Here is a 229,124-nt window from a genome sequence, read left to right on the forward strand (position 1 = left end):
AAGGCACCCGCGGGTGCCTTTGTAATAGAATGGTAAATTCTGTCGCAGGCGCTAACAACGAAGGGATTACATAAAGTATCAACTGAAATTGACCGTCAAAACCATCTAAAATATTTCACGTAGATAGCACCCATGGCAATGACCCAGAGTAGAGTCAATAACAGCCCATAATGAGGGAAAAGCGCTGTCAAAAGTATTCCACCTGCTACCGCCGCAATCACCGGTATTAGTGAAAAAAAAGACTGACTTAACCATGCATAGAACCAGGAAAAGATTCGTTTCATTTTGTCAGTAACCGTTCTACTAATGCCAGTATTTGCTCATCATTTGTTGAGCCGGATTTGTTTAAGTAAATAATTTTAGACATTTCAGGCTCTATGAGATAATAAAGCATTTCTAATTTCTGTTGATACAGATCGAAATAATATTCCGGATCCGCAAATTTCAAATGCTGAGCTGCTGTTGCAGCGATTTGTATTTTCCCATAAAATTTTAAAACTGTGACACTATAAAGCGAAGTCCGGTCAATTACATCAACCAGCGAACTCTTAAAAACTTTAGATTCGGTAACTATGCGCGCGATAAGAAATGAAATGGTGAGTTTTGAAGCTTTACCGCTTGTATAATTAGCCGCCTTTTCAGCAAGTTGGCGCACCAGATTTTGAACATTATGTTCACTGAGACGCGCAAGTTTTTTTCTAAAGTAGATTTCAACCATATCAAGGATGACATCATGTCGTGAAAAAACCTGTGGCAGAGCTGAAAACATACGAACATCTTCACTTCTCAGTCGCTTACATACATCTTTGTAATCATCAAAAACGCAGGAACCATACCAGCTAGCTCTTTCAATGCCCGAGGCAACCGTGGTACTGGCGGTTCGCGTTTCTTCACGCAGTTGCGCCAGTGCTTTTTCAAAATTGAGTGCAATTGTACGATCAGCCTGAAGCTTCAATTTCAAATACGACATGGTTAATCATCCCTTACTGTAGAAATCCTTAAGAAACGATTATATACTCATCACATCTTGTTGCAAGGAGCATGCATGGAAATGAAACGGATACTATTACTCATTGTCTTAACATTAGGCTACGCAATTGTTATTCCTGAGATCATGTTCAGATTCCTTTCCGAATCATCGTATATGCTGTTAGGTAAATTAGTGAACCCTTTTCATATTTTTTTATCGACCATTGATGCGTTGATCATCGCAACCATTTTATTATCTGCTTTTCTCTCATGGTTGACATTAAAGCTGATAGCGTCCATCGCTAAGCGGTAAGGTTTTAATGTACAAGCAGCATTTTGATACGGTGTCGGGGCTGAAAATAATGTAAGTCAATTGACGTATGGATTGTTTACAGGCAATCATAAACAATGACTGGCAGCCAGAGTAAATGCAGTGAACATTTTAACTTCTTCGGGTAAACAGAATATTAGCAATAAACTATTCGATTTAAGGCTTAATTTTTAGCAAATAGCTGGCAGGGCCAGATGTGCTAACGGCTGTTATTAAGCCGTAAAGATATCTTTATCCAGGTGCGCATAAATGCGCACCCAACATTGTACGGTCGCCGTTCATGACGACCGTTTCACCTGATGCACATGAATGCGCACCCTGCGCTGTAGGGTCGCCATTTATGGCGACCGTATCACCCGTATACCCACTTCAACATCACAGCATAATCGTCAGCAGATAGCCGGCAAACAGGGCCAGATGCGCTGCGCCGTTGAGCACGTTGGTGCGGCCAGTGGAGAACGAGATGTGGCACAGAATCAGCACCGCGCTCATCACCACCATATGCGGCGGCTCAAGGCCGAAAATCAATTGCTGACCGGTCAGGGTGGCGATAATGGTCACCGTTGGCACCGTCAATGAAATGGTGGCCAGCACCGAACCGAAAAACAGGTTCATCGCGCGCTGCACCTGATTCATCAGCACCGCCTTGATTGCACCCAGACCTTCCGGCGACAGAATCAGCAGCGCGACGAGGAAGCCGGTAAACTGCTCCGGTGCGTTCATTTCAGTGAGCAGCATTTCCAGCGAGTTGGCGTTCATCTTGGTCACGCTGATCACCGCAATCAGATGCACAATCAGCCACGCGGTGTGCCACAGCGAGCTGTGCGCGGAAGGCTTACCGTGGTGCGGGTCGCCATCATCGCTCTCGTCTTCATGCTCGTAAACAAACAGGCTCTGGTGAGTTTTGGTCTGAATCAGCAGGAACACGCCGTACATCGCCGCAGAGATCGCCGCAATGATCAGCGCCTGCGCGGTGGTGAAATTGCCGCCGGGCAGGGCATTGGGAAACACCAGCACCAGAATCGCCAGCGGGAAAATGGCGATCATGTACTGCTTCACGCCGGCCAGGTTAACGTACTGGGTGGCAAATTTACGCCCGCCAAGCAGCAGGGCACAGCCCACCAGTCCGGCGGTAACGATCATGATGATGGAGTAGAGCGTATCGCGCATCAGCGCGGGCGCTGCATCGCCGGTCGCCATCAGCGCCGAAATCAGGCTCACTTCCAGAATTACCACTGACAGGCTGAGGATCAGCGAGCCGTAGGGTTCACCTAACCGGTGCGCCAGAACGTCGGCGTGACGTACTACGCTGAAGGCGCTGCTTAAAATCGCTACCAGCGCCAGCAGATTGATGCCGATTACCGGCAGAAGCGCTGTCTGGCCGCCAAAAAAGCTCAGCACCGCCAGCGCCAGAATCGGGAAAATCAGCGAATACTCGCTGTGTCGGGTCTTCTCATGTCCAGCCATGCGCCATCCTCTTCGGCAAAAAGAACAAAAACAGGCAATTGCTGCCTGATAAATATAGTGACTCATCTGACGAAGCGCAGTGTAACTTTTCACCACTGCTCACGCAGATTTTTTACGCGTTTTTACTTTTTGTCATTTTAATCTGAATGAAGCGAAATTCGCGTTAATCAGCGAATTAACCCTTTTCATCAGCAGGTTAATGTTGCGTGTTTCTCATCTATCCTGCGTAAAAGGAGGAAGAACAGAACTGAATTATCTGGCCTTATCCTCACTACCCGCCTTTTTTGCTGGCAGAAGTATGAAATAGCAGGTTTGCGTTTTTGCCGTTCTCTTCCAGACTTATACAGGGAACCTGAAACAGGAGGAACTATGCCTTATTCATCGAACCGGGAACTGCCGGACAGCGTGCGCCACGTGCTGCCGGGCCATGCGCAAACCATCTACCAAAAGGCGTTTAACAGCGCCTGGGATCAGTATAAAGATGAAGACGATCGTCGCGGTGATGAATCGCGCGAGCAGGTGGCACACAAAGTCGCCTGGGCGGCGGTCAAAAAAGAGTACGCCAAAGGCGAGGACGACAAGTGGCATCCTAAACACTAGCTCCCGCGCGGGCCACTGCGGCCCGCTTCACACTTCTCCGCGCTTCGTTCAAGAATCCTGCCAGGCAGCCGATGCTATTTACAGATAATTTCCCCTTTGTGATCGGGGTCAATCTTGAAACGTTTATGGCAAATGCATTACTGTCTTGTCTTAAGTCGACGCCGCGGGCGCCGCCTGTAAAATCGCAGATTCAGGGAGCCATAACGACAGGAAGGTCAGCGCAGTAGAGGAGATCGCAGTGTTAACCCGGGAATTCTTACTAAAAGCGGATTGCAAAACTTCATTTGGTGATATTGACGAAGCGCTGCTGTGGAGCTGTGAGAAGCGCGCGGCGTCGCTCTGCGCCACGCTTGCCTGTCGTCCCGATCAAAGCCCGGTGTGGATCTTCGGCTACGGTTCCCTGATGTGGAACCCGGTTTTTGAAGCGGAAGAGGTGGCGACCGGACGGCTTGAGGGCTGGCATCGTGCCTTTTGCCTGCGGCTAACCGCCGGACGCGGCACCGTTGCCGCACCAGGACGGATGCTGGCGCTGAAAGAGGGCGGTTCTACCAGCGGTCTGGCGTTTCGCCTGCCGGAAGCGCGCCTGCATGAAGAGCTTGAACTGCTGTGGAAACGGGAAATGATCACCGGCTGCTATCTGCCCACCTGGTGTGAACTGACGCTGGAGGATGGCCGCACGGTTACGGCGCTGGTGTTTATCATGGATCCGCGTCATCCGCTGTATGAAGCCGACTCCTGCCGCAGCACCATTGCTCCGCTGATCGCTCAGGCCAGCGGCCCGCTCGGCAGCAACGCGCAGTATCTGTTCTCGCTGGAACAGGAATTGGGCAAACGCGGCATGCAGGAAGAGGCGTTAACGCGCCTTGCGGCCGAAGTGCGCGCGCTGCAGCAGAGCGCTGCGCGCGGCTAACCTCAATTACCCGGATTAATCAGCCAGGTGCCCGGCTGGTTAATCGTCAGCATCTGGCTGCGCACCAGGCTGCCGTGATGCACTTCAATACGATAGCTGCCTGCCGCCAGATTCAGCGAGGCGAAACCGCTGCTGGCGGGTTTCACATCCTTCGCTTCGCCGTTCAGCACGATATTTTCCCCTGCCTGCAACTGCAGGTAAACCGTCGCCATGGTTGGTGCGCTACTGGCGGGCGCGCTGCCCGCTGATGGGGTCGCCGCCGGGGCGCTGCTGGCCGCCACCGGCGGTGCGTCACTCGGGCGATTGGCTTTCCACACTACGACCATCACGGCAAGCAACGCCACGGCAGCCGCGGCGAGCAGGGCAGGCGACAAACGGCGCACATTGCGTGGTGTCACCGGTTCAATCGCGGCGGCAGCATGATTAACCGCCATTACCTGCGGTTCCGGCACGGCCGCTACCGGCTCGGGCGCGGACTGGCTCTCCACCGGGAAGGTCGTCACCAGCGCTTCGACATCGCTCACCGGCAGATCGATCAGCCGGGCAAAAGCATCAATACTCTGTGGCCGGTCTTCCGGCTTCATCGCCAGCGCGCAGTCGATCGCGTGCAGCAGCGGCAGCGAATACCCCTCAGGCTTGCGCTCCACCAGCGGCTGGTAGTTATCTTCAATGCAGCGCACCACGCTGACCGGCGGCGCGTGGCCGGTGATCAGCGTATGCAGCACCGCGCCCAGCGCGTAAATATCGGTCCAGGGTCCCTGTTCGACTTCTCCCTCTTCGCTGTACTGCTCAATTGGCGCGAAGCCCGGCTTGAGCATGATCTCGGTTTCATCCGACAGGTTGCCAATCTCTTTGCGCGCCGAGCCAAAGTCGAGCAGCACCGGCAGCTGGTTTTCCTGAATCTGAATGTTATCGAGCGAAATATCACGATGCAGGTAACCGGCGGTGTGAATGGTGTTGATGGCACCAAACAGCGGCGGTAATAGACGGCGAATCCACGCTTCGTCAATGCTGTCCGGGCTGGTGAGCTGCCACTCTTTCAGCGTCATGCCGCTGTAGTAGAGCGTGCCCATGTAAGCCGTGCCGTTCTCTTCCCAGAAGCGCAGGACGTGCAGCAGACCGGGATGATTGAAGCGCGCCAGCAGCCGTGCCTCCTGAATAAAGCTGTTGCGTCCGGCATTAAACAGTTTCTGGAAGCGCTCGCCGCGCAGTTCCAGCGCCAGATCCGCACCGCGTACCGCCAGCGACACCGGCATGTACTCTTTGATGGCGATGGTGCGTTCCAGCTGATGATCCCAGGCGCGATAGACAATGCCAAAGCCGCCGCCGCCGATCACTTCCTTGATTTCAAACTCGTTAAACCGGTAGCCCGCAGGCAGGGCATTGGGGGTATGATTTTCGTTTGCCGACATAGTGAGCTCTCTGAACACGTCCTGTAGCGCCCCGTCACGCCGGTGACGGCGGGCAACAACCGCTAATTAATTAATGTTACGCCAGGCACCAATTGCCGGATCGGCCAGATCGGCGTGCAGGGTGTCAATCAGTAACACAGTCACTTTTTGCTGTGGCATAAACTGCGGCGACCAGATGCCGCGTAAGCTATCAACCCGCGATTTCACCGCTTCGCTATCCGTGCCGGTGTTTTTATCCATTTTAATCAGCAGCGTGCCGCTGAAACGCCAGACGTGCTGCTGAGCATCAAACGGCAGCACCAGCCAGCTATCACTGGCATCGGGCCGCGTGACAATCATGCGCTGTTTGTTCACCGCTACCACCTCCAGCGGCGTGCGGGTCAGCGTAAGATCGGCGATGGGATAACCCTGCAGGAAGGTTACCGTCTGGCTGCGCGTTTTGCCGTCACTCAGCAGCGTCATTGCCGCCGGACCTTCCAGCCAGCCCTCGGTTGAGCAATGCTGCTGCGGGTTCTCAGGGATAAACAGCGAACCGCCGTTTTCATCCCACCAGGTACGGAAATGGCAGCCGCCGGGCAGGGCGAAGTGCTGCAGCGGCGTGCTGTCGGCCGGACGCGATAAATCCAGCGGCGCCGCGGTATTGGCGCTGGCGCTGGCGGTCGCGTCGTTAAGGATGATCGGCCGCCAGTTCTGTAGTTTTGCCGCGCTGCCGTTAGCCAGCACGCTGCCCTCTTTGCTGGTCATCTGCCAGGGGATCTCATCCAGCAGGCCGCACTGGTTCGCCAGCAGCGTGCCGACGCGCGGCAGGAAGCTGGTAAGAATGCTGGTGTCGCTGCTTTTGCCGGACACGATGCGCAGCGGCAGCGTCTCTTTACACCAGTCGTCGGGCGCATTACTGGCAACGTTATCGATATAGACTTCCAGCGACAGGCTGGGCGAGTAGACCACCCGGTAATCTTCCGCCTGCGCATTCAGGGCCAGTAACAGGGCGGCAACGCCCGGCAACCACAGTTTCATAATGATCCTTGCAATCAATAACGTGACGGCAGAAAACGTGCCGCATCAGCCTGGGAATAAAGCAGCGTCGCGTCCTGCGGTTCGCCAATCCAGATTGCCAGAGCGCTGAGATTGTCGCTTTTAACACTGCGGTTTACGGCCTGTTCCATCAATGCCAGCCACTCTTCGCAGGCGTTTACCATGCGCAGTGCCTGTTCCATTTCGTCGGTGGTGAGGTTGAGCCAGAAACCGTCGGTACAGACCAGAAATGCGTCACCATCGGTCAGCTCAATCACCTCGCTGAAGGTGGCCGGTCGGGCCGGCTCAATACCCAGCGCATTATAAAGTAAATTACTGTTAATGCCGGTATTTTCATAGCCGGCTTCGCGCAGCTGCTGCGCCAGACTGTGGTCACGCGTCACCTGATGCAGCACCCCGTGGCGGAAGTGATAAACCCGGCTATCACCGGCGTGCGCCCACCATGCGCGCTGCGTTGTGCGGTCAATAAACAGGGCGGCAAGGGTGGTGCTCATGCGCGAAAAATTCGGATTGTTCCCCTGGGCGCTGACCAGCGTTTGCTGACACTTTTCTATCGCCGCACGCGTACTCTCCGGCGTGAACGTGTCGCTTTGCTGCAGCTGCGTCAGCAGGGTATCGCGCACCAGCTGGGCCGCATAATCGCCGCCGGGCAGACCGGCCACGCCGTCGCATACCAGAAAACAGGCTTTCTGTTCATCGACTTCGGCACCGGTGCGATCCTGGTTTTCGTCACGCATACCCTGCTGGCAGCGGCTGGCAAACTTCATCTTCATGCGTCTTCGGTCCGCGTCTGGGAATCTTTGTACTGATTCACTTCCATGTCGTAGGCATGCAGAAAGGCTTCACCAAACAGGGTGTGGAAGTCATCTTCAATCTCGCCCGCGGTGCGCTGATAGTGACGGAGAAAATAGTCCCACAGCGCCGCTTTGCGTCCGCCGCTGAACGGCATCTTAGGCAGCACGCCGTCTTTGCGCGCTTCCTCTTCCAGACGCTGCGGATTAAACGACTGCAGCATCGCGGCAATGATGGCGCGAATGCCGGCAATCATCCCCAGCTGATGCGCCTGTAAATCCACCAGCGCATCGCGCACCGCTGCTTCCGGTGGCATAAAGCCAGGCATCTGGCTCTGGTACATCTGCATCAGCACGGTTTTGCCGGAAGGCAGAATTTTAAATGGGTTATTGGCTTCGTTAAGGATCATCGTCATGTCGGCTTTCACGCCGCGCTTGAGGATGGAGCGCGAAGAGAGCAGGGCAACCGTACCCTGCGAAAACAGGCTGAGCATACGGCCGGTGACGCGCATCTGCTCTTCGGTGATCGGCGTCTGGTGACCATTATTCAGGCCCATACCTTCCAGCAGCGCGGCGATCAGTTTGTCCTGATCGGCGCCCGGCAGCACGGCTGGCATCACGGGCGCATCGCTTTGCGGATCGATCGCCAGGCGCGCGTCCGGGCGGCGTTCGTGACGCGGACTGTCACTCTGTGGCAGGACTTCCGGTTCCGGCACGTTTTCGTCCTGCTGCATACCCAGCGGATCGGCGGCGCTGTCAGCAAAAAACGCCAGCGGATCATCCTGCGGTACGTTCTGACACGCCGGGTCACGCACTTCCAGGCCATATTCGCCAATCTGCAGCGTATCGCCGTGGCGCAGCCGCACCTGCGAGCCGCGCTGTAGCGCCACGCCGTTCAGCACCACTGAAGTGACGCTGCCCTGGTTGGTCAGGCGGCACTCGCCGTCTGGCGACAGGTGCACCAGCGCCTGCAGGCGCGAGATGGCGCGCGATTCGTCGGGCAGCACCAGGTCGTTATCCTGGCTGCGGCCGATGGTCCCGCCGGGCGGGCTAAACGCGACGGTTTTGGCGGGCACATCCGTATTGCACTGCACAATGGTAAATTGCATGAGTCATCCCGTTAACAAGGCAAGCGCACTGGCCTATTCAAACATCGGTGGATAGAGGCCATTACGTCCCGGCTGGGCACCCGCCGCCGGGTTAAACAATAACGAAAAAAGTTGCGCGGTGAGCGGGCCACTGTGTTTATGCGTGGCGTGGGCAAAGCCGTCACTGCGATTACTCCACCAGTAGCTAATGTGCTGTTGGGGATCAAAACGGTCGGCCACTTCACGCCAGCTCAGGGTGCAGGGCAAATCGTCAAAACCAATCACATCCATGATGTCGCTGCGCTGCTTATCCGGCAGCAGCAGCGGAGCCAGCTGCTGAATCTGCGTCTCCAGCGCGTCCGGGCTGTGGCGATCGCGCACCGCCTGCCACAGCAGCGCGCCGAGTTCCTGATACCAGTCGCCGGAGATCGCCAGCTGTGAAGCATGCCACGCGCTGAGCGGAATGCTGTGCAGCGCCAGCAGCGGCCACGCACGGCCGACGCGATCGCACGAGGGCAGCAGACAACCCAGCTGCACCTGCTGGCGCAGCGGCGATAGCGGCAGGACAAAATTCCATACCGGCGCGCGTAAAAACTGTTGCGTGCTAGCCTCTTCCTGCTGATGCCAGTGGATTAAGCCTTGTTGAAACCAGTGGCTCCACGGCGTCACCGTGGCTTCACTGAGCCGCTGGCGCAGAAAATCACCGGTGACCGGTAATTTGCCATACCAGCCCGGCGCGGTGTAACTCGCCATGGTTACCTCACCATTACTCACTGTGTCCGGTCAATCGCTGCGATACGGTGTGTGGCGCAACCGCCAGCATACGGCCATTCTGACCGGCATTTTTCAGATTTTCCGCAAGCTTACGCATCATCAGCGCATTGTCGCGCGCATAAGGTGACGACTGAATCTGCTGATCGAGCAGCTGGCTAAGGTGCCAGTCAAGCTGCTGCAGATCGCGCGCGCTGACATTGTCCGGCAGCGTGCGCTGCAGATTTTGCATCAGCCAGCCGCGCAGAAATTCGCCGTCGTAGTTACGCGGCTGATACAACATCTGATAAGCGCGCAGCGCATTGCGGCTGTAGTCATTGTCGGTGCCGGGATCGTCACGCAGCAGGTTGGTAATTTGCTGGGCCACGCGCGGCAGCAGTAAAGACTTAAGCGCATTTTGATAAAGCACCCATGCGGCATCACTCACCTGGTTACCGCGATACAGTCCAGCGCGCATGGTAAGCGGTGGATTGTCGAGAGAAAAATGCGCCGACAGCGGCAGTTTCACCAGGTTATTTAAGAAGGGTAGCAGATCAAAAATATTATCGGCTGGCTGATGAATAACCTGCTGACTCTGCGCGGTAATCGGCCCGATACGCGCCGCGACCTGATCGAGATAACGCTGATTCTGTACGTAGCTGGTGAGCCACAAACCGGAGAGCAGCACCAGCGCGCCGGTGAGCGCGCCGTAACCGATCCAGTGTAGCAGCCGGTTACGATACTCCCAGTGACGGTTGCTGCCGGCAAGGCCGCTTTCGCGGAACACCAGGTCGCTTAACAGGTCGCGAATAAAGAAGCTCTGGCCTTTGGTACCCGGAATCGGATTGCTGCGGTTAACGCTGTCCCACGCGGCAAGGCTCGACTCGCCGGTATGTGGCAGCTGTAGCTTACGGTTGAGTTCGCCCATGATGCGGTCAAACGGCAGGCCTTCCTGGGTGCCGCTGGTAAAGAACAGGCCGCGCGCCGACCAGGCAATCTCATCCTGATGGCGGGAAAATACCACGTCGAGATATTCGTTGAGTAACGGACGCAGCGAACTGAACTCCTGCGGGAACAGGAAGCTGTCGGCGCGCTGGGTGAGATCGCGCTCGCCGGCCATCACGTCGGCCAGCTGCTGCTGCAGACGCTGCTCCAGCTGCTGAAAGCGCTCGCTAAAGCTGCGGTGCCAGTCATCTTTGTGCGGCTTGCCCGGTTCCCACGGGAAGGTGAAGCCCCAGATGGCATCGCGCTGCGGCTTACTCAGGTTGCCGTAAAAGCTCATAAACCCTTTCAGCAGGTCGGTTTTGGTGACCATTACATACACCGGGAAATGAATGCCGGTTTGCTGATGCAGCTCGACCATGCGGCTGCGCAGCGCGCTGGCCTGGGCGTGACGTGCCTCGGCGGAATCGGTCAGCAGGTCGGCCACGCTGATGGTCATGATCACGCCGTTGATCGGCTGGCGCGTGCGGTAGCGCTTTAGCAATTTAATGAAGTTATGCCACTCGGCGCCGTCGCGCGCGCGCTGGCTCTCCTGCAGTGCGTAACGACCCGCAGTGTCGATTAAGACTGCGCTGTCGGTGAACCACCAGTCGCAGTGACGCGTGCCGCCGACGCCGCGTACCGCCTCTTTGCCGAGGCTGTCGGTTAACGGAAACTCCAGACCGGCGTTCAGCAGCGCGGTGGTTTTACCGGCACCGGGCGCGCCTATCATCACGTACCACGGCAGCTGATACAGATAGTGACTCTGAAAACGCGCCAGCCAGCTTTTCTGATGCCGGCGACCAAACTGGGTGCGTTTCAGCCGCAGCGCCGCTTCGCTGAAGCGCTGGGTCAGCAGCGTCTCGGTCGCCTGGCGATCGGACGCTTCTTCGTGACTCATTTCCTGCAGGCGATTGAGCAGCTTGCTGTTAAACCAGCCGCGCCAGATGGCGGGAATAAACTGGAACAGTACCCAGCAGAAATAGAGCAGGCCGACCGCCAGCTGGCGCGGGAATACCGGCTCCAGTGGACGGGTGTCACCCCAGCTCCACAACGGGCCGAGCATCCACAGCACGCAGCTCAGCGCCGTGACGCCAATCAGGCCCCACAGCAGGCGATGGGTTAACAGATGTTGGAGTGATGCGCGCATCACTGGCCTCCCTGATGATTGCCGAGGGTTTCCGGTGCCGCAAACAGGGTGATCTCCACCCGGCGATTGCGGGCGCGGTTTTCATTGCTGTCATTGGGTAAGAGCGGATTGCTGTCGCCGCGGCCTTCGGCTTTAACGCTGTGACCGTCCGCCAACTGCGTATTCAGCAGTTGCGTAACGGCACGGGCGCGGGCGAAGGAGAATTCATAGCTGGAGGCGAAACGGCCATCCACCGGACGATTATCGGTATATACCGATACCAGCACCGTGCCTTTTACCGTCTTCATCGCGCTGGCCACGTGCGCCAGCAGCGCGCGGCCAACCTGGTTCACCACCGTACCGTCCGGCGCAAACAGCTTGTCCGCAGGGATGATCACTTTGCTGCCAAAGGCACCATCGCTCACTTCCAGCTGGCCTGCGGCAATCACGTCGTTAAGCCGCTGATGCAGATCGAGCAGCGCCTGCGGTGAGGTGGGGCGGCGGCCCGGCATGATTTGCGGCAGCGGGGTTTGATAGATGGCGCGCAGCAGCGGTTCGGCCGCATTGCCCAGCCGCCAGTTGAGCCCGCTGTAGATCAGACAGGCAATCAGCGTAGCCAGTGTGACGCAGGCCCACAGCGGCACCATCGGTCGTGTCAGGGTGCTGACCAGCGGATGGACTTCGACCAGCGGCGCGCGCGGTGGTGGTGCCGGGCGGGTTTCCGCAATCAGCTGCGCCAGCCGTTTACGGATGCCTTCACACTGCGCGCGTCCGCTGTCGCTGCCGCGATAGCGCCCTTCGTAGCCCAGCAGCAGGCAGTAGTGAATCACTTCCAGCAGCCATAAATGCTGCTGCGGGCTTTGCGACACGCGCGACAGTAGCTGGAACACTTTTTCGCCGCCCCAGCTTTCGTTATGAAAGGTCACCAGCATGCCGTTGCCGGACCAGACGCCGCGCGTGCCCCAGGGGGTTTGCGCCGCCGCTTCGTCCAGCACGCTACACAGGCAGTAGCGTGCGCCGATGATCATCTCAAACGGTAAACCCGCCTGCTTGCAGCGTTGCTCGAACTGGCGGATCTCTTCAATCAGCAGCTGACGCAGGCCGGCGGGATCGTCGTGCGTCGCCGCCTGCCGTATACGCACGACGGCATTCAGAATCGGGGCTGCGGCATTCAGCAAAAGGTTATCGTTGCCCGCGACAATGCCATCGCGGGCAAGGGAGTCCTGAGTCATTAAATCTCGATTATCCTGGCAATAACGGAACGGTTAGCCCGCAAAGCAGCGGTGTGCTGCGGGCAATATGCGCCGGATTGCATCATCAGTCTAAGATCCAGGTCGCGGTATCATTGGTGCGGCATGCTTTACTGGCGCCCCCCACGGCCACGCAGACCTGTTTAGTACGACGGGGACGCGGCCGGTCGCTGCGCAGCGTGGCGTCATAGCGGCTGCTCTCCACGCCAGCTTTGGGGGGCACGTAGCCAATCAGCTGACCGCTGGGTTCTTCTGCAATCGCCAGCCAGTTGTGCTCGACGCGACCCAGCACCTCAAAGGTTTGGGCGTTATCCAGATAACGGACCACTTTGCCGCCGTAATCCGGCAGGGTCATCACAGAGGCGGCATACAGCGCGCGAAAGCTCTCATTCACCGGGGTAAATTCACCGGGTGCTGCCACTGCATGACGATGAACCAGTTTTACGCCGTTCACTTCGCTGGTGACCAGGGTGTCATCCGTCACGGGCGGTGGAGGCGCTTTACATCCCGCCAGCGTTAAAGCCGCCAGCAGCGTTAGCAAGAGACTCTTATTCACCATGATCCTCAAATTTTCATCAGTATCGCTGCAGAGTTGTATCCGGCACGCACTCAGCGGGCGCGCAGATTATGCAGTGAGAAGGCCACTAAAAAACAGTCAAATTACAGAAAGATAGTGCTGACTTAAGTCTACCTAAGACTTTTGAGAATTCAAACCATTGCACCGCGGCAAATCCCGTGCTACCGGGCGAAAAAACGCCTTAACGGCACGCCGCGATCGTTCTGGCTGGGACGATAGATAAGCTGCATTAATTTATTTGCGTAAGCAAGCGCGGCTGGTGTGCGGCGCGACATTTGCCCCCTGATGGTGCTTAGGGGAATTGGTAAATAAGATTTATCTATTTTTTCAGATAAAAAAAGATTGCGCGGCGAAACAATTTTATGATTTTCGGAATTTCCGGGCGCAGCCACGTCTTTAACCCAGCCAGTCCGGCACGGCTTTTGCTTGCTCCACCACTTAACCGTATTGCGCAGCAAAGGTCGCGGAACCGTTCGCTGGTGATTGGCCCGTACCAGGTTAGCGCAGGTCCTGATTTCACTTATGGCTAAATAAACCCATCTTTTTCTCGCTTAATCCGCGCTTTAGACCCGAAGGGTTTTGGCATCCTATGCTCAGAATTCCTGCCAGCTGAGGTATGTCGTGGCTGAAGAGAGCAACGAGGACAAAACAGAATCGCCCACCCCCCACCGACTTGAGAAAGCACGGCAGGAGGGGCAGATTCCGCGTTCGCGCGAGCTGACTTCGGTACTGATGCTGCTGGCCGGGCTGCTAATCATCTGGCTGGGCGGCCACAATATGGCGCAACGGCTGGCCAGCATGGTGGCCACCGGCTTCCGCTTCGACCACGGCATGGTCAACGACGATAAAATTATCGTCTCGCACATCGGCAACCTGGTGATGCAGGCGGTGATCGCGCTGCTGCCGCTGATGGCCGGGCTGGTGATCGTTGCCATCGCCGCGCCGATGATTCTGGGCGGAATCAACATCAGCGGAAAATCCATCAAATTCGATTTCAAAAAGCTCAACCCGTTACCGGGCATTGCGCGCATGTTCTCCGGTCAGACGTGGGCGGAACTGGTGAAGGCGATCCTCAAAGCGGTGCTGGTTGCGCTGGTGGCTGGCTGGTATCTGTGGAGTCACTGGCAGGAGATGCTGCGCCTGATGAGCGAATCGCCGGTGAATGCGCTGCAGCATGGCCTGTCGATGACCGCCATCAGCTGCGCGCTGGTGATGCTGGGACTGATCCCGATGGTTGGCTTTGACGTGTTCTGGCAGCTCTACAGCTACTTCAAAAAGCTGCGCATGACGCGCCAGGAAATTCGCGATGAACACAAGCAGAACGAAGGCGACCCGCACGTGAAAGGGCGTATCCGCCAGGCGATGCGTGCCGCCGCCCGCCGCCGCATGATGGCCGACGTGCCGAAGGCGGACGTCATCGTGACTAACCCGACGCACTACTCGGTGGCGCTGCAGTATCAGGAAGGCAAGATGAGCGCGCCGAAAGTGATTGCCAAAGGCGCCGGTGACATTGCCCTGCGCATTCGTGAAATCGCAAAAGAGCACCGCGTACCGATTCTGGAAGCGCCGCCGCTGGCGCGTGCGCTCTATCGTCATACGGAAATTGGCCAGTTTATTCCCGGCGCGCTCTATGCCGCCGTGGCAGAAGTGCTGGCGTGGGTCTGGCAGCTGCGACGCTGGAAGCGTGAAGGCGGCCTGATTCCAAACAAACCAAAACATCTGCCGGTCCCGGCAGAGATGGACTTTGCAGGAGAGAACACCAACCATGGCTAATCTGGCCGAAAAGCTGCGTTTACCGGGCAATTTTAAAGACACGCAATGGCAGGTGCTGGCTGGTCCGGTGCTGATCATGCTGATCCTGTCGATGATGGTATTGCCACTGCCGGCGTTCATCCTTGACCTGCTGTTTACATTCAACATTGCGCTGTCCATCATGGTGCTGCTGGTGGCAATGTTCACCCAGCGCACGCTGGAATTCGCTGCCTTCCCGACCATTTTGCTGTTTTCAACGCTGCTGCGTCTGGCGCTGAACGTCGCCTCAACGCGTATCATCCTGCTGGAAGGGCATACGGGGGCTGATGCCGCCGGGCGTGTGGTTGAAGCCTTTGGTCACTTCCTCGTGGGCGGTAATTTCGCCATTGGTATCGTGGTATTCATCATCCTCGTGATCATCAACTTCATGGTCATCACCAAAGGTGCCGGACGTATCGCCGAAGTGGGCGCGCGTTTCGTGCTGGATGGTATGCCCGGCAAGCAGATGGCAATCGATGCCGATTTGAACGCCGGCCTGATTGGTGAAGACGAAGCTAAACGCCGGCGCACCGAGGTGACTCAGGAAGCGGACTTCTACGGCTCGATGGACGGTGCCAGTAAGTTTGTGCGCGGCGACGCCATCGCCGGCATCCTGATCATGGTGATCAACGTGATCGGCGGCCTGCTGGTGGGCGTGGTGCAGCACGGTATGGATCTCGGCCACGCCGGGGAAACCTATACGCTGCTGACCATCGGTGACGGCCTGGTGGCGCAGATCCCGGCGCTGGTGATCTCGACCGCTGCCGGTGTCATCGTTACCCGCGTCAGCACCGATCAGGACGTCGGCGAACAGATGGTGGGCCAGCTGTTTAACAATCCGCGCGTGCTGATGCTGAGCGCCGGCGTGATTGGCCTGCTGGGCCTGGTGCCCGGCATGCCGAACTTTGTGTTCCTGCTGTTCACCGCGGCGCTGCTTGGCCTGGCCTGGTGGCTGCGCGGCCGCGAAATGCAGCCGAAGAAGCAAAGTGAAGCCTCCAGCGTGGTGAAAACGCAGGAGACGCCGGCAACGGTCGAAGCCTCGTGGACCGACGTCCAGCTGGAAGATTCGCTCGGCATGGAAGTGGGCTATCGTCTGATTCCGATGGTCGATCATCTGCAAAACGGCGAGCTGCTCGGGCGTATCCGCAGTATCCGTAAAAAGGTGGCGCAGGAGGTTGGCTTCTTGCCACCGGTGGTGCACATTCGTGACAACATGGAGCTGCCGCCGGCGCGCTATCGCATCCTGATGAAGGGCGTGGAGATTGGCAGCGGCGATGCTTATCCGGGACGCTGGATGGCGATTAACCCGGGCACGGCGGCGGGCACGCTGCCGGGTGAAGCGACGGTTGACCCGGCGTTTGGCCTCGCGGCCATCTGGATCGACAGCGCGCTGAAAGAGCAGGCACAGATTCAGGGCTACACCGTAGTGGAAGCCAGTACCGTGGTGGCTACTCACCTTAATCACCTGATCGGCCAGTACGCCAGCGAGCTGTTTGGGCGTCAGGAAGCGCAGCAGCTGCTGGACCGCGTCACCCAGGAGATGCCAAAGCTGACGGAAGATCTGGTGCCAGGCGTGATCACCCTGACCACGCTGCACAAAGTGCTGCAAAATCTGCTGACCGAGCGCGTCTCGATCCGCGACATGCGCACCATTATCGAAACGCTGGCCGAACATGCGCCGGTGCAGAACGATCCGCAGGAACTGACCAGCGTGGTACGCGTCGCGCTGGGCCGTGCGATTACCCAGCAGTGGTTCCCGGGCAACGGCGAAGTGCAGGTGATTGGACTGGATGCCACACTGGAACGTCTGCTGCTGCAGGCGCTGCAGGGCGGTGGCGGTCTGGAACCGGGTCTTGCCGATCGGCTGCTGATGCAGGCGCAGGCCGCGCTGCAGCAGCAGGAGATGACCGGTGCGCCGCCGGTGCTGCTGGTTAACCATCCGCTGCGGGCGCTGCTGGCGCGCTTCCTGCGCCGCAACCTGCCGCAGCTGGTGGTGCTGTCCAATATGGAGCTGACCGATAACCGTCAGATCCGCATGACTGCTACCATAGGCGGCAAATAATGCGCGGCGTGACGCTCTCATGGCTGCTGGCGGCGCTGCTGGCGCTGCCGCTAACGGGCAAAGCCGCCAGCGGTGCATGGCAGGCCAGCGCCAGCGGCCCGAGCCTCGGCGTACGCGGCAACTGGCTGCTGTCGCCGGCGCTTAAAGCGCCCTCGGCGGCTGCAGGGACTATTTCGCTGGTGAACTGGCGCTACACGCTAAGCCGCCCGGCACCATCCGGTCTGGTGGTGCGGCTGTGCGCCAGCCAGCGCTGCGTGGAGCTGGACGGCGCCAGCGGCAGCACACGCGGCCTCGCCAACGTGGCAGCCGATGAAACGCTGCATCTGGCTTTCGGCTTTCAGGGGCAGGGCGCGTTGCCGCCCGGCCTGCGGGTGGTGAGCAGTGAAGTGATGGTCAATTACCAATAGCAAATAGCCAATAGCCAATAAAAAACCCGCCGCAGCGGGTTTTTTTAGGCTTACATTCGCTCGACGGTTTTGATGCCCAGCGTATCCAGCCCCTGCTTCAGGGTTTTCGCCGTCAGCGCAGCCAGCTGCAGACGGCTGTTGCGCACGTTTTCCTCTTCGGCGGAGAGAATCGGGCAGTGCTCATAGAAGCCCGAGAACAGACCGGCCAGATCGTACAGATAAGCACACATCACGTGCGGGGTGCCATCGCGCGCGACCTGGGTGATCGTCTCTTCAAACTGCAGCAGACGGGTCGCCAGCAGCGCTTCGCGCTCGTCAGTCAGGATGATATCACCGTGCAGGCTGTCTGCCTCAATGCCCGCTTTACGGAATACTGAGAGCACACGCGTGTAGGCATACTGCATGTACGGCGCGGTGTTGCCTTCAAACGCCAGCATGTTGTCCCAGTCAAAGATGTAATCGGTGGTGCGGCTTTTTGACAGGTCGGCGTACTTCACCGCACCAATGCCGACCACTTCCGCCAGCTCTTTCAGCTCGTCGGCGCTCATCTCCGGATTCTTTTCGCTCACCAGCGCATGAGCACGCTCAACCGCTTCATCCAGCAGGTCGGAGAGTTTGATGGTGCCGCCGCTGCGCGTTTTGAACGGACGGCCATCTTTGCCCAGCATCATGCCGAACGCATGGTGCTCCAGCGGCACTGACTCCGGCACATAGCCCGCTTTGCGCACGATGGTCCACGCCTGCTGCAGATGCTGATGCTGGCGGGAATCGATGTAGTACAGCACGCGATCGGCATGCAGCGTTTCGTAGCGATATTTGGCGCAGGCGATATCGGTGGTGGTGTAGAGATAGCCGCCATCCTTCTTCTGGATGATCACGCCCATCGGTTCACCTTCCTTGTTTTTGAACTCATCAAGGAAGACCACGGTGGCGCCTTCGCTGGTCACTGCCAGCCCTTTTTCGCGCAGATCGGCGACGATGCCCGGCAGCATGTCGTTATACAGGCTTTCACCCATCACATCCTTACGCGTCAGGGTAACGTTGAGGCGGTCATACACCTGCTGGTTCTGACTCATGGTGATATCCACCAGCTTTTTCCACATGGCGCGGCAATATTCGTCGCCACCCTGCAGTTTCACCACGTAACCGCGGGCGCGCTCGGCGAAGGCTTCGTCTTCGTCATAGGTGCGTTTCGCTTCGCGGTAGAAGGCTTCCAGATCAGCTAGCGCGATATCTTCATGATGCTCGTTCTGCTGCTTCTCCAGATAGGCGATCAGCATGCCAAACTGTGTACCCCAGTCACCGACGTGATTAGCGCGGATGACGTGATGGCCGAGGAACTCCTGGGTGCGTACTGCGGCATCACCGATGATGGTGGATCGCACGTGACCGACATGCATCTCTTTCGCCACGTTGGGCGCCGAGTAGTCAATCACGATAGTCTGAGGTGTCACTTCGCTGACGCCCAGGCGTGGCAGCTGCAGCGCCTGCGCGGCCTGCTGTGCCAGCCACTGGCGGTCGAGGAAGATGTTGATAAAGCCGGGACCGGCGATGTCGACTTTGCTGGCGATGCCAGCCAGATCCAGATGCTGAACTACCTGCTCAGCCAGCTGGCGCGGCACCTGACCGAGCTTTTTCGCCACGGCCATGATACCGTTCGCCTGGTAATCGCCGAACTGCACTTTTGCAGACTGACGAACCTGCGGTTCGCAATCGGCCGGTGCGCCTGCCGCCACCATCGCCTGACTGACTTTATCGGAAAGAAGAGCCTGAATATTCACCGCGTTACCTTCATATGCTGAAAAGGCCCGCCAGCTGAGGGCGAGCCGATGTCGTCATCCCGCGTGCGTGTCGGGACGGAAAAAATAAGAGGGGAAGTATACGTGAAATGTTGGGGTGCGTCAGCAATCGGTTATGGCTGCCGGTGGACGCAGGCCCGCGCGCCGGTTAACGGCGGCGCGGGTGGCGACGGGGATTTTTAACGCTTTTGTCTTCACGCACCTTCCAGTGGCGGGAAATTGCAAATCCCATCAAGGCTATCAGGACCGCGACAACAATGAGCATAGACATAGGGCCATTCCTTGTAGTTGTGAAACCCAAATTTATAAGAAAGGGTCAGCTACTGCAATTGATTGACGGGTAAATAAGAGTTATCTCATTGTATTAACTATTGTTAATAATAACAGTTGGTTAAGGCACTTTTATAAAGTAACGTGTGGACCTGATTACGCGATTAATCCGAAAGAGAGGGGCGATTTATGCGGTTTTTGAAGGTTTTTGGCGTGAAATCGGATGAATCCGAGCATTTTGTCAAGCGAAAGCTGCGGCAGCCCTGTTTTTTTATTGATTAAAAGATCTGAACTGAGTTTGAGGTATTTAACGTATGAATCTGGATTTTCCTTCAGAACTGAGTGACTTAAAACAAGACCTGTCCCGATTTGAACAGGCTTTGCAACACTTTGCGGCACGCCTCGGCCTTGACCTCACGCAGCATGAGGCGGACCACGTGGCGGTGCGCTGTCACCAGTTCGCCACGGCAGAACGCTGGAAAGCCGGGTTACTGCAAATCGGCGATCAGTTTTCCGAAGCGATGATTAACGGACGGCCGATCTGCCTGTTTAAGCTGCATCAGCCGCTGCGCATCGCGGGCTGGCAGGTGGATGTGATCGAGCTGCCGTGGCCCGGTGAGAAGCTGTATCGCCATGAAGGCTGGGAGCATGTGGAAATTGTGTTGCGCGGCGAGCCGGAAACGCTGGGCATGCGTGCGATGGCGTTGCTGGCAGACGAGGCGCTGACGCAGCCGGGCATCGCGTTTAAAACCAGCACGCCGCAGGGCGAAAATGAACGTCTGCCCAATCCGACCTTAGCGGTGACGGACGGGCAAACTACCATCAAGTTTCATCCGTGGCGGCTGGAGGAGATCGTTGCCAGCGAACAGGCTTAGCGCCGCGCTGCCACCGCCTGCTGCAGGCGCGATACCGCCTGCTGCAGGGTGGCGTGCGTGCAGCCAAAGTTGAAGCGCACGAAGCGATCGTCGCCAAAATCACGGCCCGGCGAGAAACCGAGACCGTGTTTTTCGAAATACAGCGCCGGGCTGGCAACATCCAGCTGGCTGGCGTCAATCCAGCCGAGATAGCTGGCCTCTGGCGCGACCATGCTGAGTTCCGGCAGCGCATTCACCTGCTGCACCAGCCAGTCACGATTGGCGCGCAGGTAAGCAAGCTGGTCCGCCAGCCATGCATCACCGCCGCGCCATGCGGCTTCCGCCGCCACCAGCGCCAGGATATCCACGCCCGGTACGATGCCTTCACGCACCTGCTTAAAGCGTTTCCGCAGTTCGGGATGAGGGATAATGGCCATGGACGCACCCAGCCCGGCGATGTTGAAGGTTTTAGACGGCGAAATCAGGGTGATGCTGCGCTGGGCGGCATCTTCGCTCAGCGAGGCAAACGGAATGTGCTGTACGCCGGGCGTTAACAGCAGGTCACAATGGATTTCATCGGAGCACACCAGCAAATCGTGGCGTTGGGCAAAGGCCAGCTGCGCCTCCAGCTCATCACGGCGGTAGACGGTGCCGCCCGGATTCTGCGGATTGCACAGCATGAGCAGGCGCTCGTTGCCCTGCATCTGGCTGTCATCCAGCTGCATCACCCAGCGATCCTGCTGCAATTGCAATGGCAGATTGACCTGAGCGCGCTGCGCCAGCCGCGCCGCCGCGCGAAACGGCGGATAAATTGGCGTCGGTGCCACGGTGCTCTGCGACGACTCGGTAAATGCCCGGACCGATAAATTCAGTCCGCTCACCACGCCCGGCAGCAACACAATCCATTCCGGCTCAATCTGCCAGCCATAGCGCTGGGCTAAGCGGGAAATAGTGATATCAATCAAACCGTGCGGCGTCGCGCCGTAGCCGAAAACACCGTGGTCGGCACGCTGTTTAATGGCCTCAATGATGCACGGCGGCGAGCGAAAATCGGTGTCGGCAACCCACAAAGGCAGCACATCGCGATCACCATATTTGTGCCATTTCAAACTATCGCTGTGACGACGGTCTATCCCTTGATCAAAATCGAATGCCATAGTGCGCTTTCCACGTAAACTGTCTGAATGAGCAGACTAACTGATGCACTCCTCCCGAGCCAGCAGTCATGAAAAGGAGCAAGGTATGACGAAACTGGAAATTTGTTGCTATGGCATCGACTGCGCAATGACTGCGCAGGCGTCCGGTGCCGATCGCGTGGAGCTGTGCAGTGCTCCGCGTGAAGGCGGACTGACACCTTCGGCGGGTATGCTGGAAGCCGCACAGCGTGAACTGACCATTCCGGTCCACCCGATCGTGCGGCCGCGCGGCGGTGATTTTTGTTACACCGCCCGCGAATTTGAGGTGATGAAATCGGACGTGGCGCGTATTCGCGAGCTGGGTTTTCCTGGCCTGGTGATTGGCATGCTGGACGAAGATGCGCACGTCGACACGGTACGCATGCAGCAAATTATGGCGCTGTGCGACGGCATGGCGGTGACCTTCCATCGTGCCTTTGATTTGTGCCACAGCCCGAAGCGTTCGCTGGAGGTGCTGACTGGTTTAGGGATCGCCCGCATTCTGACTTCCGGTCAGCAGCAGAGCGCTGAAACCGGAATTGCATTATTACGGGAACTAAATGAATACAGCACCGGTCCAATCATTATGGCAGGGGCAGGCGTGCGCCTCAGCAATCTGCAAAAGTTCCTCGACAGCGGATTGCAGGAAGTCCACAGCTCCGCCAGTCGTGCCGTCGCGTCACCGATGCGCTACCGTAAAGCCGGTGTCTCGATGTGTTCTGAAGCGGAAACCGATGAATTCAGCCGCTCCTGTGTCGATGGCGATGTCGTCGAAGCCATGAAGAGCATGATGCAGATGAGCGTTGACCGGGTCGCCTGACCCGTACCAATTTTGCCGCGCAGCACGCCGAAAACCTGACGTGATGTTTGCAAGTACCAAACCCCAGTTCCTTGCTGGGGTTCTTTTTGTCTGCCGCTTCGCCATGAATAGCGCATTGGTGAAAAAGATGCTTTGATTACTCTATGGCTTAACGCGCGGATAACGCTGATGAAATCCCTCCCTTATGCTGTTGTGATTCTGCTGTTCCCCGTTGCCGGCGCGGCGCTGGCCGCCAGCAGCACCTGCCCGCCGCTGAGCAAAAATATCACCAGCAGCAACAACTGGATTATGCTGGGCGGCGACGCCAAAGGCGCGGTGCGCCAGGTGGTGGCCGGGGAGTTTGGTAAAGACGTCAACTCGCAGAAGCGCGTGCTCGGGCAGTTTGACCAGTGCGGCGATCTGATGGTGGCTGATATCACCTATGACAAAAGCGAAGGCAACGTGGTGCTGAGCATGGAGCAGCATATCGCGCGCGTGCAGCGCGGTTGGGTGGCTGACTATGCTTATCTGGTTAAAGTGACCCGCGCGGGCAAAGAGGAAGTGGTGGATAACCGGCAGGGCACCATCAGCTGGCAGATGGGGCAACACGGCAACATCATCAGCGCCTCGGACAAATTTACCAGCATGGGGAAAGAGGGCTTTACCGATACCACTTACCGCTACGATAAACACTTCCGGCTGGAAAAAAGTATCGCGCGCGGCAGTGATGCGCTGACCAACGGCGAGAATACCTGGCGCTGGAATCCACAGGGGCTGGTGGTGGCATCCACCAGCGCGCGCAGCAAAGAGACCTACAGCTACGATAATCAGTGGCGCGAACTGCGATTGCACGGCACCTCGACCACGCCGGTCAGCACTTTGCGATCGGTGGATGAGTGCCAGTTGTGGGACGAGGTGGGCAATTGCACGCTGAGCTATTTGCATGAGACCGAAGTGTTTGCCAAAGGCACCATTGAGCGGCATCTGAGTTCGGCCTACAAATATCAGTACTGGGATCGTCCGGCGACGGACAATTGATGCGCCGTCGCGTATGCTGTTCTGTGCACAACCCGGGAGCCCATCATGACACTGGTTATTTCATTCCTTTTCGCCATTACCCTGCTTACGTTGACGCCCGGCTTCGATACCGCGCTGGTGCTGCGTTCGGCGGCTGCGCAGGGCTGGCAGCGTGCCTCGGCGACGGCATTGGGCGTTACGCTCGGCTGTCTGGTGTGGGGCGTGGCGGTCGGGCTGGGCTTAGGCGCGCTGCTGCTGGCTTCGGAAATGGCTTATAACCTGCTGAAAGGCATCGGTGCTGTGTACCTGCTGTATCTCGGCGTCAGACTACTGCTCAACCCGCGCAGTACGGTGGCCAGCGGGCAGCAGGGGCAAAAGCGGGAAGAGCGCTATCTGACCTGCTTCGCGCGTGGCCTGACCGGTAACCTGCTCAATCCCAAAGTCGGGGTTTTTTACGTCACCTTTCTGCCGCAGTTTATCCCGGCCGGCGGATCGGTGGCGCTGTGGTGCACACTGATGGCGCTCACCCACATGGTGATTGGCTTAGTGTGGAACGCGGTATTGATTAGCGGCAGCCAGTACTTTGCTGGTCATCTGCGCCGTCCGGCAGTGTTAAAAGTGATGGATCGCCTGACCGGCTGCGTGTTTATTGGTTTCGCCGCGAAGCTGGCGCTGTCGCGGCGTTAAGCGTTACGGTTTGCGCGCCACCAGCACGGCACGCAGCGGGGCAGGATAGCCTTCAATCGTTTTGCTGCTGTCGTGCGGATCGAGGAACTCCGCCAGCGATTCGCTGGTCATCCAGTCGGTGCGACGCTGCTCTTCCACCGAGGTGATGGCGTAATCGGCAATGCGCACATCGACAAAACCGCACTTCTCCAGCCAGTTTTTCAGCGCCGCCGCAGACGGAATAAAGTAAACGTTGCGCATCTGCGCATAGCGTTCACCCGGAACCAGCACCGCGTTTTCATCGCCTTCAATCACCAGCGTCTCCAGCACCAGTTCGCCGTCGCTGACCAGCTGATTTTTCAGCTGCAGCAGATGGTCGAGCGGCGAACGCCGGTGATAGAGCACGCCCATGGAGAACACGGTATCGAACGCCTGCAGCGCCGGTAGTTGCTCAATGCCCAGCGGCAGCAGATGCGCACGGCGATCGTCACCCAGCAGCTTACGCACCGCTTCGAACTGGCACAGGAACAGCTGCATCGGATCGATACCGACCACCAGCTGTGCGCCGGCACCAATCATGCGCCACATGTGATAACCGCTGCCGCAGCCTACATCCAGCACGGTTCGACCGGCCAGCGAAGAGATATGCGGCAGCACGCGGTCCCACTTCCAGTCGGAGCGCCATTCGGTGTCGATGTCGCAGCCGTAGAGCGAAAACGGCCCTTTGCGCCACGGCATCAGGTTACGCAGCAGCTTTTCGATGCCGGCGCGCTGGCGATCGGTTAACGCGTCATGCTGCGCGCTGACGCTGTGCAGCAGATCGAGCTGCTGCGGCACCAGCAGCGGCAGATTGTCGACCGACTTCTCCCAGTTGCGAAAATGCCCGTGCAGGTTTTCACGCTGCCAGGCGGCGACCTGCGCCGGCAACACTTCCAGCCAGCTGGCGAGCGGGCCGGTGGCGATTTGCTGATAAAAACGGCCAAAATCAATCATTTCAACGCCACCAGTGAGCCAAAGTTAAAGCACTGGAACCACAATTCGGCATGGGCAAAGCCGGCGCTTTTCAGGCGGGCTTTATGCGTTTCCACGCTGTCCGTCAGCATCACGTTCTCCAGCATGCTGCGCTTCTGGCTGATCTCCAGCTCGCTGTAGCCGTTGGCGCGCTTAAAGTCGTGGTGCATGTTGAACAGCAGTTCGCCGACGTCGGCATCTTCAAAGCTGAACTTTTCTGACAGCACCAGCGCACCGCCCGGATTGAGACCGGCAGCGATTTTCTGCAGCAGCGTCAGGCGCGCGTCCGGCTCAAGGAACTGCAGGGTAAAGTTGAGCACCACCAGTGAGGCGTTTTCGATGTGGATATCGCGGATATCCGCTTCCAGCACCTGCACCGGCGTAGCGGCGCGGAAGGCGTCGATGTGTCGGCGGCAGCGTTCCACCATCGCCGGTGAATTATCGACGGCAATAATCTGGCAACCCGGTGCCTGAATATTGCGGCGCACCGCCAGCGTGGCCGCGCCCAGCGAGCAGCCGAGATCGTAAACCTGGCTATTGGGCTGCACAAAGCGTTCTGCCAGCATGCCAATCATCGAAATGATGTTGGAGTAACCCGGCACCGAGCGCTGAATCATATCGGGAAAGACTTCAGCCACGCGCTCGTCAAAGGTCCAGTCGCCCAGTTTATCGATGGGCGCGGAGAATAGCGTATCGCGGTCAGACATAATGAATTATCCGGAGAAAAAACGGAAAGGGCGCTATTCTGGCAGAAACTGCCGCAGGCTGCACCCGTTTCCCTGCGTTTAGAACAGGCTGGATTGCTGTGGCCAGGCGGGCAGCGGGCGCAGCGTCGGCTCCAGCTGTTGCAGCTGCGGCCACAGCGCCTGCAGCAGCGGAAACACCGCGCCCATATCCGGCGTGTGGATAAACAGCAGCGGGTCGCTGTCGTGCTGCCAGTCCGCCAGTTTTTGCTGCCAGACATCAAACAGTGGCAGGCTCTCCTCCACGCTGTCGCTGCCGATAAAGCGCACCATCGGCTGACCGGCAGTGCGCACCGCGTGCGTCGGCACGCGCGGCTTTTGCGCGCGCGCATGCACGGCGGCCGGGCTGAGCGAGGCAGAGGCGTGCACCGGACGGCTGTCGAGAATCACCCGATTAACCCCGCGCTGATGCAGGCCGCGATTCAGCGCGCGCTCGGCCTCGCCTTTGGCAAAAAAGGCCGCATGGCGCACTTCCACGCCATAGTGAAAGCTGCGCGGCAGGCGATCGAGAAACGCCCATAAATCTGTCAGCTGCGCCGGTGAAAAGGCGGCGGGCAGCTGCAGCCAGTACTGGCCGATGCGCTGGCTGAGCGGATCCAGCAGGCGCAGAAATTCATTCACCAGCTCATCGCAGTTCTTCAGCGCCGCTTTGTGGCTGATGGTGTCAGGAAATTTAAAGCAGAAGCGAAAGGCGTCGTCAGTCATGTCATACCAGCGCTGCACTACTTCGGGTTTGGGCAGCGCGTAAAGCGTGGTGTTGCCTTCGACGCAGCCGAACAGCCGGGCGTAATCCGCCAGGGTTTCGATACCCAATACTTTCCAGTTGGCGTGCTGCCATTGTGGTAATCCAATACGAAGTGTCAAAACTGCTCCTGCCTGCTGTGGCGCGGAAAATGCGCCGTACGTTACCTGGTTTTGCCACGGGCAGGAACCGATCGCGCGGCAAACGCTGACGATTTGTCCGCTTTGCGCGGGATCTGCTTATCCTGCCTGCCATTTTCCATTATAATAGCCGCCTTTTTTGCGGCAGCATCTCAGAAGGTTACGCGGCCTGATGCTGTCTGGCAGCAGCGGCGAAGTTAAAAGGATACGTTATGCGTACAGAATATTGCGGACAGCTCAATCTGTCTCATGTGGGTCAGCAAGTTACTCTCTGCGGCTGGGTCAATCGCCGTCGCGATCTCGGCAGCCTGATTTTTATCGATATGCGTGACCGCGAAGGCATCGCGCAGGTGTTTTTCGATGCCGATCATCAGCAGGCTTTCCAGCTGGCGTCTGAACTGCGTAATGAATTCTGTATCCAGATCACCGGTACTGTGCGTGCGCGTGAAGAGAAAAACCGCAACAGCGACATGGCCACCGGTGACATCGAAGTGTTCGCCCATGAGCTGAACATCATCAACCGCGCAGAACCGCTGCCGCTGGACTCTAACCAGACCAACAGCGAAGAAGCGCGTCTGACCTATCGCTACCTCGACCTGCGTCGTCCGGAAATGGCGCAGCGTCTGAAAACCCGTGCCAGAATTACCAGCTTCGTGCGCCGCTTTATGGACGGTGAAGGCTTTCTCGACATCGAAACCCCGATGCTGACCAAAGCCACGCCGGAAGGCGCGCGTGACTACCTGGTGCCGAGCCGGGTGCACAAAGGTAAATTCTACGCGCTGCCGCAGTCACCGCAGCTGTTTAAACAGCTGCTGATGATGTCTGGTTTTGACCGCTACTATCAGATCGTCAAATGCTTCCGTGATGAAGACCTGCGCGCAGACCGTCAGCCGGAGTTCACCCAGATCGACGTGGAAACCTCGTTCATGAGCGCTGAGCAGGTGCGCAGCGTGATGGAGCAGATGATCCGTGAACTGTGGCTGGACATCAAAGGCGTCGACCTCGGTGACTTCCCGCAGATGACCTTCGCCGAAGCGATGAACCGCTATGGTTCGGATAAGCCAGACCTGCGTAACCCAATGGAGCTGGTTGACGTTGCTGACCTGCTGAAAAGCGTTGAATTCCAGGTGTTCGCCGGCCCGGCAAACGACCCGAAAGGTCGCGTCGCGGCGCTGCGCGTGCCGGGCGGTGCCGCCCTGACGCGTAAGCAAATCGACGAATACGGCAGCTTTGTCGGCATTTACGGTGCCAAAGGCCTGGCGTGGATGAAGATCAATGCGCGCGCCAGCGGTTTCGACGGCGTGCAGAGCCCGGTGGCCAAATTCCTGACGCCAGAGATCGTTGAAGCTATTCTGCAGCGTACCGACGCGCAGGACGGCGACCTGATCTTCTTCGGCGCCGATCGTGCCAAAGTGGTGGCGGATGCACTGGGTGCACTGCGCCTGAAAGTGGGCCGTGATCTGCAAATCACCAATGATAAAGCCTGGGCTCCGTTGTGGGTTGTCGACTTCCCGATGTTCGAAGAGGACGACGAGGGCGGCCTGGCGGCGATGCACCATCCGTTCACCTCGCCAAAAGCGCTGACGGCGGAACAGCTGGCGGCCGATCCGACGCAGGCGGTGGCGAACGCCTACGATATGGTGATCAACGGTTATGAAGTGGGCGGCGGTTCAGTGCGTATCCACAGCGGCAATATGCAGCAGACGGTGTTTAGCATTCTGGGCATCAGCGAAGAAGAGCAGCGTGAGAAGTTTGGCTTCCTGCTGGATGCGCTGAAGTTCGGTACCCCGCCGCATGCAGGTCTGGCATTCGGTCTTGACCGTCTTACCATGCTGCTGACCGGCACCGACAATATCCGCGATGTGATTGCGTTCCCGAAAACCACCGCGGCGGCCTGTCTGATGACTGAAGCGCCAAGCGAAGCCAACCCGGCGGCGCTGGCTGACCTCGGTATCCAGATCGCGCCGAAGAAAGTCACTCCAGAGACGAAATAATGGGCTATAAACACCCGGTATCGGTGCTGGTGGTGATTTTTGCGCAAGATACCGGCCGGGTGTTAATGCTGCAGCGGCGCGATGACCCCAGCTTCTGGCAGTCGGTTACTGGCAGCCTGGAGCCGGGCGAAACGCCGGCGCAAACGGCGCAGCGCGAAGTGGCTGAAGAGCTGGCGATTGATATCGCCGCAGAGGGGCTGGTGCTGGAAGATTGCCACAAACAGATTGAGTTTGAGATCTTTCCGCACTATCGCCATCGTTATGCGCCGGGCATCACGCATAACCGGGAACACTGGTTCCGGCTGGCGCTGCCCGCCGAACGCCAGCCACTGCTGAGCGAGCACCTCGCCGCACAGTGGCTGACACCGGCCGCCGCCGCCGCACTAACCCGCTCGTGGAGTAATCGTCAGGCAATCGACGAATTTATCTGAATGCCCGCCACCGCGCGTTTTTCCGGTGGTTTTATCGTTAAATTACAGACATACGGTGTAAGTCGAAAGATTTGCACCGCTAAAATAGAACAGTCAGGCGTCATCGGCGCAGCAAGGTTGTTCACCGCCAGCGCACAGCAACCGGAGCGTAAATGAGTACGTGAGGATTGCGCGCACTGCCGGGGAACAAGATTGCCAGCAAGATAGCCTGCACCCTGTTAAAGATCGGAGAATATGTAAGATGGCTGGACATAGTAAATGGGCGAATACGAAGCACCGCAAAGCGGCTCAGGACGCCAAGCGCGGTAAAATCTTCACCAAAATCATTCGCGAGCTGGTGACAGCGGCCAAGCTGGGCGGTGGCGATGCCGGCTCCAACCCGCGTCTGCGCGCAGCGATGGACAAAGCCCTGTCCAACAACATGACGCGTGACACCATGAACCGTGCTATCGCGCGCGGCGTCGGCGGTGAAGATGACAGCAACATGGAAACCATCATCTATGAAGGTTACGGTCCGGGCGGCTCTGCAGTCATGGTGGAGTGTCTGAGTGATAACCGTAACCGTACCGTGGGCGAAGTGCGTCACGCCTTCAGCAAAACCGGCGGTAACCTCGGCACCGACGGTTCGGTATCTTACCTGTTCAGCAAGAAAGGCGTGATCTCCTTCGCGCCAGGCCAGGACGAAGATGCCGTGATGGAAGCGGCGCTGGAAGCCGGTGCAGAAGATGTCGTGAGCTATGACGATGGCGCGATTGACGTCTTTACCGCGTGGGAAGAGCTGGGCAGCGTGCGCGATGCACTGGAAGCCACTGGTCTGAAAGCCGACAGTGCTGAAGTGTCGATGATTCCATCAACTAAAGCGGAACTGGATGCCGAGACGGCTCCTAAACTGCTGCGTCTGATCGACATGCTGGAAGATTGTGATGATGTGCAGGAAGTTTACCATAACGGTGAAATTTCTGATGAGGTAGCGGAAACGCTGTAATGGCGTTACGCAAACCCCTGCAATACGGAGACGCGCTATGGCGATAATACTCGGGATTGACCCCGGCTCGCGCGTCACCGGCTACGGTGTCATCCGCCAGACCGGCCGCCAGCTCAGCTATCTGGGCAGCGGCTGCATCCGCACTAACGTCACCGATCTGCCTTCCCGCCTCAAACTGATTTACGCTGGCGTCAGCGAAATCATCACCCAGTTCGCGCCGGATTACTTCGCCATTGAGCAGGTGTTTATGGCGAAGAACGCGGACTCGGCGCTCAAGCTGGGGCAGGCGCGTGGCGCGGCAATTGTCGCAGCGGTTAATCTTGATCTGCCGGTGTTCGAGTATGCGGCCCGTCAGGTGAAGCAGACGGTAACCGGCATCGGCAGCGCGGAAAAAAGCCAGGTGCAGCACATGGTGCGCACGCTGCTCAAACTGCCGGCCAATCCGCAGGCGGATGCCGCCGATGCGCTGGCCATCGCCATCACCCATTGCCACGTCAGCCAGAATGCGGCGCGCATGAGCGACAGCAAACTGGTACTGACGCGCGGACGTTTGCGATCCGGTTAGCAAAAGCGTGGCCATTCAATAGGCTGGATATGCATCCAGCCTTTTTTATGATATACATAGCCGACATTTTACCTCCAGCAGGCGCGCGGTTGAGCGCGGTGTGGCAGGAGGCCGATGATTCAGACGCTTACACATACACTAAGGAATTGCTCAGGTGATTGGTCGTTTACGAGGCATTATTCTGGAAAAACAGCCGCCGCTGGTGCTGATTGAGGCGCACGGTGTGGGTTACGAAGTGCACCTGCCAATGACCTGCTTTTACGAGCTGCCGGACATCAACCAGGAAGCAATTATCTTCACCCAGTTTGTGGTGCGGGAAGATGCGCAGCTGCTGTTCGGGTTTAACAGTAAGCAGGAGCGGGCGCTGTTCCGTGAGCTGATCAAAGTCAACGGCGTCGGGCCCAAACTGGCACTGGCGATTCTTTCCGGCATGTCGGCGCAGCAGTTTGTCACGGCGGTGGAGCGCGAAGAGATCGCCTCGCTGGTGAAGCTGCCGGGCGTGGGCAAGAAAACCGCTGAGCGTCTGGTGGTTGAGATGAAAGATCGCTTCAAAGGCATGCACGGCGACCTGTTTGGCGGCGACTCGGCGTTTACCCTGACCACGCCGTCGGCACAGCAGGATAACAACGACGCCGAGGCTGAAGCAGTTGCGGCGCTGGTAGCGCTGGGTTATAAACCGCAGGAAGCCAGCCGTATGGTCAGCAAGGTTGGCAAACCAGATGCGGATTGTGAAACCCTGATTCGCGAAGCCCTGCGCGCTGCTATTTGAGGTAATGCATGATTGAAGCCGACCGCCTGGTCTCGGGCAGTTCTTTCACTGAGGAAGAGAGCCTCGACCGCGCTATTCGCCCCAAACTGCTGACGGAATATGTCGGGCAGCCGCAGGTGCGCGAGCAGATGGAGATTTTCATCCAGGCCGCCAAACTGCGCGGCGATGCGCTGGACCACCTGCTGATCTTTGGTCCGCCCGGGCTGGGTAAAACCACGCTGGCCAACATCGTGGCTAATGAGATGGGCGTCAATCTGCGCACCACGTCCGGTCCGGTGCTGGAAAAGGCCGGTGACCTGGCGGCGATGCTCACCAACCTTGAACCGCACGACGTCCTGTTTATCGATGAAATTCATCGCCTGTCGCCGGTAGTGGAAGAGGTGCTGTATCCGGCGATGGAAGATTATCAGCTGGATATCATGATCGGTGACGGACCTGCGGCGCGCTCGATCAAACTGGATTTGCCGCCGTTTACCCTGATTGGCGCTACTACCCGTGCGGGCTCGCTCACCTCACCGCTGCGCGATCGCTTTGGGATCGTGCAGCGCCTGGAGTTCTACAACGTGCCGGACCTGCAGCACATTGTCGGCCGCAGCGCCGCCTGTCTCGGTCTGACGCTGAGCGAAGAGGGCGCGCTGGAAGTGGCGCGTCGTGCGCGCGGTACGCCGCGTATCGCCAACCGCCTGCTGCGCCGTGTACGTGACTTCGCCGAAGTGCGCGCCAGCGGCAACATGAGTGGCGAAGTCGCCGCCAGCGCACTGGATATGCTCAATGTGGACAATCAGGGCTTCGACTATATGGACCGCAAGCTACTGCTGGCGATCATCGACAAGTTCATGGGCGGTCCGGTGGGGCTGGATAACCTGGCGGCGGCGATTGGTGAGGAGCGTGAAACCATCGAGGACGTTATCGAACCCTTCCTGATCCAGCAAGGCTTTATTCAGCGCACGCCGCGCGGCCGGATGGCCACGCAGCACGCCTATAAGCATTTCGGCATCAGCCGCGAAGAGTAACCGGCGTCACGCCGCCGGTTTTTTTGCCATGCTGATAATGAACAGTACCGCAGCACACAGCACCACCGACGGACCGGCCGGGGTATCGTAGCTGGCAGAGAAGGTCAGGCCACCGGTGACGGCTATGATGCCGATAAGCACCGCAAAGCCGGCCATCTGCTCTGGCGAACGCGAGAAGCGTCGCGCCGTGGCGGCCGGAATGATCAGCAGTGAAGTAATGATCAGTGCGCCTACAAATTTCATCGCCACACCAATGGTCAGCGCGGTTACCAGCATCAGCATCAGGCGGGTACGCTGAATGTTTACGCCGTCTACCTGCGCCAGCTCTGGACTGATGGTCATCGACAGCAGCGAACGCCATTGCCACGCCATCACCACCAGCACGATTGCCACGCCGCCCGCCATCAGCGACAAATCGTCCGGGGTGATCGCCAGCAAATCGCCAAACAGATAGGCCATCAAATCAACGCGCACGCCCTGCATCAGACTGACCACCACCAGACCCAGCGACAGCGCGCTGTGCGCCATAATCCCTAACAGCGTATCGATCGCCAGATGCGGGCGTCGCTCCAGCCACACCAGCCCGAGCGCCAGGCACACTGTCACCAGAATCACCGCATAATAGGGGTTCACGTTGAGCAGCAGACCAAACGCCACGCCGAGCAGAGAGGCGTGGGCGAGGGTATCACCGAAATATGACATGCGGCGCCAGACGACAAAAGAGCCGAGCGGACCGGCCGCCAGGGCCAGCAATACGCCGCCCAGCCAGCCAGGTAATAACAGTTCAATCATGACGGGCCGTTTCCTTTGCGCAGAACAATGCGTCCCTGTAAATCGTGACGGTGATTATGGTGATGACGGTAAATCGCCAGCTGCTGTGCGCCGCGCGGGCCAAACATGGCGATGAATTCCGGGTGCTGCGAGACGGCTTCCGGCGTGCCGGAACAGCAGATGTGATGGTTGAGGCACAGCACTTCGTCGGTCTTTGCCATCACCAGATGCAGGTCGTGCGACACCATCAGCACGCCGCAGTTGAGCTCGCGTCGCAGTTGATCGATCAAATCGTAGAGCGCCACCTGGCCGTTAACATCCACGCCCTGCGTCGGTTCGTCCAGTACCAGCAGCTGCGGCTGGTTGAGCAGGGCGCGCGCCAGCAGCACGCGCTGCGTTTCGCCACCAGACAGTTTTTGCAGCGGTGACTGCAACAGATGGCCGGCCTGCACCCGCTTCAGCGCCGGCAGAATATCGTCACGGCGACTGCCGCGCGTCAGACGCATAAAGCGCTCTACGCTGATCGGCAGCGTCGGATCGATGTGCAGCTTTTGCGGCACATAGCCAATACGCAGCCCCGGCGCGCGGCGGACGCTGCCGCTGTCTGGCGTGAGCAGGCCGAGTACCGTGCGCACCAGCGTGGACTTGCCGGCTCCATTGGGACCCAGCAGGGTGAGAATTTTGCCCGGCTGCAGTGACAGGCTGATGCCTGCCAGCACCGCGCGCTGGCCAAACTTCACCGAAATGTTTTCGAGTGTAACAAGTGACGACATAATATTTACAGGTTGCATTGAATTTCGAATGTTATAATATCACATTCCATCACCTGGTCACGATGGAATGACGCATTATGTTACACAATAAAAAGCGCCTGGCTTTTACCCTTTCTGCGGCGGCGATCGGCCTCGCCACCACGTTTTCCGCGCAGTCTGCGGTGGTGGCTTCAATCAAGCCTCTCGGATTTATCGCAGCCGCCATTGCCGATGGCATTACGCCGGTTGAAGTATTGCTGCCGGACGGTGCCTCAGAGCACGATTATGCCTTACGGCCATACGATGTAAAACGTATTAAAAACGCTGACTTAGTAGTATGGACCGGTCCGGAGATGGAAGCCTTTCTGACGAAGTCCGCCGGAGAGTTACCAGCCAGTAAAAACCTTGAAATTGCCGCCTTGCCTGGCGTAAAACCGCTATTGATTAGCGGTGGTGAAGATGAGGACGAACATGAGCACGGTCACGATCACGACCATGACTCAGACAATTCTGAGAAGCAAGACCCGTCTCATACTCATCACCACCACGGCGAGTTTAATATGCACCTGTGGATGTCGCCGGAGATTGCGAAACAATCTGCTGTTGCAATCCACGGAAAATTATTGGAACTTATGCCGCAAAGCAAAGCCAAACTTGACGCCAACCTGCAGCAGTTTGAGGCACAATTGGCGGACACAGACAAACGGATTGGCGCACAACTCGCGCCGGTACGGAACAAGGGTTATTTCGTTTTTCACGACGCTTACAGCTACTTTGAGAAACATTACGGTTTATCACCATTAGGTCATTTTACCGTCAATCCTGAGATCCAGCCGGGCGCCCAGCGTTTACATCAAATACGAACACAGTTGGTTGAGCAGAAAGCAGTCTGCGTTTTTGCTGAACCACAATTCAGGCCGGCGGTCATCGATGCCGTGTCTCGCGGAACCAGCGTGCGTAAAGGCACCCTCGACCCGTTAGGCATGGGAATCAGCTTAACCAAAGACAGCTACGTGAAATTCCTCTCACAGCTGTCAAGCCAGTATGCGAGCTGCCTGAATGGAGCATAGAGGAATAGGTAAAAGTGCAGCAGATAGCCCGCTCTGTCGCCCTCGCATTTAATAATTTGCCGCGCCCCCACCGCGTTATGCTGGGGTCACTCACCGTTGTTACACTGGCCGTCGCTGTCTGGCGGCCTTACGTCTATCATCCCCGCGATGTTGCGCCCATCGTGAAAGACATCACGCTGGACAAAAATGAACTGCGCACGCTGCTGCCGGAAGCCAGTGAACCGATCGATCAAACCACGGCGGAACCGGAAGACGAAATCCCGTCGGATGACATCGACAAAGACGTACCGGTCAATCCCGATCAGCATGATTACACCGTATCCTCAGGCGATACGCTGAGCAGCGCGCTTAATCAGTACGGTATCGATCTCGGTGACATCAACGCGCTGGTCAGCAGCGACAAGAGTTTGCGTAATTTGCGCGTGGGACAGCAGCTGAGCTGGACGCTGGATGCTGATGGCGCGCTGCAGGACTTCACCTGGGAGATTGATCGGCGTGAAACCCGCACCTACGCGCGTCAGCCGAACGGCAGCTTTAAGATGCAGCAGGAGATGCAGAAGGGTGAATGGCAGAACAGCGTTCTGAAAGGCGAAGTGCGCGGCAGTTTCGCCGCCAGCGCCCAGCGCGCCGGCCTGACCAGCGCCGAAACCAGCAGCGTGATTAAAGCCATGCAGTGGCAGATGGATTTCCGCAAACTGCGCGCCGGCGATGACTTTAGCGTACTGATGTCGCGTGAGATGCTGGACGGCAAGAGTGCGCAGAGCCAGCTGCTCGGCGTGCGCCTGCGCACCGGCGGTAAAGATTACTACGCTTTCCGCGCGGAAGACGGCAAGTTCTATGACCGCAACGGCTCCGGTCTTGCGCGGGGCTTCATGCGCTTCCCGACGGTCAAGCAGTACCGTGTCTCGTCAAACTTCAATCCGCGCCGCCTCAATCCGGTGACCGGGCGCATCGCGCCGCACAAAGGCGTCGATTTTGCGCTGCCGATTGGTACGCCTGTGCTGGCTGTCGGCGATGGCGAAGTGGTGATCGCGAAAAACGGCGGAGCCGCCGGCAACTACGTCGCGATCCGTCACGGTCGCCAGTACATGACCCGCTACATGCATCTGAGCAAAGCGCTGGTGAAACCGGGACAGAAAGTGAAACGCGGCGATCGCATCGCGCTTTCCGGTAACACCGGTCGCTCTACCGGACCGCATCTGCATTATGAAGTGTGGATCAACAACCAGGCGGTCAACCCGCTGACGGCGAAGCTGCCGCGCATGGAAGGGCTGACTGGTAAAGATCGCAGCACCTATCTGGCGCAGGTGAAGAGTTATCTGCCACAGCTGACGCTGAAATAACGTTAATTTCCGGGCAAACGCGCAAAAACCGACGGATTCTTCGTCGGTTTTTTGCTATCTGGCCTGTGAAGATTGCAAAATTACCTGCCGTCACTATTATTGAGCCGTCATTGTCAGAGGCGAGTGCATGGAAACCCGAAAAAAAAATAACAGTGAGTTTATTCCCGTTTTTCAACGTTCTTTTTTAAAGCCGAAATACTGGGGCAGCTGGCTGGCGATTGGTGCGCTGGCCGGTATGGCGATGCTGCCGGCCAGGGTGCGCGATCCGGTGCTGGGCGGGCTGGGTAAGTTTGCCGGCAAGCTGGCGAAAAGTGCGCGCCGCCGTGCGCTGATCAATCTCTACTATTGCCTGCCGGAGCTTAGCGAAGCGCAGCGCGAAGAGATTGCTGATCGTATGTTTGCCACCGCACCGCAGGCGATGGTGATGATGGCCGAGCTGGGGATGCGTAATCCTGAACGCGTGCGCCAGCGCGTTGAGTGGCACGGCCGCGAGATCATCACGGCGCTGCAGGAGAATCATGAGAACGTGATTTTCCTCGTGCCGCACGGCTGGGGCGTGGATATTCCGGCGATGCTGCTGGCCTCGGAAGGTCAGATGATGGCGGCGATGTTCCACAATCAAAGCGATCCGCTGATGGATTATATCTGGAACACTGTGCGTCGCCGTTTTGGCGGCCGCATGCACGCGCGCAACGACGGCATCAAACCGTTTATCGCCTCGGTGCGTCAGGGCTATTACGGCTACTATCTGCCGGACCAGGACCACGGTGCTGAGCACAGCGAGTTTGTCGATTTCTTTGCTACCTATAAAGCGACATTGCCGGCGGTCGGGCGTCTGATGAAAGTATGCCGTGCGCGCGTAGTGCCGCTGTTCCCGGTGTATAACAGCGCGACGCACAAGCTGGAGATTTATGTGCGCCCGCCGATGGACGATTTGCTGGATGCCGATGACACCACGCTGGCGCGGCGCATGAACGAAGAGGTGGAAATCTTCGTGCGTCCGCATCCGGAGCAGTACACGTGGATTCTCAAACTGCTGAAGACGCGTAAAGAAGGGGATATTGAGCCTTACGCGCGAAAGGATTTGTACCCGCGTAAATAGCTAACGCGCGCTGAACCGTGCCGCCCGGCACGGTTCATCATCACTTATTCTACGCTCGTCAGGCGACTGCGCCGCTTGCGCTCGCGCAGGAACAGCGTCACCAGGCCAAACCACAACACGCCGGCGACGAAGTTGATCGCGCTGAACCACGGCGTACCGCCGCTGAAATAACCGCTTTTTGCCACTTCAATCCCTGCCGCCAGCGTCAGAATGCTGATCATCCCCAGCATCGCGGCGATGCTGCCTTTGCCTTCGCTGCTGGAATAGAGCGTCAGCCGGTACAGCCCGGCGTTGACCATCCCGGCACCAAACGCATACAGGCTAAGGCCGGCGGTGAGCAGCAGGTAACTGTGGCTGTTGAGCAGGTTCGCCACCAGCGCGATGCTCAGGCCGAGCAGAATCGGCCAGGCGGCAAATTTAACCGGTTGCTCGATGGCCACGCGTCCCGCCAGTTTGCCCAGCGTCAGGTTACCGGCGATCATCGCCAGAAACACCGGTAATTGCAGCAATGCATACTGCAGGCGGGATAAGCCCTCTTCATGCATCAGAATCACCGGCGACAGCGCCACCCAGGTAAGAATCGGGATGAACACCAGGCCGATAGCGAAGGAGCCGTACATCACCTGCTTATCGCGCGTCAGCCGTCCGTAGCCGCGCGCCAGGTTCGGTAACGCAATGGAGTGGCTGCGATCGCCGGCGGTTTCCGGCATGATGCGCCACAGCACCACAAACGCCAGCAGGCTGCAAACCGCAAACAGCCAGAACATGCTGCGCCATTCGCCCACCGTTAGCCAGGCGGCACCGGCCAGCGGACCCGCCAGCGGTGCCAGCAGCGCCACGTTAGCCATCAGCGCCATCATGCGCACAGCTAACGCCTCGTCAAACGCCTCCTGCACTGCGGCATAGCTTACTGCGCCAATGAAGCACAGGCTGATGCCCTGGATAAAGCGCAGCGTAACGAACTGCTCGATGTTGCTCACCCAGGTGGTGAGAACACAGGCGGCGGCAAAGAACAGAATGCCGAACAGCAACACTGGACGCCGGCCATATTTATCCGACAGCGGACCGAGCAGCCACTGCAGCACCACGCCGCCCATCAGATAGGCAGTGAGTGAGGTGGATACCCATTCCGGACCGACGTTAAACTCGGCGGTGACCAGCAGCATGCCGGGCTGAATCATGTCATGGGCGATGTAGGTCGCGAACTCAAACAGCACCAGCGCGAGCGGAAACAGCAGCACGCGCCCGGTGAGTTGACTGATGGGTTGATAGCGGGCCATCTGGCCTCCTTGTCAGTGAAAAATAAAACGCGACTGCCAGGCAGTCGCGTTTGTCCATGTTGTTACAGCCGCTGTCAGAAGGTGCGTAAAACTCAGTCTACGCGCAGGACACGGCTGGTGTTGGTGGTGCCGGTGGTCGCCATCACGTCGCCCTGGGTGACAATCACCAGGTCGCCGGAGACGAGGAACCCTTTGTCGCGCAGCAGATTAACTGCATCGTGCGCGGCGGCGACACCATCGTTGTTGCTGTCAAAGAACACCGGCGTCACGCCACGGTACAGCGCGGTCAGGTTCAGGGTACGTTCATGACGTGACATTGCGAAGATCGGCAGACCGGAAGTGATACGCGACGTCATCAGTGCGGTACGGCCAGATTCGGTCATGGTAATGATGGCCGACACGCCCTGCAAATGGTTAGCGGCGTACATCGCCGACATGGCAATCGCTTCTTCGATATTGTCGAACTGCACGTCCAGGCGGTGTTTGGATACGTTCACGCTTGGAATTTTTTCCGCGCCGAGACACACCTTTGCCATCGCTGACACGGTTTCCGCCGGATACTGACCGGCCGCCGTTTCCGCCGACAGCATCACCGCATCGGTGCCGTCCAGCACGGCGTTTGCCACATCCATCACTTCCGCGCGGGTCGGCATCGGATTGGTGATCATCGACTCCATCATCTGGGTAGCAGTAATGATGGTGCGGTTCAGCTGACGCGCACGACGAATCAATGCTTTCTGAATGCCCACCAGCTCCGGATCGCCAATTTCCACGCCGAGATCGCCACGCGCCACCATCACCACGTCAGAGGCGAGGATGATGTCATCCATCGCTTCCTGCGTTGCCACCGCTTCGGCGCGCTCCACTTTGGCCACCAGTTTGGCGTCGCAGCCGGCATCGCGTGCCAGACGGCGCGCGTAGTTCATGTCTTCGCCGTTACGCGGGAAGGAGACCGCCAGATAGTCGACGCCAATTTTCGCCGCGGTAATGATATCCAGCTTATCTTTTTCGGTCAGCGCTTCAGCCGACAAACCGCCGCCGAGCTTGTTGATGCCTTTATTGTTGGAGAGCGGGCCGCCGACAGTCACTTCGGTGAAGACTTTCACCCCCTGAACTTCCAGCACCTTCAGCTGCACACGGCCGTCGTCCAGCAGCAGGATATCGCCCGGCACCACATCTTCCGGCAGGCCTTTATAGTCGATACCGACTTTCTCTTTGTCGCCTTCGCCTTTGCTCAGGTTGGCATCCAGCAGGAAGCGGTCACCGACATTGAGGAAAACTTTGCCTTCTTTGAAGGTTGATACGCGAATTTTAGGGCCTTGCAGATCGCCAAGAATGGCGACGTGGCGACCGAGTTTGGCCGCAATCTGCCGCACTTTATCGGCGCGCAGTTGATGATCTTCCGGGGTGCCGTGGGAGAAATTGAGTCGCACAACGTTAGCGCCTGCCGCGATGATTTTTTCGAGGTTGTTGTCGCGATCGGTGGCGGGGCCGAGGGTTGTAACGATCTTGGTTCTTCTGAGACGTCTGGACATGAAGGACTCCGTTGACAAAGTATCGTGTCGATCACAAGTGACACGCAATGGTCACTCATTCTATATGATCGAGGGGCTGTGATTCGACTCACATTGTGAATGTGATGTTAATTATTTTGCTGTGCACGTGATTCCGGCGCCGGCTTTTCGAGGCGCGACGCTTTTAACGCCTCTTTTACCCGTTTGAGATTCTCGCGGAAAGCTGTACCGCGCTCCAGGGTAAAACCGGTTGCCAGCACGTCAACCACGGTGAGCTGCGCCAGGCGGGAAACCATCGGCAGATAGATGTCGGTATCTTCCGGTACATCCAGCGTCAGCGCCAGCGTGGCTTCCTCAGCCAGCGGCGATCCAGGCGAGGTGATAGCCAGCACGGTGGAAGCGTTTACACGCGCCAGACGAGCCAGTTCTATCATATTTTTGGTGCGGCCAGTATGCGATATCAGAACAAACACGTCATTTGGTCCACTATTTATGCAACTCATGCGCTGGATCACAATATCCTCGGACCAGATGACCGGCAGATTAAAACGCAGAAATTTATTGGTGGCATCATGCGCCACTACCGCCGAGGCGCCAAGACCAAAGAAGGCCACTTTATGCGCCTGTGACAATGCCTGCACCGCCTGAGCCACTACCTGCATATCCAGTTGCTGACGGACGCGGCTGAGTCCCGCCAGCGCGGAATCAAAAATCTTGTGGCTGTAGCGTTCTACGCTGTCATTTTCTTCGACATCGCGACTGACCCAACTCGGTCCTTTGGCCAGACTCTGTGCCAGCTGCAGCTTGAAATCGGGAAAGCCGCGCGTGCCCATGCGGTGACAGAAGCGGTTCACCGTCGGTTCGCTGACCTGCGCCGCCTGTGCCAGCGTGGCAATGCTCGAGTGCATCGCCTGCTGCGGCGCGGCCAGAATCTGTTCTGCCACTTTGCGTTCTGATTTGCTCAGCGCGGCCAGCTGCGCCTGTATTTGATCCAGCATGTTGTTAACCCGATGACCATCAATCACTTTTTTGCGTTCACCCGTGCGTGAAATCGCTGCCAATTATGCGGAATATACCGTGTAATAGCCTGACGTACGCAGCGGCGGACAAATGTAACCGCGCTTTTTTTGTCATACTTTGATCGCTGCCGGGTTTTCGCCCGACAAACATCGAAACAGAAAAAGGCGCGTTAGCGCACTTCGCAACACGTTAAATGCGACCCGGCGGTGCAGGATAATCACCTGTAACCGACCGCAGCCGGGTTGTCCTGGCGCGGTGAAAAAAGTACATTGTGCTGTAAGAAAATTACAATAAGGACCCGGCAGGATGAGGACGCTCAGGCCGGGTATATCCTGCAACGAGGAGAGGAAAATGGCGGTAACACAAACAGCCCAGGCATGCGATCTGGTGATTTTCGGTGCCAAAGGCGATCTTGCACGCCGGAAACTGTTGCCTTCACTGTATCAGCTGGAGAAAGCCGGTCAGATTCACGATACTACGCGCATTATCGGCGTGGGTCGCGCGGAGTGGGACAAAGAGGCCTACACCAAAGTGGTGCGTGAAGCGCTGGAAACCTTCATGAAGGAGAAGATTGACGAAGCGCTGTGGGACAAACTCAGCGGCCGTCTCGACTTCTGCAACCTCGACGTTAACGACACCTCGCACTTCTCGAAACTGGGCAAGATGCTGGATCAGAAAAACCGCGTCACTATCAACTACTTTGCCATGCCGCCGAGCACCTTTGGCGCCATCTGTGAAGGCCTGGGCGCCGCTAAACTCAACGCCAAACCGGCGCGCGTGGTGATGGAGAAGCCGCTCGGCACCTCGCTGGAGACTTCGCAGGAGATTAACGACAGCGTCGGTAAATTCTTTGATGAAAGCCAGGTGTTCCGTATCGACCATTATCTCGGTAAAGAGACGGTGCTCAACCTGCTGGCGCTGCGTTTTGCCAACTCGATTTTCGTCAATAACTGGGACAACCGCACCATCGACCACGTGCAGATTACCGTGGCGGAAGAGGTGGGTATCGAAGGCCGCTGGGGTTACTTCGACAAAGCCGGCCAGATGCGTGACATGATCCAGAACCACCTGCTGCAGATCCTGACCATGATCGCCATGTCGCCGCCGTCCGATCTCAGTGCTGACGCGATTCGTGATGAGAAGGTGAAAGTGCTGCGCTCGCTGCGCCGCATCGACCAGACCAACGTGCGCGAGAAAACCGTACGCGGTCAGTACACTGCCGGTTTTGTGCAGGGCAAAAAAGTGCCGGGCTACCTGGAAGAAGAGGGCGCCAACAAGCAGAGCAGCACCGAAACCTTCGTCGCCATCCGCGTGGATATCGATAACTGGCGCTGGGCGGGCGTGCCTTTCTACCTGCGCACCGGTAAGCGTCTGCCGACCAAGTGCTCAGAAGTGGTGGTGTACTTCAAAAACCCGGAAATGAACCTGTTTAAGGACTCTTACGCCGAACTGCCGCAGAACAAGCTGACGATTCGTCTGCAGCCGGACGAGGGCGTGGATATTGAAATCCTCAACAAGGTGCCGGGTCTTGATCACAAGCACAAGCTGCAGACCACCAAGCTGGATCTGAGCTACTCCGAAACCTTCAATCAGTCGCATCTGGCGGATGCCTATGAGCGTCTGCTGCTGGAAACCATGCGCGGCATTCAGGCACTGTTTGTGCGCCGCGATGAGGTCGAAGCGGCGTGGACTTATGTCGATTCGATTATTGAAGCGTGGAATGCGGATGGCGACGCCTCCAAACCGTATCAGGCCGGCACATGGGGCCCGGTCGCCTCGGTGGCGATGATCACCCGCGACGGCCGTTCGTGGAACGAGTTTGAATAACCGCTCCTGCATCGCTGACTGAGAAGTTTATATTTACGCCCCTGCGCTGTTCGCCAGGGGCGTTTTGTTTTCAGTCAGTAGGGTTTATCCTGGTCGCCATTAATGGCGACTCTGCAGACCGATGCGAAATGATGCGCACCAGGCAATCATTCAAAAATGAACCGCGGTTTCAAAAATTGATGATATCCAATAGACGTCCGTCCGGCCGATCTTGTATGGTAGGGCTCTCTTTCTGACAGCCGGACCGCGCGTTGGGCTGTCTCTCCTGAGGAAACGTAATGAAGAACTGGAAAACGAGTGCGGAACAGATTCTGACTACCGGCCCGGTTGTGCCGGTGATTGTCGTCAACAAGCTGGAACATGCGGTGCCGATGGCCAAAGCGCTGGTCGCAGGTGGCGTACGCGTGCTGGAAGTGACGCTGCGCACGCCGGTAGCAATGGATGCGCTGCGGGCAATGATCAAAGAAGTTCCGGAAGCGATTGTGGGTGCCGGCACGGTGATCAATACCCAGCAGCTGAAAGAAGTGACCGACGCCGGTGCGCAGTTTGTCATTAGCCCGGGGCTCACCGAACCGCTGCTCAAGGCGGCGGTGGAAGGACCGGTGCCACTGATTCCTGGCATCAGCACCGTGTCGGAACTGATGGTTGGTATGGATTATGGTTTGCGCGAGTTCAAGTTCTTCCCGGCAGAGGCGAACGGCGGCGTCAAAGCGCTGGCGGCGATTGGTGGTCCATTCCCGCAGGTGCGTTTCTGCCCGACCGGCGGCATTTCACCAGCCAACTATCGTGACTATCTGGCGCTGAAAAGCGTGCTGTGTATTGGCGGTTCGTGGCTGGTGCCAAACGATGCGCTGGAGAGCGGCGACTGGGATCGCATTACGCAGCTGGCGCGTGAGGCAGTGGCGGGCGCGGCTTCCCCCGCTGATCGGTAATAACGCTGCCGCACAGAGGCTACGCGGCAGCAATCCATCTTTACGGGTGGTGATGACAACGCTTCACCACCCGGGCAATCAGCCCTGAACCTGCACCGCCGCGGCGCTGGCAATGGCGCGAGCCACGGCATCATCGGTGCTGTCACCGGTCGCCAGCGCGACACCCAGACGGCGCTGCCCCGCAATTTCCGGCTTACCAAACAGGCGCAGCTGCAAACCGGCGCCAAGTGCGGCTTCCACATTCACAAACTGCACGTTGTGGCTATCGAGCTGTGGCAGGATCACCGCCGAAGCAGCCGGTCCATACTGGCGAATGCCGCCAATCGGCAGGCCGAGGAAGGCGCGCACGTGCAGCGCGAACTCAGAGAGATCCTGCGAAATCAGCGTCACCATACCGGTATCGTGCGGACGCGGAGAGACTTCGCTGAACACCACCTCGTCGCCGCACACAAACAGCTCCACGCCAAACAGGCCGTAACCGCCCAGCGCTTTCACCACGTTAGCGGCGATGTCCTGCGCGCGCTGCAGGGCCAGTTCGCTCATCTGCTGCGGCTGCCAGGATTCACGATAATCACCGTCTTCCTGACGATGACCAATTGGCGCGCAAAAGTGGATGCCGTCCACCGCGCTGATGGTCAGCAGGGTGATTTCAAAATCGAACTTCACGACGCCCTCGACAATCACCCGGCCCGCGCCCGCGCGTCCGCCTTGCTGCGCGTAATCCCAGGCGTGATCCAGCTGGCTGGCTTCGCGAATGAAACTCTGGCCTTTACCGGAGGAGCTCATTACCGGTTTCACGATGCAGGGAAAACCGATCTCGTGCGCGGCCGCGACGAAACGCGCTTTGCTATCCGCAAACTGATAGGTTGAGGTCGGTAACGCCAGCTCTTCTGCCGCCAGACGGCGAATGCCTTCGCGGTTCATGGTCAGACGCGCAGCACGGGCCGTCGGCACCACTTTTTGCCCCTGCGCTTCCAGCTCCAGCAGTTTTTCGGTGGCGATGGCTTCAATTTCCGGCACCACAAAGTGGGGCTGCTCCTGCGCAATCAGCGCCGCCAGTGCGTCACCGTCCAGCATGTTAATGACGTGGCTGCGATGCGCAACGTGCATCGCCGGGGCATCGGCATAGCGATCGACGGCGATCACTTCCACCCCGAGACGCTGACACTCCAGCGCCACCTCTTTGCCCAATTCACCTGAACCTAACAGCATGACACGCGTTGCGGCAGGACGCAGCGCGGTTCCGAGAGTCGTCATAATTTCACCTTAGCAGTCAAAATGCGCGCGCAGTATAAACGAAAACGTTTGCGTACTCACGCATTGCGCACGTCCGGCTTTGCCATACTTTGCCGGCTCTGACGTTAACTGACACAGCGTGCGGCAGCATAGTGAGCGGAAACTTAAACAGGAGTTAAACGATGAGTAACTGGCTGCAGCAAATTCAATCGGTTCTGGCAAAGAAGGGCGGTGACGGCAAATCAGGCGGCCTGAGCGATATGCTGGCACCCGGCGCGCTCGGTGGCCTGGCGGGTTTACTGGTTGCCAGCAAATCGTCGCGCAAGCTATTAACCAAATACGGCGGCACCGCGCTGCTGGTCGGTGGCGGCGCCGCGGCAGGCGCGGTGCTGTGGAATAAATACAAGCAGCGCGTGCGTGAAACCCATCAGGATGAGCCTGCGTTTGGCCAGCTGCAGACGCCGCTCGACCAGCGCGCGGAGCGACTGGTAACCGCGCTGGTGTTTGCTGCGAAAAGCGACGGGCACATTGACGATCGCGAGCGCACGGCCATCGAGCAGAATATCCATCAGGCCGGTTACGGTGCGCAGGCGGAAGCGCTGATTCAGCAGGCAATGAACCGTCCGCTCGATCCGCAGTGGCTGGCCGCCGACGTGAAAAACGAAGAGGAAGCGCTGGAACTCTATTTCCTTAGCTGCGCGGCGATCGATGTCGATCATTTCATGGAACGCAGTTATCTCTCCGCGCTCGGCGATGCGCTAAAAATTCCGCAGGACGTGCGCGACGGTATTCAGCGCGACATCGCGGCGGAAAAAGCGGCCTGAGTCACGCCGGGGGCGGCTGTGGCGGCCTCCGGTTACACTTCGCGTGCGTTTCCGGCTTGGCTTCCTCTGCCAGAAGTGCCACGCTTGCAGGATGTCGTCTTTCAGGGAGAAACTCTGTAATGAATCAGCCGCAAGCGAAAAAAATCCCCCACCACATGACGTTACACGGCGAAACGCGCACCGATAACTATTTCTGGCTGCGTGATGATGACCGGCAAAACCCCGAGGTACTGGCTTATCTGGAGGCGGAAAACCGCTACGGTAAAGCGATGATGGCTTCTCAGGATGCGCTGCAGGATCGGGTGCTGAAGGAGATTATCGATCGGCTGCCGGCGCAGGACCACTCGGTACCGTATGTGAGAAACGGCTACCGCTATCAAAGTCGCTATGAAGCCGGCAATGAGTACGCGGCCTATTTCCGCCAGCCGGTGGATGCGCCCGCCGACCAGCCGTGGCAGCTGCTGTTAGATGGCAACCAGCGCGCCGCGCACAGTGATTTTTACACCATGGGCACGCTGGATATCAGCCCGGATAACCAGGTGATGGCGCTGGCGGAAGATTTTCTGTCGCGCCGCCAGTACGGCATCCGCTTTCGTAATCTCAACAGCGGCAGCTGGTATCCGGAGGTGCTGCGCGACGCGTCCTCCAGCGTGGCGTGGGCCAACGACTCACGCACCCTCTACTACGTACGCAAGCATCCGAAAACGCTGCTGGCTTATCAGGTGTGGCGTCACGAACTGGGGCATCCGCAGTCGGAAGATCAGCTGGTGTATGAAGAGCAGGATGAGTCTTTCCACCTCAGCGTGCATAAAACCACCTCGGAACACTTCATCCTGATCGCGCTGTTCAGCACAACTACCAGTGAAATTCTGCTGATTGACGCGGAATATCCGGACGCACAGCCGCAGGTGTTTTGTCCGCGGCGGCGCGATCATGAATACAGCATCGATCACTATGATCACCAATTCTTCATTCGCTCCAACCGCGACGGCAAAAATTTCGGCCTGTACCGCAGCGCGTGGCTGGCTGAAGATCGCTGGCAAACCCTGATTCCGCCGCGCGACCACGTAGTGATGGAAGATTTCCAGCTGTTTCGTAACTGGCTGGTGGTCGAAGAGCGCCAGCGCGGAGTAAATACTCTGCGCCAGATTAACTGGGCCAGCGGCGAGAGTTACGGTATTGCCTTTGACGATCCGGCCTATGTCACCTGGCTGGCCTACAACCCCACGCCGGAAAGTGACACGCTGCGTTACGGCTACTCGTCGATGACGACGCCGACTACACTGTTCGAACTGAACATGGAGACCGGCGAGCGGCGCATTCTCAAGCAAACCCCGGTGCCGGGCTTTGACTCTGCCGACTACAAAAGTGAACACCTGTGGATCACGGTGCGCGACGGCACGGAAGTGCCGGTCTCACTGGTTTATCACCGTAAACACTTTCAGCGCGGCGCCAATCCGCTGCTGGCGTACGGCTACGGCGCGTATGGCAGCAGCATGGAGGCCAGCTTCGGCACCAGCCGCATCAGTTTGCTGGAGCGCGGTTTCATCTACGCGATTATCCACGTGCGCGGCGGCGGCGAGCTGGGCCAGCAGTGGTATGACGATGGCCGGCTGCAACATAAAATGAACAGCTTCACCGACTTCATTGATGTCACTGAAGCGCTGGTAGCGAAAGGCTACGGTAACCCGCAGCAGCTGTACGCCATGGGCGGCAGTGCCGGGGGCTTGCTGATGGGCGGTGTGCTGAATATGGCGCCGCAGCTGTTTCACGGCGTGATCGCTCAGGTGCCGTTTGTCGATGTGGTCACGACCATGCTCGATCCGTCGATTCCGCTGACTACCGGTGAATATGATGAGTGGGGCAATCCGGAGCAGGCGGAATTCTATCGCTACATCCGCCAGTACAGCCCGTATGACAACGTGACAGCGCAGGCGTATCCGCACCTGCTGGTGACCACCGGGCTGCACGATTCGCAGGTACAGTACTGGGAACCGGCGAAGTGGGTGGCAAAGCTGCGTGAGCTGCGCACCAACGATGCGCTGCTGTTACTCTGCACCGATATGGATTCCGGCCACGGCGGCAAATCAGGACGTTATAAATCCTATGAAGGCGTGGCGCAGGAGTTCACTTTCCTGATCGCCCTGGCGCAGGGTACGCTGCCGCCGCGCAGCGATTACTGAGAGTCCTTAACGTATTTGCGCAGCGTCTGCCGCAGCGGCGCGCGCAAATCACGTACATTTTCCAGTACCCAGCGCAGATAGCCCGGATCTTTACGCGCGATGCTGCCGATGCTCTGACCACGATATTTACCAAACGGGAACACTTCGTCGCTGACCGGCGCCGGCTGGCAGCGACTCACCATCTCGCTGGCGCTCCAGCCGGAGGTTTCCATAATGCGGATCAGTAGCGCGGCGGTGACGTAGCAATCGTACAGCGCGCGGTGCGCGTGCAGATCATCCGGCGGCGACACCTCAAGTTTGAGGCTGTGGCGCAGCGCCTGATTACCGTATTTAATGCCCGGCCACAGCTGGCGCGCCAGCGTCATGGTGCAGATCCATTCGCCCGGCATCGTCGGCAGCATGCGCCGGTCAAAGCTGGCGTTATGCGCCACATAGTGCGGGCTACCGTGATAGCGGCCAATCGCCTCTTCGATGGTCGGCTTGCCCACCACCATGGCTTCAGTGATGCGGTGCACCGCCATCGCCTGACGACTGATGGGCCGGTCCGGGCAGATCAGATCGCTCATCGGATTGACGATCTGGCCGTCAATGACATCCACCGACGCCACTTCCACCACGCCGCCCTGCAGGCCACAGGTTTCCGTATCGATTACGCGTAACATAAATTATTTCTGCTTAGGTTCGTAGGGCAGGCGGGAGAGGCTGAGCGATGCCTGTCGATAGGCCATCAGGCGCTGACGGAACCAGTCGCGCAGCGCTTCCGGCTGCTCGCGCTCCACCATCTCGGCGATCACCGGCATGTTATAGCGCTCTTTAAACGCCACGCCAGCGGCGGCGAGATCGACGTTTACTTTGTCTTTCTCTTCCTGCGACAGCAGGGCAAGGTTTTGGCTCATGCTTTTCTCCTGATAAACAGGGGCAAAAATAATGGTTTCGCCCTGCTGGATCAAGGGAATTGGATCGCACCGCAAGTCTCGACAGCCTAAAAGCAGCGGCGTATCCTGCTGCCACATTTGCGGCGCAGTGCCGCAGTTAAAAGGGAAGACGTGATGATGAAAACTGCATCCAGGCGCGTTATCGCGCTACTGCTGGCGGGCGCGACGCTGGGCTTCAGCCAGCTGGCTCTGGCACATGCCCACCTGAAAGCCCCGGTGCCGGCGGACAACGCCGTGGTGGAGCGCGCGCCGCAGCAACTCACCCTGACATTCACCGAAGATATTGAACCGGCATTCAGCGGCGTGGAAATGATCAACGCGCAGCAGCAACCGGTGGCGCTGGAGAAAGCCCAGCTGAATCCGCAGCAGCACGATCAGCTGATTGTGCCGATCGCCCAGCCGCTGGCGTCGGGCCATTATCAGGTCAACTGGCACGTGCTGTCAGTGGACGGCCACAAAACCAAAGGTAGCTACAGCTTCAGCGTGAAGTAATGAGTCTTAACGCGTTCTGGATCGGCCTGCGGGCGCTGCATTTTCTGGCGCTGTTTCTGCTGACCGGCAGTGCATTTTATACCGCGCTGCTGGCGCCGGCGCGCTACCGACCGGTGCTGACACAGCGCTGGCGGCGGCTAATGGGATACAGCGCCGTGCTGAGTTTACTCAGTGCGCTGTTGATGCTGGCGGCGCAGACCGGGCTGATGAGCGGCGACTGGCGCAGCATCACCAGCATCGACGTCTGGCTGGCGGTGCTGGGCACGCGCTTCGGCGCGGTGTGGCGCTGGGTTATCCTGTTTGCCCTGCTCAGCACGCTGGCGCTGCGCCTGCGTGGTAATCTGCGCCAGCAGGCGTTACTGGCGACTGCGCTGTTGCAGCTGGTGGCACTGGCGGGCGTCGGCCATGCGGCGATGCGCGATGGCATGCCGGGACTGCTGCAGCAGGGGAATCATGCGCTGCACCTGATCGCGGCCGCCTTCTGGGCCGGTGGTCTGCTGCCGCTACTGCTATTGATGCGCGAGGCGCGTAACATTGCCTGGCGCACCGATGCCATTCGCAGCATGATGCGCTTTTCACGCTATGGTCATCTGGCCGTGGCGCTGGCGATTGTTACCGGCACGGTCAACAGTCTGCTGATTGCCGGTACGCCGCTCAACTGGACCGCCACGCTGTGGAGCGAGCTGCTGGTGAGCAAAGCGTTGCTGGTGGCACTGATGGTGCTGATTGCGCTGCTTAATCGCTATCTGCTGGTGCCGCGTTTTCGCCTGGCCGCCAGCCGGGCACCGAAACTTTTTATCCGTCTGACGCAGCTCGAGCTGCTGCTGGCGTTGATTGTTATCGGGCTGGTAAGCGTGTTTGCCACGCTTTCGCCGGCCTGAATCTGTTAAAAGATGAGATGAGGTCGAGATTTTGCTGAAGAAACTGATTCCAGCTGGGTTACTGATGGCGTTGTGTAGCCAGGCGTTCGCCGGGCAGATTATCACCGTCAGCCGTTTTGAAATTGGCAAAGATAAGTGGCCGTTCACCCGTGAAGAGGTGATGCTGACCTGCGAGAAAGATGGCGCGCTGTTTGCCATCAACCCCAGCACACTGCTGCAGTATCCGCTCAATGATAAAGCGCTGGCGCGCGGCAATGCAGGGCAGGGCACATTGCAGTCCATCGATACCATCCTCGCCGCCGATAAAGCGCATCCGGGACAAAAAATGAGCCTGCAGCCGATCGTCGATCGCGCCCAGCAACTGTGCGGTAAATAATCCCTGCATTTTCAGGCGTAGCGCACATTTTTGCCGCTGCGCCTGCCAGCCGTTAGTGCCAGCGCGATCACAGAGTTGGCAGCTTTTGCCGGCGGCGTAGCCCGCTGGCTGGAAAATCACCGATGCTGGTCTACCTTTAAAAGGCAAGGCGTCCTCGCCTGCAAAAATGCCAACTTTTAGCGCACGGCTCTCAACGAGCCATTTCCCTGGACCCGATACAGGAATCGTATTGGGTCTTTTTTTGTCTCTTTTTCGGCTTACTCTTTACCTGGCGAAATGGCAGTCGTGGCCGCAGCAAAATAATTATTTTAAATGCCTGAGGCTTTCAGAGATTAAAATAGTGACTGATTCTATCCACTTAAAACTTTAAACGCGGAGCGTTGACCGTTTCGTTACGCCTTTAATTGGCCATTAAATTTTATTACCCCTTGTGTTTACCCGCCAGACGTGCGTTAATGCATCTCCGGTCTGATAAGCAGACAGTCCCATAGTTAGTTCGTTTTGTATCTCTCATCTGTGTTAGTGCCTTTCCTGTGCCTTTCTCTTTGAGTTTTATCTCAGGTTCTGATGTGTCGCTGCGGTTCAGCCTCTAATGCCATATGGCTCATTATCAAGGTATAAACATGTCAAATAAAATGCTCGGTACAGTAAAATGGTTCAACGCTGAGAAAGGTTTCGGCTTCATTTCTCCGGAAGACGGCAGCAAAGACGTTTTCGTCCATTTCTCTGCCATTCAGGGAACTGACTTCCGCTCACTCGATGACGGTCAGAAAGTTGAATTCTCTGTAGAAAACGGCCCTAAAGGTCCGTCCGCTGTTAACGTTACAGGTCTCTGATTATTACAGTAATTAATGCTATGAGATGCCCACAATGTCAGGGCTCTCAATATCGCCAGTCCGTTTTTGACAGGAACAGGCAAAATCCACTCGGCGCAAAATGTATTTTTTGTAAGTCGATTATGATTGCCATTGCCTCATCGTTGTATGTGATGAAAGAAGCGAATTAATTCAGTTGTGTTATTCATGTGGCGAAATAAATTAATAACCACACCTGATGACTAACGCAGCGAGTACCCTATTATTGGTCACCTTCGGGTGGCCTTTTTTATGGTTACTAGCTGAAGCCTGGCGATAAGCAAAGCGTAAATCGCTGACTAATTTACTTCTTACGCTTAATTCACAGATGCGTGATAAACCCGTCGGGCTGAAGGATAACGCAACTAAAATAGTTATTACCTAATGTGGGGTATGGAGGTGCTTATGTCAGAACGACCCGATGATGTCACTCCGCTGCCTGATGATGCGCAGGTGCCCGGAGAAGAGCCGCTTGATGACGATGATGATACCGGCACCGGATTGCCTGAAGACGATGGGCAAAAACCGATCTAATCGATAAACCTCCCGCGGGAGGTTTTTTTATCATGTGGGTATTGGCTGTGGTGGAATCAATAGCTTCCCCAATCATCCACATTTCCATTCAGCGCGGTGGTTTATGCTGTTTACGTTGAGGCGTTTTTCTTCGCGCGCCGGGTACGCAGATATTCTTCCAGATAAGGCAGCAGTTCAAACACCACGATTGCGCACAGTACGCCAATAATATAACCCTGCGGCAGCGGATCGGCACGCAGCGTAAGAGTAAGCCGGGGCGTTTCATTGCCAGCCCCAAACAGCGCGAGAAATTGCGGCCAGTGACGGGAGATCACCAGTAGCAGCGCCATCAGCGGCACCATTTCGAGAAAACTGTGGATGTGTTGTTCGACCGGCGTCACTTTTCTGCTTTTCACCGCATAGCTGACGTCCCATAACGCAGTGGCTTCATGACAAAAAAACAGCACGATCATTAGCGCAATAATCAGCGCATTCACCTCAAGAAATAATGCCAGCAGCAGCGGAGTGCCCATCTCCAGAAACATTAAAATATGTATCCACGTCTCTTTAACGCCGGAGGTGTGCTCTATATCGGTTGCGCGATGACAAAGCCAGTCGGCAAAACCAGCAATAAGCCAAACCGGTAAGACAAAATAGAGTAACAGCAACATCTGTGGATCAAGACTGTGCATCAGCATAACCTATATTTCAGCGTAATAACCAAGCATAGCCATGAAAAGTTAATAAGGATAATGGTGGTGAGCGTTAATTAAGCCAGACGTAAAAAAGCCGCCGGAAATAATACCCGGCGGCGATAAGGACAATAAATTTCAGGGCAGGGCGCGGTAAGTACTGATGCCGCTAACAGTCAGGCCTGCGGCTGACCTACCGGCCCCTTACTCATTGGACCGCCGGGCACCGGTTGTTCTGCAGGGACATTAGGGCGTCCGTCCGGGCCAATTGGCCGTTCAGGTTGCTGACAGCCAGCCAGCGCGGTCAGGGTGGAGAGGATTAACAGACTGGCAAACAGGCTCTTCATGCGATGATTTCCTGCCAATGGAAAGATAATGTCCGCCGCACACGCGACGGCGGACCGGACGATAACGCATTAAGGTTCTTCGATACGTGCAACATCCACACGGGTATTTTCGCCACGACCATACACTTTGCCGCTTACCCGTACCTGATCCTCAGCGTTATAGGTTTTGCCTTTGAAGGTATCGACAGCGGCTTTAATGGTGATGGTGCCGGTGCTGTCGCGGAATTGATAATTATCACCGCTTAACTTTTTAACGATATAACCTTCCAGCGTGACATAGCCGCCCTGACGAAAATCCCGAATCTGTTCGATATGCGTCTGGCCGGTGTCTTCAGACCCTTTATAACCGGCGTCCTGTTGTTTCTGCGGCGGCGGGGTTTTACCGCCCTCGAAGCCGCCCTGTTCAGCGATAGCGCCCAGACTAAACACCATCAGCAGTGACGCCAGTACCGTTTTTTTCATCATAATCATTCCCTCTTGATTGCAACATTCCACAATGACTTAAGCCTGGCACAGGATCGCGCATACCGGGAGCCGTTACGCTGAATCGTTATTTAACACGCTTGCCGGAATGTCGATGCGATCGCCCAGCGACCAGCGTTTCTGCCCCAGCACGCGCTGCGGCGTGGTGTCCGGTACGTTGAAATAGTAACCGGCGGCGCCGTTATCGTCGGGCTGCGCTTTGAACAGCGTGTCCGGACGGATGCCCATCTCATTGAGGTCGTCGTCGCTTAACGCAAGGTAGGTGGCTAATGCAGACTGGCTCATGGCTTTCCTCCTGTCTTATGGGTACGTATTCAGTTAAGCATCGATTGGTATTTATGCCATCGGCTGCGCTTAATGCAGGCGGTGATGATTTGACGAACGCCAGATGCTGTTCTTGACTGAGTCGTACAGGCATCAAATTGAGGTCGCTACCATGACTGAGCTATTCCATATTATTTCCGTCGGTACCCTTGTCGCCGGACTTTATTTGCTCAATTAGCGCATTTATTAAGCGTGATAACATTGCGTGAGATAATACGTAAGTGACGTTGTCACATGTGATGCATCGTCATGCTGAGCGCAACGCAGCGGATATTTGCAGCAGCCAGCCACAGCGAAAAATGGTATAACAGGGCGCATTGATTGATGGCCGCTTAACAGGATTTCGCATGGCAGCAAATACACACTATCTTCTTTGGGTGATGATTGGCACGCTCACCATTCTGAGCATTTTTATCGGCGCGATTGTCGGTCAGGCCAAAACGCCGCGCACCGGATTGCTGACCTTTGCCGGTTTGTTTGTCGGTTTTATGCTGGCGATCTTTTTAATCACGCGTTAGCCGGGGATTCGTCATAGCCAACCTATGATTTTCAGCTGCGCCGTTACCAACTGCTGCCGTTGCGAATATGGCCCCAGCGCGGGGTGATATTCTGCTCCAGCTGATATATCAGCGCCAGAATCAGGTTGAGGTTATAGCGGGTCACCTCATTATGTTGCGTGATACAGGGTGATGACGATTCAATCAGATTGAAATTACTGTATTTTTCCAGCAGCCCGAGGTGCGGTAACACTTCCTGCTCGCGCTGATGATCGGCCAGAGCAGTAAACAGATAAATATTTTTCTGTGTCTGGCGATCGCGTCGCAGGGCATTGGGCAGGTATTTATTTAGCAACGCGACCGCAGCCGGGCTTATCTCTCCCATCATCGCTTTCCCCACACTGGGCCAAATCTGGCTTGCATAGTCACCGAGAAAAAACTGCGGTACTGCAGTAATAATGTTTCTGATGTTGTGGCGGATACCAAAGTAGAGCGCGGCACTGCCGCCTTTCGACGCGCCGAGAATGGTCACGTCAGAAGGTTGGGTTAGCTCAATCACCGCCCGGATGAGCTGGCTGACGCCGTGCTCGATGTTGAACTGAAGATTGTTACACAGGTAATACGCTGGCAAACCGTTGAAATCGTCTTTGATCCATAACACGGCTGCGCGGGTGTGCTCCAGCAAAGTAAAATCATACACGGTAGGATCGGGCAGGTTAAACCCGGACATGACAATCAACAGATGCTGATTATCCAGACTGGCCGGTTTATAGCGGTAGTGTACATCCAGGCCATTCAGATAGTTAAAGGTGTAGTCAGTGATCATGCGGGCTCCTGTGGGATTCAGCAGACAGAAGCGACACAAACGCAACGGGCATTAACAGCGTGCCAGATCAATAGTTGAGAATGATAGTTAATATCATTTAACTTGTTCGGAATAATCTTAAGCGTTACAGTAGGTGCCGTCCCTTACAGAGCTAACACCTTGATTGAGTGCCGGAGATAAGCGCCGGGGGGAATTTTCACAGGGCTGCAGGATGCAGCCACTGCTGAAAACCTTACAGCGGCCTGCGCGCCGCCAGCAAAAACAGCATCGGACGCTCGCGCTCCTCGTCCAGCGCCGGATTCTCCGCTACCTGCTGTACATCCGGACCCCACTCATCCAGCCGTTCAATCACCAGACCGGCGGCAATCAGCGCGTTTATCCACGTTGCCAGCTTGCGGTGCTGCTTCTTCACGCCAGCGGCAAACCAGTTGCTGACCCGTTCCCCTTCCTGCTGATACTGATTGACTGGCCAGCTGCGCTGCCCGGCATCATCAATGAACCACTCCTGCTGACGCGGAGCGGTATAAATTGGGTGCTCGCATGAAAACACCAGCGCGCCGCCGGGACGTAACGCATGAAAGATCGTGGCAAACAGGGCGTCGATATGGCTGAGATAGTGCAGCGCCAGTGAACTGTACACCACATCAAAGGTGCTGCTGAGCTGCAGGGTTTCGAGATCAGCGCGCTGGTAAGTGATGCCGGGCCGATCGGTCATCGCAGCGGCCTGCGCCAGCATTTTTTCTGACACATCCAGCCCCAGCACTTCACGCGCGCCTTGCTGCTGCGCGTAACGACAAAACCAGCCGTAGCCGCAGCCCAAATCCAGCACGCGCTGGTCACGCAGTTCAGGCAGCATTGCCCGCAGCGCGGGCCACTCGGGCGCGCCGTCCAGTCCGTTGACCGAACGCGGCAGGGTGGCGTAGCCAGCAAAAAAATCGGGGTTATCGTAGATATTCTGACTCATGGCGACTCCTTTCAATAAGACGCAAAGGAGTGTAAGCGTTTAGCGCGGTATGAAACACCGCTCAGCCAACAAAAAGCAGATGCACCAGGCGCGCGAGCGACTCCAGCAGCAGCAGGCTGCCAATAAAAATCATCACGAGGATGCCAACAAACTGTTTCCGACTGCTCACGCTGATGCCTCCGCGGCTACCCCTCACCGGACTATACTTTATGCCGGGTTTACTAAACTTCCAGTCAACCGGGGCAGATTACATGTTTTATCAGACGCTGCGTGCAAATAACTGGCGCAATATTTGGGTGGTCGGTGATTTGCACGGCTGCCGCGCGCAGCTTGATGCGCAGCTGCTGCGGCAGGGCTTTGATCGGCAACAGGATCTGCTGCTATCGGTCGGGGATTTAATCGACCGCGGGCCGGACAGCCTCGGCTGTCTGCAACTGCTGGAAGAGCCGTGGTTCCGCTGCGTGCGCGGTAATCACGAGCAGATGGCGCTCGATGCGCTGCAGGGCGACGATCCGATGCTGTGGATGATGAACGGCGGGGACTGGTTCTGGCAGCTGAGCGGTGCGCGGCTGATTGCCGCGCGTCATGCGCTGAAGCGCTGTGCCGAACTGCCGCTGATATTACATCTGCAATTCGAGGAGCGCGTCATCGTCATTGCTCATGCCGACTATCCTGCCAGTGCCTATGCACTGGGACAGGATGTCGACTGGCATCAGGTCGTCTGGAGCCGCGACCGGCTCGCTCGCCATCAGCGCGGCCGCTCGCAGCCGATCGCCGGCGCCAGTGCGTTCTACTTTGGCCATACGCCGCTGGAGCAGCCGCTTAACGCCGCGAATCAGCATTACATTGATACCGGCGCGGTATTTGGCAACCGGCTGACGCTGGTGCAATTGCAGTAATGGTTGTTAACGGAACAGCCGGCCGTCGCGCACCAGTTCACGCGGATAGCTGTTTTTGATGCGGCTTCCGACGCGTTTCGCCAGGCCCAGCGGCTGCTGCTGGTAAGTGACAATCACCTCATCGCGCACGGGCGGCGTGTCGGGATGAATATCCTGACCGCGATACCAGCTTTCCGCCTGCGCTTCGTCCAGTTCGAACGCCAGCGCGCTGTCCGGTTGCGCCAGCGCCACCACCGCTTCATGCTGCCAGCGAAAACCTTTCGGGAAGGTTTCTGCCAGTTTGAGACCGATACGCGAGAAACGCACTTTGCTGAGCCAGCTCTCCAGCGCCGCCGGGAACAGCCACAGCTCTTTGTCGCGCTGCCACAGTGTCAGGTTCTCATCCCAGTGCAGTCCCACCTTGTGCGCGGCCTGCGCCACCTCCGCCACCAGCTTGCGGCTGGCGGGCGAGAAGGGCAGCTTGCCGAGTTTGTAGGTCGGCGCTGGCAATGGCGGCACGCTGGCAGTTTTGCGCAGCCGCGCGACGAAAAAGCCTTCGCTGTCGAAGATATGCGGAAACACGTGCAGGAAGCCTTCCGGCGTCAGCGCGCGTTCGGCGCCAGCGAACAAATCGTTGAGCGGCACAATTTCCAGCGCCTGCGGATAGCGCTGCTGCAGCCAGGCAATCACCTGCTGGTTTTCGATGGTATTGAGCGTACAGGTCGAGTAAATCAGCGTGCCGCCCGGTTGCAGCGCGTGAAAAGCGCTGTCGAGTAAATCGCGCTGGGTGGCGGCGATGGCCTCGGTGCTGGCCAGCGTCCAGTTGCGCAGCGCGTCAGCATCTTTCCGTACCACGCCTTCGCCGGAGCAGGGCGCATCCAGCAGTATGGCATCGAACTGTTCCGGCAGCGCGGCACCAAAGACGCGTCCGTCAAAATGGGTCAGCGCCACATTGCTGACGCCGCAGCGGCTGATATTGGCATGCAGCACTTTCACCCGGCTGGCGGAGTATTCATTGGCGAGGATCGCGCCCTGATTGCGCATCAGTGCGGCCATCTGCGTGGTTTTAGAGCCTGGCGCAGCGGCCACATCCATCACCTGGCGGGCATCCGGCGCGGCGTCAAACAGCGCGCTGACCGGCAGCATTGAGCTGGCTTCCTGAATATAGAACAGACCGCTGAGGTGTTCCGCGACGCTGCCGAGCGGCAGCGATTCGTCATCACGCGCAATCCAGAAGCCTTCCCGACACCACGGAATCGGCGTCAGCTGCCAGCCGTAGCCCGCCACGCGCGTGAGAAAATCCTCCACGCTGATTTTCAGCGTATTGACGCGCAGACTGCGGCGTAGCGGCTGCTGACTGATGGCGAGAAAGCGTTCGAGTTCGGCCTCGTCGGCCAGGCTGGCGCGCATCAGCGCGAGAAAATCTTCAGGAAAACGATCGGACACGGATATCTACCGGACTAACAAAGTGAGGGCGAAGTGTAACGCTGAGCCCGGCTCAGGTACAGCCGTGCGCAATATCCCTGACGCAAATAAGTCGGGCAGCCCGCAGGCTGCCCGTTGTCTTAGTTTGGCGACGGAATCGCCGTGCCCCAGTTGCGCCACTCTTTTGGCGCTTCATCCTGCAGCAGGAAGTGCTTGTCGGCACCGGCCTGTGGTGCCAGCGGCACCGTCGGTGGTGTGGCAAACTGGATGCCGCCGCGAATGAACTGCTGGAAGGTGCCGGTTTTCACAACGCCGCCAATCAGGCCAAAGTCGAGGTTATAACCGGAGGCCAGCCAGAACACCGAGTTGTTACGCACCAGATGCTGATACTTTTTGCTGATGCGCAGCGCGATTTGCACGCGATCGGCCATGTTACCCAGCGAAGTGCCGGTTACCGTGCCGACTTCTACACCGCGGAACAGCACCGGCGTGCCAATCGACAGCGATCCGGCTTCGGTGGTATCCACATAGATGTTCAGCCCGTTAAGGTAACGCGAGTCGGTAATGGTGCTCTCCTGCAGCTCAAAGCTGCGCGCCAGCGCGCCTTTGCCCGGATCCACGTTCACATATGGCTGCAGCAGCGTTTCCAGGTGATTGACGCCGGCGGGCGAAATCTCCGGCGAGACGACAGAGAAGCGGCTGCCGATGCGCGCGAAGTCCTGCACATACTCCGGATAGAGCACCGCTTTCGCCACCACCTGGTTGTTATCCTGGCTCAGCGCCAATGACTCCACCTGACCGACGTTGATGCCGAGGTAGCGGATTGGCATGCCGGCCGACAGTTTGCTGGCATCAAAGGTGTGCAGGGTAATCTGGCTGCCGACCGCACGCGCGGCGGTCTCTGACGGATAGAGTACGCGCTTAACGCCTTTCGCTGCCTGCGCGCCCGTCAGGTTATCAAAGCTGATTGCGCCTTTCAGTGCGCGGTTCAGCGGCGAAGCCTGCACGGTCAGACCGCTGCCGTTAAGCTGGACTTTGGCACCGCCTTCGGCCCAGAACACGCTTTCGCTGGTCAGCAGCTTGCGATACTGCGGCTGGATATGGACCGAAATCTCAAACGCATCGGCGCGCGGCACCACATCCACCACTTCACCGACCTGGAACTTGCGGTACAGCACCACCGAGCCGGCCTGTACATCCGGCAGGCTGTTGGCGGTCAGTTTGAGCGTGGTCGGCGGCTGATCGCCGGTAATGCCTTCCGCCGCGCGCTCTGAGTCGGCGTACAGCGGATAGCGGCTGGACGGCTGACCTTTCGCACCCGGCACCAGCCGGATACCGCCGTCGACCCATTCGCGCGCGCTGGCGCCCAGCACCTGCATGCCGTCGAGGCCAAATTTAACGTCGAGACGGCTGTTAACGATGAACTTGCTGTCGGCGTGCACCAGCTGGCGGTGCTCCGGATTGATGGCTGCCACAAAGCTGATGCCGTTTTCATCCAGCCGGCGCGAAATTACCTGGCCGATCTTCACGCCATACAGCATCACCGGCTGCCCGGCGTCGATACCGTAGGTTTCCGGCGCGCTGAGCTGAACGGTGAGCACATCCGGCTTCTGCAACAGCGTTTCGCTGGCCGGCAGCACGCTGAAGTGATCCTGCGGCTCACCTTCGCCCGGGACCAGTTCCAGCGTATTGCCGGTCAGCAGGCTGCTCAGGCTGGTGTCGGTCAGGCTGAGTTTCGGCGCGCGCATCTCAATCCGCGTGCCGCTGCGCATCAGGCCGGTGACGGAGGGATCGATCGTCAGCTCGCCGGACACTTTACCGCCCGGCAGCAGCGTCAGTTTGGTCAGGGTGCCCACTTCCAGCCCCTGATACATCAGCGGCGTGCTGTCGGCTTTCAGGTTGTCGCCGTTGGGCAGATCGAGCGAAATCAGCACGCCGCGCTGGCTGTGTGCCAGATCCGAATAGAGCTGATAGTTTTGATCGCTGTTGGCCTGTTCGCCGCTGTCCGGCGAGTCAAAGGCAATCGCGCCATTCACCAGCGCGGCCAGGCTCTCCAGCTTCACTTTGGCGCCGCTCAGGCTGACATCGGCGTCAACGCCCGACACATTCCAGAAGCGGCTCTGTTTTTTCACCAGGTTGGTGAAGCGCCGCTCAATCAGCACATCGATGGTCACGCCATCGGTATTACCGTTGATGCTGTAGTCATAGACGCGGCCGACCGGAATTTTACGGTAATAGACCAGCGAACCGGTGTTGAGCGAGCCGAGATCGGGCGCGTGCAGGTGAATCAGCAGTTCGCCAGTGTTTACCCGGTATTTCGGCTGGGTATCCAGCGCGGTAAAGTGGTCGCGCTCTTTGCCGTCGCCGGGCATCATGCCGATGTAGTTACCGCCCACCAGCGCATCCAGCCCGGAGACGCCCGCCAGCGAGGCTTTTGGCGTCACCAGCCAGAACTGGGTGTTCTCCCGCAGCGCATCGCGCATGTCGCTCTTGATGCTGGCTTTGATCTGAATGCTGCGGTAGTCATCGCTCAGCACAATGCCCTGCACGGTGCCCACTTCCACGCCCTGATAGCGAATCGGCGTGCGGCCCGGCACGATGCCGTCCGCGGTCTGGAAGTTGATGGTGATGGTGGTGCCGCGCTCCTGATAGTTAGTCCATAACAGCCAGCCGGCAATCAGCAGGGCGATAATGGGCAAAAGCCAGAACGGCGAAATCTTGCGTTTATTACGCAGATTAGCGCTAGTCGGTGTAGTCGGCGTTTCCTGTTGCATGTGCATCCCAGATCAGGCGGCTATCGAGCCACTCAACGGCCATAATGGTCAGGATGACTGCCGCGCCAAAGTAGAAGGCGGCAGGTCCCATGGTAAAAGCCAGCAGCTGGTCACGATTGACCAGCGACATGGTTAAAGCAATGACGAACAGATCCAGCATCGACCAGCGGCCCACCCAGGTGACGGCGCGCAGCAGACGGATGCGGGTTTTCAAACCCTGTTCACACTTAAAATGGATGCTGAGCAACAGCGTCAGCATCACTAACACCTTGGTAAACGGCACCAGAATACTGGCGATAAACACCACCGCGGCCACCGGCACGTTACCGGAGGCGAGGCCGAGAATACCGGAGAAAATGGTGTCTTCGCGCCGCGCACCGTTGACGTACACCACCGAAATCGGCAGCAGGTTAGCCGGGATCAGCAGCACAATCGAGGCGATCAGTGCCGCCCAGGATTTTTGCAGGCTGTGGCGGCGGCGAAAATCGAGCGGCGTATGGCAGCGCGTGCAGCGTCCGCGTTCATCGGGCATACCGGTATGGTGGCAGTTCAGGCAAACCTGCCACCGCTCGGGCGGTTCGTGCGGCACCGACTGCGGGTAATAATGTTCCCACAGCTCCTCTACGTTGAGATGAATCAGCGTCAGCAGGCTCATGATGGTCAGCGCGATATAGGCGACCAGCCCGTAGCCGACCTCCAGCGCGGCATAATCCTGCACCTTAATCGATGCCACCGCCACGCCGACCAGATAGATATCCAGCATGACCCACTCTTTGAGTTTCTCCAGCATCAGCAGGACCGGGCGCAGGTTCATGCCGAGCGCGTGGCCAATCCACAAATAGCAGATGCCGGCCACCAGCGTCACCGGCGCGCCAATCGTGCAAAACGCCACCATGGCGGCTGTCAGCACGTTGCCCTGTTGCGCCATCTGCAGCACGCCCTCCAGCAGGCTGGCGTTGATGCGCATGCCAAGCAGGCGGATATCCACCAGCGGCAGGCTGAAGGCGAACGGCATCAGTACGATCATCGTGACGGCCATGGCGGTGAGCCGCGTCATTGACCAGTCGCGACCGTTCTGAATACGGGCATGGCAGCGCGGGCAATAAGCCGACTGATGCGATTTCACATCCGGTAAGGAAAAAAGGGTATCGCATTGCGGGCAACGCTGATAACGTGCGTGGGGCAACGTCTGGCTGATGGCGTGAATTTTCATAAATGACGCAAGGGGCCCATTGTTCGTTACAGTTACCGGCATGCGGAGCAGAGCACGTCTGTCTGCATCAATCTATGGTACGAGAATAGTCTCAAGCATAGCGTGCTAAGGGTATAGTAACTAACACAATGATTCACCTTGTGGGGTTGGATTATTAGTGCTTATTTTAACAACTGAGTGACAACAAGGTCACGCCAGTGATGAGTTATGGTTAAACAATGAACAAAAAAGCCTTTTACGAGGATTTAAATCGCGATGTCCGCGCACTGTTAGCGGGCGAAACTTCTTTCCTGGCGGCGCTGGGCAACTGCAGTGCGCTGCTGTTTGAACGCCTGGAAGGGGTTAACTGGGCAGGCTTCTATTTGCTGACCGAGCCGGAGACGCTGGTGCTGGGTCCGTTCCAGGGCAAAATCGCCTGCGTACGCATTCCGGTGGGTAAAGGCGTATGTGGCACCGCGGTTGCGGAGGATAGCGTGCAGCGGATTGAGGACGTGCACGCTTTCCCGGGGCACATTGCCTGCGACGCCGCCAGCAACGCGGAAATCGTGATTCCTCTGAAAGTGAATGGCACGATGGTCGGTGTTCTCGACATCGACAGTACGGTTTATTCTCGCTTCGATAGCGAGGATGAAGCGGGGCTGGTAGCCCTTACCGACGGGCTTTGTGCAGTGCTGGCGAACAGCGACATTGAAAAATTTCTTCAGCTGACGCGCAGCTAATCGACTGGATCACATAGCATTTGGCGATGTTGTCATTATAATGTCGCCTGTTCATGCCTGCTCTGGTCGGCAAACCCGTTGTAATCAGGAAATTTCATGGAAAATCAACCTAAGTTGAACAGCAGTAAAGAAGTCATCGCCTTTCTGGCGCAGCGTTTTCCGCACTGCTTTAGCGCCGAAGGTGAAGCGCGTCCGCTCAAAATCGGTATCTTTCAGGATCTGGTGGAGCGCGTTCAGGGCGAAAACAGCCTGAGCAAGACGCAACTGCGTTCGGCCTTACGCCTTTATACCTCAAGCTGGCGTTATCTTTACGGCATTAAAGCCGGTGCCACCCGTGTCGATCTCGACGGCAACGCCTGTGGCGTGCTGGATGAGCAGCACGTAGAACATGCGCGCAAGCAGCTGGAAGAAGCCAAAGCGCGCGTGCAGGCGCAGCGCGAGCAGCAAAAAGCGAAAAAACGTGAAGCCGGTGAAGAGACCGCTGAGCGTCGTCCGCGCAAGCCTGCTGCCCGTAAAGCGGCGGAGGGTGACGCACCGCGTAAGCCACGTCCACAGGCACCGCGTGCTGCGGCCGGTGAGCGTCAGGCTGCTCCGCGTCCACCGCGGGCAAAACCCGTCACTGACACTTCAACGTTGCAAGCGGGTCAAAACATCAAAGTCAAAGCAGGCAAAAGTGCAATGGACGCTACCATCCTGGAAATTACCAAAGATGGCGTCCGGGTCCAGCTCGCTTCCGGCCTGGCAATGATTGTGCGCGCAGAACACTTGCAGTTCTGAAACGGAGGCCCGACCCTGGCATGAACAGCATTTTTAAGATCGGTATGATCGCGGGCCTGCTGCTGGCAGGCCCCACTTTTGGCGCGGACAACATTACCCGCGCCGACCAGATTCCCCAGTTACACGAAGAAGCACAGCATCCTACCGTCAGTGAACGCGTCACTTCGCGTTTCACCCGCTCTCACTATCGTCAGTTCGATCTGAATCAGGATTTTTCGGCGAAAATTTTTGACCGCTACCTGAATCTGCTCGATTACAGCCATAACGTGCTGCTGGCGTCGGACGTGGCACAATTCGCCGACAAGAAAACCACGCTCGGTGATGAGTTGCGCAGCGGCAAGCTGGATGTGTTTTACGATCTTTATAATCTGGCGCAGAAGCGCCGCTTCGAGCGCTATCAGTATGCGCTCAGCGTGCTGAACCGCCCGATGAACTTCACCGGCAATGACACCATCGATATCGATCGTGCCAAAGCACCGTGGCCGAAAAGCACGGATGAGCTAAACGCGCTGTGGGATGCCAAGGTGAAGTATGACGAGCTGAGCCTGAAGCTGGCCGGGAAAGATGACAAAGAGATTCGCGAGACGCTGACCAAGCGCTACAACTTTGCCATCCGTCGTCTGGCACAAAGCAACAGCGAAGATGTGTTCCAGCTGGCGATGACCGCGTTCGCGCATGAAATCGACCCGCATACGAACTATCTGTCACCGCGCAACACCGAGCAGTTCAACACCGAAATGAGCCTGTCGCTGGAAGGTATCGGTGCCGTGCTGCAGATGGATGATGACTACACGGTGATCAACTCGATGGTCGCCGGTGGTCCGGCGGCCAAGAGCAAATCCATCAGCGTGGGCGACCGCATTGTGGGCGTCGGCCAGCCGGGCAAGCCAATGGAAGATGTGATTGGCTGGCGTCTGGATGACGTGGTGTCCAAAATCAAAGGGCCGAAGGGCAGCAAAGTGCGCCTCGAGATCCTGCCGGCCGGCAAGGGCACCAAAACCCGTACCGTGACGCTGACGCGTGAGAAAATCCGTCTGGAAGATCGCGCGGTGAAGGGCACCGTGCACAACGTCGGCAAAGAGAAAGTCGGCGTGCTGGATATCCCGGGCTTTTACGTTGGCCTGACCGATGATGTGAAAGTGCAGCTGCAGAAACTGCAGAAGCAGAACGTCGACAGCATCGTCATCGATCTGCGTACCAACGGCGGCGGCGCGCTGACCGAAGCGGTATCGCTCTCCGGCCTGTTTATTCCGAGTGGCCCGGTGGTGCAGGTGCGTGACAATAATGGTCGCGTGCGTGAGGACAGCGACAACGACGGCATCGTTTACTACAAAGGTCCGCTGGTGGTGCTGGTCGATCGCTTCAGCGCCTCGGCGTCGGAAATCTTTGCCGCGGCGATGCAGGATTACGGCCGCGCGCTGATTGTCGGCGAACCGACCTTCGGTAAGGGCACGGTGCAGCAGTATCGCTCACTCAACCGCATCTACGATCAGATGCTGCGTCCGGAATGGCCGGCGCTGGGCTCAGTCCAGTACACCATTCAGAAGTTCTACCGCATCAACGGTGGCAGTACTCAGCGGAAAGGCGTCACGCCAGACCTGCTGATGCCGACCGGTGTGGAAGCGGCAGAGACCGGCGAGAAGTTTGAGGATAACGCGCTGCCGTGGGACAGCATCAACGCGGCGACCTACACCAAAACCGGCGATATCACGCCGCTGGTGCCGCAGCTGACCAAAGAGCATGCCGATCGCATCGCCAAAGATCGCGAGTTCCAGTACATCATGAAAGACATCGCGCGTTTCAACGCGATGAAGGACAAGCGTAACATCGTGTCGCTCAATCTGGCTCAGCGCGAGAAAGAGAACCACGAAGAAGATGCGCTGCGTCTGGAACGTATCAATGCGCGCTACCAGGCGGAAGGCAAAGCGCCGCTGAAGAGCCTGGACGATCTGCCGAAAGACTACAAAGAGCCGGATCCGTATCTGGATGAAACGGTGAAAATCGCTAACGATTTGGCCCAGCTGGAAAAAGATCAGCCAGCGCCGGCGGCAGCGAAGTAACCCTTCGGCCTGAAATCACAGCACCGCTGCGGCGGTGCTTTTTTTTGCCTGTAAATCGCCGCCCGGCAGGCGGCAGCCGCTACCATTACCAAATGTAAAGTTATGTCTTTTTAGGCACTTAAAGATTAAGGTCGCTTGAAAAGCGCCACAATGGACATAGGATGTATATCCGCGCATGAGCGCGAGCACAACTGAGGAAGATTAACGTTTATGATGCGTATTGCGCTTTTCCTGGTCACCAACCTGGCGGTGATGTTGGTATTCGGACTGATTCTGAGTCTGACAGGAATCCAGTCAAGCAGTGTTCAGGGTCTGATGATTATGGCAGGTCTGTTTGGCTTTGGCGGTGCGTTTGTTTCACTGCTGATGTCCAAATGGATGGCGTTACGCTCGGTCGGCGGTGAAGTGATTGAACAACCCCGTAACGAGACGGAACGCTGGCTGATGGAAACCGTCGGCCGCCAGGCTCAGCAGGTCGGCATTGCGATGCCGCAGGTGGCGATTTACCACGCGCCCGATATCAACGCCTTTGCCACTGGCGCACGCCGTGACGCCTCGCTGGTAGCGGTGTCCACCGGTTTGCTGCAGAACATGAGCCGCGACGAAGCGGAGGCGGTGCTGGCGCACGAGATCGCCCACATCGCGAACGGTGACATGGTCACCATGACGCTGATTCAGGGTATCGTGAACACCTTTGTGATCTTCATTTCGCGCATCATTGCGCAGGTGGCGTCTGGCTTCCTGTCCGGCAACCGCGACGGTGAAGAGAGCAGCAACGGCAATCCGCTGGTCTATTTTGCCGTGGCGACGGTGCTGGAACTGGTGTTTGGTATTCTCGCCAGCATCATCACCATGTGGTTCTCGCGCCATCGCGAATTCCACGCCGATGCCGGCTCAGCGAAGCTGGTGGGTCGTGAAAAGATGATTGCCGCGCTGCAGCGCCTGAAAACCAGCTACGAACCGCAGGAACCCAGCAGCATGATGGCGTTCTGTATTAACGGTAAAGGTAAGTCGCTGAGCGAGCTGTTTATGTCGCACCCGCCGCTCGACAAGCGTATCGAAGCGCTGCGCAGCGGTGCCTACCTTAAGTAAGCCACATAGAAAATGAACAGGGCGCCTGCGGGCGCCCTTTTTTTATGACTCTGCCGGCTGACGGCTTTGCGTCATGCGCAGCATACTGACGATCGCCGCCACGCTGGCAAAGGTTCCGGCCAGCAGCAGCGAGGCATGCGTGCCGCTGTCGTTGAACAGGTTAAACATCAGCGCCACCAGCGCGGCGCCGGTGCTTTGCCCGACCAGTCGTGCGGTGCCGAGCATGCCGCTGGCACCGCCGCTGCGCTGGCGCGGAGCCGACGAGATGATGGTGTGATTGTTGGGTGACTGGAACAGCCCGAAGCCGGCACCGCACAGCATCATGCGCCAGATAATATCGGCATCCGTGGGTTGTGCAGGCAGCAGCGCCAGCATAAACAGCCCGGCAGCAAACAGCGCCAGCCCCAGCCCACCCAGCAGCCCGGCATGAAACTTCTCGATCAGGCGGCCGGCAATCGGTGCCATCACAATGGTAGCCAGCGGCCACGGCGTCAGCAGCAGGCCGGTTGCGACTTCATCCCGGCCCAGTACGTTTTGCAGGAAAAACGGCAGCGACACCATCGCCAGCATTTGTGCGCAGAAAGAACAGATCGAGGTGCCGATCGACAACGAAAACACCGGAATGCGCAGCAAATCCACCGGCAACAGCGGCACCGGCATCGCCAGCTGACGCCGCACAAACACCACGCCGATCAGCAGCAGCGCCAGCAGCATACCCGCAATCAGCCAGCCATTTTCTCCCTGCGCGAAGCCGGTCAGCGCTGAAATCAGCAGGCCAAAAAACAGTGCATTCATGATGGCGCTCGGCACATCAAATTTCTGCTGCTTCGCTTTCTGCGTGTTATCCGGCAGGAAGCGCAGCGCCAGCCACAGCGCCACCACACCGAGCGGAACGTTAATCAGGAACAGCCATTTCCAGCTGGCGATGGAGAGAATCGCGGCCGCCACCGTGGGACCGGCGGCGCTGGAGACCGCCACGATCAGCGAGTTGATGGCCATGCCGCGTCCCAGAAAGCGCTGCGGGTAAATAATACGGATTAGCGCAGTGTTGACGCTCATCAGCGCCGCACCGCCGAAGCCCTGCAGCACGCGCGCCACGGTGAGCATATTCAGCGAAGAGGAAAGGGCGCAGAACAGCGAGGTGAATACAAACAGCACCAGCCCGACCTGATAGACGCGCCGGTAGCCGAACATATCGCCAAGAAACGACAGCGACAGCAGCGAAATCACGATAGCGATTTGATAGGCGTTGACGATCCAGATCGATTCCGCCGGGCTGGCGTTCAGCTCACGCGCAATGGTCGGCAGCGCCACGTTGGCAATCGCGCCGTCCAGCACCGCCATCATGATGCCAAGCGCAATGGTAATTATTGCGCCGTAGCGCTGTGGAACGGGTAATCCATCCTGAGACACGGTAGGAGACATAAACAGGGAGAAGTGAAGTAAGTGAATATCATCATGCTAATCAATTTTCTGCCTGAAATCACCGCATTAATGGACAAAAATTACAAGTGGATGTGTCGTTGCCGCCGTCCGGCTGTAACCTCTATACTGGCGTTTTTTGCAAAAGCGTTAAGGAAGTCCCGCATGGCGAGCCGCGATAACGATAAACAGCCGGATGCCGTATCATCGGTAATGAAAGTGTTTGGCATTCTGCAGGCGCTGGGCGAAGAGCGCGATCACGGCATTACCGAGCTTTCGCAGCGGGTTATGATGTCGAAAAGCACGGTCTACCGCTTTCTGCAGACCATGAAATCGCTCGGCTATGTGGCGCAGGAGGGCGAGAGCGAAAAATATTCGCTGACGCTCAAGCTGTTTGAACTTGGCGCGCACGCGCTGCAGAACGTGGATTTGATTCGCAGCGCCGATGTGGAGATGCGCGAACTGTCGCGCCAGACCAAAGAGACCATTCATCTCGGCGCGCTGGAAGAGGACAGCATCGTCTATATCCACAAGATTGACTCGCTGTATAACCTGCGCATGTATTCACGCATCGGCCGGCGTAATCCGCTGCATAGTACCGCCATCGGCAAAGTGCTGCTGGCGTGGCGTGAGCGCGTGGAGGTGAACGACATTCTGCGTGAAGTGGAATTTCGTCGCAGCACCGCTAACACTATCGTCAGCGCGCAGGCGCTACTGCCGGTGCTGGAGCAGGTCAGGCAACAGGGCTTTGGTGAGGATAATGAAGAGCAGGAAGCGGGGATTCGCTGTCTGGCGGTACCGGTGTTTGATCGCTTCGGCATGGTGATTGCCGGCATGAGCCTCTCTTTTCCGACGGTGCGCTTCTCCGAACCGGCAAAAAAAGAGCATGTGGCGATGCTGCACCGTGCTGCGCGTAAGGTGTCGGAGCAAATGGGCTATTACGACTATCCGTTCTGAATCCTGCCGGGCTGACGCGCAGCCCGGCAGACGGCTAAACTCAGTTGTCGACCACTTCGCCGCTTTTCTTCAGCAGCGGACAATCGGTAACGCCAACAATGCCGCTGTCGGTGTGCAGATACTGTGCGGTAATCATGCCGCGCGCGGTCAGGTAGCTGCACTGTAAGCCCAGCCCGGCTGCGTTTTTATTGCTGCCGGTTAACACGCCGTAGCCGGTAAACAGCATCGCCAGCCACAAGACAGCCAGCACCATCACCGCACGAATCAGTAGTTTCATTTTTATCTCCTTGTGTTACATAACGCAGCTGTTCCCGCGTTGCTGCGAACTCTATAGTAGCAGCATGCCTCGCTATTCTCGCCGGATCGATCAGAGATAACTGAAAGCGGCACGCAGGCGGGATAATCTGCTTTATCTCCGCCACCATATCTTTTCCGCACGCAACGAGTAGAATCAGCGGCGATGTACCTGAATGATGTTTGAGGATTGATGCAGTTATGAACGAATTAGCCGCCAGTACCGGTCCGCTGTTTAACTATGGCGTGCTGGCCATCATTGTGGTTGTGGCCTTTATTGCCTGGTTTTTTGTTAACCGGGCCAGCGTGCGCGCCAGTGAACAGCTTCAGCTGCTGGAAGCGCTGCTGGAAGAGCAAAAGAAACAGAACGCGCTGCTGCGCCGTATCGCTGAGGCGCAGCCGGTGGCCGAAAAAGCGCAGGATGAGCAGGATACCGGGGACAAGCGCGACTTTATTCGCCTGATCCCGGAACGTTAAGCACACAATGGAGAGGCCATGGCCTGGCAAAATCCCTGGTATGACGCTTCGCTGGCCCATCATACGCCGCACGGCTTTCGTAACCCGGAAGAGGAGTTGCGTCAGCCTGGCGATCTACAGCGCTGGCGGCGCGAGCGTAAGCAGCAGAATCTGCCGCTGCCACCGCAGTCCGGCTATGCGGCCTTTACCGCCAGCTGGTGCCAGCAGGCTGACCTGAGCGGTGAAGATGACCGTGTCTGGTGGCTGGGCCATGCCGCGCTGCTGCTGCGTCTCAATCAACGCTATATTTTGATCGACCCGGCGCTGTCGGCACGCGCTTCGCCATTGCCGTTTGCCGGGCCGCAGCGTAAAACCCCGGCGTCGCTCAGCGTGGCGCAGCTGCCGCATCTTGATTATGTGCTGTTCTCGCATAACCATTACGACCACCTTGATCGGCCTACAGTGAAACGCATCGCCCGCCGCTTTCCTGCCGCGCACTTTCTGGTGCCGCTGGGAATGGCCGACTGGTGTCGCCGGCGTGGCGTGCGCACCGTCACCGAACTGGACTGGTGGCAGCAGGTGCACCTGGACGACATCAGCTTCACAGCCGTTCCCGCGCGCCACTGGAGCATGCGCACCTTCTGGGATCGCAACCGGTCGCTGTGGTGCGGCTGGGTCGTGCGTAATGCGCAGCTCAATTTCTGGTTCTCCGGCGATAGCGGCTACAGCGATAATCTCTCTGCCATCGCGCAGCGGCTGGGGCCGTTTAATCTGGCTGCGTTACCGATAGGTGCCTATGCACCAAAATGGTTCATGCGCGGCCAGCACATGGACCCGCATCAGGCGGTACAGCTCTGGCAGCAGATAGGGCGACCGCTGGCGATTCCCATTCACTGGGGCGTGTTTGAACTGGCGGACGAGTCGCTTGACGATCCGCCGACGGTGCTGGCGCAAGCATTGCTGCAGGCGGGCGAGGTCGATGCGCCTTTTGCCCCATGGCGAATTGGCGAGAGCCGCAGCCTGATGAATTACGATTAAGATTTATCCTAAGCCATTTTGTTAAATGCCAGCGGCTTCCGCGCTTTTTAACATTTAATTGTTGGGTGTTTAGAAAAAAATGAGATAAATGCCAGCGTGCAGTCTGCCTATATTTGGGGCAACGGCGATTATATTTTCCTGATTTTGGTGCAAAACTATTTTTAACTTGTACTGCCAGCAATTTATTGTACAAGATTTGAGCGCTGCGCAGTTTATGTTGCTCATTGCACAACGGCCAGTGAAATAGCTTATCTGTGCCATATTAATGCAATATTTTTTGCCTAAACTTATTCGGTTTAAATGTGAAAAAGCAGCGTTTAGCGCTTCGCTTGACGAAACGCGAGTCTGGCGCTAACTATACTGACGCATAGACTTTTTTTGCACACGCCGAGGCGTTGCTGTCAATAACGTTATCCACCTTTCGCTGCCGGTTTCAGGCAATTATGTGCGGCATGTCGATCACTGTTTAAAAATGGCTTGCCATTAATTAGCGGATATGTGATAACGAATCGTGGGTCAAACGAGGTACAGTTCTGTTTATGTATGGCATCTTCAGTAAAGAAGTTACGAGTAAAGACGTTGACGTTGAATACCGCTTCCTTGCCGAACCTTAAATTAGTGCCTCATTCAGTAATGTCTCTGGTTTCTCTGTAAGACTGCCTGCGGGCAATATAAACACTCTAAGGAATTTGCAAAAATGGCAAAGATTAAAGGTCAGGTTAAGTGGTTCAACGAGTCTAAAGGTTTTGGTTTTATTACTCCTGCTGACGGCAGCAAAGACGTGTTCGTTCACTTCTCTGCTATCCAGGGCAACGGTTTTAAAACCCTGGCCGAAGGTCAACAAGTTGAGTTTGAAATTCAGGACGGCCAGAAAGGCCCGGCAGCAGTTAACGTTACTGCTATCTGATTTCGCTCTCAGGCTCGGTGTCATGCACCGCTGAATCGAATCTTAAAAGCCCTGCTCAATGAGCGGGGCTTTTCTTTATCCTTTCTGTTACCGGATGATCAGGGTAAACTGCGCCGCGAATCGCTAACCCGGAGTTATCTATGTCGTTGATTTGCCCACTTTGCCACCTCGCTTTGCACCTGCACGCCAGCAGTTATCGCTGTGCGTCCGGTCATCAGTTCGATCGGGCGAAAGAGGGGTACGTCAACCTGCTGCCGGTGCAGCACAAAGGTTCACGGGAACCGGGCGACAGCGCAGAGATGCTTCAGGCGCGCCGGGCCTTTCTGGATGCCGGACACTATCAGCCGCTGCGCGATCGGGTGGCGCAACGTCTGGCTCAGCCGCTCAAGAACCGGCCCGCGCAGCTGCTGGATATCGGCTGTGGCGAAGGCTATTACACCGCCGCCCTGGCTGCCGCGTTGCCCGACAGCCAGCTGTACGGTCTGGATGTGGCTAAAGCCGCGGTGCGCATGGCGGCAAAGCGCTATCGCGCGGTTAACTTTTGTGTCGCCTCCAGCCAGCGCCTGCCGTTTGCCGATGGTTCACTGGACGCCATCGTGCGCATTTACGCGCCCTGTAACGAGCAGGAGCTGAGCCGCGTCATCAGGCCTGGCGGCTATTTGCTGACGGTGACGCCGGGGCCGCACCATCTGCAGCAGTTTAAGGCGTTGATCTATCGCGAAGTGCAGTTGCATACGGCGGAAGAGAAAAACTATGCGGGATTTGAACAGATCGATCAGCAAAACCTTCACTACACGATGACACTGAACGGGGCGGAAGCGGTGAGCCTGCTGCAGATGACCCCCTTTGCCTGGCGTGCGCGTGAAGCGGTGTGGCAGCAGCTGGCCTCCAGCGCCACCTTCAGCTGTGACGCGGATTTCACCCTGACGCTGTGGCAGCGCGTTTAACGCGCCTCCACCAGCGTATGGTAGATTTTCTCCAGGTCGTCGAGCTGTTTCACCGCAATCAGCAGGCGACGCTGCTCCAGCTGCATCACCAGAATGCCATCCTCTGACAGGTTCATACTCTGAATACGCCGGTAATCGATCCACACGCTGGCAAAAAACAGGCCGTCATTTTTCATCAGCAGCCGCGGGCTGCGGATCCAGAACAGCCAGATAGCCATAAAGCACAGCACCATTAGCAAAGTGGTGGTGAGCTGCGGGCCATGATGGCTGACGTTGTTCCACAGCAGAATCAGTAGCAGCACGATAAAGATGCCGCTGTCGATTTTATGGCGGCGACGCAGGGTGACGCGCAGTCGGGTCGGTCCATTGCGGCGGGGCAGGATGACATCGTCGTAAATCGCAAACAGGGCGAGAGCGGCGATCAGCAGGGCAATCAGGGCGTCAGTCAGTGACATACAGGCTTCTTCCTCAACCGAAGTGACCTCAGCGTTGGCGCTCAGGTCACACCGTTCAAAAAACGCCGGGAGTCTGACTCCCGGCGGTGAGATTACAGACCGAGCAGGCCGATCCAGTAACCAAAGATACCGATGGCAAAGAAGCCAACGATGATCCACAGCGCGTTAACTTTACGGCGCAGCAGCCACATACAGCCAAAGGTCAGCAGCAGTGGAATCAGGCCGGGCATCAGCTGGTCGAGAATCGACTGCACGGTGGTGACCGTGGTTTTGCCGGTCTGGTCGGTGATGCGGGATACCACCAGCGGCACGTTGACGTGCGTCCATTTGTTGACCAGCGCCCCCATGACAAACAGGCCGAGTATCGATGCCCCCTCGGTAAGTTTTTGCAGGAAGCCGCCGCCCATATCGCTGACGATATCCACCCCTTTGCGATAGCCATAAGCCACGCCGTAATAGCGGGTCAGCATGCGCGCAATGTTAAACAGGAAGAAGAACAGCAGCGGACCAAGCAGGCTGCCGCTCATCGCGATACCGGCACCCAGTGCGGCGAACACCGGACGCACGGTCCCCCAGAAAATCGGGTCGCCCACGCCAGCCAGCGGACCCATCAGACCCACTTTGATGCCGTTAATGGCACCGTCATCGATCGCCGCACCGTTGGCGCGCTGCTCTTCCATTGCCATGGTCACGCCGAGCACCGGCGCCGCCACGTAAGGATGGGTGTTGAAGAACTCAAGGTGACGCTTAATCGCCTGCTTGCGCTCGTCGTTGTTTTCCGGATACAGGCGACGGATCACCGGCACCATTGAGAAGCAGAAGCCCAGCGCCTGCATGCGTTCAAAGTTCCACGAACCCTGAAACAGGTTGGAGCGCAGGAACACACCGCGCACGTCACCGGGGGTGAGTTTCTTTGGAGTATTGGTTGTATCTACCATGATGTCACCTGTTCCTAGTCGAGTTCGTTGTCGAGGTCGTTGTTAGCCGGGCCCGCCGAGGCAGCGCCTGCGACGCGGTTGTATTTTGGCGCCAGCTGGATGTACAGCACCGCCATTACCACGCCAATCACGCCCAGCGCCACCAGGTTAAAGTTGGTGAACGCGGCGGTGACAAAGCCCAGATAGAAAAACGGCATCAGGTAACCAGCACGCATCATGTTGATGACCATCGCGTAACCGACCACCACGATCATGCCGCCGGCGATGTTCAGACCATTGGTGACCACTTCCGGAATCGAACTCAGCAGGCTGTGTACCGCGCTGGTACCGACCGAGACCGCCACAATCAGCGCCGGGATAGCGATACGCATCGCCTGCAGCAGCAGGGCAGAGACGTGGATCCATGAAATCGCCGTCAGATTGCCTTTCTCCGCAGCTTTATCCGCAGCGTGCTGGAAGGCGACAGTGATGGTACGTACGATGATGGTCAGCACCTGACCGGCTGCGGCCAGCGGGATGGCCAGCGCAATACCGGCACCGACGCTTTGACCGCCGGCAATGACCAGAATGGTGGAGATGATGGAAGCCAGCGCCGCATCCGGTGCCACTGCCGCACCGATGTTCATCCAGCCCAGCGCGATCATCTCCAGCGTACCGCCGATGATGATGCCGGTTTTCATATCACCCAGCACTGCACCAATCAGGGTACAGGCCACCAGCGGCCGGTGGAACTGGAACTCATCGAGAATCGATCCCATCCCGGCAATACAGGCCACAATAAATATCAACACTATTTGTAGCGAGGTTATTTCCATTGCATTTTTCCTCAGCAAGATCAGAACTTTTTGCCCACGCGCGCAGGCACAGGCGAATCAGGCATTGACCTTCGCAATCAGGTCCATCATTTTCAGTTTCGGGTCGTTGGAGACTTTACGCACTTCCAGTTCGATACCGCGCTCATTCAGCTTGCGGAAGGCAGCGATGTCCTTCTCATCCACCGACACCGCGTTATTAACCTGCGTTTTCCCCTGACGGAAGGCCATGCCGCCGATATTCACCGACTTGATATCCACGCCTTGCTCCACCACGCGCTCAACATCGGTCGGATTGGTAAACAGCAGCATCACGCGATCGGAACCGTACTTCGGGTTGTTCCACACGCGGATCATCTTGGCGATATCCACCACGTGGGCGGTCACGCCCGGCGGCGCCACCTGAGTCAGCAGGGTTTTGCGTACGTGATCGTTAGCCACTTCATCACTGACGACGATGATGCGCGTCACGTTGGTCTCTTTGGTCCAGCGCGTGGCCACCTGGCCGTGGATCAGACGGTCATCGATACGGGCCAGGCCAATTTTCATGTGCTCGCCCGGTGCCAGCGGTTTCTGCGGCTGGGCAGGAGCTTTCGGGGCGGGCGCTGCCGCTGCCGGCGCGGCGGATTCGGTTTTGAGCGCTTTAACCCCCTCGCGGCCGGCCTCGACGGCGATGTGGATCAGCTCTTCCAGCGATGGGTCGTCATCGCGCCCCATCAGGGTTTCCACCAGCATGGGAATGTTGACCCCGGCAATAACGTCATAGCCCGGTTTGTCCACCACGATGCGGCTGGCGGCGTTAAACGGGCTGCCGCCCCAGGTGTCCACCAGAAACAGCACGCCTTTCGACGTGTCGAGTCGGGCGAGCTGAGCCTGATATTTTTCGATTAGCGTTTCTGCATTCTCGCCGGGCACGAAATCAATCCATCCGACATTTTCCTGCTCGCCCAACAGCATTTCTGCTGTTTTCAGCAGCTGTTCTGCCGCCCAGCCATGTGTACCAATTACAAGCGCAATGGTCACTTGCTACCTCCGTTCGCATGAGAGTTCCCGACCATGGCCGGGAATCATTGAGAATTACCGTTGTTATTTTCTGTGGATCGCCCGGGACTAAATTGAAGAAAGTCATCAGGAAAAGGCCCAAAACATTCCGCGATACAGCAGTAAGGTCGCGATTTATTTTAGTGAGCGAAAAAATAAAATATGTGACGTTGCTCTGCTATTCAGAGCGTACCGGCGGCAACGGGCATTTTTATGGCAGTTTCTTGCGCTGGCGCAGTTATTTGTAAATGTAAGAAAATTTTTTGACGTTGTTGATGTAACTGATACATTAGCTTTCTGTTTATTACTCAGGAGTACCGGGCTTTAGCTCACCTATATGGACCGTCACCGACGTCGCTTCACTTGTTCCCCGCGCTGCTCAGCGCGCACCCTGACACCTGCCGGTGTTGCCTCATCCGTTAACGCCCTCTCGTCTCGCCTTCCGGCGCAGGCTCAGTCGCGTTCGCCCTTACGTTTAGCAAGGAGTCATTGATGGAATTTCTCTTCGACCCCTCAATCTGGGCGGGTTTACTGACGCTGATCGTGCTGGAGATTGTGCTCGGCATCGACAACCTGGTGTTTATCGCCATTCTTGCCGACAAGCTGCCACCGAAACAGCGCGATAAAGCGCGCCTGATTGGTCTGTCGCTGGCGCTGGTGATGCGCCTCGGCCTGCTGTCGCTGATCTCCTGGATGGTGACGCTAACGCGACCCCTATTCAGCGTAGGCGATTTCAGCTTTTCCGGACGAGATTTAATTCTGTTGATTGGTGGTTTGTTCCTGTTGTTTAAGGCCACCATGGAACTGCACGAGCGGCTGGAAAACCGTGGCATGGAGCATCAGGGCAATAAAGCCTATGCCAGCTTCTGGGCGGTCGTGACGCAGATTGTGGTGCTGGACGCGGTGTTCTCCCTGGATGCGGTGATTACCGCCGTCGGTATGGTGAACCATCTGCCGGTGATGATGACGGCGGTGGTGATTGCCATGGGCGTGATGCTGCTGGCCTCAAAACCGCTGACCCGCTTCGTTAACGCACACCCAACGGTGGTGGTGCTGTGTCTGAGCTTCCTGCTGATGATCGGTCTGTCGCTGGTGGCGGAAGGCTTTGGTTTCCATATTCCGAAAGGCTATCTGTACGCGGCAATTGGCTTCTCGATTCTGATCGAGCTGTTCAACCAGATTGCGCGCCGGAACTTTATCCGTCATCAGGCGCACCGCCCGATGCGTGAACGTACCGCCGAAGCGATTCTGCGTCTGATGGGCGGGCGTCAGCGTAACCAGCCGGCGCATACTGAAGAAGCGTCACTGACCGAAGCGATGCCGCAGGAAGCGTTTAAAGACGAAGAGCGTTACATGATTAACGGCGTGCTGACGCTGTCACAGCGTTCGATTCGCAGCATCATGACGCCGCGCGGCGATATCTCGTGGGTCGACGTCTCGCGTCCGCTGGATGAGATCCGCATTCAGCTGCTGGATACGCCTCACAGTCTGTTCCCGGTGTGTCGTGGCGAGCTGGATGAGATCATCGGTGTGGTGCGCGCGAAAGAGCTGCTGGTGGCGCTGGAGCACGGTATGGATGTCGCGACCTTCGCGGCCAACACGCCGCCGATTGTGGTGCCGGAAACGCTGGATCCGATCAACCTGCTGGGCGTATTGCGTCGCGCTAAAGGGAGCTTCGTCATCGTTACCAACGAATTTGGTGTGGTGCAGGGCCTGATTACGCCGCTGGACGTGCTGGAAGCGATTGCCGGTGAGTTCCCGGACGAAGACGAAACGCCGGATGTGGTGGCGGATGGCGACGGCTGGCTGGTGAAGGGCGGTACCGATTTGCACTCGCTGCAGCAGCTGCTCGACCACCATGAGCTGGTCGATCCGGATGAAGATCACGCGTCGCTGGCCGGCCTGTTGATTGAGCAGAAGGGGCAGCTGCCGCTGCCGGGCGAGATTATCGATTTGCCACCGCTGCACTTCCAGATTATCGAAGCCACGGATTACCGTATCGATCTGGTGCGCGTCACCAAAGACAAGCCGCACCATGACGAGGAAGAGGGCGACGCCTGATGTCGTCCGGCATCAGGCGCCCAGCTGCGCCTGATGCTGCGCCAGCCATTGCGGGAAGTCCTCAATCGGCATCGGGCGCGCATAGTAGTAACCCTGCAGATGATCCACGCCGCGCTCGCGCAGATAATGCGCCTGCTCGGCGGTTTCCACTCCCTCCGCGACCAGCGCGATATTCAGCCGCTGCGCCAGTGAAATCACCATATCCGTCACCGTGGCGTTGATCGCGTCAGTACCAATCGCGGCGGTAAAGATTTTATCGATTTTCAGCACGTCCGGCTTCAGGTCTTTCAGATAGGCCAGCGAACTGTGGCCGGTACCGAAATCGTCAATCGCCAGCCGCACGCCAATTTCGTGCAGCTGCGCCACGACCGTCTGGTCGATGACCGGCAGCGCATCGCGCTCGGTCAGCTCCACCACCAGTTTCGGCAGGGGATTGGCGGGCCACCAGTAGCGCTGTAAATCCTCAACAATCAGGCGATCGCGGAAGTGGCTGGCCGCGACGTTAATCGCGATATGAAATGCCGGGTACTGTGGCAGATTAGGCAACTCCGCGACGACTCTGGCAATCACAAAGCGCGTCAGCGGTGCAATCAGGTTCTGGCGTTCGGCCAGCGGAATAAATACGTCCGGGGCAATCCAGCCCTGACGCGGATTGTGCCAGCGCAGCAGCAGCTCGATACCATCGCAGTCGCCGCTGCGGGCATTGATCAGCGGCTGGCAGTAGACCATAAATTCGTTAGCAGTGATGCCATAGCTGATTTGCCAGCTCAGGCTCATGCGATTGGCGGTGGCCAGCCAGACGATATAGCCCAGCAGCAGGCTCAGCAGTACCGCCAGCGGCAGCTGAGACGGCAGGGTATTGAGCGCCAGTCGCGCCGGGGACGGGCCGTACAGCGTAATGCTGTAGGGATAACGCAGCGAGGCCTGATCGTAGGCCACTTCGTCATCGGACGGCACGGTATGCTCGATCAGCGGATTACCGTACTCGAGGCTCTGTCCGCCTACGTTGAAGATCGCGCGTTCCACCCACGGCAGCTGCGGCTCCAGCAGATAGTTGGTCATCAGCTCAATGTTGATGATCTGCAGCAGGCCGTCCTGGTTATCCAGCGACTTTGGCGTCCACAGCAGCAGCACCGGCGAACCTTTTAGCAGGTAGTCGTCGGTGGACAGCATCATGCGCTGGTTGTTGATCGCCAGCTCGGGATAGGTCTGGCTGAACGAGATGTGGCGCGGGCCATAAATACTCGAACAGTAGATGTTATCGTCCTGCACCAGCAGCACGGTGCGCACGGTTTGCAGCGCGGCGATCTTCTCAATCAGCGGGTAGCGCACCTGCGTGCAGGGCACGCCCACCAGCCCCAGCGTGTTGTTGGCGGAGACGTCCAGCGGCGAAAACATGCGGTCAAAGCGTTCAATCGCGCGGGTGGCAAAGTTAAGGGACTGCTGCTCAATGCGTGACTTCTCTTCGATGTAGCGAAAAGTCAGCGTAAGAATGAGAACCAGCGACGCGATCACCAACGCAATAAGCAGGCGCTTACGGCGAAATTGACCCACAAATTGCTGGGGAAGGAGCATCAGTAACCACCTTGCTAAGACAAAGAATGAGGCCAAATTAACGTGAAGGTTATCGGCATGGCGGCGGCCAAATTTAGCGCGGCTGGAGAAAAAAAGCGGCACTAAAAAATCGCGCGACCGGTAGAGGTCGCGCGCAAAAATAATGTATCTGGTTTGATAACGCGGAGGTAGAGGCCATTGCAGAAATAATGGCCGATCGCTGCAATTGTCAGCAGCGAAACGCGACGTTGCCGGTCAGTCGCACTGCACCTTGATCGCCAGACCGCCGCGCGAGGTCTCACGATATTTAGCGTTCATGTCTTTGCCGGTCTCGTACATAGTTTCGATCACCTTATCCAGCGATACGCGCGGCTCGCTGGTGCGGCGCAGCGCCATTCGCGCGGCGTTGATCGCTTTCACCGAAGCAATGGCGTTACGCTCAATGCATGGCACCTGTACCTGACCGGCGACCGGATCGCAGGTCAGTCCGAGGTTGTGTTCCATGCCGATTTCAGCGGCAACGCACACCTGCTCCGGGCTGGCTCCCAGCAGTTCAGCAAGGCCGGCGGCGGCCATTGAGCAGGCCACGCCTACTTCGCCCTGGCAGCCGACTTCGGCACCGGAAATCGAGGCGTTCATTTTATACAGTACGCCAATCGCGCCCGAGGCGAGGAAGTAGCGGATAAAGATATCCGGCGTGACCGTTTCGATGAAGTGATCGTAATACGCCAGCACCGCCGGCACGATACCGCAGGCACCGTTGGTCGGTGCGGTGACCACACGACCACCGGCCGCATTCTCTTCATTCACCGCCAGCGCAAACATATTGACCCAGTCGATGACGTTCATCGGATCGTTAGAATGTTTGGTTGAGGAGACCAGTAGACGTCGCAGCGACGCCGCCCGACGCGGCACGCGCAGCGGGCCCGGCAGCACCCCTTCGGTATTCAGGCCACGATCGATACACGCCTGCATGGTTTGCCAGATGTTGCCAAAATAGGCGTAAATCTCGTCACGGCTGTGCAGCGCCAGCTCGTTTTTCATCACCAGCCCCGAAAGCGACATGCCGGTATCGCGGCAATGACTGAGCAACTCTTTGGCTGAATGGAACGGATAGGGCACGGCGACCTCATCCAGCACGGACTGACCAAAGTGCGCTTCGTCGACAATAAAGCCACCGCCAATCGAGTAATAGGTTTTGCGCTCAAGCAGACGATCGCCGGCAAAAGCGTACAGAGTCATGCCGTTTTCATGCAGCGACAGGTTTTCGCTGCGGAATACCATGCCGCCGTCACGCGGGAAGTCGACCTCGCGCGCGCCCTGTGCCAGCAGCAGCCGCTCACGCGTTTCGACATCTTTGATAAACGCCGGAATGCTGTCGATGTCGACGCTGGCAGGCTCAAAGCCGGCCAGACCCATAATGATGGCAATGTCGGTGTGGTGTCCTTTACCGGTGAGCGACAGTGAGCCGTAAACGTCCACCGCCACGCGCGTCACGTCCTGCAGCTTGCCCTGTTCGATCAGCAGGTCAACAAACTGTTTGCCCGCTTTCATCGGGCCAACGGTATGCGAACTGGACGGGCCGATACCCACTTTGAACATGTCAAAAACACTTATCACCGGTGACGCTCCTCACAAATCTTCTTTTCTACGGCGCAGGCCGTTAATGCGGCTAATAGTAATCGCCAGCGGGCGGCAGCGAGCAGCTTTTCGCATGAAATAAACTAATTATAAACCACAGAAATAGTTATCCGTATCCCCGGATGTGAACGGGATCAATTTTTCGGCCAGGGTGAAACGGGACGGGGGATCAGGGCAGGGCGATCTGCTGGCCGAGCGCGCGCAGGATACCGGCGGTCATGCCCCAGATAAAATAATCTTCATACCACGACAGCCACACCTGGTGCTGGCGATGACCGCGGCGCAGCGTTAGTCCGCTGTAGCGCCCCAGCCGCAGCGCCTCTGCGAGCGGCATGGAAAAGGCGCTTTCAACTTCATCCGGGTTAAGCCGCAGCGGCAGGTGCGGCGGAATGATGCCGACCACGGGCGTGACGGCGAAACCGGTACTGCTGGTGACCGGCGGTAGCACGCCGACTACCCGCACCTGCTGTGGCGCGATGCCCACTTCTTCCTGTGCTTCACGCAGCGCGGTGGCGATCAGCGAATCGTCAGTGGCATCCATCATGCCGCCGGGGAACGCCACCTGCCCGGCGTGTTTGCGCAGCAGCGCGGAGCGGCGGGTCAGCAGCAGTTCGGGCTGGTCGCCATCAATCACCGGTACCAGCACCGCGGCACGGCGTCCGCTGATCACGCTGTGCGCGGTCGCCAGCGGCGGCTGCAGCACAAAGCGACTGAGAAACTGCGCCAGCGTCAGCTCCATATCACGCTTCATCACGCAGACAGGGCAGAATACGGTTGAGCTTGTGCAGCGTCTCCTGATATTCCGCCTCAGCATCGCTGTCAGCCACCAGACCGCCACCCGCCGCGCAGTACAGCTGCTGATTTTCGGCAATCAGCGTGCGGATGGTAATGCTGCTGTCCATGCGCCCGCACAGGCTGATGTAGCCGATACTGCCGCACCACGCATTGCGCCGCTGCGGTTCGAGTTCTTCGATGATCTCCATGGCGCGGATCTTGGGCGCGCCGGTAATGGAGCCGCCGGGGAAACAGGCGCGCAGCAAATCGGTAGCGGAGAGCGCGTCTGGCAGTCTGGCCCGCACCGTGCTCACCAGGTGATGCACCGCCGGGAACGGCTCCACCACAAACAGCTCCGGCACGCTGACGCTGCCCGGCTCGGCGACGCGGCCAATATCATTACGCAGCAGGTCCACAATCATCAGGTTTTCCGCCCGATCTTTTTCGGCGCTAGCCAGTTTCTCCGCCTGCAACCGATCGGCCTGCGGATCGGCCAGACGCGGCAGCGTGCCTTTAATCGGCCGGGTTTCAATCTGCTGCTGCTGCAGCGAGAGAAAACGCTCCGGCGACAAGCTCAGCACGGCACTGTGCGGCAGACGAAGGAAGGCGCTGAACGGCGCGCGGTTGGCGCGGTTGAGACGTAAAAACGCCTGCCACTCATCGCCGCGATAGCTGGCCTGAAAACGCTGCGCCAGATTAACCTGGTAGCAGTCGCCCGCCTGAATGTAGGCCTGCACCGCCTGGAAACGCGCGGCGTACTGCGCATAGCTCATATTGGCCTGCCAGTTGCTGGTCAGGGAAAAAGGTTTGGGCTGCGGCACCGCCAGCGCCTGTAGCCACTGCCAGCGCTGCTCCGCGTCGTGCAGGGCAATCAGCGTCAGCGTCTGGCGATGATGATCGGCAATCAGCGCCCAGTCATAAATGCCGACCGCCATATCCGGCGTGTGTAAATCCTGCTGCGTCCGCTGCGGCAGCGTTTCGAAACGGCGACCGAGGTCATAACCAAACAGACCCAGCGCGCCGCCCTGGAACGGCAGATTCGCATCAAACGCCGGCCGGATGCCCAGCGCGTCCAGCTGCTGCTGCACCAGCTGCAGCGGATCGGCGGTGGAGTGGCTGATGCCGGTGCCGTCGTCGATGGCGGTGCTGTCACCGCGCGTCGTCAGCGTTACCCGTGGATCGGCGGTGAGAATATCGAAACGGTTATCCGCGTGCTCGGCGTGACCTGAGGTCAGCAGCATCGCCCACGGGCGGTGCGCCAGCGTGGAAAAACGGTGTAAAAGCGTATCGGGCGTATACTGTAGCGAGAGGGTTTTCACGTTCGTTTGGCTAAATCAGTTCAGCAGGCAGGCGCGTAGCCTGGCATATTTTTTTGCTGCTGGCACCTGTTTGTTCAGCGTGGAATAATGCGTCCCCCCATTACAGGAGTGCATCATGTTTTCAGGTCTTCCGGCTTTATCGCACGAACAGCAGCAGCAGGCAGTGGAACGTATTCAGGAACTGATGGCCGGCGGCATGTCCAGCGGGCAGGCGATTGCGCAGGTGGCGCAGGAAATTCGCCAGAACCATCAGGGCGAAGCGATTCGGGCGCGCTTCGAAGAGGACGAAGACGACGAATAGCGCCCGGCGAGCGTTATAGCGCGGCGATGATTTTAATTTCCACTTTATAGCGCGGATTCATCAGGCCGGCCTGCACCGTGCAGCGTACCGGCGCATTACCCGGCGAGACCCACGCATCCCAGGCGCGGTTCATCGCGGCAAAGTCCTCTTTGTCCACCAGGAAAATGGTGGCGTCGAGAATTTTGCTTTTATCCGAACCCACGCGCGTCAGGATGCGGTCAATCACCGCCAGCGCGTTGGCGGTCTGCGCTTCCGCATCGTCATCCAGATTCTCCGGCACGCTGGTGTAATACACGGTCTGGTCATGTACAACCGCTTCGGACATGCGATGCTCGGCATCAATACGCGTAATGGTCATGCTGTTCTCCTTTATTTTTGCTGCGTTAGCCTGCCATATCCCATGGCCGGCTGTCATCTGTTGTGGTCGCCTGCGGTGAATCCTGACATAATTACAGTAGTTTTAAGAGCAATCGGTGAGGATGTGTGGCAGACGATTTTGCAGCGGATGGCGCGTTAGCGCAGGCGATTCCCGGCTTTAAGCCGCGCGCGGCACAGCGCGAAATGGCGCAGGCAGTGAGCGAAGCGGTGCAGCAGGCGGGCGAGCTGGTGGTCGAGGCCGGCACCGGCACCGGTAAAACTTATGCTTATCTGGCACCGGCGTTGCGGGCGAAGAAAAAAGTCATTGTGTCGACCGGTTCCAAAGCGTTGCAGGATCAGCTCTACAACCGCGATCTGCCGACCATTGCCCGCGCCCTGGCGTTCAGCGGCAAAACTGCGCTGCTAAAAGGGCGCTCCAACTATCTGTGCCTGGAACGGCTTGAGCAGCAAAATCAGACCGGCGGCGATCTCAGCGTGCAGGCGCTCGGCGATCTGATTAACGTGCGCAGCTGGTCATCGGAGACCGTTGATGGCGACGTCAGCAGCTGCGCCGGCGTCGCGGAAGACAGCCCGATCTGGCCTTACGTTACCAGCACCAACGATAACTGCCTCGGCAGCGATTGCCCGCTGTATAAAGATTGCTTCGTGGTGAAGGCGCGCAAAAAAGCGATGGATGCGGATGTGGTGGTGGTGAACCATCACCTGTTTCTCGCTGATCTGGTGGTCAAAGAGGGGGGATTTGGCGAGCTGATTCCGGAAGCCGACGTGATGATCTTCGATGAAGCGCACCAGCTGCCGGATATTGCCAGCCAGTATTTTGGCCAGCAGCTGTCGAGCCGGCAACTGCAGGATCTCGCCAAAGATATTATCCTTGCCTACCGCACCGAGGTGCGCGATGTGCAGCAGTTGCAGAAATCCGCCGACCGGCTGGCGCAGTGCGCACAGGATTTCCGCCTGACGCTGGGCGAGCCCGGTTTTCGCGGTAATCTGCGTGACCTGCTGAGCGACAACAACATCATGCGCATGTTTACGCTGCTGGATGATGCGCTCGAGCTGTGTTACGACGTGATTAAGCTGTCGCTGGGCCGTTCCGCGCTGCTGGATGCTGCCTTCGAGCGTGCCGCGCTGTATCGCACCCGGCTCAAGCGTTTACGCGCGATTGATGAACCGGGCTTCAGCTACTGGTACGAATGCAGCAGCCGGCACTTTACGCTGGCGCTGACGCCGCTGTCGGTCGCGGAGCGCTTCCGCGAAGTGATGGACGGACGCAAAGCGGCGTGGGTATTTACCTCGGCGACGCTGGCGGTCAACGAACAGATGAGCCACTTCGCCAGCCGGCTCGGCGTGGATAATGCCCGCACCCTGATCCTCGAAAGTCCGTTTGATTATGCGCAGCAGGCCTTGCTGTGCGTGCCGCGCAACATGCCGGAACCCAACTATCCTGGCGGTGCGCGTCAGCTGGCACGCATGATGAAACCGCTGATTGAAGCCAACAAAGGGCGCTGTTTCTTCCTGTGCACCTCGCACAAAATGATGCGCGAGCTGGCAGCGGAGTTCCGCGCCTCCATGACCTTACCGGTGCTGTTGCAGGGCGAAACCAGCAAAGGCCAGCTGCTCAAACAGTTTCTTGATGCCGGCAACGCACTACTGGTGGCCACCAGCAGCTTCTGGGAAGGCGTTGACGTGCGCGGCGATGCGCTGTCGCTGGTGATCATCGACAAGCTGCCGTTTACCTCGCCGGAAGATCCGCTGCTGAAGGCGCGCATGGAGGATTGCCGTCTGCGCGGCGGCGATCCGTTCAACGATGTGCAACTGCCGGACGCGGTGATCACCCTCAAGCAGGGCGTGGGCCGTCTGATTCGCGATACCGACGATCGCGGCGTGCTGGTGATTTGTGACCAGCGGCTGGTGTCGCGTCCGTATGGCGGTCTGTTCCTTAATAGCCTGCCGCCGACACCGCGCACCCGCGATTTACAGCGTGCGATTGACTTTGTGCGTCCGCCAGAGCAGCACTAATTTGTGCCAGGCTGTGGTAAGATGCGCGCCATTTTGATTCTCTGAGGTTGTTATGTCCGCCCGAATTTTAGCCCTGGACACCGCGACAGAAGCCTGTTCTGCCGCGCTGCTGAATCAGCAGCAGATCGATGCCCGCTTCGAAATCGCCCCCCGCGATCATACTCAACGTATTCTGCCGCTGGTGCAGGAAGTGCTGCAGGCGCAGTCGCTGGCGCTGAGCGCGCTGGACGCGCTGGCGTTTGGCCGCGGGCCTGGCAGTTTTACCGGCGTGCGCATCGGCATTGGCATCGCGCAGGGCCTGGCGCTGGGCGCAAATCTGCCGATGATTGGCGTATCCTCGCTGGCAACCATGGCGCAGGGCGCCTGGCGTTTGACCGGGGCAACGCGCGTGCTGGCGGCGATTGATGCGCGCATGGGTGAAGTCTACTGGGCAGAGTATCAGCGTGATGAGCAGGGCGAGTGGCAGGGCGCTGAGAGCGAAGCCGTACTCAAGCCGGAAGCGGCACAGGCGCGCATCGCGCAGCTGAGCGGCGAGTGGGCCACCGTCGGCACCGGCTGGCAGGCTTATCCGCAGCTGCTGGCTGGCACGACCGGGGCACAACTGCTGACCACCACGGTCACGCTGCCAGCTGCAGAAGATATGCTGCCGCTGGCGCTCAGCGCCTGGCAGCGCGGCGACAGCGTGGCGGTGGAAAATGCTGAGCCGGTTTATCTGCGCAATGAAGTGGCATGGAAAAAGTTGCCGGGACGCTAGGCGCCCACGCAACTTATTTTTGCGCCTTCAGTCTAACGGAGAAATAACAGGAGAAGTGCTATGCCAATTAGTCGTAAAGGGATGTCTGGCGCTCTGTTAGCCTGTGCGCTGTTGCTCAGCGGCTGCGTGTCAGTGCCGGATGCCATTAAAGGGAGTTCTCAGCTTCCACAGCAGGATTTATTACGCGTGATGAATGCGCCGCAGCTGTATGTCGGCCAGGAGTCGCGCTTCGGCGGCAAAGTCGTGAAGGTGACCAACCTCAACGGCCTGACCCGGCTGGAAATTGCCACTCAGCCGCTGGATGACAGCGCGCGACCGCGCCTCGGTGCTGCCTCAATTGGCCGCATTTATGCGGACATTCATGGCTTTGTTGATCCGATCGACGTCAATAATCAGTACGTCACGGTGCTGGGCAACATCAAAGGCACCGAGAAAGGGGAAATTGGCAAAGCCAGTTATAACTTTGTGGTGATTGATGTGCGCGGTTATCAGCGCTGGCATCTGACTCAGCAGGTGATGACGCCGCCGCAGCCGATCGATCCGTGGATTTGGTACGGGCCGACGCGTCGCCATCCCGGCTATTGGGGGCCTAACCCCTACTGGGGCATGAACACCGGCGGTCCGGCGCAGGTCGAGACCATTCTTACCGAATAGCGCTAAACAGGTTTTTTTACGGCCCGGTCGCGGTGCTCGCGAACGGGCCTTTTTATTGGGCGCGCAACCGATGCGCGAAATTTAGTGATGCGCCTCGCAACCTGAAAATGCCGGAACAGGCAAACTGGTACAATCAGTTAAAATATTGTTAACAACACTGATTGCAGAGGCGGCGATGGCTACGCAACAAGAATATCGGGGTGAATCTTTGAACAAGGTTTGGCTGAAACGCTATCCGCCAGATGTACCAGCGGAAATTAACGCAGACCGTTATCCCTCTTTGGTCGATCTTTTCGAACACGCAGCGCAACGTTATGCCGATCAGGTGGCTTTCATTAACATGGGCCAGCCAATGACTTACCGCCAGCTGGAGCAGCAGAGCCGTGCTTTTGCGGCCTGGCTGCAACAGGGATTAGGCTTGCAGCAGGGCGATCGCGTCGCGCTGATGATGCCGAATCTGCTGCAGTATCCGGTGGCGCTGTTTGGTGTGCTGCGTGCCGGTATGGTGGTGGTGAATGTTAACCCGTTGTACACGCCGCGCGAGCTGAAGCACCAGCTTAATGACAGCGGTGCCAGTGCAATTGTCATTGTCTCCAACTTCGCCCATACGCTGGAAAAAGTGGTCGCGGAAACCCCGGTTAAGCACGTGATGCTGACGCGCATGGGCGATCAGCTGGCGCCGGTGAAAGCCACGCTGGTCAATTTCGTCGTAAAATACGTGAAAAAGCTGGTACCGAAATACCATCTGCCAGGTGCGGTACCGTTCCGTCATGCGCTGCAGCAGGGCGAGCAGATGAGCTATCATCGTCCTGTGATCAGTAATCAGGATCTGGCATTTCTGCAGTACACCGGTGGCACTACCGGCGTGGCGAAAGGCGCCATGCTGACCCACGGCAACATGCAGGCTAATCTGGAGCAGACCAAAGCCACCTACGGTAAACTGCTGCGCGCCGGTCAGGAGCAGGTGGTAACCGCGCTGCCGCTTTATCACATCTTTGCCCTGACGGTGAACTGTCTGCTGTTCCTCGACCTGGGCGGCACCAACCTGCTGATTACCAACCCGCGCGATATTCCCGGCTTCGTTAAAGAGCTGAGCAAATTTCCCTTTACCGCCATCACCGGTGTTAATACGTTGTTCAACGCCCTGCTGAACGATGCCAATTTTAACCAGCTGGACTTCTCCACGCTGCGTCTGTCAGCTGGTGGCGGCATGGCGGTGCAGAAAGCGGTGGCCGAGCGCTGGGAGAAACTCACCGGACACTATCTGCTGGAGGGCTACGGACTCACCGAATGCTCACCGCTGGTGTCGGTTAATCCTTATGATATTACCTGCCACACCGGCAGCATCGGTTTGCCGGTTCCGTCCACCGACGTGCGTATTGTCGATGATGAAGACCGCGACGTACCGCCGGGCGAGCCGGGTGAACTGTGCATTCGCGGGCCGCAGGTCATGGTTGGCTACTGGCAGCGGCCGGATGCCAGCGAGGAAGTGCTGAAAAATGGCTGGCTGCACACCGGTGATATTGTTACCGTGGACGCTGAAGGGTTTATCCGCATCGTCGATCGTAAAAAAGACATGATACTGGTGTCCGGCTTTAACGTGTATCCTAACGAAATCGAAGATGTGCTGATGCAGCACGCCAAGGTGCGCGAAGCGGCGGCCATTGGCGTGCCGAGCGATCTCTCCGGCGAAGCGGTGAAAGTGTGCATCGTGAAAAAAGATCCGTCGCTGACGAAAGAGGAAGTGCTGGATCATTGTCGCCGTCAGCTCACCGGCTATAAAGTGCCGAAGATTATCGAGTTTCGTGATGAGTTGCCGAAGACCAACGTCGGTAAAATTTTACGTCGCGAATTGCGCGACGAGGCGAAGCGTGAAGCGTAGTACTGGCTTCCGCTGAATGCTCAGGTTAACGCCGGCACCGTCCGGCGTTTTTATTGCTTTTAACATGGAGCGCTGTGCGAGGTTTGCCGCAGCGAGAAAGACAACGTGAATTACACCCTGATCGACCATAATGACCAGCTGGCCGCCGTATGCCAGCAGGCCCGTCAGCATCGCGCCGTGGCGCTGGATACCGAATTCGTGCGCACCCGCACGTACTATCCGCAGCTTGGCCTGATCCAGCTCTTCGATGGCGAGCAACTGGTTCTGATCGATCCGTTAACCATCAGCGACTGGGCACCGTTTATTGCGCTGCTGCAGGATCGTCAGCTGACCAAGTTCCTGCACGCCGGCGGGGAAGACCTCGAAGTCTTCCTGCATCGTTTCGGCTGCCTGCCGGAGCCGATGATCGATACGCAGATTCTGGCCGCTTTCGCCGGACAGCCGCTGTCGTGGGGCTTTGCCGCGATGGTCAATCATTTCAACCAGATTGAGCTGGATAAGAGCGAAGCGCGCACCGACTGGCTGGCGCGTCCGCTTACCGAGCGGCAATGCCAGTACGCTGCAGCCGATGTGGCTTATCTGCTGCCGATCGCCCATCAGCTGGTGGCGCAAACCGAAGCGGCAGGCAACATGGCGGCGGCGCTGAGTGAATGCGCTACGCTGTGTCAGCGCCGTCTTGACGTACTGCAGCCGGAAGAGGCGTGGCGCGATATCACCAACGCGTGGCAGCTGCGTCCGCGCCAGCTGGCGGTGCTGCAGCGCCTGGCCGCGTGGCGCCTCAACCTCGCCCGGCAGAAAGACATGGCGGTGAATTTTGTGGTGCGCGAAGAGAACCTGTGGAAAGTGGCGCGCTTTATGCCCGGCAGCCTTGGCGAGCTGGATCATCTCGGCCTGAACGGTCACGAAATCCGCTTCCACGGTAAGGCGCTGGTGGCGATGGTGGCAGAGGCGCAGGCGCTGGATGAGGCCGCGTTGCCGCCGCCGTTGCCTAATCTGATTGACCACGCGCACTACAAGCAGGCGTTTAAAGCGATTAAAGCGCTGGTACAGCAGGTGAGTGAGCAGACCGGTTACAGTCAGGAGCTGTTAGCATCACGGCGCCAGATTAACCAGGTGCTGAGCGTGCACTGGGGGCTGAAAAGCGCCACGCGTCCGCCGGAACTGCTGGCAGGCTGGCGGGGTGAGGTGTTGAAAGCCGGTATCGACGAGATTTTACACACGCTGTAAGCGGAACGTTTTCCCCTGCGCAACCACGCAGGGGAAAATCAGGAACCCGCTACAATCATTTAGGAACGTCTTCCGTCTCCGGCAGCGTCACGTTGAGCTCGAGGATAGAGATGTCATCCCCTTTCTGATCCAGCTGCACCGTGACCATGTCCGGGTCAATTTTCACGTATTTACAGATCACTTCCAGGATATCGCGCTTCAGCTGCGGCAGATAGTGGGGCTCACTGTCGCCCCTTCTGCGTTCGGCCACGATAATTTGCAGCCTTTCCTTGGCTATGTTGGCTGTGTTCTTCTTACGGGATAAAAAGAAATCAAGTAATGCCATTGGTTATCCCCCGAACAGGCGTTTCAGGAAACCCTTCTTCTCTTCTTCGATAAAGCGGAAGGGGCGTTCTTCGCCAAGCAGGCGATCTACGGTATCAGCGTAAGCTTTACCGGCGTCAGAGTTTGCATCGAGGATCACGGGCTCACCCTGGTTAGACGCGCGCAGCACCGACTGATCTTCCGGAATCACGCCGACCAGAGGAATGCGCAGGATTTCCAGCACGTCTTCCATGCTCAGCATGTCGCCACGCGTTACGCGTCCCGGGTTATAGCGGGTCAGTAACAGGTGCTCTTTTACCGGCTCTTCGCTGTTTTCAGCGCGACGCGATTTCGACGAGATGATGCCGAGAATGCGGTCTGAGTCACGCACGGAAGAGACTTCAGGGTTGGTGGTAATGATCGCTTCATCCGCGAAGTACAGCGCCATCAGCGCACCGGTTTCGATACCGGCCGGCGAGTCGCAGACGATAAAATCGAAGTCCATTGCCGCCAGGTCGTTCAGCACTTTTTCCACGCCTTCGCGGGTCAGGGCATCTTTATCACGGGTTTGTGAGGCGGGCAGAATGTAAAGCTGCTCGGTGCGCTTGTCGCGAATCAGCGCCTGATTCAGCGTCGCATCGCCCTGAATAACGTTGACAAAGTCATACACCACGCGGCGTTCACAGCCCATGATCAGATCGAGGTTACGCAGACCGATATCGAAATCGATCACCACGGTTTTTTTGCCTTTCTGCGCTAACCCTGTGGCGATGGCCGCGCTTGACGTGGTCTTGCCAACGCCCCCTTTACCCGATGTAACTACAATGATGCGTGCCATAAATGTTGATTTCCTTAACGAAAGAAAAGGGGCCTAATTAAGTGTCTGGATGGTGAGCGCGCCCTCTTTAAGGCACAGGCGCGCGGCTTTACCAAAGAATTCCGCCGGGATCTGGTCCATGATCCAGTATTCGCCGGCAATGGAGACCAACTCTGCTGACAGGTTGGTGCAAAAAATCTGGCAGTCGCGATCGCCGCTGGCACCGGCCAGCGCGCGGCCGCGCATCATGCCGTAAATATGAATGTTGCCGTCAGCCACCAGTTCGGCACCGGCGCTGACGCTGCTGGTGACGATCAAATCGGCGTTGCGCGCATAAATCTGCTGACCGGAACGCACTGGCGTATTGATGATACGCGTTTTGCTGGCCGGTTCGCTGACCGGCGGCGCGACCGCTTCCGGCTCCGGCGCGGGCGCATCAGCGCGTTTGGGGTTCTCTTTACCCTCTGACAGCACCGGCAGGCCAGCGCGGGCAATCATCTTTTTCAGGGCTTCATCTTTACAGCCGCTCACGCCCACAATGCGTAAGCCGGTGGCACTGACGGCCTGCTGCATCTGCTTCCAGTTGATGTCACCGTTCAGGGCTGACACGTTCAGCACCACCGGCGCGTTGTGCAAAAAAGCCGGGGCCTGGTCGATTTTGTCCTGCAGCGCCTGACGAATCACCTCGGGTTGCGAATGGTGCAGATGAACAACTGACAGGGTAAAACTGCTGCCCTTGAATTCGATTGGCGATTGCGACATCTGTCCTGACTCAGTCCTGTTTTACGACCCTGAAGTAAACGCCGATAAAATCGTCATTAACACCCGCGGGTCAATATTCGAAGTTCTGCAAGCATGTTATAGTTACTGCTATATTCAGGCAAGTGACGCCCTTAGTTAATTCGAGTAAAAAATATGTTTTGTGTGATCTATAGAAGCCCGCAACGCGACCAGACTTATCTGTATGTAGAAAAAAAAGACGATTTTTCGCGCGTCCCGGAAGAACTGCTGCGCGGCTTTGGTAAGCCGCAGCTGGCGATGGTGCTGTCGCTCGACCAGCGCGACAGGCTGGCCAACGCTGACATCAATAAAGTGAAGCAGGGTTTAAGCGAACAAGGTTATTATTTGCAGATCCCACCACCGGTTGAAAGTCTGCTCAACATTCATCTTGAACAGGGTAAAAAAGTTTAATTCAGATTCATTTGTAAAAATATATCCTGTAAATATAATCAGTGCTTCGGCATTAATTTAACTGCTCACCTTAACCCATTATTGTGGGCAATAATCGTTGTCTTAAGCGGCGGACCTGATGAACTGGGGAACGGCTTTTGCCGCTTTCCGTCACGTGCTCCGCGATAAACCCGCTAATATAGTGCTCAGCAGCCTGCCACGCTCCGGCGGCTGATGAGACATCTTCGCCAGCGCGGCTGGCACCAATCACAACTCAAGCAGGGGATTAGCATGTATCAGCATCGTAACTGGCAGGGCGCGCTGTTGGATTATCCGGTCAGCAAAGTGGTGTGCGTCGGCAGCAACTATGCAAAGCATATTAAAGAGATGGGCAGTGCCACCCCGAGTGAGCCGGTGGTGTTTATCAAACCGGAAACCGCGGTGTGTGATTTGCGGCAGCCACTGTCGATCCCGGCCAGCTTTGGTGAGGTGCATCATGAAGTGGAGCTGGCGGTGCTGATTGGCGCCACTCTGAAGCAGGCCAGTGAGGAGCACGTGGCGAAAGCGATTGCCGGTTATGGCGTCGCGCTGGATTTAACGCTGCGCGATCTGCAGGCCGGGTTTAAGAAAGCCGGTCAGCCATGGGAGCGCGCCAAGAGTTTCGATAACTCCTGTCCGCTGTCCGGGTTTATTCCGGCGGCTGAATTCAGCGTCGATCCGCAGGACGCCGAACTCAAGCTGGTCATTAACGGCGAGGTGCGCCAGCACGGCACCACGGCAGATATGATCCACAAAATTCTGCCGCTGATTGCTTACATGAGCCAGTACTTCACGCTGCGCGCCGGTGACGTGGTGCTGACCGGTACGCCTGAAGGCGTGGGCCCGCTGCGCTCCGGCGATAAGCTGGAAGTGTCGCTGGCCGGTCACGGTATCAGCACCCGCGTACTGTAATACTTGCATCACCGCACCTGAAGCTTTATAAGGTGCGGTCTTGTTGCTCAACCCGGACCGCTATCATGACCGACCAACCTTTCTGGCAGACTAAACGCCTGGACCAAATGAACGACGCAGAGTGGGAATCGCTGTGCGACGGCTGTGGACAGTGCTGTCTGAATAAGTTGCAGGATGCGGATACCGATGAGATTTACTTCACCAACGTCGCCTGCAATCAGCTCAATATCAAGACCTGTCAGTGCCGCAATTATGAGCGTCGCTTCGAGTACGAAGAAGATTGCATTAAGCTGACGCGCGAGAATCTCACCACCTTTAACTGGCTGCCGCGCACCTGCGCTTACCGGCTGTTAGGGGAGGGCAAAACGCTGCCGGCGTGGCACCCGCTGATTGCCGGGTCGAAGAAAGCGATGCATGCTCAGCGTATTTCGGTGCGATACATCGCGGTGCGCGAGAGTGAAGTGCGCGACTGGGAAGAACACATTATAGACCGGCCGGATCGGAACGGCTGATAACGCAACAGGCAGCCGCGGCTGCCTGTTTTGTCTGAGACGTATTTTGACTGGGACTCAGCGACCAAACAAATCGCGACGTTTCGCTTTGAACGGTTGCGCAATCAATACCAGAATGCCCACCAGCAGATAAGCGGCAAAAATCACGATCATCCACTGCGGCATGCTCCAGGTCAGGAAAGTCCATCCGCGTTCGGCGCAGTCACCGCTGGCGACAAATACCGCCGGCAGCCATTTATCCAGCGGCAGCCAGCTCGGGAAGCGAGCAGCAAAATCGCAGGTCACAAACGGGTTGGGATGCAGCTGAATCATGGTGTGCTCATAAGAGAGGCGTACCCCTTCATAAGCGCTGTAGAGCCAGATGGCGATGGCGGCCCAGCGCAGCGGCGTTTTAGGCGCAATTGCACCCACCAGGCCGGCGCCCATGACGCCAAACAGCGCACAACGCTCATAGATACACATTACGCAGGGTTGCAGTCCCATCACGTGCTGAAAGAACAGCGCAACCAGTTCAAAAACCAGGGCGGTCAGGGCCATTAATAACCAGGCACCGCGTCCGCGTGAGCATTGATTCAAGTATCGCAACATATTGCTTTTCCCGTAGCCGTTAATGCATCGCAGTGTAAACCAAAAGCGTACCCGTGCCAGCCAGGCAGGCGGAAAAAATCATGTATAAAAATGACTTATCCCTGATCCACGCCAAAAAATCGTGGCTTTTAGCACACGGCATCAAAAGCGCCCACGCAAGCGCAGCGTAACCCACGGCTTTTTTCGCTGCGCAGCTGCTGAATTTTGCGCCAGCGCGCGCTTTTAATCCGCTGGCAGGCTATTTCCGCTATGACCCCTCTGGTATGATGAGTGCTATTACGACAAAGAAAGCAACGAGAAATAAATGCTATGGTGATTAAGGCACAGAGCCCTGCAGGATTCGCTGAAGAGTACATAATTGAAAGCATCTGGAACAGCCGTTTTCCGCCGGGATCGATTCTTCCTGCCGAACGTGAGCTTTCTGAACTGATCGGCGTGACCCGCACCACTCTGCGTGAAGTGCTGCAGCGGCTGGCTCGTGATGGCTGGCTGACCATTCAGCATGGTAAACCCACCCGCGTCAATGATTTCTGGGAAACGTCTGGTCTTAATATCCTCGAAACGCTCGCCCGTCTTGACCACGACAGTGTGCCGCAGTTAATTGATAACCTGCTGTCAGTGCGTACCAATATCGCGTCAATCTTTATCAGCCGCGCGCTGCGCCATCATCCGGATAAGGCGCGTGAAGTGCTGGAGAGTGCGCTGAGCGAGGAAGATCAGGCTGAAGCCTATACCGAGCTGGATTACCGCGTGTTTCGCGGCCTGGCCTTTGCTTCCGGCAACCCGATTTACGGCCTGATTCTCAACGGTCTGAAAGGGCTGTACACCCGCGTTGGCCGCCATTACTTCTCGAATCCGGAAGCGCGTGAACTGGCGCGTAACTTCTATCGTCAGCTGGCGGATCTGTGTGGCAAACAGCCGACGCAGGATCAGATCGTCGACAGCGTGCGTAACTACGGCCGCCGCAGCGGTGAAATCTGGCACAGTATGCAGAAAAGCATGCCGGATGATTTGAGCAGTAAGCGTTAAGTTTGCCCTGCCAGGTACGGTTTTAGCCGGGCACAATTTTGACTGACCTGACGCGTCGGCTGATGCAAGGGCAATCCGCAGCGCTGAGGCTTTTACGTTGCGCCAGGAGATTCCCGTGGGAAGCGGGAATCAGGCCGGGCCGGTCAGGATGACCGATACCGGCCGGTCCGTAAGGCGTAACGTAAACGCCGCAGGTACCGCGTAGCGGCGCGAGGACCTGGCCCGGCAGCAGCCGATGCGGCAGGTCCAGCGCAACCCTGCGCGTTTTATCTTCCTCTCAAAGCGCCGGTCCGCGCGCCGGACAGCGATCCAGCAGCTCCACGCTGCCATCTTCGTTCTGCTGTTCCAGATTGACATCAAAACCCCACAGCCGATGCACATGCTTCAGCACATCGCGACGGCTCTTATCGAGCGGGGCGCGCTGCTGCGGCACATAGCGTAGCGTCAGCGAACGGTCACCGCGCAGGTCAACGTTGTACACCTGAATATTCGGCTCCAGATTGCTCAGATTGTACTGCGCTGACAGCTGCTGACGAATCGCACGATATCCCGCCTCATCATGAATGGCGGCAATCTCAAGATAGTTATTGCGATCGTCGTCCATCACCGTAAACAGACGGAAATCCCGCATCACTTTCGGCGACAGGAACTGGCTGATGAAGCTCTCGTCTTTAAATTCGCGCATGGCGAAATGCAGCGTCTTCAGCCAGTCGGAGCCGGCGATGTCCGGGAACCAGTAGCGATCTTCCTCGGTTGGCGACTGACAGATGCGCTTGATATCCTGGAACATGGCAAAGCCCAGCGCATACGGGTTGATGCCGTTATACCACTGGCTGTTATACGGCGGCTGATACACCACGTTGGTATGACTGTGCAGGAACTCCATCATAAAGCGTTCCGACACTTTGCCCTCATCGTACAGGTGATTCAGGATGGTGTAGTGCCAGAAGGTCGCCCAGCCTTCATTCATCACCTGGGTCTGTTTCTGCGGGTAAAAATACTGGCTGACTTTACGCACAATGCGCAGCACTTCACGCTGCCACGACTCCAGCAGTGGCGCGTTCTTTTCCATAAAGTACAGCAGGTTTTCCTGCGGCTCAGAGGGATAGCGCGCCGCCTCGACCTGAGTAAACTCTTTCTCTTTGCGTGGCAGGGTGCGCCACAGCGTATTGACCTGGCTTTGCAGATATTCTTCCCGGCTTTTCTGCCGCGCTTTCTCTTCCTGCAGCGAAATCTTTTGCGGGCGTTTATAGCGATCGACGCCATAGTTCATCAGCGCATGACAGGAGTCCAGCAGTCGCTCGACCTCTTCCACGCCATAACGCTCTTCGCAATCAGAGATGTAGTTACGCGCGAACAGCAGATAATCGACAATTGAGCTGGCATCGGTCCAGCTGCGGAACAGGTAGTTGTTTTTGAAGAAAGAGTTGTGGCCATAGCAGGCGTGCGCCATCACCAGCGCCTGCATGGTCATGGTGTTCTCTTCCATCAGGTAAGCGATACAGGGATTCGAGTTAATGACGATTTCATACGCCAGTCCCTGCTGACCATGTTTATAGCGCTGCTCGGTTTCGATGAACTTCTTGCCGAACGACCAGTGGGCATAATTGATGGGCATCCCCACGCTGGAGTACGCATCCATCATCTGCTCGGAGGTGATCACTTCGATTTGGTGCGGGTAGGTATCGAGCCCATAGCTTTTGGCCACGCGGTCGATCTCCGCCAGGTAGACATCAAGCAGCTCAAAGGTCCAGTCGGGACCGTCACTGAGTCGTTTGCTGTTGCGGGTTGGCTCGTCAAACATTGTCGTCATAGCGCACCTCTGTTTTGCAAGCGGCAGGCAACAGAGTGTCACCTGTCACGATCGTTTAAGGCTTCATCCTGAGAAAGACAGCCCAAAAAAACTGAGCGAACACTTCAATGATAGTCCACTGTCGCTTATCCGATGCGGGAACTCAATCGAATTCTTTTGGTACAAAATCATCATAATAGGCGTGCTTTGGTAGCTAATAAGGTTATGTGTTATCTGAGTGATAAATTGCAGCATTAAATCCTGTTTATAAGCACGCGATATGACTGCGGCGCTTTCTCCTGAAAAAAGTGAGATGCTCTGCCTTTCGCATAATAATTCGCTGGTTAACGCTTTTAAGGCACAAAAAACTCTGATTTTGGCGCGAGTGCATGATTTCAGTGTGCAGTTAAGTGAAAAACATGTGAAATGAAAGGGTCGAATGTAATATCAGTTCAGCCATCGGGTTATGCTAAACCCGATGGTGATACCAGTTAATTATGCTTTTCGCGATGAGGGGCTTATGCGCGTAGTCATTCTGGGTAGTGGTGTCGTAGGGGTAGCCAGTGCGTGGTATCTGGCGCAGGCGGGGCATGACGTCACCGTAATCGATCGCCAGCCCGGCGCGGCGTTGGAAACCAGTGCCGGCAATGCCGGGCAGATTTCGCCCGGCTATGCGGCACCCTGGGCGGCGCCCGGTGTACCGCTCAAGGCGGTAAAGTGGATGTTTCAGAAACACGCACCGCTGGCGGTGCGACTTGACGGCAGCAAGTTCCAGCTGGAGTGGATGTGGAATATGCTGCGCAACTGCGACATGCGTCACTACCAGGAAAACAAGGGCCGTATGGTGCGCATCGCCGAATACAGCCGCGACTGCCTGAAGGCACTGCGCAGCAGCATCGGCATCGCCTATGAAGGGCGCCAGGGCGGCACTTTGCAGCTGTTCCGCACGCAGCAACAGTTTGACAGCGCCAGCAAAGACATCGCGGTGCTGCGTGAAGCGGGTGTGCCTTATGAGCTGCTGGAAGCGCATCAGCTGCACAGCGTAGAGCCGGCGCTGGCGGGTACCGCGCACAAGCTGACCGGCGGCCTGCGCCTGCCGAATGACGAAACCGGTGACTGCCAGCTGTTTACCCAGCGGCTGGCGGCAATGGCAGCCGCAGCCGGCGTCACTTTCCGTTACGACACGTCAGTGGATCAGCTGTTGCGCGAAGGCAATCGCATCTATGGCGTGAAGTGCGGCGATGAGGTCATCAAAGCCGATGCTTACGTCGTGGCGTTTGGCTCTTACTCCACGGCGCTGTTGAAAGACATCGTGTCGATTCCGGTCTATCCGCTGAAAGGCTATTCCCTGACTATCCCGATCAAAGATCCGCAGGGCGCGCCGGTCTCCACCATCCTGGATGAGACCTATAAAGTGGCGGTGACGCGGTTTGATGACCGCATTCGCGTCGGTGGCATGGCCGAAATCGTTGGTTTTAACACCAAACTGTTGCCGGCACGACGTGAAACGCTGGAGATGGTGGTCCGCGATCTCTATCCTGAAGGCGGGTATGTTGAACAGGCTACGTTCTGGACCGGACTGCGCCCGATGACGCCGGATGGCACGCCAATTGTCGGGCGCACGCCGCTGACTAATCTCTGGCTGAACACCGGGCACGGTACGCTGGGCTGGACGATGGCCTGTGGTTCCGGCCAGTTGCTGGCCGATCTGATTTCGGGACGTAAACCGGCCATCGCCGCCGACGACTTGTCGGTGCTGCGTTATCTGCCGGGCTTTGCGGCCCCGGCATCGCCGCTGCGTAATGCCAGCGCGACGCGCTGATACTTCAGGGAGAGTAAAAACATGTCACGTCCTACGGGTGCCACCATTAATCAACAGGCGCTGCGCCACAATCTGGCGATTGTGCGTCAGGCGGCACCGCACGCGCGCGTCTGGTCGGTGGTGAAGGCCAATGCCTACGGCCACGGCATTGCCCGCGTATGGCAGAGTCTGGCGGAAACCGATGGTTTCGCGCTGCTGAATATGGAAGAGGCGATCCTGCTGCGCGAGCAGGGCTGGAAAAAGCCAATTCTGCTGCTGGAAGGCTTCTTTCACGCCGATGACCTGACGCTGATCGATCGCTATCGCCTGACCACCAGCGTACACAGTAACTGGCAGATTCAGGCGCTGGCGAAGGCGCAGCTGTCGGCGCCAGTCGATGTTTATCTGAAGATCAACAGCGGCATGAACCGTCTCGGTTTTCGTCCGGAACAGGCACAGGCGGCCTGGCACAAGCTGCGTGCGTTGCCCAACGTGGGGGAAATGACGCTGATGGCGCACTTTGCCGATGCGGAAAACCCGCAGGGGCTGGTGGAACCGATGCAGCGCGTCGAACAGGCGGCGGAAGGGCTGAACTGTCCGCGTTCGCTTGCCAACTCAGCGACCACGCTGTGGCATCCGCAGGCGCATTTTGACTGGGTGCGGCCCGGGATTATTCTCTACGGCGCGTCACCGAGCGGCGACTGGCAGGATATCGCCAGTACCGGTCTGCAGCCGGTAATGACGCTCAGCAGTGAAATTATTGGCATACAGCAGATCGGTGCCGGCGAGGGTGTTGGCTACGGTTACCGCTACCACGCGGCCGCGCCACAGCGTATCGGTATTGTGGCCTGTGGCTATGCTGACGGCTATCCGCGCCATGCGCCGACCGGTACGCCGGTCAGCGTTGATGGCATCCGCACGCAAACGCTTGGGGCGATCTCGATGGACATGATGATGATTGACCTCGAACCCTGCCCGCAGGCGGGTATCGGATCGCGCGTGGAGCTGTGGGGTAACGAGGTGAAAATTGATGAGGTGGCGAAAGCCGCCGGAACGGTAGGCTACGAGCTGATGTGCGCGCTCGCGCCGCGCGTCCCGGTCACGCTTAGTTAAGCGCCGTCACTGTACCACGCATGTTCTTACTGCAGCGCCAGGCGATCAGCGCCAGCGCTGCACCCACCAGCATCATCAGCGCTAACGCTGATTTCTCTGCCACCGGCAGCGCCACCATCGCCAGGCTGCCGCCCGCACCACCCGCCATCTGAATAAATCCCTGCAACGCCGCCGCCACACCCGCCTGCTGCTGATACGGCTCCAGCGCATAACTAGTGGCCGGACCGACGGTGAAGGCCAGGCCGGCCACCGAGATCGCCACCGGAATCATGTACAGCGACCAGTGGGTTTGCCAGGCCGCAGGTAACAACGTCATCCCCGCCACCAGCAGCAGCGCACCGAGCAGCATGGTGACAAACCCCATGGCGAGACAAAACGGGCGGCCCGCCTTGCGAATGGTTTTATTAACAAAGGCGCTGACCAGCATGATCCAGAAACCGTTGGCGCCAAAGGCAAATGAGAACTGCAGCGGCGTCAGGCCACCTTCGGTCATCAACACGTGCGGCGCCAGCGAAACGTAGGTCAGCACCATGCCGAGCGCGCCCGCGTTGGCAAAGGCGAAAGCGAGAAAGCGCGGCTGCCGGGCGATGGCAGCATACTGCGCCAGCGGCAGTCCTTTGACGCGCAGCGTGTCCGCCGGGCGCGTTTCCGGCAGTGCGACCACCACAATGACGCCAATCACCAGCGCATAGCCGCACAGGAACCAGAAGGGCGCACGCCAGCCATAGGCTTCCGCCAGAATACCGCCGAGCAGCGGTGCCAGCGCCGGCACGATGTTCAGCGCGCCATTGAGGAAACCATAAGCGCGCGCCGCGGCATCGCCGCTCAGCCGATCGCGCACGCCGCTAAATGCCACCACCGCGCTACAGCATACCGCGCAGCCCTGAATCAGGCGCGCCAGGAAGAACACCGGCCAGACGGTGGCGGTTGCGGCCACTGCGCTGCCGATGATGTAGAGCGCGAGGCCGATCAGCGCGATCGGCTTACGGCCAAAATTATCCACCAGCGGACCGGTGACCAGCTGACCGATACCCATCACCAGCAAAAACAGCGGAATGGTGGTCTGGATCAGACTGACCGGGCTGTTAAGACCTTCGGCAATCTGCGGCAGCGTGGGGAGGTAGAGATCGATGCCCAGCGGTGCCAGCAGCACCAGGCTCAAAAGAAGTAGGGTAAACTTTTGCATTACGAACCAGTAACGTCCTGTTAAACAGGCGAGAAGGGTAATGAGTCTGCGGCCAAAAAGAAAGGGCTAAAACGAAAAGGCGATGTCTGCCGGGACGGCGCAGACATCGCGTCGAGGGTATCAGTAAGCACCGTCGCGACGCAGCACCACGCCAGCGGTTTTGAACAGAATGGCGATGTCGGTCCACAGCGCCCAGTTCTTCACGTACCAGGAGTCAAAATAGACGCGCGTGTCGTAGTCAATATCGTTACGCCCGCTGACCTGCCACAGACCGGTCATGCCTGGTTTGGCCATCAGATAGTAGTCGACATCGCCGGCGTAGCGTTCCAGCTCAGCTTCAATCACCGGACGCGGTCCCACCAGACTCATTTCGCCGCGAATCACGTTCCACAGCTGGGGCAGTTCATCTAGGCTGGTTTTCCGCAGGAAGCCACCGATTTTGGTGATGCGCGGATCATTCTTCAGTTTGAAATCACGATCCCACTCAGCGCGCGCTTCGGCACTGGTGGCCAGCAAATTCTGCAGCACTTCCTGCGAGTTGGTCACCATTGAACGGAACTTCAGGCACTTAAACTTCACGCCATCCTGACCGACGCGTTCGTGGCCATAAATGGCATTGCCGCCATCGCGTTTTACCATCCAGCACAGCAGACCGAATACCGGGGCAAGAAACAGCAGCAGCAGCGAGGCAACCACTACGTCGAAGGTGCGCTTGAGGAAACGCGAGGAGCGTTTCGCCAGGTTGTTACTGACGCGCAGGATCATCACTTCATGGCTGAAGATAAACGACATATCGGTGCCATACAGCGGCACACCGCGCAGCGTAGGGATAACCGAAATTGAGCGGCATTTCATCTTGGACAAAAACTTCAGCCATTTATCGCGCACCACCTGCTGTTCAAATTCGGTGGCGACGATAAATTGCGTGTTGTCGCGGTCCATGGTTTGCCAGTTGATGTCTTTCCAGGTAATAACCGGCACGCCGTTAACACTTTCCTGGTGAGGCTCATCATCCAGCGAGATAAACGCCTGCACGTTGTAGCCCAGAATCTCCTCGCTCTGCAGCGCTGCGTAGGCTTCCATGGCGTTTTTACCGGAGCCGATGATAATGGTCTCTTTTTGCCACTGGCCAGCGCGATTGATGGCACGCTTCACGCCGGCTCGCATCAGCGGCAGCAGCAGCAGGGCATAAGTCCAGCTAAATACCCACACCATGCGCGAGAAGTCCCATTTGGAAAAGGCAATCAGCGCCAGATCCAGCAGCGAAAACACAAACAGCGTTTTGACGATTTCTTTCAGCTCAAACCAGAACGGTTTGCGGTAGGTGTAGTGGCGCATACGCACCCAGAACCAGGCTGTGCACAGCACTGACAGACCTAACTGTGCGACAAAGCGGTATTCAATTTGCTGCGGCGGAATAAAACTGTCCAGTTCTCCCCAAATACCCTGGACGGTGGCCGCGGATAAAAATAATGCCAGGTTCAGTGCAATTAAATCCGAAAAGCTGAGTGCCACTTTCGCGATGAGATTTTTGCGCAGTCCGCTCCACGAGCGGGTTGCATCGTTCATTACCAATGTACTTGCCATAAAACCTGCTCTCTTTTCTTAAGTAAAAGATGGCCTGACCAGAATCAAGTACGCGCTCAGGAGTCGTCCGCTGAAAGCAGAAATAAAATAATATTCAGCGAGATATGAGTCAGTGCTGCCATAAGCGCTGCATGGAAAGGGCCGTTTGAGACGTGATTTACGTCACGAAAAGCTGCAGCAACGTTTAAGAGTATGCAGGAGTTATTTGACAGAGTTAATATGGAAAGAGTCTGAAAAAACAATATTTGATTAAAGTACAGGCCAGCTAATTTCTTGAAAAATAATAATAAAAGTAAAAGGTGCCGTGAAATGACAGACTATTTTAAGACTACTTTTCGGAATGACCGCCAGTCAAAGTGAATGGCGGTGAGGAAAATATCAGGCCGGTTTTTTCAATACCCAGCGGTCTTGCTGCTTGTCATAGTGGCCGATTTGCAGATCAACCGGTTCGCCATCAATCCACGCCGGTACGCTAGTTTCATGATCCCAGCCGTCGAGCTGATAACTCAGGCCGGGGTTGGTATGGCAGGGGATGCCGACGGTATCCAGCTTCTCCACATCCATTACTGCATCGACGATCTCGTAACGACCAATCTTCACCACGTGTCCCATCATCTTCTCCCGTTTGCTGGGTGGAATAGTGATCATAGACGCTGACACGCAGTTTACGAGCGATACGGCCTCGGATTATTCCTTCTCTTCCCGCACGCGCACCCCGATTTTGACGATCTGGTTATCCTCTTTTTCCGCCACCGTCCACGTCAGCTGGTTCCACTCGACCTGATCTCCCACCACCGGCGTGCTGCCGAGCAGACCCATAATCAACTGGCCGAGCGACTGCTGATCGTTAGTCTCTTCATCGAGCTCCAGGCCATAGATCTGCGCGACATCGCGCAGGCGCGCCTCGGCATCAAGGATAAAGTCACCAAAGAAGCGCTGATCCAGCGCCACCGGCGGCGTCTGGCTGAACATCTTGCCCAGCGCCGGCAAATCGCGCTCACGGCCAATAACGCACAGCACGTCACCCTCTTTCAGACGCGTATTGCCGTTGGGGTGCATCAGCGCGTTATCGCGGAACAGGGCGGCAATGCGCGTTTCGCGCGGCATTTGCAAATCGCGCAGCGCGGCGCCAACGCACCATTTGTCGGCGCTGAGCTGATAAACGAACTGCTCCCACGGATTTTCCGGATGGATATCCAGCCCGACGCGGCTGATGGGCGACGCGGTCGGCGGTACCACCACCTTAGCCCGTTTAGCGGCATAGCCCAGCGACGTGCCCTGCAGCATCAGAGATACCAGAACCACGAAGAAGGCGATATTGAAGTAGAGTTTTGAATTCTCCAGCCCGGCCATCATCGGGAACACCGCGAGGATAATCGGCACCGCACCGCGCAGGCCTACCCAGCTGATAAAGATGCGTTCACGTCCGGTAAAGCCTTTAAACGGCAGCAGCCCGACCAGAATCGACAGCGGACGCGCCACCAGAATCAGCCACAGTGAGAGAATCATCGCCGGCAGCGCGATATGCCACAGGTCAGACGGCGTCACCAGCAGGCCGAGCACGATAAACATACCAATCTGGCTCAGCCAGGCCATGCCGTCGAAAGTCTGCAGAATGCCGTGGCGGTTACGAATCGGGCTGTTGCCCAGCAGAAAACCACACAGATACACCGCCAGAATGCCGCTGCCTTCCATCACCGTGGTCAGGGCAAACACAATGATGCCGCCGCTCAGCGCCAGCAGCGGATAGAGCCCTTGTGCCAGGCTGATGCGGTTGATCAGTTGCTGCAGCGCCCAGCCGCCGCCCAGTCCGAGCACAATGCCAAGGCCGAACTGCTGCACCAGATGCACCACAAACATCCAGCTCAGGCCGCTCTGCCCCTGCTGGATCATGTCGATTAGCGTAATGGTAAGAAACACCGCCATCGGATCGTTGCTGCCTGATTCAATCTCCAGCGTGGAACTGACGCGCTCGTTAAGCCCTTTGTCGCCCAGCAGTGAAAACACCGCTGCGGCGTCGGTCGAGCCGATAATGGCGCCAATCAGGAAGCCCTGCATCAGATCGAGCTTAAACAGCCAGGCGGCAGCCAGACCGGTGAGGCCGGCGGTAATCATCACGCCAACGGTGGCCAGCGACAGCGCCGGACCAAGCGCCACCTTGAACGAGCTGGCCTTGGTGCGCATGCCGCCGTCGAGCAGAATAATCGCCAGCGCCAGGTTGGACACCAGATAGGCCACTGGATAGTTATCAAAGGCAATACCGCCGATGCCGTCCACGCCGGTCAGCATCCCCAGCGCCAGGAAGATCACCAGAATCGGGATGCCGAGACGCGACGAGAAGGAGCTCAGCAGAATACTTGCTGCGACCAGCACGGAACCAATAATGAACAAACTGTAAATCATGCTGGCATTCAACGGCGTTCTCCTGCGGCGGGGCATAAAAAAGCAAATTGCGGGCAATTCACACAGACAAGGTGAAAAGATAATGCCTTATCAATAGCTTGTCAGCGGTTAATTGCACATTTTTTCATTCTGTGGCGTGCTATCCCATAGAAGGTTAAATCCGCACAGAAAAACAGCAGGGTTTTCAGAGGGGTTAAGCCGGGCGGGGTAAAGAAAAAGCCGGTCGGTGACCGGCTGGTAAACTCAGGCTTCAGCGACCTGTTTATGGAAAAGTTCACGAAATACCGGGTAGATGTCTTCCGGCTCGCGGATGTGCTGAATGGCAAAGTTATCAAACATCGCCTGCAGATGCTCATACTCGCGCCACAGGGTCTGGTGCGCCCGTCGGGTAATCTCAATGTAGCTGTAGTAGCGCACCACCGGCAGAATATGCTTCGCCAGAATTTCATGACACAACGGTGAGTCATCCGCCCAGTTATCGCCGTCCGAGGCCTGCGCCGCATAGATATTCCACTGCGATGGGTCATAACGCTCTTTCACCACTTCGTCCATCAGCTTAAGCGCGCTGGAGACGATAGTGCCGCCGGTCTCCTGCGAGTAGAAGAACTCCTGTTCATCGACTTCTTTCGCCTGAGTATGGTGACGGATATACACCACATCGACGTTTTTGTAAGTCCGGCTGAGGAACAGATAGAGCAGGATATAAAAGCGTTTCGCCATATCCTTGGTCGCCTGGTCCATCGAGCCGGAAACGTCCATTAAGCAGAACATCACCGCCTGGCTGGACGGTTCAGGCCGCTTCTCGAAATTTTTGTAACGCAGGTCAAAGGTGTCGATAAACGGCACGCGCTCAATGCGCGCCCGCAGTTCCGCAATCTCTTTACGCAGCCGCTCCTCTTCCAGTAATTGCGCCGGCTCGCTGTTTTCGACTTCACTCAGTGTGGCTTCCAGTTCGTGCAGCATACGACGTTTGCCTGCGGTCATGGCGGTTCGTCGCGCCAGCGAGTTTTGCAGCGAGCGTACCACGCTGATGTTGGCCGGCACGCCATTCGAGGTGAAGCCCGCGCGGTGAGTTTTGTACTCATTGAGCTGGCGATGCTGATTTTTGCGCAGGTTAGGCAGCGCTAAATCTTCAAATAGCAGGTCGAGGTACTCATCCTTCGATATCTGAAACACGAACTCGTCCTGACCTTCTCCGTCCTGGCTGGCATTGCCCTGACCGCTGCCGCCACCACCGCCGCCCTGCGGCCGCTCAATGCGGTCGTTTTGCACAAAGTGGTCGTTCCCCGGATGCACGCGATGGCGGCTGCCGCCGCGCCCCTGATGGAAAATCGGCTCGTTGATGTCGTCGATAGGAATCGACACCGATTCGCCACTCTCCACGTCGGTGACCGAACGCTTGTTGATGGCCTCGGAGATCGACTGTTTGATTTGCGACTTATAACGGCGCAAAAAGCGCTGCCGGTTGACCGCACTTTTATTCTTGCCGTTAAGACGCCGATCGATGAAATAGGCCATAAATTCCCCCAAACTACGCTGTAAGCCAGGCCGGAACGGGTCCGGCCTCCTCAGGCGGCATGTGGATGCCGCGTAGCTTACCGCTGTCGATTATGACGATTTGCGCACGCGCAGATACCATTCACACAGCAGACGCACCTGCTTGCGGGTATAGCCTTTTTCCATCATGCGATCGACAAAATCGTCGTGTTTTTTCTGTTCGTCCGTGGATGTTTTGGTGTTGAACGAAATCACCGGCAGCAACTCCTCGGTGTTGGAGAACATTTTCTTCTCGATCACCGTGCGCAGTTTTTCGTAGCTGGTCCAGTTTGGATTGCGTCCGTTGTTCTGCGCTCGTGCGCGCAGCACAAAGTTGACAATCTCGTTGCGGAAATCTTTCGGGTTACTGATCCCGGCAGGTTTCTCAATCTTTTCCAGCTCGGCATTGAGTGATTCACGATCAAACAGCTGGCCGGTATCCGGATCGCGGTACTCCTGATCCTGAATCCAGAAATCTGCGTAAGTGACGTAGCGGTCGAAGATGTTCTGACCATACTCCGAATAGGATTCTAGGTAAGCGGTCTGAATCTCTTTGCCAATGAACTCCGCATATTTCGGAATCAGATAGCCTTTCAGGTGTTCCAGATACTTCTCCGCCTGATCCTGCGGGAACTGCTCGCGCTCGATCTGCTGTTCCAGCACGTAAAACAGGTGCACCGGGTTAGCCGCTACTTCGGCATGGTCGAAGTTAAACACGCGTGACAGAATCTTAAACGCGAAGCGCGTAGACAGGCCGTTCATGCCTTCATCCACACCGGCGTAATCGTGATACTCCTGCCACGATTTCGCCTTCGGATCGGTGTCTTTCAGGCTTTCACCGTCATAGACGCGCATCTTCGAGTAGATGCTGGAGTTTTCCGGCTCTTTCAGGCGCGACAGAATCGAGAAACGTGCCAGCGTTTCCAGTGTGCCGGGTGCGCAAGGCGCGGTGGTCAGCTCACTGTGGTTGAGCAGTTTTTCATAAATTTTGATCTCCTCGGACACGCGCAGGCAGTAAGGCACCTTCACGATGTATACGCGGTCAAGGAAAGCTTCGTTGTTCTTGTTGTTACGGAATGTCACCCACTCTGATTCATTGGAGTGCGCCAGAATGATGCCGTTAAACGGCAGGGCGGAAATCCCTTCGGTACCGTTATAGTTACCTTCCTGAGTGGCGGTCAGCAGCGGATGCAGCACTTTAATAGGTGCTTTGAACATCTCCACGAATTCCATGATGCCCTGGTTGGCGCGGCACAGCGCACCCGAATAGCCGTAGGCATCCGGATCGTTCTGCGCGTGGTTTTCCAGCTTACGGATATCCACTTTACCCACCAGCGCTGAAATATCCTGGTTGTTCTCATCACCCGGTTCGGTTTTGGCGATAGCCAGTTGCTCCAGAATTGACGGCCACACTTTCACCACTTTGAAGCGGGTGATGTCGCCGCCAAAGTCATGCAACCGTTTTGCCGCCCACGGCGACATAATGGTGCCAAGGTAACGCCGCGGCACGCCGTACTCTTTTTCCAGAATATTGGCGTCTTCCTGCGGATTAAACAGGCACAGCGGATGGTCATTGACCGGGCTGCGTTCACCGTCGGCACTCAGCACATAGATTGGCACGCGCTGCATGAGCGCTTTAAGCCGTTCGGCCAGCGAGGATTTACCGCCGCCCACCGGGCCGAGCAGGTACAGAATCTGTTTCTTCTCCTCCAGCCCCTGTGCGGCGTGTTTCAGGTAGGAGACGATCTGCTCAATCGCTTCCTCCATACCGTAAAACTCTTCAAAGGCCGGGTAGCGTCCGATGACGCGGTTCGAGAAGATACGGGAAAGGCGAGGCTCCTGGGCAGTATCGACCATCACAGGCTCACCGATGGCCATCAATAGTCGTTCTGCCGCGTTGGCGTATGCACTGCGATCCTGCTTACAGATGGTGAGGAATTCCTGCAGTGTGAACTCTTCGTCCTTGGCAGCTTCATAACGCTGACGATAGTGATCGAATATATTCATAGCGATGCCCGTCCTTTCGTTTTTAGCACAGGTAAAGGAGCGTAATAAGGTGCTCTTGCAGCTCCCGGAAGATATTCTTTATTGAGTACAGCAACCCTTATGCCAACCTGACGATTTTTTATCGGGATTCACAATTCTTATGGTTACTCTGCTCGTACAAAAAATTCTCGTCTTACTTTTACTGTAGAAGGCAATCAGAAAAATTGCTCCGTCTTTTCTCCTTATTTAGCGATATATCAATAACAAAGTCTCATAAGCGCTAAGGCCGTCACGCCCTTGCGGCAACAGGTGCGCTGCGTCTTAGACGCTTCTGACAGGATAAAAAGGAAATCAACATTAAAAGTTAAACCAGTGGCAAAATTTGGTTAGACTCTGCGTGTGATTGTTATATTAATGGAATGAATAAATTGTGAACCATTTCAAACTTAAAGCGCTTGCTCTGATGTGTCCTTGCTATTTTGCGGCGTTCAGCACTTACGCTGAACCCGTGTCACTTGGGGCTTCGGTTATTTATGCCCAGTCGCCGTACCGCGGCGGCCAGGACCGTTATCTGCCGATCCCGGTCATCAATTATGAGGGAGAAAACTTTTGGTTCCGCAGCCTGCAGGGCGGTTATTACCTGTGGAAAGACCCGCAGAATCAGCTGTCGTTAACGCTGCTGGGCTCGCCGCAGCAGTATGACCCGAAAGATAACGATCTGGGCGACATGAAAGGGCTGGACAAGCGTCGCATGACGCTGATGGCCGGCGCGACTTATCGTCACGTTGCCGACTGGGGGATTGTGCGTACCGCGCTGCTGGGCGATGTGCTGAATAACAGCAACGGCATGATTTGGGACCTGACCTACCTGTACCGCTTTGATTTCGGCGCGTTCAGCCTGACACCGGGCATTGGCGCAATGTGGAACAGTGCCAACCAAAACCGCTATTACTACGGCGTTTCCGGCCACGAAAGCGCGCGTACCGGCATTGATCGCTATCACCCGGACGACAGCTGGTCGCCTTACGTCGAGATGAACGCCAGCTACCAGATTAGCGAGAGCTGGAACGCCAGCCTGTCAGGCCGTTACACCCGTTTCGCCAGCGAAATTAAAGACAGTCCGATGGTAGATAAAGACGGTCAGTTTACGCTGTGGACCGGCGTCAGCTACAGCTTCTGATGACCGCACGAACGCCTCATAATGAGGCGTTTTTGTTACCCTGCACCAATATTGCGCCCTGTAATGGCGCAACGGGAGGTGAGATGAAGACAATTCAGTTCAATGACGATACGCCGTTACCGGCTATCGGCCAGGGCACCTGGTATATGGGCGAAAATCCGGCACAGCGGGCGCAGGAAATCGCTGCGCTGCAGGCTGGACTGGACGCCGGACTGAAACTGATCGATACCGCTGAGATGTATGCCGAAGGCGGCGCGGAAGAGGTGGTCGGCGCTGCGCTGCGCGGACGGCGCGATCAAGCCTGGCTGGTATCAAAAGTTTACCCGTGGAACGCCGGTGAGGTCGATGCGATTGACGCCTGTGAGCGCAGTCTGCGCCGTCTGCAGACGGACTATCTCGATCTTTATCTGTTGCACTGGCGCGGTAATGTACCGCTGGAAGAGACCGTGCGCGCCATGCAAACGCTGCAGCAGCAGGGCAAAATCCGCCACTGGGGCGTCTCCAATTTTGATAGCGACGATCTGCAGGAGCTGTGGAGTGAAGCCGGAGGGATGGGCTGCGCGACTAATCAGGTGCTGTACCATCTGGCTTCGCGCGGTATTGAATTTGATTTACTGCCGCTCTGTCAGCAGCACCATACACCCGTCATGGCTTACTGTCCGCTGGCGCAGGCCGGACGGCTGCGTCAGGCGCTGTTTGACGATGCGACTCTGCAGCAGATTGCACAACAGAAGGGCATCAGCATCGCTCAGTTGCTGTTGAGCTGGGTGATTCGCCAGCCGGGCGTAATGGCCATTCCCAAGGCGGGCAGCGTGGCGCACGTGCAGGAGAATGCGGCGGCCCTGAATATCACCCTGACCAGCGATGAGCTGGCGCTGCTGGATCGCGCCTTTCCGCCGCCGCAGCATAAACTGGCGCTGGATGTGGTGTAAACGGCGCGTGCGCGCCGTTCAGCATTACTTATTGCGGATTCTCAGCGTGACGCCAAGGCGGGCAGGGGTTTCTCCGGCACTTTTCATCGGCTTGTTAATCCGCGCCGTCTCCACGCAAACCATGGTTTTATAACCATCATTAGGCATATCGGCCATGCTGCAGGACAGTTCCGGGCCAGGATTCCAGGTGACAACGTCACTTTGATAATGGTGGTAGACTTCAATCTGGCGCTTACCGGCGCGATCGTGGATCACGCTGCAGTCTTCCGCTGCGGTATGAATGCGATCAACCCGATCGGGATAGGTTTGTTTACCGTCCGCTGCGCTGCCGATGGCATTGTCCTGCACCTTATCGATGTAGCTGTTGCCGAGCCCGCTGACTTCAATCTGCGCAATGTCCGCCACCTGAAAATAGCTGTGCAGCGCGGCAGTAGCTTCATAATCGCCCCAGGCTTCCAGCTCAATCTCACAGTGTTCAGCAATGCGGAAGCGCGCCAGCAGCGTGAAGTCGTGCGGCCACAGTTTTTTCGTTTGTGCATTACTTTCCAGCGTGAACGTCAGCATGACCGCATCTTCGTTCTCATCATGCGCCGTCAGCGTCCATGGCTGATTACGGGCAAAGCCATGTGCAGGTTCACCTGCCGGACCAAACCACGGCCAGCAGACCGGCACACCGCCGCGAATGGCTTTGCCGCTGACAAACGGCGTCTTGTCGCTAAGCCAGATGGCGGGCTGCTGACCGGCCGGCTGCCATGCCAGCAGATGCGCGCCCTGCAGCGCAATGGCCGCGCGCACTTTCGGATGGCTGATCACCAGAATCGGCAATTCACCCATCTGACGCTGCGACAGGTAAGGGGTGATCTGCGTCACCACGGGCAAGTTAAAGAGCGAATTGTGCATTGTCAGACCTTCTCTCATCCAATCGAAAAAAAAGGGGCGACCGAAGTCACCCCTTGTCTGTTTAGCCGGTTAGCTTACTTAGCAGCAACCAGTGCAATCAGATCCAGAACCTTGTTGGAGTAACCGGTTTCGTTATCGTACCAGGAAACCAGTTTCACAAAGTTGTCGTTCAGAGCGATACCGGCTTTCGCGTCGAACACGGAAGTCAGGGTTTCGCCGTTGAAGTCGGTAGAAACCACGTCGTCTTCGATGTAGCCCAGCACGTCTTTCATGTCACCTTCAGCAGCGGCTTTGATGGCTGCACAGATGTCTTTATAAGACGCTGGTTTTTCCAGACGAACGGTCAGGTCAACCACAGACACGTTTGGCGTTGGTACGCGGAACGCCATACCGGTCAGTTTACCGTTCAGCTCTGGCAGAACTTTGCCTACTGCTTTCGCTGCGCCAGTAGAAGATGGGATGATGTTCTGCGCTGCACCGCGGCCGCCGCGCCAGTCTTTGTGAGACGGGCCATCAACGGTTTTCTGGGTGGCGGTGGTGGCGTGAACAGTGGTCATCAGACCTTCAACGATACCGAACTTGTCGTTGATTACTTTAGCCAGCGGTGCCAGGCAGTTGGTGGTGCAGGAAGCGTTAGACACGATGTCCTGGCCGGCATATTTGTCGAAGTTGGCACCACGAACGAACATTGGGGTGTCATCTTTAGACGGGCCAGTCAGAACCACTTTCTTCGCGCCGGCAGTGATGTGTTTACGTGCGGTTTCGTCGGTCAGGAAGATACCGGTTGCTTCAGCAACAACGTCAACGCCCACTTCGTCCCATTTCAGGTTAGCCGGGTCTTTCTCAGCGGTAACACGGATTTTTTTACCGTTAACGATCAGCGCGCCATCTTTCACTTCTACGGTGCCGTCGAAACGACCGTGTGTAGAGTCATACTTCAGCATGTAAGCCATGTAATCGGCGTCGAGCAGGTCGTTGATCGCGACGATTTCGATGTCAGAACGCTGCTGAGCAGCACGGAAAACGATGCGACCGATACGGCCAAAACCGTTGATACCTACTTTGATAGTCATATATTCCACCAGCTATTTGTTAGTGAATAAAAGGTTGGCTGTAAAATTACAAAAACCTTACCAGGCGTCAAGCGGAATCGTGTCAATTGTTGCGAAAGGTCAATTCCAGCGCCAGGAATAATTGGGTGCGCAAACGCTTGCGCAGCGCCCTTATTGCGCACCTATCTTACGCCGAATGCAGACTAAAAAGGGATGACTGTTGCAAAGAGTGATCGTCATCACAAAATTGCGCAGTGCTGGTCGGGGCAAAAGCATCCGCACGAAAAAAGACCCGGAAGATGTTGTTCGTTTGTTAGAATACTAGACGATTTTTACAGAATGACACTCCGGAACTCAAAATGGCTAAAGACACCGCACCCGAGGCAAAAATTGCCCAGCTGTCGGAAATGCAGCGCTACGTCACTCAGCATCGTGGAACCGAACCGCCTTTCACCGGCGCGCTGTTGCACAACAAGCAGGAGGGTATCTATCACTGCCTGGTCTGCAACGCACCGCTGTTTCTCTCCGAAACCAAGTATGACTCCGGCTGCGGCTGGCCGAGCTTTTACCAGCCGTATAACGATGAAGCTATCCGCTATCTGGAAGATGACTCGCACGGTATGCACCGCGTCGAAATCCGCTGCGGTAACTGCGACGCCCATCTGGGCCACGTCTTCCCGGATGGCCCGCAGCCAACCGGCGAGCGCTATTGTGTCAACTCAGCGTCGCTGAACTTTACCGACGAGCAGGGCAATCAGCACGAGGGCTGAGCATGAAGCAGGAACTGGAAGCAATGCTGGCGGCGATGACGCCGGAAGTCTACGAGCGCCTCGCCACCGCGGTGGAAACCGGCAAGTGGCCAGACGGCGTGGCGCTGACGCAGGATCAGAAAGATAACTGTCTGCAGCTGGTGATGCTGTGGCAGGCGCGGCACAACGACGAACCGCAGCACATGACCATCGGTAAAGGCGGCGAGATGGTGATGAAGTCGAAAAAACAGCTGAAGGAAGAGTGGGGAATCGAGTCCGACGTGACGCGCATCAACCTGCATTAACCGGCTGCAGGGCTGGAGAGCTCCAGCCCTGATTTTCAGATAATGACCGCACCCTGCGCCTGCATCTGCGCGATCGCGATCTCGCTGTCGTCCGGATTGAGATTGACGCCCCGGCAGCCTTCCTGCACCACCTCAACGTGATATCCCAGTTCCAGCGCATCCAGCACGCTGTACTTGACGCAGTAATCGGTCGCCAGGCCCAGCATCACCAGGTGAGTAATGCCGCGCTCGCGCAGCCAGCTGTCGAGCTCGGTTTTGCGGCGGTGCCCATTATCGAAAAAGGCGCTGTAGCTATCCACATCCACATCGCCGCCTTTATGGAACACCGCATCAATCAGACTGCGATCGAGATCCGGATGGAAATCCGCGCCGTGTGAGTGCTGCACGCCGTGATCGGGCCACCAGATCTGCGCCAGACCATTCAGTTCACCGAGGGTATACACCGGCTCGCCAGAGACCGAGGCAAAGCTGCCGTGATTGGCCGGATGCCAGTCCTGCAACGCCACCACGCATTCACCGCGCGCGCGGAATTCGCGTGCATAGCGATTAGCAACGGCAACCGTCTGGTCACCTTCACGCACGGCCATCGGGCCGCCGGGGCAAAAATCGTTCTGAATATCGATGATTATCAATGCCCGCTTCATGGGATTTTGCTCCGTATCAGTCTTCGGTCAGTTCGCCACGTAAATTCTGCTGCATTTTGGCACGAATTTCAGCGCTGGTGAGGTTCTGGCTTAACAAAAAGTGCAGTTTAGTCAGGGTGGCCTCGACGGTCAGATCAAAACCACTGATCACGCCGGCGTGTTCCAGTGCGTTGCCGGTGGCGTAACCGCCCATGTTGACCTTGCCGGACATGCACTGCGTCAGGTTCACCACCACAATGCCGCGCTCGCTGGCCTGCTGCAGTTCGGCAAGAAACTCGGCGTTTTGTGGCGCGTTGCCCACACCGTAAGAGCGCAGAATCAGCGCCTTCACCGGCTGACGCAGGAAATTGCGTACCACGTCGGCAGAGATGCCAGGATAAATCGTCACCACGCCAATCGGCTGAGGAGTGATCGGATGGACGATCAGCTCACCGCTGCCGCGCGGTGCCGGCGGCGTATTGAGACGGCGAATATGGATGCCTGCTTCCAGCAGCGGCGACAGGTTCGGTGACGCAAACGCATTAAAGCCGTCGGCGTGGGCTTTGGTGGTCCGGTTACCGCGGAATAGCGTGTTGTTGAAGAACAGCGCCACTTCATTAATCGGATAGTTAGCCGCGACGTACAGCGAGTTCAGCAGGTTCTGCTGACCGTCTGAGCGCAGCTCGGCCAGCGGGATCTGCGACCCGGTGACGATCACCGGCTTGGCCAGGTTCTCCAGCATGAACGACAGCGCCGACGCGGTGAACGCCATGGTATCGGTGCCATGCAGAATGACGAAACCGTCATAGCGATCGTAGTTCAGCTGGATGTCGTCAGCGATTGACTGCCAGTCCTGCGGCGTCATATCCGAGGAGTCAATCAGCGGGTGGTATTCGTGGATGGTAAAATCCGGCATTTCCGGACGGTGAAACTCTGGCATCATCGCCAGCTGCTGCTGCAGATGGCCAGAGACCGGAATGTAACCCTGCGCGGAGCGTTGCATACCGATGGTCCCGCCCGTGTAGGCTACATAGATATTTTTCTTTTGCATGAATGGACTCAGACTTGCCGTAAAACGCGCAGTATAAGGGGATTAGCGGGGAAAAGCAGCCCGACCAGCGGCCGGGCTGTAAAGATTAGCGTACGTTGCCGCAGGTCAGGCAGAACGCGTAACGGTTTTGCGGATCGTTGAGATTATTCATCAGGCCCGGCTGCGCCTGCAGCGCGCCCATCACTTCGCTGACCGGTGCCGGCAGCCACACTTTCAGCGCGGCCGGCAGCACGGCCTGCGCCGACGCATTCATCTGGTTCAGCAGCAGGTCGATCATCCCCGGATCGTCCTGATACCAGCTCAGTTCAGGTTTCGCGACCTTCGCCAGCTCGGCGGCTTTGGCTACCGCATCGTCGAAGTCGCCCAGCGCATCCACCAGCCCGTTGGCTTTGGCATCGCTACCGGTCCAGACGTGACCCTGCGCGATGGCATCAATCTGCTGTGGCGTTTTATGGCGTGACGCCGCCACCAGACCGACAAAGTTGCGATAACCGTTTTCAATGGTCAGCTGCATCAGCTGCTGCACTTCCGTCGGCAGCGCTTTGGTGGTCGACACATCCGCCAGCGGCGAGGTGGCAACGCCATCGCTGTGCACGCCGATGCTGCTCAGGCTATTCTCCACCGTATTGATCACGCCAAAGATGCCGATCGACCCGGTCAGGGTGCTCGGCGCAGCAACGATGTAGTCGGCCGGCGTGGAGATCCAGTAGCCGCCCGATGCCGCCATGCCGCCCATTGAAACCACCACTGGCTTACCGGCGTCATGCGCTGCCGCCAGCTCTTCACGGATGGCTTCAGAGGCCGTTACGCTGCCGCCCGGGCTGTTGACGCGTAGCACGATGGCTTTGATTTTGTCGTCGAGGCGGGCGTCACGAATTTGTGCAGCGGTGGTGTCGCCACCGACGTTGCCGGCGCTCTCTTCGCCGTCCATGATGGCGCCGCTGGCGAGAATCACCGCAATGTTGCCATCCTGCTGCGTCGGTTGTTTGACGTTGTAGTCATAGATGCTGACGTTGCGGTAGTCATTGCTGGCTTTATCCCAGCCAAAGGTTTTCACCAGCTCGCGATCGGCGGCAGCGCGTGAATCCAGCACATCCACCAGTTTATTATCCAGGGCATATTTAGCGGTATCGCCCTGAACGGCCTGCAGACCGCTGATGATGCCCGCCGCCCCCGGGAACAGCTGCTGCGGCGTGATTTGCCGGTTGGCGGACACCGTGTTGAGGTAGTTCTGCCACAGCTGGCCGACCCAGCGGCCATCAGCATCGCGCGCTTCCGGCGACATATCATCACGCAGGAAAGGTTCAACTGCGGACTTATAGGTGCCGACACGGAACACGTGTGAGCTGACTTTCAGCTTATCCAGCAGGGATTTGTAATAGAGGCCGTTGGTGGCGAAACCGTGCAGATCCACCGTGCCCTGCGGCGACAGATAGACCTTCGTGGCGTAGCTGGCGAGATAGTATTGCGCCTGGCTATAGCTGTCGCCGAGGGCAAAAATGGGTTTGCCCGCGTCGCGGAATTCGCGCAGCGCCTTACCCACGTACTGCAGCGAAGGCTGATCGCCGCCGGCAAAATCGCGCAGATCCAGCACCATGCCGGTGATATTTTTATCGCTCTTTGCCTGACGAATGGCATCGACCACATCAAACAACGAATTTTCCTGCAAACGATCGCTGCTGGCACCCAGCAGCTGGCGGCTGATGCGGCTCAGACGATTGCTGACCGACGGTTTGTCCACCAGCACGCCGCTCAGATCGACTTTCAGCGCACCCTGCTGCACTGGTTCACTGCTGCTGGCGCTGGATAACTGCAGCCAGATGCCGACGCCGGCCAGAATTAACACAATCAGGAACAGATTCAGGATAAATTCCCGGATAAAATTCAGCACCCGCCAGCTCCAGCGGAACAGGCCAGCAATAATTCGCCACAATGTGCGCATAAACTCTCCATATTCACGTAGCCAGGGCAGCCGGTATGCGGTCTGCCCCGATGTCGGGTTCATCCTAAAGAGCAGCGTGCGAAAAGTCAGCAGGAAATCGCGCCAGACTGTTACAAAAGATCGCGCTGTGCCAGGATTAGCCCACGCTTTGTTAATCACGGGAGAATCAAGATGGATGCACTCGAATTACTGGTAAACCGTCGTTCAGCGTCGCGTCTGACCGAGCCGGCACCGGCCGGTGAGGTGCTGCAGAATATTCTGCACGCGGGTATGCGCGCACCGGATCATGGCACGCTGCAGCCGTGGCGCTTCATCATTATTGAAAATGAGGGGCGCGAACGCTTCAGCCATCTGCTGGAGCAGGCCGCACGCGACAGCCAGCTGGATGACAAAGCCATTGAGAAGGCCCGGACGTCGCCGTTCCGCGCGCCGATGATCATTACCGTTGTCGCGCACTGCGAAGCCTCCGCCAAAGTGCCGCGCTGGGAGCAGGTCGTGTCCGCTGGCTGCGCGGTGATGGCGATGCAAATGGCGGCCGTCGCGCAGGGCTTTAACGGCATCTGGCGCAGCGGGCCATGGACCGATCATCCGCAGGTACGCGCCGCCTTTGGCTGCCGCGAACAGGATGCGATTGTGGGTTTCCTCTACCTCGGTACGCCGCAGCTGAAAGCCAATACCACCGTGGTTGCGCCCGACAGCGAGGCGTTTGTCAGTTATTTCTGACAGACAGCAGCGGGTTTCTGCGGCAAGGTGCATGCAACGACACTGATTGCACAGTCGCTGTGCGAAAGATCGCGCTTAGCGGCGACAGCGCTTACCAGCAGCGGGCAGCCAGGCTAACATAGCCCTCTCTGTTCAGCGCACAAGGAACCCGCCATGAGCGAACCGCTTCGTTTGACGCAATACAGCCACGGCGCTGGCTGCGGCTGTAAAATTTCACCTCAGGTGCTTGAGACCATTCTGCACAGCGAGCTGGCTACCTTTCATGATCCGCGACTGCTGGTCGGCAATGAAACCCGTGACGATGCTGCCGTGTACGATCTTGGCAACGGCACGGCGGTGGTCAGCACCACTGACTTCTTTATGCCCATCGTTGACGATCCGCACACCTTTGGCCGTATCGCGGCCACTAACGCCATCAGTGATATTTACGCCATGGGTGGCAAACCGATCATGGCTATCGCTATTCTCGGCTGGCCGGTTAATGTGCTGGACGCGAAAGTGGCACAGCAGGTGATTGAAGGCGGTCGCGCGGCCTGCCAGGCGGCCGGCATCGCGCTGGCGGGGGGGCACTCAATCGATGCGCCGGAGCCGATTTTTGGCCTTGCCGTTACCGGCATCGTTGACGTAGCGCGCGTGAAAAAGAACAGCGCCGCGCAGGCGGGCTGCGAGTTGTTCCTCACCAAACCGCTCGGCATCGGTATTCTGACTACCGCAGAGAAAAAAGGGCTGCTGCGTGCGGAGCATCAGACGCTGGCGGCGCAGGTGATGTGCCAGCTCAATAGCGCAGGCGCGGAATTTGCTAAACTGCCCGGCGTCAGCGCCATGACCGATGTCACCGGCTTTGGTCTGCTGGGGCACCTGAGTGAAATCTGTCTGGGCTCCGGCCTGCGCGCGCACGTGCAGGCCGCACAGGTACCGCGTCTGCCCGGCGTGGACCAGTACATTGCTGCCGGCGCGGTGCCGGGCGGCACCAGCCGCAACTTCGCCAGCTACGGCGAGCACATTTCTGCCATGGATGAGGCCACGCGCGCACTGCTGTGCGATCCGCAAACTTCCGGCGGACTGCTGGTGGCGGTACAGCCTGACGCTATTGCGGCGTTTCGCGCGTGCGCCGCGCAGGCTGGCGTTGAGGCCACGGCAATTGGCTCGCTACTGCCGGCCGACCACGCCCATCCACTGATTACTGTAGTCACCTGACGTAAAGGAACGACGCCATTCATGCGTTTGTTTATTGCTGAAAAACCCAGTCTGGCACGCGCCATCGCCGATGTGCTACCCAAACCGCATCGACGTGGCGACGGCTATATTGCCTGTGGTAATGACCAGGTTGTAACCTGGTGTGTCGGGCATCTGCTGGAGCAGGCGCAGCCTGACAGCTATGACAGCCGCTATGCGCGCTGGAATCTGGCGGATTTACCCATCATCCCGGATAAATGGCGCCTGCAGCCGCGCCCGTCGGTGGCGAAGCAGCTCAAAGTGATCGAGGGCTTACTGCAGCAGGCCAGCGTGGTGGTGCACGCCGGTGACCCGGATCGCGAAGGACAACTGCTGGTCGACGAAGTGCTCGATTATCTGCAACTGCCGGCTGAAAAGCGCCAGCAGGTGCAGCGCTGCCTGATTAACGACCTCAACCCTGCGGCGGTCGAGCGCGCGGTAAGCCGTCTGCGCGAGAACCGTGAATTCATTCCATTGTGTGTCTCGGCGCTGGCCCGGGCGCGCGCCGACTGGCTTTATGGCATCAACATGACCCGCGCCTGGACGCTGCTGGGCCGCAACGCCGGTTACGACGGCGTGCTCTCGGTGGGACGCGTACAGACGCCGGTGCTGGGGCTGGTGGTGAGGCGCGATGAAGAGATCGAAAACTTTGTGCCGAAGGATTACTTCGAAGTCAAAGCGCACATCGTCACCCCGAAAGAGGAGCGCTTCGTTGCCAGCTGGATCCCCAGCGATGCCTGTGAACCGTGGCAGGATGACGAGGGCCGTTTGCTGCATCGTCCTCTCGCTGACCACGTGCTTGAACGTATCAACGGCAAACCAGCGTGGGTTACCGGCTACAACGATAAGCGGGAGTCAGAAACGGCGCCGCTGCCATTTTCCCTCTCCAGCCTGCAAATCGAGGCGGCGAAGCGTTTTGGCCTGAGTGCCCAGACGGTACTGGACTGCTGTCAGCGTTTGTATGAAACCCATAAGCTGATTACGTATCCGCGTTCGGACAGCCGCTATCTGCCGGATGAACATTTTGCCGGACGTCATGCGGTGCTGAACGCCATTCAGGCGCATCAGCCGGACGTGTCGCTGCCAGCGGATTTCAATGCGGATCAGAAAAATCGCTGCTGGGACGATAAAAAAGTGGATGCGCACCATGCCATCGTTCCTACGGCGCGCGCCAGCAAGGTGAACCTGAGCGACAATGAAGCCAATATTTACGGTCTGATTGCGCGCCAGTATCTGATGCAGTTTTGTCCCGACGCGGTATTTCGCAAATGCGTCATCGACCTCGATATCGGCGGTGGCAGGTTCGTCGCCAAAGCACGTTTTCTTGCCGAAGCCGGCTGGCGTGCGCTGCTGGGCAGTAAAGAGCGCGATGAAGAGAATGATGGCACGCCGCTGCCAGTGGTGAGTAAAGGCGATGAGCTGTTGTGTGAGCGTGGTGAGGTGCTGGCGAAGCAGACTCAGCCGCCGCGGCCGTTCACCGACGCCACGCTGCTGTCGGCCATGACCGGTATTGCCCGCTTTGTGCAGGATAAAGAATTAAAGAAAGTGCTGCGTGCGACCGATGGTTTAGGAACGGAAGCGACGCGCGCCGGCATCATAGAATTGCTGTTCCGCCGTACATTTCTGGTGAAAAAAAGTCGCTATATTCACTCAACCGAGGCGGGCAGGGCGCTGATTCATGCGTTACCTGAGATGGCCGCGCGGCCGGATATGACGGCGCACTGGGAGTCAACGCTTACCCGCATCAGTGAAAAAGCCTGTCGCTATGATGAGTTTATGCAGCCGCTGGTCAGTACCTTAATTGGTTTGATCGGTGAGGCGCGCCAGAGGCCGTCGCTGCAGGCTTTTCGTGGATTAGCCGCGACCGGAGCGAAGACGCGCAGTAAAGGCAAAACGCCCCGGCGCAAAACGAAGGAGACGGAATAATGCGTTACGCAACGCTGTTGCTGAGTGGGCTGCTGCTGTGCAGCCATGCCGCGCTGGCTAATCGCCAGCCGGAGCCCGCGCGAATGGGCAATACCGATGTGGTGGTGGATATGCCGCCGGAAGTGTGGACGCAGGGGCAGAATCGTCAGCAGAACAACTGCCTGCAGTGCTGTATCTATGAAAACCGCAGCTACTCCGAAGGCGCCGTGGTGAAAGCAGAGGGCGTATTGCTGCAGTGTGCGCGTGACGAAAAAGTGCTGGGTACCAATCCGCTGATTTGGAAAATCATTAAATAAGCGAGCGTGGCGCGCAGGCGCCACGCTGTTCAGTTACAGCCTGAAACTGGACCACACCGGCGCGTGATCGGACGGTTTGTCCATACTGCGAATGTTGTAGTCGATGCCGCTGTCGATGCAGCGTGATGCCAGCGGTGGGCTGGCCAGCAGCAGATCGATGCGCAGACCGCGGTTGTCATCAAATCCTTTTGAGCGATAGTCGAACCACGAGAAGCGATCGGCGGTTTCCGGGTTTTTCTCACGCCACGTATCGACCAGTCCCCACTGCAGCAACCGGTCCATCCACTCGCGCTCTTCCGGCAGGAAAGAGCATTTGCCGGTGCGCAGCCAGCGCTTGCGGTTCTCTTCACCAATACCAATGTCCAGGTCGGTACTGCTGATGTTCATATCGCCCATGATCAGCACCGGCTTGTCGGCCGCCAGTTGCTGCTCAAGATAGCTTTGCAGGTCGCGATAAAACTTCTCTTTGGCCGGGAACTTGATGGGATGGTCACGGCTTTCCCCCTGCGGGAAGTAACCGTTGATGACGGTGATATCGCCAATCGGGCTGGGAATTTCTGCCATGATCAGACGTCGCTGGGAATCTTCGCCGTCATCAGGAAAACCGCGTCGAACTGCCACCGGCTGCGTCTTGGTCAACAGCGCCACGCCGTAATGGCCTTTCTGGCCGTGATAAAACACGTTGTAACCCAGCTTGCTGACCTCTTCCAGCGGGAACATATCATCGTGCACTTTAGTTTCCTGCAGGCCGATGACATCCGGTTGATGCTGTTCAACCAGCGCCGCCAGCTGATGAGGGCGTGCGCGCAAGCCGTTGATGTTAAAAGAGACAAATTTCATTTCGCTGCCATTTTTCGTCGCAAAAGGTTGCGGCGATGGTAACCAGGTTTGCGGCAAAAGTCATGGCTTGCGTCATAAGAGCGTGACGATAAGAGCGAGAGGCAGCACGCAGGTGATTTGTGGTGGTGGACGCAGGAGAGCGGGGTCAGGCAGGCGGTGCCGTTCAACTGGGGCGTTGATGTGAATATCAAAGTGCGCATTAATGCGCACCCTACAATCCGGGTGACAACTGGGACGATGAGAATAGAAACCGGTCACATGGGTAACACTTGAGTCCGTATCACTGTAGGGTCGCCATTGATGGCGACCTGCATCGCGTAAATTCAGATGTCGGTCTGGTGAAAAGTGCAGCATAGAATGGTGGCGGGAGAAGGATTCGAACCTTCGAAGTCGATGACGGCAGATTTACAGTCTGCTCCCTTTGGCCGCTCGGGAATCCCGCCAGGGATATGAAGCTCAGAAGATTCAGGCGCAGAATGGATTCAGATGGTGGCGGGAGAAGGATTCGAACCTTCGAAGTCGATGACGGCAGATTTACAGTCTGCTCCCTTTGGCCGCTCGGGAATCCCGCCACTGGCCTGAATCTTTATGCCTGAAAGCGGGGCGCATCATACCAAATGCGTTCAGTCTGTAAAGCGCCCGCAGTAAAAAACTCAATCGTTTGCCCACTTTTTACGCGTGGCGCTGAAGAGTTGCGCAAATCAGCGCCGCAGTGGTTAAAGAATGATCGTGCGGTTGCCGTAAACAAACACGCGCTGGCCCAGCACTTTATACAGCGCGCGGCTCAGTACATTCTTTTCCACGTCGCGTCCGGCACGCATCATCTCTTCAGCGGTATAGCTGTGATCGACGTTAATCACGTCCTGCATGATGATCGGGCCTTCATCCAGGTTGTCGTTCACGTAGTGCGCTGTGGCACCGATGATCTTCACGCCGCGCTCATAGGCCTGATGATAAGGACGGGCGCCAATAAAGGCTGGCAGGAACGAGTGGTGAATATTGATGATCTGGTTGGGATAACGCTGCACAAACGCCGGCGTCAGCACGCGCATGTATTTCGCCAGCACCACGTAATCCGGCTGATAGCGATCGATCTCATCCGCCATGCGGTTATCGTGCTCTTCGCGCGTCAGGCCTTCATGGCTGACCAGCACGAACGGGATGTCAAAACGCTCGACCAGCGAACGCAGCGTTTCATGGTTACCAATAACGGCGGCGATTTCCATGTCCAGACCACCAAAGGCACTCTTCATCAGCAGATCGCCCAGGCAATGCGCCTCTTTGGTGACCAGAATCACCACGCGGCGACGTCCGGCGCTGTGCAGCTCACGTACCGAACCGGTCGGCAGCGCGCTGTCGAGGTCAGCCAGCAGCGTGTTGTCGTTGAAAATGCCTTCCAGCTCTGTGCGCATGAAAAAGCGCCCGGTACGGTGATCGACGAACTCATTGTTCTGCACAATGTTCAGTTCGTGCTTGTAGCAAATGTTGGTGATCTTGGCGATCAGACCTTTGGCATCGGGGCAAATGGTCCGTAAAACTTTTCGTTGCATGGTTTGCGCTTGCATCTCGATCAGAGTCCTGTCAAAGCGATGAATGGTGAAGCTGTTGGGCATCTGTCCAGATTAGCCACAACATTTTTTGTATTTTTTATCGGAGCCACAAGGACAGCGATCGTTACGCCCTAACTCCGGCGTTGTTCCGTCGACATAGTACCAGCGTTGATCCTCGCGAAGAAAGCGTGAACATTCATACAGGCTGCAGGTACGGCCTTTTTCGAGATAACGCGCAAAAAAAGTGACGAAGGCTTCATTCTCATGGCTTCCGTGATTACAACGGGTTACATTCAGGCCAAGCCATTCTGTGGTGGCGAAACTTTCGGATAATAGCGTCTCCAGTCCGGCCACGCGCTGGCTGGGATGCCAGGTTTCTACCAGCCAGGCGGCGTTTTGCTTAACGTAAGCGCTGTAACGCGAGCGCATTAACTGTTCAGCGCGCTGTGGCGTTTGTTGCCCGTTCAGAAAGGGCTGACAACATAGGCTATACTGCTCTCCGCTGCAGCAGGGGCACTTTTCGGACACATCATCTCCTGAGAGTGATTAAAGTTAATGAAAGTGTGCGCTATGTTAGCCGACTGGCCAGCGTGAAGCTACGCATCAGGTTGATCACGAGGTGAGATGAGAAAAGTCAGGATTGGGCTGGCCCTGGGATCGGGCGCTGCCAAAGGCTGGGCGCATATTGGTGTCATCAACGCGCTGGAGCGCGCCGGTATTGAGGTGGATGTCGTCGCCGGCTGTTCCGTCGGCGCACTGGTGGGTTCTGCCTACGTCAACGGCCGTCTGGCGTTGATGGAGAAGTGGGTCAGCGCATTTCGCTACTGGGATGTTATCCGTCTGATGGACCTCTCATGGCAGCGTGGCGGCCTGCTGCGCGGCGACCGGGTGTTTAGCCATATCCGTCAGCTTATCCCTAACGAGCTTATCGAAGACGCGGATAAGCGCTTTGGCGTGGTGGCAACCAACCTCAGCACCGGACGCGAGCTGTGGCTGACCGAAGGTGATTTGCACCAGGCGGTGCGTGCATCGTGTAGTATGCCAGGCTTATTGCCTCCGGTTGGCTACAATGGTTATTGGCTGGTGGATGGTGCGGTGGTCAACCCGGTGCCGATTTCGCTGACCCGCGCGCTGGGCGCTGACATTGTGATTGCCGTTGACCTGCAACATGATGCGCACCTGATGCAGCAGGATCTGCTGTCGGTCACGCCGCAGAGCGGTGAAGAGGCGGCAGCGGCAGAAGCACTGAGCTGGGGCAAAAAACTGCGCCAGCGTCTGATGGGGTTAACCCATCGGCGCGCCAGCCAGTCTCCAGGCGCGATGGAAATTATGTCTACGTCAATCCAGGTTTTGGAAAATCGCCTGAAACGTAATCGTATGGCAGGCGATCCGCCGGATGTGCTGATTCAGCCTTTTTGTCCGCAGATTTCAACGCTGGACTTTCATCGGGCTGAAGAGGCCATTGCGGCAGGCAAGGCCGCCGTGGAGAAAAAAATGGATGAACTATTACCGCTGGTCCGTAGCAGATAATCAGTTGTTCATTCACGGGGGTTGTGACTTCAGCCAATTCTGAAAGGCGCAACGGCGTTTTATGAACCACTATTGAAATATCTGGTACGCAGGGGGAGAGAATGGAAAAACCGCTAATCGGCAAAAAGATACTCATTGTCGAAGATGAGGTCGTTTTCCGTTCATTGCTGGACACATTGTTAACTGGCCTCGGAGCCAGCACGTTCGAAGCGGGCGACGGACTCGACGGCCTGAATTTACTCGCCGCGCAGTCGGTGGACCTGGTCATTTGCGATCTGGAAATGCCGCGCATGGGCGGTATTGAGTTTGTCGAGCGAATTCGTACACGCGGTAATAGCGTGCCCATCCTGATCATCTCCGCCACGCAGAACATGGCCGACATCGCCCACGTGCTGCGCCTTGGCGTGCAGGACGTGCTGCTCAAGCCGCTAAAAAACCTGGAACGTTTCCGTGAAGCGGTGTTTGAATGCCTCTATCCTTCGATGTTCACCTCGAAAGTGGAAGAAGATGAACAGCTGTTTCAGGACTGGGATGCCCTGGTGCACGATCCGCTCGCTGCCGCCAAGCTGCTCAAACAGCTGCAACCGCCCGTCCAGCAAACCATCGCCAGCTGCCGCATAAACTACCGTCAACTCACCATGGCGGAACAGCCGGGGCTGGTGCTGGATATTGCCGCGTTGTCGGACAAAGATCTGGCGTTTTATTGCCTGGACGTGACGCGTGCCGGCGACAACGGCGTGCTGGCTGCATTATTGCTCAGAGCACTGTTTAACGGTTTATTGCAGGAGCAACTGTCCGGGCAAAAGCAGCGTCTGCCGGAACTCAATGGTCTGCTGCGCCAGGTGAATATGCTGTTGCGTCAGGCCAACCTGAACGGTCAGTTCCCGCTGCTGGTGGGCTACTATCATCGTCAGTTGAAAAATCTGATTCTGGTCTCAGCCGGTCTGAATGCCACGCTGCACATCAATACTCAGCAAATCCAGCTCAGTAACGGTGTGCCGCTTGGCACTATGGGCAGCACCCATCTTAATCAAATCAGCCAGCGCGCCGATGCCTGGCAATGTCACGTCTGGGGAGCCGGCGGCCGGCTTCGCCTGATGTTATCGTCCGAAGAATAGCCACTCAGATTTATATTTTCCGCGGGTTAAAGACAGGGCCAAAGCTTAGCTTTACACTTGGGTAATAGTCTTAAATTCCGCGGATTAACTCCATCCAGGATAAATCCGTCTGACACTAACTGATATACTCATTTCGTTTTTAAACCGACATATCAAGTATTAACTTGAACGGCCTATTAAGAGAGGTATTTGATGTCTGCCTATAAGTCTAAAGTAAAAAAAGCGGTAATCCCGGTTGCAGGTCTGGGTACGCGTATGCTGCCTGCCACCAAAGCTATTCCAAAAGAAATGTTACCGCTGGTCGATAAGCCGTTGATCCAGTATGTCGTGAACGAGTGTATTGCTGCGGGTATTAATGAGATCGTGCTGGTTACGCACTCCTCTAAAAACTCCATCGAAAACCATTTTGATACCAGTTTCGAACTGGAAGCGATGCTGGAAAAACGCGTGAAGCGTCAGCTGCTGGATGAAATCCAGTCCATCTGCCCGCCACACGTCACCATCATGCAGGTACGTCAGGGTATCGCCAAGGGCCTCGGTCACGCCGTGATGTGTGCTCATCCGCTGGTCGGTGATGAGCCAGTCGCGGTGATTCTGCCAGACGTGATTATTGATGAGTACGAATCTAACCCAACCAAAGATAACCTGGCAGAAATGCTAACGCGCTTCGAAGAGAGCGGTCGCAGCCAGATCATGGTTGAGCCAGTCGCCGATGTCACCGCTTACGGCGTGGTTGACTGCCAGGGCGCAGAGTTGGCACCGGGCCAGAGCGCACCGATGGTGGGCGTGGTTGAGAAGCCAAAAGCCTCGGAAGCGCCATCTAACCTGGCGGTAGTCGGTCGTTACGTGCTGTCTGCGGACATCTGGCCTCTGCTGGCGAAGACCCCTCCGGGTGCCGGCGGCGAAGTGCAGCTGACCGACTCCATCGCCATGCTGATGGAAAAAGAGACCGTAGAAGCTTACCACCTGACCGGCGTGAGCCACGACTGCGGTAACAAACTGGGTTATATGCAAGCTTTTGTTGAGTATGGCGTGCGTCATCCGGTGCTGGGCAAAGATTTCGCTCAGTGGCTCGACGGCGTTGCAGGCAACAAAAAGTAATTCATTAAGCACAGGATAATTCAATGAAAGTCACTGTATTTGGTATCGGCTATGTCGGTCTGGTTCAGGCTGCGGTGTTAGCCGAAGTCGGACATGACGTTCTCTGTATTGATGTCGACGAAAAGAAAGTCGAAAACCTGAAAAAGGGCATCATCCCAATTTTTGAACCGGGCCTGACGCCGCTGGTTATGTCTAACTATGAAGCGGGGCGTCTGAAATTCAGCACCAACGCAGAAGAGGGCGTAAACCATGGCGTAATGCAGTTTATTGCTGTGGGCACGCCGCCGGATGAGGATGGCTCTGCCGACCTGAAATATGTGACTGCGGTTGCGCGTACTATTGCGCAGCACATGAACGATCACAAAGTCGTCATCGACAAATCTACCGTGCCGGTAGGCACCGCTGACCGCGTGCGCGCGGTGATGAGCGAAACGCTGAAGCAGCGTGATGCCAATATCGCGTTCGATGTGGTCTCCAACCCGGAGTTCCTGAAAGAGGGCGCCGCAGTTAACGATTGCATGCGTCCGGAACGTATCGTGGTGGGCACTGACAATGATGAAGTGGTCGAACTGCTGCGTGAACTGTACGAGCCGTTTAACCGTAATCACGATCGCATGATTCTGATGGATATCCGCAGTGCAGAGCTGACCAAATATGCAGCTAACTGCATGCTGGCGACCAAAATCAGCTTCATGAACGAGATTTCCAACCTTGCGGAACGCCTGGGTGCTGACGTGGAAAAAGTACGTCAGGGCATCGGTTCTGATTCACGCATCGGTTATCACTTTATTTATCCGGGCTGTGGTTACGGCGGTTCCTGCTTCCCGAAAGACGTGCAGGCGCTGATTCGCACTGCAGAGTCAATCGGCTACACCCCGCGCCTGTTGCAGGCAGTAGAAGACGTCAACGATTCGCAGAAGAACAAGCTGCCGACGTTTATTAAACGTCACTTTGGCGACGATCTGCGTGGCAAGACGTTTGCGCTATGGGGTCTGGCGTTCAAACCGAACACCGACGACATGCGTGAAGCCTCAAGCCGCGTGCTGATGGAAGCACTGTGGCAGGCGGGCGCAACGGTGCAGGCGTTTGATCCGGAAGCGATGGAAGAAGCCCAGCGCATCTACGGTCATCGTGACGATCTGAAGCTGTGCGGCACTAAAGAAGCTGCGCTGCAGGGCGCCGATGGTCTGGTGATCTGCACCGAGTGGCAGAACTTCCGTGCTCCGGATTTCGACGTGATTAAATCCTCGTTAAAACAACCCGTGATTTTTGATGGTCGTAACCTGTATGATCCGGAGCGTATCAGCAAACGCGGTTTCGTTTATTATGCAATCGGCCGCGGAGCGTCTATTCAAATTGTGTAATAAATGAGGGATGTATGAATTTTCTGGTCACCGGCGCGGCAGGATTTATTGGTTTTCACGTTAGTCAGCGTTTGCTGGCTGCCGGTCACCAGGTTGTTGGTATCGATAACCTGAATGATTACTACGATGTCAGCCTGAAACAGGCGCGCCTCGACCAGATTACCGCACATCCCGCGTTTACTTTTCTTAAAATGGACCTGGCAGATCGCCAGGCCATTTCTTCCCTGTTTGAACAGCATGCTTTTGCGCGTGTGATCCATTTAGGTGCACAGGCGGGTGTTCGCTATTCCATCGAGAATCCGCACGCCTACGCTGATGCCAACCTGATTGGTCACTTAAATATTCTGGAAGGTTGCCGTCATCATAAGATTGGCCACCTGCTGTATGCTTCATCGAGTTCGGTTTATGGCCTGAACCGTAAAATGCCGTTCTCCACGGATGATTCCGTTGATCATCCGGTATCACTTTATGCTGCGACTAAAAAAGCCAACGAATTAATGTCGCATACCTATTCACATCTTTACCAATTACCTACCACCGGATTGCGCTTCTTTACCGTTTATGGTCCGTGGGGCCGTCCGGATATGGCGCTGTTTAAGTTCACCCGCGCGATGCTGGCCGGTGACGCGATTGATGTGTATAACCGCGGCCAGATGACACGTGACTTTACCTATATTGATGATATTGCCGAAGCGATTGTGCGTTTGCAGGACGTGATTCCGCAGGCAGATGAAAACTGGACGGTGGAAAACGGCTCGCCTGCCACCAGTTCGGCGCCGTATCGCGTGTACAATATTGGCAATAGTCAGCCTACCAGCCTGATGACTTACATTGAGTCGCTGGAAAAAGCGCTGGGGATTGAGGCGAAGAAAAATATGCTGCCGATGCAGCCCGGCGATGTATTAGGCACCAGTGCAGACACCCAGCCGCTGTATGACGCGATAAATTTCCGCCCGCAGACCAGCGTAGAGCAGGGCGTGCAGCATTTTGTTGACTGGTACCGCGACTTCTATCAGCAATAAGTCGCGATAAAAAAAGGAAGCCAGCGGCTTCCTTTTTTCTTACCCGGTGTAAAACAGAGCACAGCGCCAGGGCTGGCATGCTGCGAAGCACTGGTTCCTTACAGCAGGAAATCGTCCAGTTGTTTACCTTGTTCTTCAATCGCTTTTTTAATCACGGCTGGCGTACGTCCCTGGCCGGTCCAGGTACGGTTCTCACCGTTCTCGTCGACGTAACCATACTTCGCCGGACGTGCCGCACGTTTGGCTTTACCTGGCGCTTTGGTTTCCGCTAATGCCTGCAGCAGTTCGTTTGGATCAATACCGTCTGCCATCAGCATTTCACGATATTGTTCCAGCTTACGGCTGCGCTCGGCATTTTCCGCCTGGGCGAGAGATTCTTCTTCACGACGTTCATTCACCACAACCTCAAGTTTTTCCAGCATCTCTTCCAGTGTTTCCAGAGAGCATTCCCGAGCCTGCGCGCGCAATGTACGGATATTATTAAGAATTTTAAGTGCTTCGCTCATTGTCCTAATCTCAAAATATAATAAATGGAGTTGTTCTGCCGCCTCATAATAGTGGCGGCGAAAAATAACTGCAATAGCCAGATTAAAAAGCAAAACGTAAAGTTAATGTTGTTAAGCTTTTTAAGGCGCTATTTATTATTCTTTTTATAGATTTGATAGCACAGGTTTTGCAGGGATAAATACCGCTGTGCGCCTTTCGCCCGGGCATCAGCGCTATTAATGCTGAATAAAATTGCTGCATGATGACGGCTTTGACATAACGTGCGAAATGTTGATAACGATGCCGCTGATCTATGATCATGGCGTTAATTTGAGCAGTTGATAAAAATAATGCATCGCAACAGTGCAGCAGCTTTATGATAGACTCACGCGCAACAGTTTCGGGCAGTGACAAGAGACATTTTATGGCGCAACTCTATTTTTATTACTCAGCGATGAACGCGGGAAAATCCACCGCACTGCTGCAGTCTTCCTACAATTACCATGAGCGCGGCATGCGTACGCTGGTGTATACCGCGGAAATTGACGACCGCTTCGGCGCCGGAAAAGTCAGCTCGCGTATTGGTCTTTCGTCTCCGGCTTTTTTATATAACGCGCAGACCAACCTGGAAAGTGAAATAGCGGAACAGCACGCGAAGCAGACGGTTCACTGTGTACTGGTGGATGAGAGCCAGTTTCTGACGCGGGAGCAGGTGAAAGCCCTGTCGGACGTGGTAGATAATCTGGATATTCCGGTGCTGTGTTATGGTCTGCGTACCGACTTTCGCGGTGAGTTATTTACCGGCAGTCAGTATTTACTGGCCTGGGCCGATAAGCTGGTGGAATTGAAAACCGTGTGTCACTGTGGACGCAAAGCCAGCATGGTGTTACGGCTGGATGCGCAGGGTAAACCGTTCAGCGAAGGGGAGCAGGTGGTGATCGGTGGTAATGAGCGCTATATCTCTGTGTGCCGCAAGCACTATAAACAGGCGATTAATGACGGCTCGCTAAACGCCATTTACGGTTCACAACTGCCTCACGCCTGAATAGCCGCAGCATAAAAAAAACCCGCCGCAGCGGGTTTTTTTGTATCAGGCCAGTCAGGCCTTCTTGGTTTTCTTCTCACTCTTAACGGCTTTAGCTTCACCCTCAGCTGCAACACTGTTATCTGCTTCTGAGAACTCACGGCCATAGAAGGTATCCAGCATGATTTGTTTCAGTTCAGCAATCAGCGGATAGCGTGGGTTAGCACCGGTACACTGGTCATCAAACGCATCATCCGCCAGCTTGTCGACTTTCGCCAGGAAGTCAGCTTCCTGCACGCCCGCTTCACGGATAGAAGTTGGGATACCCAGCTGAGTTTTCATCTCTTCCAGCCATGCCAGCAGTTTTTCAATTTTCTGCGCGGTACGGTCACCAGCCGCGCTCAGACCGAGATGGTCAGCAATCTCAGCATAGCGGCGGCGTGCCTGCGGACGGTCGTACTGGCTGAAGGCAGTCTGCTTGGTTGGATTGTCATTCGCGTTGTAGCGAATCACGTTACAAATCAGCAGGGCGTTAGCCAGACCGTGTGGAATGTGGAACTCAGAGCCCAGTTTATGCGCCATGGAGTGACACACGCCGAGGAAGGCGTTGGCGAAAGCGATACCGGCAATGGTCGCCGCATTGTGAACACGCTCACGCGCCACAGGATTTTTCGCGCCGTCACGGTAGCTGGCAGGCAGATTCTCTTTCAGCAGCTTCAGTGCCTGCAGCGCCTGACCGTCAGAGTATTCGTTGGCCAGTACCGATACATAGGCTTCCAGCGCATGGGTGACGGCATCCAGACCCCCAAAGGCGCACAGCGAACGCGGCATCTCCATTACCAGGTTGGCATCGACAATCGCCATATCCGGCGTCAGGGCATAGTCTGCCAGTGGATATTTCTGGCCGGTGGCATCGTCGGTTACTACCGCAAACGGGGTAACTTCTGAACCGGTACCGGAAGTGGTGGTGATGGCCACCATGCGCGCCTTGACACCCATTTTCGGGAACTTGTAGATACGTTTACGGATGTCCATAAAGCGCAGCGCCAGTTCTTCAAAGTGGGTTTCCGGATGCTCGTACATCACCCACATAATCTTGGCCGCATCCATCGGTGAACCGCCGCCCAGGGCGATGATCACGTCAGGTTTGAAGCTGTTCATCTGCTCGGCACCTTTACGTACGATGCTCAGCGTTGGGTCTGCTTCTACTTCAAAGAACACTTCGGTCTCAATACCGTGTGATTTCAGCACGCGGGTAACCTGGTCAGCATAACCGTTGTTGAACAGGAAGCGGTCGGTGACGATAAAGGCGCGTTTTGCACCGTCTGTCGCCACTTCCTCCAGCGCAATTGGCAGAGAACCGCGGCGGAAGTAGATAGACTTCGGAAGTTTATGCCACAACATATTTTCAGCTCGCTTGGCCACGGTTTTCTTGTTGATCAGGTGTTTTGGACCCACGTTTTCAGAGATAGAGTTACCACCCCATGAACCGCAGCCCAGCGTGAGTGAAGGGGCCAGCTTGAAGTTATACAGGTCACCGATCCCGCCCTGTGAAGCCGGGGTGTTGATCAGGATGCGCGCGGTTTTCATTTTGTCGCCGAAGAAGTTAACGCGCTCGCGCTGGTTATCCTGGTCGGTATAAAGACAGGAGGTGTGGCCGATACCGCCCATTGCCACCAGTTTTTCTGCTTTATCCACCGCATCGTAATAATCTTTCGCGCGGTACATGGCCAGCGTTGGCGAGAGCTTCTCATGGGCGAACGGCTCAGACTCATCCACCAGTTTCACTTCACCAATCAGAATTTTGGTGCTCACCGGCACGCTAATCCCTGCCAGTTCAGCAATTTTGTAAGCCGGCTGGCCGACAATCGCCGCGTTCAGCGCGCCATTTTTCAGGATGATATCCTGCACCGCTTTCAGCTCTTTGCCCTGCAGCAGGTAGCCACCGTGGCTGGCGAAGCGCTCACGCACGGCATCATAGACAGAATCCACCACAATCACTGACTGTTCAGACGCGCAAATCACGCCGTTGTCGAAGGTTTTTGACATCAGGATCGAGGCAACCGCGCGTTTGATATCGGCCGTTTCGTCAATCACCACCGGAGTGTTACCCGCGCCCACACCAATCGCTGGTTTGCCGGAGCTGTAAGCCGCCTTCACCATGCCCGGACCACCGGTGGCGAGAATCAGGTTGATATCCGGGTGATGCATCAGCTGGTTAGAGAGCTCAACCGATGGTGCATCAATCCAGCCAATAATGTCTTTTGGCGCGCCGGCCGCGATAGCAGCCTGCAGTACGATATCTGCCGCTTTGTTGGTGGCATCTTTGGCACGTGGATGAGGAGAGAAGATGATACCGTTACGGGTTTTCAGGCTAATCAGGGCCTTGAAGATGGCGGTAGAGGTCGGGTTGGTGGTGGGCACGATGCCACAAATCAGGCCAATCGGCTCAGCGATGGTGATGGTGCCAAAGGTATCATCGGTGTCCAGCACGCCACAGGTTTTTTCGTCTTTGTAAGCGTTATAAATATATTCGGAAGCGAAGTGGTTTTTGATGACTTTATCTTCAACGATACCCATGCCGGATTCGGCAACGGCCATTTTGGCGAGAGGGATACGGGCATCGGCAGCGGCGAGGGCGGCTGCACGGAAAATGGTATCAACTTGTTCCTGACTAAAATTGGCGTATTCGCGCTGTGCCTTTTTAACACGTTCTACCAGTGCGTTAAGCTCGGCAACATTAGTAACGGCCATAATACTCTCCTAAGGAAGTTAAACTTTTTTAGTAAACAAGCCTGAATCCAGAAGTATAGTCTCGTTACGCTTATGGATGGGTTAGGATGGCGATGTCCGTGCCGTTGCTTACTAAAAAGGTTTTTCCGCCAGGATGACCTGTGTCACAGGGTTGAGTTCCGATGGGCTAAGATTACCCCTGATGGGGTAGGCGATTTATGATGCAGATCAATTTAACTATCAGCTGACACCTTTCAGCGCTCACTTTTGCAAGTAAAGTTAGCGTCGACGGCTACAGAAGCCGATCTGACCGGCTGCAGGCCGATAACATCGCGCTAACAGTAGCGGAATAAACTGGGATAGTGCTTTAAGTGCAGCATTTATTTCTGCGTTAGCCTCTGGTGTTTCGCCAGGCTTTTGCACTACATTAAGCGCGATTTTTTTCGCCATCACCTGGAGCCCACCGTGACCCCTGCGCTACTCGATCTTTCTGGCTACATTAAATTTTTTGTGGGTTTGTTCGCGCTGGTTAACCCGGTCGGCATTATTCCGGTATTTATCAGCATGACCAGCTACCAGGCGGTGGCGGAGCGCAATAAAACCAACCTGACCGCGAACCTGGCGGTGGCGATTATCCTCTGGACCTCGCTGTTCCTTGGCGACGGTATCCTGCATCTGTTTGGTATCTCGATTGACTCTTTCCGCATCGCCGGCGGCATTCTGGTGGTCACCATCGCCATGTCGATGATCAGCGGCAAGCTGGGTGAAGACAAACAGAACAAGCAGGAGAAGTCAGAAACGGCGATTCGTGAAAGCATCGGCGTGGTGCCGCTGGCGCTGCCGCTGATGGCAGGGCCGGGCGCGATCAGTTCGACCATTGTCTGGAGCTCGCGTTATCACAGCTGGCCAAATCTGCTGGGCTTTACCCTGGCGATTGCGATATTTGCCTTCTGCTGCTGGTTATTGTTCCGGGCCGCACCGCTGATGGTGCGCGTATTGGGACAAACCGGTATCAACGTCATTACGCGTATCATGGGGCTGCTGCTCATGGCGCTGGGCATTGAATTTGTCGTGACCGGAATGAAAGCCCTGTTTCCAGGATTACTGAATTAACGGCGGTTATTTTTTATCGCTAAGCGCTTTATGAACCAGAATGGTGCAATTAAACGGAATATTGCACCATTATAGTGATTTTATTTGTCGCGCTTAATATCGGCTTAACCTCATCAGTTTTACTACTTATGCCATCCTGCACATAGCCTGAGCCGCAAAATACTGTGATAATTGTCACAGTACATCCCTCTGCTCTGCAAATAATCCGCAGTATCATTCTATAGCTTGCGCTATAAATCCGAATAAATATCCGGGCTTCAGCATTAAAAGCAGCAATATTCGTAAATATTATAAAGTTAGTTGATTAACGAATAATTAACGTGCAAATCAGGCTGTAAAATATTATTTATCAGTGGCTTAATCGATAATTCTGCTCAAGAATTAACACTTTTCCTGTGCGCGGCAACGTGATAAAAGAGAATCAGCTAACATTTTTGTGGTTTAGCTTTGGCGTGCGGGCAACGCTTCTGATAATTTTCGGCTCACCGCAAAATTTTTTATCTGCTAGCAACAAATGTGTACGCTTCTTGCTTACTGCTATCAGGTTTATGTTGAAGGTTGATATTGGTTGATGAAAAGCTTGGTAGCGAAAACGGCAGCGCGCACGTTTCTGGCGCTTTGCCTCTCCAGTGCGCTGGCGCAAAGTCAGGCCGCTGAGATCCCAGCCGGGACGTCATTAGCGGATACGCAACGCATCGTTATTAACAACGGCAGCGAAGTGTCCTCGCTTGATCCACAAAAAGTCGAGGGCGTGCCGGAATCCAATGTGATTCGCAATCTGCTGGAAGGACTGGTTGAGACCGACAACAACGGTCAACTGGTGCCCGGCGTGGCACAGCAGTGGCAAAATCAGCAGGGCCGCATCTGGACATTCACGCTGCGTAAAGACGCCCGCTGGAGCAATGGTGAGCCGGTCACCGCGCAGGACTTTGTCTACAGCTGGCAGCGTCTGGCCGATCCGCGCACCGCGTCGCCGTACGCCAGCTATTTGCAGGCTGCGCACATCAGCAACATTGATGCCATTCTGGCTGGTAAAGCGGCGCCTTCCCAGCTGGGCGTGAAAGCGCTGGACGACCATCATTTGCAGGTTACGCTCTCTGAACCGGTACCGTATTTTGTTGATATGCTGGCTCATACTTCGATGAAACCGGTGTATCGTCCGGCGGTAGAGCAGTGGGGCGATGCCTGGACACAGCCGCAGCACTACGTGGGTAATGGCGCTTACACGCTGGCGAACTGGGTGGTGAATGAGCAGATCGTGGTGAAGCGTAATCCGCACTACTGGGACAATGCCCATACCACGCTGGACGAAGGCGTGTTTCTGGCGCTCACCTCTGAGAATAGCGATATAAACCGCTATCGCAGTGGCGGCACCGACATGACCAACAGCGTGGTGCCGCCCGATATGTTCAAAAAACTGCAGCAGTCGCTGGGAGATGAAGTAAAAGTTAGCCCGCTGCTGTGCACCTTCTATTACGAAATCAATAACAAGAAAGCGCCGTTTGACGACGTCCGCGTACGCAGCGCGCTGAAGTTAACGCTCGACCGCGACATCATCGCGCAGAAAATTATGGGGCAGGGACAGATCCCGGCCTACGGCCTGACGCCGCCCTTTATTCACGGTATTGCTCTCAATACGCCAGCGTGGGCGCAGCAGACGCAGGCGCAACGTAACGCGGCAGCGAAGCAGCTGCTGGCGGAAGCTGGCTTCAATGCCCGGCATCCGCTGCGTTTTACCCTGCTGTATAACACCTCAGAACAGAACAAGCGTCAGGCGATCGCGGCTGCCTCGATGTGGCAAAAGAATCTCGGTGCGCAGGTCACGCTGCAAAATCAGGAGTGGAAAACGCTACTGGAGACCCGTCATCAGGCACAGTTTGATGTGGTGCGCGCCACCTGGTGTGCGGATTACAACGAGCCATCCAGCTTCCTCAATCTGCTGCTGAGTGGCTCCTCCATCAACACCGCGTTTTATCACAGCGCCGCATTTGATGCGCTGATGGCGCAAACGCTCAACACCGCGGATGACGCGCAGCGCGCTCAGCTCTATCAGCAGGCGGAACAACAGCTGGATCGGGATTCACCGATCATCCCGGTTTACTACCGCGTTAGCGTGCGGCTGGTGAAGCCGTGGGTGGGCGGTTTCAGCGGCAAAGATCCGCAGGATATGCTGGCGCTGAAATACTATTACATAAAGAAACATTGAGTAATGTGACGATCCGGCGCTACAGTCGGGCGTCACGTTGCCGTGGTAACCCTGCAGGGTGGTAGTGATCTTCGCGCAGACAGGCGGAGATCTCCCGGAAACGGGGTACGCCGGGCGGTCAGCCGACCCGGTGACGATAATAAAACTGGAGCGTAATAATGAACAACATCACGAAAAAAAGCCTGATCGCCGCAGGCGTACTGGCGGCCATCGGCGCGCTGGCAGGGAATGCTGCACTGGCGGCCAACGTACCGGCGGGTACCGAATTGGCAGCGAAACAGGAGCTGGTGCGCGGTAATGGCGATGAAGTGCAGTCGCTGGATCCGCACAAAATCGAAGGCGTGCCGGAAGATAATATCGCCCGTGACCTGTATGAAGGTCTGATCGTGAGCGACAGCAACGGCAAGCCGGTTCCGGGCGTCGCGGAAAGCTGGGAAAACAAAGACTACAAAGTCTGGACTTTCCATCTGCGTAAAAATGCCAAATGGTCAAACGGCGAGCCGGTCACCGCGCAGGACTTCGTCTACAGCTGGCAACGTCTGGTCGATCCAAAAACCGCCTCGCCTTATGCGAGCTACCCGCAGTATGGCCACATCCTCAACGTGGATGACATCATCGCCGGCAAAAAACCGACCTCAGATCTCGGCGTGAAAGCACTGGATGACCACACGCTGGAAGTGACGCTGAGCGAGCCGGTACCGTACTTCGATAAGCTGCTGATCAACGCGGTGATGTCACCGGTGTATAAGCCCGCCATTGAGAAGTTTGGCGACCAGTGGACGCAGCCGCAGAACTGGGTCGGCAACGGTGCCTTCAAACTGGAATCTCACGTGATCAACGAACGCGTGACGCTGGTGCGTAACCCGGAATACTGGGACAACGAACATACCGTACTGAATAAAGTCACCTTCCTGCCAATCAACTCCGAAGTCAGCGATGTGAACCGTTATTTCTCCGAGAACGGCAGCGACATCACTTACAACAACATGCCGATCGAGCTGTTTAAAAAACTGCAGCGTGATAACGGTAAAGAGCTGATGGTGAAACCGTATCTGTGCACCTACTACTATGAAATCAACAACCAGAAAGCACCGTTTACCGATGTCCGCGTGCGTACCGCGCTGAAGCTGGGTCTGGATCGCGACATCATGGTGAACAAAGTGCTGGCGCAGGGTCAACAGCCGGCCTACAGCTTCACACCGCCAGCCACTGACGGCATGGAACTGCTGCCGCCGGACTGGTACAAATGGGATCAGAACAAGCGTAATGAAGAAGCGAAGAAACTGCTGGCCGAAGCCGGTTATACCGCCGACAAACCGCTGACCTTCAACCTGCTGTATAACACCTCCGATCTGCACAAAAAACTGGCGATTGCCGCTTCGTCTATCTGGAAAAAGAACATCGGCGTCAACATCAAGCTGGAAAACCAGGAGTGGAAAACCTTCCTGGATACCCGTCATCAGGGCAACTTCGATGTCTCCCGCGCGGCATGGTGTGCCGACTATAACGAACCGACTTCCTTCCTGAACATCATGCTGTCGGACAGCAGCAGTAACACCTCGCACTATAAGAGCGCGGACTTCGACAAAGTGATTCACGATGCGGTGAAAGCGGCGGATGACAAAGCGCGCGTGGCCGATTATCAGAAAGCAGAGCAGATCCTGGATAAAGACAGCACCATCGTGCCGGTTTACTACTACGTGAACGCGCGTCTGGTGAAACCGTACGTTGGCGGCTACACCGGCAACGATCCGCTGGATAAAACCCTGGATAAGAACCTGTACATCATTAAGCATTAATAGCACTCAGGCTATCGACAGTGGCGGTGCTGCGGCGCCGCCTTTTTGACTTTGTGAAGCAACAGCCTGGTAGGTACGGCAATGTTAAAATTCATCCTGCGTCGGCTCCTTGAAGCCATCCCGACGCTATTCATTCTGATCACCATCTCCTTCTTTATGATGCGACTGGCACCCGGCAGTCCGTTCACCGGCGAGCGTGCGCTGGCACCGGAAGTCATGGCCAACATTGAGGCCAAATATCACCTCAACGACCCGATCGGCAAACAGTATCTCAGCTACCTGGTGCAGCTGGCACACGGCGATTTCGGGCCGTCGTTTAAATATAAAGACTACTCGGTTAACTACCTGGTCGGTCATGCGTTTCCGGTATCGGCCAAACTGGGGCTGGCAGCCTTCTTCCTTGCGGTGGTGCTGGGCGTCACGGCGGGGGTTATCGCCGCGCTGAAGCAAAACAGTTTGTGGGATTATGCGGTCATGGGGGTGGCGATGACCGGGGTGGTCATTCCCAGCTTCGTGGTGGCACCGCTGCTGGTACTGATCTTTGCCATCACCCTGCGCTGGCTGCCAGGCGGCGGCTGGAATGGCGGGCAGTGGAACTACATGCTGCTGCCGATGGTGGCGCTGTCACTGGCTTACATCGCCAGCATCGCCCGTATCACCCGCGGCTCGATGATTGAAGTGATGCACTCCAACTTCATCCGCACCGCGCGTGCGAAAGGTCTGCCGCTGCGCCGTATTGTGCTGCGCCACGCGCTGAAGCCAGCACTGCTGCCGGTGCTCTCCTATATGGGGCCGGCGTTTGTTGGCATCATCACCGGTTCGATGGTAATCGAATCAATTTACGGTCTGCCGGGCATCGGTCAGCTGTTCGTCAACGGCGCACTGAACCGTGACTACTCGCTGGTGATGAGCCTGACGATTCTGGTCGGCGTGCTGACCATCCTGTTCAACGCGATCGTTGACGTGCTGTACGCCGTTATCGATCCGAAAATTCGTTACTGATGGTGGAGCTCGCTCATGATGTTAAGTAAGAAAAATAGCGAAGCTCTGGACGCGTTCAGCGAAAAGCTGGAAGTGGAAGGGCGCAGCCTGTGGCAGGACGCACGTCGCCGCTTTATTCATAACCGTGCGGCCCTTATCAGCCTGCTGGTGCTGCTGGTGATTGCGCTGTTCGTGGTGTTCGCCCCGATGCTGGCGCAGTTCAAATATGATGATACCGACTGGGCGATGATGTCTGCACCGCCGGACACCACCTCAGGCCACTGGTTTGGCACCGACTCCTCGGGACGTGACCTGCTGGTGCGCGTGGCGATTGGCGGCCGTATCTCGCTGATGGTCGGCATCGCTTCAGCGCTGATCGCGGTGCTGGTGGGCACGCTGTACGGTTCGCTGGCCGGCTACCTCGGCGGCAAGATTGACTCGGTGATGATGCGTATCCTGGAAATCCTCAACTCGTTCCCGTTTATGTTCTTCGTCATCCTGCTGGTGACCTTCTTTGGCCGCAATATCCTGCTGATCTTCGTTGCTATTGGCATGGTGTCATGGCTGGATATGGCGCGTATCGTGCGCGGCCAGACGCTGGGACTGAAGCGCAAAGAGTTCATCGAAGCGGCGCAGGTCGGCGGCGTTTCTACCGGCAATATCGTGCTGCGCCACATCGTGCCGAACGTGCTGGGTGTGGTGGTGGTGTATGCCTCGCTGCTGGTGCCAAGCATGATCCTGTTTGAATCCTTCCTGAGTTTCCTCGGCCTCGGCACCCAGGAGCCACTGAGCAGCTGGGGCGCGCTGTTGAGCGACGGCGCCAACTCGATGGAAGTATCACCGTGGCTGCTGATGTTTCCGGCGGGCTTCCTGGTGGTGACGTTGTTCTGTTTCAACTTTATCGGCGATGGCCTGCGTGACGCCCTCGACCCGAAAGATCGTTAAGGAGTTTCCCGATGACCCATCATGATACTCAGCAGCCGCTGGCGGCTGCACCTGCGGGAAATGCTAACCTGCTGCTGGACGTTAAAGATCTGCGCGTTACCTTCAGTACTCACGACGGCGACGTCACCGCTGTGAACGACCTCAACTTTTCCCTGCGCGCCGGTGAAACGCTGGGCATTGTCGGTGAATCCGGCTCCGGAAAATCGCAAACCGCGTTTGCGCTGATGGGGCTGCTGGCGAAAAATGGTCGCATTGGCGGCTCGGCGCAGTTCAACGGCAGCGAAATCCTCAATCTGCCGGAAAGCAAACTGAACAAGCTGCGCGCGGAACAGATTGCGATGATTTTCCAGGACCCGATGACATCGCTCAATCCGTACATGCGCGTCGGCGAACAGCTGATGGAGGTGCTGAAACTGCACAAAGGCATGAGCAGCGCCCAGGCGTTTGAAGAGTCGGTGCGCATGCTGGATGCGGTGAAAATGCCGGAAGCGCGCAAGCGCATGAAGATGTTCCCGCACGAGTTTTCCGGTGGCATGCGTCAGCGCGTAATGATCGCCATGGCGCTGCTGTGCCGGCCAAAGCTGCTGATTGCCGATGAGCCAACCACCGCGCTGGATGTCACCGTGCAGGCGCAAATCATGACGCTGCTGAATGAGCTGAAGCGTGAATTTAACACCGCCATCATCATGATCACTCACGATCTCGGCGTTGTTGCCGGGATCTGTGACAAGGTACTGGTGATGTATGCCGGGCGCACCATGGAGTATGGCCGTGCGCGCGATGTGTTCTACCAGCCGGCCCATCCGTACTCGATCGGTTTGCTGAGCGCGGTGCCGCGTCTTGACGCGGAGGGAGAGTCGCTGACTACCATTCCCGGCAACCCGCCCAACCTGTTGCGTCTGCCGCAGGGCTGTCCGTTCCAGCCGCGCTGCGCTTATGCCATGGATATTTGTGCCAAATCACCGCCGCTTGAACCGTTTGCCGAAGGGCGCCTGCGCGCCTGCTTCAAACCGGTGGAGGAGTTAGTATGAGCACCGTAACTGAAGAGAAAAAAGTGTTGCTGGAAATCGCCGATCTCAAGGTGCATTTCGATATCAAAGACGGCAAGCAGTGGTTCTGGCAGCCGCCGAAAACCCTCAAAGCGGTGGATGGTGTCAGTCTGCGTCTGTATGAAGGCGAAACCCTCGGCGTGGTCGGTGAGTCCGGCTGCGGCAAATCCACGCTGGCGCGCGCCATTATCGGTCTGGTGAAAGCCACCGACGGACGCGTGGCGTGGCTGGGACGCGATCTGCTGGGCCAGAGCCAGGAAGAGTGGCGTCAGGCGCGCAGTGACATTCAGATGATCTTCCAGGACCCGCTGGCCTCGCTCAACCCGCGTATGACCATTGGTGACATCATTGCCGAACCGCTGCGCACCTACTATCCAAAGATGCCGCGTCAGGAAGTGAAGGATAAGGTTAAAACCATGATGATGAAGGTCGGTCTGCTGCCGAACCTCATCAACCGCTATCCGCACGAGTTCTCCGGTGGCCAGTGCCAGCGTATCGGTATCGCCCGTGCACTGATTCTTGAGCCGAAGCTGATTATCTGTGATGAGCCGGTGTCGGCGCTCGACGTGTCGATTCAGGCGCAGGTGGTCAACCTGCTGCAGAAACTGCAGCGTGAAATGGGCCTGTCGCTGATCTTCATCGCGCATGACCTGGCGGTGGTGAAGCACATCTCTGATCGCGTACTGGTGATGTATCTCGGCCACGCGGTTGAGCTGGGTACCTATGATGCGGTGTATAACGATCCACAGCATCCGTACACCAAAGCGCTGATGTCGGCGGTGCCGATTCCTGATCCGGACCTGGAGAAGAATAAGCAGATTCAGCTGCTGGAAGGGGAACTGCCGTCGCCAATCAATCCGCCATCAGGCTGCGTGTTCCGCACCCGCTGCCCGATTGCTGGCCCGGAGTGCGCCAAAACCCGACCGCTACTCGAAGGCAGTTTCCGCCATGCGGTGTCCTGTCTGAAAGTTGATCCGCTATAAGGGCGGTGCCATAAACAACAACGCCGGGCAGTGCCCGGCGTTTTTTTATGCGCTGCGGCTTATTCACGCCACAGAATATGACACAGCTTATGATCTTTCTCGCGGCACAGCAGGATCCGCGCGAACACATCGGTAATCGGTTCGCCGTCCGCTTCACCGAGGCCGATCACCACTTCTGAGAAGAAGTCAGGGTTGAGATCGAAATCCACATGTTCCTGCCAGTCTTCGGATGGATCAAACAGCTCGGCACCGCCGCGCTCTTCAAATTGCAGATTGAACAGAATGATGTCTGCCGGATCGAGGTTATCGCCTGCCAGCTCAAGAAAAATATCGTAAGCCTGTTCCAGCGTTTCATCTTCAGTAAGGCGATTATTTAAATCCATGGTCATTCCTGCTTGCCCTGAGGCGGTAATATTTTCGCTCGTTTTACAGTAAAGGGCTAAAGAAGTAAAACAGTCGTTCGACGATGCGCTGCCACCAGGCACGTTTTGCCCAGCGCGCGCCGTCCAGCAGACGCGAACGGGCGATATAATCATCCTGGACCGTGGCGAGATCGCTACCAAAGCCGTCATCATCCACCACCAGCGTGATCTCGAAGTTGAGCCACAGGCTGCGCATATCCAGGTTCACCGTGCCCACCAGGCTGAGCTGACCGTCCACCAGCACGCTCTTGGTGTGCAACAGGCCATCTTCAAACTGATAGATTTTCACCCCGGCTTCCAGCAGTTCAGTGAAGAAGGCGCGGCTGGCCCAGCCGACCAGCAGCGAGTCATTATGGCGCGGTACAACAATGCTCACCTCAACGCCACGCAGCGCGGCGGTACAGATGGCGTGCAGTAAGTCGTCGCTCGGCACGAAGTAGGGCGTGGTCATGATCAGCTGCTCGCGCGCTGAATACACCGCCGTCAGCAGCGCCTGATGAATCATGTCCTCGGGGAAGCCCGGACCTGAGGCGATCACCTGAATGGTGTGACCGCTCTCCTGCTCAAACGGCATCACATTGCCGTCCGGCGCCGGCGGCAGAATGCGTTTGCCGGTTTCGATTTCCCAGTCGCAGGCGTAGACGATGCCCATGGTAGTGGCCACCGGGCCCTCCATGCGCGCCATCAGATCAATCCATTGACCCACGCCAGCATCCTGTTTAAAGAAGCGCGGATCCACCAGATTCATGCTGCCGGTATAGGCAATGTAGTTATCGATCAGCACCACTTTGCGGTGCTGACGCAAATCCATGCGGCGCAGGAACACACGCCACAGGCTGACCTGCAATGCCTCGACCACATCAATACCGGCGTTGCGCATCATGCCTACCCACGGACTGCGGAAGAACGCCACGCTGCCGGCGGAGTCCAGCATCAGGCGGCAGTGCACGCCGCGCCGTGAGGCAGCCATCAGCGATTCCGCCACATCATCAGCCAGACCACCCGGCTGCCAGATGTAGAACACCATCTCAATATTATGGCGCGCCAGCTGAATATCGCGGATCAGCGCCTGCATCACGTCATCGGCGCTGGTCAGCAGCTGCAGCTGATTGCCTTTAACGCCGGCAATACCCTGACGATGACGGCACAGCTCGAACAGGGAGCGCGCCACGTCACTGTGTTCAGTCGCGAAAATGTGACGACACTGTTTCAGGTCGTTGAGCCATTTGGCGGTCGAGGGCCACATGGTGCGGGCGCGTTCAGCGCGACGTTTACCTAAATGCAGTTCGCCAAACGACAGATAGGCGATAATACCCACCAGCGGCAGAATGTAGATGATCAGCAGCCAGGCCATCGCTGAGGTCACCGCTCGCCGCTTCATCAGGATGCGCAGCGTAACCCCGGCAATCAGCAGCCAGTAGCCAAACAGCAGCAACCAACTGATAAGGGTATAAAATGTGGTCATAAAGTGGACGTCCCGTTCGCGCTTTGATGGGCAAAGTTTACGTGTTGATCTGCGCCAGCGAAACCTTTAATCGTTGATGACGTTTCGATGAAGGTTTCGATTTGGCATTTTTAGCCAGATCACTATAATGCGTCGCGGGTTTAGCCAGTCAGAGAGGATGTGATGAGACGCAGCAGAAATGAAGTGGCCCGCTGGAGAATGTTACGCCAGGCGCATCGCCGTCGTGCCCGCTGGCTGGAAGGGCAGTCACGTCGTTATAAGCGCATCCATGCGATTCGTCATCAGGTGGCGCAGCAGCAGCGTCGCTCTATCCTGTTTATCACGCAGAATACCTGAGCAATGAACGCGGTCGTCAGTGGCCGCGTAATACCAGTGAAACATTCACTATCTGCAGGGCCGCCGCCAGTACCACCAGCATGACGATGTGCTGGCGCGCCTGACGCCAGCCCTGACGGCGCCACAGCCACAGCGCACGACCAATCAGCAGCAGCACCAGCACTAACAACAGAAGGGGCTGCCACTGCATCAGAACACCCGTTTAAACGGTTTAACCGTGACTTTATCGTACACGCCAGCGGCGATATACGGATCGTCATTGGCCCACGACTGGGCCGTTTCCAGCGATGAGAACTCGGCAACAATCACAGAACCGGTGAAACCAGCCGGGCCCGGCTCATTACTGTCGACGGCAGGCAGAGGACCGGCGACAATCAGACGCCCCTCATCCTGCAGCAGCTGCAGACGCGCCAGGTGTGCCGGGCGCACAGAGTTACGTTTTTCCAGTGAATCTGCGGTATCTTCCGCATAAATGACGTAAAGCACGATGGGATACTCCCGTTAGACTTGCCGAATTTGCGAGACACGTTAAGTGATCGCTAAACAGAGTGCAAACGAAAGATAATGGGCGCGCGCTGCAACGCAGGCAGGGTTAAAAAGCGTCTTTCTTTTGGCCTTCAGTAGCGTGCTTATTGAAACTGATTGCTATTTGCATTTAAAATCAGCGCTTCACTCAATGAACATGACTGATATGACGACGTTGACTACGCCTTTTCCAACCCGAACGCCTGTGTCCGTGATTTTATCCGTGCTCCTTCACGGTTCGGTAATCGCCGGCATTCTTTATGCTTCATTTCATCAGACCATTGAGGTTCCTAAAGCGTCTCAGCCTATCAGCATTAGCATGGTGGCCCCCGAAGTGCAGCCTGAACCGGCACCTGCAGCCATAACCCCGCCGCCGCCGCCCGAACCGGAACCCGAGCCGGAAGTCGCGCCAGAGCCACCAAAAGCCGAGCCGGTGCCGATCCCTAAGCCGGAACCTAAACCGAAGCCAAAACCGAAACCGAAGCCAAAGGTGGAGAAAAAGGCAGAGCCGAAGCCGCGCCAGCAGGTGAAGCCGCAGGAGAATCCGTTTAAACAGGACGCGCCAGCCGCGCAAACGCGCCCCTCGACGGCACCGAAGAGTAACCCGTCCCCAACGCAGACGGTGTCGGATGGACCGAAAGCGATGAGCGTCAGCAAGCCGGCGTATCCGGCGCGTGCGTTCGCGCTGCGCGTTGAAGGGCGGGTGCGGGTGAAGTTTGACGTGGACAGCGATGGGCGCGTCGATAACGTCGAGATTTTGTCCGCCGAGCCGCGCAACATGTTTGAGCGCGAAGTGAAGCAGGCGATGAAGAAGTGGCGCTATCAGCCAGGGCGGCCGGGCAAGGGGCTGACGATGAACATCGTGTTCCGCATTAACGGCGGCGCGAACATCGAGTAAAGCCAGACAGGCAAAGAAAAAGCGGCCATTCCGGGCCGCTTTTTTATACGCTTAATTGCTCAGATTGGCCTGGCCTTCCGGCAGCGGACGGGATTTCCCGCTGTTATCGACCGCTACGTAAACAAACACCGCTTCGGTGGCGCAGTAAGTCTGGCCGATCGGTTCGGACGACACTTTTTTAATCCACACTTCCACGTTAATGGTCATCGAGCTATTGCCGGTGCGGATGCAGCGCGCGTAGCAGCTCACCACATCCCCGACGGCGACGGGCTTGAGGAAGGTCATACCATCCACGCGCACCGTTACCACGCGGCCTTTGGCAATCTCTTTAGCCAGTATCGCGCCGCCCATATCCATCTGCGACATCAGCCAGCCGCCGAAGATATCACCGTTGGCATTGGTATCTGCCGGCATCGCCAGGGTACGCGAGACCATCTCGCCTTGCGGCAACTTATGTTTTTCGTCCATTGCTCAGTTCTTCTGCAGGTGAAGACAAGCCCGGCGGAGACCGGGCTGCATCGATTATTTTTGTTCTTGTTGCGGCATCTGTCGCCAGATGTACAGGCCGCTTAACAGCGTAAACAGCAGGGTCAGGCCGGTAAGACCGAACACTTTAAAGTTAACCCAAAACGCCTGGGATAACCAAAACGCGACATAAATATTCGCCAGGCCGCAGGCCAGGAAGAACAGGGCCCAGGCGATATTCAGCCGATGCCATACCGCACCCGGCAGCTGCAGCTCTTTGCCAAGCATGGTCTGGATCAGAGGTTGCTGCATAAACCACTGGCTGTACAGCAGCGCCAGCGCGAACAGCGAGTAAATCACCGTGACTTTCCACTTGATGAATTCATCGTTGTGGAACACATAGGTCAGGGTGCCGAACACCGCAACCAGCACAAAGGTGAAAATGGTCATCTTTTCCAGCTTGCGGTACAGCACCCAGCTGACCACCAGCGCGATACCGGTCGCCACCACCAGCGCGCCGGAGGCGACGAAAATGTCGTACAGCTTGTAGAAAATAAAGAAAACTACCAGGGGAAGAAAATCGAGTAACTGCTTCATAGCGTTTCCAGTCAGGGGCAGGAGCGTTGAGTTACGGCGCCGCCGCGGGCGCCGTAACGCTTAACGTAACAGCATATACAGCCGGTACAAATAGATAATCAGTATGGCTGATACCAGGTTGCCCAGCGCGTTGAGCACCACCGAAGCGATATTAGCAGGCAGCACGGTCAGCGAGGAGAAGAAGAACATCAGCGCAATTTTCGCCAGCAGCCACAGAATAATTGCCGGGGCGATCACCTTAATGTTCTTCCAGGCCAGACGCATACTGGCGCGCATCGCACTGAAAATGCCCATTTTTTCACTTGCCAGCATCACCGGCGCCAGCGACAGCAGAATCGCCAGAATCACACCCGGCACCATCAGTACCATAAAGCCCAGCTGAACCAGCAGGGTGATCAGGAAGGTCTGCACCAGCAGTTTCGGCAGCAGCGGCGCAGAGGCGCCAATCGCGCGCAGCGCGCTGACGCGCTGTCCACTGGATACCATCGGCAGCAGGCACAGCATGCCGCCCAGCAGCAGCGTGTTGCCAATCAGGGCAGCAAAAGTGCCGGCGGCAGAGGCGCGCAGCAGAATGCGTTGCTGATCCGGTGACATGTTCTGGACGATTTCAAACAGCGATGAGGCGCTACTGTCGGTCTGGCTGAGCAGGGATAACTGATCCTCGCCCGGCGTCAGGGCGTGGCCAACAATCACGGTAATAAACGAGGTCAGCAACGCCATCAGCACGATGGTGACCAGCTGATGGCGCAGAAAATTTCCTGTGTCACGGTATAACGAGCTTGCCGTGATAGACATGTACACTCCTTGAAGGAACCGGGTTAATTAACCCGGCGATTGTACATGTTCTGCAGGCAGGCTGGCACCCGGAATCCCATAACTTTCTGTCATCTCAGGTAAAGAAGGGTGAAAAAGCGCGGGTAAACCATAGCGCGCCCGCGCGCGATCGCAGGCGTCATTCGGCACGCCATTTTCGCCGGACATGGCGAACTCCCGGCACGGTGACGGCCGCTGCGCATAAATACCACAGGATACACAGCCGCCAATTTCGCCCTGCAGCGCCACGCAGCGCGGAGAACGATCGTTGGTGCCGCGCATGTTGCGCATCATCAGGCTCAGGGGTTCTGTCAGTTCAACCGGCACCACGCCACCGCCGTCGTCGGCTTCGGCCCAGTAAAAAGAAACGCGAAAATGGGCGCAGCAGGCGCCACAGGTCATACAGGGGTTAAGTAAATCGCTCATCTGATCGCCCGCCACTCCTGAGGCTTCGAACCAAAATCACAAAAGGGGAATAGCAACATAATCACGCCGTGTCATGGCGGCAACAGGATTTTTATGTCCGCTTGTAAAGGCAAAATTGATCTGAATCAATTCATTGTTTTATAAGTGATTAATTTGAATTGATGCTGATGATCTTTTCGCAAAAAAGGGGTAAATCTTGTGCCGCGATTAACCTCAATACCCTGTTTTCCGGCAAAGGAGTGATTATGAAACTGGCTAAATGCGCGCTGCTGCTGGCGCTGGCGATCCCGCAACTGGCACTGGCTCACCAGGCCGGTGATTTTTTTGTGCGCGCCGGTAGCGCGACCGTTCGTCCGACCGAAGGCTCTGATAATGTGCTGGGTATGGGCGGCTTCAGCGTCAGTAATGATACCCAGCTGGGTCTGACGTTTACCTGGATGGCGACCGACAATATCGGCGTTGAGCTGCTGGCGGCCACGCCGTTCCGCCACAAAGTGGGACTTGGCCCGACCGGTAACCTCGCTACCGTGCGTCAGCTGCCGCCCACCCTGATGGCGCAGTACTACTTTTTCGACAGCCAAAGCGCGCTGCGCCCTTACGTTGGTGTCGGGATCAACTACACCACCTTCTACGATGCGAAGTTCAACCAGACCGGGCAGGATGCGCAGCTGAGCGATTTGAGCGTGAAAGACTCCTGGGGCGTGGCGGGTCAGGTCGGGCTGGATTATCAGATCAACCGCGACTGGATGCTCAACGCGTCATTGTGGTACATGGACATCGATACCGAGGTGAAATTCAAAGCGGCGGGCGAACAGCAGAATATCAATACCCGCATCGATCCGTGGGTGTTCTTCTTTGGCGCGGGCTACCGTTTCTGATTTTTACACCAGAAAGAAAAAGGGCGACCCGCAGGTCGCCCGTTTAGTTACTTAATCTGCATATTGTTGACGACGGATTTTACCCCCGCCACGTTACGCGTTACCGCAACCGCACGGTTGGCCATCTGCGGCGAGCTGACAAAGCCGCTCAGCTGTACTTTCCCTTTGAAGGTCTCAACGTTAATTTCTGTCGATTTCAGCGCCTCGTCATTCAGCAGCTGTGCCTTCACTTTGGTGGTAATGACCGTGTCATCGATGTAACCGCCGGTCCCTTCCTTTGTTGCTGTTGGTGCACAGGCACTTAAGGTGAGCGCCATCACTGCAGCCACTAAAAAACCCGCAACGACTTTGAACAATTTCATTGGTTATCTCCCTGTCATAGATGGTGGTGCACCGTAACGTGACGGCACGCTTAAGTGTGGGCCGTGCCTCGCATTTCGGCAACTCAGGCGCGATGAAAAAGTTTGTCGCAGGGGAGAAAAAAGGGGTAAGAAGTAAGAAGGGCCCCGCAGCCAGTGCAGGGCCGTGCCAACTTAGCGGGTAGCCGCTTTGAGATCGCTGACGAACGTTTGCAGTTCGCTGAGCAGCGCCGTTGGGTCGTTCTGATTACGCTCAATGATTTTCACGATGGCCGAGCCGGAGATGGCTCCGGCGGCTCCGGCGGCAACGGCCTCTTTCACCTGACCCGGCTCAGAGATGCCGAAGCCCTGCAGCGGCGGCGCAGCATGATATTCGCGCAGCTTCTCGATCAGATGATGCAGCGGCAGGCTGGCGCGATTTTCCGCACCGGTAACGCCGGCGCGTGACAGCAGATAGGTGTAGCCACGGCCGTGCGAGGCGATTTCGCGCAGCAGATCGTCATCCGCGTTGGGCGGACAGATAAAGATCGGCGCAATGTTGTGACGCATCGCCGCCTGGCGGAACGGGGCCGACTCTTCCACCGGCACGTCTGCCACCAGCACCGAGTCAACGCCGACCGCAGCGCACTGCGCGTAGAAGTTGTCGATACCTCTGCTGAACACCAGGTTGGCGTACATCAGCAGGCCAATCGGCAGATCGGGGTATTTCTGGCGCACGGTGGCCAGCATTTCAAAACACTGCGCCACGGTGGTGCCGGCGGCAAAGGCACGCAGCGTAGCGCCCTGAATCGTCGGGCCATCGGCCAGCGGATCGGAGAACGGAATGCCCAGCTCCAGCGCATCCGCACCGCCCGCGACCAGCGCATCAATAATTTTCAGCGACAGCGCCGGCGACGGATCGCCAAGGGTGACGAAGGGCACAAACGCGCCTTCCTGTTTCGCGGACAGACGTTGAAACAGCTGATTATAACGCTCCATCAGATCTCTCCCTTAGCTTTCAGAATATCGTGAACGGTAAAGATGTCTTTGTCGCCGCGGCCGGAAAGGTTCACCACCAGCAGCTGCTCTTTGTCCGGGTTTTCGCGGATCATCTTCAGCGCATACGCCAGCGCGTGCGATGACTCCAGTGCCGGAATGATGCCTTCGGCACGACACAGCGTTTTAAAGGCATCCAGCGCTTCATCATCCGTGATTGACACGTAGTCAGCGCGGCCGGTGCTGTTCAGGTGCGCATGCTGCGGACCGACCGACGGGAAATCGAGACCGGCAGAGATGGAGTAGGACTCTTCGATCTGTCCCTCTTCGGTCTGCATCATCGGCGCCTTCATGCCGAAATAGATGCCGACGCGACCGTGCTTGAGCGGCGCACCGTGCTCACCGGTGTCAATACCGTGACCCGCAGGCTCCACGCCGATCAGGCGCACGCTGCTCTCTTCGATGAAGTCCGCAAACATGCCGATGGCGTTAGAACCGCCGCCGACGCACGCCAGTACTGCATCCGGCAGGCGACCCTCTTTTTCCAGAATCTGCGCTTTGGTCTCTTCGCCAATCATGCGCTGGAATTCACGCACAATGGTCGGGAACGGATGCGGGCCTGCGGCAGTGCCGAGCATGTAGTGCGCGGTTTCGTAGCTGCCGGACCAGTCGCGCAGCGCCTCGTTACAGGCATCTTTCAGCGTGGCCGAGCCGCTGTGTACCGGAATCACCTCTGCGCCCATCAGCCGCATACGGAACACGTTGGGTGACTGACGCTCAACGTCTTTCGCGCCCATGTAAATACGGCATTTCATGCCGAGCAGGGCACACGCCAGTGCCGACGCCACGCCGTGCTGACCGGCGCCGGTCTCCGCGATGATCTCGTTTTTGCCCATGCGTTTTGCCAGCAGCGCCTGGCCCAGCACCTGGTTAGTTTTGTGTGCGCCGCCGTGCAGCAGGTCTTCGCGCTTCAGGTACAGGCGGGTTTTGCTGCCTTTGGTCAGGTTACTGCACAGCGTCAGGGCCGTCGGGCGACCGGCGTAGTTTTTCAGCAGGTCAGTAAATTCAGCCTGAAACGCCGGATCGCGCTGTGCTTCAACAAAGGCCGTTTCCAGCTGACGCAGTGCTGGCATCAAAATCTGCGGCACATACTGGCCGCCGAACTCGCCAAAGTAGGGATTAAGTAATGTCGTCATCGTGTCCTCTTCCTTATCCGGCCCGCCCGCAGGCGGGCAGACGCAATTAATAGGCGCGCAGCGTGCGGAATACCGCCGCGACTTTGCTGGCATCTTTGATGCCCGGCGCGGACTCCACGCCGGAGTTGAAGTCGAGGCCGGCGCAGCCGAGCTGAGCAGCTTCGACGCAGTTATCGGCGCTCAGGCCACCGGCCAGCAGCACATCAGCCAGGTCTTCACCCTGCAGCAGCGACCAGTCAAAGCGCTGACCGCTGCCACCCTGGCCATTATCCAGCACGTAGCGATCAACGTGCGGCCAGTCGCGTGGCGGCAACCGATCTTTAATGCTCAGTGCCTTCCAGATGCGCACGCTGGCCGGCAGCGCCTGGCGCAATTCCGCGACGTAGGCTTTGTCTTCGTCGCCGTGCAGCTGGACGGCCGCAAGCGATAAACGCGTCGCTAACGTGACAACGTCACTGATAGCCTGATTGCGGAACACGCCGACATACTTCAGCGGCGCAGCGGCGATCATCGCCTGCGCCTGCGCCTCGTTAACCTGGCGCGGCGAACCGGCGGCAAAGATCACGCCGCCATACAGCGCGCCAGCCTGATGCGCGGCCTGCGCATCTTCCGGGCGGGTCAGGCCGCATACCTTGTTATCGCCCAGCAGTACGCGGCGCACACCGGCGTCGAGGTCGTGCTCTTCCATCAGCGCCGAGCCAATTAAAAAGCCGTTGGCAAAATGGCTCAGCTCGCGCACCTGGGCGTAATTATGGATGCCAGACTCGCTGATCACGGTGACGCCATGGCTAAGACGCGGGGCCAGCTGACGCGTGCGATTCAGGTCAATCGACAAATCACGCAGATCGCGGTTGTTGATGCCGACCACTTTAGCTTCCAGCGCGATAGCGCGCTCCAGCTCTTCTTCGTTACTGACTTCGGTCAGCACGCCCATTTTCAGGCTGTGCGCCACCGCAGCCAGCTGACGGTACTGCTCATCATCCAGTACGGACAGCATCAGCAGAATGGCATCGGCCTGATAATGGCGCGCCAGGTAAATCTGGTAGGGATCAATAATAAAGTCTTTGCACAGCACCGGCTGCGTGATGGCGGCGCTGACCACCGGCAGGAAATCAAAACTGCCCTGGAAATATTTCTCATCGGTCAGCACTGACACCGCAGAGGCGTAATGGCGGTAGATGCCGGCGATAGTCGCGGGATCAAAATCGGCGCGAATCAGCCCTTTCGACGGGGAGGCTTTTTTACACTCCAGAATGAAGACGGTGCGCGTGCCACGCAGCGCCTCGTAAAAATGACGCTCCGCCGGCTGCAGATCGTTCTGGAAGGAGGCCAGCGGCTGCTGCGATTTACGTGCTTCAACCCACAGGGCTTTATCCTGCACAATTTTCTCTAATACGGTGCCCTTGATACTCATCTCATCCTCTCGCTGCCAGTGCCACAACGCGCTCGTACGCCTGACCGCTGCGAATGGCAGCCATGGCGCGCTCAGCGTTATCGCGCAAATCTTCATTTCCGAATACTTTCAGCAACATTGCGACATTTACCGCAACGGCCTGCTCGTGAGCGAGCTGGCCTTTACCCTGGAGCAAACGCGTCAGAATGTCACGGTTTTCTTCCGGTGTGCCGCCGGCCAGCGCCTCTTTCGGCTGGAAGCTGAAGCCAAAGTCTTCCGGCGTCAGCTGGTAGCTGGTGATCTCGCCGTCACGCAGCTCAGCGACCTGGGTCGCACTGTGCAGCGCCACTTCATCCATGCCGCCACCGTGCACCACGGCAGCACGCTGGTAGCCCAGCACTTTCAGCGTCTGGGCGATGGGCAGCACCAGTTCCGGACTGTAGACGCCAATCACCGCCAGCGGTGGGCGCGCCGGGTTAATCAGCGGACCCAGCACGTTAAACAGCGTGCGGGTTTTCAGCTGCTGGCGCACCGGCATCGCGTGGCGGAAACCGCTGTGATATTGCGGCGCAAACAGGAAACAGACGTTGAGATCGTCCAGCGCCTGCCGTGCCTGCTGTGCCGGCATGTCGAGATTGATACCGAAAGCGGCCAGCAGATCGGAAGATCCGGATTTGCTGGAGACGCTGCGATTACCGTGCTTAGCCACTTTCAGCCCGCAGGTGGCGGCGACAAAGGCGCTGGCCGTGGAAATATTAATACTGTTGCTGCCATCACCGCCGGTGCCAACGATATCGGCAAAAGTATAGTCCGGACGTGGGAACGGTCTGGCATCGGCCAGCAGCGCGGAGGCGGCACCGGCGATCTCTTCCGGGCGCTCGCCACGTACTTTCATGGCGATCAGCGCCGCTGCCAGCTGCGTCGGCTCCAGCTGTCCGGTAATAATCGCGCTGAACAGCTGGTGGCTCTCGGCCTGGCTCAGCGTTTGCGCCTGATACAGTTTTTCCAGAATAGTTTGCATCATCATCTCCCTGTTATTTCGCCAGCGCCCAGGCCAGTGTTTGCTCCAGCAGACGTGCGCCCTGCGTGGTGAGAATCGACTCGGGATGGAACTGGAAGCCGCACACGCGGTCCGTTTCGTGACGCACCGCCATCACCATGCCGTTGTAGCTGGCGTTAACCGTCAGTTCCGCCGGCGTATTGCTGCCCACCAGCGAGTGGTAACGCGCCACCGGCAGCGGGTTGCTGAGGCCGGTAAACATCGCCTCGCCATCATGGGTAATGGCGGAGGCTTTGCCGTGCAGAATTTCGCCCGCCTGGCCGACGTGCCCGCCGTAAGCTTCGACGATGGCCTGATGGCCGAGACAGATACCAATGATCGGCAGCTGACCGCGCAGCGCCTGTAACAGCTGCGGCATGCAGCCGGCATCTTTGGGTGCGCCAGGGCCGGGTGAGAGCATCAGCACCGGGTTTTCCATCTGCTGCAGGCGGTCGATCAGCACTTCTGCCGGGACGTTGTTGCGGTAAATCACCACGTTGTGGCCAAAGGTACGCAGCTGATCAACGAGGTTGTAGGTAAAGGAGTCGATATTATCGAGCAGCAGGATATCGGCCATCAGAAAATCTCCTTGCAGTGATGGGCAGTAGCGATGGCGCGCAATACCGCGCGGGCTTTGTTGCGGCTCTCATCCGCTTCAGCCTGAGGCTGAGAATCCAGCACCACGCCGGCACCGGCCTGCACGGTGGCGACGCCACCTTCCACCCAGGCGGAGCGGATGACGATGCAGGTATCCAGGTCGCCGCTGGCGGTGAAGTAGCCGACCGCGCCGCCGTAGCTGCCGCGCCGCGTGCCTTCTTTTTCCGCAATCAGCTGCATCGCGCGCACTTTCGGTGCGCCACTCAGCGTGCCCATGTTCATGCAGGCGCGATAGGCGTGCAGCACATCAAGATCGTTGCGCAGCGTGCCTACCACGCGGGACACCAGATGCATCACAAACGAGTAGCGGTCCACTTTGGTTAAATCCGCCACATAACGGCTGCCGGGCACACAGATACGCGCCAGGTCGTTGCGCGCCAGATCAACCAGCATCAGGTGCTCAGCCAGCTCTTTATGATCGGTGCGCATTTCCAGTTCAATACGGCTGTCCAGGTCGCGATCCAGCGAGCCATCCGCATGGCGACCGCGCGGACGCGTACCGGCAATCGGGTAGATTTCGATCTGGCGCGAGCTGGCGTCATACTTCAGCGAGCTCTCCGGCGAAGCGCCGAACAGCGCAAAATCCTGATCCTGCATAAAGAACATGTACGGGCTGGGGTTGCTGTTTTTCAGCGTATCGTAAGCCGCCAGCGGTGACGGGCACGGCAGCGAGAAGCGGCGCGATGGCACCACCTGGAAGATTTCGCCGATGCGAATGGCCTGCTGCAGTTCGCTTACCACGTTGCAGTAAGCTTCATCGCTCTGGCTGGTGCTCAGCGTCATCTGCTCGACGCGCTGCACCGGCAGCGCAGGCGCTGGCTGCGTCATCTGACCGTGCAGCTGTTCAATACGGCTCTGCAGACGCTGAAACTCGCTGGTCGACGGCGCAAACAGGCTGGCCTGCAGACGGGCGCTGCGCTGCTGGTGATCGATCACCAGTAACGTTTCGGCGAGGTAGAAGCAGTAGTCCGGGCAGCTTTGGTCATTGCGCAGCGGCGGCAGATCTTCAAATCCCGCCACCAGATCGTAGGCAAACAGGCCGCCCAGCAGCATGGCTTCACGTTCTTCGGCCGGGCTGTTTACCAGATGCGGAATCAGACGCAGCGCATCAAACACCGACAGTGCCTTCAGGCGGGAGTCTTCATCGTGCAGACCCTCAACCGGCGTGAAATGCAGCTCACGTCCGTCCGGGCGCACGGCGATGCGCACCTCGGGCGGCAGCGCTTCGTCCAGCAGCGGCAACAGCGCGCGGCCGTTTTCCGAGAGCGCCTGCAGGGTAACAACATTGCCCAGGGCGCTGATGCGCAGCGCGCTGTCGACAATCAGCAGGCTTTTCAGGTTCTGCTTGCTGTCGATATCGGCAGATTCAAGCAGCAGAGTTGCCGGACGTGCGCCGCATAATTGATGAAACACTGCGGCCGGATCTTCGCGGTAGGGCGCGGTACCGGTAATCAACTTCAATGTAGGTTTCGCATTAGCCATAATGGATTCTCTGAATTTCGCTCAAAAAAAAGCCCGCTCGGTGGCGGGCTCAGGTATCTGCACTGCGGTTACGCAAAATGTGCATGACGACGTCGCCCGTGAAAGGGATCATCGCGCCACCAACCATTAACATGCGTACCGATAAGAGCCATGATTAAATACCCGTTACGTGTGAACTTGTGTACTAGTTAACTGGTTCGGGTGAAAAAAGTCAATACCCTTTTTCAGTTACGGGCAAAATCGTTATCATGCCAGCCGGTTTAATGCAGTCGCTGGAGTGACCTTGTCAGATATCGCCCGTTTTCCACTTTATGATTTACACAGCCATACCCAGGCTTCTGACGGTTTGCTGACGCCGACCGCGCTGGTGCAGCGCGCCGTTGAGATGCACGTCGGCGTGCTGGCGATTACCGATCACGACAGCGTGGCGGGCGTTGCCGAAGCGCAGGCGGCGGTGCAGCAGCTTCAGCTACCGCTGCGGGTACTGGCCGGTGTGGAAGCGTCTACGCTGTGGGAAAATCACGAAATTCATATTGTCGGACTCAACGTTGATACGCAGCATCCGGCGTTAACTGCTTTTCTGGCGCAGCAGCACCAGTGCCGTATGGCACGTGCAGAACTGATTGCCGAACGGCTGGAGCGCGCGCGCATTCCTGACGCACTGGCCGGCGCTCAGCGTCTGGCGCAGGGCGGGGTGATTACCCGCGGGCATTTTGCCCGCTATCTGGTAGAGCTGGGCAAAGCCGATAACATGGCGCAGGTATTTAAAAACTATCTGGCGCGCGGCAAAACCGGCTACGTGCCACCACAATGGTGTACAATTAAACAAGCCATTGATGCTATTCATCATTCTGGCGGCGTGGCGGTACTGGCCCATCCTGCGCGCTACGGGCTGTCGGCCAAATGGCTGAAGCGACTGATTGCGCATTTTGCCGCAGAAGGCGGCGATGCGATGGAAGTGGCGCAGTGTCAGCAGGCACCGAATGAACGTACCCAGCTGGCGAGCTATGCGCGCGATAATCAGCTGGCGGCCTCACAGGGGTCCGATTTTCACCAACCCTGTCCGTGGATTGAACTGGGGCGCAAGCTATGGCTGCCGGGCGGCGTGGAGCCGGTCTGGGAGCGTTTTCCCGCTTTAGCGCCGGTCAGATCGCACGTTGATGGGTGATATGAGGTTTTTATGAGTCAACTTTTTCACATTCATCCGGAAAATCCGCAGCCGCGTCTGGTTAATCAGGCGGTGGATTATCTCAATAAGGGCAGCGTTATTGTCTATCCGACTGATTCCGGCTATGCGCTGGGATGCCGTCTGGAAGAGAAGAATGCCATGGAACGCATCTGCCGCATTCGTCAGCTTGATGGTAACCATAACTTTACCCTGATGTGCCGCGATCTCTCTGAGCTGTCGACCTATTCGCAGGTGGATAACAGCGCGTTTCGCATTCTGAAAAACAACACGCCAGGCAATTACACCTTCATTCTGAAGGCCACCAAAGAAGTGCCGCGTCGTCTGATGAACGATAAACGTAAAACCATCGGCCTGCGCGTACCGTCAAACCCGGTGGCGCTGGCGCTGCTGGAACGCCTCAATGAGCCGATGATGTCGACCTCCCTGATGCTGCCAGGCAATGATTTCACTGAATCCGATCCGGAAGAGATCCAGCACAGCATCGGCAAGCTGGTGGATTTAATTATCGATGGCGGCACGCTGGGCCAGCAGCCAACCACCGTGATCGATCTCACCAGCGATGCGCCCGTCATCGTGCGTGAAGGGGCAGGTGATACCCGCCCGTTCCTGTGATTACGCCGGGCCAGGCGCTGTTTGTGGCGTCTGGCCGATGTTGGCTTCCAGCCAGCGTTTGAAATCGCCGTACGGAATGTACAGCGAGACATCTTTTAAGATGACTTTTTTGCTGCGTACGTTAGCAATTTCATGGCTGTAACCCACAATCACTCCGCTGATGGTCTGGTCGGCATTATAGACAGCGCCGCCTGACATCCCCTGAACGACACCGGCATCGGAAGCCATTGCCATACAGGGCTTTTTATTCCAGCGATTATTAATGGCGGTGCGCGCCAGATTAACGCCGCTCGACTCCACCGGCATCGCGGAAATAAAACTGTAGCCATACATTTTAATTGGCTCGCCCACCGCGCTGCTGCGGAATTTCGCCAGCGTATCCGGACTGTTTTTATGATAAATAATCGCGACGTCGCAATAGGGGTGATAAGCCTTCACGCGCTGCACGGCGGTTTTGGCCACGTGCGCGGCAGTCAGACTGTATTCCGGTGTTAACGGAATGGTTGTACCGAGGATGCCCAGACCCAGTACCGTCGGGATGCCGGTCACGCTCATATCCACGTGCTGCAGCGCCGTACGACTGTACTCAGTATGGCCCACGGAACAGCCGCTCAGTGCCAGCGCTGCAAGCGCCGGCCAAAGCAGGATGGTTCTCATGATGGCGGTCTTCATTTAATGTCCGTCAGCAAAATCCCTGGTGAAGACTTTCGACAGACAAATTAAATTCAATCCGTGAAACGATTAGCGCGCCATTTCCTGAGCGCGCCGGATTATATTATCAGGCCAGCTGTACCATTATTTGTTAATGGCTTGTTGTTTTAAAGCTTATAAAAAGTAATTAAAATAATTTCTGATACTGCTTAGCCGAATTCAGGATTAAATTTTACACAGTTTTCGCGGCAGAACAATTCATCATATTTAATCTTTATCAAATAAAAACGAAAATACAGACTTAATCCAACCTGCAGCGCCAATCTGCTGTATGGCTGGGACTGCTGGCTGCAATAAGCTTTACTAACACCACTATTTAGTTCTTTATGCTGATTTTGGTGTTTTGCGCCGATTTTCTGTTTGCACAACTGCAGCCTGGCCGGGAACGCTGCGGGTAATAGACTGGTGAGTCTCTTTAATCTATTGCGGCACTAATCGGCGCAACATTAAATAAATAAACGGTCTCAGGCAAAACGACGTAATTTCAGCGGGTTGCGCAGGCTATCATCACGCTCTTTACGCAAATCAATCAGAAATCTGAATCAATGACCGTGCTGCCCGCTTCAGCCTCCGGATCACAGGCGCTTTATTATCGGCAGAAAAGGAAAAGGTGTTAACGAAACTGTAGCTGGTGTAAAATCTCCGGCCGTCCGCGCTGGCACCTGGCGCGAAGCGGTCACAGATTCTGATACGGGACCTGGTAACGCCGGTATCTTACCTCTTCATTACCACGACGCCTGGGAAGGCGACAACGAGGCAGCTCCATGAGCGAGAAATTACAAAAAGTATTAGCGCGCGCCGGACACGGTTCGCGCCGTGAAATCGAAGCAATGATTTCAGCCGGACGCATCAGCGTCGATGGCAAACTGGCGACGCTGGGCGATCGCATCGAAAATGACAAAACCCTGAAAATCCGTATTGATGGCCATCTGGTATCGATTGCTGAATCGGCCACCGAGGTGTGTCGCGTACTGGCGTATTACAAACCGGAAGGTGAGCTGTGCACGCGCAACGATCCGGAAGGGCGCCCAACGGTATTTGATCGTCTGCCGCGCCTGCGCGGTTCACGCTGGATTGCCGTCGGCCGTCTGGACGTGAACACCTGCGGTCTGATGTTGTTCACCACCGACGGTGAGCTGGCCAACCGCCTGATGCACCCAAGCCGCGAAGTTGAGCGTGAATACGCGGTGCGCGTATTCGGTGAAGTGGATGACGAAAAAGTGCGTCAGCTGAGCAAGGGCGTGCAGCTGGAAGACGGCCCGGCAGCGTTCAAAACCATCAAATTCGCCGGCGGCGAAGGCATTAACCAGTGGTACAACGTCACCCTGACGGAAGGGCGTAACCGTGAGGTGCGTCGTCTGTGGGAAGCGGTTGGCGTGCAGGTTAGCCGTCTGATGCGCGTGCGCTACGGCGATATTCAGCTGCCAAAAGGTCTGCCGCGCGGCGGCTGGATGGAGATGGAACTGCCGGCGGTCAACTACCTGCGTAAGCTGGTGGGACTGCCGGAAGAGACGGTGACCAAAGTGGCGGTCGAGAAAGATCGTCGCCGCACCAAAGCGAACCAAATCCGCCGGGCGGTGAAACGTCATAGCGCGGTAAGCAATAACAGCCCGCGTCGCAACAGTAATAAACGCGGTTCCTGATGCTCCCTGACGCCGCGCCTGCGGCGTCAGTTTTACCAGTCGATTCCCTGCTGTGCCTGAATTCCAGCGTCGAACGCGTGTTTGACCGGACGCATCTCACTGACGGTATCCGCCATCTCCAATAGCGTGCGGTGACAGCCGCGCCCGGTAATAATCACGCTTTGCTGCAGCGGACGCTGCTGCAGTGCAGCGATCAGCTCATCCAGATCGAGATAATCCATACTCACCATGTAGGTGATTTCATCCATGATCACCAGATCCAGCGACGCGTCTTGCAGCATGCGTCTGGCGTGTTGCCACACCTGCTGGCAGGCGGCCGTATCGCTGGCACGGTTTTGCGTCTCCCAGGTAAAGCCCGTGGCCATCACCTGAAACTCCACGCCGTGCTGCGCCAGCAGATTACGTTCGCCGTTGGGCCATTCGCCCTTAATAAACTGCACGGCAGCCACGTTTTTACCGTGGCCACAGGCGCGCAGCGCGGTGCCAAAAGCGGCGGTGGTTTTACCTTTGCCGTTGCCGGTAAACACCATCAGGATGCCGCGCGTTTCGGTGGCAGCGGCGATGCGAGCGTCAACCTGCTCTTTCAGCCGCTGCTGGCGTTGCTGGTGACGATCGCTCATGCGCTGGCCGGTCCCGGCTTGCGCCCCGGTTGTGCATCGTAGCTGATGCCGGTTTTACGGCGGCTGTCATCGCCCATCAGATAGAGGTAGAGCGGCATCAGGTCGGCCGGGGTTTTCAGCAGGCTGGCATTCTCCTCCGGGAAGGCGCTGGCGCGCATTTTGGTGCGCGTGCCGCCGGGATTGATGCAGTTCACCCGCAGATGGCGGTTTTTATACTCATCGGCCAGCACCTGCATCATGCCTTCGGTGGCGAATTTCGACACGGCATAGGCGCCCCAGCCCGCGCGGCCGGTGCGGCCCACGCTGGAGGTGGTGAACACCAGCGAACCGGCGTCGGATTTTAGCAGCAGCGGCAGCAGCGCCTGCGTTAAATAGAAGGTGGCGTCGAGGTTGATTTGCATCACCTGCTGCCAGACCGCCGGATCGAGTTCCGCCAGCGGCACGATCTCACCGAGAATGCCAGCGTTATGCAGCACGCCATCCAGCCGCGGCACCAGCGCGGCAACCTGTTGTGCCAGCTGCTGGCAGCTTTCTGGTGTGGCGTGCGCCAGATCCAGCAGCAGCGTAGCGGCGGGCTGTTTATTGAGCTGATTAATCGCCTCAGCGGTTTGCTGTAGCGTGGTGGCATTGCGGCCGAGCAGAATCACGCGCGCACCGTAGCGCGCATAGGTCAGGGCGGCTTCGCGGCCGATGCCGTCGGAAGCGCCGGTCACAAGAATGATGCGATTGTCCAGCAGGTCGCTTTTCGGTTGATAATGCACAGCGATGTCCTTTGCAGGTCAGAGGGTTTTTTGGCTTTATGCCTCAATTTGGCGCAAGGTGCAATCGTCGCAACGCGCATTCTGTGCCGCCTGCCGGCATTTCAGGCGACGAATGGCATCAAAGCGGGTAAACTCAGGGTTTGACTGTAATTCACTGTTTAATAAGGCGGCAGAATGGATTTACTCTCCAGCTATGGATTATTTCTGGCCAAGGCCGTCACCGTCGTGGTGGCGATCGCAGCTATTGTACTGATTGTGCTCAATGCCGCGCTGCGTAAACGTCACAGCGGCGGTCAGCTGCGCTTAACCCATCTCGACGAAGCCTATCGTGAGATGAAAGAGGACCTGCAGCTGGCGAAGATGAAGCCGCAGGCGCAAAAAGTGTGGCTGAAGCAGCATAAGAAAGAAGAGAAACAGAAAGCCAAAGCCGAAAAGCGCAACGCCAAAGCCGGTGTGACTGAAGCGGCGAAGCCGACTCTCTATGTGCTGGAGTTCAAAGGCAGTATGGACGCCGGTGAAGTCAGCTCGCTGCGCGAAGAGATCTCCGCAGTGCTGGCGGTGGCGCAGCCGGGTGATGAAGTGCTGCTGCGGCTGGAAAGTCCCGGTGGCGTGGTGCACGGTTATGGCCTGGCCGCGTCGCAGCTACAACGTCTGCGTGATGCGGGGCTGCAGCTGACCGCGGTAGTGGATAAAGTTGCCGCCAGCGGTGGCTACATGATGGCCTGCGTTGCGGATCGCATCGTGGCGGCGCCGTTCTCCATCATTGGTTCCATCGGCGTGGTGGCGCAAATCCCTAACTTTAACCGGCTACTGAAGCGTAACGACATTGATGTGGAGCTGCACACTGCCGGCCAGTACAAGCGTACGCTGACGCTGTTTGGTGAGAATACCGAGGAAGGGCGGGAGAAATTTCAGGAAGACCTGAATGAAACCCATCAGCTGTTTAAAGATTTTGTGCATCAGATGCGTCCGGCGCTGGATCTGGACAAAGTGGCGACGGGCGAACACTGGTATGGCCGTCAGGCGCTGGATCTGGGGCTGATTGATGAGATTGGTACCAGCGATGCGCTGATCATTGCGCGCATGGACCGTTTTAGCGTGCTGGGCGTGCACTTCGCGCGCAAGAAAAAGATGATTGATCGCGTGACCCACAGTGCCAGTGTGGCAGCCGAGCGGCTGATTCTGAAAATCTGGCAGCGCGGTGATAAACCGCTGTTGTGAATAAACCCGGCGCAGGCCGGGTTTTTTTATGCCAGGTGATACTGCGCGGAGAGCACCACGGCAAGGTGCTTAAACACGTTAAACACCGCCGTGGTTTTGGCGGTCGGCAACCCTTCATCGTCGAGGAACCACGGGCCGCGAAACACCAGAACCTCGCCCTGCTGAATCACCTCAGTGGCTTCCATCCCGGCAAAATATTCATCGTGCTGCTGAATGAGCTGATTAGCGATTTCCAGTAGCGTCTGGTGTGAAATGGATTCCGTTTCTGCTGACATTTTTCACCTCTTTTTTGACAGCGAATTTTCTCCTTCTATATTACTTGCCTGTCGGTGCGTTCAGCAAATCAGCGTTCGGTCAGAAAACTGGCGAGAAATTAAACAGAATGCTAATTAAGTTGCGTAACAGATTTTATCAGGTAGAGTGTGGGCGATTCAGCTTTCAGGGAGATCACACCAGGATGTGTGATACCGTCAGACGGAAAACTCGCTCTTAATCATCAAGTTGCAAATGCCGATGCAATCTGACCAGAGATTGTCCCCGCTGGCTTGAAAAGCAAAAAGTCAGCAGCAATATTGAACCCATTGGGTTTTGGGGCTGCCAATCCTCTCCCGTTTATCAGGACGTTTCAATTAGGTAAAGGTACATATGGGTAAAGCACTCGTCATCGTTGAGTCCCCGGCAAAGGCCAAAACAATCAATAAATACCTCGGTAATGACTACGTGGTGAAATCCAGCGTCGGTCATATCCGTGATTTGCCGACCAGTGGTTCAACGGCCCGTAAAAGTGCCGACGGGGAAAAGGCGAAAACCGGCAAGAAGGTAAAGAAAGATGAAAAGGCCGCGCTGGTTAATCGTATGGGCGTTGACCCGTGGCACGGCTGGGAAGCGGACTATCAGATTCTGCCCGGCAAGGAAAAAGTGGTCTCCGAGCTGAAAAACCTGGCTGCCGATGCCGACCACATCTATCTCGCAACCGACCTTGACCGCGAAGGGGAAGCCATCGCCTGGCACCTGCGGGAAGTGATCGGCGGCGACGATAAACGCTTCAGCCGCGTGGTGTTTAACGAAATCACCAAAAATGCGATTCGTCAGGCGTTTGATAAGCCGGGCGAACTGAATATCGAACGCGTGAATGCGCAGCAGGCGCGTCGCTTTATGGACCGCGTGGTGGGCTATATGGTCTCGCCACTGCTGTGGAAAAAAATTGCCCGTGGCCTGTCGGCCGGACGCGTGCAGTCGGTTGCCGTGCGTCTGGTGGTGGAGCGCGAGCGCGAAATCAAAGCCTTCGTACCGGAAGAGTACTGGGAAATTGACGCCGATCTGTCAACGCCGAAAGGCGATGCGCTGGCGGTCAGGGTAACGCATCAGGGCGATAAAGCGTTCCGCCCGGTTAACCGCGAGCAAACCGAAGCGGCCGTGGCCATCCTGGAAAAGGCGCGTTACGCGGTTCTGGATCGTGAAGACAAGCCGACCAGCAGCAAACCGTCGGCGCCGTTTATCACCTCGACGCTGCAGCAGGCGGCGAGCACCCGCCTTGGTTTTGGCGTGAAAAAAACCATGATGATGGCGCAGCGTCTGTATGAAGCCGGTCACATCACCTATATGCGTACCGATTCCACCAACCTGAGTCAGGATGCGGTGGCGATGGCGCGTGGCTATGTGGAGAAAAAATTCGGCAAGAACTACCTGCCGGATGCGCCCAACACCTATGCCAGCAAAGAGAATTCACAGGAAGCGCACGAAGCGATTCGTCCTTCTGATGTCAACGTTGCCGCCGAGCAGTTGAAGGATATGGAAGCGGATGCGCAGAAGCTGTATCAGCTGATCTGGCGCCAGTTCGTGGCCTGCCAGATGGTGCCTGCGCAATATGATTCCACCACGCTGACCGTCGGCGCGGCAGATTTCAAACTGAAAGCGAAAGGGCGTACGCTACGTTTCGACGGCTGGACCAAAGTGATGCCCGCGCTGCGTAAAAATGATGAAGATTTGACGCTGCCGCCGGTGAACGTGGGCGACACGCTGGATCTGAAATCCCTGCTGCCGGGCCAGCACTTTACCAAGCCGCCGGCGCGCTTCAGCGAAGCTTCGCTGGTACGCGAGCTGGAGAAGCGTGGCATTGGCCGCCCGTCTACCTATGCTTCGATCATTTCCACCATTCAGGATCGCGGTTACGTGCGGGTGGAAAACCGCCGTTTCTACGCCGAGAAGATGGGTGAGATTGTTACCGATCGTTTGGAAGAGAACTTCCGTGAGCTGATGAATTATGATTTCACCGCGCACATGGAAGACAGTCTCGACCAGGTTGCGAATAACGAAGCGCAATGGAAAGCGGTGCTGGATTCATTCTTCAGTGATTTCAGCCAGCAGCTGGAGCAGGCGGAGAAAGATCCGGAAGAGGGCGGCATGCAGCCGAACCAGATGGTGCTGACCTCGATCGATTGCCCAACCTGCGGACGTAAAATGGGGATTCGCACCGCCAGTACCGGCGTGTTCCTGGGCTGTTCCGGTTATGCACTGCCGCCGAAAGAGCGCTGCAAGCAGACCATTAACCTGATCCCGGAAAACGAAGTGCTTAACGTGCTGGAAGGCGATGATGCCGAAACCAACGCGCTGCGCGCCCGTCGTCGCTGCCAGAAGTGCGGCACCGCGATGGACAGCTACCTGATCGACAACGGCCGTAAACTGCACGTCTGTGGTAATAACCCGGAGTGTGACGGTTATGAAATCGAGCAGGGTGAATTCCGTATTAAAGGTTATGACGGTCCGATTGTTGAGTGCGAAAAATGTGGCTCTGAAATGCACCTGAAGATGGGGCGTTTTGGTAAGTACATGGCCTGTACCAACGACGAGTGTAAAAATACCCGTAAGATTCTGCGTAACGGCGAAGTCGCGCCGCCGAAAGAAGATCCGGTACCGCTGCCGGAGCTGCCGTGCGAGAAATCGGATGCGTATTTTGTGCTGCGTGACGGAGCTGCGGGCGTGTTCCTGGCCGCTAACACCTTCCCGAAATCGCGTGAAACCCGTGCGCCGCTGGTGGAAGAGCTGCAGCGCTTTGCTGACCGTCTGCCGGAGAAACTGAAATATCTGGCCGAAGCCCCGGCAGTGGATCCGGAAGGCAATAAAACGCTGGTGCGTTTTAGCCGTAAGACTAAACAGCAGTATGTTGCCTCAGAAAAAGAGGGCAAAGCGACCGGCTGGTCAGTTTTCTATATCGACGGTAAGTGGCAGGAAGCGAAGAAGTAATCCCCTTGGAGGCCAGCGTTCGCTGGCCTTTTTCCCATCCTTATAGCTAATCGTTCTACATTCTTACGTTAACTGATATAGTAGTTATAGCTTATTGCATTTTGCTGACTCGCTTTCCCTCATTATTACGCCATCAGGGCGGATACACGCCTGCAGGGAATGCACCTCTGTCGCTATCGGGAAGATATAACTATGAAATTGCAGCAGTTGCGTTACATCGTTGAAGTCGTTAACCACAACCTCAATGTCTCCTCCACGGCAGAGGGGCTGTATACCTCGCAACCGGGCATCAGTAAGCAGGTGCGCATGCTGGAAGATGAGCTGGGCGTGCAGATTTTTGCCCGCAGCGGCAAACATCTGACGCAGGTGACGCCAGCGGGTGAAGAGATTATCCGTATTGCCCGCGAAGTTTTGTCCAAAGTGGATGCGATCAAATCGGTCGCCGGTGAACACACCTGGCCAGATAAAGGATCGCTGTACGTGGCCACGACCCACACTCAGGCGCGTTATGCACTGCCTGGCGTAATCAAAGGTTTTATCGAACGCTATCCGCGCGTTTCCCTGCATATGCATCAGGGCTCGCCCACACAAATTGCTGAGGCGGTCTCCAAAGGCAACGCCGATTTCGCCATTGCCACCGAAGCGCTGCACCTGTACGACGACTTGATTATGCTGCCGTGCTATCACTGGAACCGCGCCATTGTGGTCACACCGGATCATCCGCTGGCGGGGAAATCCAATGTGTCGATTGAGGAGCTGGCTGATTTCCCGCTGGTGACTTACACCTTTGGTTTTACCGGCCGCTCAGAACTGGATACTGCGTTTAACCGTGCCGGTTTAACGCCGCGTATTGTTTTTACCGCAACCGATGCCGACGTGATCAAAACCTATGTGCGTTTAGGACTGGGGGTTGGGGTGATTGCCAGCATGGCGGTGGACCCGGTTTCCGATCCGGATCTGGTGCGCATTGAAGCTTCAGAAATCTTCACCAATAGCACCACCAAGATTGGTTTCCGGCGCAGCACCTTCCTGCGCAGCTATATGTATGATTTCATTCAGCGCTTCGCACCGCATCTGACGCGAGACGTGGTGGACGCCGCTGTGGCGCTGCGCTCAAACGAAGATATTGAAGCGATGTTCCGCGATATCAAGCTTCCTTTCAGGTAATTACCTAACTCATTATTTTTGCGGGATGTCCAGCGACTTCCCGCACACTTCCCGCCGCTTAGCACCAGCAGAACCTCAAAAAATTCCATTATTTTTTTGTAAATGAAACATGCGTCACATGTTTTTTCATTGTTATTTATTAAATGCGAATCAGTACACAATTTTTACTTTGCCGCTTTGCGGACTGCCAGGAATATTCCCATACTCCAGTTAAGAGCTGATGAGAAAGGGCTTTTTAACTGGCTCGTTAAATTAAACTCAAATTTAGAGTGGATCTAATTTTGGTTTAAGCCAAATTTACAATGTAACTATTAAATTAATAGTTTGCAGCGTGCTTAAATTTATCTCATCAGTTTTGGCGGTTTTGATAAATAGCGTTAATCGTTGTGCTCAATAAAAATAACTGGATTTTTGGACTTAACAAGTTTAGGATTCGTCCTAAATCTTCATCGTTGTTATCAATCGTTTTATTGAGAGTGATTATCAAAAACTATGACTACGAGATTAACTGTACAACCGGACTTCCGGGCTAAAAGCACCAAGGTAGAGCGTTCAGGTAACATCCGTCGCAAAGCCTGGTTGACTGTCTTCGCTGCTTCAGCACTGTTCTGGGTAGTGGTGGCGTTAATGATTTGGCGTATGTGGGGTTAAGCCATGTGGGCAAATACACTCAGTCGTAAATATCCGGTCGCTGCGCGTCAGCCTAAAGCACCGGTGTGCAAAGCCAAAGAAGCGCCTGCTGAACCGCAAGTGGCAATCCCGGCTTCCTGGGAACTGAGTGAACAGCAGCGCAGCTTTATTGAATCATTCATGGATCCGAAGTCTAAATAACGCAGTCTGCGTCCAATTCTTATTAAGACATACTGTCGCGCATTTTTACCGGACTCTCCGGTGGGCACGTTAAAAGCCCGTCCTTTAACACTCAGCATCTAAAAAAACGGTGTCATCAGTACAACGCTGAAGACGATGGCTTTTTGTTGCCCGCGATCCGGGAGGAGTGACAGATGAATACCACAACTTTTTCATGGCTCAGCGTTTATGCCTTCTCAATGGCCTTTTGGGCTGCGGCCGTCTGGGCCGTCCTGTAATTCGCTAATCCTGCCAGTTAACGCTTTCTGAATGCCCTGACATTAGTCAGGGCATTTTTCGTTGCGGTTTTGTGTGTCAATTCGTGTTGTTATCAAAACGTTAACGAAAATGTGGTCTATCTTTAAGCTAAACCTTGCACTCTCTGAGGTTTAGCAGAAGAGCCCATAAAAGGAGGAGTTATGTCGTTAACGTTACGTGAGCAGAGTCAGGATGCGCTGGAAGTAGGGGCAAAAAAATATCATTACTACAGCTTGCCGAAAGCCGCTCAGCAGGTCGGTGACATCGATCGCTTACCAAAATCCCTCAAGGTTCTGCTGGAAAACCTGCTGCGCTGGCAGGATGAAGATTCCGTAACGGCAGCAGATATTCAGGCGCTGGTGGCGTGGCAGCAAACTGCACATGCCGATCGCGAAATTGCTTATCGTCCGGCGCGCGTATTAATGCAGGATTTCACCGGTGTACCGGCCGTGGTTGACCTTGCGGCGATGCGTGAAGCCGTTAAGCGGCTGGGCGGTGATGTGGCGAAAGTTAACCCGTTGTCACCGGTCGATCTGGTGATTGACCACTCGGTCACGGTCGACCATTTTGGCGATGACGATGCATTTGAAGAAAACGTGCGCCTGGAGATGGAACGCAACCACGAACGCTACGTTTTCCTGCGCTGGGGGCAAAAAGCCTTTAACCGTTTCCGCGTCGTGCCGCCGGGCACCGGTATCTGTCATCAGGTCAATCTGGAGTACCTCGGTAAAGCCATCTGGCATGAAACGCTGGACGGCAAAGAAGTGGCTTATCCGGATACGCTGGTCGGCACCGATTCCCATACCACCATGATTAACGCCCTGGGCGTGCTTGGCTGGGGCGTAGGCGGCATTGAAGCTGAAGCCGCCATGCTGGGCCAGCCGGTTTCAATGCTGATTCCCGATGTGGTGGGTTTCAAGCTGACCGGCAAACTGCGTCCCGGTATCACCGCCACCGACCTGGTATTAACCGTGACGCAGATGCTGCGCAAGCACGGGGTGGTCGGTAAGTTTGTCGAATTCTACGGTGACGGACTGGCCGATCTGCCGCTGGCGGATCGCGCCACCATCGCCAACATGGCGCCAGAATATGGCGCAACCTGCGGTTTCTTCCCGATTGATGAAGTAACGCTCAGCTACATGACGCTCACCGGGCGCGATGCACAGCAGGTTGAGCTGGTGGAAGCCTATGCAAAACAGCAGGGGCTGTGGCGTAAACCGGGCGATGAACCCATCTTCACCAGCACGCTGGCGCTGGATATGGCTGAGGTAGAGTCGAGCCTCGCCGGTCCGAAACGTCCGCAGGACCGCGTCTCCCTCGGCGACGTACCGGCGGCCTTTGACGCCAGTAACGAGCTGGAAGTGAATCACGCGCAGAAGCCGCACAAAACGGTCAGCTATCTGGACAGTGAAACCGGCGACCGCATCCAGCTGGATGATGGCGCCGTGGTGATCTCCGCGATTACGTCCTGTACCAACACTTCCAACCCCAGCGTCTTAATGGCGGCTGGCCTGCTGGCGAAAAAAGCCGTTGAGCGTGGATTGATGCGCAAGCCCTGGGTTAAAGCCTCGCTGGCACCAGGATCAAAAGTGGTGTCCGACTATCTCGCCGTGGCGCAACTGACCCCGTATCTTGATGAGCTGGGCTTTAACCTGGTGGGTTACGGCTGCACCACCTGCATCGGTAACTCCGGCCCGCTGCCGGATGAGATCGAAAGCGCGATCAAAGAGGGCGATCTGACGGTGGGTGCCGTGTTGTCCGGCAACCGTAACTTTGAAGGGCGCATCCATCCGCTGGTGAAAACCAACTGGCTGGCGTCTCCGCCGCTGGTGGTGGCGTATGCGCTGGCAGGCAACATGAAGATCAACCTGCAGACTGATCCGATCGGTCAGGATCAGCAGGGCAATGACGTCTATCTGAAGGATATCTGGCCATCGCCGGAAGAGATTGCCGCATCGGTGCAGAAAGTTACCAGCGACATGTTCCATAAAGAGTACGCCGAGGTGTTCGACGGCACGCCCGAGTGGCAGCAGATCAAAGTCAGCGAAGCCGCCACCTATGACTGGGACGAAGGCTCCACCTATATTCGTCTGTCACCGTTCTTTGACGATATGGAAAAAACGCCGCAGCCGGTGCAGGACATTCACGGCGCGCGCATCCTGGCGATGCTCGGTGATTCGGTGACAACCGACCATATCTCCCCGGCTGGCAGCATTAAAGCGGAGAGTCCGGCGGGGCGTTATCTGCTGGCGCACGGCGTTGAGCGTAACGACTTCAACTCGTATGGTTCACGACGCGGCAACCACGAAGTCATGATGCGCGGTACGTTTGCCAACATCCGTATTCGCAACGAAATGGTGCCCGGCGTCGAGGGCGGTTATACCCGGCACTATCCGAGCCAGGAACAGCTGGCCATCTACGATGCGGCGATGAAGTATCAGGAGGAGGGCGTGCCGCTGGCAGTGATCGCCGGGAAAGAGTACGGCTCCGGCTCCAGCCGCGACTGGGCGGCGAAAGGTCCGCGCCTGCAGGGCGTGCGCGTGGTGATTGCCGAATCGTTCGAGCGTATTCACCGCTCTAACCTGATCGGCATGGGCATTTTACCGCTGGAGTTCCCGACGGGCGTAACGCGTAAGACGCTACAGCTGACCGGGGAAGAGCGGATCGATGTGGCAAATCTGGCGCAGTTGCAGCCCGGCTGCAGCGTCCCGGTGACGCTGACGCGGGCTGACGGCAGTCAGCAGACGCTGGATACTCGTTGTCGTATCGATACCGGTAATGAGCTGACCTATTACCAGAACGACGGCATCCTGCATTATGTGATACGCAATATGCTCAACTAAAAAACAAAGCCGGGCATGCATGCCCGGCTTTATTATTGACGCTGACAGCGTGTGTCACTGAAGCGCTTTGCAAGTGCGCGCACCGCCGCGTTACGATTTCGGCAGCAGATGTCCCATCTTCTCGGCTTTCGTATCGAGATAGTGCGCATTTTTCGGGTTACGGCCAACGATCAGCGGCACGCGCTCAACGATATTGATACCCGCTTCTGACAGGATCTCCACTTTGCGCGGATTGTTGGTCAGCAAACGCACTTCATTGATGCCCAGCAGTTTAAACATGTCGGCGCACAGGGTGAAGTCACGCTCATCGGCGGCAAAGCCCAGCTGGTGGTTCGCTTCCACCGTGTCGTAGCCTTTGTCCTGCAACGCATAGGCGCGAATTTTGTTCAGCAGCCCGATGTTGCGGCCTTCCTGACGATGGTACAGCAGCACGCCGCGTCCTTCTTCCGCAATGGCGGTCAGCGCTGCCTCCAGCTGGAAGCCGCAGTCGCAGCGCAGGCTGAACAGCGCATCGCCGGTAAGACATTCGGAGTGGACGCGCGCCAGCACCGGATTGTGATCGCTAATATCACCATAAACCAGCGCGACGTGGTCGTGGCCGGTTGCCAGTTCTTCAAAACCAACCATGAGGAAATCTCCCCATGGCGTGGGCAGTTTGGCTTCTGCTACCCGTTTCAGCTGCATGTGACTCTCCAGAACCTTCAGAAGATGCGCTATCATCATGATAACGCACGGGCCCGACTGGCCCGACGAAACTGCCGATATTGTGCCACAACCTGAACCAGGGCCGCTAATCAGTCAGAGTGATTGTAGTGATAAAGCACAATTATCTAAGCCGCAACGGGTATGTTATTCTTTTTTCAACTAAAGTTATGCAATACGCCTGTCAGGTCGGGAAACAATAAAGGGACAAGATGTTAAAAATTGTGCAACGCACCACGCTGGGCGCGTTTTTATTACTGCTGATGCCACTGGGCGTATGGCTTTCCGGCTGGCAGTGGCAACCGGGAGAGAGCGGGCATCTGTTGCGCGTGCTGTTCTGGATCACCGAAACCGTCACCAGTCCGTGGGGCACGCTGACCAGCCTGATTCTGAGCGGCTGGGTATTGTGGTGCCTGCGCTTTCGCCTCAGGCCGGCCATTCTGTTGTTGATTATCATGAACGGCGCGATTCTGACCGGTCAGTCGACCAAAACCTTTATTAAAGAGCAGGTGCAGGAGCCGCGGCCGTATGTGGTCTGGCTTGAGCACAGCCACGGCGTCAACGAACAGCAGTTTTATCAGCTGAAACGGCAGCAGCGCGGCGAAATGGTGTCCGCCTTGCTCGCCAATGACACAAAGCTGCCCGCCTGGTTAAAAAATCACTGGGCGTTTGAGACGGGCTTTGCTTTTCCGTCTGGCCATACCATGTTTGCCGCCAGCTGGGCGCTGCTGGTGATTGGCCTGTTATGGCCGCGCCGGCATGTTGTCACGGTGGTGGTGCTGTTTGTCTGGGCTACGCTGGTCATGGGCAGCCGGCTGGTACTGGGCATGCACTGGCCGCGCGATCTGGTGGTCGCGACGCTGATCTCGTGGCTGCTGGTGACGCTGGCAACCTGGCTGGCGCAGCGCTTTTGCGGCCCGCTCAGCGTGCCGCCGGAAGAGCAGCGTGAGATTGCCGGGCGCGATGACGGATTGTAATTTCTCCCTTTGCCCCCATATGATTGATTGTACTTGCAGAAAGGGCACTAACTGCTGCGCGGATAAGCAGCAACGGCGGCACTTTTTTGGCATACTCTACCGGATAACCTCACGACAGGACGCATTGTGAAATATTTGCTGATTTTTCTCGTGGTTTTGGTCATTTTCATCATCTCCGTCACGCTCGGAGCGCATAATGACCAGATTGTCACTTTCAACTATCTGCTGGCGCAGGGCGAATTCCGCATTTCAACCTTGCTGGCCTGCCTGTTTGGTGCCGGATTTTTGCTGGGCTGGGCGATCTGTGGCCTGTTCTGGCTGCGCATTCGTGTTTCGCTGGCGCATGCACAGCGCAAACTGAAACGTATGCAGGCGCAAAATGAACAATCTGCTGCGGTAAATAGCACCTCCACTGCAGTGCGTCGGGATTAATGTTCGATGCTTGAATTGCTGTTTCTGCTTCTTCCTGTCGCGGCGGCGTACGGCTGGTATATGGGCCGCCGCAGTGCGCAGCAGGATAAGCAACAGGAAGCTAACCGTCTGTCACGCGAATACGTGGCAGGGGTTAACTTTCTTCTTTCTAATCAGCAGGATAAAGCGGTCGATCTGTTCCTCGATATGTTGAAAGAGGACAGCGGTACCGTTGAAGCCCACCTGACGCTCGGTAACCTGTTCCGTTCGCGCGGCGAAGTCGACCGTGCCATCCGCATCCACCAGTCGTTAATGGAAAGCGCGTCGCTTACCTACGATCAGCGTTTGCTGGCCATTCAGCAGCTGGGACGCGACTACATGGCCGCCGGTTTGTACGATCGCGCCGAAGACATGTTCAGTCAGCTGATCGATGAAACCGATTTTCGCATCAGCGCGCTGCAGCAACTGCTGCTGATTCATCAGGCGACCAGCGACTGGCAGAAAGCCATCGAGGTGGCGGAGCGGCTGGTAAAACTCGGCAAAGATAAGCAAAAGGGCGAAATCGCCCATTTCTACTGCGAGCTGGCGCTGCAGGCGCTGAGCAGTGACGACCTCGATCGTGCCATGAGCCTGTTGAAAAAGGGTGAAGCGGCCGACCATCAAAGCGCGCGCGTTTCCATCATGATGGGACGTATCCTGATGGAGCAGGGCGAATACGCGAAAGCGGCGCAGCGGCTGCAGCGCGTGCTTGAACAGGACAAAGAACTGGTGAGTGAAACGCTGCCGATGCTGGAAACCTGCTATCAGCGGCTGGAGCAGCCTGACAGCTGGGCGCAGTTCCTGCAACGCTGCGTTGAAGAGAACTCCGGTGCCGCGGCGGAACTTTATCTGGCAGACATTCTGGAGCAGCAGCAGGGGCCGGAAGCGGCACAGCTCTACATTAACCGTCAGCTGCAGCGTCATCCCACCATGCGCGTGTTCCATCGTCTGATGGATTTCCACCTGCATGAGGCAGAAGATGGCCGCGCCAAAGAGAGTCTGATGGTGCTGCGCGACATGGTTGGCGAACAGATTCGTACTAAACCGCGCTACCGCTGCCAGAAGTGCGGCTTCACCGCGCATGCGCTTTACTGGCACTGCCCATCGTGCCGTGCCTGGTCTTCCGTTAAACCGATTCGCGGACTCGACGGCCAGTAAGCTGGCCGCGTTCGGTGATTATTCATAACGCATAATAGTTACAACATACTTATAGAGAAATTATCATCCACGCTTCAGCACTGTGCATCACCTCGTCAAACAGCAAGGCAATCGCCGTCGCAACGTTGTCGTGGCCGGGTTGCACGGGTAGAATGCTTGCCGTTTGTCCATCGCGCCTGCGGGTGCCAGCCTCTGAGGAAACGTTATGCCTGTTACTCACTCACCGATTCTGGTGGCACTCGACTATCATGATCTCAATAGCGCACTGCAGTTCGTTGACCGTATCGATCCGGGCCAGTGTCGTCTGAAAGTGGGTAAAGAGATGTTTACCCTGTTTGGACCGTCGCTGGTGAAGACGTTGCAGGCGCGCGGTTTTGAGGTATTCCTCGATCTCAAATTTCATGACATCCCGAACACGACGGCGCATGCGGTCGCGGCGGCAGCGGATCTCGGCGTATGGATGGTCAACGTGCATGCCAGCGGCGGGGCGCGGATGATGAATGCGGCGCGCGAAGCACTGCTGCCGTTTGGCAGTGATGCGCCCTTGCTGATTGCGGTTACGGTGCTGACCAGCATGGACGAAGACGATCTCAAAGGTCTTGGCATCACCTTATCGCCGGCGCAGCAGGCTGAGCGTCTGGCACGGCTGACGCGCGAGTGTGGTCTTGATGGTGTGGTGTGCTCGGCGCAGGAAGCCGCGCACTTTAAACAGGTTATCGGGCAGGATTTCGCGCTGGTCACGCCGGGTATTCGCCCGGCGGGTAGCGAGGCCGGCGATCAGCGCCGCATCATGACGCCGCAGCAGGCACAACAGGCCGGCGTGGATTACATGGTGATTGGGCGACCTATCACTCAATCTGCCGACCCGGCGCAGACGCTGCAGCAAATCCTGCACAGTTTACAGGAGGGCTAATGGCTCAGGACAATCCGCTGGTTTACTCCACCGAAACCGGCCGTATTACACATAGCGAAGAGAAACCGCAGCGACCGAAAGGCGATGGCATCGTGCGCATTCAGCGCCAGACCAGCGGGCGTAAAGGTAAAGGCGTGTGCCTGATCACCGGCATCGATCTCGATGATGACGCGCTGGCAAAGCTGGCGGCCGAACTTAAGAAGAAGTGCGGCTGCGGCGGGGCGCTGAAAGAGGGCGTGATTGAGATTCAGGGCGATAAGCGCGATTTGCTTAAAACGCTGCTGGAAGCCAAAGGCATGAAGGTTAAACTGGCGGGCGGTTAATGAAAGCGGGCCACACAAGGTGGCCCGATGTGACGTAGATGCGCTGCGTAGCCTGCTACAATATTATTATTAATCAACCTGATGGCCAATAATGCCGCCCACCGCAGCGCCACCGACGGTACCCAGCGCGCTGCCGTTGGTGAGCACCGATCCACCAATAGCACCGGCACCGGCGCCAATCGCCGTGTTGCGGTCACGTTTTGACCAGTTGGAACAGCCGCTCAGGGCCACCACTAACGTCGTTGCCAGCACGGCAACCGTCACGCGTTTCATTGTTGTAGTCATGGACATCTCCTTGATGGTTTGCTCAGAGGCAACTCGTTAAGTATAGATGTTACGCCCTGAAGTTGTTCGCCCGATACACTCAGGCGGTGCTTTTCCTTCAGCCTGCACGCTGGCGCGCAACCACTTGCGCACGTTGTTCACGCTGCTGGCAAAAACCATTTTGGTACCGCCGCAGGCTTGAGATAATTCTAGGCGTAAGCGGATGTGTATGCAGAAAGAAAACTCTGAAATCCCGACGTGGTGTCCGCATCCGGATCCCGTATCAAACCCCACACTTTGCCCGCTTTAGCCACTTTCCGCTGCTAATCCAGCCATTCCCTCCATAACGTTTTTAGCGGTGGCTCCGCACAATTCACTGATGACTGTATGGCGGAGAAAACACAATGCTGGAAGCGCTGAAACAGCAGGTTCTGGAGGCCAATCTCGACCTGCCGCGTTACAACCTGGTGACCTTTACGTGGGGCAATGTCAGTGCGGTAGACCGCGAGCGCGGGCTGCTGGTGATCAAACCCTCGGGCGTTAAATATGAGCAGATGCAGCGCGACGACATGGTGGTGGTCGAACTGGAAAGCGGCAATGTCGTTGAGGGCCAGCTGCGGCCATCCTCGGATACCGCGACACACCGCGCACTGTATCTGGCGTGGCCGGAGATTGGCGGCATCGTGCACACCCATTCGCGCCACGCCACCATCTGGGCGCAGGCGGGCAGGGACATCCCGGCATGGGGCACCACCCACGCTGACGATTTCTATGGCACCATTCCCTGCACCCGCGCCATGCAACGGGCAGAGATTGAGCAGGAATATGAATGGCACACCGGCCAGGTCATCATTGAAACCTTTGCGCAGCGCGGCATTGAGCCCGGCGCGATTCCTGCTGCGCTGGTGAACTCCCACGGGCCGTTTGCCTGGGGTAAAGATGCACATAGCGCGGTGCACAGTGCGGTAGTGCTGGAAGAGGTGGCCTACATGGCGCTGCACACCGAGCAGCTGCGCGCGGAGCTGCCGCCTATCGCTCAGACCCTGCTTGACCTGCACTATCTGCGCAAGCACGGGAAGAACGCCTGGTACGGGCAAGGCTGAGCGCGTGATGTTGTCTCAAGGCACCGGCGGGTGCCTTTTTTATTTAAGGGGATTGCGTGCCCGGACGAGACGGAGACTGTTAATGCTGTGATTTATTCACTATGCGTTAAGCGTATTTATGCGCTTGCCGGCTGTTGCGCCGTCATTAAGTAAGCCCGCTAATCTTTCCTCAGGCAGGGGCTCGGGGATCTCTCTGGATTTTACGTTATAAATCAAACTCTCATTTGGTCTGGCCTCACTCTGCATTACGCTGATGTGGCGTTTAACGCATCACATAAATAGAGGATGAGACGATGACAGTAATTAACCAACCAACCTGCCGCCTGTTTACCGAAGTCGGCCAAACCACCCAGCTCGCCGCCTATTATGAGGAAGGCCGACACACCATGTGGATGATGCTGCGCGCTCAGCCGCGCCCCAGTTTCAACCACGAATTAATTGAGGAGATCATGAACCTGAGCTACGCCGCCCAGCGTTCCGGTCTGCCAATTGATTTCTGGGTGACCGGATCGCTGGTGCCGCAGATGTTTAACGCCGGGGGCGATTTGCGTTTCTTTGTCGAATGCATTCGCAACAACCGGCGTGAAGCACTGCGCGCCTACGCCCGCGCCTGTGTTGACTGCATCCATTCGGCGGCCCGCGGGTTTGACACCGGCGCAGTGACGCTGGCGATGATTGAGGGCAGTGCCTTGGGCGGCGGTTTTGAAGCGGCGCTGGCGCACCACTTCATTCTGGCGCAGAACAGTGCGCGTATGGGCTTCCCGGAAATTGCCTTCAACCTGTTCCCCGGCATGGGCGGCTACTCACTGGTGGCCCGCCGCTCCGGGATGAAGCTGGCCGAAGAGCTGATCTGTGAAGGGGAGTCGCACAGCGCAGAGTGGTATGAAACCCGTGGTCTGGTCGACAAAGTGTTCCAGCCTGGTGACAGCTACCGCACCACGCGCACCTTTATCGATACGCTGCGGCCAAAACTGAATGGAGTCCGTGCCATGCTGAAAGCGCGACAGCGCGTGCTGCAGCTGTCACGGGCAGAACTGATGGATATCACTGAGGATTGGGTCGACTATGCTTTCACGCTGGAACCGAAAGATATTGCCTACATGGAACGTCTGGTACAGCTGCAAAATCGTCACAGCGCATCACTGCGTAAAGCCGGTTAGCAGTACGCTAAGACGTTAAACGCGGGCAGGATGCTTAGCCAGCCAATGCCCGAGCTGCTCTGCGGGCATTGGTTTCGCATAATAATAACCCTGACGCCCATCGACACCGTTGGTCAGCACAAACTTCTCTTCGGCTTTGGTTTCGATGCCTTCGGCAATGACCTGTAAATCCAGGGCTTTCGCCACGGCAACGATCGCGCGCACCAGCGACTGCGATACCGGTTGCTTGTTGATATTGCGCACAAAACTTTGATCCAGCTTAATCGCATCGATCGGCACGCGCGCCAGCTGGGAAAGCGAAGAGTAGCCCGTGCCGAAATCATCCAGATGCACCTGTGCGCCTAACTCCTGAAACTGTTTCATCAGCTTCAGCGCACCGGCCTCGTTCTCGATCAGGCAGCTTTCCGTCAGCTCGATGTCTATCGGACACTCGCTGATGCCCGCTTCGCTCAGCGCCTGTTTCAGGTCGCTGTAGATGCTCTGGTCGATCAGCTGCTTGGCGGAAACGTTCACTGCGACACGCAGGTAAATGCCTTCGCTGCGCCATTTTACGATTTGCTGCAGCACGTTCAGCATCACCCAGCGCCCGAGCGGCACAATCAGTCCGGACTCTTCCGCGTAAGAGATGAAATCGCCAGGCGGCACCAGGCCGCGTTCAGGTGAATTCCAGCGCACCAGCGCCTCGGCACTGCGCACTTCGCCGTCGCGATCGATCTTCGGCTGATAGTGCACCACCAGATGATCCTGCTCCAGCGCTTTGCGCAGATTGGTATCCAGCCACAGATATTCAAATACGCGCTGGTTCATCTCGCTGGCGAACACGCAGAATTTGCCGCGCCCGTTCTCTTTAGCGTGGTACATCGCGGTATCGGCGTTACGAATCAGACTTTCGCGATCTTCACCATGCAGCGGGGCGAGGGCGATACCAATCGAGCAGCCGCTGTAGACTTCGATCAGCCCGATACGGAACGGCTGACGCAGCCGCTCCAGAATGCGTGAGGCCATCGCCTCCAGCGCCGCCTGACTGGTGTGCTCAGCCAGCACCACAAACTCATCACCGCCGAGGCGCGCCAGCGTCTGGTCCTTGCCGAGACAGCTGAGGATCGCCAGCGACACCGCCTGCAGCAGCTGGTCGCCAAACATATGGCCGTAGGCATCGTTTACCTTCTTGAAATTGTCGAGATCGAGGTAAACCACGCCGGTCTGGCTGCCATTAGCCAGCTCCAGTGCCAGGCTAATTTGCTGATGGATAGCGTTGCGATTCGGCAGGCCCGTCACCGTGTCGGTATTGGCCATAACGCGTAAGCGCTCCTGCGCCCGACGCTCTTCTGTGATGTCGGTTCCGGAACAGATGAGGAAAATTTCATTTTTTCCGCTACCGCTGTGGACGAACTTATTACGAAACAGAAACAGTCGCTGACCTTTTCGGGTTTTAACCCAGCGCTCCACTTCGTAGGAGTTGCCGTCGCGAAAGAACCCGGCGATGTTGCGGCGCGACGCCTGCGCTTCCTGCTTGGTCATAAACAGCTGAAACACATTGCGGCCAATCACTTCCTGCTCTTTCAGGCCGGTGTACTCTTCGCTCAGGCGGTTAAAACGCTGAATGTTGCCGCGCTGATCGAGGATGACGATTACCGAATTCGCTTCTGACACCACCTGTTCGGCGAAGGAGAGGCCAAGGGTTAAATCGCGCGCCACCGACGAGGTATCGCCCCAGGCGGATGCGGTACCGGCCCAGGTGGACTGATTCACTTTACGGCCGACAAAGTGCATCGGCACCGGCGAGCCATGCAGTGAAAGGGTCAGGTTGATGCTGGAAGTAATTACCGTCATGGCACGCAGCAGACTGGCCTGAGCCGGCGTCAGGGGCACCGCCATATTGGTATTGGCATTTTCATCTTCGGCAAAATGCAGCGCATCGCTATCTGAAGTTAAACGCCAATGAGGGCTGGTTGTGCCAAACAAGGTATATAGCAACGTTTGCCCTTGTTCATCGGTCATGGAAACTTCCTCCGGGGGAATGCGCAGCAGGGGTATCTCATTATTTTAGCAACAGTATTCAACCTCCTGCGCCAGCACAAGATGCAAACTGAATATATTTTTGTTTTTATTAAAGAATGGCACGAAAAAGCCCCGGATTCCGGGGCTGAAAGGTTAGCACGGGCACTTGCCGAGTTTGCCCGCCTGGCTGGGAAAACGCGCCTCCAGGCAGTAACGATGGAAGGCGCGCTCATCCATAGGGGTCTGTTCCGGATGTTTTTCGCGCATATGCTTCAGATAAGTTTGATAGTCGTGCACGCCCACCATTAACCGGAAGCTCTGCTGTAATCCCTGCCACAGACGCTGCCAGCGTGAGCACGGCGCGGCAGCGAGCGGTAAGCACTGCTGAATTTGCCAGCCCGCGTGCGGCTTTTTCCAGCGTAAAATGGCCTCAGACATTGCGCACCTCCTGCCGCAGTGACACGTCCGACTCATGGGTGGTCGGCACTGAACTGCGCAGCGCGCGCCGGATGACAAAGAACGCCGCAATCAGCATGGTTACCGCGACCAGCATGAAAAAGCCGCACAGCGCCGCGTTGATCTGGTTGCTGAACACGATGGTTTGCATGTCGGCCACGGTTTTCGCCGGTGCGATAATCACGCCCTCATCGAGACCTTTACGGAACTTACTGGCCTGCGCGAGGAAACCAATTGACGGTTTCTCATGGAAAATTTTCTGCCAGCCGGCGGTCATGGAGGTGATAAACAGCCAGGCGGTCGGCACAATCGTCACCCAGGCGTAACGCTGCTTTTTCATTTTGAACAGCACCACGGTACCGAGGATCAGCGCCATCGACGCCAGCATCTGGTTACCGATGCCAAACAGCGGCCACAGGGTGTTGATGCCGCCGAGCGGATCGACCACGCCCTGATACACGAAGAAACCCCAGCCCGCCACCGCCACGGTGGTACCGGCCATGTTCCCGAGCCACGAGCGGTTGTTAGCCAGCGAAGGTATCACGGTCCCGACCAGATCCTGCACCATAAAACGGCAGGCGCGGGTACCGGCATCCACGGCGGTGAGGATAAACAGCGCCTCAAACAGAATGGCGAAGTGATACCAGAACGCCATCATTGCACGGCTGTTAAACACCTCGGTGATGATATGCGCCATCCCGACGGCAAACGTCGGTGCGCCACCGGCGCGGGAGAGAATGGTGCTTTCGCCCACTTCGCCGGCGATACCGCTCAGCATCTCCGGCGTCACCACAAAGCCCCAGCCGTTAATTACCTGAGACGCGTTCTCCACCGTGGTGCCAATCAGCGCCGCCGGTGAGTTCATGGCAAAGTAGACGCCCGGATCGAGCACCGAGGCACAAATCAGCGCCATGATCGCCACAAAGGACTCCATCAGCATGGCGCCATAGCCGATAAAGCGAATATGGCTTTCGCGCTCCACCAGTTTTGGCGTCGTACCGCTCGACACCAGCGCGTGGAAGCCGGAGATCGCGCCGCAGGCAATGGTGATAAACAGGAACGGGAACAGCGCGCCGGAGAACACCGGCCCCGTGCCGTCGATAAAGCGCGTCACCGCCGGCATCTTCAGTTCCGGCATGGCGAACAGAATGCCCACCGCCAGCCCGATGATCACGCCGATTTTCAGGAAGGTGGAGAGGTAATCACGCGGCGCCAGCAGCAGCCACACCGGCAGTGACGAGGCAACAAAACCGTAGATCACCAGCACCCACGTCAGCTCGGTGCCTTTCAGGGTAAAAATCGGTCCCCAGTACGGATCGGCCGCCACGTCACCGCCGTAAATGATCGCCGCCATCATCAGCACAAAGCCGATGATCGACACTTCGGCGATTTTACCCGGGCGCAGAAAGCGCATATACACGCCCATGAACAGGGCAATCGGAATGGTGGCGGCGATGGTAAACAGCCCCCACGGACTGTTAGCCAGCGCTTTCACCACCACCAGCGCCAGCGCGGAGAGAATAATGATCATCACACCGAGCGCACCGAGCATGGTGACCACGCCGGCGAACGAGCCCAGTTCCTGGCGCGCCATCTCACCCAGCGAACGACCGTCGCGGCGCGTGGAGATAAACAGCACCAGAAAATCCTGCACCGCGCCGGCCAGCATCACGCCGACCAGAATCCAGATGGTGCCGGGCAGAAAACCCATCTGCGCCGCCAGGATCGGCCCGACCAGCGGACCGGCACCGGCGATCGCGGCAAAGTGGTGGCCAAACAGCACCCATTTGTTGGTAGGAACATAGTCCAGCCCGTCATTGAAGCGCTCTGCCGGCGTGCGGCGCCGGTCGTCCAGCTCAAAAATGCGCCTGGCGATAAACAGGCTGTAGAAGCGATACGCGATGCTATAGCAGGCGACGGAGGCGATCACCAGCCAGACGGCATTAACGTGTTCGCCGCGACTGAGCGCCAGCATGGCGAACGCAGCCGCACCAATTAACGCCACCGCTAACCAGATCAATCCGGTTCTGACGTTGTTCATGAGTTAACTCCTTGTAGGGACCGGGAAAAAGGCGATCGGAATACAACAAGTTAAAAGTAATGTAATGAATTGTTAACGACAGGGAATCGGATCAGAAGTGTGAAGCGGGAAACAAATTTAACAACTGTTCAGGCGGGCGGGAAAAAATGCGGGATAACGGCTGTTATCCCGCACGATTTCATGCTCAGGCGGCCGGACGGGCCACCACGCTGCGTGTTTCCATGCGCACTTCGGCGATGGTCACATCAATCACATCGGTCACGCGGTAGGCCACTTCACCTTTGATCTGCACGGTGCCGCTCTCCTGCGAGCACACCAGTTCGTCACGTACGGCGTGAATGAACGGGGCAGGGATAAAGGCGACCGCACCGTTCTCCAGCAGGCGCACGCGCATGCCGCCGCGCGAAACGTCGATGATCTCCGCGCTGAATTTGCGGTCAGTGCCGGCAAACGGCGCGAGGAAGCGCGCGTACAGCCAGTCACCGACATCGCGCTCGGCCATGCGGTTGAGACGGCGACGCTCACTCATGATCAGGGTCACGTCATCCTGTGGCCGCGCAATGCTTTCGCCGCGCACGATAGCCTTCAGCAGACGATGGTTGATCATGTCGCCGAATTTACGAATCGGTGACGTCCAGGTCGCGTAGGCGTCGAGGCCGAGACCAAAGTGCGGGCCCGGTTCGGTGCTGATTTCGGCGAAACTCTGGAAACGACGAATGCGGCTGTCGAGATACTGGGTTGGCTGCGCATCAAGCTGACGACGCAGCTGACGGAAGCCTTCCAGCGTGGTAATGGCCTGCGGATCAACCGTGATACCGTGACCAGCCAGCACGCCAGCCGCCTGTTCCGCGTTCGCCTGGTCGAAACCGGTGTGCAGGTTGTAGATACCGAAGCCAAGCTTCTCCTGCAGCACTTTAGCGGCGCAGACGTTAGCGAGGATCATCGCTTCTTCCACGATGCGGTTAGCGATGCGGCGCGGTTCCGCAATAATATCCAGCACTTCGCCTTTCTCACCCAGCACGAAGCGGTAGTCAGGGCGATCTTTGAACACCAGCGCGTGCGTCTGACGCCACTCGCCGCGCGCCAGGCACAGGCGATGCAGCAGGCGAATCTGCTGCGCGATGGTGTCATTTTCCGGCTGCCAGCTGCCGCTGTTCTCCAGCCAGTCCGACACTTCGTCGTACACCAGCTTGGCTTTGGATTCGATCCACGCGGCAAAGAAGTGGGCATCGTCAGCCAGGCTGCCATCCGGCAGCACAGTAACGCGACACACCAGCGCCGGACGCCTGACGTTAGGGCGCAGCGAGCAGACATCATCTGACAGTTCGCGCGGCAGCATCGGGATGTTAAAGCCCGGCAGATAGTTGGTGAAGGCGCGTCTGGCGGCCAGCTGGTCGAGTTCGCTGCCGGCGGCAACGTAAGCGGTCGGGTCGGCAATGGCGATGGTCAGCGCCAGCTTGCCTTCTGCCAGCTCTTCAACATACAGCGCATCGTCCATATCTTCGGTGCTGGCGCTGTCGATGGTGACAAAGTTCAGCGCGGTGAGATCTTCACGCTGCAGCTGTTCGTCCAGCATCTCGCCAAAGCCCACTTCCGGTGCTTCGCGCTCCAGATTGTGGCGCGACAGCGTGACCCACCACGGCGCGAGGTGATCGTCCGCGGTGACAACAAATTCGGTCAGTTCGGCATAGAAACCGCGATCGCCTTTCAGCGGATGACGGCGCATCTCTGCCACGGCCCAGTCACCGTTCTGGAAATCGTGGGTCAGGCCACGCACCGCACGGCACTGAATCGCGTCTTTCAGCAGCGGATGATCCGGCACGATAGACAGGCGGTCATCTTTTTTCTGCACGCGGCCGACAAAGCGCGTCAGGAACGGCTCAATCAGGGTTTCCGGCTCCGCGCTCTCGCGGTCTTTATCAGTGTGGATCACGGCGGAAATGCGGTCGCCGTGCATCACTTTCTTCATCTGCGGAGGGGGAATGAAGTAGCTTTTCTGAGCGTCAACTTCGAGGAAGCCAAAGCCTTTTTCCGTGCCTTTCACAACACCTTCGGCGCGCGGGGTCTGCGCGTGAAGCTTCTCTTTCAGCTGCGCGAGCAGCGGGTTATCCTGGAACATAATATATTTAGTTTCGTGGCCTAAGAGCGGTGGACAGTTTTACGCGAATCAGGTCCGCGCGGCAAGGCTAAAACAGGCGAAAAAGCCGCTTTACGCGGCTTTTTACTTTCTGGTAACGCACAGAACTCAGGCGATACGCTGGGTGGGCGCGGCGGCGGTCAGCGCCAGCTTCACCGGTACCGATTTAGAGGTGGGCGTGCCGCTGCCGTCACCGTAGCTGGAGAGCGGTACCAGCGGATTGGTCTCCGGATAGTAGGCGGCAAGGTTACCGCGCGGAATATTATACGGCACCAGCTTAAAGCCGCTGACGCGACGCGTCAGACCGTCATTCCACAGGGTTTCAATGTCAACCAGCTGCCCTTCGCTGAAACCGAGCGACGCCATGTCGTCCGGGTGGATAAACACCACTTCACGCTGACCGTACACGCCGCGATAGCGGTCATCCAGGCCATAAATGGTGGTGTTGTACTGGTCATGCGAGCGCAGCGTCTGCAACGTGAACGGCACTTCAACGTCATTGCCCAGCTGCGGGAACAGCGAGGTCGGCAGTGCCGCCGCGCTGAATTCTGCCTGACGCGATGGCGTATTGAAACGCAGTTCTGCGGCAGCGTTACCGAGGTAAAAGCCGCCGGGAATATCACACTGACGGTTAAAATCAGCGAAGCCGGGGATGGTCGCCGCAATGTGATCGCGAATGACGTTGTAATCAGCGGCCATGCCGAGCCAGTCGATGTGGTCGCTGCCCAGCGTCGCGTGCGCGATACCGGCCACAATGGCTGTTTCCGAACGCTGCGTCTCCGCCAGCGGAATGCCGACACCTTCTGAGGCATGCACCATGCTGAACGAATCTTCCACTGTGATGAACTGGTTGCCGCTGGCCTGGCGATCGCGCTCGGTACGGCCCAGCGTCGGCAGAATCAGGCCTTCGTGGCCCGGTACCAGATGGCTGCGGTTCAGCTTGGTGCTGATGTGTACCGTCAGACCACAGTGCTGCAGCGCTTCTTCGGTAACCGGTGAGTCCGGCGCCGCCGCGGCGAGGTTACCGCCCAGCGCAATCAGCACTTTGACTTCATCACGCAGCATGGCGTTGAGCGCTTCAACCGTGTTATGACCGTGCTCGCGCGGCGGTTCAAAAGCAAAATGTGCGCCCAGCGCATCAAGGAACGCTTTCGACGGTTTCTCGTCGATGCCCATGGTGCGGTTACCCTGCACGTTACTATGGCCGCGCACCGGGCACAGGCCTGCGCCTTGTTTGCCGAGCTGGCCAAACAGCAGCTGCAGGTTAACGATTTCCCGTACCGTATCGACCGAGTGTTTGTGCTGAGTAATGCCCATCGCCCAGGTGATGATCACCCGTTCGGCGCTCTGGTAAATGGCGGCGGCTTCGCGAATCTGCGCTTCGCTCAGGCCCGACTGCTGCACAATTTGCTCCCAGCGGGTCTCGTCGACGGCCGCCAGATACTGCTCAACGCCTTGGGTGTTGGCGTCAATAAAGGCCTGATCGAATATGCCTTTTTCACCGGCGGCCAGCCGTTTACGCTGCTCTTCCAGTAGCGCTTTAACCATGCCGCGCACCGCCGCCATATCACCGCCGAGGTTAGGCTGATAATAGGCAGAACTGATGTTGCCGGCCATCGAGGTCACCACTTCCAGCGGCTTCTGCGGATCGGCAAAACGTTCCAGGCCGCGCTCGCGCAGGGTATTGAAGGTCACGATTCTGGCGCCGTGATCGGCGGCGTGACGCAGGCTGTGCAGCATGCGTGGATGGTTGGTGCCGGGGTTCTGACCAAAGACAAAAATCGCATCAGCGTGGTCGAAATCGTCCAGGCGAATGGTGCCTTTACCGACGCCAATGCTGCGTTTCAGTCCGGTGCCGCTGGCTTCGTGACACATGTTGGAGCAGTCAGGGAAATTGTTGGTGCCCAGCACGCGACCAAACAGCTGGTACAGCCACGAGGCTTCATTGCTGGCGCGACCGGAGGTGTACAGCTCCAGCTGATCCGGATGATCCATCGCCTGCAAATGCTGCGCGATCAGCGCGAAGGCGTCATTCCAGCTAATCGGTTCATAGTGATCGGTCGCGCTGTTGTAGCGCATCGGGTGGGTCAGACGGCCCTGATACTCAAGGAAATAGTCGCTCTGCTGATACAGGGTGCTGACGCTGTGGCGGGCAAAAAATTCTGGCTCAACAACGCGGCGCGTCGCTTCCCAGGTCACGGCTTTCGCGCCGTTTTCACAGAAGCTGAAGGTGCTCTTGTTATCATCGCCCCAGGCACAGCCCGGGCAGTCAAAGCCGCGCGCTTTGTTCATGCGCATCAGGTTACGCATGTTTTTCAGGGCGGCTTTACTGTCAAGGACAAAACGGGTGGTGGCTTCCAGCGAGCCCCAGCCGCCCGCAGCGGCGCGATAGGGCTGAATCTTACGTTTAAATTTCATGATAGTCGCAGGCTTATTGTTTATGAATTGTTATCAGAATATGACTTCTGTTGGTGAGAAGTGTGCGACTGACGGCAAAAGTTGTCTAATTGATTGACTTAATGGTGCGATAGTTAACGTTTATCGCGCGCCAGGGGTAAAAGCGTGATCGCCATCATAAATTATCGGCTGTCGCGCGCCGGCGTGTAAGTGCGCGGCCAAATAGTGGCTAATAATTGCTCTTTCCGTTAGCAAAAGGGCGCGCTCCATGAAGCAACTTGCCAGTCAGGTTCACGCATTCGGCAAAGCCTTAATGATGCCGATCTCCGTCATTGCTGCCGCCGGTATTTTTCTCGGTCTGGCCGCCGCGTTGCAGAATCCGGCGATCACCGGTGAAGCATTTGCCAGTTTACAGGTGCCGCAGTTGATCATCGGTTTTATTCGTAAAGTGGCGGGCGCGCTGTTTGCCAACCTGCCGGTATTTTTTGCCGTCGCCAGCGCAATTGGGCTGGCCAAAGCGGAGAAACCCACCGCCGCGTTTGCGGCAGTGATTGGCTATATCGCCATGAATGTGGGGATCAGCGCCACGCTGGCGGCGAAAGGGCTGACGGCAGCCACCACCACGCCCGAGGCGCTGCAGCAGGCGGGTATGGACCAGACCAGCGCCATGATGACGTCAGCCGAGTACATCGACATGCTCGGCATTTTTACCTACAACATGAGCGTGCTGGGCGGGGTGATTGCCGGCCTGCTCACTGTGATGCTGCACAACCGCTTCTATACCCAGCAGTTGCCCACGGCGATCAGCTTTTTTGGCGGCCGTCGCTTTGTGCCCATCGTGACGGTGGTGGTGCTGCCGCTGACGGGCGTGCTGCTGGCGCTAATCTGGCCAACCATCGGCCAGGGCATTGCGTGGGTCGGCCAGATGATCGGTAAAAGCGGTCAGTACGGTGCCTTTTTGCTCGGTGCCTGCGAGCGCCTGCTGATTCCGACCGGCCTGCATCACATCCTCAATGAAACCGTGCGCTTTACGCCGATTGGCGGCATGGCGACGGTGGACGGCCAGACCATCGTCGGCGCGCTGAATATTTTTAACACTTCGCTGACCCATCCCGGCGCGATTCCGGACGACACCGTGCGTACCGCCACGCAGTTTCTCGCTCAGGGCAAAATCCCGGTGATGATGTTCGGTCTGCCCGCCGCCGCGCTGGCCATCTATCACACCGCCAAACCTGAACATAAGCAGCGGGTCAAAGCGCTGGTGCTGGCCGGCGCGCTGACCTCGTTTACCACCGGCATCACCGAACCGCTGGAGTTCTGCTTCATCTTCGTCTCGCCGGTGTTGTACGTGATGCACGCGCTGCTGACCGGCCTGTCATTTATGCTGATGTCGATGCTGCACCTGATGATCGGTAACGTGCAGGGCGGCGCGATTGATCTGCTGGTGTTTGGCATTCTCGGCGGCAGCAAAACCCACTGGTGGTGGACGCTGGTGCTGGGCGCCATTTATGCGCCGGTTTATTACTGGGGCTTTCGCCTGGTGATTACCCGGATGCAGGTCGAAACGCCGGGGCGCGAATCCGAAGAGGAAGCCAAACCGTTGCAGGTGGCGGCGGATGAACGCACCCGCGTGATCATCAGCGGGCTGGGCGGAGAGGCCAATATAGAGGACGTCGATTGCTGCTTCACTCGCCTGCGCGTGCGGGTCAAAGAGATGAAAGAAGTGGTGGATCAAACGCTGCTGTCGACCGGTGCCAACGGCGTCAACCGCGTCAGCGAGCACGATGTGCAGGTAATTTACGGGCCGCAGGTCGAGAAGATCGCCAATGAGGTGAAAAGTGCGCTCGGCGTCGCCTGATGCCGGGCGGTACCGTTAATCATGTGGGGCGCGGTCGGTGGCGACCCGCCGCGTCTCCGCGTATACATCACCCGCTATCCGCCTGAGCAATCCGCCTGACAACGCAGAAATTTCTTCGCTGAGTGCGCGTTGGGGCGCGACGAGTTTTGCTACCATAACGCGATAAAAATTCGACGGTGGATAAGAAAATCGACATCAAGCAATTGATTTATTTGTGCAATCTGGAGCGCGAGCGCCATTTTGGCCGCGCGGCGGAGGCCAGCTTCGTCAGCCAGCCCACGCTCTCGATGCGGCTTAAAAACCTTGAGCGCGAGCTGGGGCTGTCGCTGATCAATCGCAGCAACAACTTTGACGGCTTCACGCCGGAAGGGGAACGCGTGCTGACGTGGGCGCGCGAAATTGTTTCGGTGTATCAGGGACTGAAGCTGGAAGTGGAGTCGCTGAAGCACGGCGTTAACGGCACGCTGCGGCTGGGCGTGATGCCACAGTGCAGCGTGGCGCTGCCAGCATTACTGAAAGCGGTGGAAGCGCGCTATCCACAGCTCGACTACCGCGTTTCCGCCATGAGCGCCGATCAACTGCTGGAAGCGCTTAACAGCCACACCGTGGACGGCGGTATCGGCTTTTTTGAGCTGACGTCACTGCGGGAACTGCATTTCCAGACCGCGCTGCTCAACGATCGCGGTGTCGAAGCCATTTTCCATCCCGATCATTTCCCGGCGCTGCTGCAGCATGAGCGGCTATCGCTGCACACGCTGGCGAGCCAGCCACTGTGCCTGGCCGAGCCCACGCGCTATTTCCGGCGTTACCTCGACGGACAGCTGCGTGAAACCGGCGTGCTGCCGCGGGTGATTGTGGAAAGCGCCTCGGTGATGCAGTTGATTCAGAGTGCGCAGGTTGGTCTGGGCGTCATGGTGTCGCCCTGCGGCCATCTGCTACCGGAAATGCTGCACCATCTGGCGCGCCGGCCAATTGATATCGCGCCGATGGGGCGTCAGGCGGCGCTGGTGATTGCCGAGCCGGGCAGGGCGTCGCCGCTGTCGCAGCACTTCTTTGACGAAGCACGCCGCCACCTGGCGGATTAGCGCGCTTCGCCCAGCGCCATCAGCAGTCGATCCTGCCAGCTGGCAAATGCCACCGCCTGCATCAGCGTGAACAGGCGCTCGCTGCCCCAGCCCGCGTTTAACAGCGGCTGCAGATGGGCAGCACTGAAGCGCTCCGGCAGCCGTGTAAGCTGGGCGCTCAGCGCGATTATCTGCTGCGTCAGGCTGTCATCGCTGGCCTGATCCACATCGTGCAGCAAACGCGTGCGCCAGCCGTTCGCCAGCTGCGCGAACTGGCGTCGGCAGCCCAGCACGCGCGCGCTGACTGCCTGCGCCAGCTGTTCCTCTTCCCCACCATAAGCCTCAAGCCGCTGACGCAGTGTCGCCCAGCCATACAGCGCCTGGGCATCGTGCACCAGCAGCCAGACGGCGTCGTCGAGTCCGGCCATACCCTGACAAAAGGTCACAGCCGCCAGCTGGTCAGCGCTGGCATAGCGCAGCTCAACCGGCTTGATGGCGTGCTGCCAGGCGGCGTCGTGACTGAACAGCGCCGCATCGGCGTCGGCGGGCGGCGTGACACCAGGGATCCAGCGCACCGGCAGGCCCATCATCGCCTGAAGCGCGGCGACCACGCGCGCCTGATAGCTGACGTAGCCTACTAGCTGGTTGAGCGTAACGATATCGGGTTCAGTCAGGCCTACCGCATCCAGCGCGCTGATGCTGCTGGCGGTAATCAGCTCCGGCTGCATCGCCAGCTGGCGCGCATACTGCGTGATTTGCGTCAGGCGATTATTGCTTTCGCGCGAAGAATCCGGTCCCGGCAGCGGATTAAGCCGCGCCGAGTAGTGATTGCACAGCCGCTGCACGCCAGCCACCTGTGCCACCGTGAGTGCGGTGCTGAGACGATCGTACAGCGTTAGCGTGTGAGTCAGCGAGGTGCTGACTGCATCGGGCAGCAGGGTATGGCTCAGGTCGCGTGCCGCCTGTAGCACTGGCTGAAAGCGCTGCAGCAGCGGCTGCAGTGCGCTGGCTTCCTGCTGCAGGCCGAGCAGAAAACGGTCATCAATATGAGCGGCTTCGGGAACCAGGGGAGCAGCAGCGGACGTATGCGGGCGAGTCTGGCTTTCATAAAACCAGTGGTCATGGCCGGGAGAACGGCGGTGTTCCATGGTCATTCCTTTCGCAAAAAACGGACTGAGTGCACAACGGGCAAATCTGAAAAGCGCATCGCCACTCAAGGGCTAGCTTATCGTCGCTGAACGGCTGTCCACGGCAAAAGAATGATGGGGAATAATTAATAGCGTGTGGCTATAAGGCGGGGAGAGAAAAGAAAAAGGGCGAGCACCTGGCTCGCCCGCAGAACTTATTTCAGTTCCAGCTCGTTCATCGCGGCAATGCTGAAGCCACCATCCACGTGCACCACTTCACCGGTGATACCACCCGCCAGGTCTGAGCACAGGAAGGCCGCAGAGTTACCTACGTCTTCGATGGTGACGGTACGGCGAATCGGGGTAACCGCTTCGCAGTGTGCCAGCATCTTACGGAAATCTTTGATGCCTGATGCGGCCAGGGTACGGATTGGACCGGCAGACACGGCGTTAACACGCACGCCTTCCGGACCCATCGCGTTCGCCATGTAACGCACGTTGGCTTCCAGCGACGCTTTCGCCAGACCCATCACGTTGTAGTTCGGGATAGCGCGCTCTGCACCCAGGTAAGAGAGGGTCAGCAGTGCTGCGTTCGGGTTCAGCATCGCGCGGCACTCTTTGGCCATCGCCACAAAGCTGTAGGCGCTGATGTCGTGCGCGATTTTGAAGCCTTCACGGGTAACGGCGTTCACGTAGTCGCCATCCAGCTGGTCGCCCGGGGCGAAGCCGATGGAGTGAACAAAGCCGTCAAATTTCGGCCAGGTTTTTGCCAGTTCAGTGAACAGGGCAGTGATGCTCTCGTCTTCTGCCACATCGCACGGCAGAACAATGTCTGAACCCAGTTCTTTAGCGAACTCTTCCACGCGACCTTTCAGTTTGTCGTTCTGGTAGGTGAAAGCCAGTTCTGCGCCCTGTTTGTGCATCGCCTGCGCAATACCGTAGGCGATGGAAAGTTTACTGGCAACGCCAGTAATCAGAATGCGCTTACCGGAAAGAAAACCCATAGCTGTAATCCTTATGGTCATTGTTGTTGGCGGTCGCGATGATTAAAAATTGTGCGACCGACGTTAATCGACGTGCGGATTCTAGCACGTCTGTATCAAATGGGGTAAATCGCACCGCGTTTTCCGCTACGGCCGTAGCACTCAACGCTCGCGCCGCCACGCCTCGGCGGTTAACGCTTCGCCAAAATGGCTGGCAATCAGCCGTTTGGTTAAGTCGTGCAGCGGCGAGGCCAGCACGTCAGCGGTGCCGCCGCGCTCCACCACTTCACCCTGATGCATCACCAGCACCTGGTCGCTGATGTGCTTCATCATGCCAAGATGCTGAGTGACATAAATATAGGCGATGCCGTGTTTCTCCTGCAGCTCGAGCATCAGGTTCACCAGCTGCGAACGCATGGTCATGTCCAGCGAGGCGAGGGCTTCATCGGCAACAATCACCTTCGGCTGCAGAATCAGCGCGCGCGCCAGCGCCAGACGCTGCTTCTGGCCGGGGGCCAGCATGTGCGGATAGTAGCCGGCGTGGTCGCGCAGCAGCCCGACCTGACGCAGCGTGGCAATGATGCGCTTTTCGCGTGCTTCATCATCAAGATCGGTATTCAGCCGCAGCGGAAAATCAAGGATCTGGCTGACGCGCTGGCGCGGATTGAGCGACGTCGACGGATCCTGAAAAATCATGCGAATCCGCTGGCTGCGGTAGCCGTAATCGCCATAAGAGAGCGGGTGATCGTCGATCAGCATCTCGCCTTCACTTGGCGCCACCATGCCGCTCAGCATCTTCGCCAGCGTGGATTTGCCCGAACCGTTCTCGCCGATAATGGCCAGCGTCTGCTTTTCGCGCAGGGTAAAACTGACGTTTTTCACCGCTTCAACATGCTGGCGCCGGAACAGCCCGGTGCGGTAGCGGTAGGTTTTGCTCAGGTTGCGCACTTCCAGCAGGGTTTCCATTATTGGCTCTCCATATTCAGCGGGAAGTGACAGGCATAAAGATGCGCTTTAGTGCCGCTCAGGCGCGGCGTTTCGATGCATTTACGCTGCGCGTAAGGGCAGCGCGGACCAAGACGGCAGCCAATCGGCAGATGTTCCAGCGACGGTATCGCGCCGGACAGCGTATTCAGGCGGCTTTTATGCGGCAGCGCGCGGCCAAAGTCGGGCATGGCGCGGATCAGCGCCTGCGTATACGGATGGTGCGGCGTTTCCATCAGATCGTCACTCTGCGCGGTTTCCACCGTTTGTCCGCAGTACATCACGTTGATGCGGTCCGCCCACTGACTCATGGTGCGCAGGTCATGGCTGATCAGCAAAATCGTGGTGTTGTTATTCTGATTGAGGCGGCTCAGCAGACGGAAAATCTGCGCCTGGGTGGTGGGCTCCATGGCATTGGTCGGCTCATCGGCAATCAGCAGGCGCGGCTGATTAGCCAGTGCGATGGCGATCATCACCTTCTGACATTCGCCCTCGGTCAGCTCATACGGGAAGCTGCGCATAATGTCTTTGTGATCTTTAATGCCAACGCGGTGCAGCAGCTCAATGGCGCGCTCTTTGCGCCAGAACCACAGGCGCTGATACCAGCGGCCTTTAAAGGTCCAGCGTGGAATGGCCTGCATCAGCTGGCGGCCGACACTTTCAGAAGGATCGAGACAGGATTGCGGCTCCTGAAAAATCATCGACACGTTATGGCCAACGATGCGCCGCCGTTCGCGCGGCGACAGGCGCAACAGATCGATATCATCGAACACCATGCGATCGGCGGTGACACGCCAGTTATCTTTGGTCACGCCGCAGATGGCTTTCGCCACCAGACTTTTCCCCGAGCCGGATTCGCCCACCAGGCCACGCACTTCGCCCTCGTTTAGCGTCAGATTGATGCGATCGACCGCTTTCACCGGACCTTCAGCGGTCATGAATTCAATGGTCAGATTTCGGATGTCCAGTAACGGCATTATTCCACTCCCGCAGCGACGGCGCGACGGATGCCATCGCCCAGCAGGTTAACAATCAATACGCTTACCATCAGCGCGGCACCCGGCAGCATTACCGTCCACGGCGCCACGTAAATCAGTTCCAGCGCGTCACCCAGCATCGCACCCCATTCGGGCGAGGGCAGCTGCGCGCCGAGGTCAAGAAAGCCGAGCGCGGCGATGTCGAGGATCGCCATTGACAGCGAGCGGGTAAATTCACTGACCAGCAGCGGCAGAACGTTTGGCAGCACCGCATTCCACAGAATATTCAGGTTGCGCGCACCATCCAGCCGCAGCGCCACCACATACTCTTTTTCCATCTCGTCATGCACTGCCGTGTAGATTTCGCGCACCAGACGCGGGATCAGCGCCAGCAGTACCGCCAGCATCGCATGCTCCAGCCGCGGGCCAAGAAAGGCCACCACGATAATCGCCAGCAGCAGAGAGGGAATCGACAGCAGCGTATCCAGCACGTGATTCATCACCGCCGAGCGCAAACCGTGGGTAATTCCCGCCAGCACGCCCAGCAGCAGCGCGCAGATTGCTGCCAGCACCGTTACCAGCAACGCAGAGCCAACCGTCGGCGCCACGCCGCTCAGTAAACGGCTTAGCACATCGCGCCCGAGATCGTCAGTGCCGAGAAAGAAGGAGACATCGCCGTAGCGCGACCACGACGGCGGCAACAGCTGATAGCCGAGAAACTGCTGGTCGATACCGTAGGGGGACAGCAGCCCGCCGAACAGGCAGAGAAACAGCAGGATGCCGAAGCCGTACAGGCCAATCATGGCGCTGGTATCGCGATAAAAGCGCTGCCAGCTGAGGCGAAACGCACTCGGCAGCCGCTTCTCGGCGTAGATGTTATCTGAGGGCATACGTATCCGTTTTACTATGGTTTAATTCGCGCAATTTTTATTCAAAAAATTCATATCAGGCGGTTATCTCGATTTCGTTTTTTTCGGTATCGGTGGAGGGCAAGCCCATCCAGCTAACTATAGGGGATTATCCGTCGATACCCCTGTCGCAGGCAAGGGAAGGGCGTCAGCAATATAGACTGTTAATCACCGAGGGGCTAGATCCTCGCCAGCAGGTAGCTCCAGACCGCATAAAAAATTGAAAGCGACATTGGCTGTCCATCAACAGTGGCTGGTTTTAGAAGTGTGCTTCCGGAAAGCGCTCCCGGTATTAGTTGCTAAGAAAATGATGCTCTTATAATTGATTCCTTTATGAGCCGGCGGAAGCAAATGTGCCCGTGTAAATTTTCAGATTGCAAAGAGTTCAAGGAATGCTGCGAGGCGATGCTGGATGTCAGGCTGAAGATGGATAGCTGGGACTGAGAAAAGGTCCTGAGGTGGGCCTTTAATTATTATGGTAACAGGAGACCGATAAAAGCGAAAACGATGAAACATGTCGTAGCTGCAAACCACAGTGCAGAAAAAAGCTTCATCCAGCGGGATATTTTGATGTTTTTATCATCAAAGAAGGCGTATGCCGGGTCATTAATGTCCATAAGAAATATTTTCTTCCTCTGGCTCAGTTTTATAAAAAACCGTATAACCGGAAATGCACCAAAAAAAACCACCATGTAATAGAAAGAACAAGGGGAGGGGAATTTATATTTCATGCTGTAAGAAGAGATTAATTTATAATAGCCTTTTCTTTTTGCCACATAGACAAGAAATGAAAAAAATATCAGCCCACTACCCAATAAGCCAAAAAATAATGATGTGCTCGCTAATAATTTATCAGTTATCATAGTAGCTCTGTTACTTTATTGACGATCGCTTCTGCACCAGTGCTGCCAAGGTAACCACCTGCTACAGATCCTACAACAGCACATGCCACCCCACATACACCCACGGTAGCAATACCTACAGCAGCACAAACACCGGCCATTGCAGCACCGCCATATGCCCCTCCAACTACCCCTCCGGCAGTGCCAACTATAAATTTTGAGTAGTACCTTACAGCAATTTTCCCACATTCCCCTTACTGGGGCATCCACCACATCTTTCGTGGTTCCAGCAAAAGAAAGGCCAGCACAACTGCCATGTGATCCTGGATACGCACATCTGTAACACCAACGAAATCGTGTCAACCGGCAAGATGGATGTAAAGGGCATCGGCGCGCTCACCGACATGCCGGATGAAGTGATGTCAGTCTGGAGGTGGACTGATTCTATACTTTGGCTCTTATAGGGACCATTGAAGTATCATGGCAAAAGCAGGCCAAAAATAGCAAATAACACATAACATGCGGTAGCAGTGAACCAAAGAAAAGAATAAAGCCTCATCCACTTACGTATTTTCATTTTTTCGTCATCAAAAAAAGAATAAGCGGGATCGTTTAAGTTAATGTAGTTCATTTTTTTCTTTTTGCTTAATTTTATAAAAAATCTAATGACGGGAAATGCGCCAAAAAAACCAGTCACATAATAGAATGTGCAAGGGGCAGGTAATTTATACCTTTCTTGATAAGAGGATACTAAATTAGTGTAATCCTGTCTTTTAAAGATGTAAACGACAAGTGACACGATCAGAAGGACGCAGCCTAAAGCCCCAAAAAACAGTGATGAGCCAGCCAATATTTTATTAGTTATCATAATGGTCTATTACTTTGTTGAGTATTGTCTCTGCCCCTGTGCTTCCTACATAACCACCGGCGAATGAACCAACAACTGCGCATGCAACCCCTCCAGCACCCGCTGTTACAATTCCTATAGCAGCACAACCAGCTAATGCGGCAGAACTGCCCCATACGCCACCCAGCATGCCCCCACCTGTTGTAAACGCAAATTTTGAATAGTCTTTAACCGCAATTTACCCACATTCACTTTCCCGGCCTTTACTGCAAGAATCCACCACATCATTCGTGGTCCCAGCAAAAGAAAATCCAATGCCAATAAAACCTCCCATTTTCATGAATCTGGCGGCTTTAGCTGCATTGCCTACATAATAAGAATATCCTGGTATAGCGCCTAGACCCACCGTCGACCACTCGTGAACTATCGAACGGCTGGACAAGTTCAGCGCACGTTTCATACTCTCGTATTGCTGGAATTTTATGGAGTATCGGGCCAGATTTTTGAGTAAGGGCTTATTTACTAATTCCTTTAACTGATTCAGCAACTGATTTCGCTCGACAAAAAACTGCTGCCCAATCAGCGTTCCCTGAGTGCGAAACTGATTCTGATAACTTGCCTCAATTTTCTTTAACGTCTGCTCAATGGCATTGAAATATTTTTCACCGGCATCTCCGGCGGTTCCGAAAATTTTATCTCCGGCACAGGTTAGCGCAGCAATCATGCCGTAGTGCTTTTGCATAAAACCGGCTTCTTCGACATTAACGCCGATTAATGCGTTATTAGTGCGTGATTTTGCCTGTTTTAATGTTGTGAGTGCCTGCATGGTTAGAGGGGCGGGTGTATCCGGGTCAGCTACAATCAGTATCTGTCCCGGCCTTAACCAGGGCGTCTCGGCATTTAGTTGCATAAACATGTTTACGGCCGGGCTGCGAATGTCTCTGAAGATCTCCCTTGCCTGATAATCCAGAGATCCGGCGCGTTCTACTACACAATATCCGGGGGCGATGTTACGAGCCATGATTCCATTCTCCAACTATTGGTGTAACAAGCTTAAGTAAGACGCGTCCGATAAAGCTTTCAATAATATAAATAATTCTACTGCGTTACGAAAAAGAGTTGTAACCTGCTATATGTGGTCACCACGCACTGAAACATAACATTCGAAATCTCGCAAATCCGCTTCATCCATAATCTGAAGCCTATGATTTGAAAGTTCTACTCCAGCCTGCGGCCTTTAACTTTCCACCAAATATTATACTCTGCACAGCTTATTTTGCAGAGCTGGTTTTTTACCAGGGTGTTAGTCACTCATCGCCGCAGCTGCCAAAGCATAATAATGTATCCATCTCAGAGTGCTTCAATTATGATTTTGCTGAGTCACTTCATGCATTATATTGATATATAATGTTTTTATCTAAAATAAAACTCTATCTGAGGGCATACCACTCCTTGTGTTTCAGCGGATTGAGCGCCGCACCGATAATATCCGACAGTACGCTGACCAGAATCACCAGCCCGCCAACCACCATCACGCCTGCGGAGATCGCCGCATAATCCTGCTGACGGATGGCGTTAATCAGCCAGCGCCCCAGTCCGGGCCAGTTGAACACCACTTCGGTGATCATCGCCAGCGTCAGCATGGTGGAGAATTGCAGGCCAAGACGCGGGATCACCGGCGGCAGTGCGTTGTGCAACACGTGACGGCGAATCACGGTGAAGCGCGACAAGCCGCGCGTTGCCGCTGCCTTGACGTAATTTTTATCCATCACGTCGCTGGTGCTGTTGCGCAGCAGGCGAATCACTTCGGTGGTCGGTGCCACAGCCAGCACAATCACCGGCAGAATCAGGTGCGTCAGCGCGCTGACCAGCATCTCATGCCGCCACGGTGAAGGGCTAAGCCAGGCGTCAATCAGGGCAAAACCAGTAATGTTCTGCACCGGATAGAGCAGGTCGAAACGGCCGGAAACCGGCAGCCAGCCCAGCGTCAGCGAAAACAGCAGGGTAAACAGCAGCGCCAGCCAGAACACCGGCATCGAGAAGCCGAGCAGCGCCAGCGCGCTGATGGCTTTATCCTGCCATTTATTGCGCATTACGCCGGCGCAGATGCCGAGCGGAATACCAACCAGCAGCGCCAGCATAAAAGCCAGCACGCACAGTTCCAGCGTGGCGGGAAACACCTCGCGCAGCTGTATATCAATTGCCTGACCGTTGGTACTGGAGACGCCAAAATCAAACTGCAGCAGCCCTTTAAACCAGAACCACCAGGCATCGAACAGCGAGGCGCCTTCCAGCGGCGCGTTGGGCGTGAAATAGCTCAGGCTGAAACTCACCAGCGAGAGTAAGAACAGGGTGATGATCAGCAACAGCAGGCGACGCAACAGATAGATGATCATGCTTACTCCTCGCCGTGCTCATCGCGGTAAACCCCGGCGAACGAGGCATTACCGAAGGGACTCAGCACCAGGCCTTTAATATCGTGCCGGTAAGCCTGCAGACGCAGCGACGACGCCAGCGGCAGGACCGGCAGCGCCTGCGCCAGCATCTGCTGGGCGCGATCGTAGCTATCGATACGCGCCGACAACTGCTGCGACAGCAGCGCGCGCTGCAGCGCTTCATCAAACGCCGGCGAACACCAGTGCGCGTAATTGGTCTGCGAACGAATCGCCGCGCAACTGAGCAACGGGCGGAAGAAACTGTCCGGATCGTTACTGTCGGTGGCCCAGCCGGTCAGGGTTAAATCGTGGTTCATGGCCATCAGCTGTGCTTCCTGAAAACGTCCCTCGACCGGCGCGATGGTGACGCGCACGCCCACCTGCGCCAGATCCGCCTGCAACAGCTCGGCGGTTTTTAGCGGGCTGGGGTTCCACGACATTGAGGTGGTCGGCACCACCAGGCGCAGATGCAAATCTTCAATGCCCAGTGCTTTTAATGCTTCACGCGCTTTTGCCGGATTGTATTCCGTCACGCGCGCATCATTATCGTAAGCCCACGAGGCGCGTGGCAGAATCGAGGCTGCGGTTTCCGCCGTGCCGTAATAAATCGACTCCATCAGACGTTCGTTGTTGATCGCCAGCGCCAGCGCGTGGCGCACTTCCGGACGGTCGAGCGGCGGTTTGCGGGTGTTAAACGCCAGATAGGCGATGTTCATGCCAGGACGCAGCGTCATGCGCAGGCGCGGATCGTCGCGCAGAATCGACAGCTGGCTGGCGGCCGGGTAGGCCAGTACGTCACACTCGCCGGTCAGCAATTTCGACAGGCGACCAGTGCCGCCCACGCCGAGGTCGATCACCACCTGTTGCAGACGCGGCACGCCTTTCCAGTAGTGCGGATTGCGCGCCAGACGCAGATATTGCCCGGTGCGGTACTCACTCAGCTGGAACGGGCCGGTGCCCACCGGCTGGCGATCCAGCTGTTCCTGCTGGCCTGCCGCGCTCAGCTGGCTGGCGTACTCCTGCGACAACACCGGCGCGTAGTGGGTGGCGATATGCCACAGGAACGAAGCGTCCGGGCTGTTGAGGCGGATCTCTACCGTGTCGTTATCCAGCTTCTTCACGCTCTGCACCGAGTCGGCAAACTGCAGGCTGTCGAAGTAGGGATAGCTGCCGCCGTTGACGTTATGCCACGGATGCTGGCGATCGAACATGCGGGCAAAGCTAAAGACCACGTCGTCGGCGTTCATTTTGCGCGTCGGCGTAAACCAGTTGGTGTGCTGGAACGAAACATCTTTGCGTAAGTGGAAGCGGTAAGTCGCGCCGTTATCGCGCACTTCCCAGCTCTGCGCCAGATCGGGGATCAGGCGATAGGTATAAGGGTCGACGTCGAGCAGGCGGTCATACAACTGTGCCGCCAGCGTATCGACCACCAGCCCGCTGCTGACCATCTGCGGGTTGAAGGTGTTAACCGTGCCGTTCACGCAATAGACAAAGCCGCTGTGACGGATAGAGTCCGCGGGCGCGGCGAGCGCAGAGGCACTCAGGACGCTGAGACCAAGCAGCAGCGCGGGGAATAATTTTGGCATAGAACTCAACGATTCTCGGGCAATAGCGAGAGTGTATCGCAAAGCACGCGCACTCCCCAAATTCGCCGCGCATCTGCGCTTTTTTTACCCAGCGGGCGACGGGGGTAAGCACAACCTTAGTGTGGAAATGAGAAAAATTCTCAATTAGAGCTTTACAGATGATAATAGGAATGATTATTATTCTTCTGCGCTTCGACGGTGGCTCTACCGAAGAAGAGCACGACATTGCTCACATTGCTTCCAGTATTACGTTGCCCGCACCTCGTGTTGCGGGCTTTTTTTTGCGCCCTCATCAGCCGCGCATCGTTATGTTCCTTCCGGCAATCCTCATGCGAAATCGGCATCGGTCATTTGTTACGCGCAGGGTAGTCTGGGCTTTTCATCAGCAGAGAAATGATAATGAAAAGAGTGACTTTAACGATGCTGTTACTGGCCAGCGGCAGCGTCGCGGCGCACGGCGTTACCCTGCGCATTGCCGATCAAAAGGGCAACATGCGCGCCGAGCTGGAAGCAGCGCAGCAGCTCAACGATCTCTCCTACCGTATCGAATGGGCGGAATTTCCGGCCGCCTCTCCGCTGGCCGAAGCCCTGAATGCCGGGGCGGTTGATGCCGGTATTATTGGTGATGCGCCGCTGCTGTTCTCGCTGGCCGCAGGTTCGCAGGTCAAAGCGGTGGCCGTCAGCAAATCCACCCCGGCCGGGCTGGCGGTACTGGTTGCGCCGGACTCACCCATCAAAACGCCGCGGGATCTGCGCGGTAAACGCATCGCCACCGGGCGCGGGTCGATCGGTCATTTTATCGCGCTGAAAGCGCTGGAAAGTGCCGGGCTGAGCGATAAAGCAGTCAGCTGGCGCTTTCTCACGCCTGCCGATGCGCGCATTGCGCTGGCGAGTGGCTCCGTCGATGCGTGGGCAACCTGGGATCCTTACACCGCGCTGGCAGAAGTAACGCATACCGGCCGCGTGCTAATCAACGGCGTGGGGCTCTCCAGCGGCAACAGCTTCCTCGCCGCCACCGATGCGGCACTGAGTGACGCCAGTAAACGTGCGGCGCTGCAGGATTATATTAACCGGCTGGCGGCCGCTGACCGCTGGGCCAATCGCCACGTTGAGGCGTATTCCGCCAGGCTGGCGAAAATCATCGGTTTTCCTCAGGAGGCTGCCGCCAAATCTTTTGCCCGACGTCAGTCACACTGGCAGAGCATTGACGACCACACCGTACAACAGCAGCAGGAAACCGCCGACTTTTATCAAAAGTACGGCCTGATTACTCAGCCACTCGATGTCAAGCCGACCTTTTATCGCGGTCTGCAGGTGGCACAACAGTAACCCTTTGTGCGCCGGTATTTGGCGAACCTGCGCGACACGCGTAGCATAACGCCATGAATTCCCGGGCGGATAACCCAATGTTAATCAAAACCTTTGATGGTCATAATGACCTGTTGCTCAACCTGTGGTTGCATCATCGCGACGATCCGGCCGCTGCCTTCTTTACCGGTATCGAAAAAGGACACCTCGATTTTCCGCGCATGCAGCAGGGCGGCTTTGCCGGCGGATTGTTTGCGCTGTTTGTGCCGCCGCAGCGCTACGTCAGCGAAGTGGCGCCGCACCTGGCCGGTGAAGCCTGGCAGCCGCTGGAGATCCTGTGGCAGCAGCTGGAGATTCTGAAAACGCTGGTTGCCCGTTCTGACGGCCGGGCGCGCCTGTGCCTCAGCACCGCCGATATCGCCGCCTGCCGGCGCGACGGCGTGCTGGCGATGGTGGCGCACATTGAGGGCGCGGACGGTTTTGACGGCGACGGCGCCGACCTTGCCGCCTTCTGGCAGGCGGGCGTGCGCAGCATCGGTCCGTTCTGGAATCTGGAAAATCGCTTTGGCGCTGGCGTCACCGGCGCATTTCCCGGTTCGCCGGATAGCGGTCCGGGGCTGACCGCCGACGGCGAGCGGCTGATCGCGCTGGCGAATCAGCAGCGCATGATGATCGATGTGTCGCACATGAATGAAAAAGCGTTCTGGGACACGGCCCGGCTCTCATCCGCGCCGCTGGTCGCCAGCCACTCGAATGCGCACACGCTGTGCGCACAGCCGCGCAACCTCACCGACGACCAGCTGCGGGCGATACGCGATAGCGGTGGCGTGGTCGGCATTAATTTCGGCAACGCCTTTCTGCGCGCCGACGGTAAGCGCGACGATGATGGCGGCTTGATCGAAATTGTTAAACACTGTGAGCATCTGATGACTATTATGGGAAGCGATCACGTCGCGCTGGGGTCGGATTTTGACGGCATCAGCGTGCCCGCAGAGCTTAAAGATGTCACCGGTTTGCCGCGGCTGTATGCGCTGATGCGCAGTCTCAACTATGATCAGGCATTGCTGGAACAACTTGCCTGGGGCAACTGGCAGCGGGTATTGCACCAAATCTGGCAGGCGTAAGTGTATTTCCTTACGCAAACAGGGTTGATCTGCTCGCTACATTGGCGCAACATCGCCCCGCGTTATCCATTGCTGGCGGAAGCCTTGTTTCTGCCGCAATGTTTTTAGCAGAGCCTGCTCTGCGTTTTAAGACTATGAGGAAGAATATTATGTGGAAAAAACCTGAGTTTGTTGACCTGCGTCTGGGCCTGGAAGTAACGCTGTACATCTCCAACCGCTAAGACGTCCTGCCCGCCGTTCGTGCGGGCATTTTCTTTTCCTGCTTCGGTCCTTCACATGTTTATTAAAGTCCTCGGTTCGGCGGCTGGCGGTGGCTTTCCGCAGTGGAACTGTAACTGCGCCAACTGCAGCGGGCTGCGTAACGGCACGCTCCAGGCGCAGGCGCGCACCCAATCCTCAATCATTGTCAGCGATAACGGTACCGACTGGGTGTTGTGCAACGCTTCGCCGGACATCAGCCAGCAAATCGCCCGGACACCGGAACTGGTGAAACACGGCGTGCTGCGCGGAACGGCGATTGGCAGCATTATTTTGACCGACAGCCAGATCGATCACACCACCGGTCTGCTGAGCCTGCGTGAGGGCTGCCCGCATCAGGTATGGTGCACGCCGGAAGTGCATGCCGACCTCACCAGCGGCTTCCCGATTTTTACCATGCTGCAGCACTGGAACGGCGGCCTGCAGCATCGTGCGCTTACGCCGCTTGAGCCGTTTCGCGTTGACGTCTGCGCCAGTCTGCAATTCACCGCCATTCCGATTCTCAGCAATGCGCCACCGTATTCGCCGTATCGCGATCGTCCGCTGCCGGGACATAACGTGGCGCTGTTTATCGAAAACACCGCCAGCGGGCAGACGCTGCTGTATGCGCCAGGCCTCGGCGAACCGGATGCGGTGATTGTGCCGTGGCTGCAAAAAGCCGACTGCCTGCTGATCGACGGCACCGTGTGGCAGGATGATGAGCTGCTGACCACCGGCGTCGGCAAAAATACCGGCAAAGCCATGGGCCATCTGGCGCTGGCGGAAGAGCAGGGGCTGATGGCGCTGCTGGCCGCTCTGCCGGCCAGACGCAAAATTCTGATTCACATTAACAACACCAATCCGATTCTCAACGAGCATTCGCCGCAGCGCCAGTTCCTGACGCAGCAGGGCATTGAAGTGAGCTGGGACGGCATGGCGATCCATTTGCAGGAGTCCGCATCGTGATCATTACCGAGGCGTTGTCACCCGAAGCCTTTGAACAGGCGCTGCGTGCCAAAGGCGCGTATTACCATATTCATCATCCTTACCATATCGCGATGCACAACGGTACCGCGACGCGCGAGCAGATTCAGGGCTGGGTGGCGAACCGTTTTTACTATCAGACCAATATTCCGCTGAAAGATGCGGCGATCATGGCCAACTGTCCGGATCCGGCAACGCGCCGTAAATGGGTACAGCGTATCCTCGATCACGACGGTCGTAACGGTGAGGAAGGCGGCATTGAAGCCTGGCTGCAGCTGGGAGAAGCGGTTGGTCTCGATCGCAAAGTCTTGCTGTCAGAGAAGCTGGTGTTGCCGGGCGTACGGTTTGCCGTTGATGCCTATGTCAACTTTGCGCGTCGCGCCAACTGGCAGGAAGCGGCGTGCAGTTCACTCACCGAGCTGTTTGCCCCGCAGATTCATCAGTCGCGCCTCGACAGCTGGCCACAGCACTATCCGTGGATCAAAGAGGAAGGCTATTTCTACTTCCGCAGCCGCCTGAGCCAGGCGAACCGCGATGTGGAACATGGCCTGGCGCTGGCACTGGAAGTCTTTACCAGCGCTGAGCAGCAGAACCGTATGCTGGAGATCCTGCAGTTTAAACTCGACATTCTCTGGACCATGCTGGATGCCATGACCATGGCATACGCGCTGCAGCGTCCGCCGTACCACACGGTGACCGATCAGGTCGCCTGGCACAGTACAAGACTGGTGTAATCACATGAAAGAGACTCTGATTCCGGCGTTTCGCCGCGGCTATCGTCTGCAGTGGGAAGCCGCGCAGGACAGCCACGTGGTGCTTTACCCGGAAGGGATGGCGAAGCTGAATGAAACCGCTGCCGCCATTCTGGAACTGGTGACCGGCAAGCAGGATGTGGCGGCCATTATCGCCACGCTCAATGCGCGTTTTCCGGAGGCGGGCGGCGTCGATGATGACGTCAAAGACTTCCTGCAATCGGCCATTGAACAGAAGTGGATCCAGTGTCGTGAACCCGAATAAACCTGGCGTGAATGCGCCGCTGTGGCTGCTGGCGGAGCTGACTTATCGCTGCCCGCTGCAGTGTCCTTACTGCTCGAACCCGCTGGATTTTTCGCAGCAGGAACAAGAGCTGAGCACCGAACAGTGGATCGAGGTGTTCCGCCAGGCACGCGCCATGGGCAGCGTGCAGCTGGGCTTTTCCGGCGGTGAACCGCTGACGCGCAAAGATCTGCCGGAGCTGATTCGCGCCGCGCGCGATCTGGGCTTTTACACCAACCTGATCACCTCCGGCATTGGCCTGACGGAGAAAAAGCTTGATGCCTTCGCCGACGCCGGGCTGGATCACATCCAGATCAGTTTCCAGGCGAGTGATGAAACGCTGAACGCCGCGCTGGCCGGTTCGCAGAAGGCGTTTCAGCAGAAGCTGGCGATGGCAAAAGCGGTGAAAAAGCACGGCTACCCGATGGTGCTGAACTTCGTGCTGCACCGCCATAACATCGACCAGATCGATAAAATCATCGATCTGTGTATTGAGCTGGAGGCGGATGATGTCGAGCTGGCCACCTGTCAGTTTTACGGTTGGGCGCATCTTAACCGTCAGGGATTACTGCCAACGCGCGAGCAGATTGCCCGCGCCGAAGCGGTGGTTGCCCGCTACCGTGAGCGCATGGGCAGCAGCGGTAATCTCACCAATCTGCTGTTCGTCACGCCGGATTACTACGAAGAGCGGCCCAAACCCTGTATGGGCGGCTGGGGATCGATATTTCTCAGCGTGACGCCGGAAGGTACGGCGTTACCCTGTCACAGCGCGCGCCAGCTGCCGGTGCAGTTCCCTTCAGTGCTGGAGCAGAGCCTGGAGGATATCTGGTACAACTCGTTTGGCTTCAATCGCTATCGCGGCTTCGACTGGATGCCGGAACCGTGCCGCTCATGCGATGAGAAAGAGAAAGATTTCGGCGGTTGCCGCTGCCAGGCATACATGCTGACCGGCGATGCCGACAACACCGACCCGGTGTGCAGCAAGTCGCCGCATCACGGAAAAATTCTTGAGGCTCGCCGCGAAGCCAGCTGCAGCGATATCAAAATCGCCCAGCTGCAGTTCCGTAACCGCAGCAATTCTGAGCTGATTTTCAAACAGCGGGTCACCTGATGTGCGAACGCAGCCTGACGCTGGCTAACGGTCTGCGCTGTCATCTGTCGCACCAGCCCGACGCGCGGGAAAGCGCGGCGCTGGTGCGCGTCGGCGCAGGCAGCCTGCACGAACCCGATCGCTGGCCCGGTCTGGCGCATCTGCTGGAACATCTGCTGTTTTGCGGCAGCGCTGGCTTTACCGGCGATGAGCGCCTGATGCCGTGGCTGCAGCAACAGGGTGGTCAGGTGAATGCCACCACGCAACTCAGCCGCAGTGCCTGGTTCTTCCAGCTGCCGGCGCAGGCGCTGGCGGCGGGCGTGGCAAGGCTGGCAGATATGCTGGCTGCGCCACTGCTAACCGGTACGGCGATTACGCAGGAAGCGGCGGTCATTGAGGCAGAATATCAGCTGCTGCGGCATCATGCCGAAACGCTGAGTGAAGCAGCGCTGCTCGACGCGGCCGGTGGCGCACTGCGCCGCTTTCGCGTCGGGAGTGCAGCGTGTTTTGGTGACAACGTAACGGAGCTGCAGCAGGCGCTACGGCTGTTTCATCAGCAGCGTTTTGTCGCCGCCAACCAGCAGCTGTGGCTGAGCGGACCGCAATCGCTGGATGAATTACAGCAGCTGGCCGAGGCGTTTGCTGTTCGCCAGCCAGGCGGTGCGGCGCACTCCTTATTGCCAGCCATTCCTGCGCCGGAGCCTGTTGAAACGCTCATCCAGCTTGCCGATGAAGAGTCATTCTGGCTTAGCCTGTTTATCACCGGCGAAGAAAACGCTTTGCGTGACAACGTCACATTGCTGGAGGCTTTCTGGCAGGATGAAGCCCCTGGCAGCCTGATGGCGCAGCTGCGCAGCGAGCAACTGTGCGCATCGCTGCAGTGCGAATGGCTGTGGCAGAGCGCCGATCATAGCTGGCTGGCGTTGCGCTTCAGTGCGCCAGCGCTGTCGGCGTCGGCAGCAAGACGCATTGAACAGCTCTTCTGGCAGCATTTGCGTGCGGTGCGCGCCGCCACGCCAGCGCAGCATGCTCACTATTTGCAACTGGCACAGCAGGATTTCGCTGTGCTGTCGCCGCTGACGCAGCTACGTGGACGGGCGCTGGGATCGGCGCCGTCAGCTGACGTTCCCGCAGATTTCACCGGTTTTATCGCCGCGCTGCCACAGGCACCGTGTACGCGGCTGCTGACGCAGCGACAGCTGTCCGCCGCGCCTTATACCACGCAGGGATTCTGTCTGCAGCGCGCGCCATGGCCACAGACGGCGGCTGGCCCGGTCGCGCCGGTTAACTGGTCATTTTATCCGTGCGCTGACGTCCTGCATTTGCCGGAACTCCCGGTAAATTGCCCGCCGTTGCTGCGCGTAAGTCCGGTGCAGCCGCGGGAAACGCTGCTGGTGCGCCCGGCGTTTTATCACACCCTGAGTGACGAGGCGGCGCTAAGCTGGCAGCAGCAGCTGCGCCCACGGCTGGCCGCGCTGCGCCATGCCGGTGGCAGCGGACGCTGGCAGCAGCAGCAGGGCGTCTGGCAACTGGTGATTGATCTGCCTGACGATGCAATGCCCGCGCTGCAACAGCTGCCTGGCGTGCTGGCGGCGCTGAATGCGCCGGTGCTGCCGCAACCGCACCGTGCTGCACAAAGTATTGTGATTCGTCAGTTGCTGGAAGCGCTACCGCAGCAACTGCTGGCCCCGGCTGCGCATCCTGCATGGCAGGCCGCCTGGTGCGGCCACAGCGAAAGCGTCAGTCTGCAAGCCGCGCATTGGCTGAGCGAGGTGGTCCGGACTCAGCCTGCGCCGGCGCGCGCGGCTGCGCTACAGCACGGCGTCAGCGCGCTGCGTTGTGCGGCGAACGATCAGGCCTTGTTGCTGTTTATTCCGCTGCCCGCTGCTGATGATGCCAGCCTCGCGGCGCTGCGTGCGCTGGCGCTGATGTTTGAACCACGCTTCTTTCAGCGCCTGCGGGTCGGGCAACAGATTGGCTACGTGGTGTCAGCGCGCTACCAGCGCGTGGCGGATGTGGATGGACTCCAGCTGGCGCTGCAATCCCCGTCCATTGGCTGGCGTACGCTGCTGCAACACTGCAAAGCATTTTTGCGCGACATGGTGAGTGAACTCGCCGCCATCAACGATGAAACGCTGCAGGGCTGGCAGGCGACGTTACTGGCGCAGTGCCAGCCACACCAGAACGCCGACGCCGCCAGTGAGGCACTGCGGAAACAGCAGGGACTGCCGGTGCTTACGCCAGAAGCGATCGCCGCGCTCACGTTACCCCAGCTGCAGCGGCTGCATCAGCGCCTGCTGCGCGAACGCCGCCGCTGGCGCTTACTGATTAATCACCGTGAATAATTTCTCCCTCTCTACAGTAGTCAGCACGATCCCGCTGGCATAAAGACAAAAGTTTACACAGCAGGGGTTGGTGTTTCTGCTGCTTTTGCATAAACTGGCCGCACTTTTCTCTGAGGCTGTGGCATGACGATATCGCCCCAACGCGCAAAATGGATTCTGGCACTGGTTTGTCTGGTGCTGGCATTTTGTCTCGTCCAGCGCAGCTTCAATCTCCCGACCCAGCCTGTCGTTAGCATTACTGTTCACAGCGCCGCCGTTGATGACGGTGCCAGCAGTGATAAACCCTGTGCGCTGGGCGCTAAGTCACTCAGCGGCAGCGCGCCGCTGCTCGATACCGCGCTGCCGTTCCTCGTACTGCTGCTGGCGTTGATCGCCACGCTCTTCCAGACCTCGTCTGCCACTGTCTGTCGACGTGAACCGCTGTTTGTGCCGCTGCGACGGCGCCATCTCACGCTCTGCGTCTTCCGGGAATAACACCACGCGATCCACCGCGTAAACCCTGTTATTCACCGGAGAAACGATTATGACATTCCTGATCAGGAGCCTGCTGCTCCTCGTGGCGAGCTGCGCGCTGACCGTGCAAGCCGCCAATACGGGCTGGCTGCGCAATGCGCAAAACAGTCACGCCGAAGTGCGCCTGCGCGCCGCGCCGCAGGGCGATCACCTGCAACTGCTGCTGGATATTCGCCTGCAGCCGGGCTGGAAAACCTACTGGCGCTCGCCGGGCGAAGGCGGCGTCGCGCCGGAAATCCGCTGGCAAACGCCGGATGTCAACGCCCGCTGGTCGTGGCCAGTGCCAGCGCGCTTTGACGTCAGCGGCCTCACTACGCAGGGCTACAAAGGCAACGTTACGCTGCCCATCGTGCTCGAATCTGCCCCGCAGGGCACGCTGGCCGGCACGCTGACGCTGTCCACCTGTAGCGACGTCTGCATCCTGACGGATTTTCCGTTCCAGCTCGATCTCTCGCAGCCCGCCAGTCCGGATTTTGCACGTGATTTCGCCCAGGCGATGGGGCAGATCCCGGCTGACAGCGGACTGACCGATCAGCTTGATGCCAGCTTCGTTGATGGCACGCTGCAAATCCGGGCGCAGCGTCAGCAGGGCTGGCAGCAGCCGGAACTGTTCTTTGATTATCCGCAGGGCAGCATGCTGGCGGCGCCGCAAATCAGCGTGCAGGGCGAGACGCTGACTGCCCGCGTGGCGGTGACCGACGAATGGGGCGAGGCCGCGCCGGACCTGCGCGGTAAAGCGCTGTCGCTGGTTATCGCTGACGCCGGTATCGCTCAGCAAAGCCAGCTGACCCTTGGTCATCAGCCGCTGTTTTCTCCCTCTGCCGGAAACGCCACGCTGTGGTCGGTAGTGCTGCTGGCGCTGCTCGGCGGGCTGATTCTCAACCTGATGCCATGTGTGCTGCCGGTGCTGGCGATCAAACTGAGCAGTCTGGTGCAGCAGCAGGGACAGACGCAACGCCAGACGCGTCAGCAGTTTCTCGCGTCCAGCGCCGGCATTCTGTTCTCTTTCCTGCTGCTGGCGCTGCTGATGACCGTGCTACGGCTCAGCGGTCAGGCGCTGGGCTGGGGCATTCAGTTCCAGAGCAGCGGCTTTCTGCTGGTGATGGTGCTGGTGATGTTCCTGTTCAGCGCCAGTCTGTTCGATCTGCTGCATTTCCGCCTGCCTTCCGGCCTGACTACCCGGCTGGCGACGCACGGCGGTGCCGGTCTGGCAGGGCATTTTGGCCAGGGGGCCTTTGCTACGCTGCTGGCGACGCCGTGCAGCGCACCGTTTCTTGGCACCGCCGTCGCCTATGCGCTGACCGCGCCGCTGCCGCAGCTGTGGCTGCTGTTTGTCGCGCTCGGCGTCGGCATGAGTCTGCCGTGGCTGCTGGTTGCGGCGCTGCCGGGCATGGCGCGCTGCCTGCCGCGTCCGGGGCGCTGGATGCTGCATCTGCGCACGCTGCTGGGGCTGCTGATGCTGCTGGCAACGCTGTGGCTGGTGACGCTGCTGATTCCCCACTGGGGCAGCACCGTCGCCATTCTGCTGGCGGCCATCCTTATGCTGGCGCTGACGGGCTGGCTAATCGCACGCCGCGCGCTGCCGCAGGCAGGTCTGGTGTTCATTACCGTGACGCTGGCGGGCGCGCTGTTACTGCTGACGCGTCTCTCACCGGAAGAAGAATCGCTGGTGTGGCAACCGCTGACCGAAGCCGCCATCAATCAGGCGCTGGAGCAGGATAAGCGCGTATTCGTCGATGTCACCGCTGACTGGTGCATCACCTGCAAAGTGAATAAATCACGGGTGCTGAATCAGCCTGACGTGCGTGCCGCCCTCGGCGCAGAGGATGTGGTGCTGCTGCGCGGTGACTGGACACAACCGGATCCGGCCATCGGCGAGTTCCTGCGCCGCCGCGATCGCGTAGCGATTCCCTTTAACCAGATTTATGGCCCGGCACTGCCGCACGGCCAGATTTTATCGCCGTTATTAAGTCGTGATGCGGTGATTTCAACACTCTCTGAGGCAAAAAAATGATGAAAAAATCCCTGTTACTTTCGCTGATGTTACTGGCAGCACCCGCCCTGGCCGCCGCGCCATTTACCCCTGAGCAGGAGGCGCGCATTAAACAGCTGATTCGCGAAACCCTGGTGCAAAATCCGGCGATTCTGGCAGAAGCCGCCGACGCATTTGATAAAGAAGCCGCGCGCCAGCAGCAAAACGTGGTCGCGCAGATGGTAGAGAAAAACCGCGCGGCGCTGTTTGACGATGCCGGCTCACCGCGCATCGGTGCCAAAAAACCGGCACTGACGCTGGTCTATTTCACCGACTACAACTGCGTCTTTTGCAAAAAGTTTGAGGCGGATATCGAAAAACTGCTGCACAACTATCCGCAGGTGGCGGTGGTGCTGAAGCCGCTGCCGTACCGCGCTGAAAGCTCGCTCAGTTCGGCGCGTCTGGCGCTGACGGTGTGGGAGCAGCAGCCGAATAACTTTCTTAAGCTGCATGAACGGCTGATGGCAAAGAAAGGCAACCATGATGAAGCCAGCATCGCCGCCGCGCTCGACAAAAGTGGCATCAGCTTATCGGCGCCGAGCACCGCCAGCCTCGACACCATCAACCTCAACCTGACGCTGGCGCAGCAGCTGGGTGTGCAGGGTACGCCCGCCACGCTGGTGGGCAATCAGCTGATCAGCGGGGCAGTGCCTTATGCACAGCTGGAAGCCGCGGTGAAAGGTGCGCTGCAGGCTCAGCTATGAGCCGGGTAACGCGCTGGCTGCGCGAAGGCGTGCTGTTGTTGCTGATGGCAGCGGCGCTGCTGCTGGCCATGGACTGGCTGCGTGCACCGCAGCTGCCCGCGGATGTAGCCCGGCAGCCGCTCAGCGCGCTGCAGGGCGAGGTGAACCTGGCGACGCTGAGCCAGCAGCGGCCGGTGCTGGTTTACGTCTGGGCCAGCTGGTGTGGCGTGTGCAAACTCACCACACCGACGGTGGCCGCGCTCAGTCAGCACGGCACGCAGGTGGTCAGTGTGGCTCTGCGATCCGGCAGCGATTCGCGCGTTGCCACCTGGCTGGATAAAAAAGGAGTACGGGGATTCGCCGTCAATGATGAAAGCGGGGCGCTGGGACAGCGCTGGCAAATCAGCGCCACGCCGACGTTCATCGTGCTGCATCAGGGCAAGGTGGTCAGCACCAGCAGCGGCTGGACCAGCAGCTGGGGGCTGAAGCTGCGCCTGTGGTGGGCGGCACGCGCTGCCTGATTAATCATTAACGGTTAACCGACCGCGATAAATAACCGTAGCGTGAATAACCTTGCGCTGCGGTTATTTTTTTTGCTGATGCAAAATCCGCATCCAATATTTCAATGCATTGAAATTAAACAAGTAATAAATAAAGCGATAAATGAATTCTTCTGGTTTATTTGCAATTAGCATCATCATGGCACATATATGTTAAATCACTTTTTTATTTATTCATTTAATAAAGGCGCGCTCGCGCCATTTTATTTTGGGGGAGAACAATGCGAATTCATCACCTCAACTGTGGCTGCATGTGCCCGCTCGGTGGCGCGTTATTCGATGGTTTCAGCAAAGGTCCGTTTGCTGAACTGGTGTGCCACTGCTTACTGCTGGAAACTGACCGTCACGGTTTAATCCTCGTGGATACCGGTCTGGGCACGCAGGACATGCGCCATCCTGACCGCCGCCTGTCGGGCTTTTTTCGCGCGCTGAATAATATTCGCTATAACGAGCAGCTCAGCGCGCTGGCACAGATTCAGCTGCTGGGTTTTCGCCCGGAAGATGTACGCCACATTATTCTGACCCACCTCGATTTTGACCACGCCGGCGGCATCAGTGATTTTCCGGCCGCCCGCATTCATCTGCTGCAGCGTGAACTGGATACCGTAACCCAGGCGGGCGACAGCAGCTGGCTGGCGCGTCAGCGGTTTCGCCCGCAGCAGTGGACAGCGCACGATGGCTGGCGCGGTTACGCCAGCGGCGGCGAGCGCTGGTATGGCTTTGATGCGGTGAAGGCGGTCGACGATCTCAGCGATGAGATTCTGCTGGTGCCGCTGCCGGGACATACGCTGGGCCATGCGGGCGTGGCGATTCGTCACCAGGGCGGCTGGCTGCTGCATGGCGGCGACGCCTGGTTTTATCGCGGTGAAATGTACCACAGCCAGCGCCACTGTACGCCGGGCCTGCGCGCCTATCAGCGCCTGATGTGCAGTGACCGCGCCGCCTGGCACAGCAATCAGCAGCGGCTGCGTGAGCTGTCACTGCAGCACCCGCAAGAGGTGCAACTGTTCTGCAGCCACGACGCGCAGGAACTGAACCAGTTCCGTCGGCACGGTTAACTTTTTGTGCGGGCTATGCGCATGACTCTTTATCTTTACTAATATTTCTCAGGCGTGCGAAGCGATGCCTGGCCGGATCGCTCTCGCCTGGAAAAACTGTGATAGGGAGAGTGCGATGTACCATACCTCGGGACGCTCGGTTGTTGGCGTGACGCTGTTTACCCTGCTTGAGCCGTTGCCGCTGGGCTTTTTCTTTGCTGCCTGGCTGTTTGATATTATCTATCTGCAAACCTTCATCGTCATGTGGACCAAAGCCGCCAGCTGGCTGATAGCCATCGGACTGGTGCTGGCGATTGTGCCGCGACTAATCAGCCTGATTCATTTATTACGTGGCGCACCTGCCGCAGAGAAAACCCATTTCTGGCTGTCGCTGCTGGCGATCGTGCTGGCCATCGTCAACGCATTCATTCACAGCCGCGATGCCTATGCGGTGGTGCCGATGGGCGTGACGCTCTCCACCCTGGTGGTGGTGGTGTTGCTGATAGCGAATCTGCAGCTGGCGCTGCGCGAGCGTCGTTTACAGGGAGGTCGCCCATGAAATTTCGTGTTATGAGTGCGCTGGGAATTGCGGTACTGCTGAGCGCCTGCGACAGCGGATCGGACCTCGATCCGCAACGGCAAATCGGCCCTGATCCGCAGCTGCCGCAGGCCAAAAACTTCTTTATGCCGCCGATGCAGGTGCCGGAAGGCACCGCGTGGAAACAGGGCGAGACACCAAAAGTGGCCGACGGCCTGAAGATCGAGAAAATCCCGGCCAGCCTGATGCACCCGCGTCAGCTGTATGTGCTGCCTAATGGCGACGTGCTGGTGGCAGAAGCCAACGGGGTGAAAAACCCGGTTACGGCACCAAAAGAATTGATCATGAGCCTGGTGCAGAAATCTTCCGGCAAAGGTGGCCCGGGCGGCAACCGCATCACGCTGCTGCGCAACGTTAACGGCAAGTGGGAACAGCACCGGTTTATCGAAAACCTCAATGCGCCGTTTGGCATGCAGCTGATTGGCAATACGCTGTATGTGGCTAACGCCGACAGCCTGGTGAAATTCCCTTACCAGACCGGCGAAACCGAAATCCGTACGCCGCCGGAAGAGGTGACGTCGCTGCCGGGCGGTGAGCTGAATCACCACTGGACCAAAGCGCTGCTCGCCAGTCCGGACGGCAGCAAACTGTACGTCGGTGTCGGCTCCAACAGTAACATCACCGAGAACGGCATCGGCGCAGAGTATGGCCGCGCGGCGGTGTGGGAAGTGGACGCCGCAACCGGTGCCAGCCGCATCTATGCCAGCGGCATCCGCAATCCTACCGGTCTGCAGTGGGAGCCGCAAAGCGGCAAGCTGTGGGCCATCGCCAACGAGCGTGACGAAATCGGGTCGGATCTGGTGCCGGATTACCTGACCTCCGTGCAGGACAAAGGTTTCTACGGCTGGCCGTACAGCTACTTTGGTCAGCACGTCGACGAGCGCGCGCAGCCGCAGCGGCCGGATCTGGTCGCGAAAGCCATCAAGCCGGACTATGCGCTGAGCTCACATGTGGCACCGCTCGGCCTGCTGTTCTATGGCGCGGAGAATATGCCGCAGTACCGCGGCGGCGCGTTCATCAGTGAACACGGCAGCTGGAACCGCACGCCGCTCAACGGCTATAAAGTGATTTGGGTGAAATTTGAAAACGGCAAACCGGTCGGGCAACCGCAGACGGTGGTGTCAGGATTCCTCACCGACGATCAGATGCAGGTACGCGGTTTGCCGGTAGGACTGGCGACGGATAATCAGGGCGGGGTGTTGATTGCCGACGATGCCGGCAACGCGATCTGGCGTATCAGCGCCGCGCAGTAGGATAATCGCAGGCAATAAAAAAGGATTTGGCCAGGTCGCCAAATCCTTTTTTTATGTTCGTCACCCGGCTGGTAACCGCGCTCGGAACGGGGTGCTCAGCACTCCTCACAAAAGGAATGATAAAATGTGCAGCGAAAGATTTCAAGTTTCGCTAAAATACTGTATGGTTATACAGGTGTTGAGCGCGGCGGATGCTTATTGTTTTCTGATGACTCCAGGGGCGCGGATAGTCAAACCCCGGCAGGTTTCAGGTGGTGCTGGCCTGTGGCTTTCACAATGAGTGCCGCTCAGCGCTCCTCACAGATGTGCTTAGGCGGTCGGCGGGTAGAGTCAGGGCCCCGAAAGCTGAACAGCGCGCTCCTGTCAGAGGAGAAGGAAAGTGATGGAACTTGTTCGATTACTCCTGGACCTGGTCCGGGTGATCCTGCAAATCATCGTTGCCCTTTTGCAACTGACCGGTCAGGCGCACTGACCGGAACTTGAAACAAGGCGGAGCTCACCCCTCCGCCTTTTTTCGTACGTCCGCGTCACGCGCCGGGCCGGCTTTGCTGTTGCATCGCCTGTCTGAACGCCGCAACAAATACGCTGACGCGCGCCGGCAGGTGGCGCGTGGTGGGAAACAGCGCCCACACGCCCAGCATCTGCGGCTGCGCGTCCTCCAGCTCCAGCGCCACCAGTTCGCCGGATGCCAGCTCTTCCCGCACATCCCACTCAGAAAGCTGCGCGATGCCGCTGCCAGCCACGCACAGCGCACGCACCCCTTCGACATTGCTGCCGCTAAAGCGCCCGTCAACGCTCAGGCTGGAGAGATGACCGTCCACCATAAAACTCCACTGCACCACATTCGACAGGCGCAGACAGTGGTGTTGATGCAGATCCGCCAGATGACGCGGCGTGCCGAAGCGTTGCAGATAGCCCGGAGCCGCACAGAGCCGGCGCGGGTTATCGGCCAGGCGGTGTGCCACCAGGCGGGAATCGCGCAGCGGGGCAATGCGAATCGCGACATCAAAGCCCAGCCCGACAATGTCCGTGACATCGTCGCTGAGCTGAAACTCAACGCGGAGACCGGGGTTTTGCTCCATCAGTGACGGCAGCAGCGGAATGATGGTGCGGCGGCCAAACCCCGTAGGCGCGGTGATACGCAGCTGGCCGGTGGCGCCCTGTTTATCGGGCGCGAACAGGTTGCGTGCGCTCTGTTCGGTCTCTGCCAGCGTTCTGGCATAGGGAAGAAACTCTTCGCCTTCATCGGTAAGGGCAATGGCGCGCGTGGTGCGATGCAGCAGCCGTACGCCGAGATCTTCCTCCAGTGAGGCCAGCCGGCGCGACACGGTCATAGTGGTGGTGCCGAGCCGCCGCGCCGCCTGCGTCAGGCTGCGGGTTTGTGACACCATCAGAAAAATATCAATATCCCGGGAATTCATTGTAACGGTTTCCGTTAAGCAGACGTATCATAATCGGTCATTTTTGCCACAATGGCGACTCACTATAATGGCTCCTGATGATAATTTATTTCAGAGCGCCAAATGTCCGACAAACACCTGTTTCAGAGCAGTACGCTTAACCACCTCGATTTAACCAATCGCCTGATGGTGGCACCGATGACGCGCATCTCCGCCAGCGTAGACGGTGTCCCGGGCGAGCGTATGCAGCAGTACTACACGCGTTTTGCCCGCGGTGGCTTTGGCGCGATAATCACCGAAGGCCTCTACATTGATGAAGCCTGGTCACAGACTTACGCTTTTCAGGCCGGGCTGGTCAATCGCCAGCAGATCGCCGGCTGGCGGGCCATCACCGACAGCGTGCACCAGCACGGCAGCAAAATCATTGCACAGCTGATGCACGCCGGTGCGATATCGCAGGGCAATATTTACCGGCGCGATACGCTGGCGCCTTCGGCGATCCCGCCACGTGGCGAACAACTGCGGTTTTACCATGGCCACGGCGCTTATCCGTTGCCGCGCGCCATGAGTGATGAACAGATTGAGCAGGTGATTGACGCCTTTGCTGACAGCGCGGCGCGTGCCATTGAGGCAGCCGGATTTGACGGCATTGAAATTCACGCGGCCAACGGTTATCTGCTCGATCAGTTCTTTACCGATTACACCAACCAGCGCAGCGACCGCTGGGGCGGCGATATTATCGCAAGACTGACGCTGACGCGGGAGGTGATTGCCGCGGTGCGACAGCGCATCGGTGCCAACGTCACGCTGGGCGTGCGGATTTCCCAGGGGAAAGTGAATGATCTTACGCATAAATGGCAGGAGGGCGCTGCCGGAGCGCGCCAGGTATTTGCGCTGCTGGCTGAATCAGGTATCGATTATCTGCATCTGACCGAGCACGATGCGTTGCAGCCAGCGTTCTCGGACGCGGCAGAGTCGCTGCTGCAGCTGGCGCGCCAGGCTGCGCCACAGTTGCCGGTGGTGATCAACGGATCGCTGTCAGATGCCGAACGCGCCGGCATGGCGTTGTATCAGGGCGCAGATTATGTGGCGCTGGGCAAAAGCGCGTTGGCCAATCCGGACTGGCCACAGCGCGTTCGCCACGGCCAGCCGCTGCGCGCCTTCGATCAAAACCTGCTGGCACCGTCCGCGGATGTTAAAAACAGCGAGCTGGTATAACCGCCGTTTTCGGTTGCCATCCATGGCGACCCTGCCACAACGGTGAAAGACGCATGCCCGTGCACCAGCAACAATGGTATGGGGGTTTTGTCGGGTGCGCATTGATGCGCACCAGCAGCAATAGTGTGTGATTTTGTCGGGTGCGCATTGATGCGCACCTGGATAAACCCAACACTACCCAGCCCGCTTAACGTTTAAACGCCCAGCTCAGCTTACCGTTATCGGCGCTTAACTTGTTCAGCGCCTTCTGGTTCACCGCGTCTCTGGCACCGAGCGCCTGCGCCGTCAGCGGACCATTATCACTCTGCGCAATCACCGTGTCCTTCGGTACGCTCACCATCTTCTCCGCCACCTTTTTCACCGCTGCGGCGTAGCCGTCGCGGTCGCGCAGGTTGAACGCTTTCAGCGGCAGTTCCCGGCTCAGCCACTGTCCCCAGAAGAATTCCAGGAACGGCGGCGGGTTGTCTGGCTTATCGAAGCCGATATCGCGCACAAAGTAGATCAGCGAACGATACTCATCATCCTGCATATGCTGGCGACCCAGCTCCTGCGGCAGCGCTTCGGGGGCGATTTTACCGTTTGGCGTCTCCAGCCACACCAGATGTGCCGCCGCCATTTTCTGCCAGAAAGCAGCCTGGCTTTTCAGCGGGCGGAAATCATCGGTAATGCGCACCTGCACCGGCGTTGACAGGCCGGCCATGTCAGCAAAGTTGCTGAACGTGTGGTGGCCATCAGTCAGGTACAGTTGATTATCCGGGCCGATCACCGCGGTTTTCATCGGGCCGGGTTCGCTGCCGACCGGCGCCTTACAACTGAAACTGGCCGGATCGCGCAGGGTGGAGCGCGGCGTGAAACTTTTCACCCCTTTTTGTCCCATGCTTTCGCAATAGTCATCGAACAGCTTTTCCGGATCGGCCTGATAACGATGCTGCTTGTAATCCAGCTGGCGATAACCAATGGCGGCCTGAGTGGGATGCAGCTGCGCCAGTTCGACCTGCACAATTTCTCCGGCTTTGATGTCGGGCGGCAGGGCGGCAAAGGCGGGGGCGGTACTGAATAGCAAAGCTAATAAAGGCAGGGACGCTTTCATTCCATTTTCTCCTGAAGATCTCCCGGTGGAGCAACACGATAGCATTCCTGTCATCTTCCCGCTCTAGTGTTGTGGCTCGCGGTTGCGTTGAGGCAACCACTTATCCAGACATCTGACCACAACGGAGCACCTGCTTTATGATTTCTGCCACACAGCATCCCGCTAAACTGCAACACACCGCGATCGATCCCAGCGTCCGTCTGCGCGACACGCAGATTGGCCAGCAGTGTGAAATTCTGGCGCACAGTTATCTGGAATACAGCGAACTGGGTGATTTTTCCTACCTTGGGGAACATTGCTGCGTGGCGGATGCACAGATTGGCCGCTTCACGGCCATCGCCAATCAGGTGCGTATCGGGGCACCGAATCATCCGATGGACCGCGCCTCACAGCATCGCTTCACCTACTGCCCGGAGTATTACGACAGCCGCGCGCAGCGCGATGCCGGTTTCTTCGCCGGACGCCGTGCCGATCGGGTTATCATTGGTCACGATGTGTGGATCGGTCACGGCGTGATTGTCCTGCCTGGCGTGACGGTCGGTGACGGCGCCGTGCTGGCGGCCGGGGCGGTGGTGAGTAAAGATGTGCCGCCTTACACTATCGTCGGAGGTGTGCCGGCGAAACCGATTCGCGCCCGTTTCAGCGCTGACATCGCGGCGCAGCTGCAGGCGATTGCCTGGTGGAACTGGCCGCTGGAGAAGCTGATGGCGCACCTGGCGGATTTTCAGTCGCCGGATATCGCCGCCTTCTGCCAGCGGCACGGGCGATAACCCTTACACAGCCTGCTGCGCGGCGGCTGGCGGCGCATCGGCTTGCAGACGTTTCTCCGGCTGCAGCAGCGTCATGGCCAGCATGCTGCCAAAGGCGATACAGGCGGTGACGGTAAACATGGCGTTATAACCGTAGTACTGCGCCAGCCAGCCGCACAGCATCGGTGAAATGATCGACGCGAGGTTGGCGATGGCCAGCGTCATGCCGCTGAAGGTGCCGACCGATGCCTTCGGCGTCACGTCAATCACGACCGACCAGTAGACGTTATTTACCAGCGCATTGAGCGCGTTGCCGAGCGTCATCAGCGCGATAATCCCGGCAGCAGATCCGACCCAGGGAATAGCCATAAAGCAGCAGGCGGTGGCGCACAGCGTCACGGCGGCAAACAGGTTGCGCGCCAGCCGCAGATTGTTAAAGCGTGCCAGCAGGCGATCGGCGATGCGTCCGCCCAGCAGCACCGTCAGGCAGGCACCGCTCCACGGGATCATCGCCACATACCACAGCGAGTGCAGGTCATAGTGGAAATTATCCTGCAGATATTTCGGCAGCCAGGTCACCAGGGTAAAGGTGATGTAGAGGAAACTGAAATAGCCCAGCGCGTTGCACACCAGCGTGCGGCTGGTGAAGAAGCGCCACCACGGCAGCGCGCCTTCGTCCTGCGGCTGCTGGCGTTGCCCGGCAATGATCAGCTGACGCTCGACGGCATTGGCACGCGGATGCTGCTGTGGCGTATCAGTAAAGTGGCGGGCAAACAGCAGCATCGCCAGCAGTGAAAACGCGCCGAGCAGCATAAACATCATGCGCCAGTCGTTGGTGAGCAGCAGCAGTCCGACGGCAATCGGTGCGGTCAGCAGCGAGCCCACCTGGGTGCTCAGCAGGCCAATTCCCAGCGCGAAACCGCGTTCGTTATCCGGTGCCCAGTGGGCGATGGTTTTGTTCATCAACGCGTAGGCCGGCCCTTCGCTGAAGCCAAACAGCACGCGCAGTGCAGCAAACCCCATGATCGCCGAGCCGCCAAACAGCGCCATGCCCAGCTCTCCGGCCCAGGCAGTGGCGATCTCCAGCAGCGACCACAGAATGCCGGCCATCAGCCAGACCTTTTTGGTGCCCAGCCGGTCGGCAAGGAAGCCGCCGCACAGCGACCCGAACAGATAGCCAAAGCCAAAGTAGCCCAGCACGGCACCGAGTTGCACTTTACTGAAGTGAAATTCCTGCGAGATGGCGTTGGCGGCGAACGACAGCGCACCGCGGTCGATGTAGTTAATCAGTGCGATGAGAAACAGCAGCGAGAAAATGGTGTAGCGGGTTGAGGACGCTTTCATCATACGACTCCTGAAAATGAACACAGGAATCATTAAGCAAAGGTAATGCCAGATTGCTAAGGCTGCTAACTAATTAGTGTCCGCCATGCCATAGTGCCCGCGCCGTCGCAGTCAGAACCATCGCGCTGGCTAATAAATACCCGCTATCTGAGCGTACTGCACCAAACCGATCGCCGGCACGATCGGTTACGGTGCGCTGCATCACACTATCGGCTGCGTGACCACCGCGGCACTGCGCAGTGGCTCCTGACCTAAACCGACGTGCAGCAGAATCTGGCTGCGGTAATGCGCATCCGCTTCCTGCTGTTCGTCACTCTGTAATAAACCGACCTCATTCACATTTTTCCCCGCGACCTGCTCCTTAGTGCGAGCCGCGCTGCGCATCCACTCATACTCAATATCGATATGGCCGGTATCAATGCAGCGAATGCCGTGCTGACTGAGGTCGTAAGCCAGCACGGTTGCCGTCGGTCCAAGGGAGATCAATACCATGTCGAACTCGCGCGCGTGCGCCAGTACATTACTGTATAGCTCGTTATAAACCGAAAACGCGTTACGGTTGAGAGTGGTAATGCGCCGGATCTGCCGTGCGCCATCCAGCAGATCGTTACCGAGACCAAGGCGCGTGCCGCTACCCTCAACAATCAGAATTTTTTTATCGTGAAACAGCTGTTTAAATTTGGCAAAAATACGTGCCGCCGGCTGTTTATCTTTATAATCATGATAAGGTCGCGTTACCGAAGTATTACCATAGCGATAGCCTTTCTTTAATAAATGCTCATAGTGGCGAAAGAAAAACGCTTTATGAAAAAACCAGAAAAGCGCTGAGCCAAAACGCATATTCCCGGTGCCGCGAAAGGCATCAGGCATACACAGCAGACAGCGATTATCGCTCTGCGTGCCACGGCGCAGGATCTCTTTCAGGCGAATGGAAAGGCGTTCATCAAAAGACTGAAAGCCAATATTCTTAAATAGCGTCATTTCCAGTTCCCCATCCCCATAGCGGCACACTGAGAGCCGGTCATCGCTGAGCAGCAGATCGATGGTCTGTTCTGCTGACAGGACCTGGTATTGCCGGGCGTGCGCATTGGCCACGGGAAATTTAATGGCAGCATGTGTGAGTTTAAATGGAAAACGTAATTTGCGATAAAAAGCGTCTGCGCTGATCATAATAACCTTCTTTTTATAAGCGGCTTTGCCGCAGAGCAGTCAGATAATGTATATCACCGATTAATTTGGCAGACAGGCTAAGGAAACTCTCAAAATAATAAATACGCTATTTCATTTATCAATGTCACTGCGCCGGACAGACGCTATTTTTAGAGCAAAGCGCAGCGTTGCCTGCTTTTTTACCATCAGCTTCTGACATGACCAGGACAAATCGCATTTTTATGCCACTAATCAATTAAATAATTTCACCAGAAATACGTACGCCGAAAAATTGCAGGCTGCCGGGAAGCACGCCTGTCGCGCCTTGAGTCATATCGCACGCTGCGTTATCAAAAAATGCGGATTTTCCTGATGATTGATTAATTTCCTCCAACAAAATTGAAACGTGATTTCACTCACACTACGAGCGAAGCGGGGCGCAGCAGGAAGGAGCAGAGCTACATTGATAAGCGGCACTAACGACACGCTGCCAGGCAGATTTTTAACTAACGGTTACGTAAGTTAAGATTTTGTTGAGTTTATGTGTCTTTAGTTTGGGGTGGTTAATAATGATGAGCGTTGAGGGATTCGCATGATAAACAAACTGACCAGTCTCGTGCTGGCGATTCTGGGTGTTGCGCTGCTCTATATGGGCGGCAAGCTGCTGATGATGGGCGGCAGCGCATTTTACGCATTGATGGCGGTGGGATTACTGATCACCGCCATTTTACTGTTCCGCAATCAGCGCAGCGCGTTAAGCCTGTATGCGGTGCTGATGTGGATCACGCTGGCATGGATGATCTGGGAAGTCGGCTTCGACAAGTGGCAGTGGATCCCGCGCGGCGATCTGTTTGGCGTAATAGGCCTGTGGCTGGCGATGCCGTGGGTGGTCAAACCGCTGTATCAGGGACAGCGTCGCTTCCACGGCCTGCTCGGCAGCACGGTGGCCATCATGATTGTACTGGTGATTGGATTGTGCTTTTACGATCCGCTGCCGCAGGCCGGCACCATCACCAATGCGCGTGAACAAAACAGCGAGCAGGGCGCGAGCGCTGACTGGACCGCCTACGGCGGCACCGCCGACGGCCTGCGTTTCTCCGCCCTGAATCAGATCACCAAAGAGAACGTGCGCAATCTCGAAGTGGCCTGGACCTATCACACCGGCGATCTGCGTCAGGATAACGACGCCACCGAATACACCTTCGAAGCCACGCCGCTGAAAGCCAACGGCATGCTCTATTTCTGTACGCCGCACAATGAGGTCCACGCGCTCGATCCGCAGAGTGGTGCGGTGAAGTGGAAATACACGCCGGCGAAAGATCGTTCTTATCTGCAGCAGCATCAGACCTGCCGTGGCGTCAGCTATTACGCGGGCGCACCGGTTGCCGCACAGGACACGGCGGCGACGGCGGCGATGTGCCGCAAGCGCATCTTTAACGCCACCACCGATGCCCGGCTGATTGCGCTGGATGCCGACAGCGGCAAACCGTGCGCCGATTTTGGCAACAACGGAGTGGTGGATCTGCATGCCAATATGGGTGAGGTTCGTCCACACGCGCTGATGCAGACCGCCGCGCCGCTGGTCGCGGGCAATCTGGTGATTGTCGGCGGCTCAGTTATGGATAACGGCTTCAACAGCGGTAACCCCTCTGGCGTAATTCGCGCCTATGATGTGCAAAGTGGTCGTCTGGTGTGGAACTTTGATCCGGCTAATCCGCAAAATACCGCGCCGATAGCTGCTGGCCAGACCTATCCGCAGGATACGCCGGTGGCCTGGGGTACGCTGAGCGCTGACCTGAAAAACGGCCTGGTGTATGTGCCGTTTGGCAACGCCTCGCCGGATGAACTGGGCATCGAGCGCGATGCCAATAGCAATACAGAGAAATTCCGTGATGCGTTAGTGGCGCTCGATCTGCAGACCGGTGCGTTCAAATGGCGCTATCAGAGCTCCCATCACGATCTGTGGGACCGCGATAACCCGTCACAGCCGTCGCTGGTCGATATCGATTATCAGGGCCAGAAACAGCCGGTGGTGATCCTGCCGACCAAAACCGGCAACCTGTTTGTGCTCAATCGCCTGACCGGCCAGCCGGTTTATCCGGTTAACGACGTGAAGGTTTCGACGGAAGGCGGCGTGCCGGGCGAGAAATTCGCCGCCACCCAGCCGGTATCCAGTCTGAACTTTATTCCGCAGCCGCTGACTGAGAAGTCAATGTGGGGCATCACACCGTTTGATCAAATGGCCTGCCGTATGGATTTCCGTAGCCTGCGCTATGACGGCAATCCGTGGACGCCAGCCACAGAAGGCGGCTCGCTGGTGTTCCCGGGCAATATCGGGGTGTTTAACTGGGGATCGGTGGCGGTTGATCCGCAACGTCAGATGCTGATTGCCGCACCGGTGCGCCTCGCCTACAAATACAACCTGATCAAGCGTACGCCCGCCACGGCGACGGAGCGCCTGTTCACCAAAGATGGCCAGCCTTACTGGAACGAAAACTTCCACGGTGATTACGCCATCCACATCCAGCAGCTGGCCTCCGGTCTCGGCATTCCGTGCATTGCACCGCCGTGGGGCCGCATGGTCGGCGTGGATTTGAAAACCGGTAAAACTGAATGGCTGCGTCGCGTTGGCACCACGAAAAACCTGAAAACCAGCTTCCTGCCGGGCCGCTTCCCGATTGGCTTCCCGATGGGCATGGTGGCGCACGGCGGGCCACTGCTGACGGCCGGCGATCTGGTGTTCCACGGTGCGACCGCAGATAACTTCATTCGCGCCTATGACAGCACCACCGGCGAACTGCTGTGGCAGCAGGAGCTTAGCGCCGGCGCGCAGGCGACACCATCCACTTACATGGGCAGCGACGGTAAGCAGTACGTGGTGATTGCCGCAGGCGGTCACGGTTCGCTCGGCACCAAAGCCGGCGACAGCGTGGTGGCGTTCCGTCTGAAATAATCCTGTCGATGCAAAAAAGGCGCCCGCGGGCGCCTTTTTTATATTTATAAATCAGCGCATTAACGCTTGGCGCGCTCGGTTTGTACCCGCTGGGCAATGCGATCGCCAATCGTCTGGTCGATGTTGCGCCAGTACTCAAACGCGCGCGACAGCACCGGCTCCTCCACGCCGTTGAGCAGATGACCGCTGACGTTATTCACCAGACGATCACGTGCCGCCTCATCCAGCACTTTATTGACCAGCGTATTGGCCTGGCCAAAGTCATCATCATCCTGACGCAGCGTGTAGGGTGCGCGCACCATGTTGCCGTGCGCTTCCCAGGTGGAATCCGTCGGGTAGCGCTCGCCGTCCGCCACCGGACCGCCTTTCGAGTTCGGCGCATAAACCGGATCGCTGACCGGATTGATGCGCATCGCGCCATCCTTGCTGTAGCTGTGCACCGGTGCCTGCGGGGCGTTGACCGGAATCTGCTTGTAGTTAACGCCCAGACGAGCGCGGTGGGCGTCAGCATAGGCAAACACCCGGCCAATCAGCATCTTATCCGGACTCAGCCCGATGCCGGGCACCAGGTTGTTTGGTTCAAACGCCGCCTGTTCAATCTGCGCGTGGTTGTCGGTCGGGTTGCGGTTGAGCATCAGTTTGCCGACTTTAATCAGCGGATAATCGCTGTGTGGCCAGACCTTAGTCAGATCAAACGGGTTGAAGCGGTAGGTTTCCGCCTCGGCGAACGGCATGATCTGCATGTATAGCGTCCAGCTGGGGAAATCACCATTTTTGATGGCGGTAAACAGATCGCGCGTATGGTAATCGCCGTCCTGGCCGGCCAGCAGATCGGCGTTATCCTGCG

General features: G+C 57.2%; 218 protein-coding genes, 2 tRNA genes, 3 pseudogenes and 1 other annotated feature (1 of these 224 running past the window's edge). Of the genes and pseudogenes, 114 read left to right on the top strand and 109 right to left on the bottom strand.

What is annotated here, in order from left to right; all coding sequences use genetic code 11:
- Positions 1-280: 280 nt before the first annotated feature.
- Both C1N84_RS08100 and chaA read right to left on the bottom strand, forming a co-directional pair.
- Positions 281-970, bottom strand: a complete 690-nt coding sequence (locus C1N84_RS08100; protein ID WP_088517800.1) for a hypothetical protein — start codon at positions 968-970, stop codon at positions 281-283.
- A gap of 705 nt (positions 971-1,675) precedes the next feature.
- Positions 1,676-2,767 (bottom strand): sodium-potassium/proton antiporter ChaA, encoded by a 1,092-nt coding sequence (gene chaA, locus C1N84_RS08105; RefSeq protein ID WP_021508693.1) that lies wholly within the window; start codon positions 2,765-2,767, stop codon positions 1,676-1,678.
- 369 nt (positions 2,768-3,136) lie between these two features.
- Here chaA and chaB point away from each other — a divergent pair, with 369 nt between their 5' ends.
- A complete protein-coding gene (chaB, locus tag C1N84_RS08110) occupies positions 3,137-3,367 on the top strand; it encodes a putative cation transport regulator ChaB (RefSeq protein WP_021313035.1) in 231 nt (76 codons plus the stop codon).
- Positions 3,368-3,605: 238 nt separating this feature from the next.
- Complete coding sequence (locus tag C1N84_RS08115) at positions 3,606-4,277, top strand: gamma-glutamylcyclotransferase (RefSeq protein WP_021508695.1); 672 nt, start codon at positions 3,606-3,608, stop codon at positions 4,275-4,277.
- Positions 4,278-4,279: 2 nt separating this feature from the next.
- On the opposite strand, the gene C1N84_RS08120 is transcribed toward C1N84_RS08115, so the two are convergent.
- The 9 genes from C1N84_RS08120 to C1N84_RS08160 all read right to left on the bottom strand — a co-directional run bounded on the left by C1N84_RS08120 (position 4,280) and on the right by C1N84_RS08160 (position 13,748).
- Positions 4,280-5,689, bottom strand: a complete 1,410-nt coding sequence (locus C1N84_RS08120; protein WP_264443248.1) for a serine/threonine protein kinase — start codon at positions 5,687-5,689, stop codon at positions 4,280-4,282.
- 66 nt (positions 5,690-5,755) lie between these two features.
- Positions 5,756-6,706: a hypothetical protein gene (locus C1N84_RS08125; protein ID WP_058757494.1), complete on the bottom strand. Its 951-nt coding sequence runs from the start codon at positions 6,704-6,706 to the stop codon at positions 5,756-5,758.
- A 14-nt stretch (positions 6,707-6,720) separates the two neighbouring features.
- A complete protein-coding gene (locus C1N84_RS08130; protein ID WP_058771213.1) occupies positions 6,721-7,497 on the bottom strand; it encodes a PP2C family protein-serine/threonine phosphatase in 777 nt (258 codons plus the stop codon).
- The gene (gene tagH, locus C1N84_RS08135; protein ID WP_264443252.1) at positions 7,494-8,624 is read right to left on the bottom strand and encodes a type VI secretion system-associated FHA domain protein TagH; all 1,131 of its coding nucleotides are present in this window, start codon (positions 8,622-8,624) and stop codon (positions 7,494-7,496) included. The genes C1N84_RS08130 and tagH overlap by 4 nt, the downstream gene beginning before the upstream one ends.
- A gap of 33 nt (positions 8,625-8,657) precedes the next feature.
- The gene (tagF, locus tag C1N84_RS08140; RefSeq protein WP_215480395.1) at positions 8,658-9,356 is read right to left on the bottom strand and encodes a type VI secretion system-associated protein TagF; all 699 of its coding nucleotides are present in this window, start codon (positions 9,354-9,356) and stop codon (positions 8,658-8,660) included.
- 13 nt (positions 9,357-9,369) lie between these two features.
- On the bottom strand, positions 9,370-11,484 hold the full coding sequence (gene tssM, locus C1N84_RS08145; protein WP_021509950.1) for a type VI secretion system membrane subunit TssM: 2,115 nt from the start codon (positions 11,482-11,484) through the stop codon (positions 9,370-9,372).
- Positions 11,484-12,695, bottom strand: a complete 1,212-nt coding sequence (gene icmH, locus C1N84_RS08150; protein ID WP_058774571.1) for a type IVB secretion system protein IcmH/DotU — start codon at positions 12,693-12,695, stop codon at positions 11,484-11,486. The genes tssM and icmH overlap by 1 nt, the downstream gene beginning before the upstream one ends.
- An 85-nt stretch (positions 12,696-12,780) precedes the next feature.
- Positions 12,781-13,272 (bottom strand): hypothetical protein, encoded by a 492-nt coding sequence (locus tag C1N84_RS08155; protein ID WP_021509952.1) that lies wholly within the window; start codon positions 13,270-13,272, stop codon positions 12,781-12,783.
- Between the two features lie 179 nt (positions 13,273-13,451).
- The gene (locus tag C1N84_RS08160; protein ID WP_152999304.1) at positions 13,452-13,748 is read right to left on the bottom strand and encodes a hypothetical protein; all 297 of its coding nucleotides are present in this window, start codon (positions 13,746-13,748) and stop codon (positions 13,452-13,454) included.
- Between the two features lie 163 nt (positions 13,749-13,911).
- Here C1N84_RS08160 and flhB point away from each other — a divergent pair, with 163 nt between their 5' ends.
- From flhB to C1N84_RS08175, 3 genes are read left to right on the top strand one after another with little or no spacing between them, the layout of a single operon-like run.
- A complete protein-coding gene (gene flhB / locus C1N84_RS08165; RefSeq protein ID WP_021509953.1) occupies positions 13,912-15,063 on the top strand; it encodes a flagellar biosynthesis protein FlhB in 1,152 nt (383 codons plus the stop codon).
- Positions 15,056-17,143, top strand: coding sequence for a flagellar biosynthesis protein FlhA (flhA, locus tag C1N84_RS08170; RefSeq protein WP_021509954.1), 2,088 nt, complete (start codon positions 15,056-15,058; stop codon positions 17,141-17,143). Before flhB ends, flhA begins: the two co-directional genes overlap by 8 nt.
- Positions 17,143-17,550, top strand: coding sequence for a flagellar protein FlhE (locus C1N84_RS08175; protein WP_104093213.1), 408 nt, complete (start codon positions 17,143-17,145; stop codon positions 17,548-17,550). The genes flhA and C1N84_RS08175 overlap by 1 nt, the downstream gene beginning before the upstream one ends.
- A gap of 50 nt (positions 17,551-17,600) precedes the next feature.
- On the opposite strand, the gene argS is transcribed toward C1N84_RS08175, so the two are convergent.
- Together argS and C1N84_RS08185 are read right to left on the bottom strand one after the other, a co-directional pair.
- Positions 17,601-19,331: an arginine--tRNA ligase gene (gene argS / locus C1N84_RS08180; RefSeq protein WP_150361855.1), complete on the bottom strand. Its 1,731-nt coding sequence runs from the start codon at positions 19,329-19,331 to the stop codon at positions 17,601-17,603.
- A gap of 166 nt (positions 19,332-19,497) precedes the next feature.
- The gene (locus tag C1N84_RS08185; protein WP_007889544.1) at positions 19,498-19,620 is read right to left on the bottom strand and encodes a hypothetical protein; all 123 of its coding nucleotides are present in this window, start codon (positions 19,618-19,620) and stop codon (positions 19,498-19,500) included.
- 313 nt (positions 19,621-19,933) lie between these two features.
- Between C1N84_RS08185 and C1N84_RS08190 the strand changes: the two genes are divergently transcribed.
- On the top strand, positions 19,934-20,494 hold the full coding sequence (locus C1N84_RS08190) for a VOC family protein (RefSeq protein ID WP_058774574.1): 561 nt from the start codon (positions 19,934-19,936) through the stop codon (positions 20,492-20,494).
- Here the strand turns inward: C1N84_RS08190 and C1N84_RS08195 are convergent.
- The gene (locus tag C1N84_RS08195; RefSeq protein WP_125310396.1) at positions 20,491-21,630 is read right to left on the bottom strand and encodes a MalY/PatB family protein; all 1,140 of its coding nucleotides are present in this window, start codon (positions 21,628-21,630) and stop codon (positions 20,491-20,493) included. The two genes, C1N84_RS08190 and C1N84_RS08195, sit on opposite strands and share 4 nt — an antisense overlap.
- A gap of 85 nt (positions 21,631-21,715) precedes the next feature.
- Between C1N84_RS08195 and cutC the strand changes: the two genes are divergently transcribed.
- From cutC to C1N84_RS08210, 3 genes are all read left to right on the top strand, one after another.
- Positions 21,716-22,468, top strand: coding sequence for a copper homeostasis protein CutC (gene cutC / locus C1N84_RS08200; RefSeq protein WP_104093216.1), 753 nt, complete (start codon positions 21,716-21,718; stop codon positions 22,466-22,468).
- A gap of 168 nt (positions 22,469-22,636) precedes the next feature.
- Positions 22,637-23,485: a hypothetical protein gene (locus C1N84_RS08205; protein WP_058757505.1), complete on the top strand. Its 849-nt coding sequence runs from the start codon at positions 22,637-22,639 to the stop codon at positions 23,483-23,485.
- A gap of 45 nt (positions 23,486-23,530) precedes the next feature.
- A complete protein-coding gene (locus C1N84_RS08210) occupies positions 23,531-24,151 on the top strand; it encodes a LysE family translocator (protein ID WP_104093217.1) in 621 nt (206 codons plus the stop codon).
- A 3-nt stretch (positions 24,152-24,154) separates the two neighbouring features.
- Here C1N84_RS08210 and cmoB read toward each other — a convergent pair whose 3' ends face one another.
- The 3 genes from cmoB to C1N84_RS08225 form a co-directional block, all read right to left on the bottom strand.
- The gene (gene cmoB, locus C1N84_RS08215; RefSeq protein ID WP_021509962.1) at positions 24,155-25,123 is read right to left on the bottom strand and encodes a tRNA 5-methoxyuridine(34)/uridine 5-oxyacetic acid(34) synthase CmoB; all 969 of its coding nucleotides are present in this window, start codon (positions 25,121-25,123) and stop codon (positions 24,155-24,157) included.
- Positions 25,120-25,848, bottom strand: a complete 729-nt coding sequence (cmoA, locus tag C1N84_RS08220) for a carboxy-S-adenosyl-L-methionine synthase CmoA (RefSeq protein ID WP_058757507.1) — start codon at positions 25,846-25,848, stop codon at positions 25,120-25,122. Before cmoA ends, cmoB begins: the two co-directional genes overlap by 4 nt.
- 78 nt (positions 25,849-25,926) lie before the next feature.
- Positions 25,927-26,748, bottom strand: a complete 822-nt coding sequence (locus C1N84_RS08225) for a DUF72 domain-containing protein (protein WP_058757508.1) — start codon at positions 26,746-26,748, stop codon at positions 25,927-25,929.
- A 230-nt stretch (positions 26,749-26,978) separates the two neighbouring features.
- Here C1N84_RS08225 and aspS point away from each other — a divergent pair, with 230 nt between their 5' ends.
- The 6 genes from aspS (at position 26,979) to ruvB (ending at position 32,523) form a co-directional block, all read left to right on the top strand.
- Positions 26,979-28,760, top strand: a complete 1,782-nt coding sequence (gene aspS, locus C1N84_RS08230) for an aspartate--tRNA ligase (RefSeq protein WP_058757509.1) — start codon at positions 26,979-26,981, stop codon at positions 28,758-28,760.
- Positions 28,760-29,191, top strand: coding sequence for a dihydroneopterin triphosphate diphosphatase (gene nudB, locus C1N84_RS08235; RefSeq protein WP_058771222.1), 432 nt, complete (start codon positions 28,760-28,762; stop codon positions 29,189-29,191). Before aspS ends, nudB begins: the two co-directional genes overlap by 1 nt.
- A 241-nt stretch (positions 29,192-29,432) precedes the next feature.
- Positions 29,433-30,176 carry a YebC/PmpR family DNA-binding transcriptional regulator gene (locus C1N84_RS08240; RefSeq protein ID WP_021509967.1) on the top strand — a complete coding sequence of 248 codons (744 nt, stop codon included), beginning with the start codon at positions 29,433-29,435 and terminating at the stop codon, positions 30,174-30,176.
- Between the two features lie 37 nt (positions 30,177-30,213).
- Positions 30,214-30,741 (top strand): crossover junction endodeoxyribonuclease RuvC, encoded by a 528-nt coding sequence (gene ruvC / locus C1N84_RS08245; protein ID WP_021509968.1) that lies wholly within the window; start codon positions 30,214-30,216, stop codon positions 30,739-30,741.
- 154 nt (positions 30,742-30,895) lie between these two features.
- A complete protein-coding gene (gene ruvA / locus C1N84_RS08250) occupies positions 30,896-31,510 on the top strand; it encodes a Holliday junction branch migration protein RuvA (protein ID WP_021509969.1) in 615 nt (204 codons plus the stop codon).
- A gap of 8 nt (positions 31,511-31,518) precedes the next feature.
- Positions 31,519-32,523: a Holliday junction branch migration DNA helicase RuvB gene (ruvB, locus tag C1N84_RS08255; protein WP_021509970.1), complete on the top strand. Its 1,005-nt coding sequence runs from the start codon at positions 31,519-31,521 to the stop codon at positions 32,521-32,523.
- Between the two features lie 6 nt (positions 32,524-32,529).
- Here ruvB and znuB read toward each other — a convergent pair whose 3' ends face one another.
- Both znuB and znuC read right to left on the bottom strand, forming a co-directional pair.
- Positions 32,530-33,315: a zinc ABC transporter permease subunit ZnuB gene (gene znuB / locus C1N84_RS08260; protein ID WP_021509971.1), complete on the bottom strand. Its 786-nt coding sequence runs from the start codon at positions 33,313-33,315 to the stop codon at positions 32,530-32,532.
- Positions 33,312-34,067, bottom strand: coding sequence for a zinc ABC transporter ATP-binding protein ZnuC (znuC, locus tag C1N84_RS08265; protein WP_058774752.1), 756 nt, complete (start codon positions 34,065-34,067; stop codon positions 33,312-33,314). Before znuC ends, znuB begins: the two co-directional genes overlap by 4 nt.
- 77 nt (positions 34,068-34,144) lie before the next feature.
- Between znuC and znuA the strand changes: the two genes are divergently transcribed.
- The 3 genes from znuA to lpxM all read left to right on the top strand — a co-directional run bounded on the left by znuA (position 34,145) and on the right by lpxM (position 37,561).
- Positions 34,145-35,116 carry a zinc ABC transporter substrate-binding protein ZnuA gene (gene znuA / locus C1N84_RS08270; RefSeq protein ID WP_264443279.1) on the top strand — a complete coding sequence of 324 codons (972 nt, stop codon included), beginning with the start codon at positions 34,145-34,147 and terminating at the stop codon, positions 35,114-35,116.
- Between the two features lie 14 nt (positions 35,117-35,130).
- Entirely contained in the window at positions 35,131-36,459 is a 1,329-nt protein-coding gene (mepM, locus tag C1N84_RS08275) for a murein DD-endopeptidase MepM (protein ID WP_031280193.1), read from the top strand.
- 127 nt (positions 36,460-36,586) lie between these two features.
- Positions 36,587-37,561, top strand: coding sequence for a lauroyl-Kdo(2)-lipid IV(A) myristoyltransferase (gene lpxM / locus C1N84_RS08280; protein ID WP_058757512.1), 975 nt, complete (start codon positions 36,587-36,589; stop codon positions 37,559-37,561).
- Between the two features lie 44 nt (positions 37,562-37,605).
- Here lpxM and C1N84_RS08285 read toward each other — a convergent pair whose 3' ends face one another.
- The 3 genes from C1N84_RS08285 to C1N84_RS08295 form a co-directional block, all read right to left on the bottom strand.
- Positions 37,606-38,841, bottom strand: a complete 1,236-nt coding sequence (locus tag C1N84_RS08285) for an MFS transporter (protein WP_127834161.1) — start codon at positions 38,839-38,841, stop codon at positions 37,606-37,608.
- 92 nt (positions 38,842-38,933) lie between these two features.
- Entirely contained in the window at positions 38,934-40,376 is a 1,443-nt protein-coding gene (gene pyk, locus C1N84_RS08290; RefSeq protein WP_021509977.1) for a pyruvate kinase, read from the bottom strand.
- A gap of 107 nt (positions 40,377-40,483) precedes the next feature.
- Positions 40,484-41,353, bottom strand: a complete 870-nt coding sequence (locus C1N84_RS08295; protein WP_264443284.1) for a MurR/RpiR family transcriptional regulator — start codon at positions 41,351-41,353, stop codon at positions 40,484-40,486.
- 373 nt (positions 41,354-41,726) lie between these two features.
- Between C1N84_RS08295 and zwf the strand changes: the two genes are divergently transcribed.
- Positions 41,727-43,202, top strand: coding sequence for a glucose-6-phosphate dehydrogenase (zwf, locus tag C1N84_RS08300; RefSeq protein WP_021509979.1), 1,476 nt, complete (start codon positions 41,727-41,729; stop codon positions 43,200-43,202).
- Positions 43,203-43,480: 278 nt separating this feature from the next.
- The gene (locus C1N84_RS08305; protein WP_211724379.1) at positions 43,481-44,134 is read left to right on the top strand and encodes a bifunctional 4-hydroxy-2-oxoglutarate aldolase/2-dehydro-3-deoxy-phosphogluconate aldolase; all 654 of its coding nucleotides are present in this window, start codon (positions 43,481-43,483) and stop codon (positions 44,132-44,134) included.
- A gap of 78 nt (positions 44,135-44,212) precedes the next feature.
- Here C1N84_RS08305 and purT read toward each other — a convergent pair whose 3' ends face one another.
- Positions 44,213-45,391, bottom strand: coding sequence for a formate-dependent phosphoribosylglycinamide formyltransferase (gene purT / locus C1N84_RS08310; protein ID WP_031280195.1), 1,179 nt, complete (start codon positions 45,389-45,391; stop codon positions 44,213-44,215).
- Between the two features lie 161 nt (positions 45,392-45,552).
- Here purT and C1N84_RS08315 point away from each other — a divergent pair, with 161 nt between their 5' ends.
- Together C1N84_RS08315 and C1N84_RS08320 are read left to right on the top strand one after the other, a co-directional pair.
- The gene (locus tag C1N84_RS08315) at positions 45,553-46,194 is read left to right on the top strand and encodes a tellurite resistance TerB family protein (protein ID WP_058757517.1); all 642 of its coding nucleotides are present in this window, start codon (positions 45,553-45,555) and stop codon (positions 46,192-46,194) included.
- 119 nt (positions 46,195-46,313) lie between these two features.
- A complete protein-coding gene (locus C1N84_RS08320; RefSeq protein WP_104188976.1) occupies positions 46,314-48,377 on the top strand; it encodes a prolyl oligopeptidase family serine peptidase in 2,064 nt (687 codons plus the stop codon).
- Here C1N84_RS08320 and exoX read toward each other — a convergent pair.
- Positions 48,371-49,039 carry an exodeoxyribonuclease X gene (gene exoX, locus C1N84_RS08325; protein WP_104093225.1) on the bottom strand — a complete coding sequence of 223 codons (669 nt, stop codon included), beginning with the start codon at positions 49,037-49,039 and terminating at the stop codon, positions 48,371-48,373. The genes C1N84_RS08320 and exoX overlap by 7 nt on opposite strands.
- A gap of 3 nt (positions 49,040-49,042) precedes the next feature.
- Positions 49,043-49,273, bottom strand: coding sequence for a DNA polymerase III subunit theta (locus tag C1N84_RS08330; RefSeq protein WP_010616356.1), 231 nt, complete (start codon positions 49,271-49,273; stop codon positions 49,043-49,045).
- 153 nt (positions 49,274-49,426) lie between these two features.
- Between C1N84_RS08330 and copC the strand changes: the two genes are divergently transcribed.
- From copC to C1N84_RS08360, 6 genes are all read left to right on the top strand, one after another.
- Positions 49,427-49,804 (top strand): copper homeostasis periplasmic binding protein CopC, encoded by a 378-nt coding sequence (copC, locus tag C1N84_RS08335; protein ID WP_058757520.1) that lies wholly within the window; start codon positions 49,427-49,429, stop codon positions 49,802-49,804.
- Entirely contained in the window at positions 49,804-50,685 is an 882-nt protein-coding gene (copD, locus tag C1N84_RS08340; RefSeq protein WP_211724382.1) for a copper homeostasis membrane protein CopD, read from the top strand. Before copC ends, copD begins: the two co-directional genes overlap by 1 nt.
- A 28-nt stretch (positions 50,686-50,713) precedes the next feature.
- Positions 50,714-51,061: a YebY family protein gene (locus C1N84_RS08345; RefSeq protein WP_031280196.1), complete on the top strand. Its 348-nt coding sequence runs from the start codon at positions 50,714-50,716 to the stop codon at positions 51,059-51,061.
- A gap of 623 nt (positions 51,062-51,684) precedes the next feature.
- On the top strand, positions 51,685-51,897 hold the full coding sequence (locus C1N84_RS08350; protein ID WP_021510003.1) for a transcription antiterminator/RNA stability regulator CspE: 213 nt from the start codon (positions 51,685-51,687) through the stop codon (positions 51,895-51,897).
- 20 nt (positions 51,898-51,917) lie between these two features.
- A complete protein-coding gene (locus tag C1N84_RS08355; RefSeq protein WP_223815600.1) occupies positions 51,918-52,067 on the top strand; it encodes a cold shock small protein YmcF in 150 nt (49 codons plus the stop codon).
- Between the two features lie 253 nt (positions 52,068-52,320).
- Entirely contained in the window at positions 52,321-52,449 is a 129-nt protein-coding gene (locus C1N84_RS08360; RefSeq protein ID WP_021510004.1) for a hypothetical protein, read from the top strand.
- Between the two features lie 110 nt (positions 52,450-52,559).
- On the opposite strand, the gene C1N84_RS08365 is transcribed toward C1N84_RS08360, so the two are convergent.
- The 4 genes from C1N84_RS08365 to C1N84_RS08380 all read right to left on the bottom strand — a co-directional run bounded on the left by C1N84_RS08365 (position 52,560) and on the right by C1N84_RS08380 (position 54,235).
- A complete protein-coding gene (locus tag C1N84_RS08365; RefSeq protein WP_264443298.1) occupies positions 52,560-53,120 on the bottom strand; it encodes a diguanylate cyclase in 561 nt (186 codons plus the stop codon).
- A 176-nt stretch (positions 53,121-53,296) separates the two neighbouring features.
- Positions 53,297-53,467 (bottom strand): hypothetical protein, encoded by a 171-nt coding sequence (locus tag C1N84_RS08370; RefSeq protein ID WP_058774586.1) that lies wholly within the window; start codon positions 53,465-53,467, stop codon positions 53,297-53,299.
- A 69-nt stretch (positions 53,468-53,536) separates the two neighbouring features.
- On the bottom strand, positions 53,537-53,929 hold the full coding sequence (locus C1N84_RS08375) for a YgiW/YdeI family stress tolerance OB fold protein (protein ID WP_264443659.1): 393 nt from the start codon (positions 53,927-53,929) through the stop codon (positions 53,537-53,539).
- A gap of 75 nt (positions 53,930-54,004) precedes the next feature.
- Entirely contained in the window at positions 54,005-54,235 is a 231-nt protein-coding gene (locus C1N84_RS08380; protein WP_058781840.1) for a hypothetical protein, read from the bottom strand.
- Between the two features lie 386 nt (positions 54,236-54,621).
- Between C1N84_RS08380 and C1N84_RS08385 the strand changes: the two genes are divergently transcribed.
- The gene (locus C1N84_RS08385) at positions 54,622-54,792 is read left to right on the top strand and encodes a hypothetical protein (RefSeq protein WP_165899336.1); all 171 of its coding nucleotides are present in this window, start codon (positions 54,622-54,624) and stop codon (positions 54,790-54,792) included.
- 43 nt (positions 54,793-54,835) lie between these two features.
- Here C1N84_RS08385 and C1N84_RS08390 read toward each other — a convergent pair whose 3' ends face one another.
- Positions 54,836-55,597, bottom strand: coding sequence for a hypothetical protein (locus C1N84_RS08390; protein ID WP_021510009.1), 762 nt, complete (start codon positions 55,595-55,597; stop codon positions 54,836-54,838).
- A gap of 232 nt (positions 55,598-55,829) precedes the next feature.
- Entirely contained in the window at positions 55,830-56,561 is a 732-nt protein-coding gene (locus C1N84_RS08395; RefSeq protein ID WP_059009737.1) for a class I SAM-dependent methyltransferase, read from the bottom strand.
- 251 nt (positions 56,562-56,812) lie between these two features.
- Between C1N84_RS08395 and C1N84_RS08400 the strand changes: the two genes are divergently transcribed.
- Positions 56,813-57,460, top strand: coding sequence for a metallophosphoesterase (locus C1N84_RS08400; RefSeq protein ID WP_127834766.1), 648 nt, complete (start codon positions 56,813-56,815; stop codon positions 57,458-57,460).
- Between the two features lie 6 nt (positions 57,461-57,466).
- Here C1N84_RS08400 and rsmF read toward each other — a convergent pair whose 3' ends face one another.
- The 3 genes from rsmF to yebS form a co-directional block, all read right to left on the bottom strand.
- On the bottom strand, positions 57,467-58,891 hold the full coding sequence (gene rsmF, locus C1N84_RS08405; protein WP_394541847.1) for a 16S rRNA (cytosine(1407)-C(5))-methyltransferase RsmF: 1,425 nt from the start codon (positions 58,889-58,891) through the stop codon (positions 57,467-57,469).
- Between the two features lie 113 nt (positions 58,892-59,004).
- Positions 59,005-61,638, bottom strand: coding sequence for a PqiB family protein (locus tag C1N84_RS08410; protein ID WP_058771299.1), 2,634 nt, complete (start codon positions 61,636-61,638; stop codon positions 59,005-59,007).
- Complete coding sequence (yebS, locus tag C1N84_RS08415; RefSeq protein WP_058771236.1) at positions 61,607-62,851, bottom strand: membrane integrity lipid transport subunit YebS; 1,245 nt, start codon at positions 62,849-62,851, stop codon at positions 61,607-61,609. Before yebS ends, C1N84_RS08410 begins: the two co-directional genes overlap by 32 nt.
- A gap of 218 nt (positions 62,852-63,069) precedes the next feature.
- Between yebS and C1N84_RS08420 the strand changes: the two genes are divergently transcribed.
- The 4 genes from C1N84_RS08420 (at position 63,070) to htpX (ending at position 67,499) form a co-directional block, all read left to right on the top strand.
- Positions 63,070-63,570 (top strand): GAF domain-containing protein, encoded by a 501-nt coding sequence (locus C1N84_RS08420; protein WP_058757745.1) that lies wholly within the window; start codon positions 63,070-63,072, stop codon positions 63,568-63,570.
- Positions 63,571-63,666: 96 nt separating this feature from the next.
- Positions 63,667-64,347 carry an RNA chaperone ProQ gene (proQ, locus tag C1N84_RS08425; RefSeq protein ID WP_010616374.1) on the top strand — a complete coding sequence of 227 codons (681 nt, stop codon included), beginning with the start codon at positions 63,667-63,669 and terminating at the stop codon, positions 64,345-64,347.
- Between the two features lie 20 nt (positions 64,348-64,367).
- On the top strand, positions 64,368-66,407 hold the full coding sequence (gene prc / locus C1N84_RS08430; RefSeq protein ID WP_021510017.1) for a carboxy terminal-processing peptidase: 2,040 nt from the start codon (positions 64,368-64,370) through the stop codon (positions 66,405-66,407).
- 210 nt (positions 66,408-66,617) lie between these two features.
- Positions 66,618-67,499, top strand: coding sequence for a protease HtpX (gene htpX, locus C1N84_RS08435; protein WP_021510018.1), 882 nt, complete (start codon positions 66,618-66,620; stop codon positions 67,497-67,499).
- A 42-nt stretch (positions 67,500-67,541) separates the two neighbouring features.
- On the opposite strand, the gene C1N84_RS08440 is transcribed toward htpX, so the two are convergent.
- Positions 67,542-68,924: an MFS transporter gene (locus C1N84_RS08440; protein ID WP_264443313.1), complete on the bottom strand. Its 1,383-nt coding sequence runs from the start codon at positions 68,922-68,924 to the stop codon at positions 67,542-67,544.
- A gap of 162 nt (positions 68,925-69,086) precedes the next feature.
- Between C1N84_RS08440 and kdgR the strand changes: the two genes are divergently transcribed.
- Positions 69,087-69,878 (top strand): DNA-binding transcriptional regulator KdgR, encoded by a 792-nt coding sequence (kdgR, locus tag C1N84_RS08445; protein ID WP_152390948.1) that lies wholly within the window; start codon positions 69,087-69,089, stop codon positions 69,876-69,878.
- A 40-nt stretch (positions 69,879-69,918) separates the two neighbouring features.
- Here kdgR and C1N84_RS08450 read toward each other — a convergent pair whose 3' ends face one another.
- Positions 69,919-70,155, bottom strand: a complete 237-nt coding sequence (locus tag C1N84_RS08450; protein WP_021510021.1) for a YobH family protein — start codon at positions 70,153-70,155, stop codon at positions 69,919-69,921.
- 218 nt (positions 70,156-70,373) lie between these two features.
- Here C1N84_RS08450 and C1N84_RS08455 point away from each other — a divergent pair, with 218 nt between their 5' ends.
- The 5 genes from C1N84_RS08455 (at position 70,374) to rlmA (ending at position 73,520) form a co-directional block, all read left to right on the top strand.
- Positions 70,374-70,649, top strand: coding sequence for a YebO family protein (locus tag C1N84_RS08455; protein WP_021510022.1), 276 nt, complete (start codon positions 70,374-70,376; stop codon positions 70,647-70,649).
- Between the two features lie 18 nt (positions 70,650-70,667).
- Positions 70,668-71,666 carry an MBL fold metallo-hydrolase gene (locus C1N84_RS08460; protein WP_264443318.1) on the top strand — a complete coding sequence of 333 codons (999 nt, stop codon included), beginning with the start codon at positions 70,668-70,670 and terminating at the stop codon, positions 71,664-71,666.
- A gap of 539 nt (positions 71,667-72,205) precedes the next feature.
- Positions 72,206-72,280 carry a DUF2627 domain-containing protein gene (locus tag C1N84_RS08465; RefSeq protein WP_110866451.1) on the top strand — a complete coding sequence of 25 codons (75 nt, stop codon included), beginning with the start codon at positions 72,206-72,208 and terminating at the stop codon, positions 72,278-72,280.
- Between the two features lie 83 nt (positions 72,281-72,363).
- Positions 72,364-72,573 (top strand): transcription antiterminator/RNA stability regulator CspE, encoded by a 210-nt coding sequence (cspE, locus tag C1N84_RS08470; RefSeq protein WP_021510024.1) that lies wholly within the window; start codon positions 72,364-72,366, stop codon positions 72,571-72,573.
- Positions 72,574-72,713: 140 nt separating this feature from the next.
- On the top strand, positions 72,714-73,520 hold the full coding sequence (rlmA, locus tag C1N84_RS08475; protein WP_264443326.1) for a 23S rRNA (guanine(745)-N(1))-methyltransferase: 807 nt from the start codon (positions 72,714-72,716) through the stop codon (positions 73,518-73,520).
- On the opposite strand, the gene C1N84_RS08480 is transcribed toward rlmA, so the two are convergent.
- The 4 genes from C1N84_RS08480 to manX all read right to left on the bottom strand — a co-directional run bounded on the left by C1N84_RS08480 (position 73,517) and on the right by manX (position 76,748).
- Positions 73,517-73,975, bottom strand: a complete 459-nt coding sequence (locus C1N84_RS08480) for a DUF986 family protein (protein ID WP_021510026.1) — start codon at positions 73,973-73,975, stop codon at positions 73,517-73,519. The two genes, rlmA and C1N84_RS08480, sit on opposite strands and share 4 nt — an antisense overlap.
- A gap of 92 nt (positions 73,976-74,067) precedes the next feature.
- Positions 74,068-74,913, bottom strand: coding sequence for a PTS mannose transporter subunit IID (locus tag C1N84_RS08485; protein ID WP_021510027.1), 846 nt, complete (start codon positions 74,911-74,913; stop codon positions 74,068-74,070).
- A 14-nt stretch (positions 74,914-74,927) separates the two neighbouring features.
- Positions 74,928-75,728, bottom strand: coding sequence for a PTS mannose/fructose/sorbose transporter subunit IIC (locus tag C1N84_RS08490; RefSeq protein ID WP_031280203.1), 801 nt, complete (start codon positions 75,726-75,728; stop codon positions 74,928-74,930).
- Positions 75,729-75,785: 57 nt separating this feature from the next.
- The gene (gene manX / locus C1N84_RS08495) at positions 75,786-76,748 is read right to left on the bottom strand and encodes a PTS mannose transporter subunit IIAB (protein WP_058757739.1); all 963 of its coding nucleotides are present in this window, start codon (positions 76,746-76,748) and stop codon (positions 75,786-75,788) included.
- 510 nt (positions 76,749-77,258) lie between these two features.
- Here manX and C1N84_RS08500 point away from each other — a divergent pair.
- Positions 77,259-78,827: a TerC family protein gene (locus C1N84_RS08500; RefSeq protein ID WP_021510030.1), complete on the top strand. Its 1,569-nt coding sequence runs from the start codon at positions 77,259-77,261 to the stop codon at positions 78,825-78,827.
- Positions 78,828-78,839: 12 nt separating this feature from the next.
- Here C1N84_RS08500 and C1N84_RS08505 read toward each other — a convergent pair whose 3' ends face one another.
- The 4 genes from C1N84_RS08505 to pabB all read right to left on the bottom strand — a co-directional run bounded on the left by C1N84_RS08505 (position 78,840) and on the right by pabB (position 84,115).
- Complete coding sequence (locus C1N84_RS08505; protein ID WP_215480365.1) at positions 78,840-80,402, bottom strand: EAL domain-containing protein; 1,563 nt, start codon at positions 80,400-80,402, stop codon at positions 78,840-78,842.
- Between the two features lie 234 nt (positions 80,403-80,636).
- Complete coding sequence (locus C1N84_RS08510; RefSeq protein ID WP_058774595.1) at positions 80,637-82,001, bottom strand: L-serine ammonia-lyase; 1,365 nt, start codon at positions 81,999-82,001, stop codon at positions 80,637-80,639.
- A gap of 190 nt (positions 82,002-82,191) precedes the next feature.
- Positions 82,192-82,761: a CoA pyrophosphatase gene (locus C1N84_RS08515; RefSeq protein WP_021510033.1), complete on the bottom strand. Its 570-nt coding sequence runs from the start codon at positions 82,759-82,761 to the stop codon at positions 82,192-82,194.
- Position 82,762: 1 nt separating this feature from the next.
- A complete protein-coding gene (pabB, locus tag C1N84_RS08520; RefSeq protein ID WP_215480364.1) occupies positions 82,763-84,115 on the bottom strand; it encodes an aminodeoxychorismate synthase component 1 in 1,353 nt (450 codons plus the stop codon).
- A 115-nt stretch (positions 84,116-84,230) separates the two neighbouring features.
- Between pabB and C1N84_RS08525 the strand changes: the two genes are divergently transcribed.
- Positions 84,231-84,416, top strand: coding sequence for a YoaH family protein (locus C1N84_RS08525; RefSeq protein ID WP_021510035.1), 186 nt, complete (start codon positions 84,231-84,233; stop codon positions 84,414-84,416).
- A 13-nt stretch (positions 84,417-84,429) separates the two neighbouring features.
- Here C1N84_RS08525 and C1N84_RS08530 read toward each other — a convergent pair whose 3' ends face one another.
- Entirely contained in the window at positions 84,430-84,774 is a 345-nt protein-coding gene (locus tag C1N84_RS08530; RefSeq protein WP_058757734.1) for a RidA family protein, read from the bottom strand.
- 125 nt (positions 84,775-84,899) lie between these two features.
- Between C1N84_RS08530 and C1N84_RS08535 the strand changes: the two genes are divergently transcribed.
- The 5 genes from C1N84_RS08535 to rnd all read left to right on the top strand — a co-directional run bounded on the left by C1N84_RS08535 (position 84,900) and on the right by rnd (position 91,327).
- A complete protein-coding gene (locus C1N84_RS08535; RefSeq protein WP_058771245.1) occupies positions 84,900-86,810 on the top strand; it encodes an ATP-dependent DNA helicase in 1,911 nt (636 codons plus the stop codon).
- Between the two features lie 52 nt (positions 86,811-86,862).
- The gene (gene tsaB, locus C1N84_RS08540; protein ID WP_264443339.1) at positions 86,863-87,564 is read left to right on the top strand and encodes a tRNA (adenosine(37)-N6)-threonylcarbamoyltransferase complex dimerization subunit type 1 TsaB; all 702 of its coding nucleotides are present in this window, start codon (positions 86,863-86,865) and stop codon (positions 87,562-87,564) included.
- 60 nt (positions 87,565-87,624) lie between these two features.
- Entirely contained in the window at positions 87,625-88,218 is a 594-nt protein-coding gene (locus tag C1N84_RS08545; RefSeq protein ID WP_010616392.1) for a Slp family lipoprotein, read from the top strand.
- Between the two features lie 208 nt (positions 88,219-88,426).
- The gene (gene fadD / locus C1N84_RS08550; protein ID WP_153001953.1) at positions 88,427-90,100 is read left to right on the top strand and encodes a long-chain-fatty-acid--CoA ligase FadD; all 1,674 of its coding nucleotides are present in this window, start codon (positions 88,427-88,429) and stop codon (positions 90,098-90,100) included.
- Positions 90,101-90,205: 105 nt separating this feature from the next.
- Positions 90,206-91,327 (top strand): ribonuclease D, encoded by a 1,122-nt coding sequence (rnd, locus tag C1N84_RS08555; RefSeq protein ID WP_059009717.1) that lies wholly within the window; start codon positions 90,206-90,208, stop codon positions 91,325-91,327.
- Positions 91,328-91,382: 55 nt separating this feature from the next.
- Here rnd and minE read toward each other — a convergent pair whose 3' ends face one another.
- From minE to minC, 3 genes are read right to left on the bottom strand one after another with little or no spacing between them, the layout of a single operon-like run.
- Positions 91,383-91,652 carry a cell division topological specificity factor MinE gene (gene minE, locus C1N84_RS08560; RefSeq protein ID WP_010616394.1) on the bottom strand — a complete coding sequence of 90 codons (270 nt, stop codon included), beginning with the start codon at positions 91,650-91,652 and terminating at the stop codon, positions 91,383-91,385.
- Positions 91,653-91,655: 3 nt separating this feature from the next.
- On the bottom strand, positions 91,656-92,468 hold the full coding sequence (minD, locus tag C1N84_RS08565; protein ID WP_021510042.1) for a septum site-determining protein MinD: 813 nt from the start codon (positions 92,466-92,468) through the stop codon (positions 91,656-91,658).
- Positions 92,469-92,501: 33 nt separating this feature from the next.
- Entirely contained in the window at positions 92,502-93,209 is a 708-nt protein-coding gene (minC, locus tag C1N84_RS08570) for a septum site-determining protein MinC (RefSeq protein ID WP_394541830.1), read from the bottom strand.
- Between the two features lie 153 nt (positions 93,210-93,362).
- Here minC and C1N84_RS08575 point away from each other — a divergent pair, with 153 nt between their 5' ends.
- The 3 genes from C1N84_RS08575 to C1N84_RS08585 all read left to right on the top strand — a co-directional run bounded on the left by C1N84_RS08575 (position 93,363) and on the right by C1N84_RS08585 (position 95,080).
- Entirely contained in the window at positions 93,363-93,638 is a 276-nt protein-coding gene (locus C1N84_RS08575; RefSeq protein ID WP_021510044.1) for a YcgL domain-containing protein, read from the top strand.
- Positions 93,639-93,908: 270 nt separating this feature from the next.
- Positions 93,909-94,568 (top strand): fumarylacetoacetate hydrolase family protein, encoded by a 660-nt coding sequence (locus tag C1N84_RS08580; RefSeq protein WP_021510045.1) that lies wholly within the window; start codon positions 93,909-93,911, stop codon positions 94,566-94,568.
- 65 nt (positions 94,569-94,633) lie between these two features.
- Positions 94,634-95,080, top strand: coding sequence for a YcgN family cysteine cluster protein (locus C1N84_RS08585; RefSeq protein ID WP_021510046.1), 447 nt, complete (start codon positions 94,634-94,636; stop codon positions 95,078-95,080).
- A 57-nt stretch (positions 95,081-95,137) separates the two neighbouring features.
- On the opposite strand, the gene dsbB is transcribed toward C1N84_RS08585, so the two are convergent.
- Positions 95,138-95,668, bottom strand: a complete 531-nt coding sequence (gene dsbB / locus C1N84_RS08590; RefSeq protein WP_040679952.1) for a disulfide bond formation protein DsbB — start codon at positions 95,666-95,668, stop codon at positions 95,138-95,140.
- Between the two features lie 309 nt (positions 95,669-95,977).
- Here dsbB and fadR point away from each other — a divergent pair, with 309 nt between their 5' ends.
- Positions 95,978-96,697: a fatty acid metabolism transcriptional regulator FadR gene (fadR, locus tag C1N84_RS08595; protein ID WP_058757728.1), complete on the top strand. Its 720-nt coding sequence runs from the start codon at positions 95,978-95,980 to the stop codon at positions 96,695-96,697.
- Between the two features lie 277 nt (positions 96,698-96,974).
- Here fadR and C1N84_RS08600 read toward each other — a convergent pair whose 3' ends face one another.
- Positions 96,975-98,510, bottom strand: a complete 1,536-nt coding sequence (locus C1N84_RS08600) for a SpoVR family protein (RefSeq protein WP_031280208.1) — start codon at positions 98,508-98,510, stop codon at positions 96,975-96,977.
- A 499-nt stretch (positions 98,511-99,009) separates the two neighbouring features.
- Between C1N84_RS08600 and C1N84_RS08605 the strand changes: the two genes are divergently transcribed.
- Together C1N84_RS08605 and dadX are read left to right on the top strand one after the other, a co-directional pair.
- Positions 99,010-100,311, top strand: a complete 1,302-nt coding sequence (locus C1N84_RS08605) for a D-amino acid dehydrogenase (RefSeq protein WP_264443355.1) — start codon at positions 99,010-99,012, stop codon at positions 100,309-100,311.
- Positions 100,312-100,332: 21 nt separating this feature from the next.
- On the top strand, positions 100,333-101,403 hold the full coding sequence (gene dadX, locus C1N84_RS08610) for a catabolic alanine racemase DadX (RefSeq protein ID WP_058757726.1): 1,071 nt from the start codon (positions 100,333-100,335) through the stop codon (positions 101,401-101,403).
- Here the strand turns inward: dadX and C1N84_RS08615 are convergent.
- The 6 genes from C1N84_RS08615 to yeaG all read right to left on the bottom strand — a co-directional run bounded on the left by C1N84_RS08615 (position 101,396) and on the right by yeaG (position 110,122).
- Positions 101,396-102,589, bottom strand: a complete 1,194-nt coding sequence (locus C1N84_RS08615) for a multidrug effflux MFS transporter (RefSeq protein ID WP_159378116.1) — start codon at positions 102,587-102,589, stop codon at positions 101,396-101,398. The two genes, dadX and C1N84_RS08615, sit on opposite strands and share 8 nt — an antisense overlap.
- 120 nt (positions 102,590-102,709) lie before the next feature.
- Complete coding sequence (gene wbaP, locus C1N84_RS08620) at positions 102,710-104,176, bottom strand: undecaprenyl-phosphate galactose phosphotransferase WbaP (protein ID WP_058757724.1); 1,467 nt, start codon at positions 104,174-104,176, stop codon at positions 102,710-102,712.
- Between the two features lie 378 nt (positions 104,177-104,554).
- Positions 104,555-104,788, bottom strand: coding sequence for a DUF1480 family protein (locus C1N84_RS08625; protein WP_021510054.1), 234 nt, complete (start codon positions 104,786-104,788; stop codon positions 104,555-104,557).
- Positions 104,789-104,863: 75 nt separating this feature from the next.
- Positions 104,864-106,591 carry a potassium/proton antiporter gene (locus tag C1N84_RS08630; RefSeq protein WP_021510055.1) on the bottom strand — a complete coding sequence of 576 codons (1,728 nt, stop codon included), beginning with the start codon at positions 106,589-106,591 and terminating at the stop codon, positions 104,864-104,866.
- Positions 106,592-106,822: 231 nt separating this feature from the next.
- A complete protein-coding gene (locus C1N84_RS08635; RefSeq protein WP_058757723.1) occupies positions 106,823-108,097 on the bottom strand; it encodes a YeaH/YhbH family protein in 1,275 nt (424 codons plus the stop codon).
- A gap of 90 nt (positions 108,098-108,187) precedes the next feature.
- Entirely contained in the window at positions 108,188-110,122 is a 1,935-nt protein-coding gene (yeaG, locus tag C1N84_RS08640) for a protein kinase YeaG (protein ID WP_021510057.1), read from the bottom strand.
- A 409-nt stretch (positions 110,123-110,531) separates the two neighbouring features.
- On the opposite strand from yeaG, the gene C1N84_RS08645 reads away from it, so the two are divergent.
- Both C1N84_RS08645 and C1N84_RS08650 read left to right on the top strand, forming a co-directional pair.
- Positions 110,532-111,281, top strand: coding sequence for a MipA/OmpV family protein (locus tag C1N84_RS08645; RefSeq protein WP_058774604.1), 750 nt, complete (start codon positions 110,532-110,534; stop codon positions 111,279-111,281).
- A gap of 83 nt (positions 111,282-111,364) precedes the next feature.
- Complete coding sequence (locus tag C1N84_RS08650) at positions 111,365-112,213, top strand: aldo/keto reductase (protein WP_152390960.1); 849 nt, start codon at positions 111,365-111,367, stop codon at positions 112,211-112,213.
- Between the two features lie 24 nt (positions 112,214-112,237).
- Here the strand turns inward: C1N84_RS08650 and C1N84_RS08655 are convergent, their stop codons facing one another.
- Together C1N84_RS08655 and gapA are read right to left on the bottom strand one after the other, a co-directional pair.
- Entirely contained in the window at positions 112,238-113,113 is an 876-nt protein-coding gene (locus C1N84_RS08655) for a D-hexose-6-phosphate mutarotase (protein WP_264443367.1), read from the bottom strand.
- Between the two features lie 74 nt (positions 113,114-113,187).
- The gene (gapA, locus tag C1N84_RS08660) at positions 113,188-114,186 is read right to left on the bottom strand and encodes a glyceraldehyde-3-phosphate dehydrogenase (protein ID WP_021510061.1); all 999 of its coding nucleotides are present in this window, start codon (positions 114,184-114,186) and stop codon (positions 113,188-113,190) included.
- Positions 114,187-114,524: 338 nt separating this feature from the next.
- Between gapA and msrB the strand changes: the two genes are divergently transcribed.
- Positions 114,525-114,935, top strand: a complete 411-nt coding sequence (gene msrB / locus C1N84_RS08665) for a peptide-methionine (R)-S-oxide reductase MsrB (RefSeq protein ID WP_021510062.1) — start codon at positions 114,525-114,527, stop codon at positions 114,933-114,935.
- Positions 114,936-114,937: 2 nt separating this feature from the next.
- A complete protein-coding gene (locus tag C1N84_RS08670; protein WP_104189023.1) occupies positions 114,938-115,219 on the top strand; it encodes a YeaC family protein in 282 nt (93 codons plus the stop codon).
- A 35-nt stretch (positions 115,220-115,254) separates the two neighbouring features.
- Here C1N84_RS08670 and pncA read toward each other — a convergent pair whose 3' ends face one another.
- The 3 genes from pncA to sppA all read right to left on the bottom strand — a co-directional run bounded on the left by pncA (position 115,255) and on the right by sppA (position 118,835).
- Positions 115,255-115,863 carry a bifunctional nicotinamidase/pyrazinamidase gene (pncA, locus tag C1N84_RS08675; protein WP_058757718.1) on the bottom strand — a complete coding sequence of 203 codons (609 nt, stop codon included), beginning with the start codon at positions 115,861-115,863 and terminating at the stop codon, positions 115,255-115,257.
- 16 nt (positions 115,864-115,879) lie between these two features.
- On the bottom strand, positions 115,880-116,893 hold the full coding sequence (gene ansA, locus C1N84_RS08680) for an asparaginase (RefSeq protein ID WP_058757717.1): 1,014 nt from the start codon (positions 116,891-116,893) through the stop codon (positions 115,880-115,882).
- A gap of 85 nt (positions 116,894-116,978) precedes the next feature.
- Positions 116,979-118,835 (bottom strand): signal peptide peptidase SppA, encoded by a 1,857-nt coding sequence (sppA, locus tag C1N84_RS08685; protein WP_058781814.1) that lies wholly within the window; start codon positions 118,833-118,835, stop codon positions 116,979-116,981.
- Between the two features lie 171 nt (positions 118,836-119,006).
- Here sppA and C1N84_RS08690 point away from each other — a divergent pair, with 171 nt between their 5' ends.
- From C1N84_RS08690 to C1N84_RS08705, 4 genes are all read left to right on the top strand, one after another.
- Positions 119,007-119,558: an NAD(P)H nitroreductase gene (locus tag C1N84_RS08690; protein WP_058774609.1), complete on the top strand. Its 552-nt coding sequence runs from the start codon at positions 119,007-119,009 to the stop codon at positions 119,556-119,558.
- Positions 119,559-119,711: 153 nt separating this feature from the next.
- On the top strand, positions 119,712-120,755 hold the full coding sequence (gene selD / locus C1N84_RS08695) for a selenide, water dikinase SelD (RefSeq protein ID WP_264443373.1): 1,044 nt from the start codon (positions 119,712-119,714) through the stop codon (positions 120,753-120,755).
- Between the two features lie 21 nt (positions 120,756-120,776).
- On the top strand, positions 120,777-122,699 hold the full coding sequence (locus C1N84_RS08700) for a DNA topoisomerase III (protein WP_394541831.1): 1,923 nt from the start codon (positions 120,777-120,779) through the stop codon (positions 122,697-122,699).
- Entirely contained in the window at positions 122,699-122,995 is a 297-nt protein-coding gene (locus tag C1N84_RS08705; protein WP_021510070.1) for a YnjH family protein, read from the top strand. Before C1N84_RS08700 ends, C1N84_RS08705 begins: the two co-directional genes overlap by 1 nt.
- Before the next feature lie 33 nt (positions 122,996-123,028).
- Here C1N84_RS08705 and xthA read toward each other — a convergent pair whose 3' ends face one another.
- The 5 genes from xthA to C1N84_RS08730 form a co-directional block, all read right to left on the bottom strand.
- The gene (gene xthA / locus C1N84_RS08710; protein WP_264443376.1) at positions 123,029-123,835 is read right to left on the bottom strand and encodes an exodeoxyribonuclease III; all 807 of its coding nucleotides are present in this window, start codon (positions 123,833-123,835) and stop codon (positions 123,029-123,031) included.
- 358 nt (positions 123,836-124,193) lie between these two features.
- Positions 124,194-124,278 (bottom strand) — tRNA-Tyr (locus C1N84_RS08715).
- Between the two features lie 44 nt (positions 124,279-124,322).
- Positions 124,323-124,407, bottom strand: a tRNA-Tyr gene (locus tag C1N84_RS08720).
- A gap of 144 nt (positions 124,408-124,551) precedes the next feature.
- Positions 124,552-125,400, bottom strand: a complete 849-nt coding sequence (gene purU, locus C1N84_RS08725; RefSeq protein ID WP_031280214.1) for a formyltetrahydrofolate deformylase — start codon at positions 125,398-125,400, stop codon at positions 124,552-124,554.
- Positions 125,401-125,457: 57 nt separating this feature from the next.
- A complete protein-coding gene (locus C1N84_RS08730) occupies positions 125,458-125,913 on the bottom strand; it encodes a YchJ family protein (RefSeq protein ID WP_040679954.1) in 456 nt (151 codons plus the stop codon).
- 96 nt (positions 125,914-126,009) lie between these two features.
- On the opposite strand from C1N84_RS08730, the gene rssA reads away from it, so the two are divergent.
- The 5 genes from rssA (at position 126,010) to C1N84_RS08755 (ending at position 131,520) form a co-directional block, all read left to right on the top strand.
- Positions 126,010-126,915, top strand: coding sequence for a patatin-like phospholipase RssA (gene rssA / locus C1N84_RS08735; protein WP_021510074.1), 906 nt, complete (start codon positions 126,010-126,012; stop codon positions 126,913-126,915).
- A 101-nt stretch (positions 126,916-127,016) separates the two neighbouring features.
- Positions 127,017-128,033 (top strand): two-component system response regulator RssB, encoded by a 1,017-nt coding sequence (gene rssB / locus C1N84_RS08740; protein ID WP_264443381.1) that lies wholly within the window; start codon positions 127,017-127,019, stop codon positions 128,031-128,033.
- 192 nt (positions 128,034-128,225) lie between these two features.
- On the top strand, positions 128,226-129,134 hold the full coding sequence (gene galU / locus C1N84_RS08745; RefSeq protein ID WP_021510076.1) for a UTP--glucose-1-phosphate uridylyltransferase GalU: 909 nt from the start codon (positions 128,226-128,228) through the stop codon (positions 129,132-129,134).
- A 23-nt stretch (positions 129,135-129,157) separates the two neighbouring features.
- The gene (locus C1N84_RS08750) at positions 129,158-130,498 is read left to right on the top strand and encodes a UDP-glucose dehydrogenase family protein (RefSeq protein WP_021510077.1); all 1,341 of its coding nucleotides are present in this window, start codon (positions 129,158-129,160) and stop codon (positions 130,496-130,498) included.
- A gap of 14 nt (positions 130,499-130,512) precedes the next feature.
- On the top strand, positions 130,513-131,520 hold the full coding sequence (locus C1N84_RS08755) for an NAD-dependent epimerase (RefSeq protein ID WP_264443384.1): 1,008 nt from the start codon (positions 130,513-130,515) through the stop codon (positions 131,518-131,520).
- Positions 131,521-131,618: 98 nt separating this feature from the next.
- Here C1N84_RS08755 and hns read toward each other — a convergent pair whose 3' ends face one another.
- Together hns and C1N84_RS08765 are read right to left on the bottom strand one after the other, a co-directional pair.
- The gene (hns, locus tag C1N84_RS08760) at positions 131,619-132,026 is read right to left on the bottom strand and encodes a histone-like nucleoid-structuring protein H-NS (RefSeq protein ID WP_031280215.1); all 408 of its coding nucleotides are present in this window, start codon (positions 132,024-132,026) and stop codon (positions 131,619-131,621) included.
- An 82-nt stretch (positions 132,027-132,108) separates the two neighbouring features.
- A complete protein-coding gene (locus tag C1N84_RS08765; RefSeq protein WP_146068783.1) occupies positions 132,109-132,420 on the bottom strand; it encodes a hypothetical protein in 312 nt (103 codons plus the stop codon).
- A 10-nt stretch (positions 132,421-132,430) separates the two neighbouring features.
- Here C1N84_RS08765 and tdk point away from each other — a divergent pair, with 10 nt between their 5' ends.
- Complete coding sequence (gene tdk, locus C1N84_RS08770; protein WP_058757709.1) at positions 132,431-133,051, top strand: thymidine kinase; 621 nt, start codon at positions 132,431-132,433, stop codon at positions 133,049-133,051.
- 54 nt (positions 133,052-133,105) lie between these two features.
- Here the strand turns inward: tdk and adhE are convergent, their stop codons facing one another.
- Complete coding sequence (adhE, locus tag C1N84_RS08775; protein ID WP_058771261.1) at positions 133,106-135,784, bottom strand: bifunctional acetaldehyde-CoA/alcohol dehydrogenase; 2,679 nt, start codon at positions 135,782-135,784, stop codon at positions 133,106-133,108.
- 444 nt (positions 135,785-136,228) lie between these two features.
- Between adhE and C1N84_RS08780 the strand changes: the two genes are divergently transcribed.
- The 7 genes from C1N84_RS08780 to oppF all read left to right on the top strand — a co-directional run bounded on the left by C1N84_RS08780 (position 136,229) and on the right by oppF (position 144,839).
- The gene (locus C1N84_RS08780) at positions 136,229-136,876 is read left to right on the top strand and encodes a YchE family NAAT transporter (RefSeq protein ID WP_031280216.1); all 648 of its coding nucleotides are present in this window, start codon (positions 136,229-136,231) and stop codon (positions 136,874-136,876) included.
- Positions 136,877-137,447: 571 nt separating this feature from the next.
- Positions 137,448-139,082, top strand: a complete 1,635-nt coding sequence (locus C1N84_RS08785; protein WP_264443390.1) for an ABC transporter substrate-binding protein — start codon at positions 137,448-137,450, stop codon at positions 139,080-139,082.
- A gap of 158 nt (positions 139,083-139,240) precedes the next feature.
- Positions 139,241-140,881: an oligopeptide ABC transporter substrate-binding protein OppA gene (oppA, locus tag C1N84_RS08790; protein WP_021510084.1), complete on the top strand. Its 1,641-nt coding sequence runs from the start codon at positions 139,241-139,243 to the stop codon at positions 140,879-140,881.
- Between the two features lie 81 nt (positions 140,882-140,962).
- Positions 140,963-141,883, top strand: coding sequence for an oligopeptide ABC transporter permease OppB (gene oppB, locus C1N84_RS08795; protein WP_021510085.1), 921 nt, complete (start codon positions 140,963-140,965; stop codon positions 141,881-141,883).
- Between the two features lie 15 nt (positions 141,884-141,898).
- Complete coding sequence (gene oppC / locus C1N84_RS08800) at positions 141,899-142,807, top strand: oligopeptide ABC transporter permease OppC (RefSeq protein ID WP_021510086.1); 909 nt, start codon at positions 141,899-141,901, stop codon at positions 142,805-142,807.
- A gap of 11 nt (positions 142,808-142,818) precedes the next feature.
- Positions 142,819-143,838 (top strand): ABC transporter ATP-binding protein, encoded by a 1,020-nt coding sequence (locus C1N84_RS08805; protein ID WP_021510087.1) that lies wholly within the window; start codon positions 142,819-142,821, stop codon positions 143,836-143,838.
- Entirely contained in the window at positions 143,835-144,839 is a 1,005-nt protein-coding gene (gene oppF / locus C1N84_RS08810; RefSeq protein WP_058785617.1) for a murein tripeptide/oligopeptide ABC transporter ATP binding protein OppF, read from the top strand. The genes C1N84_RS08805 and oppF overlap by 4 nt, the downstream gene beginning before the upstream one ends.
- 59 nt (positions 144,840-144,898) lie before the next feature.
- Here oppF and C1N84_RS08815 read toward each other — a convergent pair whose 3' ends face one another.
- Both C1N84_RS08815 and cls read right to left on the bottom strand, forming a co-directional pair.
- A complete protein-coding gene (locus tag C1N84_RS08815) occupies positions 144,899-145,228 on the bottom strand; it encodes an HI1450 family dsDNA-mimic protein (protein WP_013509338.1) in 330 nt (109 codons plus the stop codon).
- Positions 145,229-145,265: 37 nt separating this feature from the next.
- Positions 145,266-146,726, bottom strand: a complete 1,461-nt coding sequence (cls, locus tag C1N84_RS08820) for a cardiolipin synthase (RefSeq protein ID WP_021510090.1) — start codon at positions 146,724-146,726, stop codon at positions 145,266-145,268.
- Positions 146,727-146,888: 162 nt separating this feature from the next.
- On the opposite strand from cls, the gene C1N84_RS08825 reads away from it, so the two are divergent.
- Positions 146,889-147,062, top strand: a complete 174-nt coding sequence (locus C1N84_RS08825) for a YciY family protein (protein ID WP_088517180.1) — start codon at positions 146,889-146,891, stop codon at positions 147,060-147,062.
- A gap of 16 nt (positions 147,063-147,078) precedes the next feature.
- Here C1N84_RS08825 and C1N84_RS08830 read toward each other — a convergent pair whose 3' ends face one another.
- Positions 147,079-147,252, bottom strand: coding sequence for a hypothetical protein (locus C1N84_RS08830; RefSeq protein WP_021510092.1), 174 nt, complete (start codon positions 147,250-147,252; stop codon positions 147,079-147,081).
- A complete protein-coding gene (locus C1N84_RS08835; protein ID WP_010617723.1) occupies positions 147,252-147,548 on the bottom strand; it encodes a YciI family protein in 297 nt (98 codons plus the stop codon). The genes C1N84_RS08830 and C1N84_RS08835 overlap by 1 nt, the downstream gene beginning before the upstream one ends.
- A 205-nt stretch (positions 147,549-147,753) precedes the next feature.
- Here C1N84_RS08835 and tonB point away from each other — a divergent pair, with 205 nt between their 5' ends.
- A complete protein-coding gene (gene tonB, locus C1N84_RS08840; protein ID WP_264443400.1) occupies positions 147,754-148,485 on the top strand; it encodes a TonB system transport protein TonB in 732 nt (243 codons plus the stop codon).
- 51 nt (positions 148,486-148,536) lie between these two features.
- Here the strand turns inward: tonB and yciA are convergent, their stop codons facing one another.
- Genes yciA through C1N84_RS08860 form a run of 4 tightly spaced genes read right to left on the bottom strand, consistent with a single transcriptional unit; the run spans position 148,537 to position 150,786 of the window.
- A complete protein-coding gene (yciA, locus tag C1N84_RS08845; protein ID WP_058758638.1) occupies positions 148,537-148,953 on the bottom strand; it encodes an acyl-CoA thioester hydrolase YciA in 417 nt (138 codons plus the stop codon).
- A 54-nt stretch (positions 148,954-149,007) separates the two neighbouring features.
- Positions 149,008-149,547: a septation protein A gene (locus C1N84_RS08850; protein WP_264443403.1), complete on the bottom strand. Its 540-nt coding sequence runs from the start codon at positions 149,545-149,547 to the stop codon at positions 149,008-149,010.
- A gap of 60 nt (positions 149,548-149,607) precedes the next feature.
- Positions 149,608-150,342 (bottom strand): YciC family protein, encoded by a 735-nt coding sequence (locus C1N84_RS08855; protein WP_104092993.1) that lies wholly within the window; start codon positions 150,340-150,342, stop codon positions 149,608-149,610.
- Positions 150,343-150,369: 27 nt separating this feature from the next.
- Positions 150,370-150,786 carry a YkgJ family cysteine cluster protein gene (locus C1N84_RS08860; RefSeq protein WP_264443407.1) on the bottom strand — a complete coding sequence of 139 codons (417 nt, stop codon included), beginning with the start codon at positions 150,784-150,786 and terminating at the stop codon, positions 150,370-150,372.
- 245 nt (positions 150,787-151,031) lie between these two features.
- Between C1N84_RS08860 and ompW the strand changes: the two genes are divergently transcribed.
- Entirely contained in the window at positions 151,032-151,664 is a 633-nt protein-coding gene (ompW, locus tag C1N84_RS08865) for an outer membrane protein OmpW (RefSeq protein WP_058771265.1), read from the top strand.
- Between the two features lie 47 nt (positions 151,665-151,711).
- On the opposite strand, the gene C1N84_RS08870 is transcribed toward ompW, so the two are convergent.
- From C1N84_RS08870 to C1N84_RS08895, 6 genes and pseudogenes are all read right to left on the bottom strand, one after another.
- Positions 151,712-152,026, bottom strand: a complete 315-nt coding sequence (locus C1N84_RS08870; protein WP_021510099.1) for a BON domain-containing protein — start codon at positions 152,024-152,026, stop codon at positions 151,712-151,714.
- A 171-nt stretch (positions 152,027-152,197) separates the two neighbouring features.
- Positions 152,198-153,001, bottom strand: coding sequence for a tryptophan synthase subunit alpha (gene trpA, locus C1N84_RS08875; RefSeq protein ID WP_058771266.1), 804 nt, complete (start codon positions 152,999-153,001; stop codon positions 152,198-152,200).
- A complete protein-coding gene (trpB, locus tag C1N84_RS08880) occupies positions 153,001-154,194 on the bottom strand; it encodes a tryptophan synthase subunit beta (RefSeq protein ID WP_021510101.1) in 1,194 nt (397 codons plus the stop codon). Before trpB ends, trpA begins: the two co-directional genes overlap by 1 nt.
- A 46-nt stretch (positions 154,195-154,240) precedes the next feature.
- On the bottom strand, positions 154,241-155,608 hold the full coding sequence (gene trpCF / locus C1N84_RS08885) for a bifunctional indole-3-glycerol-phosphate synthase TrpC/phosphoribosylanthranilate isomerase TrpF (RefSeq protein ID WP_264443413.1): 1,368 nt from the start codon (positions 155,606-155,608) through the stop codon (positions 154,241-154,243).
- A gap of 1 nt (position 155,609) precedes the next feature.
- A pseudogene (gene trpD / locus C1N84_RS08890) lies at positions 155,610-157,203 on the bottom strand (bifunctional anthranilate synthase glutamate amidotransferase component TrpG/anthranilate phosphoribosyltransferase TrpD).
- Positions 157,203-158,765, bottom strand: a complete 1,563-nt coding sequence (locus C1N84_RS08895) for an anthranilate synthase component 1 (RefSeq protein ID WP_031280219.1) — start codon at positions 158,763-158,765, stop codon at positions 157,203-157,205. The pseudogene trpD and the gene C1N84_RS08895 overlap by 1 nt, the downstream one beginning before the upstream one ends.
- 23 nt (positions 158,766-158,788) lie before the next feature.
- Positions 158,789-158,893: a sequence feature (Trp leader region), on the bottom strand.
- Positions 158,894-159,048: 155 nt separating this feature from the next.
- Between C1N84_RS08895 and C1N84_RS08900 the strand changes: the two genes are divergently transcribed.
- Together C1N84_RS08900 and C1N84_RS08905 are read left to right on the top strand one after the other, a co-directional pair.
- The gene (locus tag C1N84_RS08900; protein ID WP_088517175.1) at positions 159,049-159,933 is read left to right on the top strand and encodes an RNase RNM; all 885 of its coding nucleotides are present in this window, start codon (positions 159,049-159,051) and stop codon (positions 159,931-159,933) included.
- A 12-nt stretch (positions 159,934-159,945) separates the two neighbouring features.
- Positions 159,946-160,566: an L-threonylcarbamoyladenylate synthase gene (locus tag C1N84_RS08905; RefSeq protein WP_021510107.1), complete on the top strand. Its 621-nt coding sequence runs from the start codon at positions 159,946-159,948 to the stop codon at positions 160,564-160,566.
- On the opposite strand, the gene C1N84_RS08910 is transcribed toward C1N84_RS08905, so the two are convergent.
- Entirely contained in the window at positions 160,567-161,223 is a 657-nt protein-coding gene (locus C1N84_RS08910; protein ID WP_238562028.1) for a serine protease, read from the bottom strand.
- Between the two features lie 818 nt (positions 161,224-162,041).
- On the opposite strand from C1N84_RS08910, the gene rluB reads away from it, so the two are divergent.
- Positions 162,042-162,920 carry a 23S rRNA pseudouridine(2605) synthase RluB gene (gene rluB / locus C1N84_RS08915; RefSeq protein ID WP_059011621.1) on the top strand — a complete coding sequence of 293 codons (879 nt, stop codon included), beginning with the start codon at positions 162,042-162,044 and terminating at the stop codon, positions 162,918-162,920.
- 32 nt (positions 162,921-162,952) lie between these two features.
- Here the strand turns inward: rluB and cobO are convergent, their stop codons facing one another.
- Positions 162,953-163,540, bottom strand: coding sequence for a cob(I)yrinic acid a,c-diamide adenosyltransferase (cobO, locus tag C1N84_RS08920; RefSeq protein ID WP_238561986.1), 588 nt, complete (start codon positions 163,538-163,540; stop codon positions 162,953-162,955).
- Positions 163,537-164,301, bottom strand: coding sequence for a YciK family oxidoreductase (locus C1N84_RS08925; RefSeq protein WP_021510112.1), 765 nt, complete (start codon positions 164,299-164,301; stop codon positions 163,537-163,539). The genes cobO and C1N84_RS08925 overlap by 4 nt, the downstream gene beginning before the upstream one ends.
- Positions 164,302-164,475: 174 nt before the next feature.
- Between C1N84_RS08925 and sohB the strand changes: the two genes are divergently transcribed.
- Positions 164,476-165,522: a protease SohB gene (sohB, locus tag C1N84_RS08930; RefSeq protein WP_058758624.1), complete on the top strand. Its 1,047-nt coding sequence runs from the start codon at positions 164,476-164,478 to the stop codon at positions 165,520-165,522.
- A 26-nt stretch (positions 165,523-165,548) separates the two neighbouring features.
- Here the strand turns inward: sohB and C1N84_RS08935 are convergent, their stop codons facing one another.
- On the bottom strand, positions 165,549-165,797 hold the full coding sequence (locus C1N84_RS08935) for a DUF2498 family protein (protein ID WP_059012436.1): 249 nt from the start codon (positions 165,795-165,797) through the stop codon (positions 165,549-165,551).
- Positions 165,798-166,167: 370 nt separating this feature from the next.
- On the opposite strand from C1N84_RS08935, the gene topA reads away from it, so the two are divergent.
- The 5 genes from topA to acnA all read left to right on the top strand — a co-directional run bounded on the left by topA (position 166,168) and on the right by acnA (position 173,882).
- On the top strand, positions 166,168-168,765 hold the full coding sequence (gene topA / locus C1N84_RS08940; protein WP_264443425.1) for a type I DNA topoisomerase: 2,598 nt from the start codon (positions 166,168-166,170) through the stop codon (positions 168,763-168,765).
- Between the two features lie 192 nt (positions 168,766-168,957).
- Positions 168,958-169,932 carry an HTH-type transcriptional regulator CysB gene (gene cysB / locus C1N84_RS08945; RefSeq protein ID WP_021510116.1) on the top strand — a complete coding sequence of 325 codons (975 nt, stop codon included), beginning with the start codon at positions 168,958-168,960 and terminating at the stop codon, positions 169,930-169,932.
- Between the two features lie 492 nt (positions 169,933-170,424).
- A complete protein-coding gene (locus tag C1N84_RS08950; RefSeq protein ID WP_071813666.1) occupies positions 170,425-170,583 on the top strand; it encodes a YmiA family putative membrane protein in 159 nt (52 codons plus the stop codon).
- Positions 170,584-170,586: 3 nt separating this feature from the next.
- Positions 170,587-170,763 (top strand): hypothetical protein, encoded by a 177-nt coding sequence (locus C1N84_RS08955; protein ID WP_021314644.1) that lies wholly within the window; start codon positions 170,587-170,589, stop codon positions 170,761-170,763.
- 437 nt (positions 170,764-171,200) lie between these two features.
- Positions 171,201-173,882, top strand: a complete 2,682-nt coding sequence (gene acnA / locus C1N84_RS08960; protein WP_264443430.1) for an aconitate hydratase AcnA — start codon at positions 171,201-171,203, stop codon at positions 173,880-173,882.
- 90 nt (positions 173,883-173,972) lie between these two features.
- Here the strand turns inward: acnA and ribA are convergent, their stop codons facing one another.
- Positions 173,973-174,566: a GTP cyclohydrolase II gene (gene ribA, locus C1N84_RS08965; protein ID WP_058758620.1), complete on the bottom strand. Its 594-nt coding sequence runs from the start codon at positions 174,564-174,566 to the stop codon at positions 173,973-173,975.
- A gap of 230 nt (positions 174,567-174,796) precedes the next feature.
- On the opposite strand from ribA, the gene pgpB reads away from it, so the two are divergent.
- The 5 genes from pgpB (at position 174,797) to yciH (ending at position 178,405) form a co-directional block, all read left to right on the top strand.
- Positions 174,797-175,561 (top strand): phosphatidylglycerophosphatase B, encoded by a 765-nt coding sequence (gene pgpB / locus C1N84_RS08970; RefSeq protein ID WP_264443433.1) that lies wholly within the window; start codon positions 174,797-174,799, stop codon positions 175,559-175,561.
- A 126-nt stretch (positions 175,562-175,687) separates the two neighbouring features.
- The gene (locus C1N84_RS08975) at positions 175,688-175,993 is read left to right on the top strand and encodes a LapA family protein (RefSeq protein ID WP_058771279.1); all 306 of its coding nucleotides are present in this window, start codon (positions 175,688-175,690) and stop codon (positions 175,991-175,993) included.
- Between the two features lie 6 nt (positions 175,994-175,999).
- Complete coding sequence (lapB, locus tag C1N84_RS08980; protein WP_215785860.1) at positions 176,000-177,169, top strand: lipopolysaccharide assembly protein LapB; 1,170 nt, start codon at positions 176,000-176,002, stop codon at positions 177,167-177,169.
- Between the two features lie 205 nt (positions 177,170-177,374).
- Entirely contained in the window at positions 177,375-178,082 is a 708-nt protein-coding gene (pyrF, locus tag C1N84_RS08985) for an orotidine-5'-phosphate decarboxylase (RefSeq protein WP_021505950.1), read from the top strand.
- Positions 178,082-178,405, top strand: a complete 324-nt coding sequence (gene yciH, locus C1N84_RS08990) for a stress response translation initiation inhibitor YciH (protein WP_021505951.1) — start codon at positions 178,082-178,084, stop codon at positions 178,403-178,405. Before pyrF ends, yciH begins: the two co-directional genes overlap by 1 nt.
- A 69-nt stretch (positions 178,406-178,474) precedes the next feature.
- On the opposite strand, the gene osmB is transcribed toward yciH, so the two are convergent.
- Positions 178,475-178,690, bottom strand: coding sequence for an osmotically-inducible lipoprotein OsmB (osmB, locus tag C1N84_RS08995; RefSeq protein ID WP_031279061.1), 216 nt, complete (start codon positions 178,688-178,690; stop codon positions 178,475-178,477).
- Between the two features lie 383 nt (positions 178,691-179,073).
- Between osmB and araD the strand changes: the two genes are divergently transcribed.
- Complete coding sequence (gene araD, locus C1N84_RS09000) at positions 179,074-179,772, top strand: L-ribulose-5-phosphate 4-epimerase (protein WP_021505953.1); 699 nt, start codon at positions 179,074-179,076, stop codon at positions 179,770-179,772.
- A gap of 293 nt (positions 179,773-180,065) precedes the next feature.
- Entirely contained in the window at positions 180,066-180,932 is an 867-nt protein-coding gene (locus tag C1N84_RS09005; protein ID WP_021505954.1) for a crotonase/enoyl-CoA hydratase family protein, read from the top strand.
- 15 nt (positions 180,933-180,947) lie between these two features.
- On the opposite strand, the gene pdeR is transcribed toward C1N84_RS09005, so the two are convergent.
- From pdeR to C1N84_RS09030, 5 genes are all read right to left on the bottom strand, one after another.
- Entirely contained in the window at positions 180,948-182,933 is a 1,986-nt protein-coding gene (pdeR, locus tag C1N84_RS09010; protein ID WP_058758614.1) for a cyclic di-GMP phosphodiesterase, read from the bottom strand.
- Positions 182,934-183,086: 153 nt separating this feature from the next.
- Complete coding sequence (locus C1N84_RS09015) at positions 183,087-183,371, bottom strand: YbdD/YjiX family protein (protein WP_264443443.1); 285 nt, start codon at positions 183,369-183,371, stop codon at positions 183,087-183,089.
- The gene (locus C1N84_RS09020; protein WP_141495400.1) at positions 183,364-185,430 is read right to left on the bottom strand and encodes a carbon starvation CstA family protein; all 2,067 of its coding nucleotides are present in this window, start codon (positions 185,428-185,430) and stop codon (positions 183,364-183,366) included. Before C1N84_RS09020 ends, C1N84_RS09015 begins: the two co-directional genes overlap by 8 nt.
- Before the next feature lie 184 nt (positions 185,431-185,614).
- Positions 185,615-187,549: an exoribonuclease II gene (locus C1N84_RS09025; protein ID WP_058758611.1), complete on the bottom strand. Its 1,935-nt coding sequence runs from the start codon at positions 187,547-187,549 to the stop codon at positions 185,615-185,617.
- Between the two features lie 126 nt (positions 187,550-187,675).
- Entirely contained in the window at positions 187,676-189,985 is a 2,310-nt protein-coding gene (locus C1N84_RS09030) for an FdhF/YdeP family oxidoreductase (RefSeq protein WP_058774634.1), read from the bottom strand.
- A 247-nt stretch (positions 189,986-190,232) separates the two neighbouring features.
- Here C1N84_RS09030 and C1N84_RS09035 point away from each other — a divergent pair, with 247 nt between their 5' ends.
- Together C1N84_RS09035 and C1N84_RS09040 are read left to right on the top strand one after the other, a co-directional pair.
- Entirely contained in the window at positions 190,233-191,822 is a 1,590-nt protein-coding gene (locus C1N84_RS09035) for a PTS transporter subunit EIIC (RefSeq protein ID WP_104092982.1), read from the top strand.
- A 188-nt stretch (positions 191,823-192,010) separates the two neighbouring features.
- Positions 192,011-192,907, top strand: coding sequence for a LysR family transcriptional regulator (locus C1N84_RS09040; protein WP_058758655.1), 897 nt, complete (start codon positions 192,011-192,013; stop codon positions 192,905-192,907).
- On the opposite strand, the gene C1N84_RS09045 is transcribed toward C1N84_RS09040, so the two are convergent.
- The 5 genes from C1N84_RS09045 to sapC form a co-directional block, all read right to left on the bottom strand.
- A complete protein-coding gene (locus C1N84_RS09045) occupies positions 192,904-194,034 on the bottom strand; it encodes a CMD domain-containing protein (RefSeq protein WP_264443450.1) in 1,131 nt (376 codons plus the stop codon). The two genes, C1N84_RS09040 and C1N84_RS09045, sit on opposite strands and share 4 nt — an antisense overlap.
- A gap of 194 nt (positions 194,035-194,228) precedes the next feature.
- Positions 194,229-195,017 (bottom strand): enoyl-ACP reductase FabI, encoded by a 789-nt coding sequence (gene fabI, locus C1N84_RS09050; RefSeq protein WP_021505963.1) that lies wholly within the window; start codon positions 195,015-195,017, stop codon positions 194,229-194,231.
- Between the two features lie 141 nt (positions 195,018-195,158).
- Positions 195,159-195,962, bottom strand: a complete 804-nt coding sequence (gene sapF, locus C1N84_RS09055) for a putrescine export ABC transporter ATP-binding protein SapF (protein ID WP_058758607.1) — start codon at positions 195,960-195,962, stop codon at positions 195,159-195,161.
- Positions 195,962-196,957, bottom strand: coding sequence for a putrescine export ABC transporter ATP-binding protein SapD (gene sapD, locus C1N84_RS09060; protein WP_021505966.1), 996 nt, complete (start codon positions 196,955-196,957; stop codon positions 195,962-195,964). The genes sapF and sapD overlap by 1 nt, the downstream gene beginning before the upstream one ends.
- Positions 196,957-197,847 (bottom strand): putrescine export ABC transporter permease SapC, encoded by an 891-nt coding sequence (sapC, locus tag C1N84_RS09065; protein ID WP_021505967.1) that lies wholly within the window; start codon positions 197,845-197,847, stop codon positions 196,957-196,959. The genes sapD and sapC overlap by 1 nt, the downstream gene beginning before the upstream one ends.
- A gap of 78 nt (positions 197,848-197,925) precedes the next feature.
- Between sapC and C1N84_RS09070 the strand changes: the two are divergent.
- Positions 197,926-198,083: pseudogene (locus C1N84_RS09070) on the top strand (Arm DNA-binding domain-containing protein); the annotation flags it as partial.
- A 255-nt stretch (positions 198,084-198,338) separates the two neighbouring features.
- Here the strand turns inward: C1N84_RS09070 and C1N84_RS09075 are convergent.
- From C1N84_RS09075 to sapA, 5 genes and pseudogenes are all read right to left on the bottom strand, one after another.
- A complete protein-coding gene (locus C1N84_RS09075; protein WP_136546944.1) occupies positions 198,339-198,728 on the bottom strand; it encodes a hypothetical protein in 390 nt (129 codons plus the stop codon).
- A 457-nt stretch (positions 198,729-199,185) separates the two neighbouring features.
- On the bottom strand, positions 199,186-199,575 hold the full coding sequence (locus C1N84_RS09080; RefSeq protein ID WP_394541832.1) for a hypothetical protein: 390 nt from the start codon (positions 199,573-199,575) through the stop codon (positions 199,186-199,188).
- A pseudogene (locus C1N84_RS09085) lies at positions 199,565-200,575 on the bottom strand (hypothetical protein). Before C1N84_RS09085 ends, C1N84_RS09080 begins: the two are co-directional and overlap by 11 nt.
- Positions 200,576-200,984: 409 nt before the next feature.
- A complete protein-coding gene (sapB, locus tag C1N84_RS09090) occupies positions 200,985-201,950 on the bottom strand; it encodes a putrescine export ABC transporter permease SapB (protein ID WP_021505968.1) in 966 nt (321 codons plus the stop codon).
- 2 nt (positions 201,951-201,952) lie between these two features.
- A complete protein-coding gene (gene sapA / locus C1N84_RS09095; RefSeq protein ID WP_058758605.1) occupies positions 201,953-203,575 on the bottom strand; it encodes an ABC transporter substrate-binding protein SapA in 1,623 nt (540 codons plus the stop codon).
- A 399-nt stretch (positions 203,576-203,974) separates the two neighbouring features.
- Between sapA and C1N84_RS09100 the strand changes: the two genes are divergently transcribed.
- The 15 genes from C1N84_RS09100 (at position 203,975) to C1N84_RS09170 (ending at position 218,374) form a co-directional block, all read left to right on the top strand.
- A complete protein-coding gene (locus C1N84_RS09100) occupies positions 203,975-204,904 on the top strand; it encodes an ABC transporter substrate-binding protein (protein ID WP_264443458.1) in 930 nt (309 codons plus the stop codon).
- Positions 204,905-204,987: 83 nt separating this feature from the next.
- Positions 204,988-206,007 carry a dipeptidase gene (locus tag C1N84_RS09105; protein ID WP_223815637.1) on the top strand — a complete coding sequence of 340 codons (1,020 nt, stop codon included), beginning with the start codon at positions 204,988-204,990 and terminating at the stop codon, positions 206,005-206,007.
- 149 nt (positions 206,008-206,156) lie between these two features.
- Positions 206,157-206,228, top strand: coding sequence for a pyrroloquinoline quinone precursor peptide PqqA (gene pqqA, locus C1N84_RS09110; protein WP_010617686.1), 72 nt, complete (start codon positions 206,157-206,159; stop codon positions 206,226-206,228).
- A 55-nt stretch (positions 206,229-206,283) separates the two neighbouring features.
- Positions 206,284-207,210: a pyrroloquinoline quinone biosynthesis protein PqqB gene (gene pqqB, locus C1N84_RS09115; RefSeq protein WP_238560865.1), complete on the top strand. Its 927-nt coding sequence runs from the start codon at positions 206,284-206,286 to the stop codon at positions 207,208-207,210.
- The gene (pqqC, locus tag C1N84_RS09120) at positions 207,207-207,962 is read left to right on the top strand and encodes a pyrroloquinoline-quinone synthase PqqC (protein ID WP_058774642.1); all 756 of its coding nucleotides are present in this window, start codon (positions 207,207-207,209) and stop codon (positions 207,960-207,962) included. The genes pqqB and pqqC overlap by 4 nt, the downstream gene beginning before the upstream one ends.
- A gap of 4 nt (positions 207,963-207,966) precedes the next feature.
- Positions 207,967-208,245, top strand: coding sequence for a pyrroloquinoline quinone biosynthesis peptide chaperone PqqD (pqqD, locus tag C1N84_RS09125; protein WP_021505975.1), 279 nt, complete (start codon positions 207,967-207,969; stop codon positions 208,243-208,245).
- Entirely contained in the window at positions 208,232-209,374 is a 1,143-nt protein-coding gene (gene pqqE / locus C1N84_RS09130; RefSeq protein WP_058758602.1) for a pyrroloquinoline quinone biosynthesis protein PqqE, read from the top strand. Before pqqD ends, pqqE begins: the two co-directional genes overlap by 14 nt.
- Complete coding sequence (gene pqqF, locus C1N84_RS09135) at positions 209,374-211,698, top strand: pyrroloquinoline quinone biosynthesis protein PqqF (RefSeq protein WP_264443464.1); 2,325 nt, start codon at positions 209,374-209,376, stop codon at positions 211,696-211,698. The genes pqqE and pqqF overlap by 1 nt, the downstream gene beginning before the upstream one ends.
- Before the next feature lie 123 nt (positions 211,699-211,821).
- Positions 211,822-212,172: a hypothetical protein gene (locus C1N84_RS09140; protein WP_211726159.1), complete on the top strand. Its 351-nt coding sequence runs from the start codon at positions 211,822-211,824 to the stop codon at positions 212,170-212,172.
- 49 nt (positions 212,173-212,221) lie between these two features.
- Positions 212,222-214,225: a protein-disulfide reductase DsbD family protein gene (locus tag C1N84_RS09145; RefSeq protein WP_264443468.1), complete on the top strand. Its 2,004-nt coding sequence runs from the start codon at positions 212,222-212,224 to the stop codon at positions 214,223-214,225.
- Positions 214,225-214,947 carry a DsbA family protein gene (locus C1N84_RS09150; protein WP_264443674.1) on the top strand — a complete coding sequence of 241 codons (723 nt, stop codon included), beginning with the start codon at positions 214,225-214,227 and terminating at the stop codon, positions 214,945-214,947. The genes C1N84_RS09145 and C1N84_RS09150 overlap by 1 nt, the downstream gene beginning before the upstream one ends.
- Positions 214,944-215,447, top strand: coding sequence for a thioredoxin domain-containing protein (locus tag C1N84_RS09155; protein WP_058774645.1), 504 nt, complete (start codon positions 214,944-214,946; stop codon positions 215,445-215,447). Before C1N84_RS09150 ends, C1N84_RS09155 begins: the two co-directional genes overlap by 4 nt.
- Positions 215,448-215,707: 260 nt before the next feature.
- Positions 215,708-216,544 (top strand): MBL fold metallo-hydrolase, encoded by an 837-nt coding sequence (locus tag C1N84_RS09160; protein WP_058780534.1) that lies wholly within the window; start codon positions 215,708-215,710, stop codon positions 216,542-216,544.
- Between the two features lie 115 nt (positions 216,545-216,659).
- A complete protein-coding gene (locus C1N84_RS09165; RefSeq protein WP_264239770.1) occupies positions 216,660-217,082 on the top strand; it encodes a DUF2231 domain-containing protein in 423 nt (140 codons plus the stop codon).
- Positions 217,079-218,374, top strand: a complete 1,296-nt coding sequence (locus C1N84_RS09170; RefSeq protein ID WP_264443475.1) for a PQQ-dependent sugar dehydrogenase — start codon at positions 217,079-217,081, stop codon at positions 218,372-218,374. The genes C1N84_RS09165 and C1N84_RS09170 overlap by 4 nt, the downstream gene beginning before the upstream one ends.
- A gap of 527 nt (positions 218,375-218,901) precedes the next feature.
- Here C1N84_RS09170 and C1N84_RS09175 read toward each other — a convergent pair.
- Positions 218,902-219,795, bottom strand: a complete 894-nt coding sequence (locus tag C1N84_RS09175) for a LysR family transcriptional regulator (protein WP_394541833.1) — start codon at positions 219,793-219,795, stop codon at positions 218,902-218,904.
- Between the two features lie 102 nt (positions 219,796-219,897).
- Here C1N84_RS09175 and C1N84_RS09180 point away from each other — a divergent pair, with 102 nt between their 5' ends.
- Positions 219,898-220,992: an NADH:flavin oxidoreductase gene (locus C1N84_RS09180; protein WP_264443479.1), complete on the top strand. Its 1,095-nt coding sequence runs from the start codon at positions 219,898-219,900 to the stop codon at positions 220,990-220,992.
- A gap of 187 nt (positions 220,993-221,179) precedes the next feature.
- Here the strand turns inward: C1N84_RS09180 and C1N84_RS09185 are convergent, their stop codons facing one another.
- On the bottom strand, positions 221,180-222,082 hold the full coding sequence (locus C1N84_RS09185; protein WP_152390988.1) for a ParB/Srx family N-terminal domain-containing protein: 903 nt from the start codon (positions 222,080-222,082) through the stop codon (positions 221,180-221,182).
- Positions 222,083-222,219: 137 nt separating this feature from the next.
- Between C1N84_RS09185 and C1N84_RS09190 the strand changes: the two genes are divergently transcribed.
- Positions 222,220-222,852: a DapH/DapD/GlmU-related protein gene (locus C1N84_RS09190; protein WP_127834112.1), complete on the top strand. Its 633-nt coding sequence runs from the start codon at positions 222,220-222,222 to the stop codon at positions 222,850-222,852.
- A 3-nt stretch (positions 222,853-222,855) separates the two neighbouring features.
- On the opposite strand, the gene C1N84_RS09195 is transcribed toward C1N84_RS09190, so the two are convergent.
- Both C1N84_RS09195 and C1N84_RS09200 read right to left on the bottom strand, forming a co-directional pair.
- Positions 222,856-224,175, bottom strand: coding sequence for an MFS transporter (locus C1N84_RS09195; RefSeq protein WP_058769834.1), 1,320 nt, complete (start codon positions 224,173-224,175; stop codon positions 222,856-222,858).
- Positions 224,176-224,376: 201 nt separating this feature from the next.
- Positions 224,377-225,345 carry a GT-D fold domain-containing glycosyltransferase gene (locus C1N84_RS09200; RefSeq protein ID WP_211724422.1) on the bottom strand — a complete coding sequence of 323 codons (969 nt, stop codon included), beginning with the start codon at positions 225,343-225,345 and terminating at the stop codon, positions 224,377-224,379.
- Between the two features lie 571 nt (positions 225,346-225,916).
- Between C1N84_RS09200 and C1N84_RS09205 the strand changes: the two genes are divergently transcribed.
- Positions 225,917-228,277, top strand: a complete 2,361-nt coding sequence (locus C1N84_RS09205) for a membrane-bound PQQ-dependent dehydrogenase, glucose/quinate/shikimate family (protein WP_264443484.1) — start codon at positions 225,917-225,919, stop codon at positions 228,275-228,277.
- Positions 228,278-228,336: 59 nt separating this feature from the next.
- Here the strand turns inward: C1N84_RS09205 and C1N84_RS09210 are convergent, their stop codons facing one another.
- Positions 228,337-229,124 carry the 3' portion of a catalase gene (locus tag C1N84_RS09210; protein WP_059008879.1) on the bottom strand. The gene runs 679 nt beyond the window's last position, so 788 of the gene's 1,467 nt are visible here — the last part of the coding sequence; its start codon lies beyond the right edge, outside the window; it ends in the stop codon at positions 228,337-228,339.

The sequence above is a fragment of the Pantoea sp. SGAir0418 genome, assembly GCF_043529865.1.

What these genes read in the sequence shown, in the direction of transcription:
- C1N84_RS08895 (WP_031280219.1), bottom strand. Translation starts at nt 158,765, where the DNA reads ATGGCTAATGCGAAACCTACATTGAAGTTGATTACCGGTACCGCGCCC.
- C1N84_RS08625 (WP_021510054.1), bottom strand. Translation starts at nt 104,788, where the DNA reads ATGGGACACGTGGTGAAGATTGGTCGTTACGAGATCGTCGATGCAGTA.
- tagF (WP_215480395.1), bottom strand. Translation starts at nt 9,356, where the DNA reads ATGGCGAGTTACACCGCGCCGGGCTGGTATGGCAAATTACCGGTCACC.
- htpX (WP_021510018.1), top strand. Translation starts at nt 66,618, where the DNA reads ATGATGCGTATTGCGCTTTTCCTGGTCACCAACCTGGCGGTGATGTTG.
- C1N84_RS09170 (WP_264443475.1), top strand. Translation starts at nt 217,079, where the DNA reads ATGAAATTTCGTGTTATGAGTGCGCTGGGAATTGCGGTACTGCTGAGC.
- pqqF (WP_264443464.1), top strand. Translation starts at nt 209,374, where the DNA reads ATGTGCGAACGCAGCCTGACGCTGGCTAACGGTCTGCGCTGTCATCTG.
- C1N84_RS08355 (WP_223815600.1), top strand. Translation starts at nt 51,918, where the DNA reads ATGAGATGCCCACAATGTCAGGGCTCTCAATATCGCCAGTCCGTTTTT.
- pyrF (WP_021505950.1), top strand. Translation starts at nt 177,375, where the DNA reads ATGCCTGTTACTCACTCACCGATTCTGGTGGCACTCGACTATCATGAT.
- C1N84_RS09165 (WP_264239770.1), top strand. Translation starts at nt 216,660, where the DNA reads ATGTACCATACCTCGGGACGCTCGGTTGTTGGCGTGACGCTGTTTACC.
- ribA (WP_058758620.1), bottom strand. Translation starts at nt 174,566, where the DNA reads ATGCAGCTGAAACGGGTAGCAGAAGCCAAACTGCCCACGCCATGGGGA.
- dadX (WP_058757726.1), top strand. Translation starts at nt 100,333, where the DNA reads ATGTCACGTCCTACGGGTGCCACCATTAATCAACAGGCGCTGCGCCAC.
- C1N84_RS08365 (WP_264443298.1), bottom strand. Translation starts at nt 53,120, where the DNA reads ATGCACAGTCTTGATCCACAGATGTTGCTGTTACTCTATTTTGTCTTA.
- purT (WP_031280195.1), bottom strand. Translation starts at nt 45,391, where the DNA reads ATGACGACTCTCGGAACCGCGCTGCGTCCTGCCGCAACGCGTGTCATG.
- tssM (WP_021509950.1), bottom strand. Translation starts at nt 11,484, where the DNA reads ATGCGCGCATCACTCCAACATCTGTTAACCCATCGCCTGCTGTGGGGC.
- C1N84_RS08320 (WP_104188976.1), top strand. Translation starts at nt 46,314, where the DNA reads ATGAATCAGCCGCAAGCGAAAAAAATCCCCCACCACATGACGTTACAC.
- rssB (WP_264443381.1), top strand. Translation starts at nt 127,017, where the DNA reads ATGGAAAAACCGCTAATCGGCAAAAAGATACTCATTGTCGAAGATGAG.
- C1N84_RS08600 (WP_031280208.1), bottom strand. Translation starts at nt 98,510, where the DNA reads ATGACGACAATGTTTGACGAGCCAACCCGCAACAGCAAACGACTCAGT.
- icmH (WP_058774571.1), bottom strand. Translation starts at nt 12,695, where the DNA reads ATGACTCAGGACTCCCTTGCCCGCGATGGCATTGTCGCGGGCAACGAT.
- adhE (WP_058771261.1), bottom strand. Translation starts at nt 135,784, where the DNA reads ATGGCCGTTACTAATGTTGCCGAGCTTAACGCACTGGTAGAACGTGTT.
- oppB (WP_021510085.1), top strand. Translation starts at nt 140,963, where the DNA reads ATGTTAAAATTCATCCTGCGTCGGCTCCTTGAAGCCATCCCGACGCTA.
- C1N84_RS09030 (WP_058774634.1), bottom strand. Translation starts at nt 189,985, where the DNA reads ATGAAATTTAAACGTAAGATTCAGCCCTATCGCGCCGCTGCGGGCGGC.
- oppF (WP_058785617.1), top strand. Translation starts at nt 143,835, where the DNA reads ATGAGCACCGTAACTGAAGAGAAAAAAGTGTTGCTGGAAATCGCCGAT.
- C1N84_RS08210 (WP_104093217.1), top strand. Translation starts at nt 23,531, where the DNA reads ATGACACTGGTTATTTCATTCCTTTTCGCCATTACCCTGCTTACGTTG.
- C1N84_RS09205 (WP_264443484.1), top strand. Translation starts at nt 225,917, where the DNA reads ATGATAAACAAACTGACCAGTCTCGTGCTGGCGATTCTGGGTGTTGCG.
- C1N84_RS08455 (WP_021510022.1), top strand. Translation starts at nt 70,374, where the DNA reads ATGAACGAATTAGCCGCCAGTACCGGTCCGCTGTTTAACTATGGCGTG.
- dsbB (WP_040679952.1), bottom strand. Translation starts at nt 95,668, where the DNA reads ATGTTGCGATACTTGAATCAATGCTCACGCGGACGCGGTGCCTGGTTA.
- C1N84_RS08330 (WP_010616356.1), bottom strand. Translation starts at nt 49,273, where the DNA reads ATGAGCCAAAACCTTGCCCTGCTGTCGCAGGAAGAGAAAGACAAAGTA.
- C1N84_RS08655 (WP_264443367.1), bottom strand. Translation starts at nt 113,113, where the DNA reads ATGCACAATTCGCTCTTTAACTTGCCCGTGGTGACGCAGATCACCCCT.
- prc (WP_021510017.1), top strand. Translation starts at nt 64,368, where the DNA reads ATGAACAGCATTTTTAAGATCGGTATGATCGCGGGCCTGCTGCTGGCA.
- zwf (WP_021509979.1), top strand. Translation starts at nt 41,727, where the DNA reads ATGGCGGTAACACAAACAGCCCAGGCATGCGATCTGGTGATTTTCGGT.
- C1N84_RS09020 (WP_141495400.1), bottom strand. Translation starts at nt 185,430, where the DNA reads ATGAACAACGTCAGAACCGGATTGATCTGGTTAGCGGTGGCGTTAATT.
- fadR (WP_058757728.1), top strand. Translation starts at nt 95,978, where the DNA reads ATGGTGATTAAGGCACAGAGCCCTGCAGGATTCGCTGAAGAGTACATA.
- znuC (WP_058774752.1), bottom strand. Translation starts at nt 34,067, where the DNA reads ATGTCGTCACTTGTTACACTCGAAAACATTTCGGTGAAGTTTGGCCAG.
- galU (WP_021510076.1), top strand. Translation starts at nt 128,226, where the DNA reads ATGTCTGCCTATAAGTCTAAAGTAAAAAAAGCGGTAATCCCGGTTGCA.
- exoX (WP_104093225.1), bottom strand. Translation starts at nt 49,039, where the DNA reads ATGTTACGCGTAATCGATACGGAAACCTGTGGCCTGCAGGGCGGCGTG.
- C1N84_RS08485 (WP_021510027.1), bottom strand. Translation starts at nt 74,913, where the DNA reads ATGGTAGATACAACCAATACTCCAAAGAAACTCACCCCCGGTGACGTG.
- C1N84_RS09015 (WP_264443443.1), bottom strand. Translation starts at nt 183,371, where the DNA reads ATGTCTGAGGCCATTTTACGCTGGAAAAAGCCGCACGCGGGCTGGCAA.
- C1N84_RS08690 (WP_058774609.1), top strand. Translation starts at nt 119,007, where the DNA reads ATGGATGCACTCGAATTACTGGTAAACCGTCGTTCAGCGTCGCGTCTG.
- C1N84_RS08580 (WP_021510045.1), top strand. Translation starts at nt 93,909, where the DNA reads ATGTATCAGCATCGTAACTGGCAGGGCGCGCTGTTGGATTATCCGGTC.
- C1N84_RS09035 (WP_104092982.1), top strand. Translation starts at nt 190,233, where the DNA reads ATGAAGCAACTTGCCAGTCAGGTTCACGCATTCGGCAAAGCCTTAATG.
- C1N84_RS08395 (WP_059009737.1), bottom strand. Translation starts at nt 56,561, where the DNA reads ATGAGTCAGAATATCTACGATAACCCCGATTTTTTTGCTGGCTACGCC.
- C1N84_RS08805 (WP_021510087.1), top strand. Translation starts at nt 142,819, where the DNA reads ATGACCCATCATGATACTCAGCAGCCGCTGGCGGCTGCACCTGCGGGA.
- C1N84_RS09045 (WP_264443450.1), bottom strand. Translation starts at nt 194,034, where the DNA reads ATGGAACACCGCCGTTCTCCCGGCCATGACCACTGGTTTTATGAAAGC.
- C1N84_RS09075 (WP_136546944.1), bottom strand. Translation starts at nt 198,728, where the DNA reads ATGATAACTGATAAATTATTAGCGAGCACATCATTATTTTTTGGCTTA.
- copD (WP_211724382.1), top strand. Translation starts at nt 49,804, where the DNA reads ATGAGTCTTAACGCGTTCTGGATCGGCCTGCGGGCGCTGCATTTTCTG.
- C1N84_RS08400 (WP_127834766.1), top strand. Translation starts at nt 56,813, where the DNA reads ATGTTTTATCAGACGCTGCGTGCAAATAACTGGCGCAATATTTGGGTG.
- C1N84_RS08585 (WP_021510046.1), top strand. Translation starts at nt 94,634, where the DNA reads ATGACCGACCAACCTTTCTGGCAGACTAAACGCCTGGACCAAATGAAC.
- C1N84_RS08125 (WP_058757494.1), bottom strand. Translation starts at nt 6,706, where the DNA reads ATGAAACTGTGGTTGCCGGGCGTTGCCGCCCTGTTACTGGCCCTGAAT.
- minE (WP_010616394.1), bottom strand. Translation starts at nt 91,652, where the DNA reads ATGGCATTACTTGATTTCTTTTTATCCCGTAAGAAGAACACAGCCAAC.
- selD (WP_264443373.1), top strand. Translation starts at nt 119,712, where the DNA reads ATGAGCGAACCGCTTCGTTTGACGCAATACAGCCACGGCGCTGGCTGC.
- minC (WP_394541830.1), bottom strand. Translation starts at nt 93,209, where the DNA reads ATGTCGCAATCGCCAATCGAATTCAAGGGCAGCAGTTTTACCCTGTCA.
- sapC (WP_021505967.1), bottom strand. Translation starts at nt 197,847, where the DNA reads ATGCCCTCAGATAACATCTACGCCGAGAAGCGGCTGCCGAGTGCGTTT.
- kdgR (WP_152390948.1), top strand. Translation starts at nt 69,087, where the DNA reads ATGGCGAGCCGCGATAACGATAAACAGCCGGATGCCGTATCATCGGTA.
- C1N84_RS08905 (WP_021510107.1), top strand. Translation starts at nt 159,946, where the DNA reads ATGAGTCAACTTTTTCACATTCATCCGGAAAATCCGCAGCCGCGTCTG.
- C1N84_RS09155 (WP_058774645.1), top strand. Translation starts at nt 214,944, where the DNA reads ATGAGCCGGGTAACGCGCTGGCTGCGCGAAGGCGTGCTGTTGTTGCTG.
- pdeR (WP_058758614.1), bottom strand. Translation starts at nt 182,933, where the DNA reads ATGACCGATGAACAAGGGCAAACGTTGCTATATACCTTGTTTGGCACA.
- xthA (WP_264443376.1), bottom strand. Translation starts at nt 123,835, where the DNA reads ATGAAATTTGTCTCTTTTAACATCAACGGCTTGCGCGCACGCCCTCAT.
- copC (WP_058757520.1), top strand. Translation starts at nt 49,427, where the DNA reads ATGATGAAAACTGCATCCAGGCGCGTTATCGCGCTACTGCTGGCGGGC.
- chaB (WP_021313035.1), top strand. Translation starts at nt 3,137, where the DNA reads ATGCCTTATTCATCGAACCGGGAACTGCCGGACAGCGTGCGCCACGTG.
- C1N84_RS09140 (WP_211726159.1), top strand. Translation starts at nt 211,822, where the DNA reads ATGACGATATCGCCCCAACGCGCAAAATGGATTCTGGCACTGGTTTGT.
- chaA (WP_021508693.1), bottom strand. Translation starts at nt 2,767, where the DNA reads ATGGCTGGACATGAGAAGACCCGACACAGCGAGTATTCGCTGATTTTC.
- C1N84_RS08315 (WP_058757517.1), top strand. Translation starts at nt 45,553, where the DNA reads ATGAGTAACTGGCTGCAGCAAATTCAATCGGTTCTGGCAAAGAAGGGC.
- C1N84_RS08530 (WP_058757734.1), bottom strand. Translation starts at nt 84,774, where the DNA reads ATGACCATTACGCGTATTGATGCCGAGCATCGCATGTCCGAAGCGGTT.
- proQ (WP_010616374.1), top strand. Translation starts at nt 63,667, where the DNA reads ATGGAAAATCAACCTAAGTTGAACAGCAGTAAAGAAGTCATCGCCTTT.
- lpxM (WP_058757512.1), top strand. Translation starts at nt 36,587, where the DNA reads ATGGAAACCCGAAAAAAAAATAACAGTGAGTTTATTCCCGTTTTTCAA.
- C1N84_RS08380 (WP_058781840.1), bottom strand. Translation starts at nt 54,235, where the DNA reads ATGAGCCAGTCTGCATTAGCCACCTACCTTGCGTTAAGCGACGACGAC.
- C1N84_RS08375 (WP_264443659.1), bottom strand. Translation starts at nt 53,929, where the DNA reads ATGAAAAAAACGGTACTGGCGTCACTGCTGATGGTGTTTAGTCTGGGC.
- cobO (WP_238561986.1), bottom strand. Translation starts at nt 163,540, where the DNA reads ATGAGCGATCGTCACCAGCAACGCCAGCAGCGGCTGAAAGAGCAGGTT.
- C1N84_RS08755 (WP_264443384.1), top strand. Translation starts at nt 130,513, where the DNA reads ATGAATTTTCTGGTCACCGGCGCGGCAGGATTTATTGGTTTTCACGTT.
- osmB (WP_031279061.1), bottom strand. Translation starts at nt 178,690, where the DNA reads ATGACTACAACAATGAAACGCGTGACGGTTGCCGTGCTGGCAACGACG.
- C1N84_RS08490 (WP_031280203.1), bottom strand. Translation starts at nt 75,728, where the DNA reads ATGGAAATAACCTCGCTACAAATAGTGTTGATATTTATTGTGGCCTGT.
- araD (WP_021505953.1), top strand. Translation starts at nt 179,074, where the DNA reads ATGCTGGAAGCGCTGAAACAGCAGGTTCTGGAGGCCAATCTCGACCTG.
- trpB (WP_021510101.1), bottom strand. Translation starts at nt 154,194, where the DNA reads ATGACGACATTACTTAATCCCTACTTTGGCGAGTTCGGCGGCCAGTAT.
- C1N84_RS08185 (WP_007889544.1), bottom strand. Translation starts at nt 19,620, where the DNA reads ATGTCTATGCTCATTGTTGTCGCGGTCCTGATAGCCTTGATGGGATTT.
- C1N84_RS08700 (WP_394541831.1), top strand. Translation starts at nt 120,777, where the DNA reads ATGCGTTTGTTTATTGCTGAAAAACCCAGTCTGGCACGCGCCATCGCC.
- sohB (WP_058758624.1), top strand. Translation starts at nt 164,476, where the DNA reads ATGGATTTACTCTCCAGCTATGGATTATTTCTGGCCAAGGCCGTCACC.
- tagH (WP_264443252.1), bottom strand. Translation starts at nt 8,624, where the DNA reads ATGCAATTTACCATTGTGCAGTGCAATACGGATGTGCCCGCCAAAACC.
- C1N84_RS08350 (WP_021510003.1), top strand. Translation starts at nt 51,685, where the DNA reads ATGTCAAATAAAATGCTCGGTACAGTAAAATGGTTCAACGCTGAGAAA.
- C1N84_RS08190 (WP_058774574.1), top strand. Translation starts at nt 19,934, where the DNA reads ATGAATCTGGATTTTCCTTCAGAACTGAGTGACTTAAAACAAGACCTG.
- C1N84_RS08705 (WP_021510070.1), top strand. Translation starts at nt 122,699, where the DNA reads ATGCGTTACGCAACGCTGTTGCTGAGTGGGCTGCTGCTGTGCAGCCAT.
- C1N84_RS08410 (WP_058771299.1), bottom strand. Translation starts at nt 61,638, where the DNA reads ATGCAACAGGAAACGCCGACTACACCGACTAGCGCTAATCTGCGTAAT.
- yciH (WP_021505951.1), top strand. Translation starts at nt 178,082, where the DNA reads ATGGCTCAGGACAATCCGCTGGTTTACTCCACCGAAACCGGCCGTATT.
- C1N84_RS08855 (WP_104092993.1), bottom strand. Translation starts at nt 150,342, where the DNA reads ATGTCTATCACGGCAAGCTCGTTATACCGTGACACAGGAAATTTTCTG.
- C1N84_RS08615 (WP_159378116.1), bottom strand. Translation starts at nt 102,589, where the DNA reads ATGCAAAAGTTTACCCTACTTCTTTTGAGCCTGGTGCTGCTGGCACCG.
- cmoA (WP_058757507.1), bottom strand. Translation starts at nt 25,848, where the DNA reads ATGTCTGACCGCGATACGCTATTCTCCGCGCCCATCGATAAACTGGGC.
- acnA (WP_264443430.1), top strand. Translation starts at nt 171,201, where the DNA reads ATGTCGTTAACGTTACGTGAGCAGAGTCAGGATGCGCTGGAAGTAGGG.
- znuA (WP_264443279.1), top strand. Translation starts at nt 34,145, where the DNA reads ATGTTACACAATAAAAAGCGCCTGGCTTTTACCCTTTCTGCGGCGGCG.
- C1N84_RS08440 (WP_264443313.1), bottom strand. Translation starts at nt 68,924, where the DNA reads ATGTCTCCTACCGTGTCTCAGGATGGATTACCCGTTCCACAGCGCTAC.
- C1N84_RS08650 (WP_152390960.1), top strand. Translation starts at nt 111,365, where the DNA reads ATGAAGACAATTCAGTTCAATGACGATACGCCGTTACCGGCTATCGGC.
- C1N84_RS09180 (WP_264443479.1), top strand. Translation starts at nt 219,898, where the DNA reads ATGTCCGACAAACACCTGTTTCAGAGCAGTACGCTTAACCACCTCGAT.
- C1N84_RS08130 (WP_058771213.1), bottom strand. Translation starts at nt 7,497, where the DNA reads ATGAAGATGAAGTTTGCCAGCCGCTGCCAGCAGGGTATGCGTGACGAA.
- fabI (WP_021505963.1), bottom strand. Translation starts at nt 195,017, where the DNA reads ATGGGTTTTCTTTCCGGTAAGCGCATTCTGATTACTGGCGTTGCCAGT.
- C1N84_RS09150 (WP_264443674.1), top strand. Translation starts at nt 214,225, where the DNA reads ATGAAAAAATCCCTGTTACTTTCGCTGATGTTACTGGCAGCACCCGCC.
- C1N84_RS08420 (WP_058757745.1), top strand. Translation starts at nt 63,070, where the DNA reads ATGAACAAAAAAGCCTTTTACGAGGATTTAAATCGCGATGTCCGCGCA.
- C1N84_RS09025 (WP_058758611.1), bottom strand. Translation starts at nt 187,549, where the DNA reads ATGTTCCAGGATAACCCGCTGCTCGCGCAGCTGAAAGAGAAGCTTCAC.
- C1N84_RS09175 (WP_394541833.1), bottom strand. Translation starts at nt 219,795, where the DNA reads ATGAATTCCCGGGATATTGATATTTTTCTGATGGTGTCACAAACCCGC.
- C1N84_RS09160 (WP_058780534.1), top strand. Translation starts at nt 215,708, where the DNA reads ATGCGAATTCATCACCTCAACTGTGGCTGCATGTGCCCGCTCGGTGGC.
- C1N84_RS08385 (WP_165899336.1), top strand. Translation starts at nt 54,622, where the DNA reads ATGGCAGCAAATACACACTATCTTCTTTGGGTGATGATTGGCACGCTC.
- C1N84_RS09190 (WP_127834112.1), top strand. Translation starts at nt 222,220, where the DNA reads ATGATTTCTGCCACACAGCATCCCGCTAAACTGCAACACACCGCGATC.
- C1N84_RS08910 (WP_238562028.1), bottom strand. Translation starts at nt 161,223, where the DNA reads ATGAGAACCATCCTGCTTTGGCCGGCGCTTGCAGCGCTGGCACTGAGC.
- oppC (WP_021510086.1), top strand. Translation starts at nt 141,899, where the DNA reads ATGATGTTAAGTAAGAAAAATAGCGAAGCTCTGGACGCGTTCAGCGAA.
- C1N84_RS08815 (WP_013509338.1), bottom strand. Translation starts at nt 145,228, where the DNA reads ATGACCATGGATTTAAATAATCGCCTTACTGAAGATGAAACGCTGGAA.
- C1N84_RS09185 (WP_152390988.1), bottom strand. Translation starts at nt 222,082, where the DNA reads ATGAAAGCGTCCCTGCCTTTATTAGCTTTGCTATTCAGTACCGCCCCC.
- ompW (WP_058771265.1), top strand. Translation starts at nt 151,032, where the DNA reads ATGAAACTGGCTAAATGCGCGCTGCTGCTGGCGCTGGCGATCCCGCAA.
- C1N84_RS08850 (WP_264443403.1), bottom strand. Translation starts at nt 149,547, where the DNA reads ATGAAGCAGTTACTCGATTTTCTTCCCCTGGTAGTTTTCTTTATTTTC.
- C1N84_RS08390 (WP_021510009.1), bottom strand. Translation starts at nt 55,597, where the DNA reads ATGATCACTGACTACACCTTTAACTATCTGAATGGCCTGGATGTACAC.
- C1N84_RS08195 (WP_125310396.1), bottom strand. Translation starts at nt 21,630, where the DNA reads ATGGCATTCGATTTTGATCAAGGGATAGACCGTCGTCACAGCGATAGT.
- cspE (WP_021510024.1), top strand. Translation starts at nt 72,364, where the DNA reads ATGGCAAAGATTAAAGGTCAGGTTAAGTGGTTCAACGAGTCTAAAGGT.
- C1N84_RS08480 (WP_021510026.1), bottom strand. Translation starts at nt 73,975, where the DNA reads ATGTCACTGACTGACGCCCTGATTGCCCTGCTGATCGCCGCTCTCGCC.
- pgpB (WP_264443433.1), top strand. Translation starts at nt 174,797, where the DNA reads ATGTTAAAAATTGTGCAACGCACCACGCTGGGCGCGTTTTTATTACTG.
- wbaP (WP_058757724.1), bottom strand. Translation starts at nt 104,176, where the DNA reads ATGGCAAGTACATTGGTAATGAACGATGCAACCCGCTCGTGGAGCGGA.
- C1N84_RS08955 (WP_021314644.1), top strand. Translation starts at nt 170,587, where the DNA reads ATGTGGGCAAATACACTCAGTCGTAAATATCCGGTCGCTGCGCGTCAG.
- cutC (WP_104093216.1), top strand. Translation starts at nt 21,716, where the DNA reads ATGACGAAACTGGAAATTTGTTGCTATGGCATCGACTGCGCAATGACT.
- C1N84_RS08605 (WP_264443355.1), top strand. Translation starts at nt 99,010, where the DNA reads ATGCGCGTAGTCATTCTGGGTAGTGGTGTCGTAGGGGTAGCCAGTGCG.
- C1N84_RS08500 (WP_021510030.1), top strand. Translation starts at nt 77,259, where the DNA reads ATGGAATTTCTCTTCGACCCCTCAATCTGGGCGGGTTTACTGACGCTG.
- oppA (WP_021510084.1), top strand. Translation starts at nt 139,241, where the DNA reads ATGAACAACATCACGAAAAAAAGCCTGATCGCCGCAGGCGTACTGGCG.
- ruvC (WP_021509968.1), top strand. Translation starts at nt 30,214, where the DNA reads ATGGCGATAATACTCGGGATTGACCCCGGCTCGCGCGTCACCGGCTAC.
- C1N84_RS08100 (WP_088517800.1), bottom strand. Translation starts at nt 970, where the DNA reads ATGTCGTATTTGAAATTGAAGCTTCAGGCTGATCGTACAATTGCACTC.
- C1N84_RS08360 (WP_021510004.1), top strand. Translation starts at nt 52,321, where the DNA reads ATGTCAGAACGACCCGATGATGTCACTCCGCTGCCTGATGATGCGCAG.
- C1N84_RS08505 (WP_215480365.1), bottom strand. Translation starts at nt 80,402, where the DNA reads ATGCTCCTTCCCCAGCAATTTGTGGGTCAATTTCGCCGTAAGCGCCTG.
- purU (WP_031280214.1), bottom strand. Translation starts at nt 125,400, where the DNA reads ATGCAAGCGCAAACCATGCAACGAAAAGTTTTACGGACCATTTGCCCC.
- C1N84_RS08515 (WP_021510033.1), bottom strand. Translation starts at nt 82,761, where the DNA reads ATGGAGCTGACGCTGGCGCAGTTTCTCAGTCGCTTTGTGCTGCAGCCG.
- C1N84_RS08370 (WP_058774586.1), bottom strand. Translation starts at nt 53,467, where the DNA reads ATGAAGAGCCTGTTTGCCAGTCTGTTAATCCTCTCCACCCTGACCGCG.
- C1N84_RS08870 (WP_021510099.1), bottom strand. Translation starts at nt 152,026, where the DNA reads ATGAAATTGTTCAAAGTCGTTGCGGGTTTTTTAGTGGCTGCAGTGATG.
- cls (WP_021510090.1), bottom strand. Translation starts at nt 146,726, where the DNA reads ATGACCACATTTTATACCCTTATCAGTTGGTTGCTGCTGTTTGGCTAC.
- ansA (WP_058757717.1), bottom strand. Translation starts at nt 116,893, where the DNA reads ATGCAAAAGAAAAATATCTATGTAGCCTACACGGGCGGGACCATCGGT.
- C1N84_RS08460 (WP_264443318.1), top strand. Translation starts at nt 70,668, where the DNA reads ATGGCCTGGCAAAATCCCTGGTATGACGCTTCGCTGGCCCATCATACG.
- hns (WP_031280215.1), bottom strand. Translation starts at nt 132,026, where the DNA reads ATGAGCGAAGCACTTAAAATTCTTAATAATATCCGTACATTGCGCGCG.
- pqqB (WP_238560865.1), top strand. Translation starts at nt 206,284, where the DNA reads ATGTTTATTAAAGTCCTCGGTTCGGCGGCTGGCGGTGGCTTTCCGCAG.
- C1N84_RS08575 (WP_021510044.1), top strand. Translation starts at nt 93,363, where the DNA reads ATGTTTTGTGTGATCTATAGAAGCCCGCAACGCGACCAGACTTATCTG.
- C1N84_RS08825 (WP_088517180.1), top strand. Translation starts at nt 146,889, where the DNA reads ATGAGACGCAGCAGAAATGAAGTGGCCCGCTGGAGAATGTTACGCCAG.
- C1N84_RS08635 (WP_058757723.1), bottom strand. Translation starts at nt 108,097, where the DNA reads ATGGCCTATTTCATCGATCGGCGTCTTAACGGCAAGAATAAAAGTGCG.
- msrB (WP_021510062.1), top strand. Translation starts at nt 114,525, where the DNA reads ATGGCTAAAGACACCGCACCCGAGGCAAAAATTGCCCAGCTGTCGGAA.
- C1N84_RS08120 (WP_264443248.1), bottom strand. Translation starts at nt 5,689, where the DNA reads ATGTCGGCAAACGAAAATCATACCCCCAATGCCCTGCCTGCGGGCTAC.
- C1N84_RS08295 (WP_264443284.1), bottom strand. Translation starts at nt 41,353, where the DNA reads ATGCTGGATCAAATACAGGCGCAGCTGGCCGCGCTGAGCAAATCAGAA.
- rluB (WP_059011621.1), top strand. Translation starts at nt 162,042, where the DNA reads ATGAGCGAGAAATTACAAAAAGTATTAGCGCGCGCCGGACACGGTTCG.
- tdk (WP_058757709.1), top strand. Translation starts at nt 132,431, where the DNA reads ATGGCGCAACTCTATTTTTATTACTCAGCGATGAACGCGGGAAAATCC.
- C1N84_RS08175 (WP_104093213.1), top strand. Translation starts at nt 17,143, where the DNA reads ATGCGCGGCGTGACGCTCTCATGGCTGCTGGCGGCGCTGCTGGCGCTG.
- sppA (WP_058781814.1), bottom strand. Translation starts at nt 118,835, where the DNA reads ATGCGCACATTGTGGCGAATTATTGCTGGCCTGTTCCGCTGGAGCTGG.
- tsaB (WP_264443339.1), top strand. Translation starts at nt 86,863, where the DNA reads ATGTCCGCCCGAATTTTAGCCCTGGACACCGCGACAGAAGCCTGTTCT.
- C1N84_RS09195 (WP_058769834.1), bottom strand. Translation starts at nt 224,175, where the DNA reads ATGAAAGCGTCCTCAACCCGCTACACCATTTTCTCGCTGCTGTTTCTC.
- pncA (WP_058757718.1), bottom strand. Translation starts at nt 115,863, where the DNA reads ATGAAGCGGGCATTGATAATCATCGATATTCAGAACGATTTTTGCCCC.
- tonB (WP_264443400.1), top strand. Translation starts at nt 147,754, where the DNA reads ATGACGACGTTGACTACGCCTTTTCCAACCCGAACGCCTGTGTCCGTG.
- C1N84_RS08450 (WP_021510021.1), bottom strand. Translation starts at nt 70,155, where the DNA reads ATGAAACTACTGATTCGTGCGGTGATGGTGCTGGCTGTCTTGTGGCTG.
- sapA (WP_058758605.1), bottom strand. Translation starts at nt 203,575, where the DNA reads ATGCCAAAATTATTCCCCGCGCTGCTGCTTGGTCTCAGCGTCCTGAGT.
- yebS (WP_058771236.1), bottom strand. Translation starts at nt 62,851, where the DNA reads ATGAAAATTCACGCCATCAGCCAGACGTTGCCCCACGCACGTTATCAG.
- trpA (WP_058771266.1), bottom strand. Translation starts at nt 153,001, where the DNA reads ATGGAGCGTTATAATCAGCTGTTTCAACGTCTGTCCGCGAAACAGGAA.
- cmoB (WP_021509962.1), bottom strand. Translation starts at nt 25,123, where the DNA reads ATGATTGATTTTGGCCGTTTTTATCAGCAAATCGCCACCGGCCCGCTC.
- C1N84_RS08670 (WP_104189023.1), top strand. Translation starts at nt 114,938, where the DNA reads ATGAAGCAGGAACTGGAAGCAATGCTGGCGGCGATGACGCCGGAAGTC.
- C1N84_RS09005 (WP_021505954.1), top strand. Translation starts at nt 180,066, where the DNA reads ATGACAGTAATTAACCAACCAACCTGCCGCCTGTTTACCGAAGTCGGC.
- minD (WP_021510042.1), bottom strand. Translation starts at nt 92,468, where the DNA reads ATGGCACGCATCATTGTAGTTACATCGGGTAAAGGGGGCGTTGGCAAG.
- C1N84_RS08750 (WP_021510077.1), top strand. Translation starts at nt 129,158, where the DNA reads ATGAAAGTCACTGTATTTGGTATCGGCTATGTCGGTCTGGTTCAGGCT.
- C1N84_RS08860 (WP_264443407.1), bottom strand. Translation starts at nt 150,786, where the DNA reads ATGAGCGATTTACTTAACCCCTGTATGACCTGTGGCGCCTGCTGCGCC.
- C1N84_RS09200 (WP_211724422.1), bottom strand. Translation starts at nt 225,345, where the DNA reads ATGATCAGCGCAGACGCTTTTTATCGCAAATTACGTTTTCCATTTAAA.
- C1N84_RS08155 (WP_021509952.1), bottom strand. Translation starts at nt 13,272, where the DNA reads ATGGTGAATAAGAGTCTCTTGCTAACGCTGCTGGCGGCTTTAACGCTG.
- yeaG (WP_021510057.1), bottom strand. Translation starts at nt 110,122, where the DNA reads ATGAATATATTCGATCACTATCGTCAGCGTTATGAAGCTGCCAAGGAC.
- C1N84_RS09080 (WP_394541832.1), bottom strand. Translation starts at nt 199,575, where the DNA reads ATGATAACTAATAAAATATTGGCTGGCTCATCACTGTTTTTTGGGGCT.
- lapB (WP_215785860.1), top strand. Translation starts at nt 176,000, where the DNA reads ATGCTTGAATTGCTGTTTCTGCTTCTTCCTGTCGCGGCGGCGTACGGC.
- sapD (WP_021505966.1), bottom strand. Translation starts at nt 196,957, where the DNA reads ATGCCGTTACTGGACATCCGAAATCTGACCATTGAATTCATGACCGCT.
- nudB (WP_058771222.1), top strand. Translation starts at nt 28,760, where the DNA reads ATGGGCTATAAACACCCGGTATCGGTGCTGGTGGTGATTTTTGCGCAA.
- flhA (WP_021509954.1), top strand. Translation starts at nt 15,056, where the DNA reads ATGGCTAATCTGGCCGAAAAGCTGCGTTTACCGGGCAATTTTAAAGAC.
- yciA (WP_058758638.1), bottom strand. Translation starts at nt 148,953, where the DNA reads ATGGACGAAAAACATAAGTTGCCGCAAGGCGAGATGGTCTCGCGTACC.
- C1N84_RS08935 (WP_059012436.1), bottom strand. Translation starts at nt 165,797, where the DNA reads ATGTCAGCAGAAACGGAATCCATTTCACACCAGACGCTACTGGAAATC.
- C1N84_RS09145 (WP_264443468.1), top strand. Translation starts at nt 212,222, where the DNA reads ATGACATTCCTGATCAGGAGCCTGCTGCTCCTCGTGGCGAGCTGCGCG.
- trpCF (WP_264443413.1), bottom strand. Translation starts at nt 155,608, where the DNA reads ATGAGTATCAAGGGCACCGTATTAGAGAAAATTGTGCAGGATAAAGCC.
- C1N84_RS08545 (WP_010616392.1), top strand. Translation starts at nt 87,625, where the DNA reads ATGCCAATTAGTCGTAAAGGGATGTCTGGCGCTCTGTTAGCCTGTGCG.
- cysB (WP_021510116.1), top strand. Translation starts at nt 168,958, where the DNA reads ATGAAATTGCAGCAGTTGCGTTACATCGTTGAAGTCGTTAACCACAAC.
- C1N84_RS08785 (WP_264443390.1), top strand. Translation starts at nt 137,448, where the DNA reads ATGAAAAGCTTGGTAGCGAAAACGGCAGCGCGCACGTTTCTGGCGCTT.
- sapB (WP_021505968.1), bottom strand. Translation starts at nt 201,950, where the DNA reads ATGATCATCTATCTGTTGCGTCGCCTGCTGTTGCTGATCATCACCCTG.
- sapF (WP_058758607.1), bottom strand. Translation starts at nt 195,962, where the DNA reads ATGGAAACCCTGCTGGAAGTGCGCAACCTGAGCAAAACCTACCGCTAC.
- ruvB (WP_021509970.1), top strand. Translation starts at nt 31,519, where the DNA reads ATGATTGAAGCCGACCGCCTGGTCTCGGGCAGTTCTTTCACTGAGGAA.
- C1N84_RS09100 (WP_264443458.1), top strand. Translation starts at nt 203,975, where the DNA reads ATGAAAAGAGTGACTTTAACGATGCTGTTACTGGCCAGCGGCAGCGTC.
- aspS (WP_058757509.1), top strand. Translation starts at nt 26,979, where the DNA reads ATGCGTACAGAATATTGCGGACAGCTCAATCTGTCTCATGTGGGTCAG.
- rssA (WP_021510074.1), top strand. Translation starts at nt 126,010, where the DNA reads ATGAGAAAAGTCAGGATTGGGCTGGCCCTGGGATCGGGCGCTGCCAAA.
- pqqD (WP_021505975.1), top strand. Translation starts at nt 207,967, where the DNA reads ATGAAAGAGACTCTGATTCCGGCGTTTCGCCGCGGCTATCGTCTGCAG.
- C1N84_RS08950 (WP_071813666.1), top strand. Translation starts at nt 170,425, where the DNA reads ATGACTACGAGATTAACTGTACAACCGGACTTCCGGGCTAAAAGCACC.
- C1N84_RS08205 (WP_058757505.1), top strand. Translation starts at nt 22,637, where the DNA reads ATGAAATCCCTCCCTTATGCTGTTGTGATTCTGCTGTTCCCCGTTGCC.
- pyk (WP_021509977.1), bottom strand. Translation starts at nt 40,376, where the DNA reads ATGTCCAGACGTCTCAGAAGAACCAAGATCGTTACAACCCTCGGCCCC.
- C1N84_RS08305 (WP_211724379.1), top strand. Translation starts at nt 43,481, where the DNA reads ATGAAGAACTGGAAAACGAGTGCGGAACAGATTCTGACTACCGGCCCG.
- topA (WP_264443425.1), top strand. Translation starts at nt 166,168, where the DNA reads ATGGGTAAAGCACTCGTCATCGTTGAGTCCCCGGCAAAGGCCAAAACA.
- rlmA (WP_264443326.1), top strand. Translation starts at nt 72,714, where the DNA reads ATGTCGTTGATTTGCCCACTTTGCCACCTCGCTTTGCACCTGCACGCC.
- C1N84_RS08525 (WP_021510035.1), top strand. Translation starts at nt 84,231, where the DNA reads ATGTTTTCAGGTCTTCCGGCTTTATCGCACGAACAGCAGCAGCAGGCA.
- znuB (WP_021509971.1), bottom strand. Translation starts at nt 33,315, where the DNA reads ATGATTGAACTGTTATTACCTGGCTGGCTGGGCGGCGTATTGCTGGCC.
- gapA (WP_021510061.1), bottom strand. Translation starts at nt 114,186, where the DNA reads ATGACTATCAAAGTAGGTATCAACGGTTTTGGCCGTATCGGTCGCATC.
- C1N84_RS08240 (WP_021509967.1), top strand. Translation starts at nt 29,433, where the DNA reads ATGGCTGGACATAGTAAATGGGCGAATACGAAGCACCGCAAAGCGGCT.
- C1N84_RS08830 (WP_021510092.1), bottom strand. Translation starts at nt 147,252, where the DNA reads ATGCAGTGGCAGCCCCTTCTGTTGTTAGTGCTGGTGCTGCTGCTGATT.
- C1N84_RS08285 (WP_127834161.1), bottom strand. Translation starts at nt 38,841, where the DNA reads ATGGCCCGCTATCAACCCATCAGTCAACTCACCGGGCGCGTGCTGCTG.